148 protein-coding genes, 1 tRNA gene and 4 pseudogenes (1 of these 153 cut by a window edge) are annotated in these 179443 nt (G+C 61.2%); 85 read left to right on the forward strand and 68 right to left on the reverse strand.

Features of this window, described 5'->3' with window-relative positions; all coding sequences use genetic code 11:
• A protein-coding gene (locus FJ949_RS19570) for a MurR/RpiR family transcriptional regulator (RefSeq protein WP_140498397.1) crosses the window boundary here: on the forward strand, window positions 1–135 show its final stretch. Its footprint begins 750 nt before the window's first position; only the last 135 of its 885 coding nucleotides appear in the window; its start codon lies off the left edge, out of view; its stop codon occupies window positions 133–135.
• Entirely contained in the window at window positions 132–1463 is a 1332-nt protein-coding gene (locus FJ949_RS19575) for an aspartate aminotransferase family protein (RefSeq protein ID WP_140498398.1), read from the forward strand. Before FJ949_RS19570 ends, FJ949_RS19575 begins: the two co-directional genes overlap by 4 nt.
• 41 nt (window positions 1464–1504) lie before the next feature.
• Here FJ949_RS19575 and FJ949_RS19580 read toward each other — a convergent pair whose 3' ends face one another.
• The gene (locus FJ949_RS19580; RefSeq protein ID WP_140498399.1) at window positions 1505–2530 is read right to left on the reverse strand and encodes a substrate-binding domain-containing protein; all 1026 of its coding nucleotides are present in this window, start codon (window positions 2528–2530) and stop codon (window positions 1505–1507) included.
• Between the two features lie 236 nt (window positions 2531–2766).
• Between FJ949_RS19580 and FJ949_RS19585 the strand changes: the two genes are divergently transcribed.
• The 13 genes from FJ949_RS19585 to FJ949_RS19645 all read left to right on the forward strand — a co-directional run bounded on the left by FJ949_RS19585 (window position 2767) and on the right by FJ949_RS19645 (window position 17493).
• The gene (locus tag FJ949_RS19585; RefSeq protein ID WP_181168461.1) at window positions 2767–3567 is read left to right on the forward strand and encodes an inositol monophosphatase family protein; all 801 of its coding nucleotides are present in this window, start codon (window positions 2767–2769) and stop codon (window positions 3565–3567) included.
• A gap of 35 nt (window positions 3568–3602) precedes the next feature.
• Complete coding sequence (locus tag FJ949_RS19590) at window positions 3603–4649, forward strand: ABC transporter substrate-binding protein (protein WP_140498400.1); 1047 nt, start codon at window positions 3603–3605, stop codon at window positions 4647–4649.
• 78 nt (window positions 4650–4727) lie between these two features.
• On the forward strand, window positions 4728–6938 hold the full coding sequence (locus tag FJ949_RS19595; protein WP_224646887.1) for an iron ABC transporter permease: 2211 nt from the start codon (window positions 4728–4730) through the stop codon (window positions 6936–6938).
• A gap of 13 nt (window positions 6939–6951) precedes the next feature.
• Window positions 6952–8061, forward strand: a complete 1110-nt coding sequence (locus FJ949_RS19600) for an ABC transporter ATP-binding protein (protein ID WP_140498401.1) — start codon at window positions 6952–6954, stop codon at window positions 8059–8061.
• A gap of 238 nt (window positions 8062–8299) precedes the next feature.
• Complete coding sequence (locus FJ949_RS19605; protein ID WP_140498402.1) at window positions 8300–9508, forward strand: ABC transporter substrate-binding protein; 1209 nt, start codon at window positions 8300–8302, stop codon at window positions 9506–9508.
• Between the two features lie 44 nt (window positions 9509–9552).
• On the forward strand, window positions 9553–10305 hold the full coding sequence (locus tag FJ949_RS19610) for an ABC transporter ATP-binding protein (RefSeq protein ID WP_140498403.1): 753 nt from the start codon (window positions 9553–9555) through the stop codon (window positions 10303–10305).
• Window positions 10298–11002, forward strand: a complete 705-nt coding sequence (locus FJ949_RS19615; protein WP_140498404.1) for an ABC transporter ATP-binding protein — start codon at window positions 10298–10300, stop codon at window positions 11000–11002. The genes FJ949_RS19610 and FJ949_RS19615 overlap by 8 nt, the downstream gene beginning before the upstream one ends.
• A 7-nt stretch (window positions 11003–11009) precedes the next feature.
• Complete coding sequence (locus FJ949_RS19620) at window positions 11010–11897, forward strand: branched-chain amino acid ABC transporter permease (RefSeq protein WP_140498405.1); 888 nt, start codon at window positions 11010–11012, stop codon at window positions 11895–11897.
• Between the two features lies 1 nt (window position 11898).
• Window positions 11899–12876, forward strand: coding sequence for a branched-chain amino acid ABC transporter permease (locus FJ949_RS19625; protein ID WP_140498406.1), 978 nt, complete (start codon window positions 11899–11901; stop codon window positions 12874–12876).
• 230 nt (window positions 12877–13106) lie between these two features.
• Window positions 13107–14189 carry a sn-glycerol-3-phosphate ABC transporter ATP-binding protein UgpC gene (ugpC, locus tag FJ949_RS19630; RefSeq protein ID WP_140498407.1) on the forward strand — a complete coding sequence of 361 codons (1083 nt, stop codon included), beginning with the start codon at window positions 13107–13109 and terminating at the stop codon, window positions 14187–14189.
• Window positions 14190–14227: 38 nt separating this feature from the next.
• Window positions 14228–15553, forward strand: coding sequence for an ABC transporter substrate-binding protein (locus tag FJ949_RS19635; protein WP_140498408.1), 1326 nt, complete (start codon window positions 14228–14230; stop codon window positions 15551–15553).
• Between the two features lie 106 nt (window positions 15554–15659).
• Window positions 15660–16598, forward strand: coding sequence for a sugar ABC transporter permease (locus FJ949_RS19640; protein ID WP_140498409.1), 939 nt, complete (start codon window positions 15660–15662; stop codon window positions 16596–16598).
• A gap of 1 nt (window position 16599) precedes the next feature.
• Window positions 16600–17493: a carbohydrate ABC transporter permease gene (locus tag FJ949_RS19645; protein WP_140498410.1), complete on the forward strand. Its 894-nt coding sequence runs from the start codon at window positions 16600–16602 to the stop codon at window positions 17491–17493.
• A 38-nt stretch (window positions 17494–17531) separates the two neighbouring features.
• On the opposite strand, the gene FJ949_RS19650 is transcribed toward FJ949_RS19645, so the two are convergent.
• The gene (locus tag FJ949_RS19650; RefSeq protein WP_140498411.1) at window positions 17532–18650 is read right to left on the reverse strand and encodes a mandelate racemase/muconate lactonizing enzyme family protein; all 1119 of its coding nucleotides are present in this window, start codon (window positions 18648–18650) and stop codon (window positions 17532–17534) included.
• A 27-nt stretch (window positions 18651–18677) separates the two neighbouring features.
• Window positions 18678–19424 (reverse strand): amino acid ABC transporter ATP-binding protein, encoded by a 747-nt coding sequence (locus FJ949_RS19655; protein WP_140498412.1) that lies wholly within the window; start codon window positions 19422–19424, stop codon window positions 18678–18680.
• 119 nt (window positions 19425–19543) lie between these two features.
• Between FJ949_RS19655 and FJ949_RS19660 the strand changes: the two genes are divergently transcribed.
• From FJ949_RS19660 to FJ949_RS19705, 10 genes are all read left to right on the forward strand, one after another.
• Window positions 19544–20227 (forward strand): GntR family transcriptional regulator, encoded by a 684-nt coding sequence (locus tag FJ949_RS19660; protein WP_140498413.1) that lies wholly within the window; start codon window positions 19544–19546, stop codon window positions 20225–20227.
• 15 nt (window positions 20228–20242) lie between these two features.
• A complete protein-coding gene (locus tag FJ949_RS19665) occupies window positions 20243–20914 on the forward strand; it encodes an amino acid ABC transporter permease (protein ID WP_140498414.1) in 672 nt (223 codons plus the stop codon).
• A gap of 2 nt (window positions 20915–20916) precedes the next feature.
• The gene (locus tag FJ949_RS19670) at window positions 20917–21570 is read left to right on the forward strand and encodes an amino acid ABC transporter permease (protein ID WP_140498415.1); all 654 of its coding nucleotides are present in this window, start codon (window positions 20917–20919) and stop codon (window positions 21568–21570) included.
• 34 nt (window positions 21571–21604) lie between these two features.
• Entirely contained in the window at window positions 21605–22381 is a 777-nt protein-coding gene (locus tag FJ949_RS19675) for a transporter substrate-binding domain-containing protein (RefSeq protein ID WP_181165309.1), read from the forward strand.
• A 69-nt stretch (window positions 22382–22450) separates the two neighbouring features.
• The gene (locus FJ949_RS19680; RefSeq protein ID WP_140498417.1) at window positions 22451–23560 is read left to right on the forward strand and encodes an enolase C-terminal domain-like protein; all 1110 of its coding nucleotides are present in this window, start codon (window positions 22451–22453) and stop codon (window positions 23558–23560) included.
• A gap of 5 nt (window positions 23561–23565) precedes the next feature.
• Window positions 23566–24600 carry a zinc-binding alcohol dehydrogenase family protein gene (locus FJ949_RS19685; RefSeq protein WP_140498418.1) on the forward strand — a complete coding sequence of 345 codons (1035 nt, stop codon included), beginning with the start codon at window positions 23566–23568 and terminating at the stop codon, window positions 24598–24600.
• Window positions 24597–25358 carry an SDR family oxidoreductase gene (locus FJ949_RS19690; protein WP_140498419.1) on the forward strand — a complete coding sequence of 254 codons (762 nt, stop codon included), beginning with the start codon at window positions 24597–24599 and terminating at the stop codon, window positions 25356–25358. Before FJ949_RS19685 ends, FJ949_RS19690 begins: the two co-directional genes overlap by 4 nt.
• Before the next feature lie 28 nt (window positions 25359–25386).
• Complete coding sequence (locus FJ949_RS19695; protein ID WP_140498420.1) at window positions 25387–26076, forward strand: RraA family protein; 690 nt, start codon at window positions 25387–25389, stop codon at window positions 26074–26076.
• Between the two features lie 7 nt (window positions 26077–26083).
• Window positions 26084–26380 (forward strand): UxaA family hydrolase, encoded by a 297-nt coding sequence (locus FJ949_RS19700; protein WP_140498421.1) that lies wholly within the window; start codon window positions 26084–26086, stop codon window positions 26378–26380.
• Window positions 26377–27612 carry a UxaA family hydrolase gene (locus FJ949_RS19705; RefSeq protein ID WP_140498422.1) on the forward strand — a complete coding sequence of 412 codons (1236 nt, stop codon included), beginning with the start codon at window positions 26377–26379 and terminating at the stop codon, window positions 27610–27612. The genes FJ949_RS19700 and FJ949_RS19705 overlap by 4 nt, the downstream gene beginning before the upstream one ends.
• Window positions 27613–27882: 270 nt before the next feature.
• Here the strand turns inward: FJ949_RS19705 and FJ949_RS19710 are convergent, their stop codons facing one another.
• The 3 genes from FJ949_RS19710 to cysT all read right to left on the reverse strand — a co-directional run bounded on the left by FJ949_RS19710 (window position 27883) and on the right by cysT (window position 30897).
• The gene (locus tag FJ949_RS19710) at window positions 27883–29031 is read right to left on the reverse strand and encodes a sulfate/molybdate ABC transporter ATP-binding protein (RefSeq protein WP_140498423.1); all 1149 of its coding nucleotides are present in this window, start codon (window positions 29029–29031) and stop codon (window positions 27883–27885) included.
• Window positions 29032–29156: 125 nt separating this feature from the next.
• Window positions 29157–30041, reverse strand: a complete 885-nt coding sequence (gene cysW / locus FJ949_RS19715) for a sulfate ABC transporter permease subunit CysW (protein WP_140498424.1) — start codon at window positions 30039–30041, stop codon at window positions 29157–29159.
• Entirely contained in the window at window positions 30034–30897 is an 864-nt protein-coding gene (gene cysT / locus FJ949_RS19720; RefSeq protein WP_140498425.1) for a sulfate ABC transporter permease subunit CysT, read from the reverse strand. The genes cysW and cysT overlap by 8 nt, the downstream gene beginning before the upstream one ends.
• 606 nt (window positions 30898–31503) lie before the next feature.
• On the opposite strand from cysT, the gene FJ949_RS19725 reads away from it, so the two are divergent.
• The 3 genes from FJ949_RS19725 (at window position 31504) to FJ949_RS19735 (ending at window position 35091) form a co-directional block, all read left to right on the forward strand.
• On the forward strand, window positions 31504–32178 hold the full coding sequence (locus FJ949_RS19725; RefSeq protein WP_140498426.1) for a hypothetical protein: 675 nt from the start codon (window positions 31504–31506) through the stop codon (window positions 32176–32178).
• 538 nt (window positions 32179–32716) lie between these two features.
• The gene (locus FJ949_RS19730; protein WP_140498546.1) at window positions 32717–34066 is read left to right on the forward strand and encodes a UDP-glucose/GDP-mannose dehydrogenase family protein; all 1350 of its coding nucleotides are present in this window, start codon (window positions 32717–32719) and stop codon (window positions 34064–34066) included.
• A complete protein-coding gene (locus tag FJ949_RS19735) occupies window positions 34063–35091 on the forward strand; it encodes an NAD-dependent epimerase/dehydratase family protein (protein WP_140498427.1) in 1029 nt (342 codons plus the stop codon). Before FJ949_RS19730 ends, FJ949_RS19735 begins: the two co-directional genes overlap by 4 nt.
• Before the next feature lie 57 nt (window positions 35092–35148).
• Here the strand turns inward: FJ949_RS19735 and FJ949_RS19740 are convergent, their stop codons facing one another.
• Window positions 35149–36048: a formyltransferase family protein gene (locus FJ949_RS19740; RefSeq protein ID WP_140498428.1), complete on the reverse strand. Its 900-nt coding sequence runs from the start codon at window positions 36046–36048 to the stop codon at window positions 35149–35151.
• Window positions 36049–36481: 433 nt separating this feature from the next.
• Here FJ949_RS19740 and FJ949_RS19745 point away from each other — a divergent pair, with 433 nt between their 5' ends.
• The 9 genes and pseudogenes from FJ949_RS19745 (at window position 36482) to FJ949_RS19785 (ending at window position 48976) form a co-directional block, all read left to right on the forward strand.
• Entirely contained in the window at window positions 36482–37465 is a 984-nt protein-coding gene (locus FJ949_RS19745; RefSeq protein ID WP_140498429.1) for a sulfotransferase domain-containing protein, read from the forward strand.
• A 17-nt stretch (window positions 37466–37482) separates the two neighbouring features.
• Entirely contained in the window at window positions 37483–38586 is a 1104-nt protein-coding gene (locus tag FJ949_RS19750) for a glycosyltransferase family 4 protein (protein WP_140498430.1), read from the forward strand.
• Between the two features lie 372 nt (window positions 38587–38958).
• Window positions 38959–40779, forward strand: a complete 1821-nt coding sequence (locus FJ949_RS31085) for a sugar transferase (RefSeq protein WP_140498431.1) — start codon at window positions 38959–38961, stop codon at window positions 40777–40779.
• A gap of 288 nt (window positions 40780–41067) precedes the next feature.
• Complete coding sequence (locus FJ949_RS19760) at window positions 41068–42471, forward strand: lipopolysaccharide biosynthesis protein (protein WP_224519136.1); 1404 nt, start codon at window positions 41068–41070, stop codon at window positions 42469–42471.
• Window positions 42472–43467 carry a sulfate adenylyltransferase subunit CysD gene (cysD, locus tag FJ949_RS19765; protein ID WP_224619688.1) on the forward strand — a complete coding sequence of 332 codons (996 nt, stop codon included), beginning with the start codon at window positions 42472–42474 and terminating at the stop codon, window positions 43465–43467. It begins immediately after the preceding gene.
• Complete coding sequence (gene cysN, locus FJ949_RS19770; RefSeq protein WP_140498433.1) at window positions 43467–45398, forward strand: sulfate adenylyltransferase subunit CysN; 1932 nt, start codon at window positions 43467–43469, stop codon at window positions 45396–45398. Before cysD ends, cysN begins: the two co-directional genes overlap by 1 nt.
• Before the next feature lie 6 nt (window positions 45399–45404).
• Window positions 45405–46622 (forward strand): glycosyltransferase family 4 protein, encoded by a 1218-nt coding sequence (locus tag FJ949_RS19775; protein WP_140498434.1) that lies wholly within the window; start codon window positions 45405–45407, stop codon window positions 46620–46622.
• A gap of 12 nt (window positions 46623–46634) precedes the next feature.
• Window positions 46635–46727: pseudogene (locus FJ949_RS30730) on the forward strand (sulfotransferase); the annotation flags it as partial.
• Window positions 46728–46777: 50 nt separating this feature from the next.
• A complete protein-coding gene (locus tag FJ949_RS19785) occupies window positions 46778–48976 on the forward strand; it encodes an acyltransferase family protein (protein WP_140498435.1) in 2199 nt (732 codons plus the stop codon).
• A gap of 98 nt (window positions 48977–49074) precedes the next feature.
• Here FJ949_RS19785 and FJ949_RS19790 read toward each other — a convergent pair whose 3' ends face one another.
• Window positions 49075–49953 (reverse strand): sulfotransferase domain-containing protein, encoded by an 879-nt coding sequence (locus FJ949_RS19790; protein ID WP_140498436.1) that lies wholly within the window; start codon window positions 49951–49953, stop codon window positions 49075–49077.
• A gap of 436 nt (window positions 49954–50389) precedes the next feature.
• Here FJ949_RS19790 and FJ949_RS19795 point away from each other — a divergent pair, with 436 nt between their 5' ends.
• Window positions 50390–52546: a nucleoside-diphosphate sugar epimerase/dehydratase gene (locus tag FJ949_RS19795; protein ID WP_140498437.1), complete on the forward strand. Its 2157-nt coding sequence runs from the start codon at window positions 50390–50392 to the stop codon at window positions 52544–52546.
• Window positions 52547–52566: 20 nt separating this feature from the next.
• Window positions 52567–54021, forward strand: coding sequence for a hypothetical protein (locus tag FJ949_RS19800; RefSeq protein ID WP_140498438.1), 1455 nt, complete (start codon window positions 52567–52569; stop codon window positions 54019–54021).
• A 105-nt stretch (window positions 54022–54126) separates the two neighbouring features.
• Here FJ949_RS19800 and FJ949_RS19805 read toward each other — a convergent pair whose 3' ends face one another.
• Window positions 54127–55467, reverse strand: a complete 1341-nt coding sequence (locus FJ949_RS19805) for an O-antigen ligase family protein (RefSeq protein WP_181165376.1) — start codon at window positions 55465–55467, stop codon at window positions 54127–54129.
• A 279-nt stretch (window positions 55468–55746) separates the two neighbouring features.
• Between FJ949_RS19805 and FJ949_RS19810 the strand changes: the two genes are divergently transcribed.
• Window positions 55747–58044, forward strand: coding sequence for a polysaccharide biosynthesis tyrosine autokinase (locus tag FJ949_RS19810; RefSeq protein ID WP_181172104.1), 2298 nt, complete (start codon window positions 55747–55749; stop codon window positions 58042–58044).
• Window positions 58045–58080: 36 nt separating this feature from the next.
• Here the strand turns inward: FJ949_RS19810 and FJ949_RS19815 are convergent, their stop codons facing one another.
• A complete protein-coding gene (locus FJ949_RS19815; protein ID WP_140498441.1) occupies window positions 58081–59211 on the reverse strand; it encodes a glycosyltransferase family 4 protein in 1131 nt (376 codons plus the stop codon).
• A 66-nt stretch (window positions 59212–59277) separates the two neighbouring features.
• Entirely contained in the window at window positions 59278–60498 is a 1221-nt protein-coding gene (locus FJ949_RS19820) for a glycosyltransferase (RefSeq protein ID WP_140498442.1), read from the reverse strand.
• A 143-nt stretch (window positions 60499–60641) separates the two neighbouring features.
• On the opposite strand from FJ949_RS19820, the gene FJ949_RS19825 reads away from it, so the two are divergent.
• Genes FJ949_RS19825 through FJ949_RS19850 form a run of 6 tightly spaced genes read left to right on the forward strand, consistent with a single transcriptional unit; the run spans window position 60642 to window position 66477 of the window.
• Window positions 60642–62003 carry a polysaccharide biosynthesis/export family protein gene (locus FJ949_RS19825; protein WP_140498443.1) on the forward strand — a complete coding sequence of 454 codons (1362 nt, stop codon included), beginning with the start codon at window positions 60642–60644 and terminating at the stop codon, window positions 62001–62003.
• Window positions 62000–62662 carry a sugar transferase gene (locus FJ949_RS19830; protein ID WP_140498444.1) on the forward strand — a complete coding sequence of 221 codons (663 nt, stop codon included), beginning with the start codon at window positions 62000–62002 and terminating at the stop codon, window positions 62660–62662. The genes FJ949_RS19825 and FJ949_RS19830 overlap by 4 nt, the downstream gene beginning before the upstream one ends.
• On the forward strand, window positions 62659–63336 hold the full coding sequence (locus FJ949_RS19835; protein WP_140498445.1) for a PIG-L deacetylase family protein: 678 nt from the start codon (window positions 62659–62661) through the stop codon (window positions 63334–63336). The genes FJ949_RS19830 and FJ949_RS19835 overlap by 4 nt, the downstream gene beginning before the upstream one ends.
• Window positions 63337–63358: 22 nt before the next feature.
• Window positions 63359–64534 (forward strand): DegT/DnrJ/EryC1/StrS aminotransferase family protein, encoded by a 1176-nt coding sequence (locus FJ949_RS19840; RefSeq protein WP_140498446.1) that lies wholly within the window; start codon window positions 63359–63361, stop codon window positions 64532–64534.
• A complete protein-coding gene (locus FJ949_RS19845) occupies window positions 64531–65541 on the forward strand; it encodes a thiamine pyrophosphate-dependent dehydrogenase E1 component subunit alpha (RefSeq protein ID WP_140498447.1) in 1011 nt (336 codons plus the stop codon). Before FJ949_RS19840 ends, FJ949_RS19845 begins: the two co-directional genes overlap by 4 nt.
• Before the next feature lie 3 nt (window positions 65542–65544).
• Complete coding sequence (locus tag FJ949_RS19850; RefSeq protein WP_140498448.1) at window positions 65545–66477, forward strand: transketolase C-terminal domain-containing protein; 933 nt, start codon at window positions 65545–65547, stop codon at window positions 66475–66477.
• Here the strand turns inward: FJ949_RS19850 and FJ949_RS30735 are convergent.
• Complete coding sequence (locus FJ949_RS30735) at window positions 66394–67041, reverse strand: hypothetical protein (RefSeq protein ID WP_246676604.1); 648 nt, start codon at window positions 67039–67041, stop codon at window positions 66394–66396. The genes FJ949_RS19850 and FJ949_RS30735 overlap by 84 nt on opposite strands.
• Here FJ949_RS30735 and FJ949_RS30740 point away from each other — a divergent pair.
• The 3 genes from FJ949_RS30740 (at window position 66988) to FJ949_RS19865 (ending at window position 69918) form a co-directional block, all read left to right on the forward strand.
• Window positions 66988–67578, forward strand: coding sequence for a DapH/DapD/GlmU-related protein (locus FJ949_RS30740; RefSeq protein ID WP_246676606.1), 591 nt, complete (start codon window positions 66988–66990; stop codon window positions 67576–67578). The two genes, FJ949_RS30735 and FJ949_RS30740, sit on opposite strands and share 54 nt — an antisense overlap.
• Window positions 67579–67904: 326 nt before the next feature.
• Window positions 67905–69089, forward strand: a complete 1185-nt coding sequence (locus tag FJ949_RS19860; RefSeq protein ID WP_140498450.1) for an acyltransferase — start codon at window positions 67905–67907, stop codon at window positions 69087–69089.
• 97 nt (window positions 69090–69186) lie between these two features.
• Window positions 69187–69918 (forward strand): cysteine hydrolase, encoded by a 732-nt coding sequence (locus FJ949_RS19865; RefSeq protein ID WP_140498451.1) that lies wholly within the window; start codon window positions 69187–69189, stop codon window positions 69916–69918.
• A 128-nt stretch (window positions 69919–70046) separates the two neighbouring features.
• On the opposite strand, the gene FJ949_RS19870 is transcribed toward FJ949_RS19865, so the two are convergent.
• The 5 genes from FJ949_RS19870 to FJ949_RS19890 all read right to left on the reverse strand — a co-directional run bounded on the left by FJ949_RS19870 (window position 70047) and on the right by FJ949_RS19890 (window position 75113).
• Window positions 70047–70808: a Crp/Fnr family transcriptional regulator gene (locus FJ949_RS19870; protein ID WP_140498452.1), complete on the reverse strand. Its 762-nt coding sequence runs from the start codon at window positions 70806–70808 to the stop codon at window positions 70047–70049.
• A gap of 131 nt (window positions 70809–70939) precedes the next feature.
• Window positions 70940–71719 carry a response regulator transcription factor gene (locus tag FJ949_RS19875; RefSeq protein ID WP_140498453.1) on the reverse strand — a complete coding sequence of 260 codons (780 nt, stop codon included), beginning with the start codon at window positions 71717–71719 and terminating at the stop codon, window positions 70940–70942.
• A 440-nt stretch (window positions 71720–72159) separates the two neighbouring features.
• Window positions 72160–73809 carry a GMC family oxidoreductase gene (locus FJ949_RS19880; protein ID WP_140498454.1) on the reverse strand — a complete coding sequence of 550 codons (1650 nt, stop codon included), beginning with the start codon at window positions 73807–73809 and terminating at the stop codon, window positions 72160–72162.
• A 144-nt stretch (window positions 73810–73953) separates the two neighbouring features.
• Entirely contained in the window at window positions 73954–74433 is a 480-nt protein-coding gene (locus FJ949_RS19885) for a MucR family transcriptional regulator (RefSeq protein WP_318012505.1), read from the reverse strand.
• A 485-nt stretch (window positions 74434–74918) separates the two neighbouring features.
• Window positions 74919–75113: a hypothetical protein gene (locus FJ949_RS19890; protein WP_140498455.1), complete on the reverse strand. Its 195-nt coding sequence runs from the start codon at window positions 75111–75113 to the stop codon at window positions 74919–74921.
• A gap of 688 nt (window positions 75114–75801) precedes the next feature.
• On the opposite strand from FJ949_RS19890, the gene FJ949_RS19895 reads away from it, so the two are divergent.
• The 4 genes from FJ949_RS19895 to FJ949_RS19910 all read left to right on the forward strand — a co-directional run bounded on the left by FJ949_RS19895 (window position 75802) and on the right by FJ949_RS19910 (window position 79958).
• Window positions 75802–77808 carry a DUF4838 domain-containing protein gene (locus FJ949_RS19895; RefSeq protein ID WP_140498456.1) on the forward strand — a complete coding sequence of 669 codons (2007 nt, stop codon included), beginning with the start codon at window positions 75802–75804 and terminating at the stop codon, window positions 77806–77808.
• Window positions 77809–78565: 757 nt separating this feature from the next.
• The gene (locus FJ949_RS19900) at window positions 78566–78895 is read left to right on the forward strand and encodes a DUF768 domain-containing protein (protein WP_140498457.1); all 330 of its coding nucleotides are present in this window, start codon (window positions 78566–78568) and stop codon (window positions 78893–78895) included.
• 79 nt (window positions 78896–78974) lie between these two features.
• Window positions 78975–79475 (forward strand): metallophosphoesterase family protein, encoded by a 501-nt coding sequence (locus FJ949_RS19905; RefSeq protein WP_140498549.1) that lies wholly within the window; start codon window positions 78975–78977, stop codon window positions 79473–79475.
• Between the two features lie 177 nt (window positions 79476–79652).
• On the forward strand, window positions 79653–79958 hold the full coding sequence (locus FJ949_RS19910) for a hypothetical protein (protein ID WP_140498458.1): 306 nt from the start codon (window positions 79653–79655) through the stop codon (window positions 79956–79958).
• 134 nt (window positions 79959–80092) lie between these two features.
• Here the strand turns inward: FJ949_RS19910 and FJ949_RS19915 are convergent, their stop codons facing one another.
• From FJ949_RS19915 to FJ949_RS19950, 8 genes are all read right to left on the reverse strand, one after another.
• Complete coding sequence (locus FJ949_RS19915; protein WP_140498459.1) at window positions 80093–81277, reverse strand: FAD-dependent monooxygenase; 1185 nt, start codon at window positions 81275–81277, stop codon at window positions 80093–80095.
• On the reverse strand, window positions 81274–81996 hold the full coding sequence (locus tag FJ949_RS19920; RefSeq protein WP_140498460.1) for a methyltransferase domain-containing protein: 723 nt from the start codon (window positions 81994–81996) through the stop codon (window positions 81274–81276). The genes FJ949_RS19915 and FJ949_RS19920 overlap by 4 nt, the downstream gene beginning before the upstream one ends.
• Entirely contained in the window at window positions 81997–83082 is a 1086-nt protein-coding gene (locus tag FJ949_RS19925) for a type III polyketide synthase (protein ID WP_140498461.1), read from the reverse strand.
• Between the two features lie 455 nt (window positions 83083–83537).
• Complete coding sequence (locus FJ949_RS19930) at window positions 83538–84725, reverse strand: extracellular solute-binding protein (RefSeq protein ID WP_140498462.1); 1188 nt, start codon at window positions 84723–84725, stop codon at window positions 83538–83540.
• 34 nt (window positions 84726–84759) lie between these two features.
• A complete protein-coding gene (locus tag FJ949_RS19935) occupies window positions 84760–85575 on the reverse strand; it encodes a glucosamine-6-phosphate deaminase (protein WP_224647105.1) in 816 nt (271 codons plus the stop codon).
• The gene (locus FJ949_RS19940) at window positions 85524–86576 is read right to left on the reverse strand and encodes a LacI family DNA-binding transcriptional regulator (protein ID WP_140498463.1); all 1053 of its coding nucleotides are present in this window, start codon (window positions 86574–86576) and stop codon (window positions 85524–85526) included. Before FJ949_RS19940 ends, FJ949_RS19935 begins: the two co-directional genes overlap by 52 nt.
• 211 nt (window positions 86577–86787) lie before the next feature.
• The gene (gene uxuA / locus FJ949_RS19945; protein WP_140498464.1) at window positions 86788–87972 is read right to left on the reverse strand and encodes a mannonate dehydratase; all 1185 of its coding nucleotides are present in this window, start codon (window positions 87970–87972) and stop codon (window positions 86788–86790) included.
• 35 nt (window positions 87973–88007) lie between these two features.
• Window positions 88008–88682, reverse strand: a complete 675-nt coding sequence (locus FJ949_RS19950; protein WP_140498551.1) for a GntR family transcriptional regulator — start codon at window positions 88680–88682, stop codon at window positions 88008–88010.
• 229 nt (window positions 88683–88911) lie between these two features.
• Between FJ949_RS19950 and uxaC the strand changes: the two genes are divergently transcribed.
• The 6 genes from uxaC to FJ949_RS19975 all read left to right on the forward strand — a co-directional run bounded on the left by uxaC (window position 88912) and on the right by FJ949_RS19975 (window position 94719).
• Window positions 88912–90312 (forward strand): glucuronate isomerase, encoded by a 1401-nt coding sequence (gene uxaC / locus FJ949_RS19955; protein ID WP_140498465.1) that lies wholly within the window; start codon window positions 88912–88914, stop codon window positions 90310–90312.
• A 2-nt stretch (window positions 90313–90314) separates the two neighbouring features.
• The gene (locus FJ949_RS30390) at window positions 90315–90488 is read left to right on the forward strand and encodes a hypothetical protein (RefSeq protein WP_181167349.1); all 174 of its coding nucleotides are present in this window, start codon (window positions 90315–90317) and stop codon (window positions 90486–90488) included.
• Window positions 90489–90646: 158 nt separating this feature from the next.
• On the forward strand, window positions 90647–91822 hold the full coding sequence (locus tag FJ949_RS19960; protein ID WP_140498552.1) for an extracellular solute-binding protein: 1176 nt from the start codon (window positions 90647–90649) through the stop codon (window positions 91820–91822).
• Between the two features lie 77 nt (window positions 91823–91899).
• The gene (locus FJ949_RS19965) at window positions 91900–92967 is read left to right on the forward strand and encodes an ABC transporter ATP-binding protein (protein WP_140498466.1); all 1068 of its coding nucleotides are present in this window, start codon (window positions 91900–91902) and stop codon (window positions 92965–92967) included.
• Between the two features lie 8 nt (window positions 92968–92975).
• On the forward strand, window positions 92976–93872 hold the full coding sequence (locus FJ949_RS19970) for a sugar ABC transporter permease (RefSeq protein WP_140498467.1): 897 nt from the start codon (window positions 92976–92978) through the stop codon (window positions 93870–93872).
• Window position 93873: 1 nt separating this feature from the next.
• Window positions 93874–94719, forward strand: coding sequence for an ABC transporter permease subunit (locus tag FJ949_RS19975; protein WP_140498468.1), 846 nt, complete (start codon window positions 93874–93876; stop codon window positions 94717–94719).
• Window positions 94720–94807: 88 nt separating this feature from the next.
• Here the strand turns inward: FJ949_RS19975 and FJ949_RS19980 are convergent, their stop codons facing one another.
• From FJ949_RS19980 to FJ949_RS20000, 5 genes are all read right to left on the reverse strand, one after another.
• Entirely contained in the window at window positions 94808–95824 is a 1017-nt protein-coding gene (locus tag FJ949_RS19980; RefSeq protein WP_140498469.1) for a Gfo/Idh/MocA family oxidoreductase, read from the reverse strand.
• On the reverse strand, window positions 95821–96843 hold the full coding sequence (locus FJ949_RS19985) for a Gfo/Idh/MocA family oxidoreductase (protein WP_140498470.1): 1023 nt from the start codon (window positions 96841–96843) through the stop codon (window positions 95821–95823). Before FJ949_RS19985 ends, FJ949_RS19980 begins: the two co-directional genes overlap by 4 nt.
• Window positions 96844–96850: 7 nt before the next feature.
• Window positions 96851–98035: an extracellular solute-binding protein gene (locus FJ949_RS19990; protein ID WP_140498471.1), complete on the reverse strand. Its 1185-nt coding sequence runs from the start codon at window positions 98033–98035 to the stop codon at window positions 96851–96853.
• A gap of 222 nt (window positions 98036–98257) precedes the next feature.
• Complete coding sequence (locus tag FJ949_RS19995; protein ID WP_140498472.1) at window positions 98258–99451, reverse strand: extracellular solute-binding protein; 1194 nt, start codon at window positions 99449–99451, stop codon at window positions 98258–98260.
• Complete coding sequence (locus FJ949_RS20000) at window positions 99448–100500, reverse strand: N-acetylglucosamine-6-phosphate deacetylase (RefSeq protein ID WP_140498473.1); 1053 nt, start codon at window positions 100498–100500, stop codon at window positions 99448–99450. Before FJ949_RS20000 ends, FJ949_RS19995 begins: the two co-directional genes overlap by 4 nt.
• 240 nt (window positions 100501–100740) lie before the next feature.
• On the opposite strand from FJ949_RS20000, the gene FJ949_RS20005 reads away from it, so the two are divergent.
• Entirely contained in the window at window positions 100741–101874 is a 1134-nt protein-coding gene (locus FJ949_RS20005) for an ROK family protein (RefSeq protein ID WP_224619718.1), read from the forward strand.
• Window positions 101875–102053: 179 nt separating this feature from the next.
• On the opposite strand, the gene FJ949_RS20010 is transcribed toward FJ949_RS20005, so the two are convergent.
• The 6 genes from FJ949_RS20010 to FJ949_RS20035 form a co-directional block, all read right to left on the reverse strand.
• Complete coding sequence (locus FJ949_RS20010) at window positions 102054–102506, reverse strand: VOC family protein (protein WP_140498475.1); 453 nt, start codon at window positions 102504–102506, stop codon at window positions 102054–102056.
• Window positions 102507–102570: 64 nt separating this feature from the next.
• A complete protein-coding gene (locus FJ949_RS20015; RefSeq protein ID WP_140498476.1) occupies window positions 102571–102849 on the reverse strand; it encodes a hypothetical protein in 279 nt (92 codons plus the stop codon).
• A gap of 84 nt (window positions 102850–102933) precedes the next feature.
• On the reverse strand, window positions 102934–103632 hold the full coding sequence (locus FJ949_RS20020; protein WP_140498477.1) for an ABC transporter ATP-binding protein: 699 nt from the start codon (window positions 103630–103632) through the stop codon (window positions 102934–102936).
• On the reverse strand, window positions 103629–105464 hold the full coding sequence (locus FJ949_RS20025; RefSeq protein WP_140498478.1) for a branched-chain amino acid ABC transporter ATP-binding protein/permease: 1836 nt from the start codon (window positions 105462–105464) through the stop codon (window positions 103629–103631). Before FJ949_RS20025 ends, FJ949_RS20020 begins: the two co-directional genes overlap by 4 nt.
• An 11-nt stretch (window positions 105465–105475) precedes the next feature.
• On the reverse strand, window positions 105476–106351 hold the full coding sequence (locus FJ949_RS20030; protein ID WP_140498479.1) for a branched-chain amino acid ABC transporter permease: 876 nt from the start codon (window positions 106349–106351) through the stop codon (window positions 105476–105478).
• 185 nt (window positions 106352–106536) lie between these two features.
• Window positions 106537–107889 (reverse strand): substrate-binding protein, encoded by a 1353-nt coding sequence (locus FJ949_RS20035; RefSeq protein WP_140498480.1) that lies wholly within the window; start codon window positions 107887–107889, stop codon window positions 106537–106539.
• Window positions 107890–108112: 223 nt separating this feature from the next.
• On the opposite strand from FJ949_RS20035, the gene FJ949_RS20040 reads away from it, so the two are divergent.
• Both FJ949_RS20040 and FJ949_RS20045 read left to right on the forward strand, forming a co-directional pair.
• Entirely contained in the window at window positions 108113–108850 is a 738-nt protein-coding gene (locus FJ949_RS20040; protein ID WP_140498481.1) for a Crp/Fnr family transcriptional regulator, read from the forward strand.
• A 224-nt stretch (window positions 108851–109074) separates the two neighbouring features.
• Window positions 109075–109347 (forward strand): hypothetical protein, encoded by a 273-nt coding sequence (locus FJ949_RS20045; protein WP_140498482.1) that lies wholly within the window; start codon window positions 109075–109077, stop codon window positions 109345–109347.
• A gap of 264 nt (window positions 109348–109611) precedes the next feature.
• On the opposite strand, the gene FJ949_RS20050 is transcribed toward FJ949_RS20045, so the two are convergent.
• Window positions 109612–110298: a Crp/Fnr family transcriptional regulator gene (locus FJ949_RS20050; protein WP_140498483.1), complete on the reverse strand. Its 687-nt coding sequence runs from the start codon at window positions 110296–110298 to the stop codon at window positions 109612–109614.
• 47 nt (window positions 110299–110345) lie between these two features.
• The gene (locus FJ949_RS20055) at window positions 110346–114098 is read right to left on the reverse strand and encodes an adenylate/guanylate cyclase domain-containing protein (protein ID WP_181172102.1); all 3753 of its coding nucleotides are present in this window, start codon (window positions 114096–114098) and stop codon (window positions 110346–110348) included.
• A 415-nt stretch (window positions 114099–114513) separates the two neighbouring features.
• On the opposite strand from FJ949_RS20055, the gene FJ949_RS20060 reads away from it, so the two are divergent.
• Window positions 114514–118713 (forward strand): GMC oxidoreductase, encoded by a 4200-nt coding sequence (locus FJ949_RS20060; RefSeq protein WP_140498485.1) that lies wholly within the window; start codon window positions 114514–114516, stop codon window positions 118711–118713.
• Complete coding sequence (locus tag FJ949_RS20065) at window positions 118710–120419, forward strand: alkaline phosphatase D family protein (RefSeq protein ID WP_140498486.1); 1710 nt, start codon at window positions 118710–118712, stop codon at window positions 120417–120419. The genes FJ949_RS20060 and FJ949_RS20065 overlap by 4 nt, the downstream gene beginning before the upstream one ends.
• Before the next feature lie 285 nt (window positions 120420–120704).
• Here the strand turns inward: FJ949_RS20065 and proX are convergent, their stop codons facing one another.
• From proX to FJ949_RS20080, 3 genes are read right to left on the reverse strand one after another with little or no spacing between them, the layout of a single operon-like run.
• A complete protein-coding gene (proX, locus tag FJ949_RS20070; protein ID WP_224519139.1) occupies window positions 120705–121757 on the reverse strand; it encodes a glycine betaine/L-proline ABC transporter substrate-binding protein ProX in 1053 nt (350 codons plus the stop codon).
• 56 nt (window positions 121758–121813) lie between these two features.
• On the reverse strand, window positions 121814–122752 hold the full coding sequence (locus FJ949_RS20075; RefSeq protein ID WP_140498487.1) for a proline/glycine betaine ABC transporter permease: 939 nt from the start codon (window positions 122750–122752) through the stop codon (window positions 121814–121816).
• Window positions 122753–122754: 2 nt separating this feature from the next.
• Window positions 122755–123948, reverse strand: a complete 1194-nt coding sequence (locus FJ949_RS20080) for a glycine betaine/L-proline ABC transporter ATP-binding protein (protein ID WP_140498488.1) — start codon at window positions 123946–123948, stop codon at window positions 122755–122757.
• A gap of 221 nt (window positions 123949–124169) precedes the next feature.
• Here FJ949_RS20080 and FJ949_RS20085 point away from each other — a divergent pair, with 221 nt between their 5' ends.
• On the forward strand, window positions 124170–124832 hold the full coding sequence (locus tag FJ949_RS20085) for a cysteine hydrolase (protein ID WP_140498489.1): 663 nt from the start codon (window positions 124170–124172) through the stop codon (window positions 124830–124832).
• Here FJ949_RS20085 and FJ949_RS20090 read toward each other — a convergent pair.
• The 15 genes from FJ949_RS20090 to FJ949_RS20160 form a co-directional block, all read right to left on the reverse strand.
• Window positions 124818–125132, reverse strand: coding sequence for an NIPSNAP family protein (locus FJ949_RS20090; protein ID WP_140498490.1), 315 nt, complete (start codon window positions 125130–125132; stop codon window positions 124818–124820). The genes FJ949_RS20085 and FJ949_RS20090 overlap by 15 nt on opposite strands.
• Before the next feature lie 16 nt (window positions 125133–125148).
• Window positions 125149–126231, reverse strand: a complete 1083-nt coding sequence (locus FJ949_RS20095) for an LLM class flavin-dependent oxidoreductase (RefSeq protein ID WP_140498491.1) — start codon at window positions 126229–126231, stop codon at window positions 125149–125151.
• Between the two features lie 42 nt (window positions 126232–126273).
• On the reverse strand, window positions 126274–127785 hold the full coding sequence (locus FJ949_RS20100) for an aldehyde dehydrogenase (protein WP_140498554.1): 1512 nt from the start codon (window positions 127783–127785) through the stop codon (window positions 126274–126276).
• 4 nt (window positions 127786–127789) lie between these two features.
• Entirely contained in the window at window positions 127790–128803 is a 1014-nt protein-coding gene (locus FJ949_RS20105) for a flavin reductase (RefSeq protein ID WP_140498492.1), read from the reverse strand.
• A 112-nt stretch (window positions 128804–128915) separates the two neighbouring features.
• Window positions 128916–130790: a helix-turn-helix domain-containing protein gene (locus tag FJ949_RS20110; RefSeq protein WP_140498493.1), complete on the reverse strand. Its 1875-nt coding sequence runs from the start codon at window positions 130788–130790 to the stop codon at window positions 128916–128918.
• Between the two features lie 88 nt (window positions 130791–130878).
• Window positions 130879–132435, reverse strand: a complete 1557-nt coding sequence (locus FJ949_RS20115) for an aldehyde dehydrogenase family protein (protein ID WP_281405842.1) — start codon at window positions 132433–132435, stop codon at window positions 130879–130881.
• 24 nt (window positions 132436–132459) lie between these two features.
• Entirely contained in the window at window positions 132460–134208 is a 1749-nt protein-coding gene (locus FJ949_RS20120) for an ABC transporter ATP-binding protein (protein WP_140498494.1), read from the reverse strand.
• Window positions 134205–134963, reverse strand: a complete 759-nt coding sequence (locus FJ949_RS20125) for a hypothetical protein (RefSeq protein WP_140498495.1) — start codon at window positions 134961–134963, stop codon at window positions 134205–134207. Before FJ949_RS20125 ends, FJ949_RS20120 begins: the two co-directional genes overlap by 4 nt.
• An 8-nt stretch (window positions 134964–134971) precedes the next feature.
• Window positions 134972–136729 carry a hypothetical protein gene (locus tag FJ949_RS20130; protein ID WP_140498496.1) on the reverse strand — a complete coding sequence of 586 codons (1758 nt, stop codon included), beginning with the start codon at window positions 136727–136729 and terminating at the stop codon, window positions 134972–134974.
• 13 nt (window positions 136730–136742) lie between these two features.
• Entirely contained in the window at window positions 136743–137483 is a 741-nt protein-coding gene (locus FJ949_RS20135; RefSeq protein ID WP_224619722.1) for an ABC transporter permease, read from the reverse strand.
• A gap of 72 nt (window positions 137484–137555) precedes the next feature.
• A complete protein-coding gene (locus FJ949_RS20140; protein ID WP_140498498.1) occupies window positions 137556–138497 on the reverse strand; it encodes an ABC transporter permease in 942 nt (313 codons plus the stop codon).
• Window positions 138498–138687: 190 nt separating this feature from the next.
• Complete coding sequence (locus FJ949_RS20145; RefSeq protein ID WP_181173151.1) at window positions 138688–140199, reverse strand: ABC transporter substrate-binding protein; 1512 nt, start codon at window positions 140197–140199, stop codon at window positions 138688–138690.
• Window positions 140200–140300: 101 nt separating this feature from the next.
• A complete protein-coding gene (locus tag FJ949_RS20150; RefSeq protein ID WP_140498500.1) occupies window positions 140301–140924 on the reverse strand; it encodes an amino acid synthesis family protein in 624 nt (207 codons plus the stop codon).
• On the reverse strand, window positions 140921–141313 hold the full coding sequence (locus FJ949_RS20155; protein WP_140498501.1) for a carboxymuconolactone decarboxylase family protein: 393 nt from the start codon (window positions 141311–141313) through the stop codon (window positions 140921–140923). Before FJ949_RS20155 ends, FJ949_RS20150 begins: the two co-directional genes overlap by 4 nt.
• 17 nt (window positions 141314–141330) lie before the next feature.
• Window positions 141331–142110 (reverse strand): alpha/beta hydrolase, encoded by a 780-nt coding sequence (locus tag FJ949_RS20160; protein ID WP_181165367.1) that lies wholly within the window; start codon window positions 142108–142110, stop codon window positions 141331–141333.
• Here FJ949_RS20160 and FJ949_RS30395 point away from each other — a divergent pair.
• The 4 genes from FJ949_RS30395 to FJ949_RS20180 all read left to right on the forward strand — a co-directional run bounded on the left by FJ949_RS30395 (window position 142103) and on the right by FJ949_RS20180 (window position 145624).
• Entirely contained in the window at window positions 142103–142981 is an 879-nt protein-coding gene (locus tag FJ949_RS30395; protein WP_224647112.1) for a GntR family transcriptional regulator, read from the forward strand. The two genes, FJ949_RS20160 and FJ949_RS30395, sit on opposite strands and share 8 nt — an antisense overlap.
• Window positions 142978–143958, forward strand: coding sequence for an aldo/keto reductase (locus tag FJ949_RS20170; protein ID WP_140498503.1), 981 nt, complete (start codon window positions 142978–142980; stop codon window positions 143956–143958). The genes FJ949_RS30395 and FJ949_RS20170 overlap by 4 nt, the downstream gene beginning before the upstream one ends.
• A gap of 81 nt (window positions 143959–144039) precedes the next feature.
• Entirely contained in the window at window positions 144040–144720 is a 681-nt protein-coding gene (locus FJ949_RS20175) for a GntR family transcriptional regulator (protein ID WP_140498504.1), read from the forward strand.
• A complete protein-coding gene (locus FJ949_RS20180; protein ID WP_140498505.1) occupies window positions 144698–145624 on the forward strand; it encodes an alpha/beta hydrolase in 927 nt (308 codons plus the stop codon). Before FJ949_RS20175 ends, FJ949_RS20180 begins: the two co-directional genes overlap by 23 nt.
• A gap of 92 nt (window positions 145625–145716) precedes the next feature.
• On the opposite strand, the pseudogene FJ949_RS30745 reads toward FJ949_RS20180, so the two are convergent.
• Window positions 145717–146269, reverse strand: a pseudogene (locus FJ949_RS30745) (glycerol-3-phosphate dehydrogenase); the annotation flags it as partial.
• 341 nt (window positions 146270–146610) lie between these two features.
• Here FJ949_RS30745 and FJ949_RS20195 point away from each other — a divergent pair.
• The 8 genes from FJ949_RS20195 to FJ949_RS20230 all read left to right on the forward strand — a co-directional run bounded on the left by FJ949_RS20195 (window position 146611) and on the right by FJ949_RS20230 (window position 154308).
• Window positions 146611–147429: a metallophosphoesterase gene (locus FJ949_RS20195; RefSeq protein ID WP_140800931.1), complete on the forward strand. Its 819-nt coding sequence runs from the start codon at window positions 146611–146613 to the stop codon at window positions 147427–147429.
• Window positions 147430–147467: 38 nt separating this feature from the next.
• Window positions 147468–148673, forward strand: coding sequence for an ABC transporter ATP-binding protein (locus FJ949_RS20200; protein WP_140498509.1), 1206 nt, complete (start codon window positions 147468–147470; stop codon window positions 148671–148673).
• Window positions 148670–149590 carry a sugar ABC transporter permease gene (locus tag FJ949_RS20205; RefSeq protein WP_140498510.1) on the forward strand — a complete coding sequence of 307 codons (921 nt, stop codon included), beginning with the start codon at window positions 148670–148672 and terminating at the stop codon, window positions 149588–149590. The genes FJ949_RS20200 and FJ949_RS20205 overlap by 4 nt, the downstream gene beginning before the upstream one ends.
• Before the next feature lie 29 nt (window positions 149591–149619).
• Window positions 149620–150480: a carbohydrate ABC transporter permease gene (locus FJ949_RS20210; RefSeq protein ID WP_140498557.1), complete on the forward strand. Its 861-nt coding sequence runs from the start codon at window positions 149620–149622 to the stop codon at window positions 150478–150480.
• A 119-nt stretch (window positions 150481–150599) separates the two neighbouring features.
• On the forward strand, window positions 150600–151874 hold the full coding sequence (locus tag FJ949_RS20215; RefSeq protein ID WP_140498511.1) for an ABC transporter substrate-binding protein: 1275 nt from the start codon (window positions 150600–150602) through the stop codon (window positions 151872–151874).
• A 111-nt stretch (window positions 151875–151985) separates the two neighbouring features.
• Window positions 151986–152819 (forward strand): phosphodiesterase, encoded by an 834-nt coding sequence (locus FJ949_RS20220; protein ID WP_140498512.1) that lies wholly within the window; start codon window positions 151986–151988, stop codon window positions 152817–152819.
• Window positions 152816–153601 carry an inositol monophosphatase gene (locus tag FJ949_RS20225; RefSeq protein WP_140498513.1) on the forward strand — a complete coding sequence of 262 codons (786 nt, stop codon included), beginning with the start codon at window positions 152816–152818 and terminating at the stop codon, window positions 153599–153601. Before FJ949_RS20220 ends, FJ949_RS20225 begins: the two co-directional genes overlap by 4 nt.
• Window positions 153602–153627: 26 nt before the next feature.
• On the forward strand, window positions 153628–154308 hold the full coding sequence (locus tag FJ949_RS20230) for an HAD family phosphatase (protein WP_140498514.1): 681 nt from the start codon (window positions 153628–153630) through the stop codon (window positions 154306–154308).
• 300 nt (window positions 154309–154608) lie between these two features.
• Here FJ949_RS20230 and FJ949_RS20240 read toward each other — a convergent pair.
• Window positions 154609–156555: pseudogene (locus FJ949_RS20240) on the reverse strand (AI-2E family transporter); the annotation flags it as partial.
• 747 nt (window positions 156556–157302) lie between these two features.
• On the opposite strand from FJ949_RS20240, the gene FJ949_RS20250 reads away from it, so the two are divergent.
• Together FJ949_RS20250 and FJ949_RS31000 are read left to right on the forward strand one after the other, a co-directional pair.
• On the forward strand, window positions 157303–157947 hold the full coding sequence (locus tag FJ949_RS20250) for a redoxin domain-containing protein (protein ID WP_140498517.1): 645 nt from the start codon (window positions 157303–157305) through the stop codon (window positions 157945–157947).
• Window positions 157948–158010: 63 nt separating this feature from the next.
• Window positions 158011–158181, forward strand: a pseudogene (locus FJ949_RS31000) (MBL fold metallo-hydrolase); the annotation flags it as partial.
• A 90-nt stretch (window positions 158182–158271) separates the two neighbouring features.
• On the opposite strand, the gene FJ949_RS20260 reads toward FJ949_RS31000, so the two are convergent.
• Together FJ949_RS20260 and FJ949_RS20265 are read right to left on the reverse strand one after the other, a co-directional pair.
• Window positions 158272–158348 (reverse strand) — tRNA-His (locus FJ949_RS20260).
• A gap of 338 nt (window positions 158349–158686) precedes the next feature.
• Window positions 158687–159145 (reverse strand): phasin, encoded by a 459-nt coding sequence (locus FJ949_RS20265; RefSeq protein WP_140498518.1) that lies wholly within the window; start codon window positions 159143–159145, stop codon window positions 158687–158689.
• A gap of 251 nt (window positions 159146–159396) precedes the next feature.
• Between FJ949_RS20265 and FJ949_RS20270 the strand changes: the two genes are divergently transcribed.
• Entirely contained in the window at window positions 159397–163185 is a 3789-nt protein-coding gene (locus FJ949_RS20270; protein WP_140498519.1) for a PAS domain S-box protein, read from the forward strand.
• 272 nt (window positions 163186–163457) lie between these two features.
• Here FJ949_RS20270 and FJ949_RS20275 read toward each other — a convergent pair whose 3' ends face one another.
• Complete coding sequence (locus tag FJ949_RS20275; RefSeq protein ID WP_140498520.1) at window positions 163458–165428, reverse strand: acetoacetate--CoA ligase; 1971 nt, start codon at window positions 165426–165428, stop codon at window positions 163458–163460.
• A 258-nt stretch (window positions 165429–165686) separates the two neighbouring features.
• Between FJ949_RS20275 and FJ949_RS20280 the strand changes: the two genes are divergently transcribed.
• A complete protein-coding gene (locus FJ949_RS20280; protein ID WP_140498521.1) occupies window positions 165687–167540 on the forward strand; it encodes an AsmA family protein in 1854 nt (617 codons plus the stop codon).
• 87 nt (window positions 167541–167627) lie between these two features.
• On the opposite strand, the gene FJ949_RS20285 is transcribed toward FJ949_RS20280, so the two are convergent.
• The 6 genes from FJ949_RS20285 to FJ949_RS20310 all read right to left on the reverse strand — a co-directional run bounded on the left by FJ949_RS20285 (window position 167628) and on the right by FJ949_RS20310 (window position 174615).
• A complete protein-coding gene (locus FJ949_RS20285; protein WP_140498522.1) occupies window positions 167628–168446 on the reverse strand; it encodes an ABC transporter permease subunit in 819 nt (272 codons plus the stop codon).
• Window positions 168443–169408 carry an ABC transporter permease subunit gene (locus FJ949_RS20290; RefSeq protein WP_140498523.1) on the reverse strand — a complete coding sequence of 322 codons (966 nt, stop codon included), beginning with the start codon at window positions 169406–169408 and terminating at the stop codon, window positions 168443–168445. Before FJ949_RS20290 ends, FJ949_RS20285 begins: the two co-directional genes overlap by 4 nt.
• 9 nt (window positions 169409–169417) lie before the next feature.
• Window positions 169418–170560 (reverse strand): ABC transporter ATP-binding protein, encoded by a 1143-nt coding sequence (locus FJ949_RS20295; RefSeq protein ID WP_140498524.1) that lies wholly within the window; start codon window positions 170558–170560, stop codon window positions 169418–169420.
• Between the two features lie 79 nt (window positions 170561–170639).
• Complete coding sequence (locus FJ949_RS20300; protein WP_140498525.1) at window positions 170640–171737, reverse strand: polyamine ABC transporter substrate-binding protein; 1098 nt, start codon at window positions 171735–171737, stop codon at window positions 170640–170642.
• A gap of 339 nt (window positions 171738–172076) precedes the next feature.
• A complete protein-coding gene (locus FJ949_RS20305; RefSeq protein WP_140498526.1) occupies window positions 172077–173030 on the reverse strand; it encodes a DMT family transporter in 954 nt (317 codons plus the stop codon).
• 139 nt (window positions 173031–173169) lie between these two features.
• Window positions 173170–174615, reverse strand: a complete 1446-nt coding sequence (locus FJ949_RS20310) for an XRE family transcriptional regulator (protein WP_140498527.1) — start codon at window positions 174613–174615, stop codon at window positions 173170–173172.
• Window positions 174616–174850: 235 nt separating this feature from the next.
• On the opposite strand from FJ949_RS20310, the gene aceA reads away from it, so the two are divergent.
• From aceA to FJ949_RS20325, 3 genes are all read left to right on the forward strand, one after another.
• Window positions 174851–176140: an isocitrate lyase gene (aceA, locus tag FJ949_RS20315; RefSeq protein WP_140498528.1), complete on the forward strand. Its 1290-nt coding sequence runs from the start codon at window positions 174851–174853 to the stop codon at window positions 176138–176140.
• A 52-nt stretch (window positions 176141–176192) separates the two neighbouring features.
• Entirely contained in the window at window positions 176193–176435 is a 243-nt protein-coding gene (locus FJ949_RS20320; protein WP_140498529.1) for a hypothetical protein, read from the forward strand.
• A gap of 239 nt (window positions 176436–176674) precedes the next feature.
• Window positions 176675–177118, forward strand: a complete 444-nt coding sequence (locus FJ949_RS20325; protein WP_140498530.1) for a response regulator — start codon at window positions 176675–176677, stop codon at window positions 177116–177118.
• A gap of 15 nt (window positions 177119–177133) precedes the next feature.
• On the opposite strand, the gene FJ949_RS20330 is transcribed toward FJ949_RS20325, so the two are convergent.
• Entirely contained in the window at window positions 177134–177844 is a 711-nt protein-coding gene (locus tag FJ949_RS20330; protein WP_140498531.1) for an HAD family hydrolase, read from the reverse strand.
• A gap of 140 nt (window positions 177845–177984) precedes the next feature.
• Here FJ949_RS20330 and FJ949_RS20335 point away from each other — a divergent pair, with 140 nt between their 5' ends.
• Window positions 177985–179421 carry a glutamine synthetase family protein gene (locus FJ949_RS20335; RefSeq protein WP_181168616.1) on the forward strand — a complete coding sequence of 479 codons (1437 nt, stop codon included), beginning with the start codon at window positions 177985–177987 and terminating at the stop codon, window positions 179419–179421.
• Window positions 179422–179443 lie beyond the last annotated feature (22 nt).

Consider the following 179443-nt stretch of genomic DNA (forward strand, 5'->3'; position numbering starts at 1 on the left):
TTTGCCATCGCCGAAACGCTGGCCGCGATCCTGGCGGCCGCCGCCGGCGATCGCGCGCTGGCCGCCATGCGCGACGTCGAACGTCAGTTCGACACCCTTTCCACCCATATCTACGAAACCAGGCAACGGTCATGACGCATATCCTCCATCGCCAGATCCACCACGATTATCCCGTTGCCGTCGGCGGCGATGGCGTCACCGTCATCGACAGCAAGGGACGCCGCTATATCGACGCCTCGGGCGGCGCGGCCGTCTCATGCCTTGGCCATCAGCATCCGGCTGTTCTTGCCGCGATGCATGCCGAACTCGACCGGCTCGCCTATGCGCATAGCAGTTTCTTCACCACCCGGCCGGCGGAGGAACTGGCGGACGAACTTGCCGCTCACGCGCCGGGCGATCTTCATCACGTCTATTTCGTCTCCGGCGGATCGGAAGGCATCGAGACCGCCCTGAAGATGGCGCGGCAATATTTCGTCGAGCGCGGCGAGCCGCAGCGCCGCCGCTTCGTGGCCCGTCAGCAGAGCTATCACGGCAATACGCTGGGCGCGCTTTCGGTGGGAGGCAACGCCTGGCGCAAGGCGCCGTTCGAGCCCATGCTGATCGAAAACCATCATATCGAACCATGCTATGCCTATCGGCATCAGCGGCCGGATGAAGGCAGCGAGGCCTACGGCCTGCGGGCCGCCGATGCGCTTGAAACGAAGCTGCAGGAACTCGGGCCGGAAACGGTCATTGCTTTTGTCGCAGAGACCGTGGTTGGAGCGACTCTCGGCGCCGTGCCACCCGCACCCGGTTATTTCAGGCGCATCCGCGAGATTTGCGATCGCCACGGCGTGCTGCTCATCCTCGACGAAGTCATGTGCGGCATGGGTCGCACCGGAACACTGCATGCCTGCGAGCAGGAGGGCGTCGCTCCCGACATCATGGTGGTCGCCAAAGGACTCGGCGGCGGCTACGCCCCGCTCGGCGCGGTGCTGGCGTCCGAGCGGATATTCGATGCCTTTTCGCAAGGCAGCGACTTCCAGCACGGTCACACCTATATCGGCCATCCGCTCGCCTGTGGGGCCGGCCTCGCCGTCCAGCGGGTTATCGAGCGTGATGGTCTGCTTGCCAATGTCGCGGCGCGAGGCACCACGCTCGAACGGCGGCTGCGTGAGCGCTTCGGCAACCATCACCATGTCGGGGACATTCGCGGGCGCGGCCTTTTCCAGGGCATCGAGCTCGTCGCGGATCGCTCGGCCAAGGCCCCGTTCGATCCACGCCTGAAGGTCCATGCCCGGATAAAATCTGAAGCGATGCAACGGGGGTTGATGGTTTATCCGATGGGCGGCACCGTCGATGGGCGGGCTGGCGATCACGTCCTGCTTGCACCGCCATTCATCGTCGACGACGGCACGGTCGATATTATCGTCGACCGTTTGGGCGACGCCGTCGATGCCGCGATCGGCAGCATTGCGATCTAGCGCATGAGACGCTCACCGACCGGACTCTGGTCCAATCGGCATCAGCCCCGACCTGGCCTCACAGTGCCGCGCCAGACCATCGGCGCGTGGCAGGTCAGGCGACTGCCGGCGCCTGCTTCCTCGCGCGAACCGGCGGCCAGTCGCACGGCGTGCGTGGCGATCTCCTCAATCGGCGGCGCAAAGGTCGTCAGCCGGTAGGAAGCCCAGTCAGCCTGCTCGATGTCGTCGAAGCCGGCGACGCAGAGATCGCGCGGGACGTCGACGCCGAACTCGTGGCGCGCCGCGTCCAGAAAACCGCAGGCGATCAGGTCGGTCACGCAGAATGCCGCATCCGGTCGCTGCCGGCCCGAAAGCAGGCGCCTTGCGCCTTCTGCCCCGGTCGCATAACCCGTGCGGCCCTCGCGCCACTGGATCACCTCCAGTCCTTCCTTGCGCGCTGCGGCAAGAAAGGCCGTCTCGCGCGCCACCAGACTGGGCGTGCCGGCTGCCGACGTCACCAGGGCAGGCCTGGTGCAACCGGCACGAAGAAAGGCGTGAAGTGCCGCCTCGGCGGCGGCGGCGTTGTCCACGCCGATGTTATGCGGTCCGTCGAACCGGTCGTCGCGATTGATCAGGATCAGGCGCTGCCCGTTCTCGAGGCAGGTTCGGATCAGCTCCTGCGGCGGCGTGCCGGACAGCACGATCGTCGCATCGGCACGGTAGTTCAGCGTGTTGCGCAGCGCCTGGTCGACATGGTGGCTGGGGCCCGACGTGTTGAATACCATGGCCACTTTGCCGGCATCCCTCAAATGCTGTGTCAGCGCCCGCAGGATACGAGCCTGATAGGGCGTGTCGCCATCGGCGACGACAAGGCAGACGATGCCCGTCGATGCCCGCATCAGGCCGCGCGCCAGATGGTTGACGTGATAGCCGAGCTGCTCGGCCGCCAGCAGCACCCGCTCCCGGGTTTCTTCCGAAACGCTGGCGCCGGGCGTAAAGGTGCGCGACACGGCCGAGCGCGAAACGCCGGCAAGCTCCGCGACCTGCTGGGCACTGGAAAAGCCAATACGGCCTCTTGGCGTCGTCATGCACACTCCCACTGGCGTTCGCCGATTCGTTGCACGCACGTGCAGCATAGCGCAAGCCAGTCACAGGTGTCACCGCCGGCCTTGACACACATGCGTAAATGAAACAGCTTTGCACAGCCGTGCATGAAGCCGGCGCCGGAGGCTACCTTGTCCATTTCTTCGCGGACCGCATCGAAGCTGCCATCGCCTGGACGGACAGCATGAACAGCGTGGCGGTGCGGCCGAAACCGAGCCGGATGTCCGAAGCCGAACTCGACAGGCGCGCCGATGTTTGCCGGCAACTGCTCTTGTCATCGGGAAACATGGCGATGCAGGGCTACAGCCAAATCGACGCCGCGCAGCCTGTGGAGATGAAGGGCCCGCAGGATTTCCTGACCGAGACCGACGGGAAGGTCGAGCATCACATCCGCACGACGTTGGCCGCGGCCTTTCCCGAGGACGGGTTTTTGGGCGAGGAAACCGGTGGCAGCGGCGGCTCTGATCGCATGTGGGTCGTCGACCCGATCGACGGTACGGCGAATTTCATGCGCGGCATTCCGCATTTCTGCGTTTCGATCGCCTTCGTCCAGGACGGCCGCAGCGAGATCGGCGGCATCGCCAATCCGGCCATCGGGGAGGTCTATTTTGCCCGCCGCGGGCACGGTGCGACGCGCAACGGCGCGGCGATCCATGTTTCGCGCACCCAGGCCTTCGACCGCGCCTCCGTGGAGTTCGGCTGGTCGCCGCGGATTCCCAACCGCGACTATCTGGACAAGGTGGCCCTGGTCTGGTCGCTGGGCGCCAATGTGCGCCGCTCCGGTTCGGGGGCGCTCGGCCTTGCCTATGTGGCCGACGGCCGCTCGGATGCCTATGCCGAGCTTCATATCAATGCATGGGACTGCCTGGCCGGATTGCTGCTGGTCGAGGAAGCCGGCGGGCGCGTCAACCGCTTTCTCGACGGCGACGGCATGGCGAAGGGCAATCCGGTGCTTGCTGCGGCGCCGGGTGTGGCGGCGAGATTGTCCCAGGTGATCGGAGTGCCGCTCGACGACGAATAACCAATTCCAGAGAGCATGAAAGGGAGGAATTATCGATGAAAGGTCCATTTGATCGCAGGCAAGGCAGGACGTGGCTTGGCCTTGCGGTGCTGGCCATTTTCGGTCTGGCCGGCGGCGCCCATGCGGCGGATCGCAACCTCGTGATGTATTGCGGCGTCGACGAAGCCTGGTGCCGGGCCATGGCCACGACCTACCAGAAGGAAACCGGCGTCAGCGTCGACATGACCCGCATGAGCGCCGGCGAGATCTATGCGCGCCTGCGGGCCGAGAAGGACAATCCGCAAGCCGACATCTGGTGGGGCGGCACCGGCGACCCGCATCTTCAGGCGGCGGAAGAAGGTCTCACCCAGGAATACAAGTCGCCGCAGCTGGCGAACCTGCGCGACTGGGCTTTGAGGCAGGCTGAACGCGCCAAGAACCGCACCGTCGGCATCTATCTCGGCGCGCTTGGCTACGGCTACAACGAGGAAGACCTGAAACAGCGCGGCCTGACGGCGCCGGCCTGCTGGGCGGATCTGGTCAAGCCCGATTTCCAGGGCGAGATCGAGATGGCCGACCCCAATTCCTCGGGTACCGCCTGGACGATGCTGGCGACAATCGTGCAACTGATGGGCGAGGACAAGGCTTTCGACTATCTCAAGCAGCTCAACAAGAACATCGCCGAATACACCAAGGCGGGCGCCGCACCCGCGCTCGCCGTGGGCAAGGGCGAGACGCTGGTCGGCATTTCCTTCCAGCACGACGTCATCAACGCCGCCAAGCAGAACCCGGCCGTCAAGGTGGTCTCGCCCTGTGAAGGCACCGGTTTCGAGATCGGGTCGATGAGCATTGTTGCCGGGGCCAAGCACATCGACGAGGCGCGGAAATTCTACGACTGGGCGCTGACGCCAGACGCGCAGAAACTGGCGGCTCCGAACGGCAGCTACCAGATCCCGTCGAACACCGGCACCCCGGTGCCGCCCGAGGCGCCGGACCTCAGCAAGATCAAGCTGATCGACTACGACTTCGCCAAATACGGATCGTCAGCGGAGCGCAAGCGGCTGTTGAAGAAGTTCACCGATGAGGTCCGCAACGGCGGCTGATCTGGTCCGTACGGCCGATCCGCCGGCTGCCTGCGGGGCAGCCGGCGCAACCCCGACCATACCGAAGGAAGATGTCGAATGGCACGGGCTTCGCCCTATCCCATGGCCAATGACCTCCCGGGGCGCAGTGCCGCCGGATGGCTGGCGCTGGCATGGGCGAGCTTCATTGTGCTGCCATGGTACAAAGTCGAAGGCGGCTTGCTTTCCTTTGACTGGCTGGCGCGTCCGGCGGAGGCGGCACCAGCCATCCTGCTGTCGCTGAACGGCCGGCTGTGGCTGCTTCCCTTAATCCTGCCACTTCTTCTGGCAAGCTGGCTCGTCGCGCGCCGGAACCTCCCCGCCCTGGCGGTGGCGGGCGCAGCCGGCCTCGCCTGGCTAGCGGTCGAGGGTTTTTCCATCATCCATTCGGGTTGGGGATTTGCCTGGCTCGGGCATCTCGCCAGTACGCCGGGACCGGTGCAGCCGGGGCTCGGCTGGGGTGCGGTGCTGTACGCGCTGGCGATGCTGATGTTCATCGCCGAGGCGCTGGCCGCGCGTGGCTGGTGCAAGGGCGACCGTTTTGTCGTCGGCTCGCTGCTGATCGTGATCGCTTCGCTGATCCTGTTCGTGGCTTATCCGCTGTTGTCGATCCTCGCTTCCGCCATCGAGGACAATGACGGCAATATCGTGCCGGCTCTGTTTGCCGAAAAGCTGTTCAGTGCCAACATCTGGAGCCTGCGCTGCCTCTACGGCGACGGTTCCTGCGGCGTGGCGTGGAATACGGTGGCGATCGCGGTGCTGGTCGGATTCTTCTGCACGGCGCTAGGCCTGGCGCTGGCGCTGATTGCGTTGCGCACCAGGCTGCCTGCCAAATGGCTGCTGCGCGGCCTCTCCATCCTGCCGATCATCACGCCCCCTTTCGTCATCGGCCTGGCGCTGATCCTGTTGTTCGGCCGGGCCGGCATCGTCACCAATCTTTTGTCCGAACATCTCGGTATTCCGCGCAGCCGCTGGATCTACGGCATGGCCGGCATCACCATCGCGCAAGTGCTGGCCTTCACGCCGATCGCTTTCCTGGTCCTGGCCGGCGTGCTGCAGGGCGTCAGCCCGAGCATGGAGGAGGCCTCGCAGACCTTGCGCGCCAGCCGTTGGCGCACTTTCAGCACAATCACCTGGCCGCTGATCCGCCCGGGGCTGGCCAGCGCCTTCCTGATCTCGTTCATCGAGAGCATGGCCGACTTTGCCAACCCGCTGGTGCTGGGCGGCAACTTCAACGTGCTGTCGACGGACATCTTCTTTGCGGTGGTGGGCGCTGCGCATGATCAAGGCCGTGCGGCGGTGCTGGCGATCGTGCTTCTGGGATTCACGCTCGCCGCTTTCGTCATCCAGCGCCGCTGGATCGGCAGCCGCAGCTACGTCACCGTCGCGGGCAAGGGCGATGGCGGTGTGCCGGCCACGCTGCCCAAGGGCTTGCGCATCGGCTGCTACGCCGCCGTCGTTCCCTGGCTGCTTCTGACCGTCGTGGTCTATGGCATCATCCTGGGCGGCGGCTTCGTGCAATCGATCGGCCGCGACAACACGCCGACGCTCGAATATTTCCTCACCGCTTTCTCCGTCGAGAAAGGCGTCAATGGCTGGTTCCTGAGCGGGTCGGCCTGGCCGTCGCTGCTGATGACCATCGGCCTTGCGCTGGTGGCGATGCCGTTCACCGCCGCGCTCGGCATCCTGACCGCCTATCTGCTCGACCGGCAGCATTTCGCCGGGCGCACGATGTTCGAATTCCTCGCCATGATGAGCTTTGCCATTCCCGGCACGGTCGTCGGCGTCAGCTATATCCTCGCCTTCAACGTGCCGCCGGTGCAACTGACCGGCACCGGACTGATCATCGTCATCTCGTTCATCTTCCGCAACATGCCGGTTGCGATCCGTGCGGGCCTCGCCAATCTTGGGCAGATCGACAAGAGCCTGGACGAGGCATCGCTGACACTGGGGGCGCGTTCCTTCGCCACCTTGCGGCGGGTGATCCTGCCGATCCTGAAGCCGGCTATCGTGACCGCGATGATCTACAGTTTCGTGCGTGCGGTCACAGCGGTCAGCGCCGTCATCTTCCTGGCGACCGGCCGCTTCAATCTCGCCACCGTCTATATTGTCGGGCGAGCCGATGTCGGCGAATACGGGATCGCCATCGTCTATTCGGCGGTGCTGATCGTCGTCATGATGATCATTCTGATCGGCATCCAGCTGCTGGTCGGGGAACGCCGGCTCGGCCGGCGCCGGGCCGAAGCGCAAGCCGTCGTGGCACCAATCTGATCGGGAGATGCGTATGGATCAAACGGCGAAGAACGCTGCCCCCGGCGTGGTCGACAGACCGGCAGTGCGCTTCGAGGGCGTCACCAAGAAATACGGCGCCGTCACTGCCGTCGACAATGTCAGCTTCGACATCGCACCGGCCAGCCTGGTGACGCTGCTTGGACCCTCCGGCTGCGGCAAGACGACGACGCTCAGGCTGATTGCCGGGCTGGAGCACGCAAGCCACGGGCGCATCGTAATCGACGGCAAGGACGTCACCTTGCTGTCAGCCGCAGAGCGCGACGTCAGCATGGTCTTCCAGTCCTATGCGCTGTTCCCGCACATGAACGTCATGGAAAATGTCGGCTACGGCCTGCGGGCGACGGGGCTCGGCAAGGTTGAGGCCGCAGGGCGCGCCGCCGAGAAGCTGGCACAGGTCGGCCTGTCCGGCTACGAGAAGCGCCAGCCGAGCGAACTTTCGGGCGGCCAGCAGCAGCGCGTGGCCGTGGCGCGCGCCATCGTGCTGGAGCCGAAGGTGCTTTTGTTCGACGAGCCGCTGTCCAATCTCGATGCCAAGCTGCGCCGGCGCGTGCGCGATGAGATCCGCGGTCTTCAGCAGGACCTCGCGCTGACCGTGGTCTATGTGACGCATGACCAGGAGGAGGCGCTGGCCGTGTCCGATCGCATCATCGTCATGAACGCTGCCCGCGTCGCCCAGGACGGAACCCCGCGCGACCTCTACAACGAACCCAGGAACTCTTTCATCGCCGATTTCATGGGCGACGCCAACCTGCTCGATGTCGAGGTTCTCGCCAGCAATGGGACGAATGCCGAGGTAAAGGTCGGGCCGCTGCGGCTCGACATGCGGCATCGCGGCATCGCGGCGGGGCCGGCGGTGCTGGCCGTCCGGCCGAATGCCGTGCGCCTCGTCGCCGGCCAGCCGGCAGCCGGCGGGATGAGAGGGCGCGTGGTCAAGAGTTCTTATCTCGGCGACCACATGGAATACCGCGTCGCGATAAACGATCCGGCGGTCGAGCTGTTTGCGACGTCGCCGGTCGTCACACCCGCCCTGCCGGAAGGCAGCGTCGTCGCGGTCGATTTCGATCCGGCAAAGATCGTGCTGATAGCGCGCGACAAGTCCTAGCCAGCAGCGGACACCGCTACCGGTGCGCCTGATACGAAAATAGTGGTTCTCGACGTTCCATGTCGATGTTACGAATCTCTGTGCATTCCGAATGTGCGCTTGTGACCATGTGTCCGGGCACTTTGGAACTGTGGCGAGCACAGGACGTATTCTTCACGCGGGACCAGACGGTACACTCGAAGCCGTCACAGGGCCGCAATGGGCGTTTTCGACAGTGGCCACAAGGGAGGAAATACCAGTGAAAGCATCCTATCTCATCTCAGCCGCGCTGCTTGTGGGTACCGCGATGCCAGCGGCGGCAGCCGAAATTTCCGACGGCAAGGTCAAGATCGGCATCCTCAACGACCAGTCGGGTGTCTATGCCGATTTCGGCGGCAAATGGTCCGTCGAGGCGGCCAAGATGGCTGTCGAGGATTTCGGCGGCAAGGTCCAGAATGCGCCTATCGAGGTCATCAGCGCCGACCACCAGAACAAGCCGGACATCGCCTCCAACATAGCGCGCCAGTGGTACGACACCGAGCAGGTCGATGCCATAATGGAACTGACCACCTCCTCGGTGGCGCTCGCCGTGCAGGGACTTTCCAAGGAAAAGAAGAAGATCGACATCGTCACCGGCGCGGCTGCGACCGACCTGACCGGCAAGCAGTGCTCGCCCTATGGTTTCCATTGGGCCTACGACACCCATTCCCAGGCCGTCGGCACAGGCGGTGCCCTGGTGCAGCAAGGCGGCGACAGCTGGTATTTCATCACCGTCGACTACGCCTTCGGCTATTCGCTCGAGGAGCAGACCGCCAAGCTCGTCAAGGATCGCGGCGGCAAGGTGCTTGGTGAAGTGCGCTATCCGCTCGGCTCGACCGACTACTCATCCTTCCTGCTGCAGGCGCAATCCTCCGGCGCCAAAATCGTTGGCCTTGCCAATGCCGGTCTCGACACTTCCAACTCGATCAAGCAGGCGGCCGAATTCGGCATCGTCGCTGGCGGCCAGCGGCTCGCGGCACTTCTGTTCACGCTGGCCGAAGTGCATGGCCTCGGCCTGCAGGCGGCCCAGGGCGTCGTGCTGACCGAAGGCTACTACTGGGATCGCGACGACAAGAGCCGCGAGTTCGCCAACCGCTTCTTCAAACGCACCGGCAGGATGCCGAACATGATCCAGGCCGGGACCTATTCGGCGGTGTCGCAGTATCTCAAGGCCATCGACAAAGCCGGCACCGACGAAACCGAAGCGGTGGCCAAGGAACTGCACTCGATGCCGGTCAATGACGTCTTTACCGCCAACGGCAAGGTGCAGGCCGACGGCTCCATGGTGCACGACATGTACCTCTATCAGGTCAAGAAGCCCGAGGAGAGCAAGAAGGATTGGGACTACTACACCTATCTTGCGACCATTCCGGGCGACCAGGCCTTCATGAAGGCCACGGATAGCGGCTGTCCGCTCGTCAGCAAGTGACGACGGCAACCGCCGCGGCCGTCAGGCCTGACGGCGAAGGGAACATGCCGCGGGTGGTGCTTTCCGCCCGCGGCCTCAGGCGCGATTTCGCCGGGTTCGTCGCGGTGAAGGATGTCGATCTCGACGTTCATCACGGCAGGATTCACGCCTTGATCGGGCCGAACGGCGCCGGCAAGACCACGATCTTCAATCTTTTGACCAAGTTCCTGCAGCCGACCAGCGGCACGATTGAACTGCTCGGCACCGACATTACCCGGACACCGCCGGCCAAGGTGGCGCGGATGGGCCTCGTGCGCTCGTTCCAGATCTCGGCGATCTTTCCGCATCTGAGCGTGCTCGACAATGTGCGCGTCGCGCTGCAGCGGCCAGGGGGGCTGGGCTTCCAGTTCTGGCGCCCGCTTTCGGCGCTCGACCAACTGACGCCGCGGGCGCGCGAGCTTCTCGGCACGGTCGGCCTCGACGACGCGGCGCACCGGCTCGCCGGCGATCTCTCCTATGGCCGCAAGCGCGTGCTCGAGATCGCCACCACGCTGGCGCTCGATCCAAAGGTGCTGCTGCTCGACGAGCCGATGGCCGGCATGGGGCACGAGGATGTCAGCATGATCTCCGGGATCATCCGCGCCTTGGCCCGCGATCGGGCCGTGCTCATGGTGGAGCACAATCTGACCGTCGTTGCCGATCTTTGCGACTGGATCACCGTGATGCAGCGCGGCAAGGTGCTCGCCGCGGGCGACTATCCGACGGTCAGCCAGGATGAACGCGTCCGGATAGCCTATATGGGAACCGAGCATGAGTGAGCCGCTGCTTGCCGTGCGCGATCTCCATGCCTGGTACGGCGAGGGCCACGCGCTGCACGGCGTCGACCTCGATGTGTTCCGCGGCGAAACCGTGACGCTGCTTGGCCGCAACGGCGTCGGCAAGACCACGACGCTGCGCGCCATCATGGGGCTGATCCGCAAGCGCACCGGCAGTGTCGTCTTCAACAGCAACGACTTGATCGGCCTGCCCTTGCACCGTGTCGCCCACCAAGGCATCGGTTTCGTTCCCGAGGAGCGCGGCATCTTTGCCACGCTGACAGTCGACGAGAACCTGATCCTGCCGCCGGTGGTGGCCAAGGGCGGCATGAGCGTCGAGGAGATCTTCGAGCTCTTTCCCAACCTGAAGGAGCGCCGCAACAGCCCGGGCACCAGGCTATCCGGCGGCGAGCAGCAGATGCTGGCGATCGCCCGCATCCTGAGGACGGGCGTCCGGATGCTGCTCCTCGACGAGCCGACCGAAGGCCTGGCGCCGGTCATCGTCCAGCGCATCGGCGAATTGCTTGCGACGTTGAAAAAGCGCGGCATGACGATCCTGCTCGTGGAGCAGAATTTCCGTTTCGCCGCCCGCATTGCCGACCGCTTCTACCTGATGGAGCACGGCAAGGTGCTGAGCGGGTTTCCGGTCGGCGAACTGGCCGCCCACGACGCTCAACTTCACGAGGTGCTCGGAGTATGATCGCGCCATGACGATGATCTTCGGCATCCCCATCCAGGCCTTTCTCGGGCAGTTGCTGGTCGGGCTGATCAACGGTTCCTTCTATGCGATGCTGAGCCTTGGCCTCGCCGTCATCTTCGGCCTGCTGCGCATCATCAATTTTGCCCATGGCGCGCTTTATATGCTTGGCGCCTTCATCGGCTATCTGCTGCTTGTCCATCTCGGCATCGGCTATTGGCCGGCGCTGATCCTGGTGCCGCTCGCCGTCGGGCTGTTCGGCATTGTGGTCGAGCGTGCAGCGCTCTCGCGGCTCTACCAGCTCGACCCTCTCTACGGCCTGCTCTTCACTTTCGGCCTGGCCTTGGTCATCGAGGGCGTCTTCCGTTATTATTACGGCGTCTCAGGAAATCCCTATGCGGTGCCGGCGCTACTTGCGGGCGGCACCAATCTCGGCTTCATGTTCCTGCCCAACTATCGCGGCTGGGTGGTGCTGGCATCACTTCTCGTCTGCCTGGGCACATGGCTTTTGATCGAGAAGACCAGGCTTGGCTCTTATCTGCGCGCCGCGACCGAAAATCCAGAACTGGTCCAGGCTTTCGGCGTCAACGTGCCACTGCTTTTGACACTCACCTATGGACTGGGCGCGGCACTTGCCGGTCTTGCCGGGATCCTGGCGGCTCCCGTCTACCAGGTCAGTCCGCTGATGGGGTCGGATCTGATCATCGTCGTCTTCGCCGTCGTCGTGGTCGGCGGCATGGGCTCGATCCTGGGCGCCATCGTCACCGGCTACATGCTCGGCCTTGCCGAGGGCCTGACCAAGGTGTTCTATCCCGAGGCGTCGAACCTTGTCGTCTTCGTCATCATGGCGATCGTGCTTCTGCTGCGGCCGGCCGGCCTGTTCGGAAGGGACGCCTGAGATGAGCGAGTTGACGGTTCACGAAAAGCGCGCTGCGGCCTCCGTGCGGCTGGAACGGGCCCTGGTGGCGCTGGCGGTATTGGCGCTCATCGCCGCGCCGTTCTTCGTCTACCCGTTCTTCCTCATGAAGATGCTGTGCTTTGCGCTGTTTGCCTGCGCCTTCAACCTGTTGCTCGGCTACACCGGCCTGTTGTCCTTCGGCCACGCGACCTTCTTCGGCGGCGCCGCCTATTTCTGCGCGCATGCCGTCAAGGTATGGGGCTGGCCGCCGGAGGCAGGCATTCTGCTGGGTACCGCCGGCGCGGCCCTGCTCGGGCTGGTCATGGGCTTCTTCGCCATCCGCCGGCAAGGCATCTATTTCGCCATGATCACGCTGGCGCTGGCGCAGATGTTCTTCTTCTTCTGCGTGCAGGCACCGTTCACGCAAGGCGAGGATGGCATCCAGGGCGTTCCGCGCGGCAACCTCTTCGGCATCATCGATTTGAACGCTACGGTCAACATGTACTATGTCGTGCTGGCCATCTTCCTGATCGGCGTCTTCGCCATTTGGCGGATCATCAACTCGCCGTTCGGCATGATCCTGCGCTCGATCCGCGAGAACGAGAACCGCGCCATCTCGCTCGGCTATTCTGTCGCCAGGTATAAGCTCGCCGCTTTCGTCATGTCGGCCGCACTTGCGGGGCTTGCCGGCGCGGTCAAGGCAATCGTGTTCCAGTTCGCGACGCTCACCGACGTGACATGGCAGATGTCGGGCGAGGTGATCCTGATGTCGCTGCTTGGCGGCATCGGTACCATGGTCGGGCCGGTCGTCGGCGCCGGCTTCGTCGTCGGCCTTGAAAACACACTCGCCACCTCAGGCTTTCCGGTGACCATCGCCACCGGCCTGATATTCATGGTCTGCGTGCTCGTCTTCCGGCGCGGCATCGTCGGCGAATTCCATGCGCGGTTGCCCAGGCCGGCGGACGGTGCAAGTGGTTGATATTCATCCCGTGGCCGATCTCCCTGCTGTCTCCAGCCATGTGGTGGGCAGTCCAATGAGCAACCGGGAATGCAGCCTGAATGTTTATCGAAGCGCCTGCTTTACAGGCAGGTTTGGTAGCGCTACCGTCTCCGTATCGCGTGACCACATGAAGGTTGGAGGGCCGTCGCCGGGAGAGGTCAGCGGTTCCTTCGAAGAGACGTCGCGGGAATCGTTCGGGAGGAGGATCGATGGCGTCTGTCGCGATTAGCGAGGTTCACAAATCATTCGGGACCGTCGAGGTTCTGCACGGCGTCAGCGTGAACATCGACGATGGCGAATTCGTCACGCTGGTCGGGCCGTCGGGTTGCGGGAAATCAACCCTGCTCAGGATGATCGCGGGCCTGGAAAAGATTTCGCGGGGCGAGATTGCGATTGGCGAACGTGTCGTCAACAACGTTGCGCCGAAGGAACGCGACGTCGCTATGGTCTTCCAGAACTATGCGCTGTACCCGCATATGACCGTCGCCGAGAACATGGCATTCTCGCTCATGCTCAAGGGCGTTTCGAAGGCTGAGAGCGGCGCCGGCGTTCAGCGCGCTGCGGAAATTCTGGGGCTGGTGCCGCTGTTGGCGCGCTATCCCCGCCAGCTTTCCGGCGGACAGCGCCAGCGGGTTGCCATGGGGCGGGCGATCGTGCGCGATCCGGCGGTTTTCCTGTTCGACGAACCGCTGTCCAATCTTGACGCCAAGCTCAGGGTGCAGATGCGCGCCGAGATCAAGGAACTGCACCAGCGCCTGAAAACCACGACGGTCTATGTTACCCACGACCAGATCGAAGCCATGACCATGGCGGACAAGATCGTGGTCATGCATGACGGCATCGTCGAGCAGATCGGGCCGCCGCTGGAACTCTACGACAGGCCGGACAATCTCTTCGTCGCCAGTTTCATCGGCTCGCCCGCCATGAATTTGCTGCGGGGCGAAATCGCGACGAACGGGTCGCCGTCCTTTCGGGGCGCGGGCGGAATTTCCGTGCCGTTGGACGCAGCATCGTCCGTCAAAGGCGGCGAGCCGGTGGTGCTGGGCATACGGCCCGAGCATTTGCGGCTGTCCGATCAGGGCATTGCGGTCACCATCGCGGTGATCGAGCCGACCGGGTCGGAGGTACAGCTCATCGGCCGGACAGCCGGCGGTGAAGAGATCGTGGCCAACTTTCGGGAACGTCATTCCTTCACGCCGGGCGAAACCATCCGGCTGACCGCCGAACCCGGCCTCATTCATCTCTTCCACGGCGAAACCGGGCAGCGGCTTCAAACGCGTGGCAAGCTGTAAAGACCAAAGGGCAAGAGAAACAAACAGGAGGAACGAGCATGAAATTCACCAGACGTGACGTGATCCGCACGACGGCCGGCGCTGCTGCCGGCGTTTTGGGAAGCCGCTTCGCCGGCTCCCCGGCATTCGCCCAGGAGGGGCTGAAGTACAAGCCGGAGGACGGTGCGAAGCTCAGGCTGCTGCGCTGGTCGCCTTTCGTGCAGGGCGACGAGGACCAGTGGCTGAAAAACACCAAGCGGTTCACCGAAGCGACGGGCGTGGAGGTACGTGTCGACAAGGAAAGCTGGGAAGACATTCGCCCCAAGGCAGCGGTGGCCGCCAATGTCGGTTCAGGTCCGGATCTGATGTTCGTCTGGTTCGACGACCCGCATCAGTATCCCGATAAGCTGCACGACGTGACGGAATTGGGCGAGTATCTGGGCTCGAAATACGGCGGCTGGCACGACGGACCAAAGCAATATGCTACCCGGGAAGGCAAATTCATCGGCTTGCCGCTCGCCACCATCGGAAATGCCATCGTCTATCGGGAAAGCTGGGTAAAAGAGGCCGGCTTTTCGGAGTTCCCCAAGGACACGAAAGGCTTCCTCGAACTTTGCAAGGCCTTGCAGGCGAAGGGGCATCCGGCCGGCTTCACGCACGGCCATGGTGTTGGCGATGGCAACAACTATGCGCACTGGCTGCTGTGGAGCCATGGCGGCCAGATGGTCGACGAGAGCGGCAAGGTGACGATCAACAGCCCCGAGACCCTCAAGGCGATCGAATACGCGCAGGAACTCTACAAGACTTTTATTCCAGGCACCGAAAGCTGGCTCGACGTCAACAACAATCGCGCCTTCCTGGCCGGCGAACTCAGTGTGATCGCCAATGGCATTTCCGCCTACAACACGGCCAAGATCAACAAGGACAATGATCCGAAGCTGGCGGAAATGGCCAAGGACATACGCACCACCAACCTGCCGATCGGTCCTGTCGGCAAATCCGTCGAACTGTTCCAGGTGACCACAGCCGTCATCTTCGACTACACGCCCTACCCCAACGCGGCCAAAGCCTATCTGCAATTCATGTTCGAGGACCCGCAAATGCCAGATTGGATCACCTCCTCGGCGGGCTACTGCTGCCAGACGCTCAAGGCGTTCGACAACAATCCGGTGTGGACAGCCGATCCGAACAATGCCGCTTACGCCAAGGCTTCGGCGACGCTGCGGCCCAACGGCTATGCCGGGCCGCTCGGCTATGCCTCGGCGGCGACCATGGCCGACTATGTCCTGGTCGACATGTTCGCCAAGGCCGTCACGGGGCAGGCCACGCCCCAGGAGGCAATGGAAGAGGCGGAGAAGCGCGCAAACCGGTATTATCGCGTTTGATCCATGCCAGCTGAGCCTGGCGGCTCTGCCCCGCGCTATCCGACCCTCCGGAAGCGCAGGGCGGCCGCCAGGCCGATCAACGAGACCCTTGCAGGGAGCCCGCCCCATGGCCGTGCCGTCCGTCGCCGCTCAGCCGCGTTCCTCGATGCTGTCGCGCCTGGCCGAGAGCAGGAACGCGCTTGGCTTCGGCTTCATGCTGCCGGCGGCGGCATTGCTGCTTGTCTTCCTGACCTATCCGCTTGGGCTCGGCGTCTGGCTCGGCTTCACCGATGCCCGCATCGGCCGTCCCGGCATCTTCATCGGCATCGAGAACTATGAATATCTGTGGAGCGACGCCGTCTTCTGGCTCTCCGTCTTCAACACCCTGCTCTACACCGTCAGCGCCTCGATCCTGAAATTCGCGCTCGGCCTCTGGCTGGCGCTCATCCTCAACCAGAACCTTCCCTTCAAATCGTTCTTCCGCGCGATTGTCCTGTTGCCGTGGGTGGTGCCGACGGTGCTGTCGGCCATCGCCTTCTGGTGGATTTACGATTCGCAGTTCTCGATCCTGTCCTGGGCACTCCAGCAGATGGGGCTGATCGACCATCGCATCAATTTCCTCGGCGATCCGGAGAACGCGCGTGCTTCGGTGATCGCGGCCAATGTCTGGCGCGGCATCCCTTTCGTAGCCATCACGCTGCTTGCCGGCTTGCAGACAATCCCCCAATCGCTTTACGAGGCCGCCACGCTCGACGGCGCCAGCCGCTGGCAATTGTTTCGCCATGTGACGCTGCCGCTGCTCACCCCCATCATCGCGATCACGATGACGTTCTCGGTGCTGTTCACCTTCACGGATTTCCAGCTGATCTATGTGCTGACCCGCGGCGGACCGGTAAATGCCACCCATCTGATGGCGACGCTGTCGTTCCAGCGCGGCATTTCGGGCGGCCAGCTCGGCGAGGGCGCCGCGATCGCGGTCGCCATGATCCCATTCCTCCTTGCCGCGATCCTGTTCAGTTATTTCGGCTTGCAGCGCCGCAAATGGCAGCAGGGGGGCGGAGACTGACATGGCTGCCACCAGGAAGACAAAACAGCCGCAGCTCGACGAAGGCGGCATGGGCTATTTGCAGAGCGTGCCGCGCCGTGTGGTGACGGTCTATCTCCCCCTGCTCGTGTTCGTCATCGTGCTCTTGTTCCCGTTCTACTGGATGACGATCACAGCGGTTAAGCCCAATGTCGAAATGACCGACTATGCCAATTTCAACCCGCTCTGGGTCGTGCATCCGACATTGGAGCACATCCGCTATCTTCTCTTCGAGACGTCCTATCCGGGCTGGCTGCTCAACACGATCATCATTTCGACCGCCGCCACTTTCCTGTCGCTGGTGGCGTCGGTTTTCGCGGCCTATGCGATCGAGCGGCTGCGGTTCTCCGGGGCACGGCAGGTCGGCCTCGCGGTGTTCCTCGCCTATCTCGTGCCGCCCTCGATACTGTTCATCCCCTTGTCGGTGATGGTGTTCAACCTCGGGCTTTACGACACACCCTTCGCGCTCATCCTCACCTACCCGACCTTCCTGATCCCCTTCTGCACCTGGCTGCTGATGGGTTACTTCCGCTCCATCCCGTTCGAACTGGAAGAATGTGCGCTCATAGACGGGGCAAGCCGCTGGCAGATCCTGAGCAAGATCGTGCTGCCCCTGTCGGTGCCAGGCCTGATCTCGGCGGGCATATTCGCATTCACCCTGTCATGGAACGAGTTCATCTATGCCTTGACGTTCATCCAGTCGTCCGAAAACAAGACCGTGCCGGTCGGGGTGCTCACCGAACTCGTCCGCTCCGACGTCTATGAGTGGGGTGCCCTGATGGCGGGCGCGCTGATCGGATCCCTGCCGGTCGTCGTGCTTTATTCGTTCTTCGTCGAGCACTATGTCTCCTCGATGACCGGCGCGGTGAAGGAATAGCGCCGCCCCGATGCCGCGGGCGCTTTTCCTGGAATGCCCTAGCCCAGGCTTTTGCCGTAGCGGGCAAAGCTTTCGGCCAGGACGGTCGTGCTCGCACCGGCCCGTTCGGGCCGTTTGTAGATGCCGCCTTCGACGCGGATCGGCTCCTCGAAGTGATCCTTGATCCAGGGGATGTATTCGAGGATCGTCGATGCAGGATGCCAGTAGCTCAGATGCACATGCACCTGGCTCATCTCCCCTGCATGCGGAACGACGGGAAGCCGATGCGCCAGTGCCAGGTCCGCGACCTGGATGTATTCGGTTATTCCTCCGAGCCGCGTGACGTCCGGCTGGACGTAGGCGACGGCTCCTGCATCGACAAAGGAGCGGAACGCGTCGATCGTGTAGAGCTGCTCGCCGAGCGCGATCGGGATCGATGTATTGCGCGCGAGCGTGGCGTGGCTGGCGACATCGTCATACCAGAGCGGCTCCTCGAACCAGTAGATATCGAGGTCGCGCGCCAGCGCGCAGAACCGCTGGCAGGTCGGAAGATCCCACTTGCCGTTGCCGTCGATTGCGATCCGGATCCTTGGTCCGACACGTTTGCGCACAGCCGCCAGGCGCTCGACGTCGACATTTGGGTCGTCATGGCCGACCTTGATCTTGATGCGTGTGAATCCATCCTCCTCGACGGCTTTCGCGGAGCCGCGCAGCAACGTGTCCAGATCGAACGAAATCCAGCCGATATCGGTATTGTAGGCCTCCAGGGCATCGGTGCGCGCGCCGCCGAGATAACTCCACAGCGGCAGGCCCGCCCGTTTCGCCTTCATATCCCACAACGCGATATCGATTGCGGCCAGCGCCAGATGCGTGATGCCGGCCCGACCGACCCATTGAAGCGAAGGATGGCGCGCAAGCCTGGTCCATAGACGCTGATGATCCGAGGCGTCTTCGCCTACCAGAAGCGGCGCGTAACACTCGCCGATGCAGGACGTTATCAGCCGGTCGGCGGCCAGATGGGCATGCGTGCCGGTGAAGCCATAACCTTCCAGCCCGTCCGTGGTGACGATCTTCGTACCCACGACACCCCAATGGGTGATGCTGTGGGTCGAGTCCGAAATGGAGTCCGAGGTGAGTGGAAGATGGAGAATAAACGGGCGGACGGAGGCGATTTTCATCTATGACCCTTGGCGGATATGAATTTGTCAATGAAGGAGCTGCGAGAGGAATTCGCGTGCACGCTGATGCTTCGGGGCTGCGAAGAACTCCTTCGGCGTGGCCTCCTCGAGTATCCGGCCCTTGTCCATGAAGACGACCCGATCGGCCACCTGGCTGGCGAAACCCATTTCGTGCGTCACGCAGATCATCGTCATGCCTTCGGATGCCAGCGAGACCATGGTGTCTAGCACTTCCTTGACCATTTCCGGATCGAGAGCCGAGGTCGGTTCATCGAAGAGCATGATCTTGGGCTGCATGCAGAGCGCGCGGGCGATCGCGACGCGCTGCTGCTGGCCGCCGGAAAGCTGGGACGGATACTTGTCCGCCTGATCTGCGATCCGTACCTTGTGCAACATCTCCAGCGCTCTCTCCGAAGCGTCTTTGCGGGATTTTCCGAGCACGCGGACGGGCGCCAGCGTACAGTTCTCGATCACCTTGAGATGCGGGAAGAGGTTGAACTGCTGGAACACCATGCCGATGTCCCGGCGCGGAACCATACGTCCGTGGGACTTCTCGACCAGCGGTTTGCCGTCGATTTCCACCGAGCCTTGCTGCAGGTCTTCCAAGCCGTTGATGCAGCGGATCAAGGTCGACTTGCCTGAGCCCGACGGCCCGCAGACGACAATCTTTTCGCCCTTCGCCACCTCAAGGCTGACGTGATCGAGCGCCTGAAACCCGCCGAACATCTTCACCGCGTCGCGCAGTTTCACAAAGGCGCTGCCGTTGGCGTCCATGAATTCCTCCTTGTTGCGAGGTTGACTTGTAACCCGAAAGATCGAAATCAGAAAATAAAAAATTTTCTATTTTTAATTTTTCTGTTGCACCGAACCGGAACCTGACCGATGCTTGGGCCATGAGCATGATCAAGACAACATTGGCCGAGCAGGCCTACCAGGAGCTGCGGTCGCGGATCGTCGGCGGCAGGCTGGCAGGCGGGCAACGCCTGTTGCCAAACGAATTGGCGGCGGAACTGGGCATCAGTCCCACGCCTGTCAAGGAAGCCTGCCTGCGGCTGGAGGCGGACGGGCTTCTCGTCAATTCCTCGCGGCGCGGCATGGTGGTCCGCAGCTTCAACGAGGAAGCCGTCGAGGAATTATACGCGGCCAGGACACTGCTCGAGAAAGGGGCCGTGGAAGCAGCCTTCGACGCAGGACGGCTCGATGAGGCGCTGCGGGTGAAGCTCCAGGACAGCCTCGAAAACCACAGGCGCTTCGCCAAAGGGTCGTCGCTCGACGATCTGGCGAAGGCGCTCTCCCATGACCGGGCCTTCCACAGTTCGCTCGTCGGCGCCGCGGGGATACCGATGATCTCCGAGGTCCACTCCCGCATTGTCGGCCAGACGCATACGGTCTTCGTCTCGATTCCAGGCGATTACAGCCGCTCGGTCGAGGAGCACCAAAATATTCTCGATGCCATCATCGCCGGCAAGAAGAGCCAGATCCTCGCGGCGCTGCAGCGACATCTCGAGAGAAGCCGGCAGAACACCTTGCGCCAGGTGAAAGTCCTTGCGCGAGCGATCGAACCGAACCTTGTTTAAAGACCGGGGACGAGTGTGGAGTACCTAGATTTTTCCGGGACATTCGCGCGCGGCGACCTGTTCGTGCACGCCGCCATGCTGACCGTCGGCCTGTCGGCCGCCGCGCTGGTTCTGGGCATGTGCGTCGGCATCGTCAGCGCCCTGATGAGACTTTCGAGCTCGAAAGTCCTCTCCTCAATCGCGGCCGCCTATGTGGAGATCATCCGCAACACGCCGTTTCTGGTGCAGATCTATATCGTCTATTTCGGCCTACCCTCGATCGGCATCCGCATTTCCGAAGTGACGGCGGCCATCCTCTCCCTGACGCTCTACGCGGGCGCCTATATCACCGAGATCGTCCGTGCCGGTATCCAGACGATCGGCAAGGGACAGCGGGAGGCGGCGCACACGCTTGGCATGTCACCGTATCTCACCTTCCGCTATGTCGTTCTGCTGCCGGCGATTTCAGCGATCTTCCCGGCACTGACCAGCCAGTTCATCCTGATCATGCTGGCGTCCAGCGTCGTTTCCGTCATCTCCGTCCCGGAACTGACCGGCGTCGCCAATGATGTGCAGGGCCTGACCTTCCGAAGCCTGGAAGCCTATCTCGTGGTCGCGGCCATCTACCTTGTCCTGACGGCTGCATTCAAAGGCGTCTTCGCACTGATTGAGCGTGCCCTCTTCTCCTTCCGCTTTGCAGGGCGATGACGATGTTCCAGACATTCAATCTCCATCATGTCGAGTTTCTGCTGCAATGTGCGACGTGGACGGTCGTCCTCTCGGGAATTGCGCTTGCAGGCGGGGCCATCGGCGGATCGATTATCGCCCTCATGCGCCTCTCCCGTTTCGCCTGGCTGCGCTGGATCGCACAGGCCTATATCTATGTCATCCAGGGAACGCCCCTGCTCGTCATTCTCTTCATCGCCTATTTCGGCGTCGCCAATCTCGGCTATGACCTTCCGGCGATCTACGCGGCCGGCCTTGGATTTACGCTCTACAGCAGCGCGTTCCTCGGCGAGATCTGGCGCGGGTCGATCCAGTCGATCAACAAGGGGCAATGGGAAGCGTCGTTCGTGCTGGCGCTTGGCTGGCGGCACACGATGACCGACGTCATCATCCCGCAGGCGCTTCGCGTCGCCATTCCTCCGACGGTCGGCTTCTCCGTTCAGGTCGTCAAGAACACCGCGCTTGCTTCGGTCGTCGGCTTTATCGAACTGACGAGAGCAGGACAGATCGTCTCCAGCGCCACGTTTCAGCCGCTGCCCGTCTATCTGACGGTCGCAGCCATCTACTTCGGCATCTGCTCCATACTGTCCCATGCCAGCCGCCGCCTGGAGCGCCGCCTGCAGCAGGCAGCCAACTGAAGATCCGGTTCATCACACCAGGGAGGAAAGTATCATGCTATTGAAGAGACTTGCTGTCGGGGTCGCCGCGATGCTGGCGATGATATTGCCCGCAAAGGCCGAGAGCACGCTGGACGCCATCGTGCAGCGCGGCACTATCAATGTCGGCGTCGGCCTTGGAACGCCGCCTTATGGCCTGATGGACAGCAGCATGCAGCCCGACGGCTATGACGTGTCCGTGGCAAAGGCAATCGCCCGCGATCTCGGCGTCAAGGTCAACATCGTCGACACGACGGCAGCCAACCGCATCCCGAACCTGACTTCGGGCAAGCTCGACATCGTGATCTATTCGTTCTCGATCACCGCCGAGCGCGCCAAGGCCATCGCGTTCACCAACACGTACTATGTCGACCAGCAGGTCTATGTCGGTCCCGCCGACCAGCCGATCACCAAGATCGAGGATCTGGCCGGCAGGAAGATCGGCGTGACGCGGGCCAGCACGAACGACATCGTCATGACCAAAAAGGCCGTCGAAGGCGCACAGATCCAGCGCTATGACGATGACGCGTCGACATCCCAGGCGCTGTTCGCAGGCCAAGTCGAAGGCATCGTGACCAGCGGCGCGCTTGCCCGCGCCGTCGAGGAGCACGATCCCAACCTCAAGAAGCAGTTCGTCGTGGCGCAGGCGCCGATGGGCATAGGCCTGCGCCGCAACGACCCGGACTTCCTGCACTGGCTGAACACGGAGCTCTTCATGCTCCAGTCTACAGGTGAGCTGCAGGCCCTGCAGAAAAAATGGATGGGTGTCGAAGTCGACCTGCCCCGCTTCTGAGAATGACTGGATCCGGGACTCCCCCGGATCCACACATGCCGCTGCGATCGGTTTATCGAAGGTTTTTTCATGAAAATCACGGATGTGAAGGTGCGCTGCTGCCAGCGCAAACCAGGCGATTTTGCCGCCAGCGCGTTTCGAACCGGGGATTTCGCGAAGTTCGAATTTCTCACCGTCACCATGGCGACGGATACCGGGCTCGAGGCAACCGCCTTCGGGTTCGCCGGTCGTTCGGCGGCGGGCGCCGGCAGGCTGATTGCCGACACGCTGCGTCCGTTCTTCATCGGCCGCGACCCGCTCGACCGGGAAAAGGCATGGCACGATTTCCGGGTGGCCGACCGCTGGTGGGGCCACTTGCCGATCTATGCCTACGGACCATTCGACACCTGCCTCTGGCTGCTGTCGGCCACCGCCGCCGGGCAGCCTCTCTACAAATATCTCGGCGCCTTCCGCGAACGCGTGCCGGTCTATGGCAGCTCGATGATCCTGTCGGGGCCGCAGGACTATGTGAAAGAGGCGCTGCGCGCCAAAGCCGAAGGGTTGCGGGCCTACAAGCTCCATACACCGGGACTCGACCTCGACTACGACATCGACGTCCATCGCCAGGTCCGCGCCGCCGTCGGGCCGGATTTCACGCTGATGTCGGACCCGGTCTCGATGTTCAATCTCGAGCAGTCGATCCGCTTCGGCCGCGAGCTGGAAAGGCTCGACTTCTACTGGCTGGAAGAGCCTTTATACGACGAGGACGTGCATTCGCTGCGGGAGCTCGCCCGCACCCTCGAAATCCCGCTCGTCGGGACGGAAGTCCTTGCGAAGCACCCTTACAGCATCGCCGAATGCATCTCGACTCGTGTCGTCGATCGCGTCCGGGCAGACGTTTCCTGGACGGGCGGCGTCACGGGCGTCATGAAGACGGCCCGCCTCGCCGAAGCCTTCGGCGTCAATTGCGAGATCCATACCGCCATCTTCCACCCGATGGAGATCGTCAACCTGCATTGCGCCGCGGCGATCAAGAACTGCGACTTCTTCGAAGTGCTCTATCCAATGGAGAACTTCGCCTTCGGCCTCAAGCAGCCGCTGCCGATCAAGGACGGCTACGCCGCGCCGCCGTCAGCCCCCGGCCTCGGTGTCGAGATCGACTGGGATGCCATCGACAACAGCACGATCTGTGAGGCCTGAGCGCCATGATGAAAGCTGTCTGCCTCGAGGAACCCGGCAAGATCTCGCTGGTCGAATTGCCCGAACCAAAACCGGGCCCGGGCGAAGTCGCGGTGCGGATGGAGTATGTGGGGTATTGCGGTTCCGACCTGACGTCGTTTCGCGGCCTCAATCCGCTGATCTCCTACCCGCGCGTCCTGGGCCATGAAATCTCCGGCACCATCTCGGCGCTCGGCGACGGCGTCAGCGCGCTTGCGGTCGGCCAGTCCGTGACTATTCTTCCCTATTTCAATTGCGGCAGGTGCCATGCGTGCCGCCTTGGCAGGCCGAACGCCTGCAAGGACAACCGGACGATGGGCGTCCAGCGCGAGGGCGCGATGGCCTCGATCATCGTCGTTCCCGCGGGCAAGATCATTCCGGTCGAGGGCATGCGCCAGCGGGACCTCGCGCTGATCGAGCCGCTTGCCGTCGGCTTCCATGCCGTCCGCCGCTCCGAGCTTTCGGCTGGAGAAACCGTCGTCATCCTTGGCTGCGGCGTCATTGGGCTCGGCGCCTTGCTCGGCGCTGTCAGGCGGGGCTCACGCGTGATCGCAGTGGACCTTAGCGCCGACAAACTCGCCGTTGCCAAGGTGCTCGGCGCCACTGACACCATCGATGCGTCGCGCGAAGATGTCCTGGCGCATGTCCTGGAACTGACCAGTGGGGACGGTCCGCAGGTCGTCATCGAGGCGGTCGGCGCGGATGCGACCTTTCGGCAGGCGATCGATCTCGTGGCGTCCTGCGGCCGGGTCGTCTATGTCGGCTACGCCAAGAACAAGATCGCTTACGACACCAAGTTCTTCCTGCTCAAGGAGATGGATATCCGCGGGTCGCGCGGCTCCGAGATCGCCGATTTCCACGATGTTATCGGCTATCTGAAGCAACATCGGGACGCCGGCGACCGCATCGTCTCACGCGTCGTGCCAATCGAGGAAGCCGGTGCGGCCATGCAAGCCTGGGACAAGAACCCCGGAGGCTTCACCAAGATCGTCGTCCGGATCGAAGCGAAGGAAGACGCATGAGCATCAAGGATATCTTCGGGCTGGAGGGGCAGCATGCGCTGGTGACCGGCGGCGGAAGCGGTCTCGGCCTTGCGATCGCCACCTGTTTCGTCGAAGCCGGCGCCAAGGTGACGATCGTCGGCACCAACGCCGCGAAGCTCGCTGCCGCCTGCGAGACGCTGGGGCCTTCCGCCACGAGCCATGTCTTCGACGTGACCGACACTGCCGGTGCCACGGGTTTCGCCAGCGAGGTGGCAAAAAAATCCGGACGCGTCTCGATCCTCGTCAACAATGCCGGCAACACGGTCAAGAAGCCGCTCGGCGAGATGAGCGTCGAGGCTTTCAATTCGGTGCTGAACGTCCATGTCGGCGGCGCCTTCGCCCTCTCGCGCGCCTTCCTGCCGCAGGTGACGGAAGCAAGGGGCAGCATTCTTTTCACCGCCTCGATGAGCTCTTTCCTCGGCATTCCCAACGTGATCGGCTATTCGGCGGCGAAAGCCGCCTATGTCGGCATGGTGAGGGCGCTCGCGGCCGAACTTGCGCCCAGCGGGATACGCGTCAACGGTGTGGCACCAGGCTGGATCGACACCGCGCTTCTACGCCAGGCCACCGCAGCCGATCCGGAAAGGGCGCGCAAGATCAACAGCCGCATTCCCATGGGTCGTTTCGGCGAGGGCGCCGATATCGGCTGGGCCATGACCTATCTCGCCTCACGCGCCTCAGCCTATGTGACCGGCCATATACTGGTGGTCGACGGCGGCGCGCTGCACGGCTTCTGACACCATAGTTTTTCGAGGGAGAAAACAGATGACGACCGATACTGACAAGGCGATCTTCGAAGTCATCCGCAAGGAACTCTTCACGGCCGTCGTCGGCGACGTGCTCGATGTAATGGGCCACCGCCGGCAGTTCCTGCCGGCCGGGATCGTGCCGTTGCAGCCGGAGATGAAAGTCATCGGCCGCGCGATGCCGGTGCTGGAGGCGGACGTGTTTTCCGGCGGTTCGCCGGATGCGCACGGTCCGCTCGCGAACAAACCGTTCGGCCTCATGATGGAAGCGCTGGACAGCCTGACGGAGAACGATGTCTACATCGCCAGCGGCTCCTCCTTCCGCTACGCGCTGTGGGGCGGGCTGATGTCCACCAGGGCCCAGAAGCTGAAGGCTGCCGGCGCCGTCCTCAACGGCTATATCCGCGACTCCTGGGAAATCGAAAAGCTCGGCTTTTCGGTCTTCTCGCGCGGCATCTATGCCCAGGACCAGGGCCCGCGAGGCAAGGTGATCGACTATGGCTGCCCAATCGAGATCGAAGGCATCCTGGTAACGCCCGGCGACCTGATCTTCGGCGACCGCGAGGGCGTGCTTGTGATCCCGCGCGAGGCGGAAAAGGAAGCGATCGAGCGCGCGATCGAGAAGGTCAGCACAGAGAACAAGGTCGCAACCGCGATCCGCGACGGCATGAGCGCCTGCGAAGCCTTCCGTACCTTCGGCGTCATGTGAGCCGACGATGGACGATCCTCGTCTGCTCCTGCTCTGCGATCACGACAATGTGCTGGTCGCCTGCCGGCGCATCGAAGCCGGTGAGACCATCATCGTTGGCGGCGAGTCGCGCATTCTGATCAAGGCCGTGGAGCTCGGCCACAAGCTGGCGCGGCTGCCGATCGCCCCGGGGATGAAGGTCATCAAATACGGCGTCCCGATCGGCTCGGCGACGCGGTCGATCGGACCCGGCGAGCACGTCCATATTCACAATCTGAAGAGCGACTACACCAAAACGCACGTAATAGCGGAGACCGGATCATGACCGGCGAACAGTCCACCATCCTCGGCTATCTCAGGCCGGACGGTCGCAAGGGCATCCGCAACATTGTGATCGTGGCCTATCTGGTAGAGTGCGCGCATCATGTCGGTCGCGAAATTGTCTCCCATTTCCGCGGCAGGGACGTGCATCTGATCGGCTTTCCAGGCTGCTTTCCCAATCCCTATGCGCAGCGGATGATGGAGCGTCTGTGTACGCATCCCAATGTCGCCGCGGTACTGCTGCTGTCACTGGGATGCGAAAGCTTCAACAAATTCTCGCTCGCCCGCACCGTCGAGGCAAGCGGACGGCCGGTGGCCACGCTGACGATCCAGGAAAACGGCGGTACTTTGTCGACGATTTCCGACGGCATCGAATGGGTCGGGCAACGCCTGCAAGAGCTGGGCGCGGTCGCGAGAGTGCCAATGGATGCGAGTGAACTTATTGTCGGCACGATCTGCGGCGGGTCGGACGGCACCAGCGGCATGACCGGCAACCCCGCCGCCGGCCTTGCCTTCGATCGGCTGGTCCGTGCGGGAGCAGCCTGTATTTTCGAGGAGACCGGCGAGCTGATCGGCTGCGAAGAGATCATGGCGAGCCGTGCCGTGACGCCTGAACTCGGCGTCGAGCTGCGCGCCTCCGTGGCAAAGGCAGCGCAATACTACGCGACGCTAGGCTATGGCAGTTTCGCTCCGGGCAATGCCGATGGCGGCCTATCCACCATCGAGGAGAAATCGATGGGTGCCTATGCCAAATCGGGCTCGTCGCCGATTTCGGGCCTCATCAAGCCGGGCGACATTCCCCCTGGCGGCGGACTCTACCTGATGGATGTCGTGCCGGACGGGGACGTGCGTTTTGGCTTCCCCAACATCTCGGACAATGCCGAGATCGTGGAGCTCATCGCTTCCGGTTGTCACCTCACGCTCTTCGTCACCGGCCGCGGTTCGGTCTCGGGGTCGGCGGTCGCACCGGTCATAAAGATCTGCGCCAATCCCGAAACATACCGTCGCCTGTCGGGCGACATGGACGTCGATGCCGGACGTATCCTCGAAGGGGCCGCCACCTTGTCGGATGTCGGCGACGAAATCTTCAATCTGGTTCTTGCTGTCGCCAATGGCCATGCGACGAAATCCGAACAACTCGGGCACCGCGAATTCATCCTGACCTACAAGACTTTCGAACCGATCGGTCCCGCATGTCTGCCGGGCGCACAGCCAAAGGCTGGTCACCGAAGCTGAAGCTGCCGGCGTTTGCCGCATGCTTGCGAGCGTAGCTTGCGTCTGTGCTGAAGCTGCGCGATCCCCTTGACCCTGAGTAAGAGCAATGCGTGGCGGGCCGAACAATCTGGCGACAAGCTCACTCGTTTTGTTTGAAGCGCGGCACGCCGAAACGGATTCATGCGAGCCGCTTAGGTCTTGTTTTGCATGTCGCTAGATCGAACCGAGGTTGCTTGGGCAAACCAGCATTGGGCTGGCGGCTCGCAACCGCCTCACCTCCATACGGACAATTCAAATCAGCGGGCCTGCGTCAGCCATACGCCGCTTCCTGATATCTGGGGGAAGCGTCTTCTCGTTTTGGCGAGGGTTCTGTTCCGCCGGCGCGAATGAGCTGCCTGCCTGGTCGGAAAAAAACAGCTTCCAGCGGCCCGGGCGGAACGCTACCCGGCTCTTCTGGGCCGCGGGATGATCGACGGGCAGCTCGATCTCGACGCGCTGGCGTTCGCCGCCGATCTCGAGTTCCACCCGGCGGGTGCCGGCGACGCGGCGGCTGGCGACCACCGTGCCGGCGATGCAGCCAGAGCAGCCGCTCAGCAATTCGACGTCGTGCGGGCGGAAGTACAGCCTGGCATTGCCGCTGGCGGCGTCCGGCGCCGACAGCCCGATCGGGCGATCGGCGAGCCAGACCTCGCCATTCTCGACCTTGACGGGAAGCGAGCTCGATTCGCCGATGAAGCCATAGACGAAAGGCGAGTTCGGCCTGTCATAGATGTCATCGGCGGTGCCGACCTGCTCGATGCGGCCCTGGCTCATCACCACGACGCGGTCGGCAAGCTCCAGCGCCTCTTCCTGGTCGTGGGTGACGAAGACGGTGGTGTGGCCGGTGGCGTCATGGATGTCGCGCAGCCAGCGGCGCAGTTCCCGGCGCACCTGCGCATCGAGCGCGCCGAACGGCTCGTCGAGCAGAAGCACTTTGGGTTCGATCGCCATGGCGCGCGCCAGCGCGACGCGCTGGCGCTGGCCACCGGATAGCTGCGCCGGATAGCGCTTTTCCAGGCCCGAGAGCTGGACCAAGTCGAGCAGTTCGGAGGCGCGGCGGCGGATCTCCTGCGCCGGCGGCCGCGTCGAGCCCTGCCGGACCTTGAGGCCGAAGCCGATATTGTCCGAGACCGTCATGTGCCGGAACAGCGCGTAGTGCTGGAAGACGAAGCCGACATTGCGCTCCTGGATCGATTTGTGCGAGGCGTCCTCGTCGCCGAAGAAGATCTTGCCGCGCGTCGGCCGCTCCAGCCCGGCAATCAGCCGCAGCAGCGTCGTCTTGCCCGAGCCCGACGGCCCCAGCAACGCGATCAGCTCGCCCGACTTGATGTCGAGCGACACGTCATGGAGCGCGGGAAACCGCTCGAACTCCTTGCGCACATTGGCAACGCGAACTTCCATCAACAGTCCCTTTGTAGTGGCTGCATGCCGTTATCCCAAATCGGTTCCCGCTTTTGGGCGACATCAAATCCTTGGTCATGCATGTCGTTATCCCAAAACCGGTTTCCACTTTTGGGCGACATGCATCAATGTCCACGCGCCGCGGCGATCTCGGCGCCGTAACGCATCTCGAGCAGTGTCTTCAGGACCAGCGTCACCAGCGCCAGGCCGGCCAGCAGCGAGGCGACGGCAAAGGCGCCGACGGCGTTGTATTCATTGTAGAGGATCTCGACATGCAGCGGCATGGTGTTGGTCAGGCCGCGTATGTGGCCCGACACCACCGAGACCGCGCCGAACTCGCCCATGGCGCGCGCATTGCACAAGAGCACGCCGTAAAGCAGCCCCCATTTGACGTTGGGCAGCGTCACATACCAGAAGGCCTGCCAGCCATTGGCGCCGAGCGACAGCGCGGCCTCCTCGTCGCCATTGCCCTGTTCCTGCATCAGCGGGATCAGTTCGCGGGCCACGAAGGGGAAGGTGACGAAGATGGTGGCCAGCACAATGCCGGGCACGGCGAACAGGATGACGATGCCGTGCGCCTTCAGCCAGGCGCCGAGCAGCCCCTGGGCGCCGAACAGAAGCACATAGACCAGGCCCGAGATGACCGGCGAGACCGAGAACGGCAGGTCGATCAGCGTGGTCAGGAAGGCCTTGCCCTTGAACTCGAACTTGGCGATCGCCCAGGCGGCCGAGATGCCGAAGACGACATTGAGCGGCACCGAGATCGCCGCCACCAGCAGCGTCAGCCGGATCGCCGAGCGCGTGTCGGTATTGCCGAGCGCTTCGGTGTAGGCGCCGACGCCCTTGGCGAAGGCTTCGTTGAAGACGATGATCAGCGGCAACAGCAGGAAGATGCCGAGGAAGGCGAAGGTGATCGCCATCAGCACGGCCTGCGCCGGGCGGCTTTCGGTTACCGCCGCCGAGCGGCTGTCGTGATGCGGCTCGTAGGATTTGATCTCCGGATCAGCCATAGCGCTTGCGGCTCCATGTCTGCGCCAGGTTGACGATGAGCAGCATCAGGAACGACAGCGCCAGCATGATCGCGGCGATGGCGGTCGCCGCCGGGTAATTGTACTCCTCCAGCCGGATGACGATCAAAAGCGGCGCGATCTCGGACTTGTAGGGCAGGTTGCCGGCGATGAAGATGACCGAGCCGTATTCGCCGACGCCGCGCGCGAAGGCCAGCGCGAAACCGGTGACGATGGCCGGCGCCAGGCCGGGGAACAGCACGCGGGTGACGATCTGGAAGCGGCTGGCGCCCAGCGTGGCGGCGGCCTCCTCCACCTCCTTGTCGATCTCCTCCATGATCGGCTGCACGGTGCGCACGACGAAGGGCAGGCCGATGAAGACCAGCGCGATGACGATGCCGAGCGGGGTGTAGGCGACCTTGAGCCCAAGCGGCAGCAACAGTTTGCCGATCCAGCCATTGGGCGCGTAGAGCGTGGTCAGCGCGATGCCGGCCACCGCCGTCGGCAGCGCGAAGGGCAGGTCGACCATGGCATCGACGATGCGGCGGCCGGGAAAGCGGTAGCGCACCAGCACCCAGGCGACCAGCGTGCCGAACACGACATTGACGGCGGCCGCGACAAAGGCGGTGCCGAAGCTGATCTCCAGCGCGTTGATGGTGCGGCGGTCGGTGGCGATCGCCCAGAAATCGGTCCAGCCGAGCGCCGCAGAGCGCCAGATCAGCCCCGACAGCGGAATGAGGATGATGAGGGTAAGGTAGGCAAGCGAGAAGCCGAGCGTCAATCCGAAACCCGGAATGACGCTCGGCTGTCGAAATCGCCAACCCGCCCGAGCGGGTGCTGTGATGGCCACTGCTGTCATGGAGTTCCGGATCGCCCCACTCTTCAAGCCAGATTGCCCTTCGCTATGACTTCAAGAGCCTTGGGCGTGCAAGTTCGTTGAAAGATACGGCGCCTACTTCCATTCGCCCAAAGGCGTGTGGATTTTCTTCCTTCGCCGTCATTCGGGCTTTCTCCAGCTCTTCTGACTACTCCTTACTGCGCAGGTCTCCAGGTCTGGTTGGATGAGCACCATCACCGAAATGATAGGGTACGCGCATTCTTCAATCGTCGAAAAATTAAGCCAGAAGTTTGCATGTCGCGACCAGCGTTGGGTCCCGAGCATCCACCGCGCGCATACCGCCCGGCAGACGGCGTTCGGCGGATCGGACGGCAGAATTTGCAGACGTCGTCGTGTGGACCAGGCGACGCCGACAATGACGAAAGCGAAGCTATGGCAGCAAGTAGTAGCGAACACAATCGCGCGCGGATCAGCCGACAGTCGGAAGTGGGACCCTTGCTCAAAAGAATAGGTTGGCCACGCCACTAAGATATCTCACGCGTTCCCGTGATGGCCTTCTACGCAATACAAAACCAACGCATCATGGAGCGCATAAATCAGATTAGAAATCCGCCTGGGGAGGAGGATATGAAAAACATCTCAAATGACCTGATGGAAATTGCCGGCCGAATTCGCCCTGCGCGGGAAGCCTTCGCGGAGGCGGACAGGAGGAGGGTCGAATCCGCTTTGGAGGCAGGACGACTTCTTTGCCAGGCCAAGGACGACTGCCTGCACCAGCAATGGATGGCTTTCCTGAGATGGGCCGATATGGATGAACAAGAGGCTCGAAAGCTGATGCAGCTTGCCCGCGCGGGACTGACATCGTGCGTCGTTTCGGAAATCGGCGGCATCGATGCGGCACTGGCCTATCTTGTGGAGGCAAGATTGCCCGAGCCGGAAGAGTGCCTGACCGTGGGCCGCGTAGGCTGGCCGGAAAAGAACACGCCCTTCGCGATTATCAAACCCAATGCCGCGCATCCCGGCTATTACGATATCGCCATTGCCGACATGTGGGCCAATCCAGCAACGGTTTTCTCATCGAGAAAGCCGCTTCGGGGGGAAAGCATGAGGCAAGCCGACGGATCGTTCTTCAACAGCCTCTGGCATATTGTCGATCGTGAATTGGATGTCCCGCATTCGCAGCGCGAGTTCCAGATGATGCCGGCGGATCTGTTCTCGCGAGATGGTGCCTTCCTCTTCGCCAAGCCTGTCTCCGCGGCTGACAGTGCGACGGAAAGCGAGGCGCACAGCTACATTCTTTGAATGTTCGCCGGCAAATGCGACCGCGCGCAACCCGCAACAATTCCATTGCAAGGACCGGAAAAACGCCCTGCCGGCCTCGGCGTGCTCTGCCTAGCCTTGTTCGTCACGGCAGAACACTCCAGCGCGCAGTCTCACCCGGACGAAGATCTATCATGCTCAGGCGAGGCTGTTCGAGGGCAATTTCCTGACTCGGCTCCCGGACGGCAAGTTGAAGCGAGAACCGAACTACCTCTAAGAGCATGGCAAAAAGACCAAACGGCCGCCGACCGGAATTTTGACGGAAAATGAACTCAAGCAATCGACGCGCCAATGAAGCGCCGTCAGCCGGCTTGCAGCCGAGCGTGGCTGCGCGCCGGATCATCTCGTCTCGTCCATTTGCAATGGCCATCAGCACTTAGCGTTGTCAAACCGCGCCAGACGACCGTCCGGGCCCATACCAGGTCTCGGAAGTGGTAATGTCTTATCCGATTGCGCACTCCATTTTCTTGGCCGCTGCTGGCTTAATCGCGTCAGTTGTCATCATCAGAGTGGCGGTTACATGCGCATCGCGATTGTTGGTTCGGGTTACGTGGGTCTTGTATCGGGCGCTTGCCTGGCTGATTTCGGCCATCAAGTCGTCTGCGTCGATAAGGCGGAGGCCAAGATTGCCGATCTCCAGGCCGGAAGAATGCCGATCTATGAGCCAGGTCTCGACGACCTCGTCGACAAGAATTCCGCGAGCGGCCAGCTCACCTTCACCAGCACGCTTACAGCGGCAGTCGCCGATGCGAACGTGGTGTTCATTGCCGTCGGGACGCCTTCGAGGCGAGGCGACGGCCATGCCGATCTGTCCTATGTCTACGAAGCGGCCCGGGAAATCGCGGCCGCTGTTCACGGGTTCACCGTGGTGGCAATCAAATCCACGGTGCCGGTGGGCACGGGGGATGAGGTCGAACGGATCATCCGCCAATGCAATCCGCTGGCCGATGTGGCCGTCGTCTCCAACCCGGAATTCCTGCGCGAAGGAGCCGCGATCGACGACTTCAAACGACCAGACCGGATCGTTATCGGCCTCCCGTCGGACGAGCGTGGCCGGGAGGTGATGGCGGAGGTGTATCGGCCGCTCTATCTCAACCAGGCACCCATCCTGTTTACCGGCCGCCGCACGTCCGAGCTGATCAAATATGCGGCCAACGCCTTCCTGGCGCTCAAGATCACGTTCATCAACGAGATCGCGGATCTCTGCGAGAGCGTGGGCGCGAACGTGCGCGAGGTAGCGCGGGGCATCGGGCTCGACAATCGCATCGGCTCAAAGTTCCTGCACGCCGGCCCGGGCTATGGAGGATCCTGTTTTCCAAAAGACACGCTGGCCTTGGTCAAGACGGCGCAGGACAGCGGCGCGCCATTGCGCCTGATCGAAACGACGGTCGCCGTGAACGATCAGCGAAAACGCACCATGGCGCGCAAGATCGTATTTGCCTGCGGCGGAGATGTCCGCGCAAAGACAGTGGCCTTGCTGGGTCTTACCTTCAAACCCAACACCGATGACGTCCGTGAAGCGCCTTCCCTCTCGATCATCCAGGCCTTGATCGATTTTGGAGCAAATGTCCGAGTGTATGACCCCGAAGGCATGGAACAGGCGAAAATCGTGCTCGGCACAAGCGTAAGCTATGCCGAAGGCGCCTATGAATGCGCCGAGGGCGCCGACGCGCTGGTCATCGTGACCGAGTGGAATCAGTTCCGCGCCCTGGATTTTGAACGACTGTCCCGCACGATGTCGAAACGGGTGGTGGTCGACCTGCGCAACATTTACCGGCGGGAAGACATCTCCAAGCACGGCTTCGAGTACGTGAATATCGGTGAGGGAGCGGTCGGAGACAAGGCAGTTTTCGCCGCGGCCGCGGAATGAGGTATCTGGTCACCGGCACCGCAGGATTCATCGGTTTTCACCTGGCGCGCCGGCTGCTCGACGACGGTCATCGCGTCACCGGCTTCGACGGCATGACGCCATACTATGACATCGTCCTGAAGCAGTCCCGACACGCCCTGCTTGAAAGATACGACGCCTTTCGCGCCCATATCGGCCAACTGGAAGACCTGGATGCCCTTCGCCGCGCCGCGGACTACGCCCGGCCCGATGTGATCGTGCATCTGGCCGCGCAGGCCGGTGTCCGCTACTCAATCGACAATCCGCGAAGTTACACGGACAGCAATCTCGTCGGCTCGTTCAACGTCCTTGAGCTTGCGCGTGATCTCAAGCCCCGGCATTTGCTCCTTGCGTCCACGAGCTCGGCCTATGGAGCGAACGACAAGATGCCATTCGTCGAAACCGACAAGGCTGATTGGCCGTTAACCTTCTATGCGGCCACGAAGAAGGCGATGGAGGCGATGGCGCACTCCTATTCACATATCTTCGGAACGCCGACCACATGTTTCCGCTTCTTCACCGTATATGGCCCCTGGGGCCGGCCCGACATGGCGCTCTTCAAATTTGTCGACGCGATCGAGAACGGCCGTCCGATCGAAGTGTATGGCGAAGGCCTGATGAAGCGCGATTTCACTTATATCGATGATCTCGTCGAAGCCATCGTCCGACTCGTCGAATGCACGCCTGCGACAGGTCGCGCGGCGTCCGCTCCCGGCGTCGTCGACACGCTGTCACCCGTCGCGCCGTGGCGTGTCGTCAACATAGGCGGCGGCGAGCCTGTCGGGCTGCTGCCTTTCATCAAGACGATCGAGAACTGCCTGGGCAAACGCGCCATCCGCAAGATGTTGCCGATGCAGGCTGGCGACATGCGGGCAACCTATGCCGACCCCCGCCTGCTGGAGACCCTTACGGGCTTTCGCCCTTGCACCAGCGTCGAGGACGGGGTGACCGCCTTCGTACGCTGGTATCTGGAAGAACGGCCGTCGCGGCCGACAATCGCCGCCTGAAGCGCGCAGACCTGTGCTCCGTGCACGCGCCTAGGTCCTTGGCGCGACACAGGTTGGTCATGCCGAGGCCAGCTTGGCATGTATCCTGGGCCTTTCGCCATGCCAGGATGTCACCTCAATGGCGGCTCCGTCTCCACAAAGCACTGTAAAGCCGCTGTCGGTATGAGTTTGGACCTGGCCGGTCAGCCCGATATGGCGCCCAGGCGGGGCAAACATGCGCGCCTTGTCGATCACGATCTTGGCACCGGCAGTGAAAGTGAAGGCGCCCGGATAGGGATCGCCGATGGCGCGGACGAAACGAAGGACATTCTCGGCAGCATCGCTCCAGTCGATTATTCCGTCATCGGCCGTGCGCTTTGCGCAATAGCTGGCAAGGGATTCGTCCTGCGCGACGCCCACGGCCTTGTCACGACTTATCGCCGAAACGACAAGCGGCGTCATCTCGAACAGTGCCTGCTTGTGCTTGTCGTAAAGCGAGCGCGCGGTCTCGTCCGGTGCCACGGCAAAAAGCTTCTGGAGGACGATAGGGCCACTGTCGACACCCTCGTCGAGCCGGAAGAAAGTCGAGCCCGTCTCCTTTTCATTCGCAATGATCGTCCAGGGGATCACCGCCCTGCCCCGAAAACGCGGTAACGGCGCCGGGTGAAAGCCGATCGAGCCATATCGGGCGACCGAGCGAAATTCGCCGCGGCAGATTTGCGACCAGCCGACCACCATCGTCAAATCGGGCCGCTCGGCTTCGAGCCTGTCGATCGTGTCGGGCGCATTGATGTCCTTGGTCAGGTGGACCGCGGCCCCGGCCAGACGTGCCGGCCCCGCCAGATCGACGAAATCGGAATGGCGTTTGGAAGCTTCGCCCGCAAGGGTGACAAGCAGCGAAGGCGTCATGCCAGCTTCGACAAGGGCATCGAATGCGACCCGAGATCCCTCCACCGCACCGACAAAGGCTATGCGCATGAATTCAAGGCTCCAACTCACCGGCGTGAGCGATAGATGGACACAGATCTCTTCTATTGTCTGCTTCGTTTCTGCGCCCAAGTCCTCCTTTAGAGGTAAACGGCAGCCGGCGATGCATCCCTATGTGCAACTCGTCCGTTCAAAGAAAGCTGGGTATTTAGGGGTTGCGACAGCGGGATTGGAATACGCGATGGACAGCTTCGCCGGCTTGGCATTTCTGGATCGCAGCGCCACTACAGTCGGGAAGGGCGGATCTGATCTGCTACGCATGGCGATCCTGCTTTCTGGACGCCGACGCATTTGTGCTTTCGTCCCGCTACGAAGATTGCGCGGTACCACTCAAGGCCATGGCCGGCAGCCCGCCCATCGCGTCCTTCGACTGCGACGTCATACATGCTGCGCTACGATCCCCAAGGACTGAAGACCTGTCACCATGCTGACGACCACCCGTCTGACATTGCATAAGATCGACGCCCGGATCAGGATGACGTGGGCTGCGTCGGGCGCAGACGCGTTTCTTGTCTCCTATCCCGAATCCGGAGCAACCCAGCTTAGACATATCCTTTCGGAATACTTTCGTCGCCACGCCAACGGCGAAAATGTCCATCTTTCGCCAATGTTCGAGGTTCTTCCGGATTTCGATCTCGATCCGACGAGGGGCATCTCGGCTTTTCGTTACACAGATGAGCGCCATCGTGTGCCGCTCGTCCTGGTTTCGCACCTCACCTATAGACGCTCGCTTTTTCTCAACCGACCCATCATCTTCATGACTCGAGATCCGCGCGACGTAATCGTGTCAGCTTATTTCGATGCCACACGTCACAAACGCTGCTTCGAAGGCACCATGGACGCGTTCATTGCCGATCGCGAACAAGGCCTGCCGGCTCTGATAGTATATCTGAATGATTGGGGTAGAGGTCTAAAGCATCACGTAAGTGCAGTATTGGGCTATGGGGAACTGACGGAAGACCCTATGGGTGCCTGCACGCGTATCCTGAGATTTCTCGGCCACACACCGTCCGTGCGCGCGCTTCAGGATTCTATCGACGCCTCGCGTTTCGATGTAATGCGTGAGCATGAGATGGCGGGCGGCCTAGCGGCCCACGATGGCGAAAGCCAGCATGCGCGTCCCGGCAAGGTCGGCGGCTTTTCCGATCATCTTAGTGATGCGCAAGCCGAACTCATTGAGCAGACCTGCATCGACTGGCTAACTCCAGCCGCGATCGAACTGCTTGCCCGTGGCGGAACGCGGCTCGCATGCGGCTGGTATGAACTTCGCCGCCAATTCATGGATGAACACGGCCAAGGCGAGACGATCAAGAGAGATCTTCCTGTCGTCGAATCCCTTTCCACCAATCCATGCAGCAACTTGGCGGAGATCGCCGAGAAGTATGGAAATAATCCATCGACGTCCTGACGTTAAGAGGGGAGTAAATGCGACTTGCGATTGTGCAGGCGGGCCTGGGTGCAGGAGGGACGGAGCGCGTCGTCAGTCTGCTTGCCGCAGATCGATGCAGGCGCGGAGATGAAGTCCATCTATTTGCTTTCGTGGGAGAGCAAGACAAGAGCTATTTTGCCCTGCACCCGAAGGTCACCGTCCACAGACTTGTAGAGGATGGAGCTTCGCGGCTTTCGAAACTCGGATTTGTCCGCAGCTTGCGGCGCGTGGTCGTGTTGCGCGCGGAATTCAAGCAGCTTCAGCCCACTCTGATCGTTTCATTTCTAACAAAGATTAATATTCTTTGCCTGCTGGCGGCGAGAAATCTTGGCATCCGGGTTATTATCTCGGAAAGAAACAATCCCAAAGCGCAGAAAAAACACGCCGCTTGGCGGCTCGTTTCTGGCATTATACTCCGGCAGGCGGATCGGCTCGTCATGCAGACTGATGCGATTGTCAAGACGCTTCCGGATACGCTCAGAAAAAAAGCCCACGTTATCGGAAATCCTTGCGAGGTCATCGGAAATCCGTGCGAGGCGACCGATGCCTACAAAGACCATGGCAATGAGATGTTTCGCCTGGTCGCCGTCGGACGCCTGGTGGAACAGAAAGGCTTCGACACGCTGATAAAGGCGTTTGCTAAAGTCGCCAGCGAATTTCCGGCATGGGCGTTGACAATCTTCGGCGAGGGACCTGATCGGGTTCTTCTTCAACGTCAGATCGATGCGTTGGATTTGGAGGACAGGGTAAAGCTTGCCGGCATTACCGAGCGTCCGGGCGAATGGGCGCGCGACGCCTCCCTCTTTGTCCTGCCGTCACGCTACGAAGGCTTTCCCAACGTGCTGATCGAGGCGATGGCGGCAGGCCTGCCCGTCGTCGCAACGGACTGCGATTTCGGTCCATCCGAAATCATCGAACCAGGCGTTTCGGGTCTGCTGGTACCAGTCGACGATGTTGCCGAGTTGGCATCCGCGATGGCATGCCTGATGCGAAACAATGCTCTTCGCCACAAAATGGGTAGATCGGCCCGGAAAACGATCGATCGGTTCTCAATGCAGCAGATTGCGGAGAAATGGGACTCCGCTTTGACGAAATTCTGAAAATGAAGGCAATCGATCACGAACTCAGTTATTCAGGTGCGCGATCTACGAATGAAAAATATCCGATGCCGGACAAGAACACCTCGAGCGTTTTCAAATCTGGCGCACATATCCTGATGTTCATCCGGAGAATGATCTTTGATAGGCGCACTTTACAGCCAATGTAACTAAAAGCGGCGACCTGTCGCGCGTGGAAGGCAATGCCCGCACATCGTCCCTGATTGGGATCGGTCTCAAGACACAAGGCACATGTAGACTTCGAGATTGTGTCCCGTGGCGTGGCCTGGCTTTTGACCACTACGAAGCCTTGCGGTTGGCCAGAGGACGTATCAGCGAGCCGCGGCAGGCATGCCGATGAAAGGAGCATCGCTCATGAAACGCACGTTCGACCTGCTCGGTGCCGCCTGCCTTCTGCTGCTGATGTCGCCCTTCATCGCGGTGCTTTCAATAGCAGTCGCGCTGCTTCTTGGGCGGCCTGTTTTTTTCCGCCAGGAACGTCCCGGCCTGCACGGGAAACCATTCAAGATAATCAAGCTCAGAACGATGACCGATCGTCGGGATCGTCATGGCCGGCTGCTTCCCGATGCTGACAGGCTGACTGGCTTTGGCAGCTTTCTGCGCGCAAGCAGCCTTGATGAGCTGCCCGAATTGATCAATGTATTGCGGGGTGAGATGAGCCTCGTCGGGCCTCGTCCCCTCTTGATGGAGTATCTCCCCCGCTATAGCCCTGAGCAGGCGCGTCGTCACCAAGTCATTCCCGGCATCACAGGTTTGGCGCAGGTGAACGGCCGCAACGCACTTGATTGGGAGAACCGCTTCGTCCTGGACGTCTGGTATGTCGATCACCGGACCTTCGCACTTGACCTGAAAATTCTCTGCCTGACCTTTTACAAGATCTTCACCCGAGAGGGGATCAGCGCCGCGGGACACGCCACCATGCCCGAGTTCATGGGCTCGCAGGTTTTGCAGTCGGGCGGGCCGTTGAGGACGTCTGGATCGCGCCTGCCACGGTTGGCCGCAAGGGTTGCAGCCATCGGTATTCTGCTAGAACTTGGGACTGCCGCTTTCGTTTTTGTTGTCGATCCATATGGGATCAACCATCATCTGGAGATTCCTGATTTCAATGCCGAAAAGACACATCGCCTTTCGATCGGTACGACAGCCGAGCGCTCACTACGTCTATGGCTCACCGACTACGACACTTTGATCCTCGGCGGCTCGCGGGCGCGCGTCGGGCTTGATCCCGCCGGACCGAGCCTAGCTAGGCTGAAGGCCTACAATGCCGCGGTTCCGCATGCGAGCATGGTCGAACTCTATGACATTGGCATGTTCGCCCTGGCTCACGGCGCACCCCGCCGGATGATCGTCAATCTCGATTTCTCCATGTTTGAGGCGGACCGAACGGAAACCCAAGATTTTCCGGAGTCCGGCTTTGCCGGAGTTCCAATGCCTATCGTTTATGCGCGGTCCCTGTTCTCCCCCGAAAGCTTTATCGACGCTTTGCGGACGGTGCACGCCAACAGCATTGGATTTCGGGAGACCGACAAGGAAGACGGTTTTCACCAGATCATGTTGGCACATAATTACAGCTACAGACAGGTGTCCGACCAGAGGCTGAATCGGTTGATGGCGGAGTTTTCGTCTCCCGGCAGCTTCGATTATGACATCACCAGAATCGGCCTGTTGCATGACCTGCTGGATCGTCTCACCGCCGCTGGAGTAGACGTCACGCTCTTCATTTCGCCGATACATGCTCGTCAGATGGAAGCACTCAGGGCCATGGGGCTACTCCCGGTTTACGACCGCTGGCGTGTGGATCTGACGTATACCGTAAGTCAGGTCAACGCATCCAAGACAGCCACGTCTGAAGTGAAACTGTGGGATTTTAGCGGCTATAACTCCGTTACAATGGAAGACATTCCGGATCCGGGCGATCGTCATCAGACGATGCGGTGGTACTGGAGCTCTGCGCGTTACACTCCGGCCTTGGGAGAGTTGATGCTGGATCGCATGCTCGGCCAAGCCTATTCGGGCCCGTCGGATTTCGGCATATCTCTTACCGGATCCAACCTTAGATCAATCCTCGACCAACAGCGAAAGAGGCGCACCATATATGTCGTGCTTCATCCCGAGGAGATTAATAGGATATGGAGCCGTTTGCTTTTATTTAAATTTACAAAGCCAAATATCTAGGCAATTTTCTCTTTATTATTTCGGTATGTCTTATAGTTCTACTTTTTTGTTCCGCATATATTTAGCGATAAAACGGCCATGAAGCTGCTACCGCTAATGGGGTAGGCCATCGGTCGTAGCGGCGATCAGGTCCTAGCTTATTGGGGTTGCGACAGGACCAAACTTGGTCGTGGCGGCTTTCTGGTTTCTGCCGATGATGGATGCATCGGCAGAAACAATCCCGGAGAACGACCAAGGGACGCGTACTGCCGATCAAGAATGAGCGGGGCGACTTTGGCTACGGTTGCGATGATCGGAAGACTGGCTCGACGGGTGCTGCAAGCTGCCAGGCGCAAGAGTGCGGGCCGCACGCGCCTGGCCAATATCGCACACCTTCTGACCGGCAATTTTCTTGGCTCATTGCTGGCGCTTGTAGCCTTTACGCTTTCAGCACGAGCGCTTGGCGTGACGAACTATGGTGAGCTTGCATTGATCATCGCGTTCACAAGGGTCGTCGAGCGCGTTGTCAGCTTCCAGTCGTGGCAGCCAATTATCAAATACGCAGCCGGCATGAACGCATCCGAGGGCCACGAGAATTTGCGCGTCCTCATGAAGTTCGGCCTGCTTATCGATGTCGGCGCCGCTGTCAGCGCCTGGGTCGTCGCCATTGGCGCGGCCCTTCTCATTGCGCCGGTTTTCGGTTGGTCGACGCAAATTGTGCATCTTCTTGTTCTCTACTCCAGCGTTCTGCTATTTCAGATTTCCGGCGTCCCCGTGGCTGTCCAACGCATGGCCGGCAACTTTCGCCTCCTCGCCTATGGGCAGCTGCTCAACGCCGTTCTGCGCGTATTGCTGTGTCTGCTCGGCGTGCTGCTCAACGGCGATCTCGCTTACTTCACGGCGGTTTGGGCCGGAACGCAGATCCTCGGCTCCCTGGCGCTCCTGACGCTGACCATGCGCGCGCTACACAGGCAGGGTGTCCACAATGTCCTGGGCGCGCCTTTGGCCGGCATCACACGCCGCTTCCCTGGCATCTGGAATTTCGCGTGGTCGTCGAACATCTCCCTCACTTTGCGCGCGAGCGCGCAAGAACTCGATACGCTGCTGGTGGGATGGCTAGCCGACCCGGCCTCGGCTGGCTTGTACCAGATCGCCAAGCGTATAGGCCGCGTCGGCCAGCAAGTAGGCCCGCAGGTGCAAAACGTTCTCTATCCCGATGTCGCCCGCCTTTGGGCAAAAGGCAGCATCGAGGAATTCAAGCGGGTGATTTTTCAGACCGAAGCCATGCTGCTCTGCTTTGGCGTCATTTGCGTCCTGGTCGTGGCGGTGCTCATCCGGCCGCTGCTCGCCTGGACCGCGGGACCGGAGTTCATAGGCGCAGCCAGCCTCGTCATCGTGCAGATGGTGGCGGTCACGTTCGTGCTTTCGGGCTCAGCCGCCCGCTCGGCGCTGCTTGCCATGGGCCGGCAACGTGAGGTGTTGCGCATTGTTGTCGTTGCCACAGCCGCCTTCCACGTGACGGCCCTCCTGCTCATCCCGCGGATCGGCGCGATGGGGGGCAATATTGCCCATATCGTCCTGGGCATTCTGTGGGCCTTCGGCCTGGCGCTTTCGTTGCGACAGGCGCTCAAGACCGCCCATCATCCCGACCGGCAAACCCCGCCGGCGGACGCTCTCAACCAAGCAAGTCTTGCCCCTTCAAAGGCGATCTAGATGTCTCTTGCACCTCAAGCTCTTGCGCCTCAAGCCCAGGCACCTCAAGCCCTGGTCACTTTGCCTGCAGCGCAGCGGCGCTCGCCTTCCTCTCCTTCGTGGCTCACACATCTGCAACGACTCGAGGCTGAATCAATCCATATCATTCGCGAGGTCGTCGCCGAACTGCGCAACCCGGTGATGTTGTATTCGGTGGGCAAGGACTCGGCCGTAATGCTCCATCTCGCGATGAAGGCCTTCTATCCGTCGCAACTGCCGTTCCCCCTTCTCCACATCGACACGACGTGGAAATTCAAAGAAATGATCCGTTTCCGCGACGAGACTGTCGCGCGGCTTGGCCTGAAGCTGCTGGTGCGTCGCAACGAGGCCGGCCTGGCCGAAGGGATCACGCCATTTACACATGGCTCGTCGACCTACACGCAGATCATGAAGACGGAGGCGCTGAAATCGGCACTGACCTCGCTCGGCTTCGACGCCGCTTTCGGCGGCGCGCGGCGCGACGAGGAAAAGAGCCGCGCGAAAGAACGGGTGTTTTCGCTGCGCAGCGATAGCCATGGCTGGGATCCAAAGAACCAGCGCCCGGAACTATGGAACCTCTACAACGGCCGGCTGAAACCAGGGGAGTCCGTCCGGGTCTTTCCTCTCTCGAACTGGACCGAAACCGACATATGGCAGTACATCATGAGGGAGAACATCCCCATCGTCTCGCTGTATTTCGCGGCCAAACGCCCTGTGGTGGAGCGCGACGGACAGTTGATCATGGTGGACGACGATCGTCTGCCGCTCCGCCCAGGCGAATCCCCCGAAATGCGCTCGGTACGCTTCCGCACGCTTGGCTGCTATCCCCTCACCGCGGCCACTGAAAGCACTGCCGCGTCTGTTCCCGAAGTGCTCCAGGAAATGCTTGTCGTGAGGACCTCCGAGCGATCAGGTCGGCTGATCGACCATGACGAGGCAACCTCGATGGAAAAGAAAAAGCGCGAGGGGTACTTCTGATGCTGGGTTTTGCTCAAACCGCGGAACTCGAATCTTCTTCGATAGACGAGATCACTTCGCAATATCTTGCTGTCCACGAGAAGAAGAGCCTGCTGCGATTTTTGACATGCGGCAGCGTGGACGACGGCAAGTCGACGCTGATCGGCAGGCTGCTCTACGACACGAAGCTGCTGATGGAAGACCAGCTTGCCACACTTACCCGCGATTCCCAACGCCACGGCACAACCGGCGGCGATCTCGACTTCGCCCTTCTGGTCGACGGTCTGGCCAGCGAGCGCGAACAGGGCATTACGATCGACGTGGCCTATCGTTTCTTCGCCACGGAACGGCGCAAATTCATAGTCGCCGACACGCCCGGCCATGAGCAATACACCCGCAACATGGCTACTGGCGCATCCAATGCCGACCTGGCGATCATTCTTGTCGATGCGCGGCAGGGCATTCTGACCCAGACACGCCGACATTCCTTCATCGTTTCGCTGCTCGGAATCCGGCATGTCGTCCTTGCGGTCAACAAAATCGACCTGGTCGATTATTCGCAAACGGTATTCGACGAGATCGAGGCGACCTATCGAAGCTTCGCGGAACCGCTTGGCTTCGCGTCTCTGGATGCCATCCCGCTGTCGGCGCGTTATGGCGACAATGTTCTTTCGAAAGGCGAGAACCTGCCCTGGTATCGGGGCCCGACGCTCATCGAGCATCTGGAAACCGTCGAGGTGGAACGAGACCGCCGTAGCGCGCCTTTCCGGATGCCGGTGCAATGGGTCAATCGCCCGAACCTCGACTTTCGCGGGTTTGCCGGCACCATCGCCGCCGGCGTGATCCGGCCGGGAGACCGTGTGGTCGTGGCACGATCCGGCGTGACGAGCCTGGTCAAGCGCATCGTCACCCAGGACGGAGACCTGTCGGAGGCAGCGGCCGGCGAGGCTGTCACGCTGACGCTCGAAGACGAGATCGACGTTTCTCGCGGCGACGTCCTGGCGGGGGCGGCGGAGCGCCCGGAAGTGTCAGACCAGTTTGCGGCCCATCTGCTCTGGATGCACGAGGATCCATTGATCCCCGGCCGCCCGTATCTGATCAAGCTCGCCACCAGCGTGGTGGGTGCGAGCGTTACGCAGATAAAACACCGGGTTGACATCAATAATTTTGCAAAACTGGCAGCAAAAACCCTCGAGAAGAACGACGTCGGCTTCGTCAACTTGACGACACAGGCACCGCTCGCCTTCGACCCGTTCTCTAACGTGCACGAAACCGGCGCGTTCATCGTCATCGACCGGATCAACAACCACACGGTCGGTGCCGGAATGATCGACTTCAGTCTGCGCAGGGCGAACAACGTCCATTGGCAAGCACTGGATGTCGACATGAATGCGCGGGCGATCGCCAAAGGTCAAAAGCCCGTGGTGCTGTGGTTCACAGGCCTGTCGGGCTCCGGAAAGTCGACGATCGCGAATCTCGTGGAGAAGCGCCTCCATGCGATGGGGAGGCACACCTACCTTCTGGACGGCGACAATGTTCGCCATGGCTTGAATCGAGATCTCGGCTTTACCGACGCGGATCGCGTGGAGAACATTCGTCGCGTCGCCGAGGCCGCCAAGCTGATGGTCGACGCGGGGCTGATAGCGCTCACTTCATTCATTTCGCCATTCCAGGCGGAGCGGCGGATGGCGCGCGACCTCTTCGGCCCAGGGCAGTTTATCGAGATCTTCATCGACACACCACTGGAGGTCGCTGAAAGCCGCGACCCGAAGGGCCTTTATCGACGCGCCCGAAATGGGTTGATCCAGAATTTCACGGGCATCGGCAGTCCCTATGAGCGCCCGGAAGCGCCACAGATCACGGTTACGCCGGATCTGAGCGCCGAGGAGGCCGCGGAAGTGATCGTCAGCTACCTCGAACGAGGCAGCTACCTCGGAACCGCGACCGGGTAACAGGCGATGGTTGGAGGAGCTAGCCAAGGGCCGATACGGGTTTGCTTTCCATTTATCGGTGATGATGTCGGTGGAAGCCACATCTCGGCGCTCAAGCTCATCCAGAACCTCGATACATCGAAGGTCGTTCCGATTCTGGTGCTTCAGGAAACGGCCGGGCCTCTGGCGGCCTTTCTGCAAATGGAGGGCCAGCCCTTCACGGGTTTTCCGCTGCCGACGACTTCGCCTGGAAAGGGAATAATCCCCGGCGATGTCATGACCTATCTGACCAGTACGCTTCCGCGCATGCGGCGTTTCATCAAGGAGCAGAAGTTCGATATCGTTCACACCAATGACGGCAGGACGCATGTGAATTGGGGCATTGCGGCGAGACTGGCAGGTGCTCGGCTGGTTTGGCATCATCGCGGCGACCCCGACGCCAAGGGCGCTAACGTGCTTGCGCCGCTCATCGCGCATCGCATGGTGACGGTGTCGCGATTTTCGCGACCGCGGCATCCGATCAGATCCCTCAAGGGACGGCTCAGCGTCATCCATAGTCCCTTCGACCATCCGTCGACTGTGCCTGACAGGATCGCGGCCAAGGCCGCACTTCTGGACGAGCTAGGCCTTGCACCAGGAACACGCGTCCTGAGCTTCATCGGCGGGCTGATCGAACGAAAGCGGCCGCTCCTCTTCATCGATATCCTTGATCGTTTCGTGCGGGAGCATCCGCAAATCCCGGTCGTCGGCTGCGTGTTCGGGAATTCACCCGCGGGCTCGCAAGATCTTGAAGCGGCCGCCCGCGTGCGCTGCGCCGAGCGCGGGCTCGGCCAAACGGTGCGCTTCATGGGTTTTCGCAACCCGATCGAACCTTTCCTCGCGGCAACGGATGTTCTGGTGGTTCCCGCCATGGGAGAGCCCTTCGGCCGAACCCTTATCGAGGCGATGTTTCTTGGGACGCCGGTGGTTGCAACCGATCATGGCGGCAATCCGGAAGCTATCGAGAACGGGCGGACCGGATTTCTGGTCACACCGGAAGACGCCGGGGCCTTCATGGAGCCGCTATCGCGGTTGCTGTCCAATCCGCCGCTCTGGGCCCGGATCAGCGATGCAGCCCGCGACCACGCCTTCTTCTCCTACAGCACGCACCGCCATGTCGAAAATGTCATGAAGATCTATGACAGGGCGCTTTGCTCCCGCAAAGCCGGCTTGGCGACCGACCTAACCAGCGAAATCGGCGGTTAAAGGATTTTCGCAATGCGGGTAGAGCACATCGATTTCCTTGTCATCGGAGCCGCAAAAAGCACAACGACCTGGCTGCAGCAGCAGCTTCAGGCCGATCCGAGCGTCAGCACGCCGGCATCCTGATAGACGCATCCAAGGGAAGGGCCTCCTTTGACATGAGTGAGTTTCACGAAAAGTCAGCTGCGCCATTGACATATGGTTCCCCCGGCATTGATCGAGGTCTGCCGTACGAAGCCCATCATCCTGCTCGCAATGCGAACCAAGACACGGGAGCTGCCCAGAGTGGGATCGTGGCCACGACCCCGGCCGGTCAAGTTGGATATCGCCGCGAAATTGACGGCCTGAGGGCGATCGCAGTCGTTCTGGTGATCCTCTACCATTCAGGGCTTCGCGTCGCGGGCCTTGACCCCTTTGCGGGCGGTTTTATTGGCGTTGATGTCTTTTTTGTTATTAGCGGCTATCTGATTGGCTCGATTGTACAGCGGGAAGTCATGGATGGGACTTTCTCGTTCGCCAATTTTTACGAGCGTCGCGCGAGACGGATCCTACCTGCGCTGTATACCGTCTTAGCAGTAACGATCCCCTTCGCTTGGCTATATATGCTGCCGAGTGCCTTTAGAGACTATTCTGCGAGCCTTTTGGCAACCGTGTTTTCAGCCTCCAATCTATATTTCTGGCATGTTGCGAGCTATGACGCAGCCGACAATCTTTTTCGTCCATTAATTCACACCTGGAGCTTGGGAGTCGAAGAACAGTTCTACGTGATCTTCCCTTGCTTTCTTCTACTGGTGTGGAAATTTTCTCGGAAATTTTTAACAGCCATCCTGTGCATTGGGCTCGTCGTTTCGTTCATTCTTGCGGAGTGGATGACGCGGCATTTCCCGGACGCATCTTTTTTTCTACTGCCAACCCGAATCTGGGAACTAGGGTTGGGGGTGTTTCTGGCAAGACGTGAATTGACTGGCGGCCGGCTTGTGTCGATGCGCTCTTCGCGAGTCGCGCCTGCGGTCGGTTTGGCGCTTCTGATCTGCTCGGTGCCGCTGATGCGGCCGCAGTGGCACCACCCGGGACTTGTGACGCTGATCCCGGTTGCAGGAACGGCATTGCTTATCTGGTATACAGGGCACGGCGATCCCATTACACGAGCGCTTTCCTCCCAACCGTTTGTATTTGTCGGCCTGATATCATATTCCCTTTATCTTTGGCATCAGCCGATATTTGCTTTCGGCAGAATGAGCGCAACCGATTCTGTCGGTGGTGTGATGGTACTTTGTTGGATTTTGATGTCAGTTATACTTGCCATTGCGACTTACCGCTTCGTCGAGATTCCGACCCGTAGCAGAAAGCGAACCAGCAGGCACGTTATATGGCTGATTGCCTCACTAGGGGCCGTACTACTCAGCGGGGGCGGATACTACTGGTATGTCCAAAATGGCCTGCCAAGTCGTTTTGCAGACGGCCTGGCCCCGATTGCCGCTGCATCCGATATTCGCGAGGCTCAGATCTTTCAGAACGGGAAGAGCTGTCTCAACTTTGCGCCTGAACAGGGTCCTTGTACCTTTCATGGCTCGAATCCCGAGGGCTATGCTCTTGTTAGTTTGGGTGACTCTCACGCTCGCACTCTGCTTGGTCCGATGCGAGACAGCCTCGATGACTACCGAGATATCGCCTCGTTCACACCGCTCAATCGAGGCGGCTGCGTATTTCTTCTCGGTCTGCAAAGGGTCGACGTGGACCAACCGGGTTGTCCAGGCGACTACAATGACAAGAGGCTCGACTACATAGGCAGGCTGAAGCGACCGATAGCCGTGCTCTTGTGGCGTCTCCCCATTCTCGTGGAGCAGAGCCGTTACAACAATGGCGAGGGGGGAATCGAGCCGGGCGACGATCACCCGCATTTGGCCAAGCTGGGTGAAACCGGGCCCGCCGATCCGGCTGCAGTCGCCACGGCCATTTCCCGCACCATAAACACACTTCTGGAGCGCGGGGTGAAAGTTGTCTTAGTCTATCCTGTCCCGGAGATGGGTTGGAACGTCCCGCAGGTGCTTCTCATGCGGGCCAGACGCCAGAACGATCCTGCAGCTTATATGCAGGCGGACCCGATTTCGGTTTCCTACGGGGATTTCCGCCGGCGAACGCAACGGACATACGCATTATACGATAATGTCGGATCCGATCCAAATCTCGTGCGTGTGTATCCGGAGAAGGCCTTCTGCGATCAACAGCGCTGTTTCGCCAATCGAGGCTCTCAGATTTTTTATCGGGACGATAACCATCTCAGCGAGACCGGCGCGTCCAAGCTCAACGTTTTGATCATGGACGCCATCAAAGCACGGTGGGGAAATGACCGATGACAGGCGAAGGAAGAGCCGTGGACTTTTTCGACCGGGAAGTCTTATGCGACGTCCCAGCACAGAAGCGACAAGGCTGCGCCTTGCAGTAGAGCTCGACGCTATGCCTTGCGGTGGTATATTTCGAAATACGGGTCCAAAGAGCTGGCAATTCTCTCATCCATGTAAGCGATCTCGTCTCTGTTGAAATAGTCGACATAACCGCCAATTTTGCCCCGGCGCACCTTAAAACTGTCGGGATTCGACTGGTCCGTCGGGCGCATTCTTTCGTGACCGAAAGCGTCTGCCATTTCGATCTTTCGCAAATTCTCGAAAGAGCCAAAGGTTGTCGCCTCATCGAGGATCATCTCCGGCACGCCCTGAATGCCCAGAAAATCTAGCGCCGTGCGAAGCGCCGATTTTGGAGCTTGGCGCATATGTTCGTAGGACAGCATTTGAAATGCCTTCACCTTATCGCGGTTGTGCGCCCAAGCGTTGTAGAACGCTATGATGGAATCAATGCTGCCGACATCCTGGGCAAGAAACTCACTGATCGTTCCGTCAAACACCTTCATTCGGTGCGTTGCGTCGAAATAATATGAAACAAGCACGTCTCTCGGATCCCGAACCAGAAATAGGATCTTTTTTCCTGAATATTTTGACTTATCGGCCTGGATTTCGCTGGGACGCTTAAGGTTTGGGCTGTCGTCGTGAGAAAAGCCAATGCAGGGGATGTTCGACGAGATCTTCCAGAAATGCTGGATTTCCATCGGATTCTGCAGGTTAAGGCCGTAGTGTTTGTCGATGACGCGGCCAACCATGGTGCGCAGCCACGTTCTACCGCATTTCGGGTATGAAAGCACAAAGGAGTCACGCGACCAAAAGATCATCTGGCGGCGCAACGCTCCCAGGGGACCCGAGTAGCGTATTTTCTTTGGAACGACGGCTTCGCCAAGGAAAAAGGTAGCGTCGCGAAGATTGTTCTTCAACTGTCCGAGCATAGAAAGCTTCCTCTGCTAGCGTGAGTTTGGCGCATTGGCGGCGTCAACAATGAAGTGCCCGAAGAACGGGACCGCCGGACCGAAACTCAAGCGACCATTTTAATCTCCGCCATTGTAAGCCATTGCGTCGGTGCAGCGAGACCTAGCTAGCTGGCTGGCCCGGACTGATGGGAGTACCTCTTTGGATTAACGCGGCAAAGTCCGCTTGCAGTTCCGATAGCCCCACATGCACAAAAGCATGTGTTGCTTAGAAAGCGGGTAAAGCGCCCCATAGCAGCGATAAGATCGTAGCCTCGAATCCGAACGATTGCAGGCCAACCTGTTCTTGATTGAGCAAGGGACTGGCAGGCACGGATTTGTGCCTGCGAGTTCAAACAGCCGCATCTCTTGACGCGCTCTCTTGGGGCGCAGCGGGTAAGCTTTGTCGAGGTCTAGAATGAGCCAGTCAGATCAGCCGTTTGAGGCAATCAGTCCACTGGGAGGCCAATCCCTTTTGCTGGCCACTGCGATCGCTCTCGGCCGTCTCGTCAGCAAACCGCGGACGATTGTTCATGTGCTGTCTTACTTGCGCCGGCGGGTGACCGGGCGCGCCAAGGCCGTTGGTAAGAACCTTCATCTCTACATCATCGATCTGGCCCTGGCGCTGGCGGCACTGTCGTTTGCTTCATTCATGCGATTGGGCCTTGATGGAGAATTCACCGGTCCGGAAAGCCACGCTTCGTTGCTCTTCGCACTCCCTTGCTTCCTGCTTACATGCGCCGTGGTCTTCCCGGTGACTTGCCTCTACACCCGCAACTGGCGATATGCTTCTGTCGGCGACATGCTCGGTATCGTTCGCGCGGCATTCGTCACATCGCTGGCCTTCGTGTTCCTGATGTTTGTGGCTACACGGCTCGATTCGATCCCGCGCTCGGTGATAGTGATCCAGTTTCTGTTGCTCGTGCCGCTGCTTATTTCAGTTCGCATCCGCTCCAAGCTCGTTGAGCTAAGCCGCTTTGGTCCGACTGCGAACAGAGCGAGAAACGGACGCGACGTGGTCCCTGTGCTGCTGATCGGTGCAGGCGATGCGGCCGATCTTTATATTCGCGCGCTGCAGCGGGATCCGAATGCACGCCATTGGCCGGTCGGCGTGCTCGATAATGGCGCAACGACAGAGGGCTATTTCCTGCGTGGCGTGCCGGTTCTGGGCAGCATCGAAGACTTCGACATGGTCATCGGCGATCTGGAAGGTCGCGGCATCAAGCCCCGCCACGTGATTTTCACCGAAAGGGTGCCTGGCCTCGTCGACCCGATGCTTGAAGCGCTGATCGACCGGGCCGACCGTCTGGGCATCGCTGTCTCTCGCCCCGCCCCGGTCCTGGAACTGCGCAATCCTAAATATCAGAGTCGCTTCGACTTGCGCCCCATCGAACTTACCGACCTTCTGGAGAGGCCGCAGGCGGTTCTTGATAAAGATGCGTTGTCCCGAATGATCGAAAACAGGCGCATCGTCGTCACCGGCGCCGGAGGCTCGATCGGCGGAGAGCTCACGCAGCAGATTGCCGCGCTCGGCCCCACCGAAGTGGTCCTGATCGATAACAGCGAGTACAATCTGTACGCCATCGATCTGGAATTGGCGGAGAAATTCCCGAATGTGCGCCGGAAGCCATATATCTGCGACGTACGCGACCCTGTTCGCCTGGGCGAGATTTTCCGACGCCATCGCGTCGACCTGGTCTTCCACGCGGCGGCGCTCAAACATGTGCCCATGGTCGAATTGAATCCCTGTGAGGGCATTCTTACCAACGTCATCGGTACTATGAACGTGGCAGAAGCGACCCGCCTTTGCGGCGCCAAGGCAATGGTCCAGATATCCACCGACAAGGTTGTGAACACGACCAGTGTCATGGGCGCTACCAAGCGCCTAGCGGAACTCTACTGCCAGTCCCTGGACCTCGCCTTTACCGCCGGCGATACCCCCGTCCGCTTCATGACCGTTCGTTTCGGCAATGTTCTGGGTTCGAGCGGGTCGCTGATCCCGCTATTCAAGCGCCAACTCGCCCACGGCGGTCCACTGACCGTGACCGACATGGAGATGAAGCGCTTCTTCATGACAATACGCGAGGCGGTTGAACTGACCTTGCAGGCATCGGCCCATGGTCTGGAGAAAAAACTCGGACAGGGCGAAATCTTCGTTCTCGACATGGGTGCGCCAATCAAGATCATCGACATGGCGCGCCGCATGATCAAGCTCGCGGGATTTCGGCCGGATGAGGACATCAAGATCAAGATTGTCGGCTGCCGGCCGGGGGAAAAGCTGTTCGAGGAACTCTTCGACGAAAGCGAAAGACGTGTCGACGTTCCGATTTCCGGAGTCTTGGGCGCCGTGCCCAACGCGATGCCGCTTGACACGCTTCGCAAGGGATTTTCGCAATTGCGTCGCTTGGCGAGGGCCGGCGACACTGAGGGAGTGTTAAATCTTGTTGCGGATATGCTTCCCAGTTACCGCAGAGACGAAGCCAAGCCTGCGGCGGCGGTGACGGCGCCCTTCGTGCCTCATGTGATCCTCGGTTCAGCCAAGGCAAGCACGCGTCCACACGAGGCGGCCGCTTGAGGCCCAGCGGGAGCGCTGCCGTGCTAAGGCATATTGCCTCGGCTCTGTTTGTCGCGCTGTCGTGCGGCACTGCACTGGCCGGGGCGCCTCAATCTCAGCCGACAGTGGCCGAGGCACGGGAGGCGATCGAGGCTGCCGGGGCCTATTTCCGCGATCATCTCGGTGTAGCGGGAACTTATGTATGGAAATATTCCCTCGACGGCCAAAAGAGGGTGGGCGAAGGCGGTACCGTGCCCGCGAGCGTTGGCTGGGTGCAGCCGCCTGGTACGCCGGCTGTCGGCGCTGCGTTCCTGCGCATTTTCGAGGTTACCGGCGACAAGCAATGGCTTCAGTCTGCCCAGGTCGTGGCAACCGCTCTGGTCAAGACTCAGCTGGAGTCCGGCGGATGGTTTTACAAGATCGAGACCGACCCGCAAAAGGCGGCGACATGGTGCTACCGCGCACTGAAGGTAGGCGGGAATATCTGTCGCGATATCAAGGACAATCCGCAACGCAACGAGACTGTCCTCGATGACAACAACACACAGAGCGTGCTGAATTTTCTGATGTGGTTCGACCTGGCGAGCGGCGGTTCGGATCCGGACGTCCGTTCCTGCATCGACAGGGCGCTTCATCGATTGATGCGGGTGCAATACCCGAATGGGGCCTTCCCGGTCTTCTTCAAGGGAGCCGCGCCTGGGGCGGATGTAAAGGCTGCGGCCAAGGCGAGTATTCCGGCCAGTTGGTCTCACGAGTGGCAGAAGCCTGATCGTCCGCCCTATTTCATCGTCAATGACAATCTTCCCCGCGATATGGGTCGTCTCTTTCTCAACGCCTACCGCACATATCACGATCCCGCATATCTCAAGACGGCGGAGAAGGTCGGTGATTTTCTCCTTGCAGCCCAGTTGCCCGCGCCACAACAGGGCTGGGCTCAGGGTTACGATCGTTCCATGCAGCCGGTTTGGGGACGCAGGTTTGAGCCGCCAGCGGTCGTCTCGCGCGAAACCGCCGGCAATATCGATTACCTGATCGAGTTGAACGAGCAAAACAGGGATGCGCGGTTGCTGCACGCGGCGACGACTGCAGCCACCTGGCTACAGGCGGCGCGCCTGTCCGACGGCAGTTGGGCACGTTTCTACGAACTCAACACCAACCGGCCGCTTTACATCGATGAGGGCGGCCAAGTGACGTTCGACGACATGGACCTCCTGAAACACTACGGCATGAAAACCGGTGCAGAGATCGAGCCGGTGTTCGCTCGGCTCGAGAGTGCAACGCGGGGGCAGAGAGTTTCACGTCAACGACTGTGGATCAGTGCCGCGGATGAGTTGAGTACTGGCGAACTGAATTCAAAGGTGCGTCAGCTCGTCGACAGTCAGGATACCCAGGGACGCTGGGTTGAGGGCCGGTTTATCGAGGGAGAAGACTTCGTCGAGGGCGTGTTCGCCCTCGCTCGTTTCATCTCCGCGCAAGCATCAGAGCCGGCGAAATAGCTTCTATATATCGCTCGCTCTTGCCATGGGGAGACCCTGACCAGATCTTCCGGGTGCGCCGATTTTAGCCTTTGTAGGAGCTGGAAAGCTCGGCTGGTGGGCCCCTTAGATCGGCCTGCGTAGGAAAGGCCGCGAACGACCGTACTTGGAGCGAGTACCGCGAAGAAAGCGCGTGACCGTTCTTGAAGCTGGGCCGTCGCGCAAAATCGCAACACTGGGCGCCATTCCAAGCAGCAGAGGCACGAGAAAGAAACGACTGTAAAGATGCGGTAGCGCATTGGCCAGCGCCGCGAAGAGGAGAACTGTCGTCGCCGTGCAAATGGCGGATACCTTGCCTTCACGACTCCGAGCGGCAAGGATGGCGATGGTGATGCCTGCCACGAGCAGGAGCAGAAAACCGATGAATCCGGGCAGCCCTGCCTCGACCCATATGAGGAGGTAGGTGTTGTGGACCGGGGCGTGCAATTCGCTGACCTGCCGATACTGGTCGGCACCGATACCAAGCAGTGAATTATTGTCCGCTTTGCCAATGGCCTCATGGATGAGCCGCATACGGTCTGCAAACGTGCCAGCCTCATCGAGGTCACCATTCTGCAGCGCATTCAGCACGCGGTGTTGGAAGACCTCGGGCAAGAAGTCGCGGCCCCAGGTAACGGCAATGAAGAATGCGGCGAGCGAGGTCACCGCTAAAGAAATGATGCGGCGCCACGAGCCCGTCGCGACTACGAAGATGGTGACCGCAAAGACAAGGCCGATCAGGCCGGTATTGGATCCTGTCAAAATAATGCCATAGCCAAAAAGCGGCAGTCCGACCCAAAGCCAGCGAGGCCTTATGCAGCCTGACGCCACCAGCCACAACATTAGCGGGACAGAGAGCGCTATCAGCGTTGCGCATTCATTCTCGCGTTCCACCCAACCCTGAAAACGACCATTGCCGCTGACAAAGACGGTGCCGCGTTGCTTGAGGATGTCGATTATCACTATCCCCTGCAGACACATCACGGCGATCGAGCAAAGAAATGATTTCATCAAGAGAACGATTTCGGCCCAGGGCCTCGACACGATCATGAAGGCCAGGAGAAAGTAGGCGTACAGATATTGCGCCGAGATGATGAAGCCTCGCTGCGGATCTCCGTGGATCAGACTGCTTAGCAGCAGCATCCCGCATAGTAGGGCGATGCCGATGTTCCATAGAAACGTCCCCGCGCCCAAGGGAGAGATCGAAAAGGATTTCCCGAGTATGGCTGCGAATACGGCCGCGAGAGCGAAGCCGTCGCTGATGGTAAAATAGAATGCATCAAACCGAAGAATATTGAAGGGCGTGAGAAAGACGGACGCCACGGCGAACCAGAGCCCGAGTCTCCCGGCTACCTCTGGCAACGATGTGACGGCCGGTTTGGGGCCGGGCCTTGTCCAATAATGGCGAGGAGCCCTGGCGTAGTTCATCCTCACTCCTGAATCTGCTTGAGAGTCCTTTTCGCCAGCCCTCATTGGGCCTGCAGTTCAGCCTATCTGCCAAGATAGGGCCCGGGCCGGTTACGCTATCCTTTTGGATGATGTCGCCTTTGCGGCTAAGCCTCTTGAGCGCGATTGCGGCCGCGCAACCATGTTAAAACTGTCGTCGCGGTAAGTCGCGAATTCGATGTTGGGTAGCCTCCAGGTCCGATGTGGCAGGGCCGGCTTGGACCAGTCGAAGACAAACAAAAAGGGGCGGGATCTGTGAGCTTGATAGACGACAACAGCGTGTGGAGCCGTCTGGAACCATTTCTTCAAGAGCCGATCGAGCCGTCGAAGGAACGCACTTTCGGCCCGCGCGAGCTCTACACGCTTTTCCGAAGGCGCCTCCCCTTGATCCTTGCGGTCGTGACTACCGGCACCGCTCTCGCGCTCATCACGGCCGTGGAACTTCCCAAGACGTACACCGCTCGCTCGATGATCGTTGTCGAATCCGACGATCCCAATCCTCTCGACACCGCACAAGCGCAGCCTAATCAACAGCCCGACAAGTCGCGAATGGACACCGAGGCGGATCTGATCACCTCTCGTGTCTTCGCCAGCCTGGTCGTCGACAGACTGGACCTCATCAAGGACCCGGACTTCAACACCTATCTGAAACCAGCCGCGAGCCGAGCTTCCCCTTCGGATTCGGGCCCTGGACTGCTGTCACAGGCCGTCGGCTTGATCGTCTCGATACCGCGAGCGCTATGGAGCCTTGTCGCCGGCGCCGACCCGCAGGATCCCGCGTCGCTGCCATCGAAGGGGGTTCAGCAAGATCGGGCGATTTCATCGTATCTGTCGAGCGTTTCGGTTGACCGGTCCGGAGAGAGCTCGGCGATGACGATCTCCTTTTTCAATGACGACGCGTCGAGGGCGGCCCTGATAGCCAATGCGACGGCCAAACTGTTCGTGGAATGGTCCCGGGACAACAAGCGGCAGGACATCAAGGACGCCGTTAGCTTTCTGAGGCAGCAATCGACGGAGCTTGCGTCACGGATAGCCGCCATAGAAGGCCAGATCGCCAAGTATGCGCGAGAACACGGCGTATCCAGCGATCCACGCGATGATCTGCTGCGCGCCTCGATCCAGCAAAGCAACGAGCAGCTCAGCACCGCTAGAGGTGAATACACGCAAGCGCAGGCGCGCCTCGCCCAGGTCAGGCTGGCGGCCAAGACCGGCGACGCGGGCGCCAACGTCGATCCCCTGCTCTCATCGGACTTCCTGACGTCCCTGCGCAACGACGAAGCGACGGCGATGAGGGATCGCGCGCAACTGGCCAGCAACTACGGGCGCAATCATCCCTTGGTCCAGGAGGCGGATGCAAAAGTAGCGGCCGTCCGCGCGATGATCTCTCAGGAGATGCTGCGTACGATCGCAATCTTGGAAAACGACGTCCGCGTCAACGAAGGCAGGGTCAACCAACTCGCGAAGACTTTGGAGGAGTCCAACGAGCAACTACGGCAAAGGAGCCTGGCGGAAGCGAAGCTTCGGGAACTGAACAACCAATTGTCGACCGAGCAGAAGCTCTACGACCTCGTATCAGGCAGGCTTGGCAGCCTCGATCCGTTTTCCGAGGCGGTCGAGCCCGGCGTGCGGACGGTTTCCGCTGCCGAGATTCCGACGAGCCCTTCCTTTCCCAAACTTCGTTTGATGACGGCAGGCGGTTTCGCCGCGTCGCTGATCCTAGCCCTGATCCTTGTGCTGACGCTTGAAAGCATGGATGTGAGAATACGCGAGTCACAACGGGTATCGAAGCTTATCCGTGCGCCACTGCTGGCGTCGATTCCGCAACTGCCCAAGAAATTCCTGCAACGCGCCACGCCTCCTCTTGAAACCTTGTTGTCGCAACCACGGTCGGCCTTCTCCGATGCCTTCCGGTCGCTGTACATGGCCTGCACCCGGATGAACGGTGGCCGGAGCAAACAGGTGATCCTGGTCAGTTCAGGACTACCACAGGAAGGCAAGACAACGACGGCCATGGGCCTCGCCGTGGCAGCTGGAATGGACGGCGCCCTGACAGCGCTGATTGATCTGGATTTGCGAACCCGCAGCATCCATAGCGCCATGCAGTTTGGGCCCGCCGACAAGACACTCAACGACTACCTACATGGTGGTTGCACCCTGGCAGAGATCGTTCAGACGCTTCCTGAAGTTCCGCGACTGGATGTGCTGGCGCCATCTGCCGACGACCAGACCTTGCCTGAATTCCTCAATTCCAGCCAATTCGCGAAATTGCTGGAGGCGTTCCGGCTCGAATACGACGTGGTGATCATCGACGCGCCGCCTGTGCTCGTCGTCGAAGACGCAATCAGGATTGCCGCCTCGGTGGATACCGTCGTGGTCGTGGCCGCGTGGGACAACACCACGCAAGAGGCTCTCTCCCAGGTTGTCGAGCGCCTGCGGTTCGCCGGCGGTCCATCGATCGGCTGGGTGTTCAACCGCGTCGACCCCTTCCGACAGGCCCGTGGTGCCCTGCGGAAAGCCTATTTGAAACGGCAGCAGATTCGTCGTTATTTTCCTGCTTGACCGCCATCGGCCGCGCGGCCGATCAGGCGCGGCCGACTATATCCCCATCGCCTCGAGCAGGGTTTGGTTCACCTTGTGAACATCGAACCGGTCTTCCGCGAGCTTTCTTGAGTTGGCGCCCATCTTTGCGGCGAGTTCCTCATCCTCGAGAAAAGCCCGCTGCGCCGAGGCGAGAGCTTCCACGTCTCGCGGCTCGACCCGGAAACCGTTCTCGCCCTCGATCACCGTTTCTTGACAGCCAGGGGCGTTGGTCGTGATTATCGGCCGACCGGTCGACAAGGCTTCCAGCGCGCTGCGGGGAATGCCCTCCCTGTAATAGGACGGCAACACGAACACGGTGGACGCGGTCAAATAGGGACCGACGTCGTGTGTTTCGCCGAGATATTCAACGGCGCCTTCCTTGGTCCACTGGTCCATTTCGGCTTTCGAGATGGAGAGGGGACTGGGATCGAAGGGCCCGAGAATCTGAAAGCGTGCAGCGCGGTACTTGGTCTTCAGGATACGCGCGGCGGCAGCAAACTCGGCAATTCCCTTTTCGCGAAGCAAGCGAGCGATCAGAAGGAAGACGGGAGGCCCTGAAGGTGGGGGGCTTGCGGCAAACAGTGTCAGGTCCACTCCTGAACCCGGGATCATGATCACCGGCGTCGTCGCAGAAACCATCCCATGGCGCCGGATGTCGGAAGCGTCGGCGTCATTGTAAGCGAAAACTGCTTCGCAGCCGACCAGAGCCGAGCGGTAGAGACCAATACTCAACCGGCGCAAAATGGTTGCGCGCAGTCCCGTCATGCTGCCGCTGAATATGAAGCCGAAGCCTGTAAAGAGCGCAAACCGGCGCGGTACACGGGCAAGGCGGGCAGCCAATCCACCATAGATGATCGGCTTCATCGTATACGCCAGGACGATTTCGGGCGCCAAGCCGCGGATGAGCTTGTAAAGCGCCTTGAGCGTTCGCAAATCGGCCAGCGGACTGGTACCCGTCCTGGCCATCGGAATCTGTCGGAAGGTCACGCCAATTGCCTTGAGACCGGCGATCGCCCGCTCATCTTCATCGGGGGCGAGCGCAATGACATCATGCCCCGCAGCGACCATGGCCTTCAACAATTCGAGACGAAAGTTGACAAGCGAACGCGTCAGGCTCGCAATGACGACGATGCGCTTGCGGCGCATCGCATAGTCCACAGGGGCGCGAGGAGAATCTCGACCATTCATGTGCACAGCAACCACCAGCCGCTCCTATCGGATATGGCGACGACGCCCTAGAGCTGCTTCGTAGAGTTCCAGGTGCCTGCCGACGTAAAGGGAAAGCGAGAAGTTCTCCATGACGCGACGACGCGCTTGTTGACCCAAGGCGCGGCGCTCGGCCGGTTCAAGGCTGACAAGCCTGATCAATCCGGCGGCCAGAGCTTCACTATCTCCCGGTGGAACGACCACGCCGCTGTCGCCGACCAGCCAGCCGGAGTCGCCGACCGCGGTAACCACCGCCGGCACGCCGCTGGCCATCGCCTCGCCTACGGCAAGGGAAAATGCCTCGCCCCAAGCCGAGCAAAGCGCGTAGACGTCGAAGCCCGGCATGAGGTCGGCGATGTCAGCGCGGATGCCCGGCGTGGTAATGCGGTCGTCTATGCCGAGCTCACGGGCGGTGCGCCGCACCGGGCCGTCGGCATGTCCCTCCCCGATAAATATGCCCTGAACGTCGTATCCCTGTTCCAGGAGCCGGCTGATGGCGCGGACCAGGCTAACCTGGTCCTTCATGGGATGGAAGCGTGCCACATGGCCGATCATCAGCCGTCCGGGCGGCAAGCCGAACAGGCGGCGCAGCTTCGCACCGGCGTCGGCCGAGGGGGAAAATTGATCGCAATCCGTCCCGTTCGGGATAACCACCCTCCGGCGCGGATCAAAGCCCAGGCGCTCGTGATCATCGGCGGCGACGCGCGAGCAATATGAGATCGCGCTGGTGCGCCTCGACAGGCGGGCCGAGAGCCGTATCAATTGGCGCGTCAATGGTTTCTCGTCGGCGAGATCTCGAACCGTGTGATGGATGCTCCAGATGACCGGCGAGAAATTGAGCCCTAGCATCGAGCCGAGCGTTGCCGCGACGTTGCCGTGATACATCCATCCGTGAAGAAGATCGGGGGCCGCCCGTCTTATCGACCGCGTCAGCCGAACGACATCGCGTGGTCGCGGCCGTTCCGTCATGTCGAGCGAAACGAGCCCCGATCTTGTATATTCTACGTTTGCAGCCACCGGACCGGGTGAAAGCAGGGACAGAACTGAAGTCGAGAAGCGATTTTGGTCGACCTGGCCAAGAAAACGGGCAAGCATGACCTGAGCGCCGCCGACGTCGAGACTGGTAATGGTGTGAAGAACACTTGTGTGCACGCAAGCTTCCCAGCTGTCTGCAACGCTCCGCCCTGAGGAAGCATTCAATCGTCCGACAGTATCCAGCCGCACCATACGTTGGTTGCAGTCGACATCCAGTTAGCCAAATTAGGTGGGAACCAGACCGAAGGTTGTCACCGCTCCACCAAAGGTATGACTCATTGTCCTCGCGCAGGTGTCGCTAGGGTCTTTGCAGGAAAATTCTATGGTGGGCTTCCATGGCATCTTATTGCAATGCGGCGCGGAGCAGGCGATCGACAGGCGCGTGGACCAGTACATTCCTTGCGAAAGCACTGGGATCCGCCAGTATTGCGATCCTTGCGGTTGCAGCGATTCTGATTTCCCAGCTTGATGCCTGGGCCGCGGCGGACGATGACTACAAGGTTTCGGTCGGCGATGTGGTGTCGTTTGACTTCATCGACGACGCGCTTCCCGCCGAACAACTCACGGTCGCCAGCGATGGCGCGATCAACATTCCGCTGATCGGCAGCTTTGAAGTCGGCGGCCTGACGGTGCCCGACGCCTTGAGTCGTATCCGTAAGGCATTCATCGAGCGTGAACTCTTCAATGACCCGCATATAGCTCTTGCGGTGGTGAGCTTCCGCCCGATCTTCGTCCTTGGGGATGTAAAGGCGCCGGGCTCGTTTCCTTACCAGCCGGCACTGAATGTGGAGCAGGCGGTGGCGCTTGCGGGCGGGCAGTCGACCGGGGGAGCCACGGCGGAGGATCGCGTCGTAACACGCGCCCGGTTGCGCGGAGCTCTTGATGAAAGCGTGGTGGAGATCGCCAAGGAGGCGGTCGCCGCTGCGCGCATCAAGGCCCAATTGGCAAACAGCGACAAGATCTCGGAACTGGATCTGCCTGCCAAGATCAAGGGCCTCATGAACGCCAACCTGCTCGCGACGCTGCTTCCTACCGAGCAGCGCATCCTTGAAGCAGATCAACATGCGCTGACGACACGTCGCAAGCAGCTCTCGGCGGGGATCGAAGAAGTAAATGTTGCCCTCGCCAATGTTCAACAGCTTTCGGACATACAAAAGACAGTGATCGCTTCGGCACAGGCGGATCTCGATCGCATCAGGGGCCTCAACAAGAAAGGTCTCGTCACAATCACAGACCTCTCGAACGCCGAGCGCGAAGCGACCACGCAGCAATCCCATCTGCTTGAAATCTACAATCAGGCATCAACGGTGCGCCGCGAATTGAGCCAGTTGCAGCGCGACCTAGATGACGCCACCCAGACCTGGACACACACGGCGTTGACGGATCTCCAGGCCCACAACTCTGAAATCGAGCGCCTGATCGCGGTTCGAGAATCGACCGAGGAACAGATCCTGCTGTTGAGCTCGCTGGCCGCGGAGCAGACACGTAGCAACAACTCCATCACGTTCACCTACCAGATTCGCCGCAAGGTAAATGGCCAGACCGCCACAAAGGTGGCGACCCTCGACGATCCGGTTGCGGCCGGAGATACGATTCTTGTGTCAATAAATCGCCTGGACAGCGCCCAGGACACGACAAGCCGTTCAGCCACTACCTTGGCGACGACCTCTTCCGTCCAGGTCGGACCGTCGCAATGATCGGCCTCAGCACCCCAACAGCACGTTCCGGCGGCTGGACTGCGCGCGTTCCGCTTGGCCGGGCCATACCAAGCCGTATCGCCGCGGTGATCCTTTTGGTTCTCAGCCTGCCGCTATGGCTCGTGGCTGCTGCCATTGTCTGGGCCAGTGTCGGCCGTCCATTGTTTTTCCGCCAGTCTCGCAGCGGGCTGGAAGGTCGCCCGTTCGTGATCTGCAAGTTTCGTACGATGCATGAAGGGCGAGACGGGAATGGCATGCTGCTCCCCGACGCCTTGCGTGAGACGCCGGCCACGCGATTGATGCGCTCCGTCCGCATCGATGAGCTGCCGCAGCTTCTCTCGATCGCCAGGGGGGACATGGCCTTCATGGGGCCCCGTCCGTTGCTCCCGGCCACCATCGCCGAATTCGGCGAGCTGGGGCGTATTCGCGGCACGGTCCGCCCCGGCCTGTCCGGATGGGCACAGGTGAACGGCAATACCCGCCTCACCAACAGCGAAAAGCTAGCGCTCGACCTCTGGTATGTGCGCAACCGCAGCCTGTGGCTCGATCTGCACATACTGGTTCTGACTGTCCAAGTGGCACTGTTGGGCGAACGTGTCGACCGCCGCCATGTCGACCATGCTTTGAAGGCTATGCCCGCCGGGACGGTCCGGCCATGAACCCAGCACTCGGTCGACTTCTGGTGATCGCACCGCATCCTGATGATGAGGTCCTGGGGTGTGGCGGCACGATAGCCCGGATGGCTGCGCAAGGCGCAGAAGTTCATGTCGCAGTGGTTACGCGAGGCAGCCCGCCCGCCTTCACAGAGGAGATGACGGAACGGGTTCGCAGCGAGGCCAAGGCGGCGCATGCCTGTTTGGGCGTGCAACAGACGCATTGGCTTGATCTGCCGGCAGCGCAGATCGCCGAGACGCCGCACGCGACGCTCAACAGGGCGCTGCTGACCCTGTTGCGGGATGTCGTGCCGGATACGTTGCTCATCCCTTTCGTCGGTGATGTGCACATGGACCACCAGTTGATCTTCCTGTCATCGCTGGTAGCGGCTCGCCCGACCCAATCTCAATATCCGCGGACGATCATGGCTTACGAGACCGTCTCCGAAACGAACTGGAATGCCCCCTATGTGACGCCGAGCTTCGTGCCGAACGTCTTCATAGACATCGCATCGACGCTGGACCGCAAACTCGAAGCTGCGTCGATGTTCGCCTCACAGATCAGAGATTTCCCGCATGAGCGTTCGATCGAAACCTTGCGGGCGCTTGCGATCGTCAGGGGCACCGCCGCCCATCTGAGGGCGGCCGAGGCCTTTGTCCTTCTGCGAAACGTCATTTGAATTCTAGCTGGAGTATTCTGCGATGAAACGCTGGCCAATCTACGACGAAGAACAAATAACCGATGTGGTAGAGGTTTTGCGATCCGGCCAGGTGAACGCCTGGACCGGCGACCATGTGAAGACCTTCGAACGCGCCTATGCGCGCAGCCTCGGCCGACGTCACGCGGTGGCGCTGGCCAACGGCTCGCTCGCGCTGGATCTTGCGATGAAGATTCTCCACATCGGCGCCGGCGACGAGGTGATCGTCACGCCCCGCAGTTTCGTCGCCTCCGCCGCCTGCGTCATGTTTGCCGGCGCCACGCCCGTTTTCGCGGATGTCGACCCGAGTTCGGGCAACCTTTCCGCCGAGACGATTGCGCCGAAGATAACGGCTCGAACAAAGGCAGTGATCGTCGTGCATATTGCCGGCTGGCCGTGCGACATGGCGCCGATCATGGAACTCGCAAAGCGCAGCGGCATAAAAGTCATCGAAGATTGCGCCCAGGCGCATGGAGCCGAATACAACGGACGACCGATTGGCTCCTTCGGCGACATAGCGGCGTTCTCGTTCTGCCAGGACAAGATCATCACGACGGGCGGCGAAGGTGGGCTTGTCGCAATGGACGACAAGAAATTGTGGCTCGCTGCCTGGAGCCTCAAGGACCACGGCAAGAACTACGATCTGGTCTTTGCCCCCCATAGGGCGACAGGGTTTCGCTGGCTGCATGACAGCATCGGCACCAACTGGCGCATGACATCAATCCAGGCAGTGCTTGGCTTGCGGCAGCTCGAGCGCTTACCCGACTGGACTCGCCAACGCGAGCGAAATGCCAGCATCTGGATGATGACGCTTGCTGAATTGCCGATGCTGCACGCGCCCCAGCTCGGTTCGGAGCATAAGCATGCCTGGTACCGATGCTATTTCTATATCAAGCCCGAGATGCTGTCCCCCGGATGGTCGCGCGACGAGTTGATTGCGGCTATCAATGCGGCCGGCGTCCCATGCTTCTCGGGAAGCTGCTCTGAGATCTATCTTGAACATGCCTTCGCGGACGCCGGGGTAGCGCCGCCCGAACGTCTGCCGATCGCACGGCAGCTCGGTGAAACGAGTATGGCTTTTCTGGTCGACCCGTCCTGGACGACCGAGGAGACCATGGCTGCCGCGTCGACGGCGCGGTCAATCCTTGTTACGGCTTCGCGCCAGCTCGAGGCAGCATGACAAAGGAACGCGCGATCAGGAAGGATGAAACCGTTCTAGCGTCTTCTCTGGCAGAGCTGCAGATAGTGACGTCGTCAGCAGCGCGGAACCTCACCCTTGCCCCTACAGAGCGTGGTTTGCTCGGATTCGAACTGCCAGCCGCGGTTCGATTTTATCAGCAGATGATGCTCATCCGGCTCGTGGAGGAGCGCTTGCTCGATCTTTTTTCCCAAGGTCTCCTGTTCGGCACGACGCACACGTCCATTGGACAGGAAGCCAATGCGGTTGGCGTGATAAACGCTCTTGACCGGGACCGCGACATTGTCTGGAGCAACCACCGCTGCCACGGTCATTTCATTGCCTATTCGGGCGAAGTCGAGGGCCTGATAGCCGAGATCATGGGGCGTGTAACCGGCATTTGCGGCGGACGCGGCGGCAGCCAGCACCTGTGCTTCCGCAACTTCCACTCCAATGGCATCCAAGGAGGCATCGCACCCGTCGCAGTTGGTAGTGCGCTGGCGCGAAAGGACGAGGGCGCCGTCGCAGTGGTGTTCCTCGGCGACGGCACGATGGGCGAGGGAGCCGTATACGAGAGCCTGAACCTTGCGTCTGTTTTCGCCGCCCCGGTGGTCTTTGTGATCGAGGACAACGAGATCGCGCAGACGACGCCCAAGCATCTGACCGTCTCCGGTTCGATCGTCGCCAGGGCCGAGCCGTTCGGCGTCCGCACATTCGCCTATGACGGCAACGATCCGATCGCGATATATGAGCTCGCCCAAGAAGCCGTAGGCTATGTACGCGCCGAATCCCGCCCTTGCTGGCTCTACTTGCGAACCGAGCGGATCGGCCCCCACAGCAAGGGAGATGATACGAGGCCGGCGGAGCGTCTTGAGCAAGCTCGAGCCAGAGATCCCATACCCCCGATGCGCCGGCGCGTTGCCAACGCCGATGAGATCGACGCCTACTGCCTGAATGTCGTGGACCGCGCGGTCGAATCCGCCGCCGCGGCCGCCTTGGCGCGGGGTTGATCCATGCGTGTCGTCGAATCTATCAATCGCGCGCTACACGATCTCATGGGAGCCGATCTCCGTCTGGTGATTTTGGGTGAGGATGTTCTTGACCCCTACGGTGGCGCCTTCAAAGTCACCAAGGGTCTTTCGTCAGCCTATAAGGACCGTGTCTGGACCACGCCGATCAGCGAAGGCGGCATTGTTGGCATGGCGGCAGGCATGGCCATCAAAGGCCGGCCTGTGATCGTCGAACTCATGTTCGGAGACTTCATAGCCCTTGCTGCCGACCAGATCATCAATCACGTCGCCAAGTTCCGCTGGATGTACAACGATCAGGTTGAGGTCCCCGTCATCATCCGCGCTCCCATGGGCGGACGGCGCGGCTATGGGCCGACGCACTCGCAAAGTCTGGAAAAGCATTTTTGCGGCGTGCCCGGGCTGACGGTGCTTGCCACTCACGAGTATGCCGATCCTGGCACGCTTCTGCATCGGGCCTTCGCGTCGCGATCCCCTCACCTGATCATCGAAAACAAGGTGATGTATTCCAGGCCCGTGCTCGGACCCGACGCGCTTCCACGCCCGGCGGATGCAGATGTCGTGATCCTGACATATGGGGGTTGCGTCGAGCACGCTGTCGCGGCCGCAAAGAAACTCGCGCAAGAGGAGGAAATCGCGACCACCGTGGTGGCCGTCGAACAGCTGTCGCCCTTCCCTGGCGATGAGGTCCGAAGCCAGGTCGGCAACTGCACGCGTGTGGTCGCGGTGGAGGAAGGCTCTCCCGGCTGGGGCTTCGCGTCGGAGTGTGCGCGCGCGCTGATCGGCCGGGTCAGGCACTTCAGCGCATTGACCGGGCCCGATCACCCCATTCCCTCAAGCCGCGACTGGGAGGACGATCTGCTGCCGGGTGTGAACGCCATCCAGGCGGCCTGCATCGAGCTGTTCCAGAAAGGCTAAGCGTACATGACCGTGCTTGTCGAAGCCCCGCGGGTTAACGCCAACGAGGACAATCTCCAGCTCATCGAGATTCGGGTCGCACAAGGTGAAAGGGTCGAACAAGGCACCATTCTTTTCGTGCTTGAGACCACCAAGGCCGCAGTCGAGGTAGATGCTCCGGAGGCAGGAACTGTCGGCCTGCTGGACATCAAGGTCGGTGACTTCGTTCCTGTCGGCGCAACGCTTTGCAAAATCATCGACGAAAATTCGAATGTCGTTGTCGGGGAGACCAGCGCGGCCGATGTCGGGGCCAGCGAAGTCGCGATAACGGCTAAAGCCCGCAAGGCCGCATCCGAGCTCGGGGTCAACCTTGCGGACGTCATTCCGTCCAATGGCCGCATTGGCGAAGCCGAGGTGCGCGCTGCTGCCGGTCGCCGATCCGCCGCCAAGAGAGCCGAACCGGGCGAGCCGAGTTCCGTCGCTTTCTCCAGGCGGGCCGTCATCATCGGCGGCGGCGGCCACGCCGCCTGTTTGATCGATGCTCTCGATGGTGCCGGATACGATATCCTGGGCTGCACCGATCAAGCGTTGCCCGCCGGCCACCACGTCTGCGGCGGTATTTCGGTGATCGGCACGGAAGACTGCCTGGAGCGTTTGCTTGCGGAGGGCACGCGCTATGCTTTCATCGGCATCGGAGGCGCCCAGTCAAGCCAGGTGAGGCGGGCAATGTATGAACGCGCCACCGCAATGGGCTTCGTTCTGCCGCCTGTGATCCATCCTTCCGCGATCGTCTCCAAGGCGACCAGGATTGGACATGGCTGCCATATTTTGGCCGGCGCGAGCATCGGTCCGCGCTGTACGATCGGTAACAACGTCATCGTCAATCAGGGGACTATAGTCTGCCACGACAGCGTCGTTCAGGACAATGCGCACCTGACACCAGGCGCTATCATAGCCGGCGGAGTGGGCATCGGAGCCTTGACCGTCGTGGGAATGGGCGCAACGGTGCTCCTGGGCGTCCAGATCGGCGCCGACTGCCTGATCCACAACGGCGCGCACATCAGCGCCAATGTCGCAGACAACACCATCGTCGACGCGCAGGGCCGCCGCCATCTCCGCTAATGCATGTCGCCCAAGGCGATCTCCGGCTCGAGAAAGCGACATGGCGGGGCGGTTCGACGGGGCGGCTCTCGTGGCTGCGGCCGAGGGTTCGCCAATTCCGATCGGTGTCAGTCAAGCCGTACTTCGGTTGCGGTCCAGCGATCGCCCGCAATCAGCATCGGGCCTGGGTTAAATCAGTCCCGCAATGCGGCTGTTAGTCATCCGGTGGAGTTTTTCTGCGGCAGCCCACTACTTTTGGGCGGGGGTGTCCTTCGAATTCCCGAGCATTGCGAGACCTGGGATGGTGTACGGTGAAATGGTCTGCGGGATCCAACTTGAAGGCTCAGATGACCGTTGCACATCTCCATCCTCAGAACTCATCGGGTCCGCAGCATTTTCCCGTCGAAGCGTCAGCGAAGCCGGCTGGCGACAATTCGTTCAATGTAGCCGCGCATGGGTTGCGCGGCATTGCTTCTCTTATGGTCTTCTTCGCTCACCTCCTGGGCGGCACGGCGGAGCACGTCTACGCCTCCAATTCGGCCTATGTCGACCGCATTACGCCCTTCTGGAATTTCGGCACCTTCGGAGTCTGCCTTTTCTTCGTAATCAGTGGCTTCGTCATCCTGCCCAGTGCGATACGCTATAGTCCCGCTCAGTTTGCTGCCCGACGGTTCCTGCGCCTCTACCCTCTGTTTTTCGCGCTAAGCCTGCTTTTCATCTTGCTGAACGCAACCACCAACTTTTATCCCGAAACCAACAATCTCACAGCGGTTCTGGCAGGACTGACATTCCTGAACCTTGCAACCCATACCGAGCAATTGACGCCGAACGCGTGGAGCCTGACCTTCGAGGTCTGGTTCTATGTGTTTACGGCAGCGTTCGTTTTCCTGACGGTTCGTCGCCCAACCAGACTCGGCACAATTGCGCTCGGTCTTCTCGCGGCGCTCTTTATCGCCCGGTACCCGATCGCCTTGTATTTTCTTGCCGGCGGGCTGATCCGCCTTGCCTACGATCGATTTGAATGGGTAAACCGGGGCCGCCATCGGCTTGCCGAGAGCGGGGCGCTGGCAGCTTGCGTCTTTCTCGCCAGCCGCGGCCATTACGACTATCACTGGTCCGATTTCCAAAATGCCGAGCTTCCCTTGCTCATGGTCGCGACGGGGCTCTACTTCTGCCTTGCAGTGTCGCGGAACAGCTTGACGGCACTACTCCTTGGCAATCGGCTGCTTCGATACTTCGGAACGGTGAGCTACAGCCTGTATCTGGTGCATCCCTACACGTATCTTCTGACACGCTCGCTGTTTTCCCGCGCCCATCTTTTTTCCGGCAATGTTGTCCTATCGATGAGCGCCTTCATTTTGGCGGCGGCGGCGATCACCTGGGTGCTGACGCATTTCGCGAACCGAACGCTTGAGCTGTGGCCCTATGAGTTTGTCTATCATCAGAAGATCTATCGCTCGGCCTCGCAGCCAAGCGCGATGCGGCTTTGGCTGGCGTCAAATGCCAAACGTGCGGCATGGCTAAGGGGGTAGGATCGCCGTTGCGCGGCGGCCTGCGGCTTTTGAGGCGGATAGATAGCAGACTGGTCGTAACCACTGTTGTTAGGCTGCAAGCAGGGATGAGGACGAAATGCATCCATTTGTCATCGACGCCAAGCCTCAACCTATTTCAATTGATCCCGCTGACGCTGCCGTACTCGTCGTGGACATGCAGAATGACTTCGGCTCCAACGGTGGAATGTTCGACAGAGCCGGAATCGATATCTCCGGGATTCAACGGGCTGTAGGCCCTACTGCCAGCGTAATAGCTGCCGCTCGCGAATTGAGCATGCCCATCGTCTACCTGAAGATGGGATATCATCGCGACCTCTCGGACCTTGGAACGTCGGACGCCCCCAACCGTATTCGACATCTCCAGATCTTCGGGGTGGGCGCGAACATGACAGCCCCGGATGGCAGCGAGAGCCGGATTCTGATCCGCGACACCTGGGGAACAGAGGTCGTCAACGGCCTCAAGCCACAGGCAGGGGATGTCGTCCTCTATAAAACGCGATTCAGCGGTTTCTACGAAACCGAACTCGATTCTGTTCTGAAATCCGCAGGCGTCAAACACCTCATCGTGACAGGATGCACGACCAGCGTGTGTGTGGAATCGACAATTCGGGATGCCTTCTTCAGGGACTATCGCTGCATACTGCTGACGGATTGCACCAGCGAGCCCATCGCTTGGGACGCCCCAAGGAGCAATCATGATGCCTCGATCACGCTCGTTCAGATACTCTTTGGATGGACATCGACGTCCGACCAATTCCTGAAGTCGGTCGCAGAGCGAGTTCACGGTCGTCTTGAACTAGCCGAATGAGCAGGCGAAGCTGCCTATCAGTCGCCTTGGAGCACCGCGGCTGCCGCTCAGGGCCAGCGTAGATCAAGCCCAAACACAACCGACGTCCCGACCACTCTCGAAAGGTGCCCCGACGCATCGCCTACGATTTAGTCGTCCGACTTTGCCACAAGATCGGCGATACGGGATACATCAGGCACGTAAAGCTCTTTGGCGTGGCGCAGCACGAGTCCGATGTTTTGCAGGTAGCTCAACTCGCGTGCCACCGCCTCGCGGTGGGTGCCAATGCGGTGGGCCAGATCCGTATGGGTCGGGATAGGAGAAATCCTCGCCGAACCGTCGGCTCCGATGTCTTCAGCGCATAAGCGCAGCAACTCCTTATGCACCCGGGACCGAACGTTGAGCGTCGAAAGCTCAACGATGTGCTCGACAAGCACCTGCTGACGTTCCACCAACAATTGTACAACCGCATGCAGGGCTTCAGGATCCTGCTTGACTATGTCCAGAAAGGCACGACTGCCGATCGAAGCGATAGTGCATGGTCCCGCCGCTTCGACCGAATATGGCATCTGGATGTCGCCGCTCAAGGCAATTCCGTTAACAAGCGAGCCACGATGCGCAGGGGGGAGCGACACAATCTTGCCATTGCGGGTATAAACGAGCGCTCGAAGCTCGCCCTCGAGCAGAAAAAAAAGCCGGTCGACACTTTCGCCGGCCGGGACCAGGACGTCCCCTTCATTGAGATGCAACCAACGACAGCGGCGGTCTATCTCGATCAGCGTGGACGACTTAACATTGCTGAAATGCTCGATATTTTTCAAATCCGGCCCGTGCATATGGTTGGCATCAGCTACGGAGGTGATCTCCCCGTCAGTCTGCGGGCCTGGATATCGAACGGGCGGTTGTTTCATCCTGGGTAGCGCCCCCTTGCAAAGGTTCGCAGCCGCTTCCGTTGCGGCTGCTCCCCAAACTCAAGCAAATCACATCTACTAAAACGGTCCGTCAAGAACCATTACTCGTTGAGTGAGGCGGCACCCATATTTCAATTCCGTATGGCAATCCCTTCATACGGCGTTGTGTTGAGTATGTAGGCGACTTCGGTACGGTTTCTCGCACGAAGTTTTTTCATGACATTCCGAATGTGTACCTTGACCGTACTTTCACACATGTTGAGCTCGTACGCGATGACCTTGTTCGCCTTTCCTCGACGCAATGCCTCGATGACAGACATCTGACGCGAGGTAAAAGTGTTGTCTCCGTGCGGCTGCTGCTTGGTCGCGGACTGACCGTCGGTGACGGCGCGTCCTGAATGAAAGAGAACACTGGGCGGGACGAAAGTTCCGCCCGCCGCGACAAGCTGGATGGCCTTGGCGGCCACCTGCAACCTGACGCTGGTAGGAATATAGCCACGCGCGCCGTTTTCGACCACTTTGAGAATGTCCTCAAAGTTCTCGATATCCGATAGGATGACCACCCCTACCTCGGGCCTGGTCGCTTTCAGATGGCCTATCTGGGAAAGATGATAGTCCGCCTGGGAGTTCGACCACATCACACACATCAGGACCGTCGAAACTCTCTGCGTTTCTTCGGGATCCGCCATGTCGAACGCTTCGACCGACGCGTAATGCTGGATATGAAATGATGGCTCGATGATTTCGAGGCTTCTGCTGAAGCAGTCACACATCAAAGGCCGGCCATCGATGATTGCAATCTCGATTCCCTCTCCTGAGGACGGTGAGAGACGATTGACGTCGAGAATAGATGGATATTGATCAAGATCAGTTTTGTCCGTCCGATCATTCGCAGGCAAAAAACTTGTCATGACTCACCCCCGCGCAAATCTCGCCCCAACGGAGATTTCGCTTTTAAACCCATACCTTAACACTTTAGTAATAGCTTGTGGACCGGAGGTGGTGGTGTGACAAAACGCACAGCGCGGCCAAAATTTCGGTTTCCTCAAGCAATCAAAGTGAAAAAGTCGTGATTGCAGTATTATAGTTGGCTTCGAAGTCCATGCGCTTACCAATAGGGGGTAGCTACGGAAGTAGCGGTCATCCAGAATCGTTACGACAAAGAGCTGAACAGGGGTGGCTATGTGAGCCGTTGGTCAGACCTTCGCTCAAAACGCGCACACTTTCTCGGCAAAGCGTAAAATTACATTCAGGAGCCGGCATATTCCATATGGCGGACCTGCGGCATGAGACGTCGCAGCCTGCTCCCTTTCCTCGTCGATTGACCGCTTTGGCGAAGGTGGAGGCGAGCTTATTCGAGGCTTTGCCGCAAGTGCTGGCCCAGTCTGATAGCGAGCGCGACAATGGTGAGGGTGGGCATGTCGTTGCCTCCGGTCGGGAAGACCGAGCTGCCGGCGACGAACAGATTTGCGAGGCCGTGCACCTGGCACGAACTATCGACCACGCCGGTTCGCGGGTCGTCGCTCATCCTCGTCGTGCCCATGTGGTGTCGAACCCAGTGATATGGAATGTCTCGCTCCCCCGCCGGGTTTTTGTCCTGGCCTGGATGAATGGCGCTTCTATGCCCCAGCCGCTTCATCTCTTCAGTGATGATCGCCTGGACACGCTCAAGCGTCCGTCGGACGAGAGGCCCCACGTTCCATTGCAGCTTCACACGGGGCAGACTGAACTCGTCGAGCCTTGTATCGAGCGTGACGCGGCTTGCCGGATCCGGTTCTTGTTCCAGTATCGTGTCAAAATGAAAATGCCTTGCACGCCGACGTGAGTGCCAGATCCGTTCGAAACCTGCCGATATTGCTCCCGCCGGATGCATCAGGATAGTTCGGCCGCATTTGATAAGGTCGCGATGCAGCCGGCCTCTCCGCAGCCAGAAGGCAAGATACTGCAAAGCTTCGGAACCATCCATATGATTGACGCAAGGCCCAGGCTTGATCCATGTGCGGGAATCGAGGAGGCGCTCGCTTGCACGTATTTCGGGCCGCAGCGCCAGTCCGAATGCATCATTGGTGCCGCGGTTTTCAGGCGACAATCCGGTCGTGCGGGTCCAAGGCACGTGGAGGTCTATCATGTTGTCGGGCTGGCTGACTTGCAAGCTTCCCCATTTTACCCGGGGATGCTCCATGAAATAGCGGCCAACCAGGTCATACTGGTTTCCTATGCCATTCGGCGCCTGTCGGTTTGAAACAAGGAGCAGGCGCGCGTTTTCGATACCGCCGCAGGCCAGCACGAAAAATCGCGCAGCAATCTGGAACCGTTTGTTCGGCGTTCTCGCTACCTCGATGGAGCGAACCCGCCTTCCGCAGTCGTCGGTGTCGAGCCGCAGCGCCGTGGCATGCAGCACGACCTGGACGTTTTTTGCGTCCTGAAGCTTCTTGCGAAGCGTTGCTCCGAGATCCGGAGTGGGACTGAGAAAGCAGCGTTCCGAAAAGAGCGGCCCGTTTTCAGGCATGACCGCGGAAGTCGGCCAATCGGTCAGCAGGTCGTCGATTCCGAGCAGGCGGGCTGCGGTCTCATAATGGGGTAGTAATGATTTATGGGCGACGGGCCAACCACTCAGGGGTATCCAGGGCCGGTGCTCGAAATCGCCATGGTCCAACATCTTGCACCATCCGCCCCAACCAGCCTTGCCTGTGCTCCCGCCGAACTGACGAAGGCGGCAAAGATCAAGAGCTTCGTAAGGTTGACCCACGGACAGCCCGCGCGACAGCCGTTGGCGCCAGTGCTCGTACGTCATGCCACCGCTTTCGATGACGCATATGCGATGCCGCGTGCCTTCTAGTTGTGATGCTATCGCCAGGCCGGCGGCACCCGCTCCCACGATGCACACATCCGCCTCCAGGCGCATGCCTTGCGGAAACGCGTTGCAATCTTCAATCATGGCGTCGATCGGGCATGGTGTCGATCGGGACCAGCAATTGCACGCCTGTGAGAGCGTGGCCATTTGCGCCTTGCCCCCAGCCCCATTTGACTGTTGGTCCCGCTGGCATCGGGCGGGCACGTCAAATTTGTGATCCGAAGAAAACAAATGTCACGATACGAGCAACGGCGCGAGGACTGCCGGAGCCTCGCCCTGTGCTCCATTCGGTTAGCCTCTGGAAGTTCGGCCACTGGCATTCCGTTGTCCAAGCCTGATCCTCTTGGCTGCCTCCGAGCGCAACGCAGTTAAATTTGGCGCCACAATCGGATAATCCGGCGGCAAGCCCCATTTCTGGCGATATTGCGCTGGCGTCATGCCGATGGATGTCAGATACCGCTTCAAGGATTTCATGCGGCGCCCGTCCTCCAGGTTGACGATGAAGTCAGGGGTCACCGACTTGCGGATCGGCACGGCTGGAACAGGTTTCGGTTCGGGCTGGTGATCGCCCACGGCAAGCTTTTGCAAGGCACGGCCGACATTCTGGATCAGGTCAACCAGATCGGAAGGCGACGTCCGGTTTTTCCTGACATAGGCCGAAACAATATCAGCGGTTAGCTCAATGTGGTCGGCGGGGTCAGAGTCCATGAGTCCGCTCATTGCCTGAAGAAGGCTATCTTCCGTGGCCGAGGCGCGGAGCACGTTCTGCATCGCTCATTGAAGGATTGCCCACCGTCACAGGAGAATGCTCCTGATGCCCCGCTCCTTGCATGGCCCAATGCCATCCCCAGGTGCCGTTTGTGTCAATTGTCCCTTGGCGGCAGCCGATCCATCCAAAAGTGGTACCGCTTGGCAATCCCGATCCCGTGATGGCAGCGGCGAAACCGGCAACACCGGCGGCACAGCTAAGCCGGCAAGACCGCACTGATCCGATGCCGGCGCGCACATGTCGCGTACCGGTATCGACCGTCAAATCGATATCCAGCGCCGCCTCGCTGCGACGGCTCGACTTGTTCGCGACGGCTCGACTTGTTCAAGGCTGTCGTGTCTGGAGCTTCATGGCGCGCTTAAAGTCACGATTGTCCACGCGGACAGCGCAAGACATCTCCAAGCCCGTAAGCCTTGAACAATGCTTGCGCCTTGCACTGCGCATGTGCGCTTGGACCTGAGCGGCGCGGCTTGACGAACCGCTCTTTCTACCACTCCGAGCCGGTATAGCCCGCAGCTTCCTTCCACAATGCGAGTGCGATGCTTGGCGAGCGGCCTTTCACTTCAATGTCTTTGCCGCGGTACTTTCCAGCCGCAATCCACACTGTCTTTGAACGCTGATAGATGTTGATGTCGAGGGCGCTGGCTAGAGCTTCCCAGTCCCTGCGTCTCGAAAAATCCATCCGACCCCCATCTCTCCATAATGTGGAGCAGTAACGAACATGGCGGATGAGAGTTCCCAGATCGTGAGGACTTCACCATTGGTTTGCGCAAATGGGTCGCACAGCGGTGAAAACTGCCTCCGCTGGCTACGCTAGCGGAGTATTGAATTGGGCGATATCCCCAGGCTGGAGCTATTTGGCCGCCTTTGCCGTCCTCTCCGCACCCACCAGACTTGCCAGCGGTTTTTCACCAGATCCGCAGGTGCCATCCGATCGGGCCGGCCTCGGACGACCCGGTCTTTGTCCGGAATCGGCAAAACGACGAGATGAAGAAGCCACTGAAGCACTCAGTGAGACTGTCAAAAGAATGTGTTCGATCATGATAAGCCTCCAAAAGAGGGCATTGCTTGTCCCGTGGAGATGGATAGTTTTTTCGAGAAAAATCGCGGATATCTCGATTAATTCTTTGAACCCTTTAAATGAGATAGGAGTCTGTGTGCACGTACCTACTATACAAAGAGAACCCTTACACACTGATCTTCGCCTTGGCCCCGAACTGCAGACTGGCGAGCAATGGATCGGCATGCGGGCAAGGGAAACGTGACGGCTGAAGCATGCAAAGCTTACTTGATACAAATTGTTGTGAACGCCCGTCCTCGTAAAAAGGGTCTACATTCTTGGATGCGCGCGCATAAGTGAGGTCTTTGGCATGGGGCCGTTATCGCGAAGGACGTTTGCACAGGGAACGGTTCTGGGCCTGTTACACTGGCTTGGCTTTACCAACCCTGGCAATGCGGCCACTCAATCTTCAGCTGGCGTAACGCTTATCGCCGGCGGCAGACCTGCGGCAACGCTCGTTATTTCGGATCAGCCGAGTGGCTCTGTTCACTACGCCGCCACGGAACTCGGCTGGCACATAGAAAAAGCGACCGGCATCCAACCTACCATCACAACTGAAAACCATGTCTCGCCGGCTGGCTTGCGTAACGCCGCCCATATTTTTCTGGGCGACACCCGGTTCGCCCGGGCAGCCGGAATCACATTCGGCGCATTGGCGCGTGAAACCTGTATCATCCGAACCGTCGGCAACCATCTGTGCATCGCCGGCCTCGATCATCCCGGCAGTGCACTCGACCAAAACACGTCCGCGGGCACCCTCTTCGGCGTGTACGAGCTCCTTGATCGCTATTTCGGTGTCCGATGGCTATGGCCAGGTGAACTGGGAACGTTTGTCCCAAAGGCACAGTCCTTGGTGATCCCCGCGCTTGATTACGTCGTTACGCCCCGGTTCATGCAGCGTCGCGTGCGCGCTGGGGCTGGCTTCACGAGCGAAGAACATCCCGAAATGGGTTTCACCGCAGCAGCGGCGAAAGAATATATGAAAGCCCAGGCCACGTTCCTGCGTCGCCACCGAATGGGCCGCAGAGTACCCACGAACTACGGTCACGCTTTCGTCGACTGGTGGCAGCGGTATGGCACCGAGCATCCCGAATGGTTTCAATTGGTCAGAGGCAAACGGGGCCCGGTGAGGCTGGGCGCTCGCTTCTCGATGTGCATTTCCAATCCGGGCTTGCGAGAAGAGATCGTCTCGCAATGGCGTGAGCATCGGAGCGCCTCTGCGGGACAGCCAACTTTCGTCAATGCGGTCGAGAACGACATCCCGGGGCAGTGCGAGTGCGAAATATGCAAAGCGCTGGATGGCCCAGAGCCGCCTGACTATCGAAAGTTCATTCCGTCGAAGTCGAAGATCGCCAGCAAGCCTTTCGTATCGGACCGCTATGCGCGTTCATGGCAAGCCATTCAGCGGATAGCCGCGAAAGACGACCCTAACGCGGTCGTGGTGGGATACGCCTATATGAATTACTTCGCGGCACCGACATCGGGAATCAAGTTGAACCCGAATATCCTGATCGGGTTTTGCCCATCGGCCTGGTACTATCCACGCAGCGGCGAAGAGCAGGACTGGATAAAAGACCAGTGGCGCGGATGGGCGGCAACGACTGCCCAGGTGTTCATGCGCACCAACTATTTCCTGGATGGCTACTGCATGCCGCACATATTCGCCGGCCAGTTCGCCGACGAGTTTCAGAACGCGGCGCGAAACGGGATGGTCGGAACCGATTTTGACTCGCTGACAGGCCATTGGGCGACGCAAGGTCCAAATCTCTATTTGTTGATGCGCCTGCAGACACATCCTGAGACTGCCGTGGAGTCATTGTTGTCGGAATATTATTCAGCCTTCGGACCTGCGGCCGACGACGTCAAAAGCTATTTTGATTATTGGCAGGCGTATACTTCGAACGCTCGCGCCCAGCTGCGGGAGGGGTTCGAGGCTCTTGGAGCATCTCGTTGGCGAAGCTGGGCGAAGGCGGCGCACGCTGTCTATCCAGAGGAGAGTTTCGCGCCGGCGGAAGCCTTGCTTGACAGGGCGGCAGCCTCCGCAATCCAAGATCCGGAAGCCTCGATGCGGGTGAAGTTTCTTGAGCTGGGATTGCAGCATGCGAAGCTGTGCTCGCGAGCGGCCAGCAAGCTCACGCTCGGCGATCCGCAATCCGCCTATGAGCGCGGAAAGCCGGAACTGGAAGCGTTGCTGCAATTTCGGCGATCATATGAGCATATGTGGATATCCAACATGAATCACTGCGCGTGGGTGGAGAGCCAGAGTTGGATCCTGCCGGGCTTTGCGATTCAATCTCCGGACCTTGATCCGGAATGATCCATCTATTTTGAAAGAAGATTTGCGGGAAGCTAGCTGGCCAAGCCGCGCGATATCGCGCCCTGGCCAGCTAGGGAGAGGTGGTCGGCGTTGTGCCAGGCACTGCCGACTGTGCTCGATGCAGTTGCGGGAGCGCTTCTGTCCATGAACGGGGGGACTGCGTCAAGACAGGCGACAGACACGACAATCACCTCGCAATTTTTCCTCAATCGCCGGAGAGGACACGTCGTGCTGCGCGGAAGTCGGTGCCTGGCTCTGGTTTCCCGATGTGAGGCCGAGACTTGCCGGACTGCATTTTTCCTGTCGGCTTTGAGCTGTGTTACGTTGCCCTTGAACCGGTGGATCGGACCGAGGGGACTAGGGTCCGAAACCCGATTTTCATCCTGTTTGGCTGACACCTCCCATTGTTTTGGGAGCTGTGAACCACCTGGGCATTTCGCGATTCGAAGGCGAACCTTCAACCGCGCCCTAGAGTATTGTTAGGCCCAGGTACTTCCCACCTCCCTTTATAGAACACGGGAAGTCTGTAACCTATGACTGCAAATTGTAAGCTGACAGTTTGGGGCTACTCCGTTCGGATACCGTGTGTTGCCGACGGCAAGGGCCGCGGCACCGATGGCAGCGGCAATGGCCATGCTCAACCGGCGCGTTCATCGGATCCCCGGTACCCAAGGTCAACGTCACAAGAGTCCGCAAAGTGTAGCCAGGAACATGGAACAACCGCTCTCAGCAGCAGTTGTCCGGTTCAGGAGGCAATATGAGCGCGACGATCGAGTTCTTTCGAACCTGGCTGCAGGAGAATGTCGGAAACCTGGCGACCGACACGCAAGTCAGCGTCGCGGTGTTGGCCCAGCAATTCGAGCAGGATGCGGACGCCGCAGGATACGGGCGCGAGGTTCGCGAAGAAGATATCGGCAACATAGAGGACGCCATCCAGCAGGCCCTCGACAAGGCGAACGCAGCCAACGGCCGGCAACCAGTTCCGGAGGAAGATGGCTCGCTTACGCCGATTATCGAAGGTCTTGAGGCTGCGGAGCCTGAACACTCAGCGTCTGCCGCCGGTGACGGCCGTAAGGAAGGAAGCTGACGAGCGCGTACAGCCGAATACCGGATCGTTAGTCCGGCGTATCGGGCTGGGTCGATCAGCGAGGGAAGTCGCGCGCAGGATGATCTTCTTCACGAGCGATACTCATTTCAACGATCCACGCATCCTGCGAATTGATCGGCGGCCGTTCGGCTCGCTGGCAACGCATGACGCGGCGCTGATGAGCCTCTGGAACGAGACCGTCGGCTCGGACGACGAGATCTGGCATCTGGGTGATTTTGCCCGCCCGAAGGCCGGCATCGAAAACATCCTGTCGCAGCTCAATGGGCGCAAGCACCTGATCATCGGCAACAATGACGGAAGCGATGCAACGCTCGCATCTGGCTGGGCCAGCATCCAGCACTATGCGGAACTGGTGGTGGACGGTACCCTCCTCGTCCTGTGCCATTATCCGTTTCGGACCTGGAATCAGATGGGCAAGGGATCGGTGAATTTGCACGGCCATTCGCATGGCAAGCTGAAGCCGCTTACTCGCCAGCGTGATGTCGGCGTTGACGTGTGGAATTTCCGGCCGGTTTCCCTGCCGATCCTGCTCAGCAAGCACAACCGTCGATCAGGCTGAGCGTGGCCCGTCGCCACTGACCGCAGTCGTCCTTTATACAGTTCTGGATGTGCTTCGCTCAGCATCAAAGCCGGACAAGAATGAAGATCGATCACGATTTTCCGTTACAGGAACAACAAGGACGGCGCTCCGTTGGGAAAGTGATCGCAACAAGCGATTTAACCAATGGAGGCACTTATGATGAAAACGATCTTGGTCGCATCCGCCCTGTCCTTAGCGCTCGCCACATCCGCCCTGGCCCAAACGAGCGGCTCGGGCAATGCCGGCGGTACCGCAGGCGGCGGCATGAACAACAGCGGCACGAGCGTCAACGGCTCCGGCAGCACCACGGGGACCGTCACAACTGATCCGAATGCGACGAACTCGACCACGACAACACCAAACGGCATGAATGACCGTTGCAAGGACACTGCGGGCAATGACGTCGACACCAATACCGCCAGCGGCACTGCCACCTCGCCGTCCCAAAATTGCAACAAATAGTTCCGCCAGCAGAATTCAGCTCAGGCCCGGCGATGACCGGGCCTGAGACATCATGTAGAATCGCAAGGCTGGGGCTATCGAAAGACGGAGTGCATGACCGCTATAGCGTCTTGGAGCACAAAGTCTTGAGCCTCTCAGTCGCACCCGATCGGCAGCGGTTTCGTTTTGCCGGTCAATCTGGCTCCCAGCGTCAGGCTGTTCGGGAAGCCGCTCACGAACGTGTTCATCGCGGCAGCGGACATGGGATGGGAGGCAAGGCGTGCCAACAAGGCAGCCACGCGAATGCGGGTGGCAAATTGGCTGTTCCAGACCTTCGAATAGCGGCGGCCAACAGCAATCCTCGCCGCCCGGTCCCAACGGCCGAACCTGGCCAGTTCGTTGGCTAGCAACCAGCCTGACTGCAGGGCCATCGATATGCCTTCAGCGATGATGGGATGGGACTCACCGGCGAGGTTGCCCACCCGAAATATGTCGTCGGCAAAACGTGGACGAATGCCAGGCCGTATGGGACCTGTGGCGAGCCATTCGCCATCGAGCGTGGCATTCGCGATCGTGGAGGCGACACGGGGACACGAAGCAAGGATATGGGCATGAACAGCTTGGGCTGCCGACGAGACGTTGCCTTTTTCGCGTAGCCTGATCAAGACGTCGCGGCGCATGCAGCACGACAGCGACATCCTGTTCCGGTCGGCCCAGACCATGCCGCCATAGCCGCCCGGAAATGCCAGCAGGGGCATGAGGTCGCGGTCGAGCTCAGCGCCGGTGAAATGAGCCTTGAATCCGAAAAGATCGTGCGGCGCGTTGGTTTTCGGCAGGTTCGTCGGAAGCCTTCCTTGTTCCCACGAGCCATGCGCGGCAATAACGACCGGCGCAACGAGAACTCCCTGATCGTGCTTGCTTTCGATCCGAACCATAGCGTTGTCACCATCGGTGGTGATCTCCGCCGCCCGCCAAGGCTGGAACACGTCGGCTCCGGCATCGCGAGCCGCATCCAAAAGCATGCCATCCAGAACGTCGCGCCCGAGCGCGCGTCCAAATGCATCTCCCGCGGCCCGCGGCATGCCCGCATCCGTGCCGGGACCCGATGCAAAAAGTGCAACCCGCTTGACCTCCGGACCGGCTTTGGCGCGAACCGCGGCGCCTCCTCCCAATCTATCCAACAGATCCAGATTGACCGCAGACATGAATTCCCCGCAAACTTTGCGGCGCGGGAATTCACTTCGCTCGACGATGGCAACGGCGCGCCCCTGGCCGCTCAAAGCCAAGGCCACCGAAGAACCACTTGGCCCGGCGCCTATGACGATGGCGTCGTACATCATGGCAAACCTTCCGAAGCGCGGTCGACGGCAAGGAAGGCATGGGTAAACGGTCCAATTCTGCGTTCTGCACACTGGCGCCTGAAATCCGGGGGCCATAGGCTGGAAAGCTCATCACCCGCAAAACCGGCGCGGACGCTTGCCGGCGCATCGTGCAAAGTCACCTCGTTCGCGCCAATGACATGCAGAAGCGAGCAGGCTCTTAAGGCAATGGCGTTTCGGCTCGGCTCGGTGGCGAGAAACACTGGCGCCAGAGGGCGAATCGCCAAAAACAGGCGTTTCAGGGCTGCGTCCGGAAAATGGTGCAGAAACAAGTTGGCCGATACCACATCGAAGGCGCCGGCTCGGGGGCTTTCGATCCATTCGAAGACATCATCGATGATGATTTCGACCCGCCAACCAAGTGCGTAGAAATCAGCGAACCGCCTGTCTGAAATGAGGTTGAACTGGTCAAGCATGACCAGGTCGACATCTGTCCAGCGCCGGGCGAGGCGCTTTGCGACGGAAAGCATGAATGCTCCATCGCCGGAACCAATTTCCAAAAATCTGGTCGGGCTTTTGCGCACGCTTGCCTTCAACAGGCTGGCCATGATCGCGCTCTGAAACATCAGTGCGTTTATCCAGGCGAGATCACGCCGCGAACCGACGGCCCTTGGATCGTCGGGAGGCAAATTGTCGAGCAGTTCCCGCTCGATCCGACGATGGTCGAGATCATTGGCCATTCAGGTATCGCCGGCTGTGTGGAACATCATCGTCTCGGTCGTCAGGCCAGGTCCGAATGCCATGGCACAACCCACACGGTCTTCCTTTGTGGCCTCGCGCAGCATTCGCTCGAGTACGAACATGACGGTAGCAGAGGACATGTTTCCGTTTTCACGAAGGACCTCGCGGGAGGTCGACAACGCATCGGAACGGAGATTCAGCGCGCGCTCCACTGCGTCGAGAACGGAGCGGCCGCCCGGGTGGACGGCCCAAAGGTCGACGTCTGAAACGCTCCTGTTTCCCAGAATGCTGCCTATGTCTGTGCCGAGTGCATGGTGGATTGCGGCGGGAACCTCTCCCGACAACACCATGTCGAAACCGTCGTCGCGTATGTTCCAGGTCATGAGGTCGCGGCTGCCGCCATCGACGAGCGCGTGAAAACTATCCAGTCCTATGCCAAAAGGACTGGCGCTTACCGACGCAGCCGAGCAGCCATCGCCCCACAGGCAGAACGAGAGCAGCTTTTCAAGATCGGAGGTCTCCTTGAGGTGAAGCGTACAGAGTTCGATGCTGACCACCAGAACCCGGGCCTCGGGTTCCGACCGGATGATGTGTCGTGCCTGCTTGAGTGCGTTGATCGCTGCATAGCAACCCATGAAGCCGAGGATTGTGCGCTCGATGGAGGTCGGCAGGTTGCACCGGGCAATTATTTCCAGATCCAGGCCGGGGGCGGAAAACCCCGTGCAGGTGGTGACGATCAAATGTGTGATACGGCTCCTGTCCTGACCATGAAGGAGCTTCTCCACGGCCTGTTCAGCCAGAGCGGGCGCTGTGGCCGCGAACATCTCCATGCGCTTTGCCGTGCCTGGAAACGCGCCGCGTTTGAAAACACCCTCCAAATCGACACTTGGGCCTTCAGGATCATCGGCGGGCGCAAAGCACGAATAACGATGCTCTATTCCGCATCTGTCCGCCATGCGATCAAAGATCGCCCGGCGACGGGGATCTGCCGTCAACTGGGAACCGGCAAATTGAAGAAAGAAGCGGTGAACGCCATTCTCCGGAACGGCTGCCGCAATCCGGTTGATGAAAGCTTGAGCGGGCATCTTTTCCTCGGCCTACAGCTTTAGGCTGGTGTACCGCGGACGGTGACTACGAACCCGACCGGGTCGGGACCAGCCCCTGAGAGGTGGTAAACACTCTCATAAACGTTCGGGACAGATGAAAGCTTCCCTCGTCCTCGACGATTTCCAAGGTGCCGGCCAATGGCGGCACCAAGCGCAATTGGAGGCATCCTCGCTGTCGGCGGCGCAGGCGGGCGAGCGTCGAATGTGGCACCGTACCGCAACGGATGCCGCATTCGCATCAGGGTGGATGGCATCGCGGCCGCCATATAGCCAGACGAGTCATCCATTCCTTGACCGGCCAAGGCCTTGGCCAGTCGACCGCGATCTCGGTCGGACCGGCGGGTTCCCCGGACCACCAGGGGTATTGTCAAGGCGGCTTAGCTATCATGGCAGCGGGGACAAACCGCTGTCGAATGGCCGTGCGCGGAGATACCCTATTTGGCGTTTTTGGCTCCGCCGATCTCCTTGTCCCACTTCTCGAACATGGCAACCAGCGGTTTGGCGTCGAGCGGCGGTTCGATCGGGTTGTCGGCGATCATCGCGGCATATTCGGGCCGGCCGAAACGCATGATCGTGTCCTGGCTGTCCTGCGGCGCCATCTCTATCGGCACGTCCCTGATCGACGGGCCGGGGTACATGTAGCCGTGATCGTACATGAATGCCTGCTGCTCGGGCTCAAGGATGAAGGCGATCAGTTGCAGGAGAACGCCGAGCTTTTCGTCGGAAACGCCCTTTGGGATAGCCACATAGTTGGCGTCGCTGACCCAGTGGAAGCCCTTCAGGGTCGCAATCTTGTAGTCTTCGGGAACGATGCCGAGATAGCGCGGATTGATGTCCCATCCGGTGGTCGTGGCGATGATGTCGCGCGTGCCGTCACCCAGTTCCTTCATGGTGACGGTCGTGCCGGAGGGATAATAGTCGATGCAGTCGTTCAGTTCCTTGAGATAGGCCCAGGTCTTCTCCCAGCCGTCGATAGGATCCAGCGGATCCTTGTCGCCGAGCAGGTAGGGAAGGCCCATGACGAAGGTTCGGCCGGGGCCGGAATTCGCCGGGCGCGCATACATGAACTTTCCCGGATGCGCCTTGCACCAGGCAAGCAACTCTTCAGCGGTCCCAGGAAGGTCCTTGACCCGATCCGGCGCATATTCCAGGAGCGGGCCTGACGGATACCAGCTATCGACGAAGGCTTGGCCCTTCGCCATCTGCTGCATGGCATAGGCGCCCGGTAGGTAGCGCTCGTCGAGCTTGGGAAACATATCGGCATAGTCAGGCAGGATCTGGGTCCACAATCCCTGGTCGATGCCCGCGGCAAGGGCGTCGTTACCGGTGAGCACGAAATCGATGTCCAACCGGCCTGCCGCCTGCTGGGCCTTGAGCTTGGCGGCAAGTTCGGGCGCGGGCGCCTGCGTGTAAACGAACTTCGAGATCAGTTCCGGATGGGTCTCGGCGAACTTTTCAAGCGCCCGCTGGCTGAGTTGCAGGTCGCCGGCAACGTCGACCACATTGATGACCAGCGGTTCCTTCGGCTTCGGGAACTCCTTGGCAAGCACGAAAACCGGCCTTGCCGCCGCGGCAACGCCAGCACCCAGGATCGTTAGAAGGGCATTGCGTCGGGTTGTCATTGGTGTCTCCTCCCTTTCTAGGTTGCGTGGACGGTTATTCGCCCACGGTGTCCGGCACTTCGCGAAGCAGAGCAGCCGATTGCGGATCGAGAAACAGGTGGCAGTCGGCATGCCTGCGCAAGATACCGGCCGGCACCATCGGCGAGATCGGCGCTTCGACCGTATCGCGCACCGCCTCGGCCTTGCGGCGGTCCGGCACCGCCAGCACGATCAGACCGCTTTTCATGATCTGGTTGACGGTCATGGAGATCGCCCTGTGCGGAACGTCTTCCAGCGTCGGAAACCAGCCTTCGCCGAACTGCTGGCGGCGGCAGCGGTCGTCCAGCGTTACCAGGTGGAACGGTGCGGTCGTCTCGAAGTCCGCGGGCGGATCGTTGAAGGCGAGGTGGCCGTTCTCGCCGATGCCCGCGAAGGTCACATCGATGGGGTGACGCGCAATCAACGCATTGATGCGCGCCACCTCGGCACCTGGATCCGGCACGTCCCCGTCGATGAAATGAAAGGCCCCGAGCGACGGCAGCAACGCGGTGAAGCGCTCCTTGAGATAGCGCCGAAAACTGGCCGGATGCGTATCCGGCATGGCGACATATTCATCGAGGTGAAAGCCGGTGACGCGCGACCAGTCGATGTCATCCCGCTCCACCAGCGCGGCAAGTACCTCGAACTGGCTGGCTCCGGTGGCGACGACGATATTGGCCGCCCCGCGCGCCTCGATCGCGGCGCGGATCGACTGCGCCCCCAGTTCAGCGGCAGCGGCGCCCAGCAGCTTTTTGTCCGGTTTCACGTAAATTCGCATGATCACTCCGTGGTTATAAGTCGATCGAGCCCCGCCGTGGCTCGCTGCGAGCACGGGGCCTGGGTTGTCGCCCTGATGACGAATTCGGTGACGAGATTGATGCGCTTGTGAGCGAGCGGCTTGCCTTGCAGCATAGCGACGAGAAGCTCGACCGCCTGCCTGCCGGCCTCCGCGCAATGGGTTGCGATGGACGTCAGGGGCGGGAAAAGGGTCGGCGCCAGTATGCCGTCGCAGCCGATCACGCTGTAGTCGCCCGGCACCGACAGGCCGCGCGCGGCAAGCCCGGCCATGATGCCTTGCGCCATGACATCGTCGAATGCGAGTACGGCGGTCGCGCCCGTCAGGACGAGTTCATCGACGCAGGCCTGGCCGGCCTCGAAGCTTGGCCGCGAGGTCGGAACCCGTACGATCTCAACCCCAAGCTCGGCGGCCCTCCTGGTCACGGTGCCGTAGCGCTGGCTGTTCGACCAGGAGAATGCCGGCCCGGCAACATAGGCGATCGATCTATGGCCCAGCGAAACCAGATGCTCCAGCGCCTGCCCATAGCTCGGCCCGCTATCGACCAGAAGCCGTACCATGCCGGGAATGTCGCGGTTGACGAGGACGCAAGGCCGCCTCCGCGCATGTTCAAGGATCTGTTTCGTGTGCAGGCGCGAAGAGGCGATGATGAAACCTTCTACCTGCGCTGACAGCTTGGTCAGGAGAATGTCTTCCACTTCCGGCGTCTCGTCAGAATCGCCGATAAACGTCGCATAGCCACATTCGCGGGCCGTCGCCTGCCCCCCACGCATCATCGCCGCGAAGAACGGGTTGGTGATATCGGGCACGATTAGCGCGATGTTGCCCATCCGGCCGGTGCTTAGTGCGCGCGCGGCATGATTGGGGACATAGCCGAGCCGCGCGGCGACCGAGTGAACCCGCGCGACCGTCTCGCGACTGAGAAGTTCCGGCCGGCTGAAAGCACGCGAAACGGTAGCCGAAGAGACGTTGGCAGCGTCCGCCACCTCGCTCAGCGTCGGTGTTGAAGATGAATTGTTCCGCTTTCGGTCAGGCATGCGCGCCCCTATGCAAGCGCTTGCATGAAAGCGCTTGCACGAAGTCGTGTCAAGGATTGATTGGCCTAGAACAGGTCGGATAGTCGGGCTGTCCCCCGAGGCACTCCTCCACAGGCGGAAACCGAACTAATGCCGACCGACGTCAGGGATAGGGCAGGATCGGCGCAGGCGGACCGAAGCCGCGCCGATCACGGTAGGCATTGCCGCGCTGTCAACCCTTCGACTGGAGCGCGTGGATCACGCCGCGCAGTTCCGCCAGACCGCGCAGGCGACCTATCGCCGGATAGCCGGGATTCACCGTTTTTGTGAGATCATCCAGCATGCGGTGGCCGTGGTCGGAGCGGAAGACGATGGTGTCGTGCGGTTCCCGTTTGCCGTCTTCGGCCAACAATTCGCGCAGTACCGCAACCATGTCCACGTCGCCGTCCAGATGCGCCGCTTCATGGAAGGTGCGGCCATCGCCTTCGCGCTTGGTCGCCCGCAAATGTGCGAAGGGGATGCGCGACGCGAAGTGCTTCGCCATCGCCGGAAGATCGTTGTCGGCGCGCACGCCAAGGCTTCCGGTGCAAAAGCACATGCCGACGGCCGGCGACGGAACTGCCTCGAAGAGCGCGTTGTAGTCGGCGGCGGTCGAGGCCACCCGCGGCAGACCAAAGAGCGAGCGGGGCGGATCGTCCGGATGCAGCGCAAGCCGGACGCCGCTGCTCTCTGCGGCGGGCGCGATCGCCGCCAGGAATTCGGTGAGATGGTGGCGCAGCCGGGCGGCATCGATGCCCGCATAACGCTCCAGCCGGTCGCGAAACTGCGGGACCGTCAACGGCTCCGTGGTCGAGCCCGGCAGCGCACTGGCGATGTTGGCGACGAGGGTCGCGGCCTCCTCTTCGCTCATCGCCTCGAAAACAGCTTTCGCCCGCTCGCGGTCCTCGTTCGAATAATCGGCTTCGGCTCCCCTGCGCTGCAGGATGTGGAGGTCGAAGGCTGCAAACCGGTCCTGGTCGAAACGCATCGCGGTCGCGCCGCTTGGCAGTTCGTAATCGAGATCGGTGCGGGTCCAGTCCACCAGGGGCATGAAATTGAAACAGATGATATGGATGCCGTTGGCCGCAACCGCTTCCATGCTGGCGATCCAGGCCTCGATCTCGGCTTTCGCCCCGCCGCCGTGGCGCTTGACAGCGTCAGGGACCGGTATGCTTTCAACGACCGACCAGACAAGCGGCGAGCGGTCGGACGGCGTATCCTCGATCATCGCCTTGCGCGTCGCCACCTCCGCCTTCGTCCAGGCACGCCCGATCGGGACTTCGTGCAACGCCGATACGATATCGGTGGCGCCGGCCTGACGCACGGCATCGAGCGGAACCCCCGCATCCGGCCCAAACCATCTCCATGCCTCGCGCATTCGTCATTTCTCCAACTATTTCAGGGCTGGTCGGCTCAAATAAACCAGTCGGGGTAGGCGTCGCGCAGTTGCTCGACATCGGGAATGACAGCGCCCAGATGGATTCGCATGGCCTCGCAGGCAGCCTTAACGTCATGCGCCGCTATAGCGTTGCGGATGACCGTATGCTCGCCAATCACATGGTCCATGCGGCCGAGCGCGGGCAGCGTCATGCGTCGCGCCCGGTCGATCTGCACCTTGACCGGCTTCAGATAGTTCCAGATGCCGGAATAGCTGGCTATTCCGGCAATCGCCTCGTGAAAGGCCTCGTCGGCCTCGTGAAAGCCGTTCATGTCCTGTCGTTCGGCAAGGAACCGCTGCCGCGCCAATATGTCGTCGAGCTTTCCCACATCGTTGCCGTTTGCGCATTGCGCGGCCTTTTCGACCGTGGCGCCTTCCAGCGCCTTACGGATGACGACGGTTTCGGGAATGAGCGAGATCGGTATCGGCGCGACGAAGGTTCCCGACTGAGGATAGATATTGACCAGCCCGTCTTCGACCAGGCGAATCAACGCCTCGCGCACCGGCGTGCGGCTGACACCGAAACGCTCGGTCAGCACCTTTTCATTCAAGGCGTTGCCGGGCTTAAGCTGCATGGATACGATCGCCTCGTGCAGTTCGCGGTAGACTGCGGACGCAGCCGTCGTACGCACGATGCCCGGCCGACGCATCTTCGTTCGAACGGGGGCGGCGTCGCGGTCGGAGCCCGCAATGCCCGCATGCGCCTTTGCTGATGTCATTTCTCAATCCCCGATCTTCAATCAGTTGACATATTAATATATTATTCCTTACTGTTCGCCAATATCGGAACGCCGCTTCATCCCAAATTATGATCGCGCGCATTCAATCGCCCCTCCCTTCCGAACGCCGCTTTCGCGGCTCGACCGCAAGGATTTTGCAATGCCGCTCCATCCCGACAGGCTTTTTTCGCCTGACCCTACCGTCCGTTCCATCGCCAGGCGCCTCTATGAAGGCGTGCGTGCCTTGCCGATCATCTCCCCGCACGGCCATACCGAGCCGGATTGGTATGCGTATGACCTGCCGTTCCCGGATCCGGCCACGCTGTTCGTCAAGCCCGACCACTACATTTTGCGCATGTTCTATTCCCAGGGAATGCGCATGGAAGATTTCGGCGTCCCGCGGCTGGATGGGGGGCCGATCGAAACCGATCCCCGCAAGATCTGGCGCCGCTTCGCCGAGAACTACGCCCTTTTCCGCGGCACGCCGACGCGGCTGTGGTTCGAGCATTCGCTGGCAACGGTCTTCGGAATCGAAGAGCGGCTCGGCGCGAAGAATGCCGACCTTCTTTATGACCGCATCGCCGAACAGCTCGAGCGGCCAGAGATGCGCCCGCGCGCGCTCTACAAGCGTTTCAACATCGAAGCCATCTCAACGACGGACGCCGCCACCGATGCGCTTGCCGCGCATGATGCGATCAAGGCTTCCGGATGGGACGGCCGGGTTGTGCCAGCCTACCGGCCAGACGCCGTCGTCGACCCTTCGCGCAAGGGTTTCCATGCCGAGGTGGAGCGGTTCCTGGCGTTGGCCGGAACGCCGGCGAGCTATCCCGGCTATCTTGAGGCGCACCGAATCCGCCGTGCATATTTCAAGCAGCGCGGCGCGACGTCCACCGACCACGGCCATCCGAATGCCCGCACCACCGACCTGTCGAAGGCGGAAGCAACAGCCCTGTTCAACCGGGTGCTGAAGGCCGATGTTTCGCCCGAGGATGCCGACCTGTTCCGCGCGCAAATGCTGACCGAAATGGCGCGCATGAGCGTCGAGGACGGCCTGGTCATGCAAATCCATCCCGGCTCTTTCCGCAACCACAACCCGCAGATTTTCGCCGAGTTCGGCTTCGACAAGGGCGCAGACATTCCCACCGGCACCGATTATGTCCACGACCTCAAGCCGCTCCTCGACGCGTTCGGCAACGACACGCGCTTGACATTGATCCTGTTCACACTGGACGAGACGGCCTATGGGCGCGAGCTTGCGCCGCTTGCCGGACATTATCCGGCATTGCGCCTCGGCCCGCCCTGGTGGTTTTTCGACAGCCCCGAAGGCATGTACCGGTTTCGCAAGCTTACCACGGAGACAGCCGGCTTCTATAACACGGTGGGCTTCAACGACGACACCCGTGCCTTCTGTTCGATCCCCGCGCGGCACGACATGGCGCGCCGCGTCGACTGCAATTTTCTCGCGGAATTGGTGGCTGACCACCGGCTCGACGAAGACGAGGCGCAGGAAGTGGCGCACGATCTCGCCTACCGCCTGGCCAAGAAAGCCTATAGGCTCTGACCATGGCGCAGCGGCTTTCCAATCGGACCTGGGTGACCTGCCGGCCGGGATCGGGCGCGCGGACCGCAAAGATCGGCTTGGCTGCCCAACTGGCCGCCGTCTTCCTGCGGCTGAAGCAGGTCCTCGGCACCGATCTCCCGGCCGAGCCCATTTCGCAAGCCTGGGAACCGTATTGACCGATCTTTTGAACGACGGCGCCGCAGCCACCGTGGCATGATTGGCGCAGCGGTTCATGCACGGAGCAGAAAGCGGTTGTTTTTGATGACTGGTAGATTAATATATCAAAATTGAAATCCTGCCGGACAAGACAGGACCAGCGGAGGAGATGAAGATGATCAAGATCACTCGGCGACAGGCAGTCGGCGGATTAGCCGGCATGGCGGCGCTTCCGGTTGCGCGCGCGTTTGCCCAGACCGCCAAGCTGCCGACCGCGCCCGTCACCATCAATATCGTCGATGTCGCCGGCAATCTGGCGCTAACCCAGAAGGCGATCGAGAATTACAAGACGGCCAAGCCGGAACTGATCTCGAACATCGTCTTCACCAAGGCGCCCGCCCCCGAGCTTCCCGGCAAGATCAAGGCGCAGCAGGCGGCGAACCGCGTCGATATCGACCTCGTGCTTACCGGAACGGATGCGCTGTCGGCAGGCCTCGAGATGGACCTGTGGGTCAAGCTGCTTCCTGACGATTCGGGCGCCTTGCCGAAGCTGGCCGATATCTATCAGGAGCCGGCAGCGCGCATGCAGACGCTGGCCAAGGACCACGGCGTCGTCGTCACCTACTACCCGTCCGGGCCGCTGCTCGAATACATGCCCGACAAGGTCAAGACGGCGCCGACCACGGCGGAGGAGCTTCTGGCCTGGGCCAAGGAAAATCCGAACCGGTTCCTCTATGCGCGCCCGGCCAATTCCGGCCCCGGCCGCACCTTCCTGATGGGTCTTCCCTATCTGCTCGGCGACAGCGATCCGAAGGATCCGGTCAAGGGCTGGGACAAGACCTGGGCCTATCTTAAGGAACTGCACAAATACATCGAATATTATCCGACCGGCACCGGTGCGCTGATGAAGGAACTCGGCGAAGGCACGCGCGACATGACGGTGTCGACGACTGGCTGGGACATCAACCCGCGCGTTCTCGGCGTCGTGCCGAAGGAAGCCAAGGTTGGGGCGCTGAAAGGCTTCCATTGGGTCGCCGACGCCCATTACATGTGCGTGCCGAAAGGGGTCAGCGACGAAAAACTGGCTGTGCTCAAGGACCTGATGGCATTCCTGCTGACGCCTAAGCAGCAGGCCTATACCTATGACGAGGGCTATTTCTATCCGGGCCCGGCGGTTAAGGATGTCACCCTCGACATGGCGCCGCAGGAAAGCCAGGATGCGATCGCCGAATTCGGCCGCACCGAATATGCCGACCTGATCGCCAACAACCCGATCGAACTGCCGCTGGAGCCAGCTTCGATGGTCACGGCATTCCGAATCTGGGACGAACAGGTCGCCGCCACCGCGAAATGACAAACCTTTGATTGTCAGCGCATAATAGGAACCGGGCATGCCGCCCGGTTCGCCTACAACAATGGGGCTACGAACGGATGCTGCTCGCCTCGTCGAAATTCGACGAACTCCGCCTCGATCATATGAGTCGAAAATTCGGCAGTATGAGCGCGCTGAGTGACGTTTCGCTGACCGTGCGCAAGGGGGAATTCATCGCCCTGCTCGGACCTTCGGGCTGCGGCAAGTCGACCGCACTGAACTGCATCGCCGGACTGCTTTCCACCACGGGCGGCAGCATCTATCTCGACGACAAGCGCATCGACCAGCTTAAGCCGGAAGACCGCGGCTTCGGCATGGTCTTCCAGAACTATGCGCTGTTCCCGCATATGACCGTCAAAGCCAACATCGGCTTCGGCCTGAAGATGCGCGGCACGCCCAAGGCCGAGATCACGCAACGCGTCGACGAGGCGCTGGGGCTGGTGCGGCTGGAAACGCAGGGCCACAAGCTGCCGGGTCAACTGTCAGGCGGTCAGCAGCAGCGGGTGGCCATCGCCCGCGCCATCGTCATCGAGCCGCCGCTGGTGCTGATGGACGAGCCGCTCTCCAACCTCGACGCGAAATTGCGCATCGAGATGCGTGCGGAAATCCGGCGCATCCACAACCAGCTCGGGGCCACCACCCTTTATGTGACGCATGACCAGGACGAGGCCTTGTCGCTTGCCGACCGCATAGTCGTGCTGCGCGATGGCCGAATCCGGCAGGTCGGCGCTCCGCGGGACCTCTATGAGAGCCCGGACCATCTCGACGTCGCCGAATTCATGGGTTACCGCAACCGGCTAACCGGCAAGGTCACCCGGCGCGACGGCGACATTGCCATGGTCGAAGTCGGCGGCGTCAGCCTTTCGGGCAGGCTGCGCGACGATCTCGCGGTTGGCGCGCAAGCCGTGATCGCCGCCAGGCCGGACGATGTCACCGTGAGCGACAAGGGCATCGGGACGCTTGATGCGAAGGTCGAAACCATCGAGTATCGCGGCCGGGAATTCGTCGGCACGGCACGCACCGAGGGCGGCCTCGAGCTGATCTTCCATGCCAGCCAGGCCGCGTCGGTCGGGAACACGGTTTCGCTCTCGATCGATTCTGCCCACGCCCTGATCTACGCGGCCTGAGGACGGCGATGTCGACGCTCGATCATACGCCCTCTCCTTCCCTGCGCCAGCGGCTGGCCTTGCACGGGATCGACGGCGTCACCCTTCTGGTGCTTCCGGCCGCCTTGTTTACGCTGGCGATCTTCGTCTATCCCTTTGTCTACGGCCTGCTCCTGTCCTTCCAGCCGAAGGAAGGGGGGCTCCTCGCCAACTACCAGCGTTTCTTCTCCGACCCGTTCCTTTACAACACCATTGCCACAACGCTGTGGCTGGCGGTGCCGGTCACCGTTATCAGCCTGGCGCTGGCGCTGCCCATCGCCTTTCGCGTTCGCCTGATGACGCACCAGCGTATGCTGACCACCATCCTCGTGCTGCCGGTAACGCTCGGCACGGTGCTGGTGGCGGAAGGCCTGCTCAACTATCTGGGACCGCAGGGCTGGTTCAGCCGCACGCTGATGTTGTTCGGCATCATCAGCAGTCCCGTGAAACTCACCAACAATTACTGGGGTGTTTTCGCGTCGCTGATCATCACCGGTTTCCCGTTCACGTTCCTTTTGACGCTCTCCTATGTGACAGGCATCGATCCGGCACTGGAACAGGCAGCGGCGACCCACGGCGCGCGCTCCTGGCAGCGGTTCCGCTATGTGTTCCTGCCGCTGCTGATCCCCGGCCTGGCCATCGCCTTCCTGCTTTCATTCGTCCAGGCCTTTGCCGTCTTTCCGTCGGCGGTTCTGCTCGGTGCGCCGGCCGGGCCGACCCGGGTCATCTCGATTGCGGCCTACCAGGCCGCCTTCGAGCAATATGACTACTCGATGGCCTCGGCAATCGCGATGATCATGGCCGGTGTGCAGTTGGTCATCGTCGTCGCCATCCTGATGCTGCGCAACCTGTTCTATCGGGGCAGCACCGCAGGCGGAAAGGGCTGACATGATCCGCGACACAACCATCGCCGCCAAGCTCTGGATCACCGCCATCTGGGTGGTGGTGGGTTTCTTCGTACTCAACCTCGCGGCGATGATTGCCACGGTCATCCTGTCGTCCTTCGGCACGCGCTGGCTGGGCACATGGATTCCTGCCGGCTTCACCACCCGCTGGTATTTCGCCGCCTGGGCGGAGTTCCAGCTCCACGATATCCTGATCGTAACCTTCCAGATCGCCTTCACCGTGGTCGCGCTTTCAGGCCTGCTCGGCGTGACGGCGGCCTATGCGCTGGCGCGGCGCGATTTTCCCGGCAAGAAGCTGGTCATGCTTCTGTTCCTGCTGCCGCTTCTGGTCCCGCCGATCACCTTCGGCATTCCGCTGGCTACCGTGCTCTACCAATCGGGGGTCGGTGGCACCTTCTGGGGCGTGGTGCTGGCCAATCTCGTGCCGACGGTTCCTTTCGTCATCCTGGTGATGATCCCCTTCATCGAGCAGATCGATCCCAAGATCGAGGCGGCCGCGCGTGTCTTCGGCGCCAACACGTTCCAGCTCTTTCTCCATGTTCTGCTGCCGATGCTGATGCCGGGCATCTTGGCGGCGCTGCTGCTGGTGCTGGTGCGTACCATCGGCATGTTCGAACTGACCTTCCTGACAGCCGGGCCGACCAGCCAGACGCTCGTCGTGGCGCTGTACTATTCGGTCTTCGCCTCGGGCGTTCGCGCGGTGCAGTCGATCGACGCGATGGCGGTGGTGTATATGATAACGACGCTGGTCTGGCTGCTGATCGCATTGCGCTTCGTCAATCCGACGCAGATTGTAGCGCGGGCAAAGCAGCAGCCCGCCTCCGCCTGAAACAGGCTTTTCTTTCCGCCGCATGATGGCGGCGGAAAGCCACTCTCTCCAGGAATCCTGGAGCGTTCGAGGTTCAAAGGAAGCGCTCTTATACGGGTTGGTTGCTGGCCGGATCCGCACGGATGAGAGCTGCGATCAAGCGCTGTGTCTGGAGCGCCTCCTCACCCGTCACGACCGGATCGCGGTCTTGCGAAATCGCATCGGCGAAATCGTCTATCAGCGCACGATGCGCGTCATGGGGGAAGTCCATGATGGCTGCGCCGCTGCCTGTCTTCCCCTCCGCCTCGACGCGCTCTTCGCGCCCGTCGAGCCAGTCGACGCTCAGCGCCCCGCCGGTCAGCGTGGCCGTGCCGAGCGAGCCGACAATCTCCATGGTTTCAGGCGAGCCCGGATAGGCCGCCGTCGTGGCGAGCAGCGAGGCCGGTGAGCCGTTGCCGAGCCGCATCAGGGCGGTGACGTAATCCTCAGCCTCCATCCGGTGCAGGCCGGTCGTCCGCACCTGCGAAGCCAGCACCTCTACCTCTCCCAGCAGAGAGCGGAAAAGGTCGATGGCGTGGATGGCCTGCGACAACAGCACGCCGCCCCCGTCCCGCGCGAAGCTGCCGCGGCCGCCGGTGTCGTAGTAGGCCTGCGGCCGCCACCACGGAACCCGAAGGCTGGCCGCCTCCACCGTGCCGATGGCGCCGGAAGCCAGCACCTGGCGCAGCCGCAGGCTGGCCGGCCGGAAACGGTGCTGCAGGACGACGCCGAGGCGCAGGCCGGCCCCGCGGGCCAGCGTGACCAGCTTCTCGGCGCGCGCCAGCGTCGTTTCGAGCGGCTTTTCGACAAGCACGTGCTTGCCGGCGGCAAGGGCCAGTTCGGCCACCGCCAGATGTGCGTTGGCCGGCGTCAGCACCAGCACCGCCTGAACCTCGGGATCGGCAATCGCGGCCGCAATATCGGTCGTCACGGGAAAGGAAAACTGGTCGGCAAAGGCTTCTGCCGTCGCCTGGCTGCGGCTGGCCGCCCATTTCACCTCGATCCTGCCAGCAAGATCGACGAGGCTCTTCGCATGCGGCAACGCCGCCGGACCCAAGCCGATCATGGCGACACGTAGCCTGCTCATCGCGCGTTCCTTTCCTGCCCCGTCACGACGACCGCCGCCGCCTGCGCCTCGAGCGCCAGCCGGCAGACCGTGAAGACATGCTCCTGCGTCATCGCCGTTTCGGTACGCTCGCACATGTCGGCAAGCAGGCGCTCGAAATAGGATATCTTTTCGCCCGACGCATCGAAATGGCGCGTGCCCTGGCCATCGACGAGGAATACGTGGTCCGTGCCAGGTTTGCCGGCTATGTCGACATATTTCCTAAGTTCGATCGTGCCCTTGGTGCCGAGCAGGATGAGCCGTCCATCCCCCCAGGTCGGCAGCCCGTCGGCGGTGAACCAGTCGACGCGGATATAGCCGCTCGCTTTGTCTCCCCGCAGGAGGATGTCGCCGAAATCCTGGAATGCTGGAATGTCAGGAGCGCCAAAATGGCCGACCGCACTTGAAACGACATTCGCGTCGGCGCAGCCAGTATAGAACAGGAACTGATCAATTTGGTGCGAGGCGATATCGACCAGGATGCCGCCGTAATTCACGGGATCGAAAAACCACGCCGGGCGTAGCGCACGGTTGAGCCGGTGCGGCCCCAGGCCCGTCACATGGATGACCTCGCCGATGGCGCCGTCCATCGCCAGTTGCGTCGCCAGCGTCGAGGCTCGGGTCAGGAGGCGCTCCGAAAAGCAGATCGAAAAGATGCGTCCCGTCTCACGCACGGTCTGCCGCACGGCGGCAAGCTGCTCGAACGTGGTCAGGCCGGGCTTGTCCGCAAGCACGTCCTTGCCATGCCACATGGCCTCGACGGCAATGGCGGCCCGGTCGGAGGGGACAGCCGCGGTAACGACGAGGTCGATGGCGGGATCCTCGATCAGGCGCCGTCGTTCGACCGGCGCGATCCGTGGAAAACGCTCGGCGATGCCGGCGGCAACCTTGGGATCGGTCGTCGCGGGATCGTAGCCGGCGCACTCGGCGCCGGCATCCAGAAGCCCACCGATCAGGTCATAGACGTGACGATGATCGATGCCGATCACGGCAAATCGCATTGGTCCGCTATTTCATCTTGTTGGCACCGACCTCGCGGTCCCATTTCTCGAAGGCGGCGACCAGTGCTTCCGGCTTTAACGGCGCTTCGACCGGGAACTTCCTGATCAGCTCTTCATATTGTGGGCGGCCGAACTCTGCGATGGCGTCCTGGCTTTCCTGCGGCGCGGCGCTGAGTGGTACCCCCTTGACCGCCGGACCGGGATAGAAATAGCCCTTGTCGTAGGTATAGGCCTGCTGCGCGGGTTCGAGCATGAAGGCCATGAGCTTGACCAGAACCGCGACCTTTTCCTCCGCGACGCCCTTGGGAATGCACATGAACTGCGTATCGGGCACCCAATGCGTGCCTTCGAGCGCAAACGTCTCGATCTCCTTCGGCACGATGCCCAACACACGCGGGTTGATGTCCCAGCCGAAGGTGGAAACGATCATGTCGCGGGTGCCCTCGGCCAGCTCCTTCATCGTCACCGTGGTGCCCGAGGGATAGTAATCGATGCCTTCATCCAGCGCCTTCAGATAGGCCCAGGTCTTCTCCCAGCCATTGATGGGATCGGAAGGATTCTTGTCGCCGAGGATGTAGGGCATGGCCATCAGGAAGGTCCAGCCCGGTCCCGAATTGACCGGCCGCGCATAGCAGAATTTGCCGGGATTGGCCTTCACCCACGCCAGCAGTTCGTCGGTGTTCCTGGGGATGGTCTTGATCCTGTCCGGCGCATATTCGAAGAGTGGGCCCGACGGCGAATAGACGACGGCGACGCCTTCGTTCTGGCCGAAGTTCTTCTGCATCATCAAGGCGCTGTCGAGATAGACGTCCTCAGCCTTGGGCAGCACAGTGGGGTATTTCGTCCACACGTCGATCCACAGGCCCTGGGTGATGCCGTCCGACATGGCACCCGGCCCCGTCAGCACCAGGTCGATGTCGACCCGGTTGGCCGCCTGCTGCGCGGCGAGCTTGGCCGGCAGTTCGGGGGACGGCGCGCGCGAGAACGTGATCTTGGAGACGAGCCCCGGATTTTCCTTGCCGAATTTCTCGATTGCCGCCTGGGTAAGCTGCAGATTGCCCGCGACATCAATGATGTTGAGCGCCACCGGCGAAGTGGGCAGGGCAAGCTCGTCGGCGAATGACCTGCCAAAGGGCAGCGCTGCAAACCCGGCCAATCCGCCGAGCGCCTGGCGGCGTGAAATCGTGAACATCGTCGTCCTCCTCATTTATCTCCTTGAAAGAGCGGCATCTCCGCACTTTCATCCCGGCTCTCCCAGACGAATGATATATTAGTCTATTAGTATCGAATGCAACACAAATGACGCCCCGCTGCGCTGAAGGTCCCGTCGCGGACAGGCCGCGTCAGGCCGGTGCCTGGCATGCTGCACTATCCTAGCGCCAGCCCCTCGACGCGGCCGGCCTTTGGCGAAGCATCAGGATTTCTTTGCGCCGACCAATTCGTCCCACTTTCGGAAGGCGGCGATCATCTTTTCCGGCGGCAGCGGCAGTTCGATCGGGTTGTCGGCGATGAGGCTGGCATACTCGTCCCTGCCGAAACGTTTGACGATGTCCTGGCTGTGCTGCGGCGCCATGGAGACAGGCACGTTCTTCACCGCCGGGCCGGGGTAGAGATAGCCCTCATCGTAGGAATAAGCCTGCGCTTCGGGCGTAAGCAAAAATGCCATCAGATCAAGCACCACGGCGAGCTTGTCGTCGGAAATGCCTTTCGGAACGCACATGAAAAAGGCGTCCGAAACCCAATGGAAGCCCTTGAGCGTGCCGATCCTTGCCGATTCCGGCACGATGCCGAGGGCGCGCGGATTGATGTCCCATCCCGTGGTCGAAATGATGATGTCGCGGCTGCCTTCCCCGAATTCCTTCATGGTGACGCCGGTGCCGGCGGGATAATAGTCGATATACTGGCCGATCTCTGCCAGATAGGCCCAGGTCTTCTCCCAGCCGTCGACGGGATCCTGCGGATCCTTGTCGCCGAGCAGGTAGGGGAGACCCATCATGAATGTACGGCCGGGGCCGGAATTGGTGGGCCGCGCATACATGAAGCGGCCCGGATGGGCCTTGGCCCAGGCTAGCAGCGCCTCTACCGAGCCGGGAACCTCCTTCACCCGCTCAGGCGCGTATTCGATCAGCGGGCCGGAAGGATAGTAGTTGACGACAATGCCATATCCCGCGCCCTGCTTCTTGTGCAGGGCCAGTGCGGCCGGTTCGTAATTGTCCTCGATTTTGGGGAACTTGTCGTTGAAATCAGGCAGAATCTTGATCCACGTGCCGTTGGCTAGGCCTGCCGCCAGACCGTCGGACCCGGTCAGCACCATGTCGATATCGACGCGGTTGGCTTCCTGCTGCGCGCGCAGCTTTCCGGCCAGCTCGGTCACCGGTGCCTTGGTGAAGACGATGCGTTCGGTGCGCTCGGGATATTTCTTGGCGTAGTTTTCGAAGGCCGGCTGCGAAAGCGCCAGCGCGCCGCCCACGTCCATCACCGAGATGACGACCGGCGATGCCGGCAGTTTGGGTGATTGCGCCCAGGCCCGCGTCGTGCCGGCGAGGAATGTACCGCCAATGCCGCCAAGGATGGTGCGGCGATTCACCTTGAGTTCACGAGCAGTCATGGTTGTCTTCCTTCCCATTTTGTCGTTTGCCGGTCGTATTCGCGTTCTTCTTCTCCGACGCGCGCACGGGTGATGGTCATGTCCGGCGCCCACTCGATCTCGCTGGCGGGCACGCGAAGGCCATGCGCGTCCAGCACCGGCTGCAGCAGCGCCATCACATTTGCCGAGGCCATATCGACAGCCTGTGCGAAACCGGCAATGCCCCAGCGCACCAGGTTGCGCACGGCGTCGTCCAGTCGCAGCGCCGACCCGGCGAGCCCGATGCCGCCAGGAACGCGGACCGAGCCATCGGCGCGGCTCTCGACCCGCATTCCGGCAAATTCGTAAGATCCGTGCGGCGCACCGGCCGCCGAAACGGCATCGGTAACCAGGACCGACCGGTCCAGCCCTTTTGCCCGGACCAGCGATTTCAACGCGCCTGGCGGAACGTGAATCCCGTCGGCGATGAATGTCGCGGCGAGACGGTCTTCGGCCAGTTGGGCAAACAGGGTATTGTCCAGTTTCGGCAAGGTTTGCGGCAGCCCGTTGCCGAGATGGGTGGAAAGGACAGCGCCAGCCGCCGCGGCCTGCGCTACGAGCTCAAAACCGCAAGCCGAGTGGCCGATCGAAACAAGGATGTTGTGCCGGTTCATGGCCCTAATGAAAGCAATGCCACCTTCCACTTCGGGTGCCAGCGTCGTCAAAAGGATCGGGCGCTTGAGCAGCGACTGCAGGCGCTCAATGAGCGCAGGATCCGCAGCGGTCATCGCCGAGGCGGGATGGCATCCGGAATAACCCGGGGCGGGATTGAGGAACGGACCTTCCAGATGATAGCCGGGGCACATGAGGGGACCGAGGCGGCTTTCGGAGACAGCCTTGTCGAGAGCGCTGAACCGCGCCGACAATTCGTCCGGCCTTGCCGTGATGATCGTCGGCAGGCACGCTGTCACGCCGCACGCCAGGAGGGCCTCCAGCGCTTCGTCGAGTTCCGCCGCCGTCAGGGTCCCCGAGTTGAAATCGACGCCGGCGAAGCCATTGACCTGCATGTCGACCAGACCGGGAGTAATCATGTTGCGGCCGATCGCCAAGATTCCTTACGCGGAGAGTACACGGCTTGATACCGCTTGCAAGCCATTTTTGAATAATGTTATCCAGAAATGCGAAAGGAAAAGAATCCGGGCATGTTGACGCTCTACACCGCGGATTTCGAGGACGCCCGCCAACGCGACTGCGCACGCGTCATCGCCAGCCTGCACGAAGGCGGCGGCAAATCCCGCGCCGCACTTGCCGCCGAGTTGGACATGACCTCGATGGCGATCTCGCGCGCCATCGCCGACCTCGTCGGCAGGGGCATCATCGAGCAAAGCGTCGGCCAGGTGAGCGGCCGTGGCCGCCCACCGGCGCAAATCGTTTTGAACCCCGGTTGCGCGGGCGCGACCGTCCTTCTTGTTTCCAGCCAGGAACTGGTTGGCGTCCTTGTCGATTTCCGCGGAAGTGTCCTCGCCCGGCAAACCGCCCATGTTCCGTCCGACGCCGATTCGGCCCGCATGACCGCGACGATGCGTGACCTTGTCGCCGGTCTGCTCGGCAGCTGCCCGTCTGGCATGCGTCATGTCGGAACGTCCGTTGCCGTTTCCGGCATCGTGGACGTGAAGACCCGGACGTGGATATTGACCTCGCGATGGCCGAACGTTCGCGATTTCGACGTCGGCAAGGCGCTCGATGGCATCACGCCGCGCGTGTTCCTGTTTCGCCAACTGGATGTCGAATTGAGCGCCCGATACGCCGTGCCGGGCATGGAACGACTGGAAGGCGCCTTCATTCTTCATTGGGGTTGGGGCATCGGCCTGGCCTATCGCGGCAGCGACGATGCGCCGATGCGCCAGGGCGGCCCCTTCGGCGAAATCGGCCATTGGCGTTTCAACGTGCTCAAGGATCGCCCCTGCGGATGCGGCAACCGGGGCTGTCTCGAAACAGCAGCTTCGCTGTCAGCCCTGTTGCCGGTCATACGGGAGATATATCCGTGGGCTTCGGGGGAGGAGGAACTCCTCTCCAGCCAAATCGAGACGATGGAGCTGACGGATATTCCCGAAATCCGGGTCGCCGTCGATCTTATGGCGCGCGCGCTGGGGAACGCCTGCAGGCTGCTTTTCCCCGAGAAGGCGTTCATCACCGGCCCGTTTACCTGCAATGCCGGACTCTACGAACTTCTACGCTCCCGCTTCGAGGCGGAAGGATTGATCGGCACCTTGCGCCTGCCGACCCTGATCTCCGATCGCTCCAGCCTGGACTACGTCGTCCAAGGCGCCGCGCAACCGCTTCATGAAATCGCCGTTCGCGTGCTGCTCGGCACGCCGCAGGGGAAACCGAATGGCGCGGGGCGGAGCCGGCGGAATGGAAAGCGGCAAAGGCCGATGCCTGACGCGAAGCATCTGAATGATTGACGCTGCGGGTTCAGAGATCCGGGAGCAATCTCGATGCCCCACACCTCTCACGTCCTATGGAGAATGCTGCGACGCCGCTCGGGCGAAGCTCACTGCCTCGCGGAGGTTTTCGAGCCGGTTCTCACTAACGAGCCGCACAGCGAACAGCCGCATTTAGCATGTCGCCGGCGTTTTCTTCTTTAGGCCAGGAGCGCATTCCCGCGCCGTTCCATCTCTGCCGGATCGAGGTCCTCCCTCCACGACAGGAGCACCCAGACGTGGCCGAAGGGATCGCGCACGGTGGCGGAACTGGCGCCATAGAACATATTCGTGGGTGGCTGAATCTCTTCCGCGCCAGCCTTGACCGCGCGCCGCAGCAAGGTCGCGTTATCATCAGTGAAGATGTGAAGGCCAGCTGTGCAGCGACCAAGTGTCCGCGGCTCGCCGTATAGTCTCTCGTCCGGATCCCCGATCATGATCACGGCTCCGCAGATCAAAATCTCGGCGTGCATGATTTTGCCGCCTGGGTGGGCAATTCGGAACAATTCCATCGCTCCGAATGCCCGCTCGTAGAACGCGATCCCATCCGACGCCCCGTCGACGTAGATATGAGGGACAATCGCATTTCGATATCTCTCCGGTCGTTCAGTCATCTCGGTGTCCTCGCGCCAAATATCAGAGCGCTCGTTTGCGGTGCACAAGCCGGCGAAACACTCTTTATAAGACCCGGCGGAAGGCTCGCCTCAGTTCGCCCACCGCACCGCCGGAGACCATCAACCGTGCGTCGACACGATCCGTTCCGGGTTCCACGCGATCATCTGCTCGATTGCCGCCGAAGCCGGCGCCGGCTCGACTTGAAATTCCTCGAAAATCGAACGGTGCCTCTCTTTTCCAACACGGCAGGTCGGCAATCATCCAGGCCGACTCCAACCTGGAGACTGTCCTGATATTTCCGGCGATCAGCGGCTGGTGCCAGAAGGCGATATGGTCCTGCAAGCGATGGCCCTGGATAGTCGCCGGCATGAAGCACGGATGGCCGAAGGCGGTCGGAAGTCGAACGCCATCCGCGGCTGCTCGCCCCTAGACGCCGAGATGATGCTGCAGCAGCCCCGGCTGTGTCTTGAGCTCGGCGGCCGGGCCCTCGTGGGCGATATGGCCGTTGTTGATGATATAAACGCGGCTCGCGAGCGCCAGCGTCGCGGCGATGTTCTGTTCCACCAGCACGATTGTCTGCCCTGCCTGGGCCAGTTCGCGGCAGGCGCGCACCAGATCGTGCACAATGACTGGAGCAAGTCCTTCGAAGGGTTCATCAAGCAGAAGGATCTTCGGGTTGCGCACCAATGCACGGGCTATGGCCAATATCTGCTGTTCGCCACCCGAGAGATCCGTGCCCCGGCTGGTGCGCCGTTCCTTCAGCCGTGGGAACATCGTGTAGATACGTTCCAGCGGCCAGCGGTCGTCGGCGGTCAATCCGGCCAGAATGATGTTTTCCTCGACGCTCAGGCTGCCGAAGATGCGCCGATTCTCGTGCACGAGCTGCATGCCTTCCCGAGCGATGCTGTGCGCCTTCCTGCCAACCAGCTCAACCCCGTCGAGCTCAACCGAGCCGGCTCGTGGCGTCACCACGCCCATCAGGCTCTTCAGCGTCGTCGACTTGCCCGCGCCGTTGCGCCCGAGCAGCGCCACGACCTCGTTTTTCTCGACCCTCAATGAGACGTCGAACAGAATGTGACTGTCGCCATAATAGCTGTTCAACGCCCTGACTTCGAGCAGGCTCATGCCACCTCTCCATGTACCCCGCCGAGGTAGGCTTCCTGCACCTTTGCGTTGGTCTTGATCTCAGCGGGCATGCCTTCGACCAGTACCCTGCCCTCCTGCAGGACGGTCACTTTCTCGACCAGCTCGAAGAGTGAATCCATGTCGTGGTCGATGATGATCATCGTGCGTCCACGCGCGATTGACTTGAGCAGCGCCACGGTCTCGACGCGCTCGCGCGGGCTCATGCCGGCAAGCGGCTCGTCAAGCAGGAGCAGGCTCGGCGACGTCGCCAGCGCAAGGCCGATTTCCAGCCGCCGCTTCTCGCCATAGGCCAGTTCCGAAACGGGCCGATCGAGCCGCGCCGTAAGGTTCACCAGCGCCGCCGTTCGCTCGACCTGCTCATTGAGACCGGGAACGCTGTGGATACTCTTGAACAGGTCAAGCCGGAACTTTCCACGCGCCTCGCCCAGCGCGGCAATCATCAGGTTCCGCCGCACCGTCAGGCGGTCGAACAGCTGGTTGATCTGGTAGCTCTTGGTGAGCCCGAGCTGGCACACCTCGGACACGCCCATGCCCGTAATGTCGCGGCCGGCCAGCATGATGCGGCCGGAGGTCGGCGCGATCTCGCAGGTGAGCATCTTGAAGAATGTGGTCTTGCCCGCGCCGTTGGGTCCAATGATGCCCCGTATCTCCCCATGATCGACACTGAAGTCGATGTTGCTGTTGGCTGTGATGCCGCCATAGCGTTTGGTTAGGCCCTGCACCTGCAGGATCGGTCCGGATGCTGGCGCAGTGCCATGCCGGCGCGCCGGCATCGGTTCGACGACCGTCACGACGTGCGGCGCACTCTCGACCGCGGTATTGGCCCGTTCGATGCGCTTGCGGCCGCCGGTCAACCCATAGAGATCGACGATCGCACCGACGATGCCGCGCCGCAGGAAGCAGACCAGCAGCACGAAAACGATGCCGAGGACCAACTTCCATGTGGCGCCGAGATGCAATGTGTTCTGGAAAAAGTCGCTCAGATACAGCCACACCGTCGCGCCCACCAGCGGCCCGAACAGTGTGCCAGCACCGCCGATCGCCGTCTGCATCACGACCTGGCCGGACGTGTCGAACATGAAAGCGTCCGGCGGCATGAAGCCCTGCATGACGCCCAACAGGCCGCCGGCAAAGCCGGCATAGATCGCCGCAATCACGAAGGCCGTGAGCTTGTAGCCGTGTATGTCGTGGCCGAGCGCCGCGGCGCGGAGCGGATTGTCGCGGATTGCCGAAAGGATCGCGCCAACCGGCGAGCGTACGATGCGAAGTGCGACGACAATGCCCACGAAATACCAGAACGCCAGGAAGGTATACATCGTCCAGTCGGTGTTGAATTCGAGTACCGTGAAGCCGAGGTTGACGACCGGGGTTGGCACGCCAGGCAAGCCGTTCTCGCCGCCTGTGAATGCCGAGAGCGGATTGAACTCGACAAAGAAGAAGACTTCGGCGATCGCCACCGTGATCATGGCGAAATAGATGCCGGTGCGTCTCAGGGCGATCAGGCCGATCACATAGCCGACGACACCCGACACGACGGCGCCCATGACGATGGCAGCCATGACATAGGAGAAGCCGGTTTCAGTCAGGAGATAGGCGGCGAACATCCCGCCAGTACCGTAGAAGGCCGACTGGCCGAAGGACAGCAATCCCGTGTAGCCGAACAGGATGTCGAAGCCGATCCCGAACAGGCCCCATATAAGGATACGATTGATCGTGCTGGGCGAAAAGCCGAGATGGGGCAGCACGAACGGCGCCAGGACGAGCGCCAGCGCCGTCAGAAGCTCGACAAGGAAGGGATGTTTGATGTTCATGGCGACCGCATCTACTCGCGCCCTGCCGTGCCGAGCAGCCCGTGCGGGCGAAGCACCAGCACCAGAGTCATCGCCACGAACAGCATGACATAGGAATAACCGGGATTGAACATCGAGGTGATGCTGATGATTTCGCCGGCGATGAGGCCGCCGAGGATCGCGCCCGGAAAGGAACCGACGCCGCCGATCACCACGACCACGAAGGTCTGGACCAGTATGGCTTCCCCGACATCGGGCGCGATCGACACCACGGGTGCATTGACAATGCCGGCGAAGCCGGCCGCCATGGCTCCGATGCCGAAGACGAGCATGAAGATCTTGTAGACGTCGATTCCAAGCGAATCGACCATTACCGAATCCTCGATGCCTGCTCGCACGATCATCCCGATGCGGGTGCGATAGAGCACGACATAGAGCATCAGCAGCGCCAGGGCGACGATGCCGAGGAGCGCCAATCGGTAGGTGGGATAGACCATGAAGCCCAGATGGGTGATGCCGACCAGCGAGGCGGGCGGCGGCACCGTGCGCGAGAGGCTGCCGAAGAAGAAGCGGACCGTCTCGACGAAGACGATGCCGAGCCCGAACGTGACGAGAAGCTGGTCCTCGAGCGGCCGCGTGTAGAAATGGCGAATGATCAGCCGCTCGATCAACACCCCGACGATCATCACGAACAGCGATCCGGCCGCCACCGCGGCGAGGAATGAACCTGTGTAGGTGTAGGCGAGCCAGCCGGCATAGCCTCCGAGCATGAACATCGCGCCATGGGCAAGGTTCAGGACGCCGAGCGTCCCGTAGATGATGGTCAGCCCGGAGGAGATCAGCGCCAGAAGCGCGCCGAGCACGAGCCCATTGAAGCACTGCGAGATGAAATTTGCCCAGTTGATCACTCTGCGCCCACCTTAATCATGAAAAATATGCCCTGCCCTCGCGCCAGCAAGGGTTTGGTTGATAAGTCGCGAACAATCGACATTCCACCGACCGCCGGGAGACGAACCGTCTGCGTCCAGCCAGAGCCAGTCCCGGTGCGAGCGCCTTCTCCACCCGTGGCGGGCGGAGAAGGCGCTGCGGGATATCAGGTGTAGCTGCCCAGGTTGCAGCCGAACTCGTCAGGCTTCTGCATCAGCGGCGCGCCATCGACCACCTCGACCACGTTCCAGTAGTCGTCGTCGCTCTTCATGTCCTTGGGGTCCTTACCCTGGACGAGTACGACCGGTCGCACGCACTGATGGTCTTCCGGCCGATAGTGAACGTCGCCGACGAGTGAAGGGATGGTCTCACTCTTCTCGTATTGCTTGATGACGTCCGGCGGATAGAAGCTACCGGCCTGCGACACCATGCGGGCCCAATGAGCGAAGCTGACATAGGCATTTTCGGCGCCCCATTCCGGCCGATAGCCGAACTTTTGCTGGAACGCGTCCACGAACTGCTTGGCGAGCGGATACTTGTCCTGCAGGGTCCACCAGAAATCGGTAGCGGCAAAAACCCCGGCTGTCAGTTCGGGGCCCACTTCCTTGGCAAGGAAGGGTATCTGGTAGGGGATGACCATCTTCATGCTCGGAGTCAGGCCGAACTGCTTGGCCTGCTGGATCGACAGCACTGCGTCGCGGCCCCAGTTGACGTTGACAATGAATTCGGCGCCTGAATTGGCGATGTTGGTGAGATACTGGCTGAAATCCTGGGTGCCCAACGGCGAGACCTGGTCCGTCACCATCTCCCATCCGCCCTGAGAGGTCAGGTAGTCGTTCACCGACTTGGTGACGGTGTGACCGTAAGTGTAGTCCGGCGTCATGAATGCCGCCTTCTTTCCCTTTCCGTAGGTCTTCAGAAGGATCGGGCCGATCGCGTTGGCTGCGGTCTGGCCGTAGAAGTTCTGGCGGAAGCCGTAGCGGACACAGTCCTTGCCTGTCGTGTCGTTTGAGCCGGAGATGCCCGCGACGTAGAGGATCTTCTCGCGCTGCGCGAATTTGTTGAGCGCAACCGCGACCGCTGATGAAGTCGAGCCGGTCATCAGGATGATGTTGTTTTGGTGGATGAAATTCTGCTCGAGCTCGACGGCCTGATTTGGCTTGGCCGCGCTGTCGGCGGACAACAGCTCGACCTTCTTGCCGAGCAACCCCTTGTCGACTTTCGGCGCCAACGCCTTCATCAACTCATGGCCGTTGTTGATGTGGTCGACCGCCAGCTGCCAGCCCTTAAGTTCATCAGCACCCTGCACGGCATAGGCACCGGTAAGGGGCACCGCGGCTCCGATGTGGACGGTGTCGCCCGCCGACCCGGCCGGCCAGGTGCCTATCGCGGGCTTGTCGTCGGCTGCAAAAGCCGCAAAGCTGGATAAGGGCAGAACGGCACTACTGAGAAGACCTGCGCCCGCGTGCAGCATGGTGCGGCGGGATATATTGGAAGTATTTTGATCGTCGAGCGGCATCAGCTGTTCCTCCTTAGCGTGGAGCCGTCGGACGGCTCTCATTTGTTGTTCCCGCAAACCGGTTTTTTCCAGCGAAACGCTGAAAATGGCCTATTTGCATGGGCATTCGCAGTGGCGTAGGCCTGCCAGTCAATACAACTTTCGTTTGATAATTCTGTTCATTGATCTGGATTAATAAGCATAGGAAAGTTTCGTTGAAGGTCATGAACATTTGGAGCATGGCATGCCGCTGACCGGCCACCCGATCGTGACCCGACTGACACGTGCAATGAAGCTGGATTCGCTAGACATCAAACGTCTTGAGGCAATCTTCGAGCGCGATCTTACCATTCGGAAACGGGAGGAACTCGTCGTTCACGGCTCCGAGTTCCGAAACCTGTGCTTTGTTAAAGACGGCTACGCGATCCGCTACAGGTTGCTGCGCAGCGGCAGGCGGCAAATCCTGAAGCTCATCCTGCCCGGTGATGTCATTGGATTCCCGGTCAGCTTTTTCGATCGATCCACTTGTTCGGTCGTTGCCGTGAGCGAACTGACCTACGCCGTCTGCTCGTTCGACGCGTACATTCGTCTCTGCTACGAGCAGCCCCAATTCGGTCTGGTGTTAAGTTGGCTCGCCGCCCAAGAGGCAGCGACTTATGCGGAACACATCGTCAATCTAGGTCGGCGCACTCCGATTGAAAGGTTGGCGCACCTTTTGCTGGAGATTCACGCGCGTCTCCTGGAAGTCGAACGCGCCGACGAAGCAAGTTTCGATCTGCCGTTTTCACAGGAAATCATGGCGGACGCGCTCGGGTTGAGCGTGCCCCATCTCAATCGCATCATTCAGCAATTGCGCGCCGAACAGCTTATCACCAGCAACGCGCGCTTCATCGACTTGACTGATCTTGCGGGCCTTCGAAGACTGGCTCAGTACCAGCCGATGTCCCTCGTTCCGATCCCGGTGCTGAAGCAGCGGGAATGAAAAGCGTCCCGTCGATCATATTAGCACCCTGCGTGAATTCCTTCACATACAAATCTCACCCGCGGCGTACAAGAGATGACAGAGCAGGCAATTTAGTCTCTCTTTCGGACAGATCATAAAGAAAATAGCAAAGATCAAGCCCGAAGAGGAAGTTGGTTTTTAAACTAAGCCAATTTCGTTCTCATCACGAATTTTGTGATGCCATCAACCAAAGGGAGAGAAACATGTATAAGATCATTACAGCTGCGTCTGCATTCTTCATCCTCACGGTGCCTTCGTTCGCGATCGACTCGACCTTCGTCCACAGTCTGCGAGCCGACAATGGTGACTTCGAAGCCCCGGGTGACTTGAAGGGTCAACATTCATTGGCTTCAGAAGAAGCGGTGTATGGCTTCCCGACCGGGTCGATCGGATTGCCTGGTGGCGCTTCGAACTCCAAGTGCATGGGGGTCAGCCCACACCAGTACGATCCTGTCAGCCCGGACTGCCGGAATTGATCCAGATAAGAGCGGTGGCTAGCGCCACCGCTCTGCCTCCTTGAGCGGGTACCGACTGACCGACGGACTATTGAGAAAAGCCCCACCATAGATCGCGCGACAGCCGTGGCAGGTCCAATCGCCTGGGACGGCGTCAGGATGCTGAACGGAGGTTCCCAGTTCGTCACCACGACAGGTGGAGGACTATCCCTTCATGCCGATCCGGTCTTCGTTGCGCAATCTGATTCGCGGCTCTGATGCGCGCGCCGATTGCGAATGGCGACATCAGTCATCGTCCTGTGACTCGGCAATGTGACGAAGCGCACCGGCATTCGTTATGCGCAGGCCACCACGCTTGATTGCGATAATCGAACGGTTGCGCCAATCGTTAAGCGTCTTGTTGACGGACTCGCGCGTGGCGCCCAGGAACTCCCCCAGTTCGGACTGGGAGATCGGTATCCAACCTGAGCCATCCGCCATAACGCCGGCCAAAAAGGCCAGTCGCTTTGCCAGCCTGGCCTCAATGCCGAAGAAAGCCTGATCGCCAAGTTCGCCGCTGACCCAACGCAGCCGTGCGCACAAAAGCTCAATCATGGCGCGTGCCAGAGGTGGGGTTTTTTCGATCCGATCGAAGAGCTGCTTCCGACCGAGCGAGGCCAGATCGCAAACGGTCAGGCAAGTAGCGGTTGCGGTGCGCGAGCGCCCGTCGAGCGCGCCGATCTCTCCGACCAAGCTGTGCGAAAGCTCGATATTGGCCACCAGCTTCCGGCCTCCCGGCGAATACATCGAGATCTCCACCGTCCCGCTCATAACCCCGTAAATACGATCGGATGGATCTTCCTGGACGAAGAGAATCTGGCCCGCCGCGTGGCGTTCAACCTTGCAGCCGCCGAAAAGAAGATCGAACAGGCGCGGATCGATCCGTGCAAGGCGCGGCAGATCATTTCTTTCGTTCGCGCCGCCAAAAGCCATGTCGCCCCCAAGTTGCCGATCGGATAACTCCAACGCAGGAGAGTATCTTAGGTCTTGTCTTGCCGGCGCCTCAGCTCGGCCGCAATGATCGACTGATCCCTGCGTAACGAGAGGCGCCGCGCAGCCGCGAGTGCTTGCCGCCAAGTAGAGACGGCGCGGTCACCGCGTCCGTCCAGCCAATGGGCCACGCCGACCCACAGCCCATATTGGGCGGTGCCGACAGGAAACGCGCGGCGGTAGCGCTTGAGCTCATGCAGCGCTTGGCGCTCCCAGTGGCGCCACTGGTCGTACTCGCGCGAGAGGCCTGCCTCCCTGCCGCGCAGAAGCACTTCGCACACGCCGGCAATGCCGGGCAGTGTGCTGTGCACAGTCGGCCGACGCATCTCGCGCAGCAGGCGTAGCGTCTCGACCACAGCCCGAAGGCTCTCAGCATGGAGCCCGACCCGTGCAAGCGCGAGCGCAAGCGACCCTTTGGCGGAGACCAAGTCGGCGAGATCAGCGGATCCGGCCATAGCGGACGTGGTCAGCCGAAGGATGTCGACCGCTTCACGGGGGCTATCCGTGTGGAGCACACACAACGACTTGCATCGGAGCGCCCAAATCTCTTGCTGGAGGTTTCCGCTGTTCTGTGCGCGGGAGAGCAGCGCTTGGGCGGTGTACTCCAGCGCACCCGATTCACCGCGGTAGTACATTGACCAGAAGCGCATGGCCTGGGCGTTGCACCAACTTAGTTGATCGCCCGCCTTTAGACACAGCTCTTGAGACTGATCCAGACGACGATCTACCATCAGCCAGTCGCAGCGGCCGATGCGCCAGAGCGCATCGAGATTACACAGGTGGGCATGGACCGCTGGATCGGCGAGCGCAGTCACCACCCGTTCTGCCCTTGCCATGAAGTAGTTGCAAGCGCGCCGGCGCCCCAGAATTCCCAGCCCGCATGCCAGTTGGGCGGACGCGATCACCATCTCCATGGTGAGCCCCGTGCGCTCCGCATGGGCGACAGCCGCGACGGTGTGGGAAAACGCTCGCGAAAAGCGAAGCTCGAAATAGTCCACGACCGCCGCCTGGTTAAAGCAGCGAGCTAGTTCTCGCTCCCAGGAGTCCAGCACACCACCCTGAGTTGACCATAGCGAAGGAGGGAACACTTGTTGGAACGCGAGCCGCATTCCACCCCCAAGCAGCCGCATCAAAAGGGCTGCCGAGGAACGTGGAACCGGCGTGCCCGCCAAGGTGAGGGCGCGCCTCACCGAAATGCCCTGAGCATGGAGGTCGCCACGACTGTAATGGGCCTCGCCGAGCTGCCTGCGCCAACGCACCGACTGAAGTCTTTGCTCAGCACTCCAAGGCTGCTTCGACTCGTATCTCAAGCAGATTTCCAGAAACGCCTCGACCTCTCGAAACGCACCGACCTGCAGCGCCTTGATTGCTGCCAAATTGGCATATCCAACTGCCTTGAAATTGTTTCCGGCGGCCTCAAAATGCTGAACGAGGGCCGCGACATCCGCGCCCATGGCGGCCGACTGGCTCGACTCGATCCAAGCGGCCAGAGCTGCATGAAGTCGCTGTCGCACTTCACTGGGAATTGAGCCATAAACGACGTCTCGGATTTGATCATGACGGAACTCGTAGTTCCCTGATCCAGTGCCCTGACGCACGAGATGCGCCGCCACGAGCGACTCGACAGCTGCACCCACACCGTCGTGATCCAACTCGCCCTCGAGCAACGTCGCCAGGGCCTCGCCGGTAAATGAACGCCCGATCACGGCCGCAGCCCTGAGAACGTGCTGGACTGAGGTCTCCAATCGATCAACGCGCTCCCGAATGACCCGATCGACACCTTCGAAATATCGAAGGCTCTCGAGCGGGCGGATCGGACACCACAAACCATCGCGTATGGCGATGAGCCCCTGGCTCTTTAATGTCAGCGCTATCTCCTCGGCGAAAAACGGATTGCCACCGGCTAAGGCCGAGACCCGGCGCGCCAGTTCGCCATGTGGGGGCACATCCCCGAGCGTGCGGGCGACCAGTTCGCAAATCGACGCCTCGCTGAGTTCCTCAAGATCCAGGATACGACACAGGCGCGCGGGATCGTCAGGTTCCGTTCCGGATGTATTCCTTCTTGTGGCCTCGGCTCGCCTTCGTAGGTTTTTTAACTCCTCCGGAACTTCGTCCGAGCGTACGCACAGGACCAGAAGCAACGAGGACAGAGATGAGAGAACCCACTCGACGAGGCGCCACGATGCCGAATCCAGCCACTGACTGTCCTCCAGGACCAATGCCAACGGGCGCGGTGCCAAGTTATCCATGAGATCACCCAAAAGACGCATGGTGGCATCAGCGCGATGAGGTCCCTCCAGATGTCGCGTCCCGTCGTTTTGGGGAATTTCGATGCTCAGAACATCACCTAGCAAGGGCAGTCGCCCAACGAGCGACGAGTTGCCTTGAACCCGTTGTGTGACGACATCAAGCACCGCAAATCCATCGCTGTCGGACGGTAGGCCGAGAAGGGACACAAGCACCCGCCGCCATGGCAGGAGCGATGTCCGGCGATCGTCACGTTCGGCGCGCGCGGTCAAAACCTCGATTGCGGTTGAGCGCAGTTCGTCCGTGAAAGCTCTGATCAAAGCGGTTTTTCCAATGCCCGACTCACCCAAGACAACGAGCAAACGCCTGCCTCCACGGCGGGTCTCCTCGAACGTACGTTTCAGGAACTCCAGCTCGCTCTGCCGACCAATCAGCGGACTAAGAGGTTGGACCGGGGCGCGCGGATCCATGGGACAAAATACCGTTGCCATGTCCCCAAGTCCGTCCAGTTGCAACGTGCCGTGTTCTTCGAACCAAAACGCCGTCCGGCTGGCTCGCTCTGTTGGTGCATCGCAGAGAACGTTTGCCGATGCCGCCGTCATAAGCCGCGCCGCCCGATTCACGGGCGCGCCGATCACCATCAGCTGGCGCCGACGTGCGCTTCCGACAACACTAAAAAGCGCATCGCCGGTAGCCACGCCCATCGACGCGGAGAGGCCCAAGCGTTGGGCCGTCAGACGGATAGCGCGAGCAGCATCGACGGCACGGCAAGGATCGTCGCGGTGGAAACTGCCTCGCGCTCCGAACGTCGCAAAGAAAATCAGACCTTTGTCGTCAAAGAGCAACTCGCCGGCCGGCCCACCGCGCGAACGCAGATCCTCCTGGAGGGTCGCGCATAGCGATTGATAGCGCGCAAGCGCCTGAGGTTGACGATGGTCAAGTCCGGCAATTCGCGCGAAAAGGGCGGTGATCGGCCTAATCTCCGCCAGGGCGTCTAAGCGGGCGGTCGTTGGACGATCTTCTTCGGAACGGATGGCAACGGCGCTGTCCGCGGCAACTGAGCGCAAGTCGGCTTCGGACAGCAGGTCCCTGAGCTGCAAAGGCAAAAACCTTGCCAGCCAGCCCGGAGGCGGAGAAGCCAGCGTAGGCCGGCTGCGCCGCGATTGAGACGGCTGCGCAAGGGCCAAGTTGGCTTTGTCGGAAAGTACATATTCCCATCGGCGCGCAGCCGCTTGGGACTGAGCGGCCTGCATGATGGCATCTCCCCCTGCAAAGAGCGTCCAGACCGGCTGGCCGCCCAAAGCCGCCGCCCAGAGGGGCCCCGCCCCTACTCCAACATGCAGCGCGGGTGCGATTTCAGCTGTTCCGTTCTCCAAACGCTCGTTCTGGCCGCCGCAGATTGCCTTGGCACAGGCTGTCGCCGCTCGCACCGCGCTTTCAAGTCCGCGGACATCCGCCGACCAGTAGGCTAGCAGTTCGTCGCCAGCGAGGTACAAAATCTCGCCTCCACGATTGTATACTTGCTCCACGCATCGCGCGTAGGAGTGACTAAGCAGGCTCGGGATTCTTTCAAGTCCTTCTTGCCCCCGTCGTGCTAGTTGCTCGACCAAGGCCGTGTATCTGGACACATCGACAAACACCACTGCAGCCGGGAATTCGACGGCTACTGGGCCATCCGCTCGAAGTGCGTGAATTCTACCGAGTAATTCCAGCGGCAGAAAACTCTCAAGTAGCTCGCAAGTACCCTCCATGGGTTCCTTCCCGCAGCCGTGCCCATGGTTTCAGGGCAGAGAAAGGCACCGCCGACCGCGCACTTCTAAAGGGAATGAATATCGCCCCGATAGATTGCGTGACTTCCTGACGTTACACCAAATTTCGTATATGATTGATATCTAAATTAGGGAGGACGCATTGCCTGTACACATCAAGGCAGCGCCGGAGCCGCCACGTGCGACGGCTTGGCTCTCGCACCGACTCGAGACATTGGTCCACGATTTTCCGCAGATCGCCGATAGGGAAAGGACAACCGTTAAGGGCGGATATGACTTTGATGTTGCCATCGTTGGCAGCGGCTATGGCGGCTCGGTGGCTGCCGCCGAATTGAGCGCCTGCAAGGATGTGCAAGGCCAATCTTTAAAAATCTGCGTACTGGAACGCGGCAAGGAGTACCTGGCCGGAATGTTCCCTTCGCGATTGGCCGATCTGGGCGGCCACGTCCGCTTTGCCACCCCCTTTGCGAAACGCCAACGCGGCGTGTTCGATGGTCTTTACGACTTGCGCTGCAGCGACGACGCGGTAGCTCTCGTCGCGTGTGGCTTGGGTGGAGGCTCATTAATTAACGCCGGCGTGATGGAGATGCCGCTGCCGGAGATTTTCCGGGAAGCACGCTGGCCCACCAAAATCCGCAGAGATACGACGCTCACAGAGACGGCTAAACGGCTGGGCGATTGGCTGGGAGCCAAGCCGATACGTGTCACCAAGCCTTTCCTGGCCAAGTCCGAAGCAATTAGAAATTTGGCTGGTGGCAAAGCACGACCCGCTCACATAACCGTCGCTTCCGATTGCCACACCAACCACGCCGGGGTCGCGATGAGCGAATGTCGCCGTTGCGGCGACTGCGCCACTGGTTGCAACTACAATGCCAAAGAATCCCTCGACCTGAATTTGTTGCGGCTGGCTCGACAAAGCGGAGTACGAATCGTCACTGGCGCCACCGTCTTGCGCGTTTTGCGCGCGGGCGAAGGATGGCAGTTGGACGTCAATCACACCGATGGCCATCTACGCGACAACCAGCGGAACCCGTTCGCGCTGCTGGCGAGGCGCGTGATCCTTGCAGCAGGCACATTCGGCTCGACGGAAATTTTGATGCGCTCGCAAATCCGCGGGATAAAGTTCTCCGATCAGCTGGGAGGCAAGTTCTCCGCCAATGGTGACATGCTCGTCGTTGCCCATGATTTGGCGGCAAGGGTGAATGGCGTCGCTGATGAAACCGAGGATCCGGCCCCAAACACCAAAAGCGAGGATTGCGGTCGCGCGGTCGGCCCGACAATAACCGCAATGATCGATCTGCGCGACGGCAACGCGGCTACTGACCTGGTGATCCAGGATCTTGCCGTACCGGGACCGCTGCGCCGCCTGTTTGAGGAAAGCGCCACCACATTCGATGTGCTCAATCGCGTCGCCGATGGCGACTGGGCGAAGCATGAGCCGGATCCTTCACGAGTAGACGACGCAGCCGTCAATCCCGCCGCCATCACCAACTCCCTGGTGCTGGCCATGATCGGCCGCGACGACGCGGAGGGAGCACTTGCGCTAGGGCCCTCGATGCAAAACAGCGCCGATGAGATGCAAGGCGATCCTGAAAAAATGCGCGCCGACGGGATGCAAAAGGATGCTGAAAAATTGCGCGCCGACGGGGTGCAAAAGGATGCTGAAAAAATGCTCGCCGACGGGATGCTCACGGTGCGCTGGCCGGAGTTGCGACTGGACCCCCGGCTGGAGAACCATCATGCGCGCCTTGGCAAGTTGCTTCGAGAGTCTGGATTGGGCGGACGGCTGGTGAACAACCTGTTGTGGCGACCTTTGTCCGACAGGCTCGAAGCCGTGTTCGGTCGCCAACGCGGGCCGCTGCTGACGGTGCATCCCCTTGGGGGCTGCGCCATGGGTGACGACGTTCGCCAAGGCGTGACCGATCATTGCGGCCGCGTGTTCGATGCCGCCGCGGTCGGCCTCAGACGCACTCACGAAGGGTTGATCGTGCTCGATGGCTCGGTCGTGCCCACGTCTCTGGGTATCAATCCCGCCTTGACCATAGCCGTTCTGGCATTGCGAGCGATCACCGAGCTCAAGGAGGAATGGCAACTCAGTGGCGGCCGTTTGATCAACGCCCCCTTGCCTGGGAACTCTCGTGGCGAAACGCGGCCGATCTATTCCACGCCGCGGACGAACCCTGCGCCTAAGCCTACCAGCATCGAACTGACCGAACAGGTGCGCGGCAAGGTCCCTCTGGCGATGCGCGGCAGCGGTGTGAAACCACACATGGTCGAACTGACGCTAACCACCAAGCCGGTGGTGCTCACCGATCTCTACGCGCTGCAAACGTCCCGTGGACGGTGTTTGCCGATTGCCCATGGTCGGCTGCGCATTCTGCGTGCAGGAAAGGAGTTCGACCCCATTGCAGATCAGGCCTATGAAAGCCATGTTGCGCTCGAGGCGGAGATCTCGGGATCGCTCCACCTGTTCGATCTGGAAGAATCGCGCCCCGTGCCCCGAATGCTGCGCGCTATCCTTGCGTGGGCGCTCAACCGCGGGATGCGCGACTTTGCTTACCGCTTGGTCCGCCAGGGCCAGGAATGGTTGCGTCTCACGCCGCCTAGCGGAGGGGCATCCCATCTCAGACTGCTCGACATTCTGCACCTGTGCTCGCGTGCGGGCGGGGTCCGCCTGATCGAATACGATTTGCACATCGACAAGGTTGTCGAGCCGGAAGATCTCGGCACGGGCGTGAGGTTCGACAGCTCTCTGTTCACGCAGAAGAAAATCAGAGCGGTTAAGCGCCTCACCTATGCGCGCGGCGCCAGCCCTTGGCAGCAATTGATGGAGATGTCGGTCGAAGTTTTCCCGCAGATGAGCAAGACCGTCATTGGCAAGAAGCTACCGTCGCTAGAGCTAAACAAACGATACCTGGCGCGGCAATCGGTGCCTCTGCTGCGGATAGTGGGGCAGCAAGACCGTGTCGCGGCACTGGCAGATCTGGCCTCTTTCATACTCTACGGTTTTCGCGTCGTGCTTCAGATACATGCACTGAGTTTTCGCCGCCCCGACCCGCCATCTGCGCGTGAACCACAACGGTTGCCCGGGGCGGTGCCGGGCTTACCAGCGCCCCAAATCGACTGGTTGACCTTGAAAGGTCAGCTCAGCCCGCCGATCCGCATTCGCCTGGCCCGCTATGACGGCAGTATCGAGAAGGGCGTCCCGAAACGCCCCGTCTTGCTCATCCATGGTTACAGTGCAAGCGGCACCACATTTGCTCATGCTGCCGTACCCGGCAACCTCGCTCAATCGCTGTGTGATGCTGGGCGCGATGTCTGGGTGCTCGATATGCGATCGAGTTCAGGCCTGACTACCGCCACAGGCGGTTGGTCTTTTGAGGAGATGGCGGAGAATGACATTCCGATCGCCGTCCAACACGTGCTGGCTGCGACAGGGCAGGAAAGGCTCGATGTCGTCTGCCATTGCATGGGCGCGGCAATGTTCAGCATGGCAGTGCTTGGCGAGCATGATCGAAGGAATTTGCACAATAAGATCGGGCGCGTGGTGTTTTCGCAAGTCGGCCCGGCAATGCTGTTGAGTTCGGCAAATGTGCTCGCCGCATATGTGATGCGATATGTACGTTATTTTCTTCAACTTGAAGACTATGTGTTTAGTCCGCATGGCGATATCTCGCTCGCCGGTCAATTGCTCGACAGAGCGCTCTCGGCAATGTGGCTGCCGTCCGACGAGTATCGGCGCGAGAATCCCCTCTGGCCCCCAGGCAAAGCGACGCCTTGGGTCGGCACAAGACATCGGATGGACGCGCTCTATGCACGCACCTTCTCGCTCAACAATCTCTCTGACCTCGTACTCGACCACATCGACGATTTCTTCGGCCCGCTCAGCGTCGAGACAGTCTCGCAGGTCATACATTTTGCTGGCTTCAACACCGTGACCGATCGCGCCGGCATAAATCGCTATGTGCTGCCGGACCGGGTGAGGGATCGACTGAAGTTCCCGATGATGTCGATCCATGGAGCGGAAAACGGTTTGGTCGCCCCCTCAACGCTAAGACTGATGCGAAATATGCTCAAAGGGGCCGGCGTGCCGCATTTGAACTCATCTCTGCATGCGGTCGAGGCGGTGCAATCGGAGGAAGAAATCAGGGATCTTATTGACAAAAGCGGCCAGTTCCTGGCGCTCGGCCAACCGTCCTACCTGACCTGGTGCATTGCCGGCCACGGTCATCAGGATTGCCTGATCGGCAAAGACGCCTCGTCGATCTGCGGCGTTATAGCGAAATACCTCGGAATGCCGGATATCTCCGATATGCCGGGCCCCTTGGAGGACAAGCCATGACGCATTCTCTCCCCTCTGAAGCCAGGGCGCCCGCCTTCGGGGTGCGCGTAGAGGTCGAGGCGGGCAAGATCCTGGTGCAAGCGGCCGATAGCGGAGGGCGGGGCTTGCCTCATGCAGCTTTCATTGTTCCCGTCTACGCAAAGGGCGACCGCCTGCACATGATCGGTCCGCCGGTTACGAGCCGCGGCGACGAGAAAGGACAGAGGGACGATAGCCTCTATAATAGTCTTCCGCATTACTATATTAAGCAACCCGCATCTCCTTACGTATTTGAAGTTCCGCTCCATGAGTGGCCTGAAGCGCAGCAGGTACTGGTCTTGCTGCTGTACGTTCAGGCGCAGGGTATTGGCGGCTTGGCTCGGTTACCGAAACTGCCCGACGCGGCGGGATCACCACCTGAAATCCTCGACACAGGTTCGCATGCCAAGAACGCGGTGAAGAGGGCCGCCGAGGCTATTCGGTATGCGCTCGAGACTGACACATTGGATGATTTGCGAGGTGGCCTGATCGTCGGCAGGCCTGGAAGGTCGCACAGAAGCCATCGGCACAAGAGCGATGCCCGCGCGGTATCGAACCTTTCATTCGCTCTCGCAAGTTGCCAATACCCCAGTGATTTCCTCGACCACATGCCCGACGGTCAGCATGCGACACGAGGGCCCGCGGATGCGTCTCTGCTCGCGCTCGGCGATCTACTGGGCAAACCCGGCGCCCCAACGTTGCTGCTGCTGGCCGGCGATCAGGTATATATCGACGCTACGGCAGGGCTTTTCGACCCTAAGGTAGTCAACGACCGATTCCGAATACCCTACGAACGCCGGGGCCAGAGCCGCGGTGTGAAGGCGGTGATGCAGCGCTTGGACATGGCGGTTGAAATGATGCTGGACGATCATGAGATTCGCGACAATTGGGCAAAAGACCCCGACCCGGCGATGCGCAAGAATGATATCGTCATAAAGCCTGGGAAGCTGGCTTACTTCAGGTACGAACGTGGCAAGACCGAGGTGCTGGAAAAGCGCCTGCCGGCACACATCTGGCGAGACGATTTAACCCACAACGGTATGCCATTCTTCCTTTGCGACACGCGCACCGAACGTCAAGGACGGACGGTTTCGAACTGGTGCGAAGCGCGGATCATGGGTTCAACGCAATTCGCCAAACTTTGTGAATGGCTTACCAAGCCTGAACACACCGAAATGCCCAAATTTGTTCTCACATCCTCGGCAGTGCTGCCGCGGCGGCGGGAGGTGGCCGAGGCCCCCACTTGTGCCTTGCGTTCGGACGCGTGGGATGGATACCCGTTTTCCTTACATAGGCTGCTCAGGTTCGTGTGCAACAAGGAAATAAAGGGACTGGTATTCCTGTCGGGTGACGAGCACGTGAGCAGCCTGGTCACCGCTCGTGTAACAAACAGCAAAACCGGCAAGCAGAGCATCCTGCATTGTATCCACAGTTCGGCGCTGTACGCGCCATATCCGTTTGCGAACGGAACTGCCGACAATTTCCAGGCCAATGAGACTTTTTGCTTTCCCGATCCCGATCCTGAGCAGGGGCCGTATTGTTGCGAGGTGCAGACAAGTTTCGCCCCTGGCGACGGTTTCGCGCTTGTAACGACATGCCGCCGCCGTTCGCATTGGCGTCTGGATGTCAAGTTCCACGACAGCGGGGGGCTCAAGGAGAACGGAACCTTCACGCGCGACCTAGAGTAATAGCTGCGCGTGAAATAAGGCTTCACTCAGTTTTTCTCACTATACCAAGCGGCCCGCGCTCGATCAGGCGCGGCGGCAGCTATTTATCCCGAGATAATCGTCTCTGAGGCCGCATGTCCAAACGATCGCCTGCCCTTTGCATGAGCCTGTGTAGCCGCTCCCCATAAGGAAACGTCGCCATGAAGCGAAAACGCTTGGCCGGCAATCGGTCTCCTCAATCGACAATGGTGGCGGACAGGGTCCGCCACCATTGTGATAACAGGCCACGATAGAGGCCTGCCCGGATTATTTCCCGGCGGCAGCCGCATTCTTTACCCAGCCATCGAACTCCGACTGATTTGCGGCAATCCAGTCGTTGGCGATCTTCTTGATCTCGGCGTCGGTCTTGTTGCCGGCCCCCAGATCGCCTTCCCACTGGCTCCAGATGTCCAGCGACCATTTCGCTTGTTCGATGAATTTCTTGGCCGCCGGATTGTCAGCCAGGAACTTCTTGTTGGCGAGCGTGCGCCAGTTCCATGGGCCAACCGCCATGCGGCATGGGTTCTGCCCCCCCGCACAGCCAACCACGTCCTTGACCTCGTGCGTCTTCGGTTTCGATACGCCCTCGGGAAGAGCGTCATACGGGATCGGCAGCCACACCACGTCCTTGCCGGGCTTCAGCCGATAGACGATCCAGGATGGGCTCCAGGTGTAAAGAAGGATCGGCTCTCCTCGGTCGGCCCGTGCAAAGACCTCGCCGATCAGCGGCTCGTATTTGGCGCGGATGGAGCGCACCGTATCGCTCAAGCCGAACTCCTTGACCTGGAAATCGACGACGTCACCGCACTTCCAAGCGGGATCGCAATTCACCAGATTGGCTTTTCCGTCACCGTCGGTGTCGAACAAGGCGGCGATCTTCGGGTCCTTCAGTTGCGAGACATTGGTGATGTTGTTGGCTTCGGCTGTCTTCTTGTCGATCATGTAGCCGTTGATGCCGCCGCCCGCGATCGTGCCTTCATTGATCAGTTCGACCGTATCCGAGATCTGTGCGATGGCGGGCTCGGCCTGCGGCCAGTTGATGTCGCCGGTCATGTCGAGGTCGTCCTGCGAAATGGCCTGCAGGATCGCCGACATGTTCATGGTCGACAACTTTACGTCGTAACCGAGTTTCTCGAGGCCCGCTATCAGGACCTGGTCCTGAATATAGTTGGCGCCCAGGCTGTCGGAGGACGTGAAACGAATGGTCTTGCCTTCGCCAGGCTTATCCTGCGCAAAACTCTGCCCACCCATCATGGTTGCTGCAACAGCCATGGCGCAGGCCAGTCTCAGCCCTTTGCGGTATCGATAATTCGCCGACATGTATTCTCCCCTTGTTGTGATATTTGTTGCGTCGTTCCGCCTGATCGAGACGGTGTTCAAACCTGCTGGTGGTTCGTTTCGAAACTCCCCGCTTCCTCATTTCTGGGACGCAGCAACTGAGCCAGGGCGGCCCGGATGCCCCGGGTTGGTCCGGCCTTGTCCTGGTTGGCCAGGCCCTGCGTGATGCGATCGAGGATCATGGCTAGCAGGACGATGGCGATGCCGCCGACGGCAGCCATGCCGACATCGAGACGTCCCAGCCCCTGCAGGACCACAAGTCCGAGCCCTTCGGCCCCGATCATGGATACGATCACCGACATGACCATGGCCATCAGTACTGTCTGGTTGAGGCCGCCCAGAATGGTTGGCAAGGCCAATGGAAGTTGGACTTCCCAGAGAAGTTGGCGATCGGTGGCACCGAAGGCCCGCCCCGCCTCGACCATCTCCTTGTCGACAAGACGAATCCCGAGATTGGTGAAGCGGATCAGCGGCGATATCGCCGCCACGATGACCGCGACTGCCCCAGGCACCGTTCCGACGCCGAACAGCATGACCACCGGGACCAGGTAGACGAAGCTGGGCGTCGTCTGCATGACATCGAGCACCGGCCGCACGATGGTCCAGGCGCGATCGTGGCGCGCGCACAGGATTCCGATTGGAATGCCAAGGATGACGCACACCACGATTGCCGTGGCGATGAGCGACAGGGTGGTGATCGCTTCCGCCCACAGGCCCATGAAGGCAATCAGGGTCAGCGAAAGCAGCGTGAATATGGCCACGCCACGCGATGCGGAGCGCCATGCGATGAGGGCAAAGATCCCGATCAGGATCGGAAACGGAATGGCATGGAGTCCATGGTCGATCGCGGTCAGAAGGGTCTCGACGGGCCACTTGATGGTCTGGAAAAGCGGCCGGAAATGCATTGCCAGCCAGCGGACGCCGACCTGGATCCATTGGTCCAGCGGGATGACATAGAGATTATCGACATCCAGCATGATCAGGCCTCCGCTCCCCGGGATTGCGAGGAAGCCGCCGCCGGAGCGCCAATGCGGGACAGGATCTGGAGTGGATCGACACGCCCCAAATATCGGCCGCCCTCGTCAACAACGGCTATCGGCCGGTCTCGATGGCACAGGCTGGCCACCACCGACAGCTTTTCCGTGCCGCATACCGTCTCATAGTCCTTGCTCATCAATGATTGGATCGCCGAACCATCGGCGAGGCGTGGCAACTGGCGTGGTCCGACGACACCCACGACCTGCATCGAATCGTCGACGATGAACACCGGTTCGCCCTCGGCATCGCGGCCGCCAGACGCACGTCCGTCTAGCCGGAGCGGGCTGCTTTCCACCATCACGGAACTCGCATCGAACAGATGGGCCCGGTTGACGTCGCGGGTGAAGGCGGCGACGTAGTCATTGCCGGGCTTGGTCACGATGTCCTGCGGAACGCCTTCGCGCATCACCATTCCATCCGCCATGATGGCGACCCGGCTTCCGAGCTTCAGCGCCTCCTGGAAATCATGCGTGATGAACAGGATGGTCTTGTGGAAAGTCCTGTGCAGGCGCAGCAGTTCGTCCTGCATTTCGCTGCGGATGAGTGGGTCCAGCGCGCTGAAAGCCTCGTCCATGATCAGGACATCGGCATCCGTGGCGAGTGCGCGGGCCAATCCGACGCGCTGACGCATGCCGCCGCTCAGCGTACCGGGAAGATGATTTGCCCACGAAGCCAGCCCGACGACCTCCAGCACCTCCATCACCTTCTTCCTGCGCGCGGCGGCTGGCACACCGCGCAGTTTCAGGCCGAACTCGGCATTCTCCAACACCGTTCTGTTCGGCAACAGGCCGAAGTGCTGGAACACCATGGAGATACGCGTCCGGCGGATTTCGCGCAGCCGCGCTTCGCTGGCGCCGGTGATCTCCTCGCCATCGATAAGGATGCGCCCTGCATTCGGCTCGATGAGGCGATTGATGCATCGCGCAAGCGTCGACTTACCGGAGCCGGACAAGCCCATGATCATGTAAATCGAACCGACGGGAACGGACAGCGACACGTCGCTCAAGCCGACGACCTGCCCGGTCTTCTGGAGCACAGCTTCCTTTGTCTCGCCAGACTTCAGCATGGCCAAAGCCGATTCCGGCGATCTGCCGAAAATCTTGTACACGCCCTCGACCGTTATGCGATCCGTCACACCTGTCCTCCACTCCTGGCCTGGCGGACGATAGTCAGCACATTCCAGAGCCACGATCCCGATTAATGAAGATAGAACTGCACCCGCCGTCTTCCCCCGTTCGGCAGGATACCCGCCTAGCCCAATGCTACGAAGGAAAGCATACGGCTCGCGGGTTCGATGATATAGGCTCTCCGCTACCCGGATAGGTATAATCCGGGACGCCTGTATGGAGGAACGGCGTGCTGGCTTCGCTTAAAAACCCTGCCCTCATGGTCGTGGACATGCAGAACGATTTCGTGCGCAGGCATGCGCCGATGGAGGTTGCATCCGCGCGCGAAACCATACCTTCGATCAGCAGACTCATTGCGGCGTTTCGCGGCAACGGCAAGGCGGTGGTATTCACGCGATACGTTGCCGACCCCCTGTATCAGGCCTTGGCCGGCAAGCTGACCTGGATCAAGCTGACCGATGCGCCGACCCATGCGTGCGTGCCGGGCTTCATGCGATCCTACGGCGATGTCGAGGGCCTGCGGGATGCCGCGGAGGTGATCGACGAGCTTGCGCCACAGGACGACGACATCGTGCTGGACAAGGTCTATTTCAGCGCCTTTCATGCCACGGATCTTGCCAAGACGCTCAAGCTGCTTGCGGTGGACGGTCTGGTATTCGTCGGCACGGTAGCGGAGATGTGCGTCGAAGATAGCTGCCGTCACGCCGTGCATTTCGGTTATCCCACGATTGTGGTGGAGGATGCTGTTTCTTCCAACCATCCGCCCAGCCGGCAGGCCATGCTCGATGCTTTCGCACGCAACTACGGCTGGGTGATGACCACGGACCGGCTCTTGGATTCTTTCGCGGTCGGGCAAGCGGGATGCGAGGTCTTGAACCTACCGCAGCGGTGAAAAATCGGTCGGGATCAGGATTCGGTTTTCCATCGTTTCGATATTCTCGGTGAGCTTGACCGTAAACGCCCGCCACGCGGGATCTTCGGCCAGCCGCTGACGCCGCTCGGCGCGGTCGTTCAGGTCGCTATAGCCCCATAGATGCACGACATGGTTGAGAGGTCCGATCTCGGTGCGGAAATAGCCGATCAGGTTGCCCAGGATCGGCTGCTGGATGGCAAGGCCTTCCTCGCTGATAAGTTGCATGTATCTGGCGAGACGGCCGGCCCTTATCTTGTAGATGCGTTCCTCGACAATCATGGCGCGACAGCTCCCATCAGGCGATCACCCGCGACTTTTCCCTGCCCGCTTCCTTCTCGCGCATCGCAAATACGGGCATCACTTCCTTGATGAACAACGCCAGCGATTTCTTCTGCACTTCAAACGGCAGGTCGAAGGCGAGGCCGAGGCAGAACTGGTCTACGCCCGCCGCTTCATAGACCATCAGCTTTTCGACCACCTCGTCCGGCGTGCCGAACAGGAGATTGTCGCGGATCGACCGCGGATCGTAGTCGCCGCTGTTGCCAACGGTGTCGTAAGAAACCGCTTCAGGAAAGCCGTTCTTCACCGTGCCGATGTTCTGGAACAGGTTCTCGAAGCTGCGCCCATATTGATAGCTGTAGCGAACCGGCAGTTCCCAGTCCTCGGGACGTTCATACACGCAAGTGCGGCGCAGCATCATGAACCGCGGCCTCGGCACTTCGGGATGATCCTGGACCGCCTTCTTGAACTTGTCGCCGAGAATGCCGATTTCCGCGACCGGCCGCGACAACGGCGTGGAGAGGATGTTGTGGCCATTGCGCACCGCCCAATCGAATGTGCCGGGGTCACGCGCCGCCACCCAGATGGGCGGGTTGGGTTGCTGCAAGGGCTTCGGCACCGAGGTTGCCAGCGGGAAGTGGTAATACTTACCCTCGTGGGCGTAGTCGCCTGCCCATAATTTCTGGACTGCCGGCAGCAGTTCCTGCATGTAGGCGCCGCCTTCCTGTTGCGGGATGCCTCCCGCCATACGGTCAAATTCATACTGATAGGCGCCGCGGGCGATGCCGAATTCCAGCCGCCCTCCCGTCAGGTGATCGCAAAGTGCGGCCTCTCCCGCGAGACGGATCGGGGTCCAGTACGGCGCGACGATGGTGGCGGTGCCAAGCCGGATCTGTTCGGTATGAGCTCCCCACCAGACCAGCAACTGGAACGGGCCGGGCGCGATCGTGAATTCAATCGTGTGATGCTCGGGCGACCAGGCGGTCTCGAAGCCGCCGGCATCGGCCATACGGACCAGTTCCAGCGTCTCAGCCGCCACCTGGCGCATATCCTTGTCGGGACTGAACCTCTCCATGTTCAGGGAAACGGAAAATTTCATGGCAATGACCTTTTCGAATATTAGGGAACCGTCGGATGAGCGTCAGCGCAAACGGATTACGAACGGGTCCTGCGTGGCGCCGGAGTAGTCGATGACGACATTCTTCAGGCGGGAGAACTCGCGCATAACCTCGAAGCCCCCGCGCTTGCCGTAACCGCTCTCCTTGAACCCGCCGGAGGGCGACATGTAAGCAGCAGAGCGATACGTATTGACCCAGACCGTGCCGGCATCAACGTTGCGCGCAAAGCGCAGCGCCCGGTCGATGTCGCGGGTCCAGACACCCGCCGCCAGCCCATAATGGGTGTCGTTGGCAAGCCCAATCAGCTCGCTTTCATTGTCGAACGACACGACGCCCACGACGGGCCCGAAAATTTCGTCGCGCATGAAGCGCATGTCGTTGCGCGCATCCGCCAGAACCGTGGGCTCGTAATACCAGCCGCCGGGGAGGTCGTCCCGCCGCGGCCGGTGGCCTCCGGCAACCAGCCGCGCGCCATCGGCGACGCCGTAGTCCACATACTGCTCGACCTTGTCGAGTTGGGCAGCGAGCGCCAGCGGACCGATTTCCGTGTCCTCATCGGTCGGATGGCCGATACGCACGCGCCTGGTACGATCCGCCAGCTTTTCTACGAATGCGGCATAGATGGATTTTTCGACGAAACAGCGCGAGCCTGCGATACAGGTCTGCCCGGCAGCGGCGAACACGCCGGCAACCACGCCGTTCACCGCGCGCTCGATGTCGGTATCGGCGAATACGACATGAGGCGACTTGCCGCCCAGTTCCATCTGACACGAAACAAGTCGGCTGGCAGCGTTGGCGGCGATGCGGCGGCCGGTTGCCGTACTGCCCGTGAAGGCGATCTTGGCGACATCGGGATGCAAGGTCAGCGCTTCGCCCGCCGTGGCGCCCTTGCCGGTAACGACATTGAAAACGCCAGCCGGGAAGCCCGCTTTTGCAATCAGTTCGGCGAGGGCAAGGGTGGACGCGGAAGTATGCTCTGATGGCTTGACCACGACCGTATTGCCAATCGCCAGGCAGGGTGCGAGCGTGCCGGTCAGCAGCATCAGCGGTGAATTCCACGGCGAGATCATGCCCACCACGCCGATCGGCTCGCGCAGCGTGAAGTTCAGCATATCGAGCTTATTGACCGGTATGGTCTCGCCATGCAGCTTGTCGGCCATTCCGGCGAAATAGAGATAGCTGTCCGGCGCCGCGCGCAGTTGCACACGCATCTCTTTCAGAAGCTTGCCGTTGTCACGCGTCTCGATGGCCGCGAGTTCATCGGCGTGTTCCGCGATGAAATCGGCCAACCGGCGCAGCAGCTTGCCGCGATCCGTCTGCGTCAGCCTGCGCCAGGCCGGATCGTGAAACGCTCTTTTGGCTGCCTGCACGGCGGCGTCGACATCATCCGCCCCGGCGTCGGCAACCTCATACCAAGGCGCCGCGTTCGTCGGATCGTAGCTCGGCATGTAGCGGCCGGACCGCGGCGCGACGCGCTCCCCGGCAATCAAAAGATCCTGGCGCGATCCTTCGATCATTTTCAGCGTCAGGTCCATCATCTCATCCCTTCGCGGTTTCTCGGTCGCCGGCCAAGCCGTTAAGCGACCGCCACGGACGCGGGGCGCCGTCTATCATCGCCACCCGGCCGCCATCGCTGGAATCGACGTAGATCCCGAAGCGAGAGTCCGCGCGCTCATGCAGGTAACGGCGCAGCGTTGCGCGTATCTGCCTGATCGGAATGCTGTCCCAAGGCAGCTCTTCATGGGCAAAGAACCTCAGCGACGGCGACAAATCCGGAATTTCGCCAGGCGGGCCCGCGAGCGCGCCACGGTAAACGACATAACCGGGCTGCTGGTCGGCCACATCAAAGACCGAATAGAGAAACGCATCGCTGGTGAGCGGCGCAACCACGCCGCCGCCTTCGAAGCTGAGCATGTCGCCCGGCTTACGGTGCGTTGCCGTCGGCAGTTCCCAGCCTCCGGCGCCATCGTCGCGCAGCAGGATGCGGCCGTCATGCTCGACCAGGTAGCCGATGATCATGCGATGGGAAGGCGTCCAGCCAGGCGGCATCGGGTCTTCCACGCAGACATAGCGCCCCCGGCAAAACCCTAGCGGAGCGGCAGGGCTGGTGCCGAAAGCACGCACCCGGCCGATCAGGATCACATGGTCTCCCGCCTCGATACGGTCATGCACCGTGCAGTCGAACCAGGTAAGGCTGTCGGTGAGCACCGGCGAGCCCGTATGCACGGTAGTATGGGCTATCGTCTCGAACTTGGAGAGTGACTTCGAGGCGAAGAGGCTCGCCACCTCCTTCTGGCGCTCGTGCAGTACGTTGACGGCGAAGCCTTCGGCCGTGTTGAACGCCGGAAAGCTGCTGGCGCTCTTTCCTATGCAGACGAGCAGCAGCGGCGGCTCAAGGGAGACTGAGGTGAAGGAATTCGCAGTCATGCCGCGCGGCGAACCATCTTCGTCCCGCGTCGTCACCACCGTGATGCCCGTGACGAAGGTGCCGAACGTTCGCCGCAGTTCCACTGGATCGATCGTGCTCAGCTCTTTTTCCCTCTTGTCCGTCATGCGTCCTGCCTCTCCAGGAGGGTGGAAGGATAAAGGGACGTGAGAGAGGGTCTTCCTGCTCTACGCAGGAGAGGCGGCAGTCAGACTCCTAGGACACGAAGCAGAGACCGCATCAGACAGGTTGCTCCCGGGCAATGGTCTCGTTGAGGCGTATTGCCAGTTCAAGCGCGAACCGACGTTCGGGTGAATCGATCTCGATGCCAAACAGTTCCTGGATACGGTTCAGGCGGTAGCGAAGCGTTGTAACATGCAATTCCATCGCGTCCGCGCAGGCCTGGCTGCGGCAACCGTGCTCCAGAAAGACGGTCAGGGTCCTGATATAGTCCGTTGCATGCGCCTCGTCGTGACGCACGACCGCGCCAATGGCGATATCCACGAACGACCTCACTTCCTTGCTGTCGGCCGCCGAAAGCAGCAGCGGAAAAGGACCGAAGTCCTGGGGCGCAAGCAACCCGGTACGGTTGAAGCGGACGGCAAGACGGATCATGCGCTCGCATTCAAGCCATGCCTGGGGATAGTCGTGAATGCTCGAACAGGTCTTACCCGCCACGATGATCGGCTTGGTGCCGATCAGCCACTGCGTTTCCTCGATCAGCTTGCGCACAAACGTCTTGACCACCGTGTCCGCGTCGCGGGGCGCGTCGGGAATGCGGCACAGAATGATCTCGCCCAATGCGGCGGCGGTCGCCTGCGGCGCCAATTGGCCGGCGAGCCGCATGATGGAGCGGTGCAGTTCGGGTATAGTCTTGCCCTTTTCCGGCACAGTTTCCGGGAGGCCGATCGCGACCAGCCTGGCGGTGGCGTTTACGTCAATGCCGAGCCGGCGCGCCCGCGCCGTCAAATCGTCCACGTTGCGCCAGTTGCCGGAAACGATTTCCATGAACAATTCGCTGGAAGTCTGCGATTCCGTCTGGAACCGTAAATGGCTCCGCATCAACTGAACGCTGAGCGCGAACCGAGCGCTCTGAAGAAGAAGATGATCGAGGTCGCCGAAATTGGCGTCGAGCGAAAACACGATCAGCGCCCCTACCGTCTTGCCATCCACGACCAACGGCTCCACCGCCGCCGGCAGGTTGAGGTGATGGCCGCCGCAGTTCAGGTACAGCTTGCGCATTTCAAGCCCGGCCTGGTCCGAGATATCGCGAGCAAGACGGAGAAACTGGCGGCTCATGCAATCGTCCATCTCCTCGCGCCAGCGGTCGGTGTCGATGAGGTCCGGCTTGGGCGAACGTCCGGCAACGACCAGGTTGGCAGTCAGATCCACCACGACGATTGCGTTCGGCAGGAAGGTTTCGACCATGGAAGCCGCGGATGCGACGGAACCGTCCGACAGGACCTGGTGCATCAGGGAGGAATGCGCGGCAAGTGCGTTTTGGAGTTGCGCGGCGGCAGCATGTTCCGCCCTTAGCCTGTGGGCCTTGTCCACGGCTATGGCGCCCAGATGGACGATCGTCTGCAGGAATGCGAGATCGGCCGCTGACAGATCGACAACGTCGCGCGACTGCACCGACAAGACCATCGCGCGGTCTTCCATGTCCCGGCAGCCCAGAGGCAAAACCACGACAGTGCGATAACCGCGCTGGATTGCCTCTTCCCGATAGCCCGGAAATTCGATGCTCTCCTGGGCATCGCGAATGATCACCGGATCATTGCGGGTCAACGCGATGAGGGATGGACTTGTCGCCAGCGTCCAGCGGTTGCGATAGGACTTCGTCAACTGGCTAGGATCATGCCGGGTCACGACCACAGCATTGCCATCCGCCTGATCGATGCTCATCACCGCCGCCATCGACCAGGCATCGTGCTGGCATGCCGCATCGACAAGGTGCTGCAGCGTTGTCTCGAGGTCGACGCTGGAATTGATGAGGCTGGTCACGTCGCGCAGGACGCGTGACAGCGGGCGATCCAAAGCGCTCAACAGAACCTCGCTGCTTGCCGGTACTCGATCGTTACATAGCCTTCCTGGTCGATGGCGCGCCACAGTCATATTCGTTACCGGGGGTCATGCCGCCGCCATATGGCCGGCATGGATAGGATCGACCTTGCCGGCTGTTCGCGAAAGGTTTGGCAGGCCTTCAAAGCGACATGATGACCGACTTGGTCTCCGTATAAAGGTTCAGCCCTTCCTGTCCCCGTTCCCTGCCCCAGCCGGATTGCTTGAAGCCGCCGGTGGGTATCGCCGCGTCCACCGAGCCGTGTACGTTGACCCCGATCCGGCCCGCGCGAATTCGCCGTACCATCTTGTGGGCGACGCTCAGGTCCCGCGTCCAGACGCTGCCAGCTAGTCCGAAGATGCTGTCATTCGCCTGCCGCGCGATCTGTTCCAGGTCGTCGTCATCGAAGCTCATGGCGCACAGGACAGGACCGAAAATCTCTTCCTGCACCACCGCCATGTCGGGTCGGGTATCGGTCAGCACCGTCGGCGCAATGAAGTTGCCTTCATTGCCTATCCGCGTGCCGCCAAACGCCACCGTTGCACCGGCGCTCCTGCCCTGCTCGATATAGCTCATGACGCGGTCGCACTGGACCGGGGAAATGACCGGCCCCATCTGGACGCCTTCGCTGAGGCCATGACCGACGCGGATGTTCCCCGCCCGCTGGCCGATCCCATCCACGATCTGGTCGAACACCTTCTTGTGGGCGAACAGCCGCGATCCTGCGGTGCAGACCTGGCCGCTATTGGCAAAAATGCCCTGCGTGACACCGGGAATGGCAACCGACATGTCAGCATCGGGAAAGACGATGACGGGCGACTTCCCTCCCAATTCGAGCGACACTTTCTTCAAATTGCCCGCGGCAGCCTTGACGATGATGCGGCCGACCTCGCTGGAACCCGTAAAGGCAACCTTGTCGATCTGGGGGTGCGAGGCTATCGCTGCGCCCGCCGTAGGTCCAAAACCGGTCACGATATTGATCACGCCGGCGGGAATGCCGGCCTCCTGGACCAGTTCACCGAAGCGCAGCGCCGTCAGCGGCGTCTGCTCCGCCGGCTTGAGCACGATCGTGCAGCCGGTGGCCAGCGCCGGAGCTACCTTCCAGGCCAGCATGAGCAGTGGCGCATTCCACGGAATGATCTGCCCGACGACGCCGACCGGCTCGCGCACCGTGAAGGCATGGTACTTGTCCGGCGCAGAGATCGAAATGGTTTCGCCTGTGATCTTGGTCGCCCAGCCCGCCATGTAGCGGAACATATCCACGCTGAGCGCGACGTCGGAATTCCGGGCATTGGCAAGCGGCTTGCCATTGTTGAGAACCTCCAGTTCGGCCAGTTCATCGGCGTTCTGTTCCAGCAGATCCGCCAGTTTCCAGATGAGACGTCCACGTTCGCTGGGCGTGATGCGGCTCCATGGGCCTTCTTCAAAGGCCCGCCGCGCAGCTTTGACGGCATTGTCGATATCGGCGGCGCCGCCCTCCGGAACCTGTGCAATTATGCGTCCCGTGCCCGGATCATATGTGTCGAAAATCTTCCCGGACTGAGCCGGCACCCATTTTCCATCGATAAGGAGTTTTTTCTCCTGGCGTAAAAAGGAAGTCGCCTTCTCTCCAATTCGGAACTGATCAGCATGTGTGTTCATCGAATTCTCCATAGGTATCGGGAAGCGCCTTGCCCGGATTCGTTCAAGGGCGTCCATCTGAAGCGCCCTCGTTAAAGCTTGTCACTCGATCACGAAGTGGTCGGGTCCGACCGCGCGAGGCTGCCGCTTCGGCGGAATGAAATCGAGCGGCCGCACGGGAGACGGCAATTCCGTCACCGGCTTGCCGATCAAGCGGTGCCTGTCCGCGGCCGGCTCCGGGTTCGGCACCGCTGCCATCAGCTTCTGGGTATAGGGATGTTTCGGATTCCCTATCACCTCGCGGCTGGGCCCGATCTCCACGATCTCGCCAAGATACATGACCGCCACGCGGTGGCTGACACGTTCGACAATGGCCATGTCGTGACTGATGAAGAGGTAGGACAACCGCAGGTCCTCCTGCAACTCAAGCAGCAGGTCGATCACCTGCGCCTTTACCGAAACGTCGAGCGCCGAGACAGCCTCGTCGGCTATAATGACCTTCGGGTCGAGCATCAGGGTCCGCGCAATGCAGATTCTCTGGCGCTGTCCGCCGGAAAACTCGTGCGGAAGACGGGTGATCATCGACGGTTCGAGGCCGACACGCTCCAGAAGATGTTTCGCCTTGTCCAGGGCCTTGGCCCTGGTCGCCAACCCATGGCATAGCAGGGGCTCCGCCAGGATCGCACCGACGTTTTGCTTCGGGTCCAGGGAACTGAAAGGATCCTGGAAGATCATCTGCACATTGCGCCGGAGATCCGAAAGATCGGACCTGTTGTCGCGCCGCACCGTGCGTCCGTCGAAGACCACCTCGCCGGAATCCGGAGGATTGAGAAACAGGATGCTGCGTCCGGTCGTCGACTTGCCGCAGCCGGATTCGCCAACCAGCGACAGCGTTTCTCCAGGCATGATGTCGAAGCTCAGACCCTCGACGGCATGGAGACGCCCCACCTTGCGACGCATCGCCCCGCCACGCACGTCGAACCGGGTCACCAGCTTGCGCACGCTCAAAACCGGCTTCGGCACAGCATCCTTGGCGGGCGCGCGGTAGGAGCGGGCGACGCCTTGCCCCAGGCGGGGGACCGCGTCGATCAGCATCCTCGTATAGTCCTCGCGCGGACGCTCGAAAACGTCCTTTACTGCTCCCGTCTCCACCACGCGTCCCTTGTGCATGACCATGACGCGGTCGGCGATGTTGGCCACTACGCCCATGTCATGCGTGATGAACAGGATCGCGGTGCCGGTATCGCGCTGGACCTCGTTCAGGAGATCGAGGATTTGCGCCTGTATCGTCACGTCGAGCGCTGTTGTCGGCTCGTCGGCGATAAGCAGCTTCGGCGAGCACGCCAATGCGATGGCGATCATGATCCGCTGCCGCATCCCCCCGGAGAACATGTGAGGATAGTCATTGAACCGCCGCCGCGCGTCAGGAATGCGAACGCGGTCGAAAAGCCGGATGCCCTCCTCCCGCGCCTCCGCATCGCTTAAGGGTCGATGCTGGCGCAGCATTTCCTTGATTTGGGTGCTAACCTGCAGAACCGGGTTCAGGCTCATCATCGGTTCTTGGAAGATCATGCTGGCAATGCCGCCACGCACCCGCCGCAATGTCGATGTCGACGCCCCCACCACTTGCTGGCCATCCACGATGACCGAACCGGTCACTTGGGTATTGCCGGAAAGCAGTCCCATGATCGTCATGGAGGTGACGCTCTTGCCGGACCCCGACTCGCCGACAAGCGCCAGCGTCTCGCCAGCATGGATGGCCAGATCGACATCATGCACCACCTGATGCTTGCCGAAAGCGACGTTGAGGCCTTTTACCTCGACCACTGGATCGGATTTCCGTTCACTCATGAGTTTGGCGCCGGTGCAACAGTGAAGCCCGCCTGCGAGCGAGAGCGCTCCGAAGTTGGAGCCCAGGTGAGCATTTCGAGCGCGTACAGCGCATCCAGCGTCTCGCGCGACAGGGGAATGCCCTTCTGGTGCGCCATGGCGATCTTTTCCCGAGGCCGAACGGCAACGTGCCCGGACGCCTTCAGTTCAGGCCTGCGGGCGCTGACCATGAGAAGCGCGCAGCCCGGCGTCAGCCCGGCGGCGTCGATCGATTCCAGAACCGCCGTGTCCTCACCGAGGAGCGCCGCCAGGGCATCCCGGCCCCGGCCCGAATAAAGCGCACCCCGTGCGTCGGGGTCAGCCAACAGCCAGTCGAAGGTTCCATCCCTGGCGATGATGCCGATAGAGGAGAGATTGTAGTCCATCGCACCGACCAGCGTGGCCGGAACAAGCGACAGCTCGGTCGCCGCCAATATCCGGCACATTTCCCATTTGGCGCCGCCTGCATGCGCGGCGAGAGCATCGATCGCGGCAGGTCCCGTTTCCAGAAATGAAACGCCGGCGGCGTCCAGCATCGTGAGCCCGTTCGATTTCCGGTAGCGGAAGCCATGGGAGGGCCGCGGTCCCGCCTGGCGAATTTCATCCAGAATAGCCGGATCGAGCGCCGCACCTGTTGCAACGAGATGAGCGCCCCGGTCAGCGGTTCCGAACGCGTAGCCCAGCGCCCTGAGCGACCACGGCAGGACGCGAGTCAGTTCGGAATAGGCAACAAACATGCTCGTGCTCACAGGGCGACCTCATTCTCATGCTTGCGAACCCGGGAACCCGGCCTGTCAGGCTCGAGGAATTCCGAAGGCAGCGGCTGGTCTTGGAAGAAAGTCCCCCGCACATAGCGGATGCTGAGCGGCGTCGAGCCGCGAATGCCCAGCGACGCAAGGAAAAACCGTATGAGATCGGCGGGGACGAAATCGCGATGCGCGAGCGGATCGCGTATTTCCGCATAGAGCAGGCCATCCAGATATTGCACCCGCGAAATGGCGTAATGCAAGTCGGGATGGTCGAGGACGACGTCGCCGGCGCGCTCCTTGTCACCACGGCTGACCAGCACCGCCGCCAGCCTCTGGATCAATCCGATATGATCGATGAAGGATTCGAAACGCTCGTGCGGGTCGATGACCCGCTCGCCGCGCCTTTGTTCGCCATTGTCGATCGAATGGTACCAGAAGTGCTGATGGGTTTCGGCAAGCGTGCGGTCGGCGGTGAGAGCCCAGACGTAGTTCCTGCGCAGGATCTCGCGCAATTCAGCGACCGCCATTGCTGGCTGCAATTGCCGCTTGCGGGCTGCGCCGATCTGGAAATAGGGCGCGATGGCGTCACAAAAGTCCGGTACCACGTCGAGAAGTACGCTGTGGAACTGCTCACTGGTCTCGCCATCCATGACTTCTGCGACGTGCGCAGCAACGTCGCCCCAGCACCGAAACTGTCCTTCGCGCAGGCTTGCCGATATGCGTGTCAGGTTCTCGATGATGGTTTCGTTGGCCACCACGTAGTCCTGCGTCTGTGGGTCGGTCTGCGCATAGATGCGGATGGTGCTCTCTATCGAGCCGCGGACAACTGAAATGCTTCCCGCATCGACCGGCAGGCTTTTTGCGTAGCCAAGAGCCGCCTCGCGTACGGTCACCCATGTGGCGACCCAATGCGGCCAGCGCTGGAGGGCAACGCACATGCCCTGGCCTGAGGAGTTGCCTATTCCAAGCCCGCGCGCGATCGAAATGTCGAGCTGCGCTGCGTCCGGATTGCGCCGCCGCGCCACGGCATTGACGAGATCGATGGAGACGAGCCGCACCAGGTAGATGGCGAAGATATCCGCAAAGAACGGGTGCGCCAGCGGATGCCCCTCGGGAATGCCCGGATAGGAAACCGTGCCATTCCGGCCGCTGCTTTGAAAGCCACCGTTCCGCATGAGATAGGCGATGCCGAGCTCGGGGGCGGGCTGTTCGCCGCGGGACAGTGCTTCGACTACGGCGTCGAAATGCCGGCTGCTGCGATTGGCCGGGGTCCAGCCGACCACATCCGAATCCGTACGCATCTGGCCTTCAGCCTTGATGTCGAACGTTTCAAATTCCCGCTCGATACGCTGTTGGCTGGCAAGATTGACGAAGAGCGCGCCGAACATGTCACGGTCCGCGCCATCGGAGCGGCGTCCGACTTTTTCGATTCCGTCCCATGGATATGCTCGGGCAATATAGGAGAAGGAATGGCCTTCCGCGTCGATCCGGTAGACGAATCTCGCCGCGCCGTCATCGCCGCATTCCGCCGAGATCATCCTTATCTGCCAGCGTTCGCGAACGATCCTGCGCAACAACATGTCGGCAAAACTGACGCGCGAAGCCTTGAAGCAGCGAAGGTTCTCCACACGCATCAGAACATCCGCCGGCCGCATCCATCGCCGCGCTTTCAGGGCACCTTCCCGGCCGGCAAACTCCTGCAGGCGTTGTTCTATGAATGCCGGCAGCGGCGGCTCGATCTGGTTAGACGTCATTTCCCTGTTCCAATCAGCGATCATTGCGGGACGCGGCCTCGTTCATGCTCGACCCGACAAGATAAAATGTGAAAACTGTAAGGGCGACGGCAGCGCCCGGCCCGAGGCTGAGCAGCGGCAGGATCGGCAGGAACATCGAACCGTCGCGTACCATGCCGCCCCAGTCCGGAGCCGGCGGAGGAACGCCCAGCCCCAGGAAGCTGAGGCTTGCGGAGGTGAAGATCGCGAAGGCCACATTGATTGCGAACTGCGCCCACACCACGCGCATCGTGTTTGGCATGATATGATGGCGGATGATCCAGAAAGAGCTTGCGCCCGTGGCGCGCGCAGCTTCCACGAAGACCATTTCCCGGACGACGAAGACCTGACCACGAACCAGCCGGGCGACCGTCGGCGCGGTGACGACACCCAGCGTGACCGCCAGGTTGACCACCGATGGCCCGAGCATCGCGGTGATGATCAATGCGAGAACGAGCCCCGGCAAGGCGATGAAAATGTCGATGATCTGGACGAGGACAAAATCGATCCAGCCACGGAAAAATCCGGCGATCAGGCCAATGGGGGCGCCGATCAGCACAGCCACTATGGCCGCCGAAGCGCCCACCTGCAGTGAAACCCTTGTTCCGTAGATGACGCGCGACAGCACGTCCCGGCCAAGTTGATCCGTGCCAAGGATGTTTTCAGCCGAAGGCGGGCCGAGGACGTTTACCGTCGTGGCGGTCGGGTGCAGGGGCGCGATCAAGGGCGCGAACACCGCGATCAAGGTGATGATCACCAGAAGCGTCAGGCCAAGGACCAATCGGAATGGAAGTTTTCTCATTGGATGCTAAGCCGATGTTCGCACGAGCGGATTGACGAGGCTGTAGGTCACGTCCGCCACAAGGTTGAGGATCATCACGCCGACGATGATCACCATTCCAACCGACAGCATGACAGGAAAATCCCGGGACGAGATCGCTTCCACCAGAAGCCGGCCCATGCCCGGCATCGAAAAGACGGTTTCGGTGACGACCGCGCCGCCAACCAGTTGTCCAAGCGAAAGACCGGCATAGGTGATCAAGGGCAATATGCTGTTGGGCAGAATGTGCCGGTAGGAAATGCGCGCCTCGGACAGCCCCTTCGAACGCGCGGCCTGGATGTAGAGGCTGCCTTTCACCGACTGGTATTCGGCTTTATAGACGAGCGTGAAGGAGCTGAAATAAAAGGTCGTAAGCGTGATGACGGGCAGGATCATGTGGATGAGATGCTGCCCGGCGCCCCGTGACCACGGCGACCATCCGGTCGTCGGCAGCCAGCGGAGCTGAACCGAAAAAAGGTAGATCAGCAGCAGTCCGAGAAAGAAATTGGGCACGGTGATGCCGACGATGCTGACGGCGGCGGTGAGCCGCTCCACCAGCTTTTTCATGAACGTCGCCGAATTGATCAGCGTGGCCCCCAGGAATGCGATGAGGATCGCCCAGGATGCCAGCTCAAGCGTTAGAGGAAGGGCATCCGCGATCATTTGCGCGACAGGCTGTTGGGTGGAATAAGACCGGCCCAGGTCGCCCGACAATGCGGCGCTGATCCAGTTCCAGTAACGCGACAGGATGGGCTGGTCGAAGCCTAGCTTCGCGTTGAGTTCGGCGATCGATTGAGGGGATGCGTTCTCCCCCAGCATGATCGCCGCCGGCGTCCCCAGAAAGGACGTCACCGACGTGAACAGCAGAAACGTCAGAACGATAACGTTCGGAACCATGATCGCTATGCGGGAAAGTACAAGCGCAAGCATGCCGGCCTCAGTTCATCGCGAAGGATTGAAGAAACGTCTCCGGGGAGCCCGTCTCGCAAAGCGGGCGGTTGGGGCACATCCGATGGGCGGCGGTCATAATGGCGATCAAGTTCCTCTACCGGTTGCAGGCGGGACCGGGTCTACCCGCGCCAGACGCCGCGGCGCGGCGCGCCGCGGCAAAGCATGAAGATCAGGCCTGCGTTTTCCAGACGTAACGGAACCGCGGGATCTCGTCCGGCATCGGAGCGAACCCTTTGACGGTGTTGCGCATGGCGTTGAATTCGATGCTGAACCCGACGGGCATGTAAGGCAGATCGGCAGAAATCTGACGCTGGATCTTTTCGTACAATTCCTTGCGGCGCGCCTGATCGGAAATTACCCGCGCTTCATCGATCCATTTGTCCACTTGGTCATTCTTGTAGCCCGTGGAGTTCGCGGTGCCTTTGCTGGAGAAGAGATAGTGGATCAGGCCGTCGGGATCCGCCCGTTGCGTCCAGCGCATCGGCGTGAAGCGTATCTCGCCTGAGACCGCCTTTGCGTAGTAGTCGCTTTGGGGGACCGGCTCGAGCTCAATGTTGAGGCCGATCGCGTCGAGGTCTTCCTTGGCAAGTTCGGCAAAGCGTCGCAGCGTATCGCCGCTTGGCGCCGCAAGCTTGATGGTGGTGCCCTTCAGGCCGGAATCAGCCACGATCTTGCGCGCCTTTTCCGGATCGTATTCGTAGTGCACCAGATCGGTTGGGGTCCACCACAGGCCGTCTGGCGTGAAGCTGTCGGAAATCTTGCCTTGCCCCGCCCATATGATCTGGTTGATGCGGTCGCGGTTGAGGCCATGCGCGATGGCCTGGCGTAGTTCCGGCTTGTTATATGGCTCGGCGTCCCACCGCCACTGGTAGGAATACCAGACGCCACCCTTCGACGGCACAAGCTCGATGTCCGGGCTGGCCTTGGAAAGGCGCGTATCCAACGGATCAAGCTGGCTTATGAAATCCAGTTCACCGATGGCCATGCGCTGAATGCCGACGACGTTCGTCGGAATGTCATGGAAGGTAATGCCGTCGAGATATGGCATTCCCTTCTGCCAATAGCTGTCGTTCTTGGTGAGCGCGATGCGCGACCCGCGGACCCATTCGCCGAAAACGAACGGACCGGTCCCGACAGGATTGGAACCGACGTCGCTGCCGTATTTCTTGGCCGCAGCTGGCGAAGCCATCAGCCCTGCGCGGTCGGCAAACAGCGCCAGCAGCGGCGGATAAGGTTCCTTCATGTCGATGGCGACGGTGAATTCATCCAGCACTTCGACATTCTTGACGCCTTCCAGCAACTTGAGCTGCGATGAGTTGCCTTTCGGATCGAGACGTGCATCAAGGTTCCATTTCACGGCCTCGGCGTTGAACGGTGTGCCGTCATGGAACTTCACGCCTTCCTGCAGCTTCAGGACCACGCGCTTGCCGTCGTCCGAAAACTCCCAGCTTTTCGCCAGGGCAGGCTTCAGGGAGAAGTCCGCCTCGGTCTCGAGAAGCGTATCGAATATCAGGAAAAGGATCTGCCGCTCGGTCCATTGCGACGACTGAAGCGGGTCGAGCGTGCGGACGTCGCTGATGAAGCCGACGTTGAGCATGCCGCCGGTGACCGGCTGGGTATCTTGAGCCAGCGCTACCGCCGGCAAAGAGGCCACGATTGCGAAGCCGCTGACGGCGGCCATAAATTGCCTTCTATCCATGACAAATCCTCCGTTGGTTCAGTTCCCGATATTATCGGCATTGCCGTTATTGGCCTCCGGGCAAGGACCCGGAGGCTTGCGCGTTATTTGCTCTCGGCTGGCAGCGGCCGGCCGGCCTGATCGACTCCCATGATCCGCATGTCGTTGAACCGATCGCCGATGCGATGGTGCGGACGCCCGCCGCTCGCGGCGCCCAAGGCGATGACGATCTCGTCATGCGCAGGCGCGTCGGGAATGGTGAATTCCACGGTCAGAAAATGAGCGCGGCTTCCCTTCTTCTCAGCGTCCTTGTGGGTCAAGGGAACGGTGAGCGCGGTGCCGGCGCCGGCACGCTTGTTCGTGAACGGGAGAAAGGAATCGCCACCAGCGGCGATGCGGAAGACATTGCCGAAATGCAGCGTGTGGATCAGGCCGGCCGCGTGTTCGACTTCGCCGTCCGTCCCGGTCACCGCGCACTTTCCAAACGCTTCTATCCTGTCCGGACCGCCCATGATCGCCACCAGGCGAGGCACGAGGGCATCCGTGAGAGCCTTGGCGTGCTCCATGATGTGCGGCTGCAGGTCCTCGACGAATGCCGATCCTGCCCAGGGATTGCGGATTACCGCCGCGCAGGCGGCCATGCGAAGCGGAACCGGCGCGACGCGCCCCCCTTCGATAAGCGTGTCCTCGACGAAATCGACGATCTTGCGGATCAGGACCCCAGTCATTTTTCCACTCCGCCGGCTGCGAGTTCGGCAAGCACGCGGTTGGCAATGCGATGGCATTCGACGCCGACAGGAACGCCGCAATAAATCGTGAGATGGGTTATCAACGCGTCCAGCTCGTCACGGGTGACCCCGTTGCGAAGGGCGCCGCGAAAATGCAGTTCCCACTCATGCATGCGGTTGAGCGCGGCAATCATGACGATGTTCAGCATGCTGCGGGTCCTGGCATCCAGCCTGTCGTCACCCCAGGCCGTTCCCCAGCAATATTCTGTGATAAATGACTGAAAACCCTTGGAAAACTCGGTTGCCTTGCTCAGCGAATTTTCAACATATTCGCTGCCGAGCGTCGCCTTGCGCCGCTCCAGCCCACGCTCAAATAGCGTCTCGTTCATTCGTCTTCCCTTCATTTTCAGCGTGGACGCAAAAGGAACTCGCGGACATGGTCGGACACCAGCTTGGATGCCTCGACCAGGACGCTGTGCTTCAGGCCGGCCAGAATGCGTAATTCCGAATCGGGGATCAGCCGGTGCATCGTCTCGGCCATCCGGACATTCGACCCCTGATCGAATTCGCCCGTCATCACCAGCGTTGGCTGTCTGATCTCGGGAAGCCGATCCACCAATTCGGTAAGGCCGAACACCCGATACGCCTCCAGGTAAGACGGCACGTGGACAGCCTTGAGCTCGGCAATTCGCCGCTCGATCACATCGGGATGGCGCTCGGCGAATTCCTTGGTGAACCAGCGGTCGTGCGCAGCACCAACGACTGCGTCCATACCGCCGTCGCGGATCATCTGCAGGCGCGCCACAACCTTCTCACGTTCGGCGGGGGTGCGCCCCGCAACTGCGGAAAGAAGCACGACGCGCTCAAACCGGTCCGAATAGGAACAGGCCAGTTCTTGCGCGATCAAGCCCCCCAATGAAAAGCCGACCAGATGGGCTTTGCGCACGCCGGCGTCGTCCATCACCCGAACGATATCGGCGGCAAACTTCTCGACGGAATATTCCGAATCGATGTGCGCGGACTGACCATGACCGCGCAGGTCGGAGCGAATAATGTCGAAGCTGCCCTCCAATTGGAGGCTGACGTCCTCCCAGCTTTGCAGGTTGGCGCCGACACCGTGCACCAGCACGAGAGGATGGCCCTTACCGCTTCTCTCATAGGCGATGAGATCGTCTTTGGTGCGCATCGGCGCCATCCCAGGTCCCTCGTTCGAACTCGATTTTTTGGTATACCGACAGACAGGCATATGGTCAACCGTATTTGAATCGGCTACTTGTGATGAAAGAGTCGAACGCGTAGCTGTCATGGAAGGAACGACGGGAGAGGACGCCGCGATGCATGAATGGACGGACTGGTCGATTGCGGATTCGCCGACATTGCGCGAGCAGACCGTTGTCACGCTGCGCGAGGCGTTGTTCAACGAAGTGTTCAAGCCGGGTGACAAGCTGGTGGAACGGAAGCTTGCCGAGCAGACCGGCGTAAGCCGCACAAGCATTCGGGAAGCGCTGAGCCAGCTTGAGTCCGAAGGGCTTGTGACTCGGGTAGCCGGCAAGGGCATGTTCGTGACCCGCTTGTCGGAACGGGAAGTCCGGCAGATCTACGAGGCCCGCGCAATCCTGGAATCGGCCATGGCGCGCCTGTTTGTCGAACGGGCCAGCCAGGAACAAATGGACGAATTGGCGCGGCGTATTTCGGAAGCAGGCGAAACCGACACCTCCGAGCTTGCCAGGCAGCATGCCGAGAAGCTCGACGCGGTGTGGGACATCATCATGCAAGGCGCAGGCAACGACATCACCAGGCAAATGACCTTTCTCCTGCATGGCCGCGTCACCTATCTGCGCACCGTCACCACCCGCGTCGCCTCGGCTGAACGGCGCAGGAATACGATGGCCTTGCTCCACGGCATTTTCGACGCGCTGCGCGCGCGCGATGCCGACCTCGCCGAAAAGCTCACGCGCGGGTATGTCGAAAGATCCGCGGCTTTCGCGCTGTCGCTGCTGCGGGACTCTGGGCAGAACGCCAAATCCTCATCACGCAAGCAACGGATCGACACATGAACTATGTCAGGCTCGGCAAGAGCAATCTGAAGGTATCCCGGCTATGCCTCGGCGCGATGGGATTCGGATCCGCGGGATGGCGGGCCTGGGTGCTCGATGAGAAGGCGTCGGCGCCGATCGTTGCGCGCGCCCTCGACCACGGCATCAACTTCTTCGACACCTGCGACTTCTATTCGGCTGGCGAGAGTGAACGCATTCTCGGCCAGATACTCGTTCTCAAGCAGCCGCGCGACAGCTTCGTCATCGCCACCAAGGCGGGAAACCCGATGGCCGCGCATTGCAACGGCCGCGGCTACTCCAGAAAGCACCTGTTCAAGGCAATCGACGATTCGTTGGTCCGCCTTGGAACCGATCACGTGGACCTCTTCCAGACGCATATCTGGGACAAGGACACCGACCTCGACGAACTGGTCGATGCCATGGCGGATATCGTGCGCGCCGGAAAGGCGCTCTATGTAGGCGTCACGACGATGCCCGGCTGGACACTCGCAAAATGCCGTGCGGCTGCCAGCGCACGCGACCTTCCGGCATTCATCTCGATGCAATGCGAATACAATCCCGCTCACCGGGAGTGCGAGCGGGAACTGCTTGCCTACTGCCGCCACGATGATGTTGCCCTGATACCGTTCAGCCCGATCGCGCGCGGCTTCCTTGCCGCGGACCGCCGCAATCCCGGCCAGCAGACGGCGCGCACGAAAAGCGACGACTATACGCAGAGATATTACCACCGCGACGGCGACCACGCCGTGCGCGAAGCCGTCGCTGCCGTTGCCGCCGACATCGGAAAGACACCGGCGCAGGTGGCTCTCGCCTGGACATTGGCGCGCCCCGGCATTACCGCGCCCATCTTCGGAGCGACCTCGACAGACCATGTCGACGAGGCAGTCGCGGCATTGGACATAGTGCTTACGCCCGAACATATCGACCGCATCGACGGGGCTTACGAGCCACGGCCGCTGAACGCCTCAGGCCACTGAATGAAGCACAATGCTTGCGGTAAGCTGATATGCTTGTGAAATTGCACTCGTTCGCGCACGTTTCAAGGGAGCAAATCCGCCGTGTATGATCTGCGAGTCCATGCTCCGCCGCGCCTGTACACGCAGGTGGCCGATACCATCCGCAACGCCATCGTCGTCGGAGAACTGGCGCCGGGAGAGCGGCTGGTGGAGCGCACGCTTTGCGAGCGCATGGGCGTTTCGCGGACGTCGCTCAGGGAAGCGATGCGCGAGCTCGAGAACGAGGGCCTGGTCACGAACCTGCCCAACCGGGGGCTTATCGTCTCTGTCGTCGATCCCAAGATCGCGAAGGACATTTTTGACCTTCGCGAGGCGCTGGAGGCGCTTGTATGCAGGTTGTTTTGCGAGAATGCGACTGACGATCATATCACGCGTTGTCGGGGCGTGTATGACGAGTTGATGGAAACCTATCGCGTCGGTGTGGCGCGCGAAATGATAGCTGCAAAGACTAGATTCTACGACGTCTTGATAGCGGGCGCGAACAATTCCGAGGCGGAACGGATGCTTCGCAGCATCCATATGCGGGCCTCACAGTTGCGCATGATTTCTCTTTCCGATGCAGAGCGGCGAAAGGCATCTCAGGAAGAGCTGGCAGCCCTGCTCGACGCCCTTGTGAATCGCAGGGCATCGGATGCCGAGCGGCTTGCAAAAAAGCATGTACGCAAAGCCGCCCAGTTCGCGCTCGGGATGATCGAACAGCTTGAAAACCAATCCGTCAGCTGATCGGCGGCGCTTGAAAGCGCGAGACGCCGCCCGTCCGCCGCTACCCGCGGCGACGGTGAAGGAGAATTATGTCGTGGCGGGCGGCATCCGTACGCGCTATTTCGAAGCTGGCAGCGGACCGGCCGTGATCCTGCTGCACGGCTCGTCACTGGCGATCGATGCCTGGTCCACTTGGCACAACACCATCCCGGCACTCGCGCATGACTTCCGGGTGCTGGCGCCCGATCTGGTCGGCTTCGGTCTCTCGGATGCGCCGGTGGACGGGAAACACGTTCCCCGCCTCGAAAGGCGGCATCACGTTTCAGCCTTCATCGAAGCGCTCGGCGTCACCCGATGCGCGCTCGTCGGCCATTCCGAAGGCGGTTTCATCGCGGCAATGCTCGCCGTTGAAAAGCCGGGTCTGGTCGATAAGGTGGTTGTCGTGAGCAGCGGTGCGACCTCCCCGCGCCTCGGCGGAAATGAGGACCACGCTTGGCAGGCAGCAGCGGCAGCAGCGTATAATGTGCTCGAGGGATGCGACACCGAGAAAGACTTTCTGCGCACCAATGCGAGGCTAAGCACAAAGAATCCGCCGGAGTTCGTGGAGCTGCTAAAAAAGAACTACCGCCTGGCCTGCGAGTCCGGTCAGTTGGAGCGCTTCAAGCAGGCTGCCCGGAAAAAGGACGACACCGAATATACCCAGATCCAGGAGGACCATCTCCTTCCGCATTTGCCCACCATGCAGGCCAAGCTGTTCATAGCCTGGTCAGGCTGCGACGAAACCGTGCCGGTGGCGCGCGGCATCAAGCTGCTGGAACGCGCGCCGCAAGCCGACATGCACATTTTCGCCAATGCCGCTCACATGGTCATGATCGATCGCCCACGCGAATTCAATGGAGTTGTCCGGGACTGGCTTGGCAGCTAGCGCCGGTCAAACCGTCCAGCTTATGACCCACAGCAAGTCGTCCCAAGAGGCCCGCTATGCCGCGGGAGGATGTCCTCGGGCGTGCGCCCTCACTCCCTCGCCACCAGGTAACGCGCTTCCGAGTCGTAGAGCAGCCCGCCATAGTGCTGCCCGAGGTCGGACATGCCAGCCGTGGCGCCCACCACCTCCTGGCCGCGTGCCGTAGAGCCGCCGGTAATGATGAACGAGGGCGCGCGGCATCCACGGCCATGTTTCGCATAATCCGTTGACGGAAGGCTCAAAGTCCGCGTTCGGCATGTTGCCGCCCGGCAGCGGCACACTCGCGGTCCAGTCGCCCCCCATCTGCGGAAAGATATGTTCGAGGCGATGGAGGCCGCGCTAGGCCAATTTCCGGAAGGTCGTGATCTTGCCGCCGAAGACATTGAACAGTGGCGCGCCCCCGGTCTCGTCAACGTCGAAGACGTAGTCGCGCGTAACCGCCGAAGGGTTCCCATTGCCGTCGTCGAACAACAGCCGCACGCCCCAGAACGCATACAGCAAGTCCTGGGGCGCAGCTTCTCTTTTGAAGTAGCGGTTCACGGCCGCGCTCAAATACTCGATCTCGGTCTGGTCGATCTGCACCGCTTCGGCAGCACCCTCATAGGCGCGGCAATTAGAGGTGCGGCTACGGTCGCGATTTTTATCTTGATATTTTTATCAAGCTGTGAAATTTTTTTCAATTAAATGCTGGAGGAAGTTTTCCGCACCTCAGAATGCCCTGACAATGGGCATCGGACGGAGAACACGATGGGAGGTTCAATATGCCGGTCCAAGCCGTTTCAACCGAGTGAGCCTTTCCTGCGGGAGACGCCGCGTCCTGGACCTAAAAATCCGACGTCGTCGTCACACCTTCACAGGCAGGGGAAAGAATGCGTCCGCCTTCAGGCGCTTCTTTCGACACGACGAGATCAACACCGCAAGACGCGGCAAAGGTTCCAGAACGTCCGATGACGCGAATAGTGCAGATTTCCGATACCCATCTCAGCCCTGGTAAGCGGCATTTCCTTGCCAACAGCCAGCCGCTCCTCGACTGGCTGAAGGAAAGCGATGCCGACCTCGTTATCCATACAGGCGACGTCACCGTGGATGGCGCCGATGTCGAGGAGGACATGCGCTATTGCGCCGAGATGATGGACTCCATCGGACTGCCCTATCTCGCCGTGCCGGGCAATCACGACGTGGGCGAGCCCAAGCATCTCTATCAGCCAGTCAACGCAGAACGCCTGGCCCGCTGGCGACGTCATTTCGGGCCGGACTGGTGGCATCGCGACATCGAGGGCTGGCGCCTGATCGGACTCGATTCGATGCTGTTCGGCAGCGACGAGCCGGCCGAAACGGAGCAGATCGCGTGGCTGGAAAACGCCATGCGCGAAGCGTCCGGGCGCCGGATCGGCTGGTTCACCCATCGCCCGCTCTTCATCGGCGAGCCGACCGAAGGCGACGTTGGATACTGGGCGCCCACTCCCGAGCCTCGCGCGCAACTGCTCGACATGGTGCGCCGCTACGACGTGGCCTTCGTGGCCAGCGGCCACCTGCACAAACTCTACGATCGTCAACTCGGCGGCGTCCGGTACCTGTGGGGGCCGTCGTCCGGCTTCCTCGTCGAGGCGCACTTGCAGCCGGAAGGGATGGCCGGAGAAGCCACCTTGGGCGTGCTCGTCTACGACTTTTCCGGGTCCGATTTCACCGTGCGGCCTCATGAAATTCCGGGCCTCACACCCTTTTTCATCGGTGATGTCGTGCATGAGGTCTATCCACCGAGATAGCGCCTCTACCCAATTGTTCGCGAAACGGAGCAACCCCCGTGGCTGCAGTGGAAATAAAGAACCTTTCGAAGTCCTTCGGGCCCCACCGGGTTCTCAAAGACATCAACCTGTCCATCAACGATGGCGAGTTCCTGACGCTTGTCGGCCCCTCCGGCTGCGGAAAATCGACGCTCATCCGCATCATCGCCGGCCTCGAGCCGCAAACCTCGGGCTCGATCCTCGTCGATGGCGCGCCGATCGATCATCTGAGGCCGCATGAGCGGCGCATCGCCATGGTGTTCCAGAGCTACGCGCTCTACCCGCACATGTCCGTCTTCAACAACATGGCGCTGCCCCTGACGATGACCGGGCTTAGCCTCTACGAGCGCCTGCCGCTCGTCCGCCTACTCTCGTCCCGGCGCCGCAAGGTGATGCAGGAGATCGGCAAGCAGGTCAGGGGCATCGCGGCGCAACTTCAGATTGAACCTCTTTTAGAGCGCAAGCCCGCCCAGCTCTCCGGCGGCCAGCGTCAGCGCGTCGCGCTCGGTCGCGCCATGGTGCGCCAGCCCGCCGCTTTCCTGATGGACGAGCCACTTTCTAACCTCGACGCCAAGCTGCGCGTCCACATGCGTAGCGAGCTGGCCGAGCTTCACCAGAGACTCGGCGCGACATTCGTCTACGTCACGCACGACCAGGTCGAGGCGATGACCATGTCAAGCCGGGTCGCCATGATGGAAGGCGGAGACATCCTTCAACTCGGCACGCCCGACGAACTCTACGACAGGCCGGCCAACATCCAAGTCGCCCAGTTCATCGGCAGCCCGACGATCAACCTGATTCCCGTGACGGTGGAGGTCGGTGGGCGGCTGGAATTGCTCGGAAAGCCTCTGCCGATCGGCACCGCCCTCCCCGCCGGAGAGAAAGCGACGATCGGCGTCCGCCCGGAAATGATCCTGCCCGGCGCGGTCTCGGGCCAGTCGGCGGACCAGGTCCCGCTTCCGGCGAAGCTGCGGCGCAGCGAGCATCTCGGCTCCGAGAAGATCCTGCATTTCGATGTTCCCTCGCTCCCTGGGATCTTGGTGACCTCGCGCATAGGCGCGGGCGTGCCGGACGGTGAGGTCGAGAACACCGAACTCTTGTTCCATCCCTCGGCCTGCCATGTCTTCGATGCCGCCGGAAACCGCGTGGAACCCCAAGTTTCCCAAGACGCGGCCACCGCCGCCAAGGGAAAGCTGCGCCTCGCAGAGGGAGCGCGCGCATCATGAGCCTGACCGCGGTCCCCGCTCCGCCCGCCCGGCCCGGTGCCCGGCAGGCCTTCATCGAGAGGCTGGTCGCCGGCGGCTTCGCGCTGCCTGCCCTGCTTTTGCTGGTGCTGACGATCCTCGTGCCGCTCGGCGTGCTCGGTTATCTCAGTTTCACCGACTACGAGCTCGGCGAGGTCGATGTCCATTATGTCGGCCTGCAAAACATCACCGACGCGCTGACCGATCCGGAATTCCGCCGCGCACTCAAGAACACGCTCGTCTACGTCGCGATCGTCCTGCCCGGCTCGGTGATCCTGTCGCTACTCGTCGCCGTCCTCGTTCACCGCCGCAAGCGCACCCGCTCACTCTACGAAATCATCTACTTCCTGCCTGTGACCTCGACCTTCATCGCCATGGCGACCGTGTGGCAGTTCCTGCTGCACCCCAGCCTCGGCCCGGTGAGCGCGGTGCTGCGCTGGCTCGGCATCGGCGAGGTCGCCTTCCTGAGCAATCCCTCGCTGGCGCTGCCGACGCTTGCCGTGATCGGCATCTGGCAACTGGTCGGCTTCAATATGATCCTGTTCCTGGCCGGCCTCTCGACCATTCCAAAGGACCTCTACGAAGCCGCCGAGATCGACGGCTGCGGCGGCGAAATCGACCGCTTCCTGACGATCACGTGGCCGCTGCTGGGACCGACGACTATGTTCGTCATCGTCACCAGTTCGATCACCGCCTTCAAGGTGTTCGACACGGTGGCGGTGCTGACCCATGGCGGTCCGGTGGGATCGACCGAGGTCCTGCTCTACAAAGTCTACCTCGAAGGCTTCCAGTACTTCCGCATGGCGTATGCGTCGGTCCTCACCTTCATCTTCCTCATTTTCATTCTGGTCTTCTCGATCCTCCAGACCGTCGTCATGGACCGCAGGGTGCATTACTGATGACCGACACAACCATCACTGCTCCCGCGATGGGGGGCACAACAACCACACCAGCTGGCTCCGCCGGCCGACGCTTCGCCTCTCTGTTCATCACTCACGGCATCCTGATCACCGGCGCGGCCTTCATTCTCCTGCCTTTCCTGTGGATGCTGGTGACCTCGATCAAGCCGCCGGAAGAGGTGTTCAACGCCCAGCTCAGGATCTGGCCGAAGCATTTCTACGGCTTCGAGAATTATGCGATGGCGCTGACCAGCGCGCCGCTGCTGCGCTTCGCTCTCAACGGCGTCATAGTGTGCGGCGGCATCCTCATCATCCAGCTTCTGGTCGCCATCCCATGCGCCTACGCGTTGGCCAAGCTGAAGTTCCCGGGCCGCAACCTGCTTTTCGTCCTCGTCCTGCTCGGCCTATGCGTGCCCGAACAGGTGCCGGCGCTGCCGATCTACATCGCGCTGGCGAAGATGGACCTGCTGAATACCTATTTCGCCATGATGGTGCCCTTCTTCCTCTCAGTCTTCGCGATCTTCCTGTTCAGGCAGTTTTTCCGTTCCTTCCCCGACGACATCATTCATGCCGCGCGGCTCGACGGGATGAGCGAGTTCGAGATCGTGTGGCGCATCGTCACGCCCAGCGCCATGCCGGCGATCGCCGCCTTCGCGGTGTTTTCCTTCGTCGCGCACTGGAACGACCTCTACTGGCCGCTAATCGTCATATCCGACGTCAACCTGGCGCCGCCGCCGCTCGGCATGATGTTCTTCTCGGACGCCGAAGCCGGCACCAATTACGGCGCACTGACGGCCGCCGCGACCATCCTGACCGCGCCTCTGCTGCTCGCGTTCCTGTTCGCACGCCGCCGCTTCATCGAGGGCGTCACGATGACCGGCGTGAAATAAAACTGACAACTGGCGCGGCTAGAAGCCCGGTCGCGCCGTTCCCCCACACCTTTCGCGGGGCAAGGCGGCATCATCGCCTCAAGAGCATCGGGCAAATCGCATAACCGGAGGAAGCCTTAATGAAATTCCTGTCAAAGATCATCGCGGCCTCGGCCGTATTGCTGGGAGCGGCGTCGACAGCGCTGGCCCAGTCTCCCGTGACGCTCGACGTCTACTACGCATTCCCGGCCTTCGCGAAGTTCCATGAGCCGCTGGCCGCGGAATTCATGAAGGAACATCCCGACATCAAGATCCAGTTCCGCGCGCCGGCGGCCAGCTACGACGAAGGCCACCAGGCCATGCTGCGGGCCTCCATCACCAACAACCTGCCCGACGTCTATTATTCGGGCTATCACGTCCTGCATGAACTGGTCGGCAAGCTGAAGGCGCGCAACCAGATCTTGGACCTCGGCACGATGATGGACGCCGAGTCGAAGGAATGGCGCGACGCCAACTACGCCGGCAACATTCTCGACCTCGGCCGGGTGGACGGCAAGCTCTACGGACTGGCCTTCAACGCTTCCATGCCGATCATGTTCTACAATGCCGACCTGGTTAAAAAGGCCGGGGGCGATCCCGACAACATGCCCACCGACTGGCCGGGCATCATGGAACTCGCCAAGAAGATCAAGGCCACCGGTTCCGGCATCGCCGGCCTCGCCTACAATATTCATGACTGGCCCGACGAATGGCTCTGGGACGCCATGTTGATGCAAGGTGGGGGCGAGCTGACCAAGGACGGCAAAGTGGCCTTCGGCGACGAGCACGGCCTGAAGGCGCTGGAATATTTCCGCAGCTTCGTCACCGATGCCGGCATGCCGTTGATCGACTGGGATCAGTCGCGCCAGGCCTTTATCGCCGGCCAGATTGGCATCTTCTTCGATACGCCTGCCCGTCTCAGCCAGGATACCGAACTGATCGGCGACCGATTCAAGCTGCGTACCGCGGTCTTCCCGGTCGACGACAAGGAAAAGGGTGGCCTGCCCACAGGCGGCAACGCGGCGGTGATCACTGCCTCCGACCCGGCAAAGCAGAAGGCGGCCTGGGAATTCCTTAAATTCGTCACCGGCCCCAAGGCGCAGGAGCAGGTCGTGAAGATGAGCGGCTACCTCCCGACCAACAAGGCCGCCACCGGGACCGACTATCTCGGCCCGTTCTACGAAGCGAACCCGAATTACGCCACCGTTGCCAAGCAGATGGCACTGTCGCGCCCGTGGCCCGGCTATTCGGCGGGCAACACGGTCCGCATCTGGCGCACCCAGCGCGAGATCATCAGCAAGGTCATGAGCGGCGACGTATCCATCAAGGACGGGCTCGACAGCCTCGTCTCCGAAACACAGGCACTCATGAAATAAGTCGCCATGCCACGCGCGCCGGCCGGCTTCGGCTGGCGCGCCCTTTTTAAGGTGGCGCCGATGTGGCGCCCTTCTTGTGTCAGCCCTCCCTTCACACTGCCGGACCTCCCGATGCTCATTGCACAGATCAGCGATTTTCATATCCGACCCGACGGCCAGATGGCCTATGAGGGTCTCCAGACCAACACCATGACTCGTCGCGCCATCGCGACCGTCGCCGCGCTCGATCCGGCGCCCGATTGCGTCCTCGTCACCGGCGATCTCGCCGATTGCGGTCGCCCGGAAGAGTATGCGCTGGTCGCCGACATGCTGTCGGCCCTGCCCATGCCCGTCTTCGTCATTCCTGGCAACCACGACCGGCGTGAGACAATGCGCGAGGTGATGGCGCCGAAATTCCCCTATCTGAGCCAGTCGCCGGATTTCCTGCATTATACGATCGAGGACCTTCCGGTCCGCCTTATCGGGCTGGACACGGTGCAGCCGGGCGAGGACGGTGGTGCGATCTGCGAGCGGCGCGAAGCCTGGCTCGGTGAGCGTCTCGCCGAGGGCGACGGCCGCCCGACCTTCGTCTTCATGCACCATCCGCCCTTTCCCGTCGGCGTGCACGGCATGGACATCATGATGTGCGTCGTCGGCGACGGCTTCCGCGACATGATCAGGTCCCACGCCGAAATTGAGCGGGTGGCCTGCGGGCACTATCACCGGCCCATCACCACGCGCTTTGCCGGCACGGTCGGCTTCGTCGCGCCGGGCGTCGCGCACCAGGTCGCGCTCGATCTTCGTCCGGGCGAGCCCAATCGCTTCATCTTCGAACCGCCGGCTTTCGCCCTGCACGCCTGGTCGCCGCAGACCGGTATCGTTTCGCACGTCGTCCCGATCGGCGATTTTGGCCCCGCCCACGATTTCATCACCGATGTCGACTACCCCGGGAAAAACGAAACATGAGCGACTACCGTCAAATCCTGAAAGACGCCGATGCCGTCGCACGCAAGGCAGCCGCGACGTTGATGTCGATGCGCGAGGAGCGCCTCGACGTCACTCGCAAGGAAGGGCTGGACATTGTCACCGCCGCCGATCTCGCTTCGGAGCGCATTGTCATCGACGGGCTGCGCGCGCTTACGCCGCAAGCTTCCATCCTGTCGGAAGAAGCCGGCACGACGGGAATCTTGGGCGAAAGCCGCTGGATCGTCGACCCGCTCGACGGCACGATAAACTACGCGTCCGGCCTGCCGTGGTTCTCCGTCACCATGGCCTATCAGGAGCAGGGTGCGACGAAGATCGGCCTGACCGTCGCACCCGCCGCCGGCTTCGAGGCGCACTACACCAGCGACGGAATCGCGACCGTCAACGGCAAGACGGCCAATGTGTCGACAACTGCAAGACTGGCCGATGCGGTCATTGCCGTCGTGCTGACGTCGCACTTTTCGGCCGAGGAGGTGGCGCGCACCGCAGAGATCGTGCGGCGGCTCGGCGTCGGCGCGCGCGGCGTGCGCGTTATCGTCTCAGGGGCCTTTGAACATTCGATGGTCGCCGCCGGCCAGCTCGATGCGGCGGTTTCGATCAAGGCCGACGTCGTGTCCTACGCGGCTGCCATGCCGCTGCTACGCGCAGCAGGAGGCAAGGTCACCACGCTTTCAGGTGTCGACTCCACAGACGAGGACACGCAGAAGGTCGGCTCGAACGGGCTCATTCACGACGAACTTCTTGAAGCGCTACGCGGCCTGTGACACCTGGCGCGCAAACCGGAGCGAGCATGCAAGACACATTGATCATATTCGACTGCGACGGCGTGCTGGTCGACAGCGAACCGCTGGCGGCGCTTGCCTACGGGCGGGTCTATTCGAAACACGGCATGGAACTCGACCCGCAGGCGGTCCTGCAATGCGTCGGCATGAAGCAGACCGATATCCTGGAGCGCATCAGGCTCACGACCGGCCATCGCCTTGAGGAGCACCAGACCGCGGATTTGTGGGACGAGGTGAAAGCGCTCTTCACCGAAAGTCTGCAGCCGATGGCGGGCCTGAAGCCCTTCCTTGAACGGCTGTCCAATCCCCGCTGCGTCGCCTCATCCTCCTCGCTGGAGCGGATACATCACAGCCTTTCGGTCACAGGGCTCGCGAGATTCTTCGGCGAGAACATATTCTCATCGTCAATGGTCGCGCGCGGGAAGCCCGCCCCCGACATCTTCCTGTTCGCCGCGGATCAGATGAGCATCGAACCGAAGCACTGCGCGGTTGTCGAGGACTCGCCTTTCGGCGTGCAGGGCGCAGTCGCCGCCGGCATGACGGCGATCGGCTTCATCGGCGGCGGCCACACCTATCCGGGGCATGCCGAGAAACTGCGCGTGGCCGGCGCCCGAACCATCTGCGCCGACTGGGACGAAGTCGCGCGCGAACTCGTTTCTCTGGAGTTGATCGCACCCGTCTCCGTTTAGATTTCAGGCCCAGCGAAAGCCGGGCAGCAGATAATCCGGCACCGCCCTTCCTGCTCGAACACCGTCGAAAGCGCGCGTCGTCGAATGTAACAGATAGGTAGGATTCCGTAATTGGGGCCGGAACAAGAGCTGTTTCAGAATCTGCTTAAGGTCGAACGGAGAGCGAACACCCGGATGTTCGCTGTGGATGCGCGATTGCTAGCGAACTTTCGAAACTACCTGCCGGTGCCAGAGGTACCGCTCACATGATCATTATCAGGTAGCCGAAGTTGGTCCAAAAAGAGGCCGTGCCGTTGACGATCACCGCACCGGCTGAGCCAACGAATCGTCCAATTGCACCGTCGCCGCCACGCCCTGACGAGCGCGAGGCCGCCTTAGATTTCTTTGCTTTCTCTTTTTCACTTGACGCGGTTCTTCGTTTGAAAGCGCACCCGTCACGCAGTCGACCACGTTGAACGCAACAAAGTCCGCTTCCAATTGCTCGGCGAGGCCCGCCGCATTCTCCCTGGGCTTGTCATGGGTGTCGTGCCAGAGCGCGATTCCGATGCGTGCACGCGGTGCGAGTCGCCTCAAGCGCCTCACGACGAACACCGCGTGTTTGAACGAATCGCGGTTGAGGAAGCCCACGACGACTGCGTCGCGAGCTTCAAGCGGAAGTTTCCGGATCCGCGCGGGGAGGAGGTCACGGTGGCTCGCGGCCGCGCAATCCGCACCCTCGATCGAAATGACCTGCGCGAGCATCGCAGCGGCCACATCGTCGAGGTCTCCGCGCCCGCCGATACACAGCACTGACTTCCCAGCACCATCCGGGAGATCAGGCGCAAACTCGGCTTGATCCTCATCCTCTTCGCCCGGATCTGCGCTCGCGCCTTCTTTTTCCGCGTGCTCTTCTTCTTCCTCTTCTTCTTCCTCCGCGGCGATCTCGTTGAGATTGGCCACCAGGGTGCGGGCGTTTTCGGCAAGGTTCGCCAACTGACTTGCCGTTAGCGCGCCCCGAGCCCGATCCTGTTCACCAAGCAGCAACGCCGGAATGGCAACCGTGCTGTGGAACTCGATCAGGTATTTCTCCTCGAGCATTTCTTCCGCGTTGTCGGTGGCTTCGTCGATATCGTCGGCAAGAAGCCGCTGGTACAGACGCTCCTTCGGGTCAAGCACCGGCTCATCGCCAAACAGGATCTGCAGGAATTCGAATTGGGGCACGTGCCGTCCAAGCACGACAAGGCAGACGGTCAACGGCGTCGACAGCACCAAGCCGACCGGGCCCCATAGCCAGGCCCAGAAAACGGCGGCTACGATGATCGCCAGCGGCGAGAGGCCCGTGTGCGAGCCGTAAAGCCAGGGCTCGACGATGTTGCTGATTACGAGCTCTGCCAAGATGAAGAGAGCGCCAGTCCATACCAGTAAGCTCCAGCCGGGAGCCACTGCGAAGGCAAGAAACAAAGGTATCACCGCCGCGATAACCGGACCGATAAAGGGTACGAAACGCAAGACAACGGCCAACATGCCCCATAGCAGGGCATTGGGAATGCCAAGAAACCAAAGACCTATCGCAAGGGGCACGCCGTAGACGATGTTCACGACCAATTGCATGAGCAGATATTGTCCGACGCGACTGCCTGCATCCTGCAATGCCTGGGTCGTGCGATGGAGATCGCTGTAGCCCACAAGGCGGATGAATCGATCCCGCAATTCTTCACGCTCGAGCAGCATGAAAATCACCACGATGATGACAAGGCCGGTCGTGGCGAGTGGTCCGATCAGCGGCTCGATGATGTTCCTCAGCGTCTCTATCGGACGCTGGGGCGAGAATATCTGAACCAGAAGCGGATCCTGCTGCTTCGTGGTTTGCTCCACATCTGCCTGCCCGCTGGATTGGGATTTGTTTATCTCAGTGTTGACGCGCTCGAACACCTTGCCGAGCCGGCTGATAAGGCCGTCTTCGGATCCTGTTTCTTTCAAAGTCCGAATCTTCTCGAGGATGTTGGATTGGTATGTCGGAATGTCCTGCGCGACCTGGCTCACCTGCGTGGCAACGATCAGGCTGAACAGCGACACGAGGACGAAGGCCGATGCAACCGCGCCAAGCACAGCGATCATTCGCGGCAGCTTCAACTTTCGGAGCAAAGAAACAATCGGCGCCAACGCAAATGTGAGAAGGACCGCTATTGCCAATGGCAGTAGGACCTCCTTGGCGACGTAAAGAATGGCGACGGTAGCAATCATCGCCACGACGGTTGCCAACTTCGATGTCATAAAAGCAGGGGGCATGATGGGACCTATCTGCAATCTCGCGATTTAGAGGACGGCCATGGCCTAACCGCGCAAAGCGTGCGCTGGTCCATATACTGGCACCTCCTCAGCTTCTGGCCAATGACCTGGTTCGTTACACCGCATGTGTGATGATCTCGAACTTTTGCAGGGCATGTAGCCCAAAGGTGTGGATCATCGGAACATCCGCAGCGTCCCTCGCAGGCCCAAAAGATTTCTTTGGCGGCGTGCTTCCTACCCGGCTGGCAATGACCAAGGTCATCACGCATGGCGTGACCGGCGCGTCCGTATTTCGGCCAGGTGACTGGCCAGCGGAATTCGCTGAACGGATCAGCGCTGCGGTTTTGCCGGGCTACAACACGTTCTCCCGAGCCGACACTTTGAAAGCGGCGGATTCTCGGCCGCAGCCGACGCTACCGTGCATTTTCAGGATCCCGACGAGGGTGCCATCACGCGCTACACGGCGGTTACGCGGAAATCCGTTTAGCGATGATCAAGGGAGTGATTGACGAACTCAAAAGCAGGCACCGAAAACCGGTCGAAGCTCGAGTTTGGAAAAGGGCGGCAAGCCGATCGTCGATGGCGAACTCGACTTGGATGCGCTCTCGATGGGGTCGCCGGTTCGACGGCAGACGGCCGTCATATCGGCTTGCCTGGAATCAAGGAACATGGGGGGGGGTCTTTTGTTCGGGAGTTACAGAACCGGATCGATGGGAGCGACTGAAAATGAGACAAGACATTGTGGCTGGCGCGAAGTTCCCCGACTACGTTCTTCCCGACCACACCAAGACACCACGGCGGCTGTCGGACCTGCAGGGCGACCAGCTGATGATCGTGATGCTGACGCGTGGGTTCTTCTGTCCGAAAGACCGGCAGCAAATGCTCGAACTGGTGCGGTTTCACTCGCAATTGGTCGTCGGCTACACACAGCTCGTCACGATCACCACGGATGATTGGCATACGACCAACAATTACCGCCAGCAGACCTCCGCGCCCTGGCCCTTTCTTTATGACGAGGAACGGCTCGTGCAGAAGGACCTGGACATCAAGGAATACACCGACACCACGCACGACGTGATGATCCCGCACACGATCGTGCTCGGGCGGGACCTCGAAGTCTTCAAGGTCTACAACGGTTACTATTACTGGGGCCGCCCCTCCACCGCCGAATTGCACGCAGAACTGCGCGAACTGGCGCAAAGGACCTATCGCGACTGGGACATCACCGAACCCGAGCTGCGGGAGAAATGGAAGAAAGGCGATAAATCCGACTTCTACCCCTATGGCGGGAATTCCATCTCCATGGACACACTCATGCTCCAGATGGCCGGCGCGGTCGACCAATATGCCGGTCGGGCAAAGAGAAGCTGAACGGAGGAAGCCAGCATCGCTCGCGGCGGTCTTCTCCCGGTCACGCTTTTTGTCCAGCCGCGCTTGGTAAACGAACCTTTTTCCGATCCGGGCCTGCTACTGGATTTCCGCTTCCGCAACAGGGCCATCCTTTTCTATCTCGGAGAGCTTTCGACGCTTTCGCTGCGCGAAATCCTGCGAATCTCGCACGTCTTCGTGACGCATATGCACATGGATCACTTCGGCGGTTTCGACAGCCTGAGCAGGCTGTCGCTTTACAGAGCAAGCCCGGAAGTCCACGGTCAAAATTTTATTGAGCAAACCAGTTGTTTAGAGGAAAGCCGATGGTACCGTTGGCTGGGATCGAACCAGCGACCTCCGGATCCACAATCCGGCGCTCTAACCAGCTGAGCTACAACGGCACGTTTGCCTGAGCGGGATCGGCGGAACGTAGTCCCCTCGAGTGCTCTGTCGTTCGGCGATGCGTCCTTACGGGCTTATGGATTTTAATTCAAGGCTTTTGCAAAGCAAAGGTCACTTGCCCACATGGAAGCGGATCTGCGGACAAGAAAAAGGCCGGCGGGAGGAGGTGCCGGCCTTTTCCTGTTACGAGCCAGCGGGAGGAGGTGCTGGCTGGTCACCCCGGAGGCGGAGGGAGGAGGTTCCGCCGACCGGGTATTCGTTGATGGCTGCCATCATACACACGATCATTTCGAAGAAAATGCGACCTTTTGTTACATCTTCTGATCATGCGCAAATATTAGGCGGCCTTGATGTCCTTCATCGCCTTCTCGAAAACGGTCTTGATCGGCTTGGAGACATCCTCGGCCGCCTTGGAGGCGACGGTCTGGAACTCCTTGGCTTGCTCGACGGTCATTTCGACGCGCTTGCGCAGGAACGCGGTCTGCAGCTCCACGACTTCCGACAGCGATTTGGCGCCGATCAGCGCCTCGAGATGCGAAAAGCCCGCTTCGGCATTGGCGCGCAGTGCGGCAACGGTCTTGAGCGACAGGTCGCTGGAAACGGTCTTGGCGGACTCGTATGTGGATTCCAGGGCCTTCTGGGTCTCCTCGGCGCCAGTCTTGAGCTTGGCGTAAGCCTCCTTCGACTGCTCAACGCCCTTCTCGGCGAAAGCGCGGATCTGGTCGGTGGCCTTGGAAGCGTCAAAGCTCGGGAATTCAACGTTTTCGATGGTCTCGGCAGTCTTGGTCCTGGACATTTTCCATCCTTTTCAGCGGTAGCGGCTTTGACGGAAAGCCGTCTCGTTCATGTATGATGGCAATATAAAGGCAATTTTTGTGCATTGCAATATCTTTGTTGCACTGCACCATAGATTCCCGTCTCGGCCGTTAACCAAGAGCCGAAATTCAGGCCTATGCACGTTCTGGCTTGTGGACCTTCGCGCCGCCGGCTTTTATTAACAAAGCGTTAACTGCAAAAATGCCCGCTGCATGAGGATTTCGCCAGCGCATGCCGTCCGAATATTCCTTTCTTGACGTCGCCGTGCTCGACGCGGTCCGCCAGCGCTTCGCCGCCGGCGACGCGATCGCGATCCTGTCGGCGAATCTGGAGCAAGTGATCTGGGCCAATGGACCGGGTGCCGCAGTGTTCGGCTATCCCGACATCGAAAGCATCATCGGCGCCGAGGCACGGCTGCCGCTGATCGCCCGCCGCCAGATCATGGCAACTAGTGGATTTCCCGACATCGGCAGCGACCGAAGCATCACGGTCAGGCTGGCGACCGGCATGACCAGCCGCGCCATCGGCTTCCTTGCAAGCGCTGTGACGCTGCCCGACGGCGAGAACGCCATCATGCTGGCGGTGCCGGCGGCCCAGACCGGCTCGCGCAGTGCGGCCGAAATCGCCGGCAGGGCCATCAGCGGCTTCACGGAAGATGGTCATTTCATCGCCTTCATCGACGCCAGCGGCAATGTCGAAGCGGCATCGGAGAGCTTTTCGCAGCTCGGCATCGAGCCCGCGACGCTGGCCGCGCTGGTGGCCGACGTCGCGAATGAGAGCGACCGCATCGTCAAGCGCCTGGTTCCGGGCGGCGGCACATCCTATCCGGCGGGCCTCGCCCGACTGACGCCTGAGCGACATTTGCTGGTGGTGATCGACGAAAACAGGCTCGACGACCGTGCGCTGGCGGAGGGGACTCCAGCGGCCGAGCGTTCGGAAGGACGTAACCGCTCACAGGCCGTCGCCAAGGATATCTCGGAACCGAAGGCACAAGCCGCTGCCGAAGCGGCCGTGCAGGAACCGGCGGCGGCAGAACCCGGACAACCGGCGGCAAACGGTACGCGGGCACAGCACGACCATTGGTATTTCAATGCCGGCGAGGACGGGAGGCATGCGCGCGGCCCAGCCGCGCCGGACGCCGAAGCTGCACTTTCGCCGGCTGCCGCCGAAGGTCCAGCCGAGGACGCGAAGCACGATGCCCAGGCTCCAGTTGTTTCGGCAGCCCCGGCCGCCAGGACCGTGGACCGCACGGCGGCGCCGCTGCGTTTCGTCTGGCGAACCGACGCCGAGGGCAGGTTCAGCGCGCTGTCGCCGGAATTCGCCGACGTCGTCGGCAAACCGGCCGCGGACGTCATCGGCAGGCGCTTCAGGGACGTCGCGGCGGCCTTCGGGCTGGATGCGTCCGGCGAGATCGCCGGTCTCCTGGAGCGGCGCGACACCTGGTCCGGCCGTTCCGTGTTGTGGCCGGTCGTCGGCACGGACCTGAAGATCCCCGTCGACCTAGCGGCCCTGCCCGTCTATGGCCGCAGCCGTGCCTTCGAGGGTTTCCGCGGTTTCGGCGTCGCCCGCGCCGGCGACGCCGTTGTCGATCCTGAAGCGATCGGCATGGCGCTGGTGCCCAACAGCGAGGCACCCCCGGCGTCGGAACCGGTCGAACCCGCACCCGAGGAGCCGAAGGCCGAGGAGTTGAAGCCATCGGACCCGTTCCGGGGCGAGGTGCCGGCGCTGACCATCGTGCCGAAGCCTGAACGCCGTTTTGCCGACAAGGTGATCCGTCTGGCCGAACATCGCCAGCCGGCTAACGACAAGGGTCTGTCGACCCTGGAACGCAGCGCCTTCCGCGAGATCGGCGAGCGGCTGAAGAAGGAAAGCAGCCCGGCCGAGCCGGAGGCCGAAAGACCGGGTCCGGACGATGCCGGGCAACCGGAGGCGGCAACGCCGGCGGGGCCATCCGAGAAACCAGCGGACGCCCGCAAAAACCTTGCGCCAAAGGGCGAAGCCGCACCGGCTGAGCCGTCCGAAACCGACGTCGATGCCGAGGATGCAGAAGATCTCGCCCGGCTTGATGGCGAACGGCCGGACAAAACGGCTGATGGGGAGCCCGCCGACACGGTAGCCGGAGTGACGGGTTCGCTGCTCGACTATGCCGAGCGGAGCGAGGAACCAGCGCCGATCGCCGACAACAATGACGAGACCCCGGCTTCCGAACCGGCGGCGGCGCGGACGGAACGGGAGAGCGAAGAGCCCGTCGCGGCGGCAGGCGAACCGGCCGTCACCGGCACCAACGATGACATTGCCCACGACGAGAGCATGACATCAGCCGATTTTCGCGATGCCGAGGACAGTGAGGACTGGGTCGAGGACGAGGAAGCGTCCGCGTCCGATGAGCAGGCCGCGACCGCCGAGGGGGCCGCCGGCACAAGCGACGCGGTGGAGGCTCCGGTCGAGCGGCCACGCCTCAAAGTGCCTCCGCTCAAGCTCGAAGGGTTCGTGCCGTCGGCCTTTGCGGTCGGAGACGAGAGCAAGGCTCCCGACACCTCGCTCCTGAGCAAGCTGCCCGTGCCGCTGCTCATCCATTCCGGGGATGAACTTCATTACGCCAACGAGGAGTTTCTCGTCCTGACAGGCTATGAGACGCTCGATGAACTGGCGGACGCCGGCGGGCTGGGCGCGCTGTTTGCCGATCCCTATGGCCATGATGGCGCCGCCGAGGGCGCGGACCGGGCGTTGCGGCTGAAGACGCATGGCGGGCAGGAATTTCCAATCGAGGCTATCCTGCGTTCGGTTCCGTGGCGCGACGGCAAGGCGCTGATGCTGGTGGTGCGCCGTTCGGGCGAGGATGAGGCATCGGCGGCACTGCATGCGGCCGGCGACGAGCAGACGCAGCCCGATATTTCCGAGCTCAAGGCGCGCATCGCCGAGATGCGCACCATCATCGATACCGCCACCGACGGCGTCGTGCTGATCGGCCGTGACGGCGCGATTCGTTCCATAAGCCGTCCAGCCGAGGCGCTGTTCGGCTTCGACAGCGACGACGTGACCGGCAAGCCGTTCGCCTCGCTGTTCGCCATCGAAAGCCAGCGCGCGGCGCGCGATTATCTCGACAGCCTGTCCGAGCCCGGCGTGGCGAGCGTCCTGAACGACGGCCGCGAAGTCATCGGCCGCGAGGCGCAGGGCCGCTTCATTCCGCTGTTCATGACCATCGGCCGGCTGCCCAACGACAGCGGGTTTTGCGCGGTGGTGCGCGACATCACGCAGTGGAAGAGGGCCGAGGAGGACCTGACCCAGGCGCGTGCGGTGGCCGAGCGCGCCTCCTCGCAGAAGACGGATTTCCTCGCCCGCATCAGCCACGAGATCCGTACGCCGCTCAATGCCATCATCGGCTTTTCCGAACTGATGGTGGACGAGAAATTCGGGCCGGTGGCCAATGACCGCTACCGCGATTACCTGCGCGATATCAACCGATCGGGCAATCATGTGCTCGATCTCGTCAACGACCTTCTCGATATCTCCAAGATCGAGGCCGGCCAGCAGGAAATGGCCTATGAAGCGGTGTCGCTCAACGACACACTGGCCGAGACGGTGGCGATGATGCAGCCGCAGGCCAACCGCGAGCGCGTCATCATTCGCTCCAGCTTCGCGTCGCGACTGCCGGAAGTGGTGGCGGACCTGCGCAGCGTGCGCCAGATTGCCCTCAACATCCTGTCGAACGCCATCCGTTATACCCAGGCCGGCGGCCAGGTGATCGTCTCGACCGCCTATGAGACATCAGGCGATGTCGTCATGCGCGTGCGCGACACCGGCATCGGTATGAGCCAAGCCGAGATCGAGCAGGCGTTGAAGCCGTTCAAACAGATCAATGCATTGAAACGGGGGCGCGGCGACGGCACCGGTCTCGGCCTGCCGTTGACCAAGGCGATGGTTGAAGCGAACCGCGCCCGTTTTATCATCACCTCGACGCCCGCCGAAGGAACCCTGGTCGAGATCGCGTTCCCGTCGACGCGCGTGCTTGCGGAATAGGCAAGCTCCCGTCCATCCAACCGCCTGAAAAAGAAAAGGCGCCCAACAGGACGCCTTGAAAGATGGGATTTGCTGTCACAACGGGGGCTTGAGCGAATTCAGATCCTCCGGGGGCTGAGGAACGGGATTTCTCCCTCAAGTTACGTGCGACTATCGACGCCGGGCCTTAACAAGTCCTTACCAGGTCCCGAAAAAATTTACGAATGTGTACCACTCGTGAAATCTAGGTAAATTCGCGCGGCAGATTTGATTAACCATGCCGGGCGGGGCGGTCACTCGGCCAATTGCGGCAGGTTTCTGAACAGCTCGAGCGCCTCGGGATTGGCGAGCGCCTCCTTGTTCTTGATGGCGCGGCCATGCACGACGTCGCGCACCGCAAGCTCGGTGATCTTGCCCGATTTGGTGCGAGGAATGTCTGACACGGCGATGATCCTGGCCGGCACGTGGCGCGGGCTGGCGCCGGCGCGGATTTTCGCCCGGATGCGTTTCTCCAGATCCTCGTCGAGCTGAACGCCGGCGGCCAGCCGCACGAACAGCACCACGCGCACGTCATTGTCGAAATCCTGACCGATACAGAGCGCCTCCAGGATTTCCGGCATCTGCTCGACCTGATTGTAGATCTCCGCCGTGCCGATGCGCACACCACCCGGATTGAGCGTCGCGTCGGAGCGGCCATGGATGATCATGCCGCCATGAGCGGTCCACTCGGCGAAGTCGCCATGGCACCAGACATTGTCGAAGCGCTCGAAATAGGCAGCCCGGTATTTCTTGCCCTCGGGGTCGTTCCAGAAGCCGATCGGCATTGCCGGGAACGCCTTGGTGCAGACCAGTTCGCCTTTCTCCTGCCTGACCGGCTTGCCGTCGTCGTCCCAGACGTCGACAGCAAGGCCGAGGCCTGGTCCCTGGATCTCGCCGGTCCATACCGGTTCAGTCGGGACGCCGAGGACGAAGCAGGAAACGATGTCGGTGCCGCCGGAGACCGATGCCAGATGCACATTCTTCTTGATCCCGTCGTAGACGAAGCGGAAATCCTCGGGCGACAGCGGCGAGCCCGTCGAGGAGATGGCGCGCACGGTCGACAGATCATGGCTTTGGATCGGCTTGAGGCCGGCCTTGCGTACCGAATCGATGAATTTCGCCGAGGTGCCGAAGAAGGTCATCTTCTCGGCGTCGGCGAAGTCGAACAGCGCATTGCCGTTGGGATAGAAGGGCGAGCCGTCATAGAGCAGCAGCGTCGCGCCCGAAGCGAGGCCCGACACCAGCCAGTTCCACATCATCCAGCCGCAGGTGGTGAAGTAGAAGAAGCGGTCGCCGTCGAGCAGGCCTGCGTGCAGGCGATGTTCCTTGAGGTGCTGGATCAGCGTTCCGCCGGCCGAATGGACGATGCATTTGGGAATACCGGTCGTTCCGGACGAGAACAAGATGTAGAGCGGATGCGCGAACGGCAGCCGCTCGAAGGTGACCTGCCTGACCGCGAAGGGCGACAGCGCCTCTTCCATCGCCACGGCCTTATCGATCGTATCAGCGACATCGGCCGAGGTGCCGAGATAGTCAACGACCACCACCTTGCGGACAGTGTCCAGCTTTGCGGCCACCGCGGCGATCTTGTCGGCGACCTCGATCGCCTTGCCGTTGTACCAGTAACCATCGGGAACGATGAAGACGACGGGTTCGATCTGCCCGAACCGGTCGAGAACGCCCTGCTCGCCGAAATCCGGTGAGCAGGACGACCACACCGCGCCGATAGAGGCGGTCGCGAGCATCGCGGCGACTGTTTCCGGCATGTTGGGCATCATCGCAGCGATACGGTCGCCTTTCTTGACCTTGAGCGACAAGAAGAGTTGCTGGAAGCGCGAGGTGAGCGCATGCAGTTCGTTCCAGGACAGCCGGCGCTCGACCTTGTCCTCGCCGCGAAACACGATCGCCTCTCCTGCTCCGGTCTTCTTCAGGAGGTTCTCGGCGAAATTCACCATCGCGTCGGGAAAGAAGGCCGCTCCCGGCATCTTCTCGCCAGCGACGAGCACACGCTCACTTTCGGCGCTGCCCTTGTCGCCGACGATGCCGCAAAAATCCCAGACCAGGCTCCAGAACGCTTCGCGGTCCGCCACCGACCAACGGTGAAGGTCGGCATAGGAAGTCACGGATATGCCGCTTTTTGCAGCGGCGGCCTTCATGAAGGCGGTCAGCGGCGCAGCGTCAATCTGGTCCTGCGTCGGGGTCCAGAGTGGTACTTCGGCAGCCATGATGGGTCCTCCCAGGATCGCCACCGCTTATGCATATTGCGCCGCAGCAGAGCAAGATTTTGTTCGGCCGAGGCGTCCAGATGTGCGCAAATGCCATCGCCGGGCCATAAAGACTTGAAATGCCTCGACCCTAAGTCGTAGTGACGACTAGAAGTCGTAGTGACGACTGGAAGTCGTGGTGACGACTGGAAGTCGTGGTGACGACCGGGTTTACACCCGCCGGACGATTTTTGTCGGAACGAAAGCATACGGGGCGATATGCCATCATCTTTGATCCGACGCGGAACATGGGCGATCGGCGCTGCCGTGATCGTCATCGCGCTGGTGGTCGCCGCCCTGCCGCTGATCGCTTCGACGCGTATCGTGCGCGATCGTATCGCCTGGGAATTGAGTGCCTGGAGCGGTTTCCGGGTTGCCATCGAAGGCTCGCCGCGCATCGAGGTCTGGCCGAACTTCCGGGCGATCCTGACGGATGTGACGCTTTCGAAGTGGACCGACGTCGACGCACCGCCGGTCGTCGAGGCCGAACGGGTCGAGGTCGACCTCTCGGCCATGGCGGCGCTGCGCGGCGACGTGGTGTTTTCCACGGCGCGGCTGGTGCGGCCGACGATCAGGGTCCAGCGCACGGCGAGCGGCCTGTTCCTGCCCACCGCTCCGACCGGCGGCCGCATCGCACGCGCCATCGACGTGGCGCGCGGCGTGGTCGGTGCGGACCCCGCCAAACCCGATCTTGACAAGCTACCGGCCGACACTTTCGGCACGGTGGAGTTCAGGGACGGCCGCATGGTGGCGTCCGTCAACGGCAAGGACGAAGAGGTGCTGAGTAGCCTGAGCGGCCAGGCGACATGGGCGGCGATGAACAGCAATGCGACGCTCTCGGCGACCGGCATCTGGCGCGGCGAAAGCGTCGCCGTGGATGCCGCATCGCCGAAGCCGCTGGTGTTATTTGCCGGCGGCATGGCGCCGCTCACCCTGTCGTTCAAGGCGGCGCCCGCCACCTTCTCCTTCGACGGCACAGCCAGCATGTCCGAAAACGCCTATTTCGACGGCCAGGCCAAGTTTTCAGCGCCCTCGTTGCGCCGTGTGCTCGAATGGTCGCAGGCCGATATCGCGCCGGGCGCCGCGATCGGCTCCGTCAGCATCTCCAGCAAGGTGACCGCGACGGCGGGGCGCGTCAAATTCGAGAACACCGCACTCTCCCTCGACAATAACCCAGGCATGGGTGCGCTGGACCTGTCGCTTGGCGACGCACAGCCGGTGATCTCCGGCACGCTCGCCTTCGACACGCTCGATCTGAGGTCGTTCCTGTCCGCCTTCACGCCGCTCGGGCCGGCAAGCGGGGCAGGTCCGAGCGAAGTCGACACGAATTTCGCCGACCGGGTCAATCTCGACCTCAGGCTGTCGGCGGCGCACGCCACGGCCGGCTCCATCCAGCTTGCCGACGTCGCCGCCACGGCGCAGGTCAAGGATGGCCTGTCCGTTTTCGACATTTCCGATGCCTCGGCCTTTGGCGGCAACATACAGAGCAGCCTTCGCTTCGACCGCAAGCCCGAGGGCAGCCAGGTCGAGATCCGGCTGCTGGCTTCCGATATCGATGGCGGCGCTTTCGGCACGGCGGCCGGGATGACGCGGCTGGTGCCGGTCGGCACGGGGACCGTGTCCGTCATCCTCAAAGGGCCCGGCAGGACCTGGGACTCGATCTTTGAAACCGCCGACGGCTCGGTTTCGGCGACGTTCGGGCCAGGCGCGCTCAGCAAGTTCAACCTGCCGGCCTTTCTCAAGCATACCGAACAGGGCGGCTTCTTCGCGCTCGATGACGTCTCGGACGGGACGCTGCCGATCGATGGCGCCGAACTGAAGGCCACCATCTCGAAAGGCGTGGCGAGACTGGACAAGGCCGAGGCCAATTCGGCGAAGTACAAGATCTGGCTTTCCGGCATCGCCTCCTATGCCGGACGGGGGCTGGCGCTGTCAGGCGGTGTCATCCAGCCGGACCAGGTCGCCACGCAGGCAAACGGCCAGCAAGGCCCCAAGCAATCGTCCTTCTTCGTTGGGGGGACATGGAGCACGCCGTTCATTTCGCCGATCAACCGCGGCGTGTCGGGCGAATAAGCGCCTTTCGGCCTCTTGTTCAAGGATGATCTCGACAAACGGAACCGTTTGTCCGCGAAAACCGGTGCCCACTTTTCGGGATCATGCTCAGCCGCGTTGCGCGGCCTGCTCGTCGCGCTGGCGCTGCACCTCGCGACGCTTGTTGGCAAGCGAAGCGATGATGACGCCGACCGCGACGACCGCGATCAGAATGGTGCAGGCGGCGTTGATCTCCGGCGTCACGCCGAGACGAACCTGGCTGTAGATCTTCATCGGCAGCGTGGTCGCACCCGGCCCCGAGGTGAAGCTGGCGATGACCAGGTCGTCGAGCGAGAGCGTGAAGGCAAGCATCCACCCCGACACGATCGCGGGCAGGATGACGGGCAGCGTGATCTGGAAGAATGTCTTGACCGGCGGCGCGCCGAGATCCATCGCCGCCTCCTCGAGCGAGCGGTCGAAAGATACGAGGCGCGACTGCACGACGACGGCGACGAAGCACATCGTCAAGGTGGTGTGTGCGAGTGTGACGGTGAGGAAGCCCCGGTCGAGGCCGACAGCGACGAAGAGCAGCAACAGCGACAGGCCGGTGATGACTTCGGGCATGACCAAAGGCGCGAACACCATGCCGGAGAACAGCACCCTGCCCCGGAAACGCGTGTAGCGTGTCAGTGTCAGCGCCGCCAGCGTGCCGAGCACGGTCGCCGCCGTGGCCGAAATGATGCCGACGCGCGCCGTCACCCAGGTGGCGTCCATGAGGCCTTGGTTGTGGAACAGCGACACGTACCATTTGGTCGAAAAGCCGCCCCAGACGGTGACCAGCTTGGATTCGTTGAAGGAGAACACGATGAGCAGCACGATCGGTAGATAGAGGAAGGCGAAACCGAGCACGATCGAGGTGATGTTGAAGCGGCTCCAGCTGCTGTTCATTTGTCCTGCTCCTGCGCCTTCGCCTGGGCTTGCTGGAAGATCATGATCGGGACCGTCAGCAACAGCAGCAGGATGACCGCAACGGCTGAAGAGACCGGCCAGTCGCGATTGGCGAAGAACTCGTTCCACAACGTCTTGCCGATCATCAGCGTCTGCGAACCGCCAAGTAGATCGGGAATGACGAATTCGCCGACCGCCGGAATGAACACCAGCAGGCAGCCGGCGATGACGCCGGGCAATGACAGCGGGAACGTGATCTTCCAGAATGCACTGGTCGGCGGACAACCAAGGTCCTTGGCCGCCTCGATCAGCGAATAATCCATTTTTTCCAGCGACGAATAGAGCGGCAGCACCATGAACGGCAGGTAGGAGTAGACGATGCCGATGAAAATCGCCGTATAGGTGTTGAGGATGACCAGCGGCTGGTTGATCAGATGCAGCGACAGAAGCAACTGATTGAGCAGCCCCTCGGGCTTCAGGATGCCGATCCAGGCATAGACCCGGATCAGGAACGAGGTCCAGAACGGCAGGATGACCAGCATCAGCAAGGTCGGGCGGATCGTCGCCGGCGCGCGGGCCATGCCGTAGGCTATGGGATAGCCGACGATCAGCGTCAGCACGGTCGAGATCGCCGCGATGATCAGGCTGGTGACATAGGCGTTGAAATAGAGCGCGTCCTGCGTCAGCCAGGCATAGTTGTCGAAGTTGAGATCGCGAAAGCCCGCGAAGAAGCCGGAGACGCCATCGCTGAAATCAAGCACCGGCGTATAGGGCGGCATGGCGATCGCCGTCTGCGACAACGAGATCTTGAAGACGATGATGAAGGGGACGAGGAAGAAGAACAGCAGCCAGAGATAGGGAATGAAGATGACGAGACGGTTGACGAAGCCGGCGCCCAGCCGCGCCAGTAACGGTTTTGCCGCGGCCGGTAGGGCGGCGTCGGTGGCGGCGATGTCGGACATGTCAGCCCCCTACCGCGTCAGTACGACGCCGGCATCCGGCCGAAAAGAGACCCAGGCGCGGTCGTTCCAGGTCAGCGGGTCCTCGGTGATGCGCGCCGCGTTCAAGGCGCTTGCCCGCACGAGCTGCCCGTCGTCCAGCCGGACGTGATAGACGGTCATGTCGCCGAGATAGGCGATGTCGTAAACTTCGCCCTCCAGCGCATTGACGCCATCCGCCGGCTTCTTGGACGACACCTTGATCTTCTCCGGCCTGATCGCGAAGACGATATCGGCGCCCGCGGCGGCGGCATTGCCGGCATTCTCGACGAGGATCTGGGCGCCGGTCGCTCCGGTGATGCGCGCCGTCTTGTCCGTCCGTTCGGCAACCTTGCCCTCGAACATGTTCACGTTGCCGACGAAATGCGCGACGAAGCGCGACGCCGGGGCCTCGTAGACTTCCGCCGGCGTCGCGACCTGCATGACCTCGCCCTTGTCCATGATGGCGATACGGTCGGCCATGGTCATGGCCTCTTCCTGGTCGTGGGTGACAACGACGAAGGTGAGGCCGAGTTCCTGCTGAAGGTCCATCAGTTCGAACTGCGTCTCCTCGCGCAGCTTCTTGTCGAGCGCGCCGAGCGGCTCGTCGAGCAGCAGCACCTTCGGCCGCTTGGCGACCGAACGGGCGAGCGCGACACGTTGGCGCTGGCCGCCGGAGAGCTGGTGCGGCTTGCGCTTGGCGAACTGCTCGAGCTTGACCAGCTTGAGCATCTCGGCGACGCGCCTTTCGACGTCTGGCTTGGCCATCCCTTCCTGCTTGAGGCCGAAGGCGATGTTGTTCTCCACAGTCATATGCGGAAACAGGGCATAGGACTGGAACATCATGTTGACCGGCCGGCGATAAGGCGGGATGCCGCGCAGATCCTGGCCGTCGAGCAGGATGCGGCCGGCCGTCGGCTCCTCGAAGCCGGCGAGCATCCTGAGCAGCGTCGATTTTCCGCAACCGGAGGCGCCGAGCAGGGCGAAGAACTCACGCTCGAATATGGTCAGCGAGAGGTTGTTGACGGCGGTGAAGTCGCCGAACTTCTTGGAGACATTGTCGAACTGGATGTATGGCTTGGCGTTCGGATCGTTCCAAGGCGCGAAATCCCTGCGGATGCTGCCAAGCGATTTCATGTGCCCACTCCGTCCTGCTGCTTTGCCCCATCGAAAAGAAGGAGACCGGCAGGGTGACTGCCGGGCCTCCTCGGACTGACTACTGACCGGTGACGATTTTGGTCCAGGTGCGCGTGATGACGCGCTGGGTCTTGGGATCGTAGGGCGAGATCGTAAAGAGCTTCTGCAAGGTCGCGGCGTCCGGGTAGACAGCGGGATCCTCCAGAAGCGCCTTGTCGACGAATTGCTGGGAAGCCTTGTTGCCGTTGGCATAGAGCACGGCGTTCGACGATTTGGCGATCACCTCCGGCTTCATCATATAGTTCAGGAACTCATGTGCCTCGGCGACATGCGGCGCATCGGCAGGGATTGCCATCTGGTCGAACCACATTTCGGCGCCTTCCTTCGGCACGGCGTAGCCGATCTCGACGCCCTGCTTGGCCTCCTCGGCGCGGTTGCGCGCCTGGAACACGTCGCCCGACCAGCCAACCGCCAGGCAGATATCGCCATTGGCCAGAGCGTTGATGTATTCGGAGGAATGGAACTTCCTGATGTAGGGCCTGATCTTCATCATCAATTCCTCGGCCTTGGCAAAATCGTCCGGCGACGTGGTCTCAGGATTGATGCCGAGATATTTGAAGGCGGTCGGGAAGATGTCGGTCGGCGAATCCAGGACATAGACGCCGCAATCCTTCAGCTTGGCCAGCTTTTCCGGATTGAAGAACACGTCCCAGCTGTCGATCTTGTCGGTGCCGAGCGCTGCCTGCACCTTCTTGATGTTGTAGCCGAGGCCGACCGTGCCCCACATGTAATTGATCGAATATTCATTGCCGGGATCGTATTTGGCGGTCCGTTCCGAAACCGTGTCCCACATGTTGGAGAGGTTCGGCAGTTTCGACTTGTCGAGCTTCTGGAACACGCCGGCCTGGATCTGGCGGGCAAGAAAATTGCCGCTCGGCACGACGACGTCATAGCCGCTGCCGCCGGCAAGCAATTTGGTTTCCAGGATCTCATTGGAATCGAACGTGTCGTAGACCACCTTGATGCCGGTCTGCTTGGTGAAATCGTCGATGACCGTGGGGTCTATATAGTCCGACCAGTTGAAGACATTGACGACGCGGTCCTCGGCCTGGCCGCCGAGCGTAAAGAGCGCCAGAAATGCCGAAGTCGCCGAAAGCCAGAGCGCTTTGCGGATCATGCTATTCTCCTTTGGTGAGTGTTCCATCGCCGGCGCGTCGCAGTATCCGCGCGGCCGGGCATTTGCTTCAGACTATTGAGCTTTCCAGGAGGCGACAAGCGCCAATTGCCGCGCCGCCGGCTGTCGCAAGCGATGCTCGCGCGCCACTGTCCTGGGCTGGAAGGAGTCGCCGCATCGTCAGAAGCTTTCGCCGCCGCGCAGGCAGAAATACTGGGATGTGATCCGGTCTCGATCGGGTCGCCGGGGAGACTTGGCAAGATAAGCCTGTCTTGTTGTTGCCGTGGTCCCAGCCTGCCCGCGCGGCAGCGAACTTGTCAATGGCAAAGCTAGGGCGCCGCATCAATTCGGCGACGGCACGCCGGTGACCCCTGCCCGTACCGGCCGCGTCTGTCGCTTGAACTCCAGTCCGATATGGACGAGCAGCGCCGTGACCACCACCGCGCCGCCGACGATGGTGCGGCCCGACGGGACCTCGGAGTGGATCAGCCACACCCATATCGGCCCGAGGATCGGCTCAAAGGTGCCTAGCAGCGCGGCAACGGCGGCCGGGATCAGCCGCGCGCCGGTGGCGAAGAAGGCGAGGCCAAGGCCCAGATTGACCACCCCGAACACGAAGAGAAAACCCATGTCGATGCCCGATACGGCGAAGGCCGAAGCCTGCGAGGCGGCAAAGCCTGCCGCCAGGATCGTGCCGAGGCAGGTCGCCGGCGTCATGCGCACGCTGGAGAAGCGCCGGGTGATGACCGTGGCGATCGAGAACATGACGGCGATCAGCAGCGCCAGCCCGTCGCCCATGGGCGAAACGGCGCCATCCAGCGATTCCGACACCATGATGGCGACACCGGCGATGACGGCGGCAATCGCCAGCCAGGTCGCGACCGCCACTCTTTCGCGAAAGAGCGCCCAGGCAAACAGCGCCGCAAGCAGCGGCACGCCGGCCTGCATCAACAGGATGTTGGCGACGGTGGTGTAGGCAAGCGCCACGACAAAAGAGGTCGACGCGGTGGCGAAGCAGAAGCCCACGGCAAGGCCAGGCAGGCCCATGCCGCGAAACGACCTCAGCATGCCGCGCCAGCCGTCACGCCAGACCATGAAGCAGAGCAGGAAGGCCGCCGCCCACACGGAACGCCAGAACACCACCGTCCAGCTGTCGCCGGCGGTGATGAAGCGGGCGATCGTGCCACCGAAACTCCACATCAATGCCGACAGGAATACGAGCAGGAAGCCGATGCGCTCCTCCCGCTGCGGGACGGTCGATGAACGAGCGATCGGCGATGATGCTGTGTCGGTCATGGGTACGACTGTCGATGTTTGAGAACGGCACAATGCGCAAGGGACGACAAAAACGTACCTCATTCGCGTAACGCAAAGGCGCGGGCCCGGCGTGATCCAGAGACCGCCGGCGATTGTGGCAAGTCCGCCTTGCGAAGCGTCACTGGAAATCGAAGGCGCTCAGGCCTGTCACCATCTCGTCGAGGCCAAGCGGGCGCGTCACCGGCGGCTCGGCGCGCGTCAGGCAGCCGACGCGCTCGCAAAGCCGGCAGGCGGGCCCGACCGGCGTCGCCGCTACCGCGCCAGCTCCGCCTTTTCCGGCCGTCGGGCCGGGAAGTGCCGCACCATAGACGATGTCGTCGCGAAAGCCGATGTCGCACCCCAGCAGCAGTGCGGTGCGGCGCGGCCGCTCGGAGAACGCGCCTTGCGGCCCCTCCAGCGTGCGGGCGATGCAGAGGAACTCGGCGCCGTCGGGCATTTCCACCGCTTCGACAAAAATCTGGCCGGGCTGGCTGAAGGCGACGTGCACGGGAAGCTTGGGACAAGCGCCACCGAAGCGGCTTTGCGGAAAGCCCAGGCTGCCGGCTTTGCGGAAGCGATTGCCGGCATTGTCGATCTCCAGCATGAAGAACGGCACGGCCGAGGCGCCTTGCCGCTGCAGCGTGGTCAGCCGGTTGGCCGCCTGCTCGAAGGAAACGCCGAAGCGCGAGCGCAGCACGTCGATATCGTAGCGGGCACGAACGGCCGCCGCGTGGAAAGCCTGGTAAGGCATCATCAGCGCATGCGCCGCGTAGCGCCCGAGTTCGAACCGGGCGAGGCGGCGGGCCTCATCTGTGGACAGTTTCAACGCCTGGATCTCGCCGGCTATCGCGACGGTCATGCGGATCAGGCATGCCTCCATCGCCATTTCGCGTAACTGGTCGAACGGCGACAGGCGCTCGGACAGGAACAGGCGCTGCGAATGGCGATCGTAACGGCGGCGCCAGTTCGGCATGGTGGCGACCGGCAGCACCTTGACGACGATGCCGTATTCGCGCTTCAGCCAGCCCTTCAGCGCAGCAGACAAATCATCGCCGGGATCGAGCACCGAAGTGAACGCTTCCGCCTCTTCCTCGATATGCGCAAAATGGTTCGGCCGACGCTCGAAAATCTCATGCACCTCGTCGATCGGCAGGCGGGCGCTGGAAAGCGCCGTCACCCGCCCCTCGCGCGCAAGAAGCTCGTTGAGATCGGACAGGCGCTCGGCCTGTTCGCGATAGGCACGGAACAGTTTTATCACGGCCGCGGAGGCATTGGGCGCGGCTTCGGCAAGCTCGATCAGTTCCTGGTCTCCCGGCAATTCGCCAGCCAGCAGCGGATCGGCAAACACTTCCCTCAAGGCCGCGACAGAGCCGCCCGCTTCGCCCTGCAGCTCATGCGGATCGACCTTGTAGACGGACGCCAGCTTCAGGATCAACTGCACCGTCAGCGGCCGCTGGTTGCGCTCGATCAGGTTGAGATAGGATGGCGAGATGCCGAGGCCTTCGGCCATTGCCGTCTGGGTCAGGCCCTTGGCGTTGCGGATGCGGCGGATACGCGGCCCGGCAAATATCTTCTGGTCGGCCATAGGGCTCCTTAACAGGAATTTACATTGCCGTCGCTGCTACGCTTCCATGCGATTTTTTACAACAATTACAAATTTACCTCGCCCATCTGTCAAACACAATACAGATTTTCCCTTATTGATGGCCTGATTCTTCGATTTCCATGGTTCTTTTCGCCTCGCACTGTAAATTCAGTCACATTCGAACGCGGCGAGGAATGCCGTGGAGCCGCAAAGAAACAATCCTCCGGAGTAGAGCATGACTGATTTTTACAACCTCGTCCCCTCGGCCCCCGAGGGCCGCTTCGATGGCATCGAACGCCCCTATTCGCCGGAGGATGTGACGCGACTGCGCGGCTCGGTGCAGATCCGCCAGAGCCTGGCGGAAATGGGCGCCAACCGGCTGTGGAAGCTCATCCACGAGGAGGACTTCGTCAACGCGCTCGGCGCCATGTCCGGCAACCAGGCCATGCAGCAGGTGCGCGCCGGGCTGAAGGCGATCTACCTGTCTGGCTGGCAGGTCGCCGCCGACGCCAACACCGCCTCGGCCATGTATCCGGACCAGTCGCTCTACCCGGCCAATGCGGCGCCCGAACTCGTCAAGCGCATCAACCGCACCTTGCAGCGCGCCGACCAGATCGAGACCTCCGAAGGCAAGGGGCTTTCGGTCGATACCTGGTTCGCACCTGTTGTCGCCGATGCCGAAGCCGGCTTCGGTGGGCCGCTCAACGCTTTCGAGATCATGAAGGCGTTCATCGAGGCAGGTGCCGCCGGCGTCCATTACGAGGATCAATTGGCGTCGGAAAAGAAGTGCGGCCATCTCGGCGGCAAGGTGCTGATCCCTACCGCGGCCCACATCCGCAACCTCAATGCCGCACGCCTGGCAGCCGACGTGATGGGCACGCCCACCCTGGTCGTGGCGCGCACGGACGCGGAAGCGGCAAAGCTGCTCACCTCCGACATCGACGAGCGCGACCAGCCCTTCGTCGACTACGACGCCGGCCGCACGGTGGAAGGCTTCTACCAGGTGAGGAACGGTATCGAGCCCTGCATCGCGCGCGCCGTCGCCTACGCTCCCCACGCCGACCTGATCTGGTGCGAAACCTCGAAGCCCGACCTGGCGCAGGCGAGGAGATTTGCCGAGGGCGTGCACAGGCATCACCCCGGCAAGCTGCTGGCCTATAATTGCTCGCCTTCGTTCAACTGGAAGAAGAACCTCGACGACGCCACGATCGCCAGGTTCCAGAAAGAGCTCGGCGCCATGGGCTACAAGTTCCAGTTCATCACGCTGGCCGGTTTCCACCAGCTCAATTACGGCATGTTCGAACTCGCCCGCGGCTACAAGGAGCGGCAGATGGCAGCCTATTCGGAGTTGCAGGAAGCCGAGTTCGCGGCGGAGGCCAACGGCTACACCGCGACCAAGCACCAACGCGAGGTCGGCACCGGCTATTTCGATGCCGTGTCGATGGCGATCACCGGCGGACGGTCATCGACCACGGCCATGCATGAATCGACCGAGCACGCCCAGTTCAAACCGGCTGCGGAATAGCAAACCAGGGATCTCGGCAAACGCCCAAGGGCATACAGCAAGGAGAAGACCAATGGCATCGATAAGCCGCGTCAAGGAACGGGCCGAAGAGCAGTCGACCACGATGAGCATCGACCAGCAAGCGACGATCCGCATGCTGGCCAACGATCTGCACCGGCTCAACCAGTCGGTGATGAAGGCGGTGGAAGCCGGCGTCTCGGTCGAGCTGGTGCGCTCGGCACGACACCATGGCGGCGACGGCAATTGGGGGGACCTGTTGATCCCGGTCATCGTCACGCAGCAAAGCCATGGCTGATCGAAGATCGCGCAGGCCCGCCTCTCACCTGCGCAGTGTATGCGCAGGTGAATTTTATTTTCATGCAACCAAGGAATGGACAGAGCAGTACAGTACTGTTGCTTGAATTGACTGCTGCGGGAATGCTTTCCCCAGCTTTTTATTTCGGCTTGACAGGGACCGCGATCTCACGCCAATTGTCGCCTGATTTCAACTCTGCATTGAAATGGGACGAGTTTCTTGGCTGACTTGGGTGCCCAGTGAAGCGTGACGACGAAAGCGCGAGACATCCGAATCTGGTGAGCCGGGATTCAGCCACGGAGACGATCCGTCAGACCTCGCAGGTGCTCGTTGTCGGCAAGTCGCCGATCAATCGGGTGGTGATTTCCAAGATCGTCGAGCGGTCCGGGCTCAAGCCGATCTCGGAATCACCCGACATGGCGGCGAAGACCTTGCGCTTGCTGGTCCTGGCCGTGATTGTCCTGGACGGCGGCGCCGATAACAGGGACTGCGACACTCTGATGCCCGGCATCGAGATGTTGCGGCGGGCTTCGGGTAAATCGCTCCCGCCCGTGGTACTGCTTTCAACCAAGAACGGCACGCCGGAGAGCCTTGGCCTTTCAAACGTCGTCGACGCGGTGGTGGCCAAACCGATTACGCCCGAGCGCTTGCAGCCGGTGATTGATCGGCTGGTCAACCGCTGAAGGCGGCAAGCAAGCCTATCCGGCGAGGCTTTCGATCAGTTCGGGCAGTTGTCCGAGATCGGAGATCTGCCGGAAGCGCGGTTCGGCAATGGGCGCTTCGACATGTTCAAGCACCCAGGTCAATTCATGCGGCACATGAACGCCCCAGCCGCCGGCCTCGATGGCCGGCACCACATCGGACTTCAGCGAATTGCCGACCATCATGCTCCTGGCCGGGCCGTCGCCATGGCGACTGAAAACGCGCGCATAAGTAGCCGCGTTCTTGTCGCTGACGATCTCGATCGCGTCGAACAGATCGCCGAGGCCGGACCCGGCCAGCTTGCGTTCCTGGTCGAACAAATCACCCTTGGTGATCAGCACGAGGCGATAGGCGCCGGCGAGCCGTTCCACCGTCTCGCGCGCATGCGGCAAGACCTCGATCGGGTGGCTCAGCATCTCGCGGCCGGCGCCGAGGATCTCCGATATGACCGAAGCCGGGACGCGGGCTTGCGTGACCTCGATCGCCGTCTCGATCATCGACAGCGTGAAGCCCTTGATGCCGAAACCGTAGACGGCAAGATTGCGTCTCTCCGCCTCCAGCAGCCGTGCCGAGATATGTTCCTCTTCGCCGTGATCGGCAAGCATGGCGGCAAAGCGCTTCTCGGTCATGCGGAAGAACTGTTCGTTCTGCCACAGCGTATCGTCGGCATCGAAGCCTATGGTGGTCAGTTCGCCGGTCTTCTGCATCGACGCATCTCATATGTGAACGAGGCTGAACCTAGTCTCGCAGCCGCGATTTTCAACCGCAACGGCCAATGCCGGCTGCTCCCCTTCCCTTCGGTCGCCGGGCACAGCTATACTCCTAAATCCGCAACCCAATCTGGTGAATGATGCCGCCTGCAAAAAAGGAAGTCCGTCCGTCGAGCCGCGGAGGGCGCGCCCGCACGCCTGCCTTCGTGAAAAACCTGCGTGGTGTGAAGAACTGGAAGGAAGTCAGCGAATGGCTGCAATGGCGCGGCATCGAAGACATCGAATGCATTACGCCTGACCAGGCCGGCGTTGCCCGCGGCAAGATGATGCCGTCAAAGAAATTCACCTCCAACACCTCGCTGGCGCTGCCTTCAGCCGTATTCATGACCACCATCTCAGGCGGCTATCCCGAAGACGGCAACGGCTTCCATTATCCGGAGGACGACGGCGACCTCAAGCTCATGCCGGACCTGTCGACGCTGACGGTGGTGCCTTGGGAGGAAGACCCGACGGCGGCCGTCATCTGCGACCTCGTCCACCAGGACGGCCGTTCGGTGGAATTCACGCCGCGCAACGTGTTGAAGCGTGTTCTGGCCGCCTATGACAGGCGCGGGCTGAAACCGGTGGTGGCGCCCGAGATCGAATTCTATCTGGTGCGCAAAAACCCGGATCCGGATTACCCGCTGACGCCGCCCGTCGGCCGTTCGGGGCGGGCGATCGGCGGCGGCGCCGGTTATTCGATCGCCGGCGTCAACGAGTTCGACGAGCTGATCGACGACATCTATCATTTTTCCGAAAGCCAGGGCCTGGAGATCGACACGCTCATCCATGAAGAGGGCGCCGGCCAGCTCGAGATCAATTTGCGCCACGGCGATCCCGTCGAACTCGCCGACCAGGTGTTCATGTTCAAGCGCACTATTCGCGAGGCGGCGCTGAAACACGAAATCTACGCCACCTTCATGGCCAAGCCGATCCAGGGTCAGCCGGGCTCCGCCATGCACATCCATCAGTCGATCATCGACAAGAAGACGGGCAAGAACATCTTCTCGGCCGAGGACGGCTCGGAAACCGAGGACTTCTTCCATTTCATCGGGGGCATGCAGAAGCATGTGCCGAACGCGCTGGTCATGTTTGCGCCCTACGTCAATTCCTACCGCCGGCTGACGCAGTCCGCCTCGGCTCCGGTCAACAACAAATGGGGCTACGATAATCGCACAACGGCATTCCGCGTGCCGCGCTCGGATCCGGCGGCGCGCCGCGTCGAAAACCGCATCCCCTCCTCCGACGCCAATCCCTATCTGGCAATGGCCGCTTCGCTCGCCTGCGGGCTGATCGGCATCACCAACAAGATCAAGGCCGAACCTCCGGTGCTGACCACCGCCAATGCCGACGAGATCGACCTGCCGCGCAGCCTGCTCGAAGCCGTCGATCTGTTCGAGGGCGACGAGGAACTCTGCGCGCTTTTGGGCAAGTCCTTCGCCGCGACCTATGCGGCGATCAAGCGGGCGGAATTCGAGACGTTCATGGAAGTGATCAGTCCTTGGGAGAGGGAGTATTTGTTGCTCAATGTGTAGGGGAGTAGGGGAGTAGGGGAGT

Origin of the sequence: Mesorhizobium sp. B2-4-1, from assembly GCF_006442185.1 — a bacterium.
Lineage (GTDB): Bacteria > Pseudomonadota > Alphaproteobacteria > Rhizobiales > Rhizobiaceae > Mesorhizobium.

Bases quoted from the DNA above. Each gene is read 5' to 3' on its own strand.
- FJ949_RS19640 (WP_140498409.1), top strand. From the start codon at position 15,660: ATGGCCGTGCCGTCCGTCGCCGCTCAGCCGCGTTCCTCGATGCTGTCG.
- FJ949_RS19775 (WP_140498434.1), top strand. From the start codon at position 45,405: ATGGTTGGAGGAGCTAGCCAAGGGCCGATACGGGTTTGCTTTCCATTT.
- FJ949_RS19870 (WP_140498452.1), bottom strand. From the start codon at position 70,808: ATGAAACAACCGCCCGTTCGATATCCAGGCCCGCAGACTGACGGGGAG.
- FJ949_RS19805 (WP_181165376.1), bottom strand. From the start codon at position 55,467: ATGAACTACGCCAGGGCTCCTCGCCATTATTGGACAAGGCCCGGCCCC.
- FJ949_RS19625 (WP_140498406.1), top strand. From the start codon at position 11,899: ATGAGCGAGTTGACGGTTCACGAAAAGCGCGCTGCGGCCTCCGTGCGG.
- FJ949_RS19995 (WP_140498472.1), bottom strand. From the start codon at position 99,451: ATGACTGCTCGTGAACTCAAGGTGAATCGCCGCACCATCCTTGGCGGC.
- cysN (WP_140498433.1), top strand. From the start codon at position 43,467: ATGCTGGGTTTTGCTCAAACCGCGGAACTCGAATCTTCTTCGATAGAC.
- FJ949_RS20050 (WP_140498483.1), bottom strand. From the start codon at position 110,298: ATGGCTTTTGGCGGCGCGAACGAAAGAAATGATCTGCCGCGCCTTGCA.
- FJ949_RS19590 (WP_140498400.1), top strand. From the start codon at position 3,603: ATGAAAGGTCCATTTGATCGCAGGCAAGGCAGGACGTGGCTTGGCCTT.
- FJ949_RS19635 (WP_140498408.1), top strand. From the start codon at position 14,228: ATGAAATTCACCAGACGTGACGTGATCCGCACGACGGCCGGCGCTGCT.
- FJ949_RS20005 (WP_224619718.1), top strand. From the start codon at position 100,741: ATGGCGATCTCGCGCGCCATCGCCGACCTCGTCGGCAGGGGCATCATC.
- FJ949_RS19620 (WP_140498405.1), top strand. From the start codon at position 11,010: ATGACGATGATCTTCGGCATCCCCATCCAGGCCTTTCTCGGGCAGTTG.
- FJ949_RS20110 (WP_140498493.1), bottom strand. From the start codon at position 130,790: ATGACTGTGGCGCGCCATCGACCAGGAAGGCTATGTAACGATCGAGTA.
- FJ949_RS20150 (WP_140498500.1), bottom strand. From the start codon at position 140,924: ATGACTGGGGTCCTGATCCGCAAGATCGTCGATTTCGTCGAGGACACG.
- aceA (WP_140498528.1), top strand. From the start codon at position 174,851: ATGACTGATTTTTACAACCTCGTCCCCTCGGCCCCCGAGGGCCGCTTC.
- FJ949_RS19910 (WP_140498458.1), top strand. From the start codon at position 79,653: ATGATGAAAACGATCTTGGTCGCATCCGCCCTGTCCTTAGCGCTCGCC.
- FJ949_RS19950 (WP_140498551.1), bottom strand. From the start codon at position 88,682: ATGCGTCGGCCGGGCATCGTGCGTACGACGGCTGCGTCCGCAGTCTAC.
- FJ949_RS19735 (WP_140498427.1), top strand. From the start codon at position 34,063: ATGAGGTATCTGGTCACCGGCACCGCAGGATTCATCGGTTTTCACCTG.
- FJ949_RS19990 (WP_140498471.1), bottom strand. From the start codon at position 98,035: ATGTTCACGATTTCACGCCGCCAGGCGCTCGGCGGATTGGCCGGGTTT.
- FJ949_RS19600 (WP_140498401.1), top strand. From the start codon at position 6,952: ATGGATCAAACGGCGAAGAACGCTGCCCCCGGCGTGGTCGACAGACCG.
- FJ949_RS19760 (WP_224519136.1), top strand. From the start codon at position 41,068: ATGATCGGAAGACTGGCTCGACGGGTGCTGCAAGCTGCCAGGCGCAAG.
- FJ949_RS19685 (WP_140498418.1), top strand. From the start codon at position 23,566: ATGATGAAAGCTGTCTGCCTCGAGGAACCCGGCAAGATCTCGCTGGTC.
- FJ949_RS19650 (WP_140498411.1), bottom strand. From the start codon at position 18,650: ATGAAAATCGCCTCCGTCCGCCCGTTTATTCTCCATCTTCCACTCACC.
- FJ949_RS19670 (WP_140498415.1), top strand. From the start codon at position 20,917: ATGTTCCAGACATTCAATCTCCATCATGTCGAGTTTCTGCTGCAATGT.
- FJ949_RS19690 (WP_140498419.1), top strand. From the start codon at position 24,597: ATGAGCATCAAGGATATCTTCGGGCTGGAGGGGCAGCATGCGCTGGTG.
- FJ949_RS20065 (WP_140498486.1), top strand. From the start codon at position 118,710: ATGACGCATTCTCTCCCCTCTGAAGCCAGGGCGCCCGCCTTCGGGGTG.
- FJ949_RS20195 (WP_140800931.1), top strand. From the start codon at position 146,611: ATGACGCGAATAGTGCAGATTTCCGATACCCATCTCAGCCCTGGTAAG.
- FJ949_RS19730 (WP_140498546.1), top strand. From the start codon at position 32,717: ATGCGCATCGCGATTGTTGGTTCGGGTTACGTGGGTCTTGTATCGGGC.
- cysW (WP_140498424.1), bottom strand. From the start codon at position 30,041: ATGGCTGATCCGGAGATCAAATCCTACGAGCCGCATCACGACAGCCGC.
- FJ949_RS19930 (WP_140498462.1), bottom strand. From the start codon at position 84,725: ATGACAACCCGACGCAATGCCCTTCTAACGATCCTGGGTGCTGGCGTT.
- FJ949_RS19615 (WP_140498404.1), top strand. From the start codon at position 10,298: ATGAGTGAGCCGCTGCTTGCCGTGCGCGATCTCCATGCCTGGTACGGC.
- FJ949_RS20310 (WP_140498527.1), bottom strand. From the start codon at position 174,615: ATGGCCGACCAGAAGATATTTGCCGGGCCGCGTATCCGCCGCATCCGC.
- FJ949_RS20225 (WP_140498513.1), top strand. From the start codon at position 152,816: ATGAGCGACTACCGTCAAATCCTGAAAGACGCCGATGCCGTCGCACGC.
- FJ949_RS20035 (WP_140498480.1), bottom strand. From the start codon at position 107,889: ATGCCGCTCGACGATCAAAATACTTCCAATATATCCCGCCGCACCATG.
- FJ949_RS20045 (WP_140498482.1), top strand. From the start codon at position 109,075: ATGTATAAGATCATTACAGCTGCGTCTGCATTCTTCATCCTCACGGTG.
- FJ949_RS31085 (WP_140498431.1), top strand. From the start codon at position 38,959: ATGAAACGCACGTTCGACCTGCTCGGTGCCGCCTGCCTTCTGCTGCTG.
- FJ949_RS20000 (WP_140498473.1), bottom strand. From the start codon at position 100,500: ATGATTACTCCCGGTCTGGTCGACATGCAGGTCAATGGCTTCGCCGGC.
- FJ949_RS19725 (WP_140498426.1), top strand. From the start codon at position 31,504: ATGAAAAACATCTCAAATGACCTGATGGAAATTGCCGGCCGAATTCGC.
- FJ949_RS20230 (WP_140498514.1), top strand. From the start codon at position 153,628: ATGCAAGACACATTGATCATATTCGACTGCGACGGCGTGCTGGTCGAC.
- FJ949_RS19580 (WP_140498399.1), bottom strand. From the start codon at position 2,530: ATGACGACGCCAAGAGGCCGTATTGGCTTTTCCAGTGCCCAGCAGGTC.
- FJ949_RS19905 (WP_140498549.1), top strand. From the start codon at position 78,975: ATGATCTTCTTCACGAGCGATACTCATTTCAACGATCCACGCATCCTG.
- FJ949_RS19920 (WP_140498460.1), bottom strand. From the start codon at position 81,996: ATGGCCAATGATCTCGACCATCGTCGGATCGAGCGGGAACTGCTCGAC.
- FJ949_RS20210 (WP_140498557.1), top strand. From the start codon at position 149,620: ATGGGGGGCACAACAACCACACCAGCTGGCTCCGCCGGCCGACGCTTC.
- FJ949_RS19575 (WP_140498398.1), top strand. From the start codon at position 132: ATGACGCATATCCTCCATCGCCAGATCCACCACGATTATCCCGTTGCC.
- FJ949_RS19915 (WP_140498459.1), bottom strand. From the start codon at position 81,277: ATGATGTACGACGCCATCGTCATAGGCGCCGGGCCAAGTGGTTCTTCG.
- FJ949_RS20290 (WP_140498523.1), bottom strand. From the start codon at position 169,408: ATGTCCGACATCGCCGCCACCGACGCCGCCCTACCGGCCGCGGCAAAA.
- FJ949_RS20105 (WP_140498492.1), bottom strand. From the start codon at position 128,803: ATGACGGACAAGAGGGAAAAAGAGCTGAGCACGATCGATCCAGTGGAA.
- FJ949_RS20305 (WP_140498526.1), bottom strand. From the start codon at position 173,030: ATGACCGACACAGCATCATCGCCGATCGCTCGTTCATCGACCGTCCCG.
- FJ949_RS20320 (WP_140498529.1), top strand. From the start codon at position 176,193: ATGGCATCGATAAGCCGCGTCAAGGAACGGGCCGAAGAGCAGTCGACC.
- FJ949_RS20265 (WP_140498518.1), bottom strand. From the start codon at position 159,145: ATGTCCAGGACCAAGACTGCCGAGACCATCGAAAACGTTGAATTCCCG.
- FJ949_RS19900 (WP_140498457.1), top strand. From the start codon at position 78,566: ATGAGCGCGACGATCGAGTTCTTTCGAACCTGGCTGCAGGAGAATGTC.
- FJ949_RS19825 (WP_140498443.1), top strand. From the start codon at position 60,642: ATGGCATCTTATTGCAATGCGGCGCGGAGCAGGCGATCGACAGGCGCG.
- FJ949_RS19830 (WP_140498444.1), top strand. From the start codon at position 62,000: ATGATCGGCCTCAGCACCCCAACAGCACGTTCCGGCGGCTGGACTGCG.
- FJ949_RS19885 (WP_318012505.1), bottom strand. From the start codon at position 74,433: ATGCAGAACGTGCTCCGCGCCTCGGCCACGGAAGATAGCCTTCTTCAG.
- FJ949_RS19610 (WP_140498403.1), top strand. From the start codon at position 9,553: ATGCCGCGGGTGGTGCTTTCCGCCCGCGGCCTCAGGCGCGATTTCGCC.
- FJ949_RS20275 (WP_140498520.1), bottom strand. From the start codon at position 165,428: ATGGCTGCCGAAGTACCACTCTGGACCCCGACGCAGGACCAGATTGAC.
- FJ949_RS20215 (WP_140498511.1), top strand. From the start codon at position 150,600: ATGAAATTCCTGTCAAAGATCATCGCGGCCTCGGCCGTATTGCTGGGA.
- FJ949_RS19585 (WP_181168461.1), top strand. From the start codon at position 2,767: ATGTCCGAAGCCGAACTCGACAGGCGCGCCGATGTTTGCCGGCAACTG.
- FJ949_RS20120 (WP_140498494.1), bottom strand. From the start codon at position 134,208: ATGAGTGAACGGAAATCCGATCCAGTGGTCGAGGTAAAAGGCCTCAAC.
- FJ949_RS19865 (WP_140498451.1), top strand. From the start codon at position 69,187: ATGCATCCATTTGTCATCGACGCCAAGCCTCAACCTATTTCAATTGAT.
- FJ949_RS30390 (WP_181167349.1), top strand. From the start codon at position 90,315: ATGGCGCAGCGGCTTTCCAATCGGACCTGGGTGACCTGCCGGCCGGGA.
- FJ949_RS19740 (WP_140498428.1), bottom strand. From the start codon at position 36,048: ATGCGCATAGCCTTTGTCGGTGCGGTGGAGGGATCTCGGGTCGCATTC.
- FJ949_RS19710 (WP_140498423.1), bottom strand. From the start codon at position 29,031: ATGGAAGTTCGCGTTGCCAATGTGCGCAAGGAGTTCGAGCGGTTTCCC.
- FJ949_RS19850 (WP_140498448.1), top strand. From the start codon at position 65,545: ATGCGTGTCGTCGAATCTATCAATCGCGCGCTACACGATCTCATGGGA.
- FJ949_RS20205 (WP_140498510.1), top strand. From the start codon at position 148,670: ATGAGCCTGACCGCGGTCCCCGCTCCGCCCGCCCGGCCCGGTGCCCGG.
- uxaC (WP_140498465.1), top strand. From the start codon at position 88,912: ATGCCGCTCCATCCCGACAGGCTTTTTTCGCCTGACCCTACCGTCCGT.
- FJ949_RS19745 (WP_140498429.1), top strand. From the start codon at position 36,482: ATGCTGACGACCACCCGTCTGACATTGCATAAGATCGACGCCCGGATC.
- FJ949_RS20075 (WP_140498487.1), bottom strand. From the start codon at position 122,752: ATGCTGGATGTCGATAATCTCTATGTCATCCCGCTGGACCAATGGATC.
- uxuA (WP_140498464.1), bottom strand. From the start codon at position 87,972: ATGCGCGAGGCATGGAGATGGTTTGGGCCGGATGCGGGGGTTCCGCTC.
- FJ949_RS20090 (WP_140498490.1), bottom strand. From the start codon at position 125,132: ATGATTGTCGAGGAACGCATCTACAAGATAAGGGCCGGCCGTCTCGCC.
- FJ949_RS19660 (WP_140498413.1), top strand. From the start codon at position 19,544: ATGAGCATGATCAAGACAACATTGGCCGAGCAGGCCTACCAGGAGCTG.
- FJ949_RS20025 (WP_140498478.1), bottom strand. From the start codon at position 105,464: ATGAACATCAAACATCCCTTCCTTGTCGAGCTTCTGACGGCGCTGGCG.
- FJ949_RS20335 (WP_181168616.1), top strand. From the start codon at position 177,985: ATGATGCCGCCTGCAAAAAAGGAAGTCCGTCCGTCGAGCCGCGGAGGG.
- FJ949_RS19980 (WP_140498469.1), bottom strand. From the start codon at position 95,824: ATGAGCAGGCTACGTGTCGCCATGATCGGCTTGGGTCCGGCGGCGTTG.
- FJ949_RS20285 (WP_140498522.1), bottom strand. From the start codon at position 168,446: ATGAACAGCAGCTGGAGCCGCTTCAACATCACCTCGATCGTGCTCGGT.
- FJ949_RS20160 (WP_181165367.1), bottom strand. From the start codon at position 142,110: ATGCGCACCAAAGACGATCTCATCGCCTATGAGAGAAGCGGTAAGGGC.
- FJ949_RS20100 (WP_140498554.1), bottom strand. From the start codon at position 127,785: ATGGACCTGACGCTGAAAATGATCGAAGGATCGCGCCAGGATCTTTTG.
- cysD (WP_224619688.1), top strand. From the start codon at position 42,472: ATGTCTCTTGCACCTCAAGCTCTTGCGCCTCAAGCCCAGGCACCTCAA.
- FJ949_RS20040 (WP_140498481.1), top strand. From the start codon at position 108,113: ATGCCGCTGACCGGCCACCCGATCGTGACCCGACTGACACGTGCAATG.
- FJ949_RS20115 (WP_281405842.1), bottom strand. From the start codon at position 132,435: ATGGACGCCCTTGAACGAATCCGGGCAAGGCGCTTCCCGATACCTATG.
- FJ949_RS20145 (WP_181173151.1), bottom strand. From the start codon at position 140,199: ATGGCCGCCGTCAGCGGCTTCGCAATCGTGGCCTCTTTGCCGGCGGTA.
- cysT (WP_140498425.1), bottom strand. From the start codon at position 30,897: ATGACAGCAGTGGCCATCACAGCACCCGCTCGGGCGGGTTGGCGATTT.
- FJ949_RS19820 (WP_140498442.1), bottom strand. From the start codon at position 60,498: ATGGTGCGGCTGGATACTGTCGGACGATTGAATGCTTCCTCAGGGCGG.
- FJ949_RS19675 (WP_181165309.1), top strand. From the start codon at position 21,605: ATGCTATTGAAGAGACTTGCTGTCGGGGTCGCCGCGATGCTGGCGATG.
- FJ949_RS19700 (WP_140498421.1), top strand. From the start codon at position 26,084: ATGGACGATCCTCGTCTGCTCCTGCTCTGCGATCACGACAATGTGCTG.
- FJ949_RS20300 (WP_140498525.1), bottom strand. From the start codon at position 171,737: ATGATCCGCAAAGCGCTCTGGCTTTCGGCGACTTCGGCATTTCTGGCG.
- FJ949_RS19975 (WP_140498468.1), top strand. From the start codon at position 93,874: ATGATCCGCGACACAACCATCGCCGCCAAGCTCTGGATCACCGCCATC.
- FJ949_RS19695 (WP_140498420.1), top strand. From the start codon at position 25,387: ATGACGACCGATACTGACAAGGCGATCTTCGAAGTCATCCGCAAGGAA.
- FJ949_RS19860 (WP_140498450.1), top strand. From the start codon at position 67,905: ATGACCGTTGCACATCTCCATCCTCAGAACTCATCGGGTCCGCAGCAT.
- FJ949_RS19785 (WP_140498435.1), top strand. From the start codon at position 46,778: ATGAGTGAGTTTCACGAAAAGTCAGCTGCGCCATTGACATATGGTTCC.
- FJ949_RS19970 (WP_140498467.1), top strand. From the start codon at position 92,976: ATGTCGACGCTCGATCATACGCCCTCTCCTTCCCTGCGCCAGCGGCTG.
- FJ949_RS20095 (WP_140498491.1), bottom strand. From the start codon at position 126,231: ATGAAATTTTCCGTTTCCCTGAACATGGAGAGGTTCAGTCCCGACAAG.
- FJ949_RS19875 (WP_140498453.1), bottom strand. From the start codon at position 71,719: ATGACAAGTTTTTTGCCTGCGAATGATCGGACGGACAAAACTGATCTT.
- FJ949_RS19965 (WP_140498466.1), top strand. From the start codon at position 91,900: ATGCTGCTCGCCTCGTCGAAATTCGACGAACTCCGCCTCGATCATATG.
- FJ949_RS19645 (WP_140498410.1), top strand. From the start codon at position 16,600: ATGGCTGCCACCAGGAAGACAAAACAGCCGCAGCTCGACGAAGGCGGC.
- FJ949_RS19655 (WP_140498412.1), bottom strand. From the start codon at position 19,424: ATGGACGCCAACGGCAGCGCCTTTGTGAAACTGCGCGACGCGGTGAAG.
- FJ949_RS20250 (WP_140498517.1), top strand. From the start codon at position 157,303: ATGAGACAAGACATTGTGGCTGGCGCGAAGTTCCCCGACTACGTTCTT.
- FJ949_RS20125 (WP_140498495.1), bottom strand. From the start codon at position 134,963: ATGTTTGTTGCCTATTCCGAACTGACTCGCGTCCTGCCGTGGTCGCTC.
- FJ949_RS20330 (WP_140498531.1), bottom strand. From the start codon at position 177,844: ATGCAGAAGACCGGCGAACTGACCACCATAGGCTTCGATGCCGACGAT.
- FJ949_RS19840 (WP_140498446.1), top strand. From the start codon at position 63,359: ATGAAACGCTGGCCAATCTACGACGAAGAACAAATAACCGATGTGGTA.
- FJ949_RS20295 (WP_140498524.1), bottom strand. From the start codon at position 170,560: ATGAAATCGCTTGGCAGCATCCGCAGGGATTTCGCGCCTTGGAACGAT.
- FJ949_RS19880 (WP_140498454.1), bottom strand. From the start codon at position 73,809: ATGGCCACGCTCTCACAGGCGTGCAATTGCTGGTCCCGATCGACACCA.
- FJ949_RS19985 (WP_140498470.1), bottom strand. From the start codon at position 96,843: ATGCGATTTGCCGTGATCGGCATCGATCATCGTCACGTCTATGACCTG.
- FJ949_RS19750 (WP_140498430.1), top strand. From the start codon at position 37,483: ATGCGACTTGCGATTGTGCAGGCGGGCCTGGGTGCAGGAGGGACGGAG.
- FJ949_RS19790 (WP_140498436.1), bottom strand. From the start codon at position 49,953: ATGCTCGGACAGTTGAAGAACAATCTTCGCGACGCTACCTTTTTCCTT.
- FJ949_RS19835 (WP_140498445.1), top strand. From the start codon at position 62,659: ATGAACCCAGCACTCGGTCGACTTCTGGTGATCGCACCGCATCCTGAT.
- FJ949_RS19705 (WP_140498422.1), top strand. From the start codon at position 26,377: ATGACCGGCGAACAGTCCACCATCCTCGGCTATCTCAGGCCGGACGGT.
- FJ949_RS19815 (WP_140498441.1), bottom strand. From the start codon at position 59,211: ATGCGCCGCAAGCGCATCGTCGTCATTGCGAGCCTGACGCGTTCGCTT.
- FJ949_RS20130 (WP_140498496.1), bottom strand. From the start codon at position 136,729: ATGACGTCTAACCAGATCGAGCCGCCGCTGCCGGCATTCATAGAACAA.
- FJ949_RS20020 (WP_140498477.1), bottom strand. From the start codon at position 103,632: ATGAGCCTGCTCGAAGTCAGGGCGTTGAACAGCTATTATGGCGACAGT.
- FJ949_RS19680 (WP_140498417.1), top strand. From the start codon at position 22,451: ATGAAAATCACGGATGTGAAGGTGCGCTGCTGCCAGCGCAAACCAGGC.
- FJ949_RS20270 (WP_140498519.1), top strand. From the start codon at position 159,397: ATGCCGTCCGAATATTCCTTTCTTGACGTCGCCGTGCTCGACGCGGTC.
- FJ949_RS20220 (WP_140498512.1), top strand. From the start codon at position 151,986: ATGCTCATTGCACAGATCAGCGATTTTCATATCCGACCCGACGGCCAG.
- FJ949_RS20280 (WP_140498521.1), top strand. From the start codon at position 165,687: ATGCCATCATCTTTGATCCGACGCGGAACATGGGCGATCGGCGCTGCC.
- FJ949_RS19595 (WP_224646887.1), top strand. From the start codon at position 4,728: ATGGCACGGGCTTCGCCCTATCCCATGGCCAATGACCTCCCGGGGCGC.
- FJ949_RS19890 (WP_140498455.1), bottom strand. From the start codon at position 75,113: ATGGATTTTTCGAGACGCAGGGACTGGGAAGCTCTAGCCAGCGCCCTC.
- FJ949_RS19925 (WP_140498461.1), bottom strand. From the start codon at position 83,082: ATGCCCGCTCAAGCTTTCATCAACCGGATTGCGGCAGCCGTTCCGGAG.
- FJ949_RS20140 (WP_140498498.1), bottom strand. From the start codon at position 138,497: ATGCTTGCGCTTGTACTTTCCCGCATAGCGATCATGGTTCCGAACGTT.
- FJ949_RS19795 (WP_140498437.1), top strand. From the start codon at position 50,390: ATGAGCCAGTCAGATCAGCCGTTTGAGGCAATCAGTCCACTGGGAGGC.
- FJ949_RS19895 (WP_140498456.1), top strand. From the start codon at position 75,802: ATGGGGCCGTTATCGCGAAGGACGTTTGCACAGGGAACGGTTCTGGGC.
- FJ949_RS19940 (WP_140498463.1), bottom strand. From the start codon at position 86,576: ATGCCTGACCGAAAGCGGAACAATTCATCTTCAACACCGACGCTGAGC.
- FJ949_RS20010 (WP_140498475.1), bottom strand. From the start codon at position 102,506: ATGACTGAACGACCGGAGAGATATCGAAATGCGATTGTCCCTCATATC.
- FJ949_RS20155 (WP_140498501.1), bottom strand. From the start codon at position 141,313: ATGAACGAGACGCTATTTGAGCGTGGGCTGGAGCGGCGCAAGGCGACG.
- proX (WP_224519139.1), bottom strand. From the start codon at position 121,757: ATGTCGGCGAATTATCGATACCGCAAAGGGCTGAGACTGGCCTGCGCC.
- ugpC (WP_140498407.1), top strand. From the start codon at position 13,107: ATGGCGTCTGTCGCGATTAGCGAGGTTCACAAATCATTCGGGACCGTC.
- FJ949_RS20170 (WP_140498503.1), top strand. From the start codon at position 142,978: ATGAACTATGTCAGGCTCGGCAAGAGCAATCTGAAGGTATCCCGGCTA.
- FJ949_RS19845 (WP_140498447.1), top strand. From the start codon at position 64,531: ATGACAAAGGAACGCGCGATCAGGAAGGATGAAACCGTTCTAGCGTCT.